At 59.8% G+C, this 230,686-nt stretch carries 208 protein-coding genes, 8 tRNA genes, 3 pseudogenes and 1 riboswitch (1 of these 220 cut by a window edge); of the genes and pseudogenes, 70 read left to right on the forward strand and 149 right to left on the reverse strand.

Translation table 11 applies throughout. The annotated features are described in order from the left end of the window. The 10 genes from KGA83_RS17270 to KGA83_RS17315 all read right to left on the reverse strand — a co-directional run. A partial coding sequence (locus KGA83_RS17270) for an LTA synthase family protein (protein ID WP_411741911.1) occupies positions 1 to 997 on the reverse strand: 997 nt, incomplete at its 3' end. Positions 998 to 1,334: 337 nt separating this feature from the next. Next, on the reverse strand, positions 1,335 to 1,940 hold the full coding sequence (locus KGA83_RS17275) for an START domain-containing protein (protein ID WP_108215387.1): 606 nt from the start codon (positions 1,938 to 1,940) through the stop codon (positions 1,335 to 1,337). 96 nt (positions 1,941 to 2,036) lie between these two features. Continuing rightward, a complete protein-coding gene (locus KGA83_RS17280; protein WP_108215386.1) occupies positions 2,037 to 2,291 on the reverse strand; it encodes a YkgJ family cysteine cluster protein in 255 nt (84 codons plus the stop codon). Positions 2,292 to 2,457: 166 nt separating this feature from the next. Then, on the reverse strand, positions 2,458 to 2,940 hold the full coding sequence (locus KGA83_RS17285) for a translation initiation factor 2 (protein WP_223530308.1): 483 nt from the start codon (positions 2,938 to 2,940) through the stop codon (positions 2,458 to 2,460). A gap of 80 nt (positions 2,941 to 3,020) precedes the next feature. Beyond that, complete coding sequence (locus KGA83_RS17290) at positions 3,021 to 4,460, reverse strand: PLP-dependent aminotransferase family protein (protein ID WP_008050371.1); 1,440 nt, start codon at positions 4,458 to 4,460, stop codon at positions 3,021 to 3,023. A gap of 328 nt (positions 4,461 to 4,788) precedes the next feature. Further along, positions 4,789 to 5,601 (reverse strand): OmpA family protein, encoded by an 813-nt coding sequence (locus KGA83_RS17295; protein WP_108215384.1) that lies wholly within the window; start codon positions 5,599 to 5,601, stop codon positions 4,789 to 4,791. After that, entirely contained in the window at positions 5,598 to 5,954 is a 357-nt protein-coding gene (locus tag KGA83_RS17300; protein ID WP_223530310.1) for a DUF4398 domain-containing protein, read from the reverse strand. The genes KGA83_RS17295 and KGA83_RS17300 overlap by 4 nt, the downstream gene beginning before the upstream one ends. 9 nt (positions 5,955 to 5,963) lie before the next feature. Next, the gene (locus tag KGA83_RS17305; RefSeq protein WP_223530312.1) at positions 5,964 to 6,800 is read right to left on the reverse strand and encodes a substrate-binding periplasmic protein; all 837 of its coding nucleotides are present in this window, start codon (positions 6,798 to 6,800) and stop codon (positions 5,964 to 5,966) included. A 201-nt stretch (positions 6,801 to 7,001) separates the two neighbouring features. Next, on the reverse strand, positions 7,002 to 7,931 hold the full coding sequence (locus KGA83_RS17310) for an electron transfer flavoprotein subunit alpha/FixB family protein (protein ID WP_108215381.1): 930 nt from the start codon (positions 7,929 to 7,931) through the stop codon (positions 7,002 to 7,004). Positions 7,932 to 7,933: 2 nt separating this feature from the next. Next, positions 7,934 to 8,683: an electron transfer flavoprotein subunit beta/FixA family protein gene (locus KGA83_RS17315; RefSeq protein WP_108215380.1), complete on the reverse strand. Its 750-nt coding sequence runs from the start codon at positions 8,681 to 8,683 to the stop codon at positions 7,934 to 7,936. A gap of 548 nt (positions 8,684 to 9,231) precedes the next feature. Here KGA83_RS17315 and KGA83_RS17320 point away from each other — a divergent pair. Beyond that, the gene (locus tag KGA83_RS17320) at positions 9,232 to 10,896 is read left to right on the forward strand and encodes an electron transfer flavoprotein-ubiquinone oxidoreductase (protein WP_223530314.1); all 1,665 of its coding nucleotides are present in this window, start codon (positions 9,232 to 9,234) and stop codon (positions 10,894 to 10,896) included. 183 nt (positions 10,897 to 11,079) lie between these two features. Here the strand turns inward: KGA83_RS17320 and KGA83_RS17325 are convergent, their stop codons facing one another. Then, positions 11,080 to 11,970 carry an AraC family transcriptional regulator gene (locus tag KGA83_RS17325; protein WP_108215480.1) on the reverse strand — a complete coding sequence of 297 codons (891 nt, stop codon included), beginning with the start codon at positions 11,968 to 11,970 and terminating at the stop codon, positions 11,080 to 11,082. A gap of 179 nt (positions 11,971 to 12,149) precedes the next feature. Between KGA83_RS17325 and KGA83_RS17330 the strand changes: the two genes are divergently transcribed. Further along, entirely contained in the window at positions 12,150 to 13,202 is a 1,053-nt protein-coding gene (locus tag KGA83_RS17330) for an NAD(P)-dependent alcohol dehydrogenase (RefSeq protein WP_108215377.1), read from the forward strand. Here KGA83_RS17330 and KGA83_RS17335 read toward each other — a convergent pair. The 6 genes from KGA83_RS17335 to KGA83_RS17360 form a co-directional block, all read right to left on the reverse strand. Next, a complete protein-coding gene (locus KGA83_RS17335) occupies positions 13,199 to 14,002 on the reverse strand; it encodes an IclR family transcriptional regulator (protein WP_108215376.1) in 804 nt (267 codons plus the stop codon). The genes KGA83_RS17330 and KGA83_RS17335 overlap by 4 nt on opposite strands. A gap of 60 nt (positions 14,003 to 14,062) precedes the next feature. After that, positions 14,063 to 15,373, reverse strand: a complete 1,311-nt coding sequence (locus KGA83_RS17340; protein ID WP_095943996.1) for an MFS transporter — start codon at positions 15,371 to 15,373, stop codon at positions 14,063 to 14,065. Between the two features lie 171 nt (positions 15,374 to 15,544). Beyond that, positions 15,545 to 16,693: a galactonate dehydratase gene (gene dgoD, locus KGA83_RS17345; protein ID WP_007977010.1), complete on the reverse strand. Its 1,149-nt coding sequence runs from the start codon at positions 16,691 to 16,693 to the stop codon at positions 15,545 to 15,547. 48 nt (positions 16,694 to 16,741) lie between these two features. Continuing rightward, on the reverse strand, positions 16,742 to 17,362 hold the full coding sequence (locus KGA83_RS17350) for a 2-dehydro-3-deoxy-6-phosphogalactonate aldolase (RefSeq protein ID WP_108215375.1): 621 nt from the start codon (positions 17,360 to 17,362) through the stop codon (positions 16,742 to 16,744). A gap of 19 nt (positions 17,363 to 17,381) precedes the next feature. Beyond that, positions 17,382 to 18,374 carry a 2-dehydro-3-deoxygalactonokinase gene (locus KGA83_RS17355; protein WP_108215374.1) on the reverse strand — a complete coding sequence of 331 codons (993 nt, stop codon included), beginning with the start codon at positions 18,372 to 18,374 and terminating at the stop codon, positions 17,382 to 17,384. 214 nt (positions 18,375 to 18,588) lie between these two features. Continuing rightward, positions 18,589 to 19,071 carry a GNAT family N-acetyltransferase gene (locus KGA83_RS17360; protein WP_223530316.1) on the reverse strand — a complete coding sequence of 161 codons (483 nt, stop codon included), beginning with the start codon at positions 19,069 to 19,071 and terminating at the stop codon, positions 18,589 to 18,591. A 344-nt stretch (positions 19,072 to 19,415) separates the two neighbouring features. On the opposite strand from KGA83_RS17360, the gene KGA83_RS17365 reads away from it, so the two are divergent. From KGA83_RS17365 to KGA83_RS17375, 3 genes are all read left to right on the forward strand, one after another. Continuing rightward, the gene (locus KGA83_RS17365) at positions 19,416 to 20,621 is read left to right on the forward strand and encodes an MFS transporter (RefSeq protein ID WP_223530318.1); all 1,206 of its coding nucleotides are present in this window, start codon (positions 19,416 to 19,418) and stop codon (positions 20,619 to 20,621) included. Positions 20,622 to 20,702: 81 nt separating this feature from the next. Continuing rightward, positions 20,703 to 21,026: a hypothetical protein gene (locus KGA83_RS17370; protein ID WP_223530319.1), complete on the forward strand. Its 324-nt coding sequence runs from the start codon at positions 20,703 to 20,705 to the stop codon at positions 21,024 to 21,026. Between the two features lie 19 nt (positions 21,027 to 21,045). Continuing rightward, the gene (locus tag KGA83_RS17375) at positions 21,046 to 21,426 is read left to right on the forward strand and encodes a Rho termination factor N-terminal domain-containing protein (protein WP_108215370.1); all 381 of its coding nucleotides are present in this window, start codon (positions 21,046 to 21,048) and stop codon (positions 21,424 to 21,426) included. Positions 21,427 to 21,551: 125 nt separating this feature from the next. Here KGA83_RS17375 and araH read toward each other — a convergent pair whose 3' ends face one another. From araH to KGA83_RS17485, 22 genes are all read right to left on the reverse strand, one after another. Then, positions 21,552 to 22,520 (reverse strand): L-arabinose ABC transporter permease AraH, encoded by a 969-nt coding sequence (gene araH / locus KGA83_RS17380; RefSeq protein ID WP_223530320.1) that lies wholly within the window; start codon positions 22,518 to 22,520, stop codon positions 21,552 to 21,554. Between the two features lie 12 nt (positions 22,521 to 22,532). Continuing rightward, complete coding sequence (gene araG, locus KGA83_RS17385; RefSeq protein ID WP_223530321.1) at positions 22,533 to 24,071, reverse strand: L-arabinose ABC transporter ATP-binding protein AraG; 1,539 nt, start codon at positions 24,069 to 24,071, stop codon at positions 22,533 to 22,535. A gap of 65 nt (positions 24,072 to 24,136) precedes the next feature. Then, on the reverse strand, positions 24,137 to 25,141 hold the full coding sequence (locus KGA83_RS17390; protein ID WP_223530322.1) for a substrate-binding domain-containing protein: 1,005 nt from the start codon (positions 25,139 to 25,141) through the stop codon (positions 24,137 to 24,139). Between the two features lie 140 nt (positions 25,142 to 25,281). Continuing rightward, positions 25,282 to 26,100, reverse strand: a complete 819-nt coding sequence (locus KGA83_RS17395) for an SDR family oxidoreductase (RefSeq protein ID WP_218427505.1) — start codon at positions 26,098 to 26,100, stop codon at positions 25,282 to 25,284. Positions 26,101 to 26,373: 273 nt separating this feature from the next. Then, entirely contained in the window at positions 26,374 to 27,249 is an 876-nt protein-coding gene (locus KGA83_RS17400; protein WP_108215366.1) for an SMP-30/gluconolactonase/LRE family protein, read from the reverse strand. 128 nt (positions 27,250 to 27,377) lie between these two features. Continuing rightward, positions 27,378 to 28,094: a FadR/GntR family transcriptional regulator gene (locus KGA83_RS17405; protein ID WP_108215365.1), complete on the reverse strand. Its 717-nt coding sequence runs from the start codon at positions 28,092 to 28,094 to the stop codon at positions 27,378 to 27,380. A gap of 140 nt (positions 28,095 to 28,234) precedes the next feature. After that, a complete protein-coding gene (locus KGA83_RS17410) occupies positions 28,235 to 28,795 on the reverse strand; it encodes a DUF1285 domain-containing protein (protein ID WP_223530323.1) in 561 nt (186 codons plus the stop codon). A 16-nt stretch (positions 28,796 to 28,811) separates the two neighbouring features. Further along, positions 28,812 to 29,420, reverse strand: coding sequence for a DUF4823 domain-containing protein (locus KGA83_RS17415; protein WP_223530324.1), 609 nt, complete (start codon positions 29,418 to 29,420; stop codon positions 28,812 to 28,814). A 170-nt stretch (positions 29,421 to 29,590) separates the two neighbouring features. Beyond that, positions 29,591 to 30,559 (reverse strand): GTP 3',8-cyclase MoaA, encoded by a 969-nt coding sequence (locus KGA83_RS17420; RefSeq protein ID WP_108215362.1) that lies wholly within the window; start codon positions 30,557 to 30,559, stop codon positions 29,591 to 29,593. 137 nt (positions 30,560 to 30,696) lie between these two features. After that, positions 30,697 to 31,335, reverse strand: coding sequence for a TetR/AcrR family transcriptional regulator (locus KGA83_RS17425; RefSeq protein WP_108215361.1), 639 nt, complete (start codon positions 31,333 to 31,335; stop codon positions 30,697 to 30,699). A 387-nt stretch (positions 31,336 to 31,722) separates the two neighbouring features. Further along, on the reverse strand, positions 31,723 to 32,511 hold the full coding sequence (locus tag KGA83_RS17430) for a TatD family hydrolase (protein WP_108215360.1): 789 nt from the start codon (positions 32,509 to 32,511) through the stop codon (positions 31,723 to 31,725). 73 nt (positions 32,512 to 32,584) lie between these two features. Then, entirely contained in the window at positions 32,585 to 33,571 is a 987-nt protein-coding gene (locus KGA83_RS17435; RefSeq protein ID WP_108215359.1) for a DNA polymerase III subunit delta', read from the reverse strand. After that, positions 33,564 to 34,196 carry a dTMP kinase gene (tmk, locus tag KGA83_RS17440; RefSeq protein WP_108215358.1) on the reverse strand — a complete coding sequence of 211 codons (633 nt, stop codon included), beginning with the start codon at positions 34,194 to 34,196 and terminating at the stop codon, positions 33,564 to 33,566. The genes KGA83_RS17435 and tmk overlap by 8 nt, the downstream gene beginning before the upstream one ends. A 19-nt stretch (positions 34,197 to 34,215) precedes the next feature. After that, positions 34,216 to 35,448, reverse strand: coding sequence for an endolytic transglycosylase MltG (gene mltG, locus KGA83_RS17445; protein WP_108215357.1), 1,233 nt, complete (start codon positions 35,446 to 35,448; stop codon positions 34,216 to 34,218). A 3-nt stretch (positions 35,449 to 35,451) separates the two neighbouring features. Further along, on the reverse strand, positions 35,452 to 36,267 hold the full coding sequence (gene pabC / locus KGA83_RS17450; protein WP_108215356.1) for an aminodeoxychorismate lyase: 816 nt from the start codon (positions 36,265 to 36,267) through the stop codon (positions 35,452 to 35,454). After that, positions 36,267 to 37,511: a beta-ketoacyl-ACP synthase II gene (gene fabF, locus KGA83_RS17455; RefSeq protein WP_108215355.1), complete on the reverse strand. Its 1,245-nt coding sequence runs from the start codon at positions 37,509 to 37,511 to the stop codon at positions 36,267 to 36,269. Before fabF ends, pabC begins: the two co-directional genes overlap by 1 nt. A gap of 108 nt (positions 37,512 to 37,619) precedes the next feature. Then, positions 37,620 to 37,856 carry an acyl carrier protein gene (gene acpP / locus KGA83_RS17460; protein WP_003175607.1) on the reverse strand — a complete coding sequence of 79 codons (237 nt, stop codon included), beginning with the start codon at positions 37,854 to 37,856 and terminating at the stop codon, positions 37,620 to 37,622. Positions 37,857 to 38,053: 197 nt separating this feature from the next. After that, positions 38,054 to 38,794, reverse strand: coding sequence for a 3-oxoacyl-ACP reductase FabG (gene fabG / locus KGA83_RS17465; protein ID WP_007997043.1), 741 nt, complete (start codon positions 38,792 to 38,794; stop codon positions 38,054 to 38,056). A 16-nt stretch (positions 38,795 to 38,810) separates the two neighbouring features. After that, on the reverse strand, positions 38,811 to 39,749 hold the full coding sequence (gene fabD / locus KGA83_RS17470; protein WP_008050436.1) for an ACP S-malonyltransferase: 939 nt from the start codon (positions 39,747 to 39,749) through the stop codon (positions 38,811 to 38,813). A gap of 124 nt (positions 39,750 to 39,873) precedes the next feature. Continuing rightward, on the reverse strand, positions 39,874 to 40,884 hold the full coding sequence (gene plsX / locus KGA83_RS17475; protein ID WP_108215354.1) for a phosphate acyltransferase PlsX: 1,011 nt from the start codon (positions 40,882 to 40,884) through the stop codon (positions 39,874 to 39,876). Positions 40,885 to 40,888: 4 nt separating this feature from the next. Further along, the gene (gene rpmF, locus KGA83_RS17480; protein ID WP_003179396.1) at positions 40,889 to 41,071 is read right to left on the reverse strand and encodes a 50S ribosomal protein L32; all 183 of its coding nucleotides are present in this window, start codon (positions 41,069 to 41,071) and stop codon (positions 40,889 to 40,891) included. A 13-nt stretch (positions 41,072 to 41,084) separates the two neighbouring features. Beyond that, complete coding sequence (locus KGA83_RS17485; protein ID WP_008050439.1) at positions 41,085 to 41,612, reverse strand: YceD family protein; 528 nt, start codon at positions 41,610 to 41,612, stop codon at positions 41,085 to 41,087. 105 nt (positions 41,613 to 41,717) lie between these two features. Here KGA83_RS17485 and KGA83_RS17490 point away from each other — a divergent pair, with 105 nt between their 5' ends. Further along, a complete protein-coding gene (locus KGA83_RS17490) occupies positions 41,718 to 42,296 on the forward strand; it encodes a Maf family protein (protein WP_223530325.1) in 579 nt (192 codons plus the stop codon). Positions 42,297 to 42,360: 64 nt separating this feature from the next. On the opposite strand, the gene KGA83_RS17495 is transcribed toward KGA83_RS17490, so the two are convergent. The 3 genes from KGA83_RS17495 to rluC are packed head-to-tail and all read right to left on the reverse strand — an operon-like array spanning position 42,361 to position 44,986. After that, positions 42,361 to 43,350 (reverse strand): S49 family peptidase, encoded by a 990-nt coding sequence (locus KGA83_RS17495; RefSeq protein WP_223530327.1) that lies wholly within the window; start codon positions 43,348 to 43,350, stop codon positions 42,361 to 42,363. A gap of 24 nt (positions 43,351 to 43,374) precedes the next feature. Beyond that, entirely contained in the window at positions 43,375 to 44,037 is a 663-nt protein-coding gene (locus tag KGA83_RS17500) for an HAD-IA family hydrolase (protein ID WP_223530329.1), read from the reverse strand. Beyond that, on the reverse strand, positions 44,024 to 44,986 hold the full coding sequence (gene rluC / locus KGA83_RS17505) for a 23S rRNA pseudouridine(955/2504/2580) synthase RluC (protein WP_108215350.1): 963 nt from the start codon (positions 44,984 to 44,986) through the stop codon (positions 44,024 to 44,026). The genes KGA83_RS17500 and rluC overlap by 14 nt, the downstream gene beginning before the upstream one ends. A gap of 702 nt (positions 44,987 to 45,688) precedes the next feature. Between rluC and rne the strand changes: the two genes are divergently transcribed. Together rne and KGA83_RS17515 are read left to right on the forward strand one after the other, a co-directional pair. Further along, positions 45,689 to 48,901, forward strand: a complete 3,213-nt coding sequence (rne, locus tag KGA83_RS17510) for a ribonuclease E (RefSeq protein WP_223530331.1) — start codon at positions 45,689 to 45,691, stop codon at positions 48,899 to 48,901. A 307-nt stretch (positions 48,902 to 49,208) separates the two neighbouring features. Next, on the forward strand, positions 49,209 to 50,096 hold the full coding sequence (locus tag KGA83_RS17515) for a LysR family transcriptional regulator (RefSeq protein WP_108215348.1): 888 nt from the start codon (positions 49,209 to 49,211) through the stop codon (positions 50,094 to 50,096). 15 nt (positions 50,097 to 50,111) lie between these two features. Here the strand turns inward: KGA83_RS17515 and KGA83_RS17520 are convergent, their stop codons facing one another. From KGA83_RS17520 to KGA83_RS17590, 15 genes are all read right to left on the reverse strand, one after another. Beyond that, positions 50,112 to 51,008 (reverse strand): hypothetical protein, encoded by an 897-nt coding sequence (locus KGA83_RS17520; protein ID WP_108215347.1) that lies wholly within the window; start codon positions 51,006 to 51,008, stop codon positions 50,112 to 50,114. After that, positions 51,008 to 51,925, reverse strand: coding sequence for a DMT family transporter (locus KGA83_RS17525; protein ID WP_108215346.1), 918 nt, complete (start codon positions 51,923 to 51,925; stop codon positions 51,008 to 51,010). Before KGA83_RS17525 ends, KGA83_RS17520 begins: the two co-directional genes overlap by 1 nt. An 11-nt stretch (positions 51,926 to 51,936) precedes the next feature. Next, on the reverse strand, positions 51,937 to 53,079 hold the full coding sequence (locus tag KGA83_RS17530) for an acyltransferase (RefSeq protein ID WP_223530333.1): 1,143 nt from the start codon (positions 53,077 to 53,079) through the stop codon (positions 51,937 to 51,939). A gap of 416 nt (positions 53,080 to 53,495) precedes the next feature. Next, a complete protein-coding gene (locus KGA83_RS17535; RefSeq protein WP_108215344.1) occupies positions 53,496 to 54,089 on the reverse strand; it encodes an NTP transferase domain-containing protein in 594 nt (197 codons plus the stop codon). Then, positions 54,086 to 55,069 carry an XdhC family protein gene (locus KGA83_RS17540; RefSeq protein WP_223530334.1) on the reverse strand — a complete coding sequence of 328 codons (984 nt, stop codon included), beginning with the start codon at positions 55,067 to 55,069 and terminating at the stop codon, positions 54,086 to 54,088. Before KGA83_RS17540 ends, KGA83_RS17535 begins: the two co-directional genes overlap by 4 nt. Then, positions 55,069 to 57,390: a xanthine dehydrogenase family protein molybdopterin-binding subunit gene (locus tag KGA83_RS17545; RefSeq protein ID WP_223530336.1), complete on the reverse strand. Its 2,322-nt coding sequence runs from the start codon at positions 57,388 to 57,390 to the stop codon at positions 55,069 to 55,071. Before KGA83_RS17545 ends, KGA83_RS17540 begins: the two co-directional genes overlap by 1 nt. Further along, complete coding sequence (locus KGA83_RS17550) at positions 57,387 to 57,857, reverse strand: (2Fe-2S)-binding protein (protein WP_223530338.1); 471 nt, start codon at positions 57,855 to 57,857, stop codon at positions 57,387 to 57,389. The genes KGA83_RS17545 and KGA83_RS17550 overlap by 4 nt, the downstream gene beginning before the upstream one ends. A 408-nt stretch (positions 57,858 to 58,265) precedes the next feature. Further along, the gene (gene murB, locus KGA83_RS17555) at positions 58,266 to 59,285 is read right to left on the reverse strand and encodes a UDP-N-acetylmuramate dehydrogenase (protein ID WP_223530340.1); all 1,020 of its coding nucleotides are present in this window, start codon (positions 59,283 to 59,285) and stop codon (positions 58,266 to 58,268) included. Beyond that, the gene (locus tag KGA83_RS17560; protein ID WP_223530342.1) at positions 59,282 to 59,746 is read right to left on the reverse strand and encodes a low molecular weight protein-tyrosine-phosphatase; all 465 of its coding nucleotides are present in this window, start codon (positions 59,744 to 59,746) and stop codon (positions 59,282 to 59,284) included. The genes murB and KGA83_RS17560 overlap by 4 nt, the downstream gene beginning before the upstream one ends. Next, the gene (gene kdsB / locus KGA83_RS17565) at positions 59,746 to 60,510 is read right to left on the reverse strand and encodes a 3-deoxy-manno-octulosonate cytidylyltransferase (RefSeq protein WP_115947251.1); all 765 of its coding nucleotides are present in this window, start codon (positions 60,508 to 60,510) and stop codon (positions 59,746 to 59,748) included. Before kdsB ends, KGA83_RS17560 begins: the two co-directional genes overlap by 1 nt. Further along, positions 60,507 to 60,692, reverse strand: coding sequence for a Trm112 family protein (locus KGA83_RS17570; RefSeq protein ID WP_003179363.1), 186 nt, complete (start codon positions 60,690 to 60,692; stop codon positions 60,507 to 60,509). Before KGA83_RS17570 ends, kdsB begins: the two co-directional genes overlap by 4 nt. A gap of 24 nt (positions 60,693 to 60,716) precedes the next feature. Next, positions 60,717 to 61,727, reverse strand: a complete 1,011-nt coding sequence (gene lpxK / locus KGA83_RS17575) for a tetraacyldisaccharide 4'-kinase (protein WP_115947252.1) — start codon at positions 61,725 to 61,727, stop codon at positions 60,717 to 60,719. After that, entirely contained in the window at positions 61,727 to 62,155 is a 429-nt protein-coding gene (locus KGA83_RS17580) for an ExbD/TolR family protein (protein WP_115947253.1), read from the reverse strand. The genes lpxK and KGA83_RS17580 overlap by 1 nt, the downstream gene beginning before the upstream one ends. Next, entirely contained in the window at positions 62,152 to 62,787 is a 636-nt protein-coding gene (locus KGA83_RS17585; protein WP_108215335.1) for a MotA/TolQ/ExbB proton channel family protein, read from the reverse strand. Before KGA83_RS17585 ends, KGA83_RS17580 begins: the two co-directional genes overlap by 4 nt. 98 nt (positions 62,788 to 62,885) lie before the next feature. Then, a complete protein-coding gene (locus KGA83_RS17590) occupies positions 62,886 to 65,120 on the reverse strand; it encodes a DNA internalization-related competence protein ComEC/Rec2 (RefSeq protein WP_223530344.1) in 2,235 nt (744 codons plus the stop codon). A 135-nt stretch (positions 65,121 to 65,255) separates the two neighbouring features. Here KGA83_RS17590 and KGA83_RS17595 point away from each other — a divergent pair, with 135 nt between their 5' ends. Further along, on the forward strand, positions 65,256 to 65,771 hold the full coding sequence (locus tag KGA83_RS17595) for a DUF2062 domain-containing protein (RefSeq protein ID WP_223530346.1): 516 nt from the start codon (positions 65,256 to 65,258) through the stop codon (positions 65,769 to 65,771). Between the two features lie 160 nt (positions 65,772 to 65,931). Here the strand turns inward: KGA83_RS17595 and KGA83_RS17600 are convergent, their stop codons facing one another. From KGA83_RS17600 to KGA83_RS17615, 4 genes are all read right to left on the reverse strand, one after another. Further along, positions 65,932 to 66,711 (reverse strand): ABC transporter permease, encoded by a 780-nt coding sequence (locus KGA83_RS17600; protein ID WP_008054107.1) that lies wholly within the window; start codon positions 66,709 to 66,711, stop codon positions 65,932 to 65,934. Next, positions 66,708 to 67,640 carry an ABC transporter ATP-binding protein gene (locus KGA83_RS17605; RefSeq protein ID WP_108215331.1) on the reverse strand — a complete coding sequence of 311 codons (933 nt, stop codon included), beginning with the start codon at positions 67,638 to 67,640 and terminating at the stop codon, positions 66,708 to 66,710. Before KGA83_RS17605 ends, KGA83_RS17600 begins: the two co-directional genes overlap by 4 nt. 133 nt (positions 67,641 to 67,773) lie before the next feature. Continuing rightward, positions 67,774 to 68,397 (reverse strand): glutathione S-transferase family protein, encoded by a 624-nt coding sequence (locus tag KGA83_RS17610; RefSeq protein WP_223530347.1) that lies wholly within the window; start codon positions 68,395 to 68,397, stop codon positions 67,774 to 67,776. A gap of 43 nt (positions 68,398 to 68,440) precedes the next feature. After that, positions 68,441 to 69,100 carry a transglutaminase-like domain-containing protein gene (locus tag KGA83_RS17615; RefSeq protein ID WP_218427442.1) on the reverse strand — a complete coding sequence of 220 codons (660 nt, stop codon included), beginning with the start codon at positions 69,098 to 69,100 and terminating at the stop codon, positions 68,441 to 68,443. A gap of 204 nt (positions 69,101 to 69,304) precedes the next feature. On the opposite strand from KGA83_RS17615, the gene KGA83_RS17620 reads away from it, so the two are divergent. The 5 genes from KGA83_RS17620 (at position 69,305) to KGA83_RS17640 (ending at position 75,110) form a co-directional block, all read left to right on the forward strand. Then, positions 69,305 to 71,752, forward strand: a complete 2,448-nt coding sequence (locus KGA83_RS17620; RefSeq protein ID WP_223530349.1) for an acyl-CoA dehydrogenase — start codon at positions 69,305 to 69,307, stop codon at positions 71,750 to 71,752. Positions 71,753 to 71,826: 74 nt separating this feature from the next. Further along, on the forward strand, positions 71,827 to 72,234 hold the full coding sequence (locus tag KGA83_RS17625; RefSeq protein ID WP_007991629.1) for a PA2817 family protein: 408 nt from the start codon (positions 71,827 to 71,829) through the stop codon (positions 72,232 to 72,234). Positions 72,235 to 72,765: 531 nt separating this feature from the next. After that, entirely contained in the window at positions 72,766 to 73,989 is a 1,224-nt protein-coding gene (locus tag KGA83_RS17630) for a type II and III secretion system protein family protein (protein WP_223530351.1), read from the forward strand. A 119-nt stretch (positions 73,990 to 74,108) separates the two neighbouring features. Further along, positions 74,109 to 74,822, forward strand: coding sequence for a tetratricopeptide repeat protein (locus KGA83_RS17635; protein ID WP_223530353.1), 714 nt, complete (start codon positions 74,109 to 74,111; stop codon positions 74,820 to 74,822). Between the two features lie 18 nt (positions 74,823 to 74,840). After that, on the forward strand, positions 74,841 to 75,110 hold the full coding sequence (locus tag KGA83_RS17640) for a DUF3613 domain-containing protein (RefSeq protein ID WP_223530355.1): 270 nt from the start codon (positions 74,841 to 74,843) through the stop codon (positions 75,108 to 75,110). Positions 75,111 to 75,309: 199 nt separating this feature from the next. On the opposite strand, the gene KGA83_RS17645 is transcribed toward KGA83_RS17640, so the two are convergent. The 9 genes and pseudogenes from KGA83_RS17645 to KGA83_RS17685 all read right to left on the reverse strand — a co-directional run bounded on the left by KGA83_RS17645 (position 75,310) and on the right by KGA83_RS17685 (position 83,572). Continuing rightward, entirely contained in the window at positions 75,310 to 76,275 is a 966-nt protein-coding gene (locus KGA83_RS17645) for a type II secretion system F family protein (RefSeq protein ID WP_223530357.1), read from the reverse strand. A gap of 29 nt (positions 76,276 to 76,304) precedes the next feature. Beyond that, the gene (locus KGA83_RS17650) at positions 76,305 to 77,291 is read right to left on the reverse strand and encodes a type II secretion system F family protein (protein WP_223530359.1); all 987 of its coding nucleotides are present in this window, start codon (positions 77,289 to 77,291) and stop codon (positions 76,305 to 76,307) included. Then, entirely contained in the window at positions 77,288 to 78,730 is a 1,443-nt protein-coding gene (locus KGA83_RS17655) for a CpaF family protein (RefSeq protein ID WP_223530360.1), read from the reverse strand. The genes KGA83_RS17650 and KGA83_RS17655 overlap by 4 nt, the downstream gene beginning before the upstream one ends. A gap of 3 nt (positions 78,731 to 78,733) precedes the next feature. Beyond that, a complete protein-coding gene (locus KGA83_RS17660) occupies positions 78,734 to 79,954 on the reverse strand; it encodes an AAA family ATPase (protein ID WP_223530361.1) in 1,221 nt (406 codons plus the stop codon). Further along, positions 79,948 to 80,361: pseudogene (locus KGA83_RS29940) on the reverse strand (Tad domain-containing protein); the annotation flags it as partial. The pseudogene KGA83_RS29940 and the gene KGA83_RS17660, both read right to left, overlap by 7 nt. Before the next feature lie 141 nt (positions 80,362 to 80,502). Beyond that, positions 80,503 to 81,312, reverse strand: coding sequence for a Flp pilus assembly protein CpaB (cpaB, locus tag KGA83_RS17670; protein ID WP_223530363.1), 810 nt, complete (start codon positions 81,310 to 81,312; stop codon positions 80,503 to 80,505). 15 nt (positions 81,313 to 81,327) lie between these two features. Continuing rightward, positions 81,328 to 82,656, reverse strand: a complete 1,329-nt coding sequence (locus tag KGA83_RS17675; protein WP_223530364.1) for an ATP-binding protein — start codon at positions 82,654 to 82,656, stop codon at positions 81,328 to 81,330. A gap of 2 nt (positions 82,657 to 82,658) precedes the next feature. Next, positions 82,659 to 83,183: a prepilin peptidase gene (locus KGA83_RS17680; protein WP_223530365.1), complete on the reverse strand. Its 525-nt coding sequence runs from the start codon at positions 83,181 to 83,183 to the stop codon at positions 82,659 to 82,661. Positions 83,184 to 83,380: 197 nt separating this feature from the next. Further along, positions 83,381 to 83,572 carry a Flp family type IVb pilin gene (locus KGA83_RS17685; protein WP_223530366.1) on the reverse strand — a complete coding sequence of 64 codons (192 nt, stop codon included), beginning with the start codon at positions 83,570 to 83,572 and terminating at the stop codon, positions 83,381 to 83,383. A 409-nt stretch (positions 83,573 to 83,981) separates the two neighbouring features. Between KGA83_RS17685 and KGA83_RS17690 the strand changes: the two genes are divergently transcribed. Next, positions 83,982 to 84,851 (forward strand): AraC family transcriptional regulator, encoded by an 870-nt coding sequence (locus tag KGA83_RS17690; protein WP_223530367.1) that lies wholly within the window; start codon positions 83,982 to 83,984, stop codon positions 84,849 to 84,851. A 57-nt stretch (positions 84,852 to 84,908) separates the two neighbouring features. Here the strand turns inward: KGA83_RS17690 and KGA83_RS17695 are convergent. From KGA83_RS17695 to KGA83_RS17710, 4 genes are all read right to left on the reverse strand, one after another. Further along, positions 84,909 to 84,984 (reverse strand) — tRNA-Gly (locus KGA83_RS17695). Positions 84,985 to 84,987: 3 nt separating this feature from the next. Continuing rightward, positions 84,988 to 85,063: transfer RNA gene (locus KGA83_RS17700), tRNA-Glu, on the reverse strand. A gap of 104 nt (positions 85,064 to 85,167) precedes the next feature. Then, positions 85,168 to 85,243: transfer RNA gene (locus tag KGA83_RS17705), tRNA-Gly, on the reverse strand. A gap of 2 nt (positions 85,244 to 85,245) precedes the next feature. Beyond that, positions 85,246 to 85,321 (reverse strand) — tRNA-Glu (locus KGA83_RS17710). Between the two features lie 384 nt (positions 85,322 to 85,705). Between KGA83_RS17710 and KGA83_RS17715 the strand changes: the two genes are divergently transcribed. Next, entirely contained in the window at positions 85,706 to 86,464 is a 759-nt protein-coding gene (locus KGA83_RS17715) for a hypothetical protein (protein WP_177413209.1), read from the forward strand. 178 nt (positions 86,465 to 86,642) lie between these two features. Here KGA83_RS17715 and KGA83_RS30095 read toward each other — a convergent pair whose 3' ends face one another. The 4 genes and pseudogenes from KGA83_RS30095 to KGA83_RS17730 form a co-directional block, all read right to left on the reverse strand. Further along, complete coding sequence (locus tag KGA83_RS30095) at positions 86,643 to 87,524, reverse strand: methyl-accepting chemotaxis protein (RefSeq protein WP_411741914.1); 882 nt, start codon at positions 87,522 to 87,524, stop codon at positions 86,643 to 86,645. Between the two features lie 27 nt (positions 87,525 to 87,551). Then, positions 87,552 to 88,607, reverse strand: a pseudogene (locus KGA83_RS30100) (HAMP domain-containing protein); the annotation flags it as partial. A gap of 108 nt (positions 88,608 to 88,715) precedes the next feature. Then, complete coding sequence (locus tag KGA83_RS17725; protein ID WP_223530370.1) at positions 88,716 to 90,101, reverse strand: PLP-dependent aminotransferase family protein; 1,386 nt, start codon at positions 90,099 to 90,101, stop codon at positions 88,716 to 88,718. Positions 90,102 to 90,365: 264 nt separating this feature from the next. Further along, on the reverse strand, positions 90,366 to 91,127 hold the full coding sequence (locus tag KGA83_RS17730; RefSeq protein WP_223530371.1) for an SDR family oxidoreductase: 762 nt from the start codon (positions 91,125 to 91,127) through the stop codon (positions 90,366 to 90,368). A 236-nt stretch (positions 91,128 to 91,363) separates the two neighbouring features. Here KGA83_RS17730 and KGA83_RS17735 point away from each other — a divergent pair, with 236 nt between their 5' ends. After that, entirely contained in the window at positions 91,364 to 92,368 is a 1,005-nt protein-coding gene (locus KGA83_RS17735; protein ID WP_108215308.1) for an NADP-dependent oxidoreductase, read from the forward strand. A 114-nt stretch (positions 92,369 to 92,482) separates the two neighbouring features. Here the strand turns inward: KGA83_RS17735 and pyrF are convergent, their stop codons facing one another. From pyrF to KGA83_RS17765, 6 genes are all read right to left on the reverse strand, one after another. Next, entirely contained in the window at positions 92,483 to 93,181 is a 699-nt protein-coding gene (gene pyrF / locus KGA83_RS17740; protein WP_178086777.1) for an orotidine-5'-phosphate decarboxylase, read from the reverse strand. A 275-nt stretch (positions 93,182 to 93,456) separates the two neighbouring features. After that, a complete protein-coding gene (locus tag KGA83_RS17745) occupies positions 93,457 to 94,512 on the reverse strand; it encodes an AI-2E family transporter (RefSeq protein ID WP_223530373.1) in 1,056 nt (351 codons plus the stop codon). 69 nt (positions 94,513 to 94,581) lie between these two features. After that, complete coding sequence (locus KGA83_RS17750; protein ID WP_223530374.1) at positions 94,582 to 95,388, reverse strand: DUF4892 domain-containing protein; 807 nt, start codon at positions 95,386 to 95,388, stop codon at positions 94,582 to 94,584. 8 nt (positions 95,389 to 95,396) lie between these two features. After that, positions 95,397 to 96,056: a glutathione S-transferase family protein gene (locus KGA83_RS17755; RefSeq protein ID WP_108215304.1), complete on the reverse strand. Its 660-nt coding sequence runs from the start codon at positions 96,054 to 96,056 to the stop codon at positions 95,397 to 95,399. 50 nt (positions 96,057 to 96,106) lie between these two features. Then, the gene (locus KGA83_RS17760; protein ID WP_223530375.1) at positions 96,107 to 96,961 is read right to left on the reverse strand and encodes an alpha/beta hydrolase; all 855 of its coding nucleotides are present in this window, start codon (positions 96,959 to 96,961) and stop codon (positions 96,107 to 96,109) included. Next, a complete protein-coding gene (locus KGA83_RS17765) occupies positions 96,958 to 97,764 on the reverse strand; it encodes an alpha/beta fold hydrolase (RefSeq protein ID WP_223530376.1) in 807 nt (268 codons plus the stop codon). The genes KGA83_RS17760 and KGA83_RS17765 overlap by 4 nt, the downstream gene beginning before the upstream one ends. Positions 97,765 to 97,969: 205 nt before the next feature. Here KGA83_RS17765 and KGA83_RS17770 point away from each other — a divergent pair, with 205 nt between their 5' ends. Then, on the forward strand, positions 97,970 to 100,960 hold the full coding sequence (locus KGA83_RS17770) for an RHS repeat-associated core domain-containing protein (protein ID WP_223530473.1): 2,991 nt from the start codon (positions 97,970 to 97,972) through the stop codon (positions 100,958 to 100,960). A 56-nt stretch (positions 100,961 to 101,016) separates the two neighbouring features. On the opposite strand, the pseudogene KGA83_RS17775 reads toward KGA83_RS17770, so the two are convergent. After that, positions 101,017 to 101,229: pseudogene (locus KGA83_RS17775) on the reverse strand (hotdog fold thioesterase); the annotation flags it as partial. Positions 101,230 to 102,333: 1,104 nt separating this feature from the next. On the opposite strand from KGA83_RS17775, the gene KGA83_RS17780 reads away from it, so the two are divergent. From KGA83_RS17780 to KGA83_RS17795, 4 genes are all read left to right on the forward strand, one after another. Further along, positions 102,334 to 102,744: a TadE/TadG family type IV pilus assembly protein gene (locus KGA83_RS17780; RefSeq protein WP_223530377.1), complete on the forward strand. Its 411-nt coding sequence runs from the start codon at positions 102,334 to 102,336 to the stop codon at positions 102,742 to 102,744. Between the two features lie 21 nt (positions 102,745 to 102,765). Next, positions 102,766 to 103,875: a TadE/TadG family type IV pilus assembly protein gene (locus KGA83_RS17785; protein WP_223530378.1), complete on the forward strand. Its 1,110-nt coding sequence runs from the start codon at positions 102,766 to 102,768 to the stop codon at positions 103,873 to 103,875. Between the two features lie 427 nt (positions 103,876 to 104,302). Next, complete coding sequence (locus tag KGA83_RS17790) at positions 104,303 to 104,506, forward strand: hypothetical protein (RefSeq protein ID WP_223530379.1); 204 nt, start codon at positions 104,303 to 104,305, stop codon at positions 104,504 to 104,506. Between the two features lie 395 nt (positions 104,507 to 104,901). Further along, positions 104,902 to 105,186, forward strand: coding sequence for a hypothetical protein (locus tag KGA83_RS17795; RefSeq protein ID WP_223530381.1), 285 nt, complete (start codon positions 104,902 to 104,904; stop codon positions 105,184 to 105,186). A gap of 27 nt (positions 105,187 to 105,213) precedes the next feature. Here the strand turns inward: KGA83_RS17795 and KGA83_RS17800 are convergent, their stop codons facing one another. The 5 genes from KGA83_RS17800 to KGA83_RS17820 all read right to left on the reverse strand — a co-directional run bounded on the left by KGA83_RS17800 (position 105,214) and on the right by KGA83_RS17820 (position 109,383). After that, positions 105,214 to 105,660, reverse strand: coding sequence for a hotdog fold thioesterase (locus tag KGA83_RS17800; RefSeq protein ID WP_223530382.1), 447 nt, complete (start codon positions 105,658 to 105,660; stop codon positions 105,214 to 105,216). 32 nt (positions 105,661 to 105,692) lie between these two features. Further along, the gene (locus KGA83_RS17805; protein ID WP_223530383.1) at positions 105,693 to 107,360 is read right to left on the reverse strand and encodes an AMP-binding protein; all 1,668 of its coding nucleotides are present in this window, start codon (positions 107,358 to 107,360) and stop codon (positions 105,693 to 105,695) included. 166 nt (positions 107,361 to 107,526) lie between these two features. Then, the gene (gene sixA / locus KGA83_RS17810; protein WP_108215299.1) at positions 107,527 to 107,982 is read right to left on the reverse strand and encodes a phosphohistidine phosphatase SixA; all 456 of its coding nucleotides are present in this window, start codon (positions 107,980 to 107,982) and stop codon (positions 107,527 to 107,529) included. Continuing rightward, positions 107,979 to 108,326, reverse strand: coding sequence for a DUF4389 domain-containing protein (locus KGA83_RS17815; protein ID WP_108215298.1), 348 nt, complete (start codon positions 108,324 to 108,326; stop codon positions 107,979 to 107,981). The genes sixA and KGA83_RS17815 overlap by 4 nt, the downstream gene beginning before the upstream one ends. A gap of 31 nt (positions 108,327 to 108,357) precedes the next feature. Then, positions 108,358 to 109,383: an NAD(P)H-dependent glycerol-3-phosphate dehydrogenase gene (locus KGA83_RS17820; protein ID WP_108215297.1), complete on the reverse strand. Its 1,026-nt coding sequence runs from the start codon at positions 109,381 to 109,383 to the stop codon at positions 108,358 to 108,360. A 274-nt stretch (positions 109,384 to 109,657) separates the two neighbouring features. Here KGA83_RS17820 and KGA83_RS17825 point away from each other — a divergent pair, with 274 nt between their 5' ends. From KGA83_RS17825 to KGA83_RS17845, 5 genes are all read left to right on the forward strand, one after another. After that, entirely contained in the window at positions 109,658 to 110,590 is a 933-nt protein-coding gene (locus tag KGA83_RS17825) for an ABC transporter substrate-binding protein (RefSeq protein ID WP_223530384.1), read from the forward strand. Further along, positions 110,587 to 112,488: an ATP-binding protein gene (locus KGA83_RS17830; RefSeq protein ID WP_108215295.1), complete on the forward strand. Its 1,902-nt coding sequence runs from the start codon at positions 110,587 to 110,589 to the stop codon at positions 112,486 to 112,488. Before KGA83_RS17825 ends, KGA83_RS17830 begins: the two co-directional genes overlap by 4 nt. 247 nt (positions 112,489 to 112,735) lie before the next feature. Continuing rightward, complete coding sequence (gene fabA / locus KGA83_RS17835) at positions 112,736 to 113,251, forward strand: 3-hydroxyacyl-[acyl-carrier-protein] dehydratase FabA (RefSeq protein ID WP_003227150.1); 516 nt, start codon at positions 112,736 to 112,738, stop codon at positions 113,249 to 113,251. A gap of 11 nt (positions 113,252 to 113,262) precedes the next feature. Beyond that, positions 113,263 to 114,483, forward strand: coding sequence for a beta-ketoacyl-ACP synthase I (gene fabB / locus KGA83_RS17840; protein WP_108215294.1), 1,221 nt, complete (start codon positions 113,263 to 113,265; stop codon positions 114,481 to 114,483). Between the two features lie 393 nt (positions 114,484 to 114,876). Beyond that, positions 114,877 to 115,065, forward strand: a complete 189-nt coding sequence (locus KGA83_RS17845) for a hypothetical protein (RefSeq protein ID WP_223530386.1) — start codon at positions 114,877 to 114,879, stop codon at positions 115,063 to 115,065. A gap of 107 nt (positions 115,066 to 115,172) precedes the next feature. Here the strand turns inward: KGA83_RS17845 and KGA83_RS17850 are convergent, their stop codons facing one another. The 7 genes from KGA83_RS17850 to KGA83_RS17880 all read right to left on the reverse strand — a co-directional run bounded on the left by KGA83_RS17850 (position 115,173) and on the right by KGA83_RS17880 (position 123,644). Next, on the reverse strand, positions 115,173 to 115,715 hold the full coding sequence (locus tag KGA83_RS17850) for a DUF2058 domain-containing protein (protein WP_108215292.1): 543 nt from the start codon (positions 115,713 to 115,715) through the stop codon (positions 115,173 to 115,175). Between the two features lie 28 nt (positions 115,716 to 115,743). Next, positions 115,744 to 116,577: a nucleoside triphosphate pyrophosphohydrolase gene (gene mazG / locus KGA83_RS17855; RefSeq protein WP_108215291.1), complete on the reverse strand. Its 834-nt coding sequence runs from the start codon at positions 116,575 to 116,577 to the stop codon at positions 115,744 to 115,746. A gap of 138 nt (positions 116,578 to 116,715) precedes the next feature. Then, positions 116,716 to 118,959, reverse strand: coding sequence for a GTP diphosphokinase (relA, locus tag KGA83_RS17860; RefSeq protein ID WP_108215290.1), 2,244 nt, complete (start codon positions 118,957 to 118,959; stop codon positions 116,716 to 116,718). A gap of 121 nt (positions 118,960 to 119,080) precedes the next feature. Further along, positions 119,081 to 120,433, reverse strand: coding sequence for a 23S rRNA (uracil(1939)-C(5))-methyltransferase RlmD (rlmD, locus tag KGA83_RS17865; protein ID WP_223530388.1), 1,353 nt, complete (start codon positions 120,431 to 120,433; stop codon positions 119,081 to 119,083). Continuing rightward, positions 120,433 to 121,335 carry a cysteine synthase CysM gene (gene cysM / locus KGA83_RS17870; protein WP_108215288.1) on the reverse strand — a complete coding sequence of 301 codons (903 nt, stop codon included), beginning with the start codon at positions 121,333 to 121,335 and terminating at the stop codon, positions 120,433 to 120,435. Before cysM ends, rlmD begins: the two co-directional genes overlap by 1 nt. A gap of 244 nt (positions 121,336 to 121,579) precedes the next feature. Further along, the gene (locus tag KGA83_RS17875) at positions 121,580 to 122,935 is read right to left on the reverse strand and encodes a histidine kinase sensor domain-containing protein (RefSeq protein ID WP_411741912.1); all 1,356 of its coding nucleotides are present in this window, start codon (positions 122,933 to 122,935) and stop codon (positions 121,580 to 121,582) included. Continuing rightward, positions 122,925 to 123,644, reverse strand: coding sequence for a response regulator transcription factor (locus KGA83_RS17880; RefSeq protein WP_108215286.1), 720 nt, complete (start codon positions 123,642 to 123,644; stop codon positions 122,925 to 122,927). Before KGA83_RS17880 ends, KGA83_RS17875 begins: the two co-directional genes overlap by 11 nt. A 215-nt stretch (positions 123,645 to 123,859) precedes the next feature. On the opposite strand from KGA83_RS17880, the gene KGA83_RS17885 reads away from it, so the two are divergent. The 4 genes from KGA83_RS17885 to KGA83_RS17900 all read left to right on the forward strand — a co-directional run bounded on the left by KGA83_RS17885 (position 123,860) and on the right by KGA83_RS17900 (position 128,691). Next, positions 123,860 to 126,613, forward strand: coding sequence for a response regulator (locus KGA83_RS17885; RefSeq protein ID WP_108215285.1), 2,754 nt, complete (start codon positions 123,860 to 123,862; stop codon positions 126,611 to 126,613). Positions 126,614 to 126,782: 169 nt separating this feature from the next. Continuing rightward, positions 126,783 to 127,775: a 2-hydroxyacid dehydrogenase gene (locus KGA83_RS17890; RefSeq protein ID WP_108215284.1), complete on the forward strand. Its 993-nt coding sequence runs from the start codon at positions 126,783 to 126,785 to the stop codon at positions 127,773 to 127,775. Positions 127,776 to 127,852: 77 nt separating this feature from the next. Then, positions 127,853 to 128,287 (forward strand): hypothetical protein, encoded by a 435-nt coding sequence (locus KGA83_RS17895; RefSeq protein WP_008051485.1) that lies wholly within the window; start codon positions 127,853 to 127,855, stop codon positions 128,285 to 128,287. Further along, on the forward strand, positions 128,287 to 128,691 hold the full coding sequence (locus KGA83_RS17900; protein ID WP_108215283.1) for an META domain-containing protein: 405 nt from the start codon (positions 128,287 to 128,289) through the stop codon (positions 128,689 to 128,691). Before KGA83_RS17895 ends, KGA83_RS17900 begins: the two co-directional genes overlap by 1 nt. Before the next feature lie 87 nt (positions 128,692 to 128,778). Here the strand turns inward: KGA83_RS17900 and KGA83_RS17905 are convergent, their stop codons facing one another. After that, positions 128,779 to 129,246, reverse strand: coding sequence for a TlpA disulfide reductase family protein (locus KGA83_RS17905; protein ID WP_108215282.1), 468 nt, complete (start codon positions 129,244 to 129,246; stop codon positions 128,779 to 128,781). Between the two features lie 114 nt (positions 129,247 to 129,360). On the opposite strand from KGA83_RS17905, the gene arsC reads away from it, so the two are divergent. From arsC to KGA83_RS17920, 3 genes are read left to right on the forward strand one after another with little or no spacing between them, the layout of a single operon-like run. Further along, positions 129,361 to 129,714 carry an arsenate reductase (glutaredoxin) gene (arsC, locus tag KGA83_RS17910; RefSeq protein ID WP_223530391.1) on the forward strand — a complete coding sequence of 118 codons (354 nt, stop codon included), beginning with the start codon at positions 129,361 to 129,363 and terminating at the stop codon, positions 129,712 to 129,714. Next, positions 129,711 to 130,307, forward strand: a complete 597-nt coding sequence (gene wrbA / locus KGA83_RS17915) for an NAD(P)H:quinone oxidoreductase (protein WP_218427344.1) — start codon at positions 129,711 to 129,713, stop codon at positions 130,305 to 130,307. Before arsC ends, wrbA begins: the two co-directional genes overlap by 4 nt. A gap of 1 nt (position 130,308) precedes the next feature. Further along, the gene (locus tag KGA83_RS17920) at positions 130,309 to 130,734 is read left to right on the forward strand and encodes a DUF2069 domain-containing protein (RefSeq protein WP_115947293.1); all 426 of its coding nucleotides are present in this window, start codon (positions 130,309 to 130,311) and stop codon (positions 130,732 to 130,734) included. 99 nt (positions 130,735 to 130,833) lie between these two features. Here the strand turns inward: KGA83_RS17920 and KGA83_RS17925 are convergent, their stop codons facing one another. Further along, positions 130,834 to 131,508 (reverse strand): DNA-3-methyladenine glycosylase I, encoded by a 675-nt coding sequence (locus tag KGA83_RS17925; protein WP_223530392.1) that lies wholly within the window; start codon positions 131,506 to 131,508, stop codon positions 130,834 to 130,836. A 40-nt stretch (positions 131,509 to 131,548) separates the two neighbouring features. Beyond that, complete coding sequence (gene ttcA, locus KGA83_RS17930) at positions 131,549 to 132,373, reverse strand: tRNA 2-thiocytidine(32) synthetase TtcA (RefSeq protein WP_115947295.1); 825 nt, start codon at positions 132,371 to 132,373, stop codon at positions 131,549 to 131,551. Positions 132,374 to 132,731: 358 nt separating this feature from the next. On the opposite strand from ttcA, the gene KGA83_RS17935 reads away from it, so the two are divergent. Both KGA83_RS17935 and KGA83_RS17940 read left to right on the forward strand, forming a co-directional pair. Beyond that, positions 132,732 to 133,334 carry a Yip1 family protein gene (locus tag KGA83_RS17935; protein ID WP_108215276.1) on the forward strand — a complete coding sequence of 201 codons (603 nt, stop codon included), beginning with the start codon at positions 132,732 to 132,734 and terminating at the stop codon, positions 133,332 to 133,334. Between the two features lie 157 nt (positions 133,335 to 133,491). After that, positions 133,492 to 133,986 carry a SprT family zinc-dependent metalloprotease gene (locus tag KGA83_RS17940; RefSeq protein ID WP_108215275.1) on the forward strand — a complete coding sequence of 165 codons (495 nt, stop codon included), beginning with the start codon at positions 133,492 to 133,494 and terminating at the stop codon, positions 133,984 to 133,986. Positions 133,987 to 134,120: 134 nt separating this feature from the next. Here KGA83_RS17940 and KGA83_RS17945 read toward each other — a convergent pair whose 3' ends face one another. Together KGA83_RS17945 and KGA83_RS17950 are read right to left on the reverse strand one after the other, a co-directional pair. Next, complete coding sequence (locus tag KGA83_RS17945) at positions 134,121 to 135,296, reverse strand: CaiB/BaiF CoA transferase family protein (RefSeq protein WP_223530393.1); 1,176 nt, start codon at positions 135,294 to 135,296, stop codon at positions 134,121 to 134,123. A 145-nt stretch (positions 135,297 to 135,441) separates the two neighbouring features. Continuing rightward, positions 135,442 to 136,776, reverse strand: a complete 1,335-nt coding sequence (locus KGA83_RS17950; protein WP_115947297.1) for a dicarboxylate/amino acid:cation symporter — start codon at positions 136,774 to 136,776, stop codon at positions 135,442 to 135,444. Positions 136,777 to 137,114: 338 nt separating this feature from the next. Here KGA83_RS17950 and KGA83_RS17955 point away from each other — a divergent pair, with 338 nt between their 5' ends. After that, complete coding sequence (locus tag KGA83_RS17955) at positions 137,115 to 138,113, forward strand: AraC family transcriptional regulator (RefSeq protein WP_223530394.1); 999 nt, start codon at positions 137,115 to 137,117, stop codon at positions 138,111 to 138,113. A gap of 138 nt (positions 138,114 to 138,251) precedes the next feature. Here the strand turns inward: KGA83_RS17955 and KGA83_RS17960 are convergent, their stop codons facing one another. From KGA83_RS17960 to KGA83_RS17970, 3 genes are all read right to left on the reverse strand, one after another. After that, the gene (locus KGA83_RS17960; RefSeq protein WP_223530395.1) at positions 138,252 to 139,598 is read right to left on the reverse strand and encodes an ATP-binding protein; all 1,347 of its coding nucleotides are present in this window, start codon (positions 139,596 to 139,598) and stop codon (positions 138,252 to 138,254) included. Next, on the reverse strand, positions 139,595 to 140,272 hold the full coding sequence (locus KGA83_RS17965; protein WP_102669958.1) for a response regulator transcription factor: 678 nt from the start codon (positions 140,270 to 140,272) through the stop codon (positions 139,595 to 139,597). Before KGA83_RS17965 ends, KGA83_RS17960 begins: the two co-directional genes overlap by 4 nt. A gap of 120 nt (positions 140,273 to 140,392) precedes the next feature. Then, the gene (locus KGA83_RS17970; RefSeq protein WP_108215269.1) at positions 140,393 to 140,995 is read right to left on the reverse strand and encodes a hypothetical protein; all 603 of its coding nucleotides are present in this window, start codon (positions 140,993 to 140,995) and stop codon (positions 140,393 to 140,395) included. 145 nt (positions 140,996 to 141,140) lie between these two features. Between KGA83_RS17970 and KGA83_RS17975 the strand changes: the two genes are divergently transcribed. Next, positions 141,141 to 141,932, forward strand: coding sequence for a dienelactone hydrolase family protein (locus KGA83_RS17975; protein ID WP_223530396.1), 792 nt, complete (start codon positions 141,141 to 141,143; stop codon positions 141,930 to 141,932). A 162-nt stretch (positions 141,933 to 142,094) separates the two neighbouring features. Next, on the forward strand, positions 142,095 to 142,820 hold the full coding sequence (locus KGA83_RS17980; protein WP_218279785.1) for a 4'-phosphopantetheinyl transferase: 726 nt from the start codon (positions 142,095 to 142,097) through the stop codon (positions 142,818 to 142,820). Positions 142,821 to 142,946: 126 nt separating this feature from the next. On the opposite strand, the gene KGA83_RS17985 is transcribed toward KGA83_RS17980, so the two are convergent. After that, complete coding sequence (locus tag KGA83_RS17985; RefSeq protein ID WP_108215266.1) at positions 142,947 to 144,557, reverse strand: ATP-binding protein; 1,611 nt, start codon at positions 144,555 to 144,557, stop codon at positions 142,947 to 142,949. After that, entirely contained in the window at positions 144,554 to 145,276 is a 723-nt protein-coding gene (locus tag KGA83_RS17990; RefSeq protein WP_223530397.1) for a winged helix-turn-helix domain-containing protein, read from the reverse strand. Before KGA83_RS17990 ends, KGA83_RS17985 begins: the two co-directional genes overlap by 4 nt. Positions 145,277 to 146,017: 741 nt before the next feature. On the opposite strand from KGA83_RS17990, the gene KGA83_RS17995 reads away from it, so the two are divergent. Next, a complete protein-coding gene (locus tag KGA83_RS17995; protein WP_108215264.1) occupies positions 146,018 to 148,912 on the forward strand; it encodes a ribonucleoside-diphosphate reductase subunit alpha in 2,895 nt (964 codons plus the stop codon). Positions 148,913 to 149,172: 260 nt separating this feature from the next. On the opposite strand, the gene flgE is transcribed toward KGA83_RS17995, so the two are convergent. The 6 genes from flgE to KGA83_RS18025 all read right to left on the reverse strand — a co-directional run bounded on the left by flgE (position 149,173) and on the right by KGA83_RS18025 (position 154,274). Further along, positions 149,173 to 150,504: a flagellar hook protein FlgE gene (gene flgE, locus KGA83_RS18000; RefSeq protein ID WP_317850593.1), complete on the reverse strand. Its 1,332-nt coding sequence runs from the start codon at positions 150,502 to 150,504 to the stop codon at positions 149,173 to 149,175. A gap of 31 nt (positions 150,505 to 150,535) precedes the next feature. Next, on the reverse strand, positions 150,536 to 151,258 hold the full coding sequence (gene flgD / locus KGA83_RS18005) for a flagellar hook assembly protein FlgD (RefSeq protein ID WP_108215262.1): 723 nt from the start codon (positions 151,256 to 151,258) through the stop codon (positions 150,536 to 150,538). Between the two features lie 15 nt (positions 151,259 to 151,273). Further along, the gene (flgC, locus tag KGA83_RS18010) at positions 151,274 to 151,717 is read right to left on the reverse strand and encodes a flagellar basal body rod protein FlgC (protein WP_007980123.1); all 444 of its coding nucleotides are present in this window, start codon (positions 151,715 to 151,717) and stop codon (positions 151,274 to 151,276) included. Positions 151,718 to 151,720: 3 nt separating this feature from the next. Further along, positions 151,721 to 152,128, reverse strand: coding sequence for a flagellar basal body rod protein FlgB (flgB, locus tag KGA83_RS18015; RefSeq protein WP_108215261.1), 408 nt, complete (start codon positions 152,126 to 152,128; stop codon positions 151,721 to 151,723). 340 nt (positions 152,129 to 152,468) lie between these two features. Beyond that, positions 152,469 to 153,296: a protein-glutamate O-methyltransferase CheR gene (gene cheR, locus KGA83_RS18020; protein ID WP_108215260.1), complete on the reverse strand. Its 828-nt coding sequence runs from the start codon at positions 153,294 to 153,296 to the stop codon at positions 152,469 to 152,471. A 12-nt stretch (positions 153,297 to 153,308) separates the two neighbouring features. After that, on the reverse strand, positions 153,309 to 154,274 hold the full coding sequence (locus KGA83_RS18025) for a chemotaxis protein CheV (RefSeq protein ID WP_115947304.1): 966 nt from the start codon (positions 154,272 to 154,274) through the stop codon (positions 153,309 to 153,311). Positions 154,275 to 154,357: 83 nt separating this feature from the next. Between KGA83_RS18025 and flgA the strand changes: the two genes are divergently transcribed. The 4 genes from flgA to KGA83_RS18045 all read left to right on the forward strand — a co-directional run bounded on the left by flgA (position 154,358) and on the right by KGA83_RS18045 (position 156,965). Continuing rightward, positions 154,358 to 155,116: a flagellar basal body P-ring formation chaperone FlgA gene (flgA, locus tag KGA83_RS18030; RefSeq protein ID WP_108215258.1), complete on the forward strand. Its 759-nt coding sequence runs from the start codon at positions 154,358 to 154,360 to the stop codon at positions 155,114 to 155,116. A gap of 167 nt (positions 155,117 to 155,283) precedes the next feature. Next, complete coding sequence (gene flgM, locus KGA83_RS18035; RefSeq protein WP_115947305.1) at positions 155,284 to 155,610, forward strand: flagellar biosynthesis anti-sigma factor FlgM; 327 nt, start codon at positions 155,284 to 155,286, stop codon at positions 155,608 to 155,610. 48 nt (positions 155,611 to 155,658) lie between these two features. Then, positions 155,659 to 156,126, forward strand: coding sequence for a flagella synthesis protein FlgN (locus KGA83_RS18040; protein WP_108215256.1), 468 nt, complete (start codon positions 155,659 to 155,661; stop codon positions 156,124 to 156,126). Positions 156,127 to 156,218: 92 nt separating this feature from the next. Next, the gene (locus tag KGA83_RS18045; protein WP_115947306.1) at positions 156,219 to 156,965 is read left to right on the forward strand and encodes a flagellar brake protein; all 747 of its coding nucleotides are present in this window, start codon (positions 156,219 to 156,221) and stop codon (positions 156,963 to 156,965) included. A 147-nt stretch (positions 156,966 to 157,112) separates the two neighbouring features. Here the strand turns inward: KGA83_RS18045 and KGA83_RS18050 are convergent, their stop codons facing one another. The 4 genes from KGA83_RS18050 to KGA83_RS18065 form a co-directional block, all read right to left on the reverse strand. Beyond that, entirely contained in the window at positions 157,113 to 158,471 is a 1,359-nt protein-coding gene (locus tag KGA83_RS18050) for an MFS transporter (protein ID WP_223530400.1), read from the reverse strand. 70 nt (positions 158,472 to 158,541) lie between these two features. After that, a complete protein-coding gene (locus KGA83_RS18055; RefSeq protein WP_178086778.1) occupies positions 158,542 to 159,786 on the reverse strand; it encodes a glutamine synthetase family protein in 1,245 nt (414 codons plus the stop codon). Between the two features lie 220 nt (positions 159,787 to 160,006). Further along, positions 160,007 to 160,699: a sensor histidine kinase gene (locus tag KGA83_RS18060; protein WP_108215252.1), complete on the reverse strand. Its 693-nt coding sequence runs from the start codon at positions 160,697 to 160,699 to the stop codon at positions 160,007 to 160,009. Continuing rightward, on the reverse strand, positions 160,696 to 162,300 hold the full coding sequence (locus KGA83_RS18065) for a tetratricopeptide repeat-containing response regulator (RefSeq protein ID WP_108215251.1): 1,605 nt from the start codon (positions 162,298 to 162,300) through the stop codon (positions 160,696 to 160,698). The genes KGA83_RS18060 and KGA83_RS18065 overlap by 4 nt, the downstream gene beginning before the upstream one ends. 341 nt (positions 162,301 to 162,641) lie before the next feature. Here KGA83_RS18065 and KGA83_RS18070 point away from each other — a divergent pair, with 341 nt between their 5' ends. Continuing rightward, positions 162,642 to 166,775 carry a CheR family methyltransferase gene (locus tag KGA83_RS18070; protein ID WP_223530402.1) on the forward strand — a complete coding sequence of 1,378 codons (4,134 nt, stop codon included), beginning with the start codon at positions 162,642 to 162,644 and terminating at the stop codon, positions 166,773 to 166,775. On the opposite strand, the gene KGA83_RS18075 is transcribed toward KGA83_RS18070, so the two are convergent. Then, positions 166,744 to 167,316: a hypothetical protein gene (locus KGA83_RS18075; RefSeq protein ID WP_108215249.1), complete on the reverse strand. Its 573-nt coding sequence runs from the start codon at positions 167,314 to 167,316 to the stop codon at positions 166,744 to 166,746. The genes KGA83_RS18070 and KGA83_RS18075 overlap by 32 nt on opposite strands. Before the next feature lie 642 nt (positions 167,317 to 167,958). Between KGA83_RS18075 and KGA83_RS18080 the strand changes: the two genes are divergently transcribed. After that, positions 167,959 to 168,675 carry a response regulator transcription factor gene (locus tag KGA83_RS18080; RefSeq protein WP_108215247.1) on the forward strand — a complete coding sequence of 239 codons (717 nt, stop codon included), beginning with the start codon at positions 167,959 to 167,961 and terminating at the stop codon, positions 168,673 to 168,675. 276 nt (positions 168,676 to 168,951) lie between these two features. Here KGA83_RS18080 and KGA83_RS18085 read toward each other — a convergent pair whose 3' ends face one another. Continuing rightward, positions 168,952 to 175,392 (reverse strand): DUF5801 repeats-in-toxin domain-containing protein, encoded by a 6,441-nt coding sequence (locus KGA83_RS18085; protein WP_223530404.1) that lies wholly within the window; start codon positions 175,390 to 175,392, stop codon positions 168,952 to 168,954. Between the two features lie 267 nt (positions 175,393 to 175,659). After that, a tRNA-Arg gene (locus KGA83_RS18090) sits at positions 175,660 to 175,736 on the reverse strand. A gap of 289 nt (positions 175,737 to 176,025) precedes the next feature. Here KGA83_RS18090 and KGA83_RS18095 point away from each other — a divergent pair. The 3 genes from KGA83_RS18095 to KGA83_RS18105 all read left to right on the forward strand — a co-directional run bounded on the left by KGA83_RS18095 (position 176,026) and on the right by KGA83_RS18105 (position 177,200). Continuing rightward, complete coding sequence (locus tag KGA83_RS18095; protein ID WP_223530405.1) at positions 176,026 to 176,259, forward strand: hypothetical protein; 234 nt, start codon at positions 176,026 to 176,028, stop codon at positions 176,257 to 176,259. 24 nt (positions 176,260 to 176,283) lie between these two features. After that, entirely contained in the window at positions 176,284 to 176,463 is a 180-nt protein-coding gene (locus tag KGA83_RS18100) for a PA3371 family protein (protein WP_115947395.1), read from the forward strand. Between the two features lie 410 nt (positions 176,464 to 176,873). Then, positions 176,874 to 177,200, forward strand: coding sequence for an Arc family DNA-binding protein (locus tag KGA83_RS18105; RefSeq protein ID WP_003178899.1), 327 nt, complete (start codon positions 176,874 to 176,876; stop codon positions 177,198 to 177,200). A gap of 236 nt (positions 177,201 to 177,436) precedes the next feature. Here the strand turns inward: KGA83_RS18105 and mgtE are convergent, their stop codons facing one another. After that, positions 177,437 to 178,879 (reverse strand): magnesium transporter, encoded by a 1,443-nt coding sequence (gene mgtE / locus KGA83_RS18110; RefSeq protein WP_108215218.1) that lies wholly within the window; start codon positions 178,877 to 178,879, stop codon positions 177,437 to 177,439. A 319-nt stretch (positions 178,880 to 179,198) separates the two neighbouring features. Here mgtE and KGA83_RS18115 point away from each other — a divergent pair, with 319 nt between their 5' ends. Beyond that, positions 179,199 to 179,717 (forward strand): cell envelope protein SmpA, encoded by a 519-nt coding sequence (locus KGA83_RS18115; protein ID WP_223530407.1) that lies wholly within the window; start codon positions 179,199 to 179,201, stop codon positions 179,715 to 179,717. Between the two features lie 19 nt (positions 179,718 to 179,736). Here KGA83_RS18115 and KGA83_RS18120 read toward each other — a convergent pair. The 7 genes from KGA83_RS18120 to ltaE all read right to left on the reverse strand — a co-directional run bounded on the left by KGA83_RS18120 (position 179,737) and on the right by ltaE (position 185,705). Next, positions 179,737 to 179,813, reverse strand: a tRNA-Arg gene (locus KGA83_RS18120). A 72-nt stretch (positions 179,814 to 179,885) separates the two neighbouring features. Beyond that, positions 179,886 to 179,962: transfer RNA gene (locus KGA83_RS18125), tRNA-Arg, on the reverse strand. Between the two features lie 107 nt (positions 179,963 to 180,069). After that, positions 180,070 to 180,160 (reverse strand) — tRNA-Ser (locus KGA83_RS18130). A gap of 62 nt (positions 180,161 to 180,222) precedes the next feature. Next, positions 180,223 to 180,411, reverse strand: coding sequence for a carbon storage regulator CsrA (gene csrA / locus KGA83_RS18135; protein ID WP_002554426.1), 189 nt, complete (start codon positions 180,409 to 180,411; stop codon positions 180,223 to 180,225). Positions 180,412 to 180,599: 188 nt separating this feature from the next. Further along, positions 180,600 to 181,841: an aspartate kinase gene (locus KGA83_RS18140; RefSeq protein WP_007971040.1), complete on the reverse strand. Its 1,242-nt coding sequence runs from the start codon at positions 181,839 to 181,841 to the stop codon at positions 180,600 to 180,602. A gap of 91 nt (positions 181,842 to 181,932) precedes the next feature. Next, the gene (alaS, locus tag KGA83_RS18145; protein WP_108215216.1) at positions 181,933 to 184,554 is read right to left on the reverse strand and encodes an alanine--tRNA ligase; all 2,622 of its coding nucleotides are present in this window, start codon (positions 184,552 to 184,554) and stop codon (positions 181,933 to 181,935) included. A 146-nt stretch (positions 184,555 to 184,700) separates the two neighbouring features. Beyond that, positions 184,701 to 185,705, reverse strand: coding sequence for a low-specificity L-threonine aldolase (gene ltaE / locus KGA83_RS18150; protein ID WP_223530409.1), 1,005 nt, complete (start codon positions 185,703 to 185,705; stop codon positions 184,701 to 184,703). A 291-nt stretch (positions 185,706 to 185,996) separates the two neighbouring features. Then, a riboswitch (FMN riboswitch) is annotated at positions 185,997 to 186,167 on the forward strand. A gap of 103 nt (positions 186,168 to 186,270) precedes the next feature. Here ltaE and KGA83_RS18155 point away from each other — a divergent pair. Beyond that, positions 186,271 to 186,780 carry a 6,7-dimethyl-8-ribityllumazine synthase gene (locus tag KGA83_RS18155; protein ID WP_218427274.1) on the forward strand — a complete coding sequence of 170 codons (510 nt, stop codon included), beginning with the start codon at positions 186,271 to 186,273 and terminating at the stop codon, positions 186,778 to 186,780. A gap of 126 nt (positions 186,781 to 186,906) precedes the next feature. Here the strand turns inward: KGA83_RS18155 and astE are convergent, their stop codons facing one another. The 13 genes from astE to acs all read right to left on the reverse strand — a co-directional run bounded on the left by astE (position 186,907) and on the right by acs (position 202,140). Next, complete coding sequence (gene astE / locus KGA83_RS18160) at positions 186,907 to 187,917, reverse strand: succinylglutamate desuccinylase (RefSeq protein WP_108215214.1); 1,011 nt, start codon at positions 187,915 to 187,917, stop codon at positions 186,907 to 186,909. A gap of 12 nt (positions 187,918 to 187,929) precedes the next feature. After that, a complete protein-coding gene (locus tag KGA83_RS18165; RefSeq protein ID WP_108215213.1) occupies positions 187,930 to 188,217 on the reverse strand; it encodes a topoisomerase II in 288 nt (95 codons plus the stop codon). Positions 188,218 to 188,278: 61 nt separating this feature from the next. Next, the gene (astB, locus tag KGA83_RS18170) at positions 188,279 to 189,625 is read right to left on the reverse strand and encodes an N-succinylarginine dihydrolase (protein ID WP_115947314.1); all 1,347 of its coding nucleotides are present in this window, start codon (positions 189,623 to 189,625) and stop codon (positions 188,279 to 188,281) included. Between the two features lie 161 nt (positions 189,626 to 189,786). Further along, positions 189,787 to 191,256, reverse strand: coding sequence for a succinylglutamate-semialdehyde dehydrogenase (gene astD / locus KGA83_RS18175; protein WP_177413215.1), 1,470 nt, complete (start codon positions 191,254 to 191,256; stop codon positions 189,787 to 189,789). Continuing rightward, positions 191,253 to 192,278 carry an arginine N-succinyltransferase gene (gene astA, locus KGA83_RS18180; protein ID WP_223530411.1) on the reverse strand — a complete coding sequence of 342 codons (1,026 nt, stop codon included), beginning with the start codon at positions 192,276 to 192,278 and terminating at the stop codon, positions 191,253 to 191,255. The genes astD and astA overlap by 4 nt, the downstream gene beginning before the upstream one ends. Before the next feature lie 70 nt (positions 192,279 to 192,348). After that, the gene (gene aruF / locus KGA83_RS18185) at positions 192,349 to 193,368 is read right to left on the reverse strand and encodes an arginine/ornithine succinyltransferase subunit alpha (protein ID WP_102669988.1); all 1,020 of its coding nucleotides are present in this window, start codon (positions 193,366 to 193,368) and stop codon (positions 192,349 to 192,351) included. A 196-nt stretch (positions 193,369 to 193,564) separates the two neighbouring features. Beyond that, positions 193,565 to 194,785 carry an aspartate aminotransferase family protein gene (locus KGA83_RS18190; RefSeq protein WP_115947316.1) on the reverse strand — a complete coding sequence of 407 codons (1,221 nt, stop codon included), beginning with the start codon at positions 194,783 to 194,785 and terminating at the stop codon, positions 193,565 to 193,567. A gap of 355 nt (positions 194,786 to 195,140) precedes the next feature. Further along, positions 195,141 to 196,121: a transcriptional regulator ArgR gene (argR, locus tag KGA83_RS18195; protein WP_223530413.1), complete on the reverse strand. Its 981-nt coding sequence runs from the start codon at positions 196,119 to 196,121 to the stop codon at positions 195,141 to 195,143. Positions 196,122 to 196,437: 316 nt separating this feature from the next. Next, entirely contained in the window at positions 196,438 to 197,202 is a 765-nt protein-coding gene (locus KGA83_RS18200) for an ABC transporter ATP-binding protein (protein WP_108215206.1), read from the reverse strand. Positions 197,203 to 197,239: 37 nt separating this feature from the next. Further along, positions 197,240 to 197,938: an ABC transporter permease gene (locus tag KGA83_RS18205; protein WP_108215205.1), complete on the reverse strand. Its 699-nt coding sequence runs from the start codon at positions 197,936 to 197,938 to the stop codon at positions 197,240 to 197,242. Continuing rightward, positions 197,935 to 198,624, reverse strand: a complete 690-nt coding sequence (locus KGA83_RS18210) for an ABC transporter permease (RefSeq protein ID WP_015096506.1) — start codon at positions 198,622 to 198,624, stop codon at positions 197,935 to 197,937. The genes KGA83_RS18205 and KGA83_RS18210 overlap by 4 nt, the downstream gene beginning before the upstream one ends. Before the next feature lie 91 nt (positions 198,625 to 198,715). After that, positions 198,716 to 199,495 carry an ABC transporter substrate-binding protein gene (locus KGA83_RS18215; protein WP_108215204.1) on the reverse strand — a complete coding sequence of 260 codons (780 nt, stop codon included), beginning with the start codon at positions 199,493 to 199,495 and terminating at the stop codon, positions 198,716 to 198,718. 689 nt (positions 199,496 to 200,184) lie between these two features. Next, complete coding sequence (gene acs, locus KGA83_RS18220) at positions 200,185 to 202,140, reverse strand: acetate--CoA ligase (RefSeq protein WP_223530415.1); 1,956 nt, start codon at positions 202,138 to 202,140, stop codon at positions 200,185 to 200,187. Between the two features lie 163 nt (positions 202,141 to 202,303). Between acs and KGA83_RS30105 the strand changes: the two genes are divergently transcribed. From KGA83_RS30105 to KGA83_RS18250, 6 genes are all read left to right on the forward strand, one after another. Then, a complete protein-coding gene (locus KGA83_RS30105) occupies positions 202,304 to 202,801 on the forward strand; it encodes a hypothetical protein (protein WP_411741913.1) in 498 nt (165 codons plus the stop codon). Positions 202,802 to 202,914: 113 nt separating this feature from the next. Further along, positions 202,915 to 203,178, forward strand: coding sequence for a DUF2790 domain-containing protein (locus tag KGA83_RS18230; RefSeq protein WP_108215201.1), 264 nt, complete (start codon positions 202,915 to 202,917; stop codon positions 203,176 to 203,178). A 190-nt stretch (positions 203,179 to 203,368) separates the two neighbouring features. Continuing rightward, positions 203,369 to 203,644, forward strand: a complete 276-nt coding sequence (locus KGA83_RS18235) for a hypothetical protein (protein ID WP_108215200.1) — start codon at positions 203,369 to 203,371, stop codon at positions 203,642 to 203,644. 526 nt (positions 203,645 to 204,170) lie between these two features. Then, the gene (locus KGA83_RS18240) at positions 204,171 to 205,418 is read left to right on the forward strand and encodes a ribonucleotide-diphosphate reductase subunit beta (RefSeq protein ID WP_108215199.1); all 1,248 of its coding nucleotides are present in this window, start codon (positions 204,171 to 204,173) and stop codon (positions 205,416 to 205,418) included. Between the two features lie 1,087 nt (positions 205,419 to 206,505). Further along, positions 206,506 to 207,039: a Bro-N domain-containing protein gene (locus KGA83_RS18245; RefSeq protein ID WP_223530417.1), complete on the forward strand. Its 534-nt coding sequence runs from the start codon at positions 206,506 to 206,508 to the stop codon at positions 207,037 to 207,039. 116 nt (positions 207,040 to 207,155) lie between these two features. Beyond that, positions 207,156 to 207,869 (forward strand): HNH endonuclease, encoded by a 714-nt coding sequence (locus KGA83_RS18250; RefSeq protein ID WP_223530419.1) that lies wholly within the window; start codon positions 207,156 to 207,158, stop codon positions 207,867 to 207,869. 258 nt (positions 207,870 to 208,127) lie between these two features. On the opposite strand, the gene KGA83_RS18255 is transcribed toward KGA83_RS18250, so the two are convergent. The 3 genes from KGA83_RS18255 to KGA83_RS18265 all read right to left on the reverse strand — a co-directional run bounded on the left by KGA83_RS18255 (position 208,128) and on the right by KGA83_RS18265 (position 213,880). Continuing rightward, on the reverse strand, positions 208,128 to 208,373 hold the full coding sequence (locus tag KGA83_RS18255; protein WP_223530421.1) for a type II toxin-antitoxin system Phd/YefM family antitoxin: 246 nt from the start codon (positions 208,371 to 208,373) through the stop codon (positions 208,128 to 208,130). A 63-nt stretch (positions 208,374 to 208,436) separates the two neighbouring features. Continuing rightward, entirely contained in the window at positions 208,437 to 211,940 is a 3,504-nt protein-coding gene (locus tag KGA83_RS18260; protein ID WP_223530423.1) for an alkaline phosphatase family protein, read from the reverse strand. Between the two features lie 173 nt (positions 211,941 to 212,113). Then, positions 212,114 to 213,880, reverse strand: coding sequence for a SulP family inorganic anion transporter (locus tag KGA83_RS18265; protein WP_223530425.1), 1,767 nt, complete (start codon positions 213,878 to 213,880; stop codon positions 212,114 to 212,116). A gap of 288 nt (positions 213,881 to 214,168) precedes the next feature. On the opposite strand from KGA83_RS18265, the gene KGA83_RS18270 reads away from it, so the two are divergent. Both KGA83_RS18270 and KGA83_RS18275 read left to right on the forward strand, forming a co-directional pair. Beyond that, positions 214,169 to 215,134 (forward strand): hypothetical protein, encoded by a 966-nt coding sequence (locus tag KGA83_RS18270; RefSeq protein ID WP_223530427.1) that lies wholly within the window; start codon positions 214,169 to 214,171, stop codon positions 215,132 to 215,134. Between the two features lie 119 nt (positions 215,135 to 215,253). Beyond that, positions 215,254 to 215,571, forward strand: coding sequence for an XRE family transcriptional regulator (locus tag KGA83_RS18275; protein WP_223530429.1), 318 nt, complete (start codon positions 215,254 to 215,256; stop codon positions 215,569 to 215,571). Between the two features lie 144 nt (positions 215,572 to 215,715). On the opposite strand, the gene KGA83_RS18280 is transcribed toward KGA83_RS18275, so the two are convergent. Beyond that, positions 215,716 to 216,774, reverse strand: coding sequence for an MBL fold metallo-hydrolase (locus tag KGA83_RS18280; RefSeq protein WP_223530430.1), 1,059 nt, complete (start codon positions 216,772 to 216,774; stop codon positions 215,716 to 215,718). 215 nt (positions 216,775 to 216,989) lie between these two features. Between KGA83_RS18280 and KGA83_RS18285 the strand changes: the two genes are divergently transcribed. Both KGA83_RS18285 and KGA83_RS18290 read left to right on the forward strand, forming a co-directional pair. Next, positions 216,990 to 217,601 carry a TetR/AcrR family transcriptional regulator gene (locus KGA83_RS18285; RefSeq protein ID WP_108215179.1) on the forward strand — a complete coding sequence of 204 codons (612 nt, stop codon included), beginning with the start codon at positions 216,990 to 216,992 and terminating at the stop codon, positions 217,599 to 217,601. Positions 217,602 to 217,725: 124 nt separating this feature from the next. Further along, positions 217,726 to 218,256, forward strand: a complete 531-nt coding sequence (locus tag KGA83_RS18290) for a DUF1003 domain-containing protein (RefSeq protein ID WP_218427221.1) — start codon at positions 217,726 to 217,728, stop codon at positions 218,254 to 218,256. Between the two features lie 6 nt (positions 218,257 to 218,262). Here KGA83_RS18290 and KGA83_RS18295 read toward each other — a convergent pair whose 3' ends face one another. Next, the gene (locus tag KGA83_RS18295) at positions 218,263 to 219,204 is read right to left on the reverse strand and encodes a LysR family transcriptional regulator (RefSeq protein WP_223530431.1); all 942 of its coding nucleotides are present in this window, start codon (positions 219,202 to 219,204) and stop codon (positions 218,263 to 218,265) included. 15 nt (positions 219,205 to 219,219) lie between these two features. On the opposite strand from KGA83_RS18295, the gene KGA83_RS18300 reads away from it, so the two are divergent. Together KGA83_RS18300 and KGA83_RS18305 are read left to right on the forward strand one after the other, a co-directional pair. Continuing rightward, on the forward strand, positions 219,220 to 219,927 hold the full coding sequence (locus KGA83_RS18300; RefSeq protein ID WP_223530432.1) for a CTP synthase: 708 nt from the start codon (positions 219,220 to 219,222) through the stop codon (positions 219,925 to 219,927). Next, on the forward strand, positions 219,924 to 220,247 hold the full coding sequence (locus KGA83_RS18305) for an antibiotic biosynthesis monooxygenase family protein (protein WP_223530434.1): 324 nt from the start codon (positions 219,924 to 219,926) through the stop codon (positions 220,245 to 220,247). The genes KGA83_RS18300 and KGA83_RS18305 overlap by 4 nt, the downstream gene beginning before the upstream one ends. A gap of 145 nt (positions 220,248 to 220,392) precedes the next feature. Here KGA83_RS18305 and KGA83_RS18310 read toward each other — a convergent pair whose 3' ends face one another. Then, positions 220,393 to 220,719: a DUF2025 family protein gene (locus tag KGA83_RS18310; protein ID WP_223530436.1), complete on the reverse strand. Its 327-nt coding sequence runs from the start codon at positions 220,717 to 220,719 to the stop codon at positions 220,393 to 220,395. Between the two features lie 210 nt (positions 220,720 to 220,929). Between KGA83_RS18310 and KGA83_RS18315 the strand changes: the two genes are divergently transcribed. Together KGA83_RS18315 and KGA83_RS18320 are read left to right on the forward strand one after the other, a co-directional pair. Continuing rightward, on the forward strand, positions 220,930 to 222,060 hold the full coding sequence (locus tag KGA83_RS18315) for a glycerophosphodiester phosphodiesterase (RefSeq protein WP_223530438.1): 1,131 nt from the start codon (positions 220,930 to 220,932) through the stop codon (positions 222,058 to 222,060). A gap of 207 nt (positions 222,061 to 222,267) precedes the next feature. Continuing rightward, on the forward strand, positions 222,268 to 222,573 hold the full coding sequence (locus KGA83_RS18320; protein ID WP_223530440.1) for a PepSY domain-containing protein: 306 nt from the start codon (positions 222,268 to 222,270) through the stop codon (positions 222,571 to 222,573). A 60-nt stretch (positions 222,574 to 222,633) separates the two neighbouring features. Here KGA83_RS18320 and KGA83_RS18325 read toward each other — a convergent pair whose 3' ends face one another. Further along, positions 222,634 to 224,259: a methyl-accepting chemotaxis protein gene (locus KGA83_RS18325; protein ID WP_108215172.1), complete on the reverse strand. Its 1,626-nt coding sequence runs from the start codon at positions 224,257 to 224,259 to the stop codon at positions 222,634 to 222,636. Positions 224,260 to 224,531: 272 nt separating this feature from the next. Here KGA83_RS18325 and KGA83_RS18330 point away from each other — a divergent pair, with 272 nt between their 5' ends. From KGA83_RS18330 to KGA83_RS18345, 4 genes are all read left to right on the forward strand, one after another. Further along, complete coding sequence (locus tag KGA83_RS18330) at positions 224,532 to 225,554, forward strand: transporter (RefSeq protein ID WP_108215171.1); 1,023 nt, start codon at positions 224,532 to 224,534, stop codon at positions 225,552 to 225,554. Between the two features lie 232 nt (positions 225,555 to 225,786). Further along, positions 225,787 to 227,400 carry an inorganic phosphate transporter gene (locus KGA83_RS18335; protein ID WP_108215169.1) on the forward strand — a complete coding sequence of 538 codons (1,614 nt, stop codon included), beginning with the start codon at positions 225,787 to 225,789 and terminating at the stop codon, positions 227,398 to 227,400. 186 nt (positions 227,401 to 227,586) lie between these two features. Next, positions 227,587 to 228,453 (forward strand): hypothetical protein, encoded by an 867-nt coding sequence (locus tag KGA83_RS18340; RefSeq protein WP_115947339.1) that lies wholly within the window; start codon positions 227,587 to 227,589, stop codon positions 228,451 to 228,453. Beyond that, positions 228,450 to 229,172, forward strand: a complete 723-nt coding sequence (locus tag KGA83_RS18345; protein WP_108215167.1) for a TylF/MycF/NovP-related O-methyltransferase — start codon at positions 228,450 to 228,452, stop codon at positions 229,170 to 229,172. The genes KGA83_RS18340 and KGA83_RS18345 overlap by 4 nt, the downstream gene beginning before the upstream one ends. A gap of 143 nt (positions 229,173 to 229,315) precedes the next feature. On the opposite strand, the gene KGA83_RS18350 is transcribed toward KGA83_RS18345, so the two are convergent. Continuing rightward, positions 229,316 to 230,212, reverse strand: a complete 897-nt coding sequence (locus KGA83_RS18350) for a LysR family transcriptional regulator (protein ID WP_115947340.1) — start codon at positions 230,210 to 230,212, stop codon at positions 229,316 to 229,318. A 122-nt stretch (positions 230,213 to 230,334) separates the two neighbouring features. On the opposite strand from KGA83_RS18350, the gene KGA83_RS18355 reads away from it, so the two are divergent. Continuing rightward, positions 230,335 to 230,686, forward strand: the beginning of a protein-coding gene (locus KGA83_RS18355) for an SDR family NAD(P)-dependent oxidoreductase (protein WP_108215165.1). 407 nt of this gene lie beyond the right edge of the window; 352 of the gene's 759 nt are visible here — the first part of the coding sequence; the start codon lies at positions 230,335 to 230,337; its stop codon lies beyond the right edge, outside the window.

Genomic DNA, 230,686 nt, shown 5'->3' on the forward strand with positions numbered 1-230,686 from the left:
CGCCCAGAGCCCCCACCGAGTGACCGGCCATGCTTTCCATCAGGATCACGACGACGTTCTTGATCGGCAGGGTCTTGTCGGTCGGCGGCGTGTAGTCACGACGTACGGCGGCCATGTCGGCGTCCACCAGTTTCTCGTCGGGCAGCACCAGCATGTCACGTACGACTTGCCGGGCTTGCTCTTGAGGCAGGGTGGCCTTCCAGATGTTGTCGCGATCTTCGGACATCCGGCTCTTCGCTGCGGCAACCAACTGCAGGGTGCCGTTGAGGCCCAACTGGTTGGCGAAGTTCGAATTGGTGGTGTAGACGTCACCCCAACGCAGCGGCGGGCCCTGACGCAGGGTGCCACGGGCGGCGACCACGCAAACCAGCAGGCACACCACGAATACCGCGATACGTGCGTACCACGGCGCAACCTGGCGCGTGCCGATACTGCCGCCACTGAACGGGCCACGAGGGCGGGTTGCACGATCGGCGCCCATGAATGCCAGGCTCAGGATCCAGGTGCCCACGGCCCATGCCAACAGGTAACGGACCACCGGAAAACCGTACCAGAGCATGCTCATCACGGTTTTCGGATCCTCCTTGACGTACTGGAAGACCAGGCCGTTGAGGCGCTGGTGGAACTCACGATAGAAGTCCATCTCCATCAGGCCCAGGAACAACGCAATGCTGGAGACAATCGTCAGCCAGAAACGGAACAGCCCACGCGCCGCCATGGCCCGGACGCTGAACATTGCCAGCAGCAACGGAATGCTGAGATAGACCACCAGACGCAGGTCGAAACGCAGACCGTTGGCGAATGCCTCGAGGAAGGTCGAGGCCGGTGTGTCGAGGATCATCGAGCGGTTGTAAACCAGCAGCGCGACGCGCAGCAGGCTGAACATGACCATCATGACCAGGGCACACAACAGCGTGTAGGCCAGATGCGATTTGACGGTCGGTTGCAGCAGGCGACTAGAAGCTCGCTGCTGATTCAGGGCGTCCGGGATTGCCATGTCGTTTTAGGACCCATTGGAAGTTGAAGTTTCAAAAATACAGCTGCGCCTTGCCCTCTTTTCGGCCCGTACCAGGCCCGGGGGTTTGCGCGGTGCGCAAATGTTGCACGATCAACGGCAGCATTGCCATTGATAACTACCCTCATTCCGACTGTTTCATCCTGCATTCAGGAATACGCAGCGTGCTGTGCAAGAACCGGCGAATTGTCTTGGAGACTGGGTGAAAATTTCGTGCAACGCATATTCGGAAACAAATTAAAGCACCCGCCCCCGTCAAAAACGCAAACGCCCCGAACCGGTCGGGGCGCTACGAAGTCACCTTGAAAGAACGACAGCGTTACTTCTCGGCGCGTTCCTTGAGGGCTTTCAAGGTATTGAACGGGGCATCCACCACAAACTTGTTGGCCACCATCGACGGCACGCTGCCGCCCGGCTCGGTGTGCACCTGATAGGTCACTTCGACCTGGTCGCCCTTGGGCACGAACTTCCAGAAACCGTCGACCTTGGCGACCCGGACGAAGCCTTTTTCTTCAGGAATGTATTTTGGTACGCCTTCGAGCTTGCGGGTCAGGCTGCCATCAGCGCCTTCGATGGTGGTGACGTGCAGCACCGAATCACGCGCAGTAACCGGCCACGGGGTGTTGAACTGAGTGTAGGTCCAGCTCTGGTCACCTTCGTGCTTGAGCAGCTTCTGGGTTTTGCATTCGTGAATCCAGGCGCAGGCTCCGGACACGTCTTCCTGCAACGCGCGCAGCTTGGCTATGGTGGTTTTCATCAGCGTGACGCCCTGGTAGGCCTTGTAGTCGGAGCCGGCCACTTCACTCAGGGAGATCTTGATGCCGTCTTCGTCTTTTTTGACTTTCCAGTCTTCGGCCTGGGCCGTCGAAGTAGCCAGCACAACCGTCAATCCACACAGCACAGCCATACGATGCAGCGAACCCATAGTCTTATTCCTTATTGTTGAAGTTCCGTTCGTTGGGCTTGCACCTCCGCTCACCTTCAGGTTTTTCGGAGGTGATCGCAGGTGCAAGCCCACACATCATGCCGCCGTCATTTGCTCCCACCAGCCAATCAACCGGATCGCTTCTTCGCTGCTGCTTCCGCACACCTCAGGGTCGGCCTCGAAGGCAGAACACACCGCCGGCCGTTCCGGCTGGCCGAAAATATTGCACAGGTTATCGGAGGAAAGTTGCAGGCAACGCTCCCCTGCGGCTTTGCCGTTGGGCATACCGGGAATCGGTGAACTGATGGAAGGGGCAATGCAACAAGCGCCACAGCCCTCACGGCATTTCATGACGACAAGCTCCTCGCGACGAGCAATGTATAAAAGGACGGGGCACAGAGTACTCGCTTAAACAGTTGTTTTAAATTACCTGCCAGCGGGTTTTTCCATGTAAACGAGCATGACCGACCAGTCGCCGACAAAGCGTCTGGTCTGCGGTTCGCGGATCCTGGTGAGGTTACTGCTTGAACTCGAAGTCCAGTGCCGCGCCTTCGACATCGCGGCGCTCTTCCTTTCGCAGTTGCAGCTGCATTTCATTGCTGAGCAGGCGCCCGTTGAGCTGGAACGGGCTGCTGTCGCTTTTGTCACCGAACATCTGGGGCAACAATGGTTCGCGCCTGGACAACGGCACCGTTCCGACCGGCTTCAACTCCTGAACCATATCCTTGGGCAGGCTCAGGTCCAAATTGGCGGATGGAAGCTCGGTCTTGACCACTTCGCTGGCCGGTTTCGATTTGGAGGCAATGGGCGGGCGCTTTTTCACGGGCGTCGCCGGTTTCTCGGCCGGCGAGGCTTTTTTCACAGGTTCGGGTTTTATCGGTGCGACGTGGAAACTGCCGGTGGCCTCCTGATCCTGCTCGGTTGCTGCTACGACGAATGCCGGCTGAACACTCGCAAACAGGCAGAGCAAAAGCCAGGCGGCAGGAAAGGTCGGTTTCATGTATCCCACGGTGGGTGCAAACGGCAGAGGTGCATATGCTCGCCTGTTGCAGCCCACAAGACAAGCACCGTAGCAGCCTGTTACAAACCGCCCGCCATCTCCTGGCAGAGCTGGGTGGCCAGCATGCCCAAGGTCATCAACGCGCGCTCGGCTTCACGATTCCACGGGATGCCGCAATTGAGGCGAATGCAGTGATTGAACTGCTCGGTATTACTGAAGATCAGTCCCGGCGCAATACTGATGCCCTGCTGCAATGCCCGCACGTGCAACTCCTGGGTGTTGACCCGTCCCGGCAGACTGACCCACAGAATGAAGCCGCCGGTAGGCCGGGTCATCTGCGTGCCTTCCGGGAAATACTGCTGCACCGCCAGCTGGAAGGCACTGAGGTTCTTGCGGTATTCCTGACGGATGAAGCGCAAATGCCGGTCGTACCCACCATTTTCCAGGTACGCGGCAATGCCCATCTGGGTCACGCTGCACGCAGAATGCGTGCTGAAGGTCTGCAAGCGCTGGATTTCCTGCTGATACTTGCCGGCAATCATCCAGCCGATCCGCACGCCAGGCGACAGGGTTTTAGAGAAGCTCGAGCAATAGATCACTCGATCCAGCCGATCATAGGCCTTGAGGGACTTGGTACGCCCTTGCTCGAACATCAGCTCGCCGTAGATATCGTCTTCGACAATCTGGATATCGAAGTCCGACGCCAGGCGCAGCAATTGTTTCTGCCGCTCCTCCGGCATGGTGCCGCCCAATGGATTGCTTAGTCGCGTGGTCAGCACCAACGCCTTGATCGACCATTGGTTGGCCGCCAGTTGCAAGGCTTCCAGGCTCATGCCCGTGGCCGGATCGCTGGGGATTTCGATGACCTTGAGGCCCAACAGATCGGCCAGTTGCAGCAACCCGTAATAGGTCGGCGACTCAGCCGCAATCAGATCGCCCGGACGGGTCAGCACGCGCAAGGACATCTGCAGGGCATCGACGCAGCCGTGAGTAATCACCACTTCCGACGGATCGACCACCACACCGGCATCGCGCATGCGGATCGCCACCTGTCGGCGCAACGGCTCGAAACCGGGGCTGAACATGTAGCTGAAGGCCCGCGGGCTATGGAAACGGGTGACTTTGGCCAATTGCTGATGCAGTGCCCGCACCGGCAAATAATCGACACTCGGCACTGCAGCGCCCAGCGGGAAGACCCCTTCACGACGGGATTCGACCAGGACTTGTTGAATGATGCTACTGCGGGTGACCAGGCCGGGGCGCTCGACCCGGGCGATGTCCGGCGTCGGTGCGGTGAGTGCCGGCGTCTGGTGCACGTAGTACCCCGACTGCGGCCGGGCGCGGATCAACCCCTGATCCTCGAGATTGGCATACGCCTGCAACACCGTCGCATGGCTGACATTGAGCTGCGAGCTCATCTTGCGCACAGAAGGCACGCGCTCCCCCGGCTGATAGACCCCACGGCGGATGTCTTCGGCCAGTTGTTGAGCAATACGTTGATAGAGCAAAAGATTGGTCATGACGCAGCACTCGATTTCACGGGCATTTTATTCTTGTGTGAAACAATACCGGAACAGTTTAAAAGTGTACGGGGACAGTTGCCACAATAGTCGACCGTACAGTGCAGTGTCAGCAAAATCTGTACTGTTTTATGCGTTAATCGGCGCACCATAAAAAAACCCGACGCTGCATGGCAGGCCGGGTTGTAGGAGCTGTAGGAGCTGTCGAGTGAAACGAGGCTGCGATCTGTTGATCTTGCTCTTGATACTCAAGTGAACTCGAAAAGATCGCAGCCTCGTTTCACTCCGCAGCTCCTACAGGGTGCATAGCGTCACCCTGGAGCAGCTCCTACCGGGCAGCGCCGAGCTGGCCCTTTTCGTCGGAAAACACAATTTCCACCCGACGGTTCTGCGCTCGACCCCGTTCCGACGCATTCGCGTCCACGGGATACTCGTCACCATAACCCTCGACCTGAATACGCTTGTCGTCGATGCCCAGGTCCATCAACACGTCAGCCACCGATTGTGCGCGGTCGCGGGACAGCTTGAGGTTTTCCTGCTTGCCCCCGGTACTGTCCGTATAACCTTCGATCCGTACCACACGCTTGGGGTTGAGTTGCAGGAACTGCACGATCTTCAGCACCACACGGTTGGCCGAAGGTTTCAATTCCGCTTCGCCGGTGTCGAACAGCATGTCGCCCAATGTCATCACCAGGCCACGGTCGGTCTGGGTGGTCGTCAATGCCAGGATCTGCTCTTCGAGCCATTTGCCTTGCTGCTGCACGCTGAACAGTTTGGATTCACGCAGTGCCAGTTGCAGGCGCTGCCGCTCCAGTTCGAGTTTCGCCGCTTGCTCTTCGTTGAGCGCCTGATCGGTGTGTTCCCGGGCAATGGCACTATAGCGCTGGCTCAGATAGGCGTAATGCACCACGTCCGAACCGCTACCCCAATAGCTGGACAGGCGATCGGCACGGGCCAGGGACTCCCCCGCGCGAATCACGTCCTTGGGGGCGATTCGCAGCACATTGGAGTCTTCCTTGACCTTCTGAAAATCGGTTCCAGCCTGTTGCAATGCGGTCTCGCTGTGCTGGCTGGCGCAACCAGACAGGCTCGCGCAGCCTGCCAGGATCAAACCGCCGAGGGCTTTGCTCTTGAGGCTCATTCGGCATCTCCCAGTTGCTTTTGCAGGCGGGCGATGCGGGTGTTCAGCACGTTCAACTGCTCCTCGCTCTTGGCCTTCAACACCTTGGCTTCAGCCAGGCGCGCATCGAGTTCGGCCTGTTCGGCCCGCATCCGCGCATTCTTGAAGGATTGATCGGTCATGTTGCCCTTGGCGCGGTTGTACTTGTCTTCGGCCAGTTTCATTTCCGGCACATCGTCGGCGGTGGCGCCCACGGCCTCGGCCTGTTCGAGAGCCTGTTCGGTCAGGCGCATCTGTTCATTCGGCGCAGGATCGGTTGCACAACCCGCCAGGACCACAAAGGCCACGGCAGCGAAAAGAGGTCGAATACTCACTAAATATCCCTACTGTTTTGGGGCACTGACGGGTTGTTGCGAGGGTTGCTGCGGTTGTGAGCGTTGTGCCTTCCAACGCTCGATATTGCGCATCAGCACGGCTTCCGTCAGTCCGGACGCGGGCAATTCTGTCATCTTTTTGGCCAACTGTCCGCGCAACCACGGATCGTTGCAGGCCGAGTCATGGGAAATCGCCAGGTACAGGCCAGGCTTGTCGACCGGTTGCGAGCGAGTGACCAAATCACTGGCCATGCCCAGTGTCTGCGCGGTCGCCATGCCCGAGTAACGTCCTGCCAGCACAAACTCGACCTCGCCCAACAGCAATTTCTGAAAGGCCTGGGTCAGGTTGGACGTGTGCGTGAGGGTTAACTGCTGTCCGGCAAAAGTGCTGAATTGCGGAGTCAATCGAGCCTTTTCCGACACGGCACCGCTATGGCCGTGCAGATCTTGTGCTTCGTTATAGATCAGCGTCGAGTCCTTGCGCGTCCAGACCAGATAGTCGTTTTCCAACAAAGGTGGATGGATGTAATCCAGGGTTTCCAGCTCGCTGAGCGTCAACGTCGCGTCCGCCAGCATGTCCATGCGCCCGCTGCGCACTTCGTCCAGGGCCTGGGCGCGTTTGCCGGCATACAGCAGCTCGACCTTGAGCCCCAACTCCCCCGCCACTTGCTGCAGCAAATCGGCACTGGCACCGATCAGGCGTTCGGGATTCTGCGGGTCTTGCCACAGATACGGTGGCGCGTCCGGGCTGCCGGTCACCACCAGGCGCTCGCATTTGCCTGCGGCGAAAGACAGCGCCGGCAATAACGCCAATCCCAGTAAGCTCCACACAAGTCGCAGATCCATGGCAATTCACTCCACTCAAACCCGGTTATGCCCCCCTGTAGGAGCGAGCTTGCTCGCGATGGTTTCAAATGCACCGCTTGTATCCAGGATCCCCGCGTCATCGTTGACGTCCATCGCGAGCAGGCTCGCTCCTACAGGGGACAAAGCCCAAAAAAAAAGCCCGACCAAAAGGCCGGGCTCTTTATAAGTGAAGCAGCCGGATTAGACCAGCTTCTCGAACTCAGGGATGGCTTCGAACAAGTCCGCCACCAGGCCGTAATCGGCCACCTGGAAGATCGGCGCTTCTTCGTCCTTGTTGATCGCAACGATCACTTTGGAGTCTTTCATGCCGGCCAGGTGCTGGATCGCGCCGGAGATACCGACGGCGATGTACAGCTGTGGCGCAACGATCTTGCCGGTCTGACCGACCTGCATGTCGTTGGGAACAAAACCTGCGTCGACCGCGGCGCGCGAAGCACCAACGGCAGCGCCCAGCTTGTCGGCCAGGGCGTACAGGTGTTTGAAGTTGTCACCGTTCTGCATGCCGCGCCCGCCCGAAACGACGATCTTGGCAGCGGTCAGTTCCGGACGATCGGACTTGGCCAGCTCTTCGCCAACGAAGCTGGAGATGCCAGCGTCATGAGCAGCAGCAACGGCTTCAACAGCAGCAGAACCGCCTTCAGCGGCAACCGGGTCGAAACCGGTGGCACGCACGGTGATCACTTTCACTGCAGCGTTCGACTGAACGGTAGCGATGGCGTTACCAGCGTAGATCGGACGCTTGAAGGTGTCGGCGCTTTCTACCGAGATGATCTCGGAGATCTGGTCAACGTCCAGGGCAGCGGCAACGCGCGGCAGGATGTTTTTACCGTTGGAAGTAGCGGCAGCCAGGATATGGCTGTAGCCCTTGCCCAACTCGGCTACCAGCGGAGCAACGTTTTCCGGCAGCTGGTGCGCGTAGGCAGCGTTATCGGCTACCAGCACTTTGCTCACACCAGCGATTTTCGCAGCGGCTTCAGCCACGGCGCCAACGCCCTGACCTGCAACCAGCACGTGGATGTCGCCACCGATTTTGGCGGCAGCAGCCACGGTGTTCAGCGTGGCCGGGGCCACTGCTTTGCCGTCGTGTTCAGCGATTACCAAGATAGTCATGATTAGATTACCTTCGCTTCGTTTTTCAGTTTCTCGACCAGTTCAGCCACCGACTTGACCTTGATACCCGCGCTGCGTGCAGCTGGCGCTTCGACTTTCAAGGTTGTGTTGGTGGAGGCGGTGGAAACGCCCAAAGCGTCCGGAGTCAGCACTTCGAGAGGCTTCTTCTTGGCTTTCATGATGTTTGGCAGAGACGCGTAGCGCGGCTCGTTCAAACGCAGGTCGGTGGTGACGATGGCCGGCAGTTTCAGGGAAACTGTCTGCGCGCCGCCGTCGACTTCGCGAGTCACGGCAACGCTGTCGCCGCTGATTTCGACTTTCGAAGCGAACGTGCCCTGACCGTAGCCGCTCAATGCAGCAAGCATCTGGCCAGTCTGGTTGTTGTCGCTGTCGATGGCTTGTTTACCAAGGATCACCAGCTGAGGCTGTTCCTTGTCGACAACGGCCTTCAGCAGCTTGGCAACGGCCAGGGAAGTCAGGTCTTCGGCGGACTCGACGAGGATGGCGCGGTCGGCACCCAGAGCCAGCGCGGTGCGCAGTTGCTCTTGAGCGGTGGACGGGCCGACGGAGACGACGACGATTTCAGTCGCAACACCTTTCTCTTTCAGGCGTACGGCTTCTTCCACGGCGATCTCGCAGAACGGGTTCATCGACATCTTGACGTTGGCAAGATCGACGCCGGAATTGTCCGCCTTGACGCGGACCTTGACGTTGTAATCCACAACGCGTTTGACAGCTACAAGAACCTTCATGGATTCCTCGTTACTCTCCGGTGAAAAGAAAGTCGCCTAGGCGAACCTGGCGGTTGATGCTCATCGGGCGCAAGGGCACCTCCAAAAACGCCGGCAAAGCTGTCAAGTGACCATCGCTCATGATCTGGATGACCGTCCGTCAGTGGTGACTGACGAGTCATTCAACATCGCGGCGTGTAAACTGCGCATCAGCCCCGCGCAGCGCATCACTCTCTACTGCCATCGCCCTGTCTTTAGAGGTGCTCTTGAAACCAACAGTCAGCCTACGGCGATCGCAAAACCGCCCGTATATTGACCGGAACGCCTATTCCGGTCAATACGCCAAAATGGCCGTTCATAAGGCGCGTGACTTTGATTTCTCTGGCTTTGAGCCAATTCAAACAAACGTTTGTATTGGACGCTGAGAGTGGTGTAGATATAATGCGCCACCCAAAGAGAAAGGTGGTCAATCGATTGTCCGCTCTCGGCGTTGCGCCGGGATTCATGGATGCGACACTGAACCTCCAAATTAGAAAAAAAACTGTTGAGCCTTGAGTAGGAGATAACCTGTGGAACGCGAATACATGGAATTCGACGTTGTCATCGTCGGTGCCGGCCCCGCGGGTCTTTCCGCCGCCTGCCGCTTGAAGCAGAAGGCCGCCGAAGCCGGTAAGGAAATCAGCGTCTGCGTGGTCGAAAAAGGCTCCGAAGTCGGTGCTCACATTCTGTCCGGTGCCGTGTTCGAACCACGGGCCCTGAACGAACTGTTCCCGGACTGGAAAGCACTCGGCGCGCCGCTGAACACCCCCGTCACCCGCGACGACATCTTCGTTCTGAAGAGCGCTGAGAGCGCGCAAAAAATTCCAGACTTCTTTGTGCCCAAGACCATGCACAACGAAGGCAACTACATCATCTCCCTGGGCAACCTGTGCCGCTGGCTGGCCCAGCAGGCCGAGAACCTGGGCGTGGAAATCTACCCGGGCTTCGCTGCTCAGGAAGCGCTGATCGACGAGAACGGCGTGGTGCGCGGGATCATCACCGGCGACCTGGGCGTCGACCGCGAAGGTAACCCGAAGGAAGGCCTGTACACCCCGGGCATGGAACTGCGCGGCAAGTACACGCTGTTCGCCGAAGGTTGCCGTGGCCACATCGGCAAGCAGCTGATCAAGCGTTTCAACCTGGACACTGACGCTGATGCCCAGCACTACGGCATCGGCCTGAAAGAAATCTGGGAAGTCGACCCGGCCAAACACCAGCCTGGCCTGGTGGTGCACACTGCCGGTTGGCCGATGGACATCATGGGCACCGAGAACACCGGTGGCTCATTCCTCTATCACCTGGAAAACAACCAGGTGGTCGTCGGTCTGATCGTCGACCTGTCCTACAGCAACACCTACCTGTCGCCGTTCGACGAGTTCCAGCGCCTCAAGCATCACCCGGTGCTCAAGCAGTACCTGGAAGGCGGCAAGCGCATCAGCTACGGCGCCCGCGCGATCAGCAAGGGCGGCCTGAACTCGCTGCCGAAAATGGTGTTCAAGGGCGGCGCGCTGATCGGTTGCGACCTCGGCACCCTGAACTTCGCCAAGATCAAAGGCAGCCACACCGCGATGAAATCCGGCATGCTCGCCGCTGAATCGGTGGCTGACGCGCTGTTCGCCGAGAAGGACGGCAGCGAAGAACTGACCACCTACGTCGACGCCTTCAAGAAGAGCTGGCTCTACGAAGAACTGTTCGCCAGTCGCAACTTCGGCCCGGCGATCCACAAGTTCGGCGCCATCGTCGGCGGTGGTTTCAACTGGCTCGACCAGAACATCTTCGGCGGCAAACTGCCGTTCACCCTGCACGACACCAAGCCGGATTACGCTTGCCTGAAGCTCGCGGCCGACTGCAAGAAGATCGACTACCCGAAACCCGACGGCAAAATCAGCTTCGACAAACTCAGCTCGGTGTTCATCTCCGGTACCAACCATGAAGAAGAGCAGCCGTGCCATCTCAAGCTCGCCGATCCGAGCATCCCGATCAGCAAGAACCTGCCGCTGTACGATGAGCCTGCCCAGCGTTACTGCCCGGCTGGCGTGTACGAAGTGATCACCAAGGAAGACGGCGAGAAGCGCTTCCAGATCAACGCCCAGAACTGCGTTCACTGCAAGACCTGTGACATCAAGGATCCTGCACAGAACATCACCTGGGTGACACCTGAAGGCGCCGGCGGCCCGACTTACCCGAACATGTAAGCCGAACCACGAACATCAAGGCTCCCGAAACGGGGGCCTTTTTGTTGCCTGCAGTTCAAGCCACACCACAAAACAAATGTGGGAGCGAGCCTGCTCGCGAAGGCGGCCTGACATCCAACATCTATGTTGACTGACACACCGCATTCGCGAGCAGGCTCGCTCCCACAGAGGATTGGCGGTGACTCAAGCGGCGCGTTCATCCCCAGGGCTACGCTCAAAGTAGCGCTTGTACTCGCGACTGAACTGCGACGTGCTCTGATACCCCACCCGATGCGCCACCTGCGCCACACCTAGCCCCTCGCCCAGCAACAACTGCTGCGCCCTGAGCAAACGCAATCGCTTCAGATACTGCACCGGCGACAACAAGGTGCTGCGCTTGAAATGCTCGTGAAAGGTCGACGCACTCATGTTCGCGCAACTGGCCAGGGTCTCGACGTTCAGCGGTTCGGCGAAATGCGCATGCAGATGACTGAGGGATGCCGCGATCCGGGCGAACTGCCCCTGCTGTTCAACCAGCGCCCGCAACACATCGGCTTGCGGACCGCGCAATGCGACGAACAGCAACTCGCGCAAGCGCGCTTGCCCCATGATCTGGCACTCCAGCGGATCGTGCAGGCAACGCAACAGTCGCTCGACACAACCACGCATCGCATCATCGAGCACTGCCGAGGTCATGGACTCAGGTGTTTGCGCCGGAATATGCCGCCCCGGCGCCAAGCCCATTGCCAATACCAGCTCACCCAGCATCACCCGGTCGATCGCGACAGACACGCCCAGCATTGGCCCGCTCGGCGCGGCAAAGGTTTCACACTCGAACGGCACCGGCAGCGCCTGAATCAGGTAGTGCCCTGCGCCATATTCCAGAGTGCGCGGTCCCAGGTACGCCAGTTTGCTGCCCTGGGCGATGATCACCAGGCTCGGCTCATAGATCTGCGGCCCACGGGCCACGTCGCAACTGGCCCGCAGGACCTGCACGCCCGGTAACGCAGTCGGGACGAAACCGTTGCGAGTGGACAGCGGCTCGATCAGCGAAACCAGGGTGGCGTTGGCATCAAGATGACGGGTCAACTGCATGAAAAAAACTTCGAAAAAAAGGGATGAAAGCATCATCGCAGGTCTGATCGCCAATGGAATCGCTCAAGGAGCGATGCCGGAGGAATAGGCATGACACCCGGAGGAATCGCCATGGCTGCTACCGGGTTCGGCGCCCAGAATGCGCCACCTCACCCGTCAGCGCTTTTGCGAGGTTCACCATGTACACCGCCATCGGATACGCCGCCCAGTCGGCCACCACTCCCCTCGCCCCTGTGAAATTCGAACGCCGCAGCCCACGGGCCGACGACATTGCCATCGAGATTCTCTACTGCGGCGTCTGCCATTCAGACATCCATCAGGCCCGCAACGAGTGGGGCATTGCCGTTTACCCGCTGATGCCTGGTCACGAAATCGTAGGCAAGGTGACCGCCGTCGGTGCGAATGTCACCCAACACAAAGTCGGCGATCTGGTCGGTGTCGGCTGCATGGTCGATTCATGCCGCCATTGCGAAGCTTGCCAGGCCAACCTGGAGCAATATTGCCTCGAAGGCCCGACCATGACCTACGCCACCCCGGACCGCGTGGATGGCAGCAACACCATGGGCGGCTACTCCGACAGCATCGTGGTCAGCGAGCACTTTGTGGTACGCATCCCCGAGAAACTGAACCTGGCCAGTGCCGCACCGATTCTGTGCGCCGGTATCACCACTTATTCGCCACTCAAGCACTACGGCGTGAAAGCCGGAGACAAGGTCGGGATTCTGGGCATGGGCGGCCTCGGCCACATGGGCATCAAGTTCGCCAAGGCGATGGGCGCCGAAGTGACGCTGTTCACCCGTTCGGCAAGCAAGGCCGAAGAGGCTCGCCGCCAGGGCGCGGACCATGTGATCGTGTCCACCGATGACGCGCAGATGCAGGCCGCCGCCGGTCACTTCGACTTCCTGCTCGACACCATTCCGGTGCAGCACGACCTCAACCCCTACCTCGACACCCTGCGTTTCGACGGCGTGCATATTCTGGTGGGGTTGATCGAACCCGTAGAGCCGCCAGTGCATGCGGCCAAACTGGTCCTGGGCCGCCGGGTATTGGCCGGCTCGCTGATCGGCGGCATCGCCGAAACCCAGGAAGTGCTGGATTTCTGCGCCGAGCACAACATCACCTGCGACATCGAAATGCTCGACATCCGCCAGATCAACGAGGCTTACGCCCGCATGATCGCCGGTGACGTGAAGTACCGCTTCGTCATCGACATGGCGACCCTCAAGGTTTAAACCTTAAGACCCAGCTCCGCCGACAGCCGGGCCGTGACCCCTTTGATCAGGGGAATCAGCTCGGCCATTTTTTCCAGCGGCATGTATGGCACGGTGCTGGCGATGCTGATGCCGGCGACGATACGCTTGCTGGCATCGCGAATCGGCGCCGCCACGCAGCGGATCGACGGTTCGTTGTCTTCCAGATCGAAGGCGTAACCGCCGGCCACGTACTCGACCATGCGCTGCTCGAACTGCTCCCAGGACTGCTCCGGGTGCTGTGGCCAGAATTGATTTTTCCCACCCACCGGCAAACTGACCTCGTACAGGCGCTGCCACTCTTGCGGTGAATCATCGAGCATCAGTGCCTTGCCGATCCCGGTGCGCGCCAACGGCATGCGATGGCCGACCCGCGAGCGCATTTCCGGGCCATTGCGCCCCGGATTCTTGTGCAGGTACAGCACTTCGTCGCCTTCGCGGATCGCCAGGTGAATGGTGTCGCCGGTCAACGCCGACAACTCGTCCAGATACGGCCCGGCCAGGGTCACCAGCGGCAACTCTTCACGGGCCTGGAACCCCAGTTCGATCAGTTTCGGCCCCAGCAGATAACCGACTTGCGGCACCACCCGCAGATAACGCTCGTCCACCAGGCAACTGGCCAGGCGATGGGTGGTGCTGCGCGTGGTGCCGATCAGCCGGGCGATTTCCTTGAGATCGCGGGCGCCACTGGCCACGGCCTGGACCACACCCAGACCGCGAAGCAGGGTCTGGGTGCCGGTCGGCGCGGCGTCCTTGGCGATTTTTGGGGCGTCTTCCTGCATATCCAGCCTTTACCGTTGAGCGAGTGAACGGGCGGCATTATGGTCGCCCGCGCGCCACGACTACAACTTGATACGCTCGACCTTGCCCACCAGCAGGATGTAGGACAGTGCGCCAATCAATGCCAGCACCGAGATGTAGGTGATCGCCGGGGCAAAAGAATCTCCCGTCGCGAGGAAACCGATCACGATAGGCGTGGCGATCGCCGACAGGTTACCGATGAAGTTGAACACCCCGCCGGTCAGCCCGAGCAGGCGCGCCGGGGCGAGCGTCGATACCAGCGACCAGGTGATCGAAGCCAGGCCATTGCCGAAGAATGCCAGCGCGAGGAAGGCAATCACCAACGGCGTCGACTCGACAAAGTTGGCGCCGATGATCGAGGTGGAAATCAGCAAACCGCTGATGATCGGCAACTTGCGGGCGAAACCCACCGTGCAGCCGCGACGGATCAAAAAGTCCGAGAAGAAACCGGAACACAGCACACCGATGAACGCGGCGAGAAACGGCAGCGACGCCAACAGGCCGGACTTGATGAAGTCCATGCCGCGGTATTTCACCAGGTAGGTCGGGAACCAGGTCAGGAAAAACCACAGCGTTGAGTTGAGGCAGAACTGGCCGAGGTAGATGCCCCAGAGTTTGCGCTTGGTCAGGACAATGCCCAGGTCAGTCCAGCTGAATTTGGCTTTGACTTTGGCCTGTTCGGCCTGGATATCCACCAACCCGCCGCCCTCGCGGATCAAATCGATTTCCGCGTCATTGGCGCCTTTGAAATCCCGCGGCTCGCGATACACCGCGTACCAGATCACCGCCCACACAATGCCCACCGCGCCGGTGGCGACGAACACCATGTGCCAGCCGAATTCGTGCTGAAGCCACGCCAGTACCGGTGTCAGGAAGGCCAGGCCGACGAACTGCCCGGAGGTGTAAAAACCAATCGCCGTAGCGCGCTCGCGCTCTGGAAACCAGGTGGTGACCACGCGGCTGTTGATCGGATACGCCGGCGCTTCCAGCGCACCGACAGCCATACGCAACACGAACAGCGCGATGAAGCTGGCGGCGAAGCCGAGCATCACCGTGGCCACCGACCACAGCAGCAAGGCAACGCTGTACAGAATCCGTGGCGGCACACGATCCACCAGCCAGCCGCCAGGGATTTGCATGGCAGCGTAGGTCCAGCCGAACGCGGAGAAGATCAGGCCGACGTGGATCGGGTCGATGCCCAGGTCACTGGTCAATGCCGGGGCGGCAATCGACAGGTTGCTGCGGTCCAGGTAGTTGATCACCACGGTGATGAACAACAGCACCATGATGAAAAAACGCTTGCGGCTGGGCGTCACCAACGACGCCTGCCCGGTGAGGGTTTGCGGTTGCATGAGGGGTGCCTCTTCTTATGGTTATTGAGGTCGTTCTAAAGGCTGACGCAGACCCCTTGTAGGAGTGAGCCTGCTCGCGATAGCGGTGTGTCATTCACCATTGATGGCGACAGACACACCATCGCGAGCAGGCTCGCTCCTACAAGGGATTTGTGGTGGGTCAGGGATCACTCACCACTCGGCAAAGCTGCCATCGGCATGGCGCCAGATCGGGTTGCGCCAGCGGTGGCCGATGGCCGCGCGTTCGATCACGTATTCCTCGTTGATCTCGATGCCCAGGCCCGGGCCGTTCGGGATCTTCACGAAGCCTTGGTCGTAGTCGAACACCCGTGGGTCCTTGACGTAGTCGAGCAGGTCGTTGCTCTCGTTGTAATGGATGCCCAGGCTCTGCTCCTGAATGAATGCGTTGTAGCAAGCGGCGTCCAGTTGCAGGCAGGCCGCCAAGGCAATCGGGCCCAGTGGGCAATGCAGCGCCAGCGCGACGTCATAGGCTTCGGCCATGTTGGCGATCTTGCGAGTCTCGGTGATACCGCCGGCGTGAGAGGCATCTGGCTGGATAATGTCGACGTAGCCTTCGCTGAGCACGCGCTTGAAGTCCCAGCGCGAGAACAGCCGCTCACCCAGGGCGATCGGCGTGCTGGTCAGCGGCGCGAGCTCTTTGAGCGCCTCGTAGTTTTCGCTGAGCACCGGTTCTTCGATGAACATCAGCTTGTACGGATCGAGTTCCTTCATCAGCACCTTGGCCATGGGCTTGTGCACCCGGCCATGGAAGTCCACGCCGATGCCGACGTTCGGGCCGACGGCATCGCGCACGGCAGCGACATTGGCCAGGGCCTGGTCGACCTTGTCGAAGGTGTCGAGGAATTGCAGTTCTTCGGTACCGTTCATTTTCACCGCAGTGAAACCACGCTCGACCGCTTCTTTCGCCGCCCGTGCGGTATCTGCCGGACGGTCGCCGCCGATCCACGAATACACACGAATCTTGTCCCGCACCTGACCGCCCAACAGGTCGCTGACCGACACGCCCAGCGCCTTGCCTTTGATGTCCCACAAAGCCTGGTCGATACCGGCCAGGGCGCTCATGTGGATCGCGCCGCCACGGTAGAAGCCGCCGCGATAGAGCACGGTCCAGATGTCTTCGATGTTGCGCGGGTCTTTGCCGATCAGGTAGTCGGACAATTCTTCAACGGCAGCGGCAACGGTGTGGGCGCGGCCTTCGACCACGGGCTCACCCCAACCGGTGACGCCCTCGTCGGTTTCGACCTTGAGGAAGCACCAGCGCGGCGGAACGATGAAGGTGGTCAGTTTGGTGATTTTCATCTGTTTGTCTCTCTTGTTAGATGCAGCGCTCGCAGCGCCCAAAAAGTCTTATCGAAGGGCCTTCCACGCAGCGACATAGGCCTTGGCATTGGCCGCCACTTGTTCCGCCGTCATGCCCGGTTTGAACAGCCCCGAGCCGAGGCCGAAGCCTTTGACGCCAGCGTCGATAAACACCTGCATGTTGTCCGGCGTGATGCCGCCGACCGGCGCCAGAATCGTTCCCGCCGGCAGCACGGCCAGCCAGGCTTTGACGACCGCCGGCCCCATCTGCTCGGCCGGGAACATCTTCAGCACATCCGCGCCTTCAGCCAGTGCCGCGAAGGCTTCGGTCGGCGTAGCGACACCCGGCGACAGGTAAAGTCCCGCCGCTTTCGCCGCGCGCAAGACCTTCGGATCGCTATGGGGCATGACGATCACCTGGCCGCCCGCGGCCTTCACTTGCTCGACCTGCTCCGGCGTCAACACCGTGCCGGCACCGATCAGGCAATCGGCGGGCAAGATGCTGCGCAGGATGCGGATACTTTCGTACGGCTCAGGGGAATTGAGCGGCACTTCGATGACGCGAAATCCGGCGGCGTACAGGACTTCGCCGATGGCGACCGCTTCCTGCGGGCGCAGGCCGCGCAGGATCGCGATCAGTCCGTTTTGCGCCAAGGCTTGTTTGAGCATGTCAGGTCTCCAGTCAGGTTTAACGGGATGCGGTGCGCGTGACCAAGCCGGCAGCCAGCGCCAGTTGCCACAATCCGCGTTCGGTGGCCTGTTCGGCCAGGGTCACCCGGGCAAAACCGCAGGCGTCGAGCGCACGGCTGTAGCGGGCACAGAGTTGGGTGTTGCCGATGAGGATGATCGAAGGCAGGTGCACGCTGTTGCGCCGGCGCCGCTGGACGCTGGCCAGGGCCGCCAACTCATGGCCGATCAGCAGGCCGGACAGGTAGTCCGCCTGGGCGGTGGCGCTCAATTCGCCGGTCAGCCCGAGACTGCGGGCGCTGAACATGGTCGACAGCGGACCGGTTTCACCGTCCGCCGACAACGCGACCTGCACGCCACGATCAAACGCATCGCCATCGAAGGATCCGCCACGCTGATGGGTGCGTCCGAGAATGCTGTGCTCGCTGAGCACGGCGAACACTTCGCCGGTCATGAACGTATCGAAATGCACGATGCAGCCGTCGGCCACTTCCACCCATTTCGAATGGCTGCCCGGCAGGCCGATCAGCAGATCAGCGCCCGCCTCGCTCGTCAGGTTTTGCAGCACACCGAGCACCTGGGTTTCTTCGCCGCGCATCACGTTCGGCAAAGGCGAACGCTCGATGACGCCGGGCACGATGTGCACATCGATGCCGCGCAGGCTGCGCACAGTTTGCAAGGAAGTACCGAGAGTGGCGACGTTTGCCGGCGTGTCGCGGTAGGCCGCTTCGCGCCAGCCCTGGGCGCTGCCGACCATGCCGCAGGCAATCACCGGCAAATCCGGCTGGGCATCGAGCCAGTCACCGCAAGCCTCGTCGAATGCCAGTTCAAAACCGTCGGCGCATTCCCGGCCGTCAATGATTCGCGGCGCTTTCGGTAGCTGCATGATCCCCGACGACAGCGAACGCTGTTCGAGGACCAAGCCACCTTCAGCCAGTTTGTAAGCACGTAATGAGGTTGTCCCCCAGTCGAGCGCGATCAATTGCGCCTGCATCGCTTCACCTGTTTTGGTTTTTGGCAGTGAGTGAGCGGGACTATAAACCTGCGCCGGGATAAATCTCAATATATAAATATCAATCCCACATTATGAGATCAGACAAAAAAAAGATCGCAGCCTTCGGCAACTCCTACACGGGATCGTCCGCCGCGGTTTGGCGGTGTACATCGATCCGTAGGAGCTGCCGAAGGCTGCGATCTTTTAAGAAGTTTCAGTTACTCGCTGCGAAATCCCGCAGCACCGCTCCATCCATCCGATAGCGAACCCACTCCTCCTGCGGCTGCGCCCCCAGGGACTTGTAGAATTCGATGGCCGGGGTATTCCACTCCAGCACGCTCCACTCGAAACGGCCGCAGTCGTTGGCGCAGGCGATTTTCGCCAGATGCCGCAGCAGGGTCTTGCCCGCGCCTCCGCCGCGCTGTTGCGGGGTGATGTAGAGGTCTTCGAGGTACAGGCAATTGCTGCCAAGCCAGGTGGAATAGCTGAAGAAGAACACCGCGAAACCGATGGGTGCACCGTCGCGCAGGCAGATCAGGCCATGGGCGGTGGCACCTTCGCTGAACAGGCTGCGCTCGATGTCGGCAACACTGGCGATGACTTCATGGCGGGCACGTTCGTAGTCGGCCAGTTCAGTGATGAACGCGAGGATTTGCGGTGCGTCACTGGGGGTCGCCGGGCGGATTTCGATCGTCATGGACGTGCCTTGTCAAAAGTGGAAAACGCCATACTAAGTCGGCGCGGTACTTGTGGCGAGGGGACTTGCCTGTGGCGAGGGAGCTTGCTCCCGCCGGGTTGCGCAGCAGCCCCAAAAGAAGGCAATGCGATCTTTCTGGAAAAACAGAGCCGGTCGCGACAGGGCCTGCTTCGCAGGCCAGCGAGAGCAAGCTCCCTCGCCACAAAAGCTGATCCGCCACAAAGTGTCTGGAGGCTTTACTCCGGCCAACACTAACCCTGGAATCGATAACCTCGGACCTAACATTCGGGCACTGCGTGATTAGATAGCCGCGCAGCTCATTTATCCGGCCAAGGAACCACGTCATGCCTACCGCAACACCTCCTGTCTCAAGCAAGTTGTTCGGCCTGTTTTGCCTCGCCAGTTACCTGTTGTCGCTGTCCTACGGTTCGACGTTTTTGCTGTCATTGTTGATTGGTTCTCGCGGTGGCAACGAACACGACGCCGGCAGTGTGATTTCGGCGGCGATGCTCAGCACCTTTGCGGCGGTGATTGTTTCCGGCCATTTGTCCGATTTGCTCGGTGCCGCCCGATCGGTGGCGCTGTTCGGTGTTTTGCTGGTAGCGGCCAGCCTGGGCTTCGCCCTGACCCCGGGCTTCGGTCACCTGCTGTTGTTTTTCGGGCTGTTGCTGGGCCTGGGCTGGGGCGTGTTCTACACCCTGGGGCCGATCATCGTCGCAAGCCTGGTGACACCCGCACAGCGTGCGAAATACTTCGCCCTGCTGTCGGGCAGCATGATGACCGGGATTGGCAGCGGCCCGTTGCTCGGCCGCGCGGCGAGCGCCCTCGGTTATCCGGTGACAGCCGCGTTTTACCTGGCGGCGCTGGCCAGCCTGATCGGCGTATTGCTGTTCTGGCGTCTGGATCGGCAGTTGAAACAGGCGCCCGCGCAATCTGGCAGCGTGTCGCGGATTTCCTGGCGTGCAGCGGCTCAGGTGCTGTCGTCCAGGGCCGTTTTCCCGGTCATCATGGTCGGTCTCGGCGGCTGCGTTTTCGGTGGTCTGTCGAGCTTTCAAACCAGTTATGCGGCGGCGAACTCGCTCGACTACTCGTTGTTCTTCCTCGGTTTCATGAGCGCGGCGATCAGCGGCCGCATGCTGGTTGCCGGCTTCGTGGTCAAGCGCGATCCATTGCGTGCATCGTGCCTGCTTTCGGGGTTGATGCTGACGTCGATCGTGATGTTCGGTTTTGTCGTCGACAGCAGCTTCAGCTACCTGCTCGCGGCGGTGATGCTCGGGATCGGTTACGGCCTGACCTACTCGGTGATCAATGGCCTGGCCGCCAATGAAGCGCCGAACGGCACCACCGCGCAATCCTTGTTGTTGTTCAGCCTGTCGTACTTCATCGGCGTATTCGGCTTTCCTTTGCTGGCCGGGAAAATCATCGTCGAACAAGGCATGCCCACGCTGTTGCTCACGGTGCTGGCGGTGGCTGCGCTCAACTGGATGATCACCGTGGGCCGTTTGATCTGGCGTAGAGCCACAGCGGTCAGGACATTGGAACAGGCCTGAGCCGTTCGTCGCTGACAATGCACCCACCCGGATCGAGGGCGGACTAATCAGGTAAGGACTCTACCCGTTGGAGACAACACCATGATCCTGTCCAGGTTGACCGCCCTCGCCCTCGCCGCCCTGCTGTCTTCTGCCGCGTTCGCCGGGACCATCGGCTCGAGCACCGGCCCGACCAACCCGGTGGAAAAGCCCAGGGCACCGGCGATCCAGAGTGCTCCAGGCATGAACACCGATGGCACGACGATCGACCACAACCTCCCGCCTGCCACCGGCACCGACCCGCGAACCCAGGGCAATGACATGGGGCGTCAGGGCGGGAAGAACCTGCCGGACAAAAAAACACCCGGCAGTGGCGGCCTCGGTTCAAGCACCACCGAGGACGAGGAAAGCAATATGAGCCAGTAATGAAGCCAGGAGAAATCCCATGCCTCGTGGAAGCAAAACCAAATACACCGCCGAGCAAAAGCGCAAGGCGCAACACATCGAAGACAGTTACGAAAGCAAAGGCCTTTCAAAGGACGAAGCCGAAGCCCGTGCCTGGGCGACAGTGAACAAACAGTCCGGCGGCGGCGAACGGGCCGGTGGGTCGGGGCGCAAGAAACCGGCCAGTGCAAAGTCGGCAGATCGCAAGGAGTCGGCGCGTCGAGCGGTGGCCACTCGTAAGGGGCACTCACGCGATAGCGCTGCATCCAGAGAGGCCCAGACGGTCGATAGCTTGAGAAAGGAAGCCCGGGCCAAGGGTATTCCCGGGCGGTCCTCGATGCGCAAAAAAGAGCTGATCGAGGCGTTGCGCAAGGCGGGTTAAGGCCAACTGTTTTGTGTTGAAGCTGATGGCCTCATCGCGGGCAAGCCCGCTCCCACAGGGGACCGCGTTCGTCTGAACAATCCGGTCAACTGTGGGAGATCATCTGTACCTTAATACTTCGGTGGTCAGCGTTGTTTGAGGCGGTCGATCACGACGGCCAGAAGCAGAATCGAACCCCGAATCACATACTGATAAAACGTATCAATGTTCTTCAGGTTCATCGCATTCTCGATGATCGCCAGAATCAGTACCCCGGCAATCACGTGCCGGATCATGCCGATCCCGCCACTCAACGAAACCCCGCCCAGCACACAGGCCGAGATCACCGTCAGCTCGAAACCCTGGCCGATCATCGGTTGGCCGGAGGTCATGCGCGAGGCCAGGATTACCCCGGCCAACGCACCGATCACGCCATGCACGGCGAAGATGATGATCTTGGTCCGGTCGACATTCACACCGGCCAGCAACGCCGCTTCCTGATTGCCGCCGATGGCCATGGTGTTGCGCCCGTAGGTGGTGTAGTTCAGCAGCCAGCCGAAGAACAGGAAACAGACGATGGTGATCAGGATCGGTACCGGCACGCCGAACAACTGGCCGTTACCGAAGACGAAGAACGATTCCTGGGACACCCCCACCGCTTTGCCGTTGGCGAAGATGTAGGCCAGGCCACGCACGATCTGCATGGTCGCCAGCGTGGTGATCAGCGCGTTGACTCGCAGCTTGGCAATCACGATGCCGTTGATCAGCCCGACGATCAGCCCCATCACCAGCGCCGCACCGACACCGAGAAATACGCTGTCGGTGTCGCGCATCACAACCGCCGCGACTACTCCAGCGCAGGCAATCACCGAGCCCACCGACAAGTCGAAATGCCCGGACGCCAGGCAATACAACATGGTGCACGCCGCGATCCCGGTGGTGGAAATCGCCAGGCCCAGGCCACGCATGTTCAGCGGTGACAGGAAGTTGTCGATCAGCAAGGTGCAGGCGACAAAGATGCCGACCGCCGCCAGCAGCATCACCCAGTCATCGAGGAAGCACCGCAGGTCCAGCGGTTTGCGCGTGGTTGGCAGGGTGTTGTTTTGGGTTGTCATCATAGTCACCTCTCAGTTCGCCACGCCGTCGGCGCGTTGGCGCGGCAAAGCCAGTTGCAGCAGGTTGGATTCGTTGGCCTGTTCGCGGCTCAGCTCGCCACACAGGGCGCCTTCGCACAGCACCAGGATGCGGTCGGAAATGCCCATGACTTCCATCAAGTCGCTGGACACCACAATCACCGCGATCCCCTCGGCCGCCAGGTTATGGATGATCTGGTAGATCTCGGCCTTGGCACCGATGTCGATGCCGCGGGTGGGCTCGTCAAGCAGCAGCACTTTCATCGGCATCGACAGCCAGCGGCCGAGAATGGCCTTCTGCTGATTACCGCCGGAAAGAAACTTGATCTGCTGCCCGGCGTGGGGCGTTTTCACCTTGAGCGCCTTGATCTGCTGGTCGGCGTTGTCCTTCTCCCACAGGCCACGCAACAGGCAGCCGAAGGTGGCATGGGCGCCGCGTGCGCTGATATTGATGTTCTCGGCGACGCTGGCCAGCGGCAGGATGCCTTCCTTCTTGCGGTCCTCGGGGCACAACAGGATCCCGGCGGCAATCGCGTCCCGGGGTGAACGCAGCTTCAGTTCATGGCCACGAAGTTTCAGCTGTCCGGCGCTGTGGCGCGCCAGGCCGCTGAGCAGGCGCAACAGCTCGGTGCGACCGGCACCGACCAGCCCGAACAGCCCGAGGATTTCGCCTTTGTGCACCTCGAAACTCACCGGCTCACGCAACCCCGGCCCAAGCAAACCGTCGACCTTGAGCGCCACGGCGCCGCGCTGACGGGGGCGGTAATCGTAGATGTCCTGAATGTCACGACCGACCATGCAGGTGACCAGTTGATCGTGGGTCAGCTGCCCCATGTCCTCGAACGTACGCACGTACCGCCCGTCCTTGAACACCGTCACCGCGTTGCAGATGCGGAACACTTCTTCCATGCGGTGGGAGACATAGAGCACCACTTTGCCCTCGTCCCGCAGCCGGCCGATGATCGCCATCAAGCGCTCGATCTCCCGCGCCGAAAGGCTGCTGGTGGGCTCGTCGAAGGCAATCACATGGGCGCCACGGGACAACGCCTTGGCGATCTCCACCAGTTGCCGCTGGCCGAGGGACAGGCGTCCGACTTTCTCTTGCGGGTCGATTTCATCGGCCAGGCCTTTGAGACAGGCCAGTGCCTGCTGGCGCAGGGCACCGCGGTTGATCAGGCCGAAACTGGCCGGCAGATGCCCGAGAAACAGGTTCTCCGCCACGGTCATTTCCGGCACCAGATGCAGCTCCTGGTGGATCACGGCGACGCCACTGCCGATGCTGTCGGCGGTGGACTTGAAGTCCATCGCCCGCTCGCCGATCTGCAAGGCACCGCTGCTGGGCGTATAGGCCCCACCGAGGATTTTCAGCAGCGTCGACTTGCCGGCACCGTTCTCGCCCATCAAGGCATGAACCTGCCCCGGATGGGCGACGAAGCTGATGTTGTCCAGCGCCTTCACCCCGGGAAAGGTCTTGCCGATCCCGTTGAAGCGCAAGCTGCCGCTGTGTTGTTGTGTATTTGTTTGCGTGTGCATAACCCACCTCTTCAAACCGGTCAGGCAGCCCCGTCGCCGAGGCCGCCGCTGAAATCAAACGGCTGTCAGTTCCACAGGCCGATCTTTTCCAGTTCCTGCTTGAAGTTGTCGCGGGTGATCAGCGTCACGTCGTCCATGGCGGTGAATTTCGCCGGTTCAGTGCCGGTGGTGACCCACTCGTACATCATGCTCGCGGTGTTGTAGCCCTCGATGTGCGGGCTTGGCAGCATCGAGCCGTAGAAGCCGCTGTCGGGTTTCTTCAGCTCGCCGATGGCGTCGGTACCGTTGATGCCGATGCCGATCACGTTGGCCGCAGCGAAACCCGCACTCTCGGTGGCGCGCACACCGCCCAGGACGGTGTTGTCGTTCATGCCACCAATGATCAGGTTCTTCGCCGCACCCGGCAGTTTCACCAGGGCGGAGTTGGTGGCGTCCATGCTGCCTGGTACGTCGAGGGTCTTGAGGGCCGCGAACAGGATGTGGTCTTTCGGCATGCCGGCGTCTTCGAGTGCCTTGACCGAGCCGTCGGTGCGCTTCTTGCCGGTGTCGAGTTCGTTGTAGGTGTTGATCACCGCATAGGTGTCTTTCCACTCCCAGCCGCGCTTCTTCGCCTCGGTGGCCATGGCGTTGCCCTGCTTCTGGCCGACTTCGAACGCGGCCATGCCGAGGTACGGCACATCCTCCATGAACTTGCCGCTGGCATCGACGAAACGGTCATCGACGGCAATCACCTTCAGCCCGTTGAGTTTGGCCTTGGCCATGATCGCAGGTCCCAGGGACACGTCAGGCGGGCAGATCACGAAGCCTTTGGCACCGTTGGCCGCGAGGCTGTCGATGGCAGAAAGGGTTTTCTCACCGTCCGGCACGGCGATCTTGATCAGGGTGAAGCCCTTCTCTTTCCCGGCTTTTTCGGCAAAGGCCCATTCGGTCTGGAACCAAGGCTCCTCCGCTTGCTTGACCAGGAAGCCGATTTTCACTTGCTCAGCCGCCAGCAGCGTGCTGCTCAGGCTGAACGCCGAGACCGCCAGCGCGGCACAGCACAGGGAACGGATAGCATGACGACGATTCATAAGCTGACTCCTTGTTATTGTTCTTGAGCGTTCTTTGAAAGCGTTCTTTGTAAACAAAGGACGGTAAACCGTACTGCCAATAGTCATATCGTATGATCATTGGATTTCAGACGTAGTAATGCGCCTGAAAGCCCGATGACTCAGTCGTGGTACATCACCGAGCGCCCGCCATCGATAGTGATGCACGAGGCATTGATGAACGGCGCTTCATCGCTGGCCAGGAACACGGCGGTCATTGCCACTTCGATCGGCTGACCGATGCGACGCGGCGGGTGCAGGTCAAACGCGCGCTGGCGTTCGGCGTGGGGGTCGGCGAAACCGTTCCAGTAATCGATGTTGATCTGGGTTTCGATATAGCCCGGCGCAATGGCATTGACGCGGATGCCCTTGGCCGCATATTCGATGCCCAGCGCGCGGGTCAGGCCGAGCAGGCCATGCTTGGCCACCGGGTACGGGAAGCAGCCCGGAATGATGTGGGAGGAATGGGTGGAGGCAATGTTGATGATGCTGCCGATGCCCTGCTCGATCATCTGCGGCAGCACCGCCTTGCAACCGTACCAGGCACCATCGAGGTCGATGGCAAAGCAGCGATGCCAGTCTTCCTCGGTCATTTCCAGCGGGTCACGGAACACGTTGACCCCGGCGCAGTTGACCAGCACGTCGATCCGGCCATGCAGGTCGATCGCCAGCCGGGCCATGGCGTGTAAATCCTGTTGACGCGACACGTCGGCCTTGATCGCCACCACATCGGCGCCCTGGTCCCGCCAGTGCGCCGCGACCTTCTCGACTTTCTCGGCCTGAACGTCACTGATGATCAGCCTGGCCTGCTGGGACGCGAAGGTCGCCACAATCGCTTCGCCAATGCCCTGGGCGGCACCGGTCAGTAACACGACCTTGTTTTTCAAGCGTTCGCCCTTGGGCGGTTCGGGCACCGGGGGCAATGACAATGGTTCAGCCATGGATCAAGACTCCTGTTCGAAAACACGACGAAAACCGGGCATCTGTCGATGTCCGGTCAAAAGGCATTGAGGAAGAAACAGGTGAGTGCGAAAACGTTTCAGCCTGGAAACGGTTTGAGGCACTGTCTGCGCAAGGGAGCACGGGGAAACTTCGCTGCATCACTTCACCTGTTTTGTTTTTTTAAGTGTGAGTGCATGTAACTGGTGAGGCCGACTATAAACCCGGCCCGCGTAAAATCTCAATATATATATTAACATCCCATATTTTGGGATTTATCCAGCAAACCGTGTGCAATGCTTTCCAGGCACATCCACTGGAATCGACAACACGGCCCCATCCAACGGATGGCCCAGCGGACTTGCCGCACTGGTGATGTACAGGGTTGTCAGGTCTGCACCGCCGAACACACAGCTGGTGGGACGACTGACCGGCAGCTCGATGATCCGATCGACGTTGCCGTCCGGGCTCAACCTGAGCAGGCAACTGCCGTCCCAACGGGCATTCCAGATAAAACCTTCGGCATCCATCGCCGAACCGTCCGGGCCGCCTCGTCCGTGCGGACCAAACCAGAGCTGCGGCGTATCGAGGGCACCGTCGGTACAGATGAAATGTCGATACAAGGTGCCGTCGAGGCTGTCGCCGAAATACACGCTGGTGGCGTCATCGCTCCACAGCAGCGTGTTGGGAATGCCCAGATTGCGCAGCAATGGCGCAACCCGCCCGGCACGATCGATGCGGAACAGTCCACCGGAACGACGGACGATGGGCAGGTCTTCGCCGTGTTCTCCGATATTGTTTTGCATGGTGCCGAGCCAGAGCCGGCCCTGGGCGTCGCAGCGGGCTTCGTTGGGGCGGTTGCCTGGTTGCGGATCAGCAACGCAGAGCAACGTCAGGCGCGGTTCCAGGCCGGGTGAATCAAGATCGAGCCGATAAACCCCGCTGCTCAATGTCACCAGCGCATCACCGCTTTCACAGGGGATGAAGGCCGACACATGTTCCGGCATCTGCCAGATCTGCACGTTGGCGCCGATCAACCGCAGTGCCTGTTTGCCCGCGATATCCACCCAATACAGCGCCTGGGTCGGCGCATCCCAGAACGGGCCTTCGCCCAGTTTCGCCCGATGTTCGGTCACCGCCGTCAACGTCATGAAACCTCCTGCTTTGTTCTTGTTTCGGGGGTGTAGGAGCTAGCTTGCTCACGAAGGTGTGCCAGTCGACCTCGTGGTAGCTGATACACCTTCGCGAGCAAGCTCGCTCCTACAGTAGCCCTTCGTTTTCAGCCGGCTTTTTTATCGGCCATGACTTGCGGGTAGTAACGCTTGATCGCCAGGTCGGCGTTATCGATCAGGGTCATGCAGGCCCAGACACCCCGGGCGGTATCACGGGCCGCGATAGCCTCGGCCAGGTCCCGGTGAATCGGCAAGGTGCGACGCAGTTCATCCGGGTCGGCGGCGGACACTTCAAAAGCCACCGCCAGCAACGCGCCGAGGGCGGGAACCATTTGTTCGATGAATTGATTGTGGCTGGCAGCGAGGATGCACTCGTGGAAGAACTGATCGGCACGGTTGTAATCGATGCCGCTGTCCACCGCCCGTTCCAGCGCGTTGCAGGCCAGCAGGATCGCGTTCACCTGTTCGCCGGTTGCGCGCTCGCAGGCCCAGCGCACGGCCATCGGTTCGATGGTGCGGCGCAGGTCGAGCAGATCGTCGACGAAGTTTTCCGGCAAGCCGCTGCGCGACAACCAGCCGACGACTTGTGGATCGAAGAGGTTCCAGCGCCGCACAGGCAACACCCGCGTGCCAACCTTAGGGCCGACTTCGAGCATGCCTTTGGCAACCAGGGTTTTGATCGCTTCGCGGATGACCGTGCGGCTCACGCCGAGTTGTTCGCCGAGGTCGGCTTCGACCTTGAGTGACTCACCGGGCTTGACCTGTCCCGTGGCGAGCCAGCATCCCAGCCAATCAACGGTCGAAGCATGAAAGCTGCTGGACATGGACACCTCAAAGCCGTACGTGATGGAAGCCCACGCTAATCATCATACGATTGGATGTCAAATAAAAAAGATCGCAGCCTGCGGCAGCTCCTACAGGGGAATGTGGACTCCTGTAGGAGCTGCCGCAGGCTGCGATCTTTTCAGGGCTCGAGGCCGATGGGGAAGAACTCGCCGCCACTCCATACACCGAGCCAGCGCTGGCCGTCGATCTCACGGCTCACTGCCAGCTCTACCAATTGATAGAACACGTTGCGATGGATCAAGGCTTCAAGATTGCTGCGCACATGCACATAAGGGGCCGGTTCCTGCGTTACCGGGTCGATGACCACGCGCATCGGGTGCTCGGCACCGGCCTCGGTGGTTTCATCGACGTTGGTGGTAAAGCGCAACAGCTGCGCCTCGCCCTCGCCTTCCACGTCCACCGCAATCGCCACGAACGGCGCATCGTCGACCTTGATGCCGACCTTTTCGACCGGCGTGATCAGGAAATAATCATCGCCGTCGCGGCGAATGATGGTGGAGAACAGCTTGACCATCGGCTTGCGCCCGATCGGCGTGCCCAGGTAATACCAGGTGCCGTCGCGGGCGATGCGCATGTCGATGTCGCCGCAGAAATCGGGATTCCACAGGTGCACCGGCGGCAAGCCTTTGGTCTTGGGGATTTGCCCCAGCAGGTCGTTGGCTTTTTGCGGGCCACTCATGGTGTTCTCCTTGGCATTACTGGTCGCTGAGCCCCAGCAGGCTGCGCGCGTATTGTTCCAGCGGCGGGCCCATCAGGTCTTCGGGTTTTTTATCGTGGAACGTCAGTAAACCGCCACGACTCTTGATGGTCGCAGTATCAATCAAATACTGGGTGCTGGTCTCGATCAACATGATCTGAATCATACCGCTATCGATGCCGAGACGATCCAGGGCTTCCTGGTCCAGCCACTCGTCCGAGTTGCCGATACGGTCGTCAGACTTGGCAAATCGGGTGTAGAGCAGATAGTGCGCACCGGCGGCACGGGCTTCGCCCATGGCCTGGTCGAGGCCTTCCGGCGTACGGGCACGGCGGACCATCGGGAAGTATTCGACGAAGCCATCGAACGCGACTTCGGCAATCACGTTGGGCCGTGGGTAAACGGAGCTGCCCGCTGGCATGAAAGCACCTTGGGCGATGTAGACGAACGAGTCCGGTTGAATGCGCAGATTGTTTACGCGACGGCTGTCACTGTGATCGAGTAACCCCGCATCGCTCATATGGTAACGAGTCCCTTTGGCCATATCGCTGACGTTCATGCAGCCACCAAGTGCCAAAACGGCCAGCAGCAAAACCAGGCTACGCATCCTATCCTCCAGAGGCCGGTGTCGGAAAACCGGCGAATGGCCGTAGGATGCAGCTTTTGCGCCAGCTCATGAGCCTTGTTGACTGATCTATAGCCATCGCGAGCAAGCTCGCTCCTACAAGGATTTACGCAAACCTTGTGGGAGCGTGGCTTGCCCGCGATGAGGCCGGTCTAGCCGCCAATAATCTTCATGACAGTCGCACCACCAGAGAACGCCACTTCCTGCTTGTCGCCCAGGGCTTTCACCAGAAGGCGTTGCAAGGCCGGCAGTGCTTGATGGCGCGGCTTGTCCAGCAGGTCGCCGATGTAATGGCGATTGCTCGACGACAGGCAGCCATGCAGCCACCCGGTGGAAGATAAACGCAAGCGTGAACAGGTCCGACAGAAAGGCACGCTCTCGTTGGCGATCACGCCGAAATAACCCTGGCCGGGGATTTCATAGCGCACCGCTGTCGCATCGACCGGCGCGTCGGCCTGCCGGTATTCGTAGCGCTCACCGATCAGGCTCAACAGTTGCTGGAGGCTGACGAACTGCTGCAGAAAGGCATTGGAATCGCTGGCCAGATGGCCCATGCGCATCAGCTCGATGAAGCGCAGTTCATAACCACGCTCCAGACAGTAGTCGAGCAGCGGCATCACTTGATCAAGGTTCTGCCCGCGCAGCGGCACCATGTTGACCTTGATCTTCATCCCGGCCGCACTGGCCTCGCTCATGCCGTTGAGCACGGTGGCCAGGTCGCCGCCCCGGGCAATGGCACGGAATGCACTGGCGTCGAGGGTATCGAGGGAAACGTTGAGGCGCCGAATGCCGGCGTTCACCAGTAGTGGCAGTTTCTTCGCCAGCAACTGGCCATTGGTGGTCAGGCTGATGTCTTCCAGGCCCATCTGCCCGACCGCCGTCATGAACGCTTCGAGTTTCGGGCTGACCAGCGGCTCGCCACCGGTAATGCGCAGACGCTCGATCCCCGCCGCTTCAATCAGATAAGCCACACCGCGTGCCATGGCTTCGGCCGACAACTCATCCTGCGCAGCCACCAGCCGCTTGCCATTGGGCACACAGTAGGTACAGGCGTAATTGCAGGCTGAAGTCAGACTGATTCGCAAGTTGCGAAAACGCCTGCCTTGACGGTCAACGATCATGGTCACTCCGGCGGAAGAATATCGGGCCGCTAAAACTTGACCCAGAAATCAAGTTTTAGCAAGTCCTCTACCTGAGTATATTCCTGCGGCACTGCGCCAAGTAGCGAAATCATGGCGCAATAAGGCAACTGAATGGCTCAGCTGCCGGGAGTGTCGGTGTCGCGCTTGCGCTTGTTACCCATGCGCACGCCGATGTCCATCAGGAACTGGAAGAAACCTTCCTGATCTTCCAGCACATTGCTCCAGAACGGCGAGTGATACAGCGCGACAGCACCGTGCACCAACGCCCAGGCCGCGCAGTAATGGAAGTAAGGCGGTACATCTTCCAGCTTGCCTTCACTGATCCGGCCTTTGATCAGCAGGGTCAGGCGTTCGAAGTTCGAGGCACGGATCTTGTGCAGTTCCTCGATCATCTCCGGCACCTGGTTGCCCTTGACCACTTTCTCTTCGAGACGGTCGAACAGGCGATAGCGTTGTGGATCGCGCATGCGGAATTCGAAGTACGCCCGGGACAGGGCTTCCTTGTCCTTGTCGACATCGGCCGAATGCAGCAGTGTGTTCAAATCGCGCTCGTAGTCGAGCATCAGGCGCAGATAGATTTCCGCCTTGGACTTGAAGTGCTTGTAGATCGTGCCTTTGCCGATACCGACGGCATCAGCGATCATCTCGACGGTGACACTGTCTTCACCTTGTTCGAGGAACAGCTTGAGCGCGGTATCGAGAATTTCCTGCTCGCGGCGACGAAATTCACGGACCTTACGAGGTTCTTTATGCATAAGAAAAGGTCTGTCGGGGTCAAAATTCGAAGCCGCGTATTATGCCTAACTTGCGCCAAAATGCACGGATCATCCGACCATATCTGCGCTTTCTGGTCATTCTGCGCACGTTTACAGGGTGATGAGAACTCTTCCGAAGCGCACGTATTCCAAATTTGTTTAAAAACCCGGGCCGCCAAACTGGACGAGGCGCGATCCTGATCAATACTTGAACTGTCGGCGGGGCATCTCCCCCAAGTGTCACGCCGATATTGGTACCAAAGGACCGCGTGCCATTGTTTTACTCCTAATGGTCTTAACCCGGATTCACCCCCCAGAACCCGGGTTTTTTTTGCCTGCGATTCAACCTTGTGGGAGCGAGCCTGCTCGCGAAAGCGGCTTCGAACCCTAAACCGATTTCACATGCGCCAACGGAAACAACCGCTTGAAGTTCTCAGTGGTCTGCTCGGCAAAACGCTCGTAGGGCTCACCACGCAACATTGCCAGAAATTCCGCAACTTCACGCACGTACTGCGGCAGGTTTGGCTTGCCGCGATAGGGTATCGGCGCCAGGTACGGCGAGTCGGTTTCCACCAGCAATCGGTCGGCCGGCACCTTGCTGGCCACATCGCGCAACGCGTCGGCATTGCGGAATGTGACAATCCCGGACAGGGAAATGTAATAGCCCATGTCCAGTGCAGCCTTCGCCATTTCCCAGTCTTCGGTAAAGCAATGCAATACACCTGCCTGGGGCAACGCCGCTTCACGCAACAAGTCCAGGGTATCGGCGCGGGCGCCGCGGGTGTGGATGATCACCGGTTTGCCGGTCTGCTGCGCCGCTTGCAGGTGCAGGCGAAAGGATTCCTGCTGCAACTGCGCCGCTTCCGGCTCGTAGTGATAATCGAGGCCGGTTTCACCGATGGCGACCACCCGCGGGTGATTGAGCTCCTGCAACAGCCAGTCCAGCGCCGGCGCGGCACCCGGCTGCACATCCAGAGGGTGCACACCCACCGAGCAGTCGACGTCGTCATAACGTTCGGCCAGGGCTTTGACGTCGGCCGCGTTGTCCGCGCTGACACCGATACACAGAAAGTGCCCTACCCCGCGCTGTCGGGCCGCATCAAGAGCAGCATCCAGGGAACCGTCGTGGGCGGCCAGGTCGAGGCGATCGAGGTGACAATGGGAATCTACGAGCATAAAAGGGCTGCAACTTACATCGAATGAGTGGGACGGTCGGATGTTCTGATACTCGGAGTCTAGGCGCGGACAGTCATCTTTGGCCAGGCAACGACGCCCATTGCACCAGCAATGCCTCCAGCAGCAAGGCCGGATTGAGGTTGGCCTTGCTCAGGACTTTCTGCCTTTGGGCGAGGATCCAGTCCTGAATATCGAGGACTTTGCCCTGGGCGCTTTTCTGCGCCAGGTATTGCACGACCTTGCGCATGTCGGCAAGGCCCAGGCCAGCTTCGTCCTGGGTCAACTGATAGCGCAGGATCAGGCTCGACCAATCGCAGAACCAATCGAACAGGCGCAACATCGGAATGTTTTTCCACTCTTCGGCCAGTTGCGTCGGCGACTGCTGTTGCTTGAGGAGTTTTTTCACCCCTTCCACCACTTGCATACGTTGCTCACGCACGCCCTGGGCCTGAAGATTGACCGCCGCCAGTGGCGAACCGGCGGCCAGTGTCAGCAGTTCGATGCGCTCTTCTTCGGAACACTCCGGCAACGCCTGAGCCAGCCACTTCAAGCTCATGGCCTCGCCCGGCAGCGGACAGGCCTGCTGCACGCAGCGACTCTTGATGGTTGGCAACAATCGGCTGGGCTGATGGCTGACCAGCAACAAAACCGTATCGCCGGACGGTTCTTCAAGGCTTTTGAGCAAGGCGTTGGCAGCATTGATGTTCATCGACTCGGCCGGCTCGATCAACACCACCTTGCGCCCGCCCAACTGTGCAGTCTGCACCACGAAACCGACCAGATCGCGAACCTGATCGACCTTGATCGCCTTGTCGGCTTCTTCCGGTTCCAGGATGTAGTTATCCGGGTGGCTGCCAGCCTTGAGCAGCAAACAGGATTTGCATTCACCACAGGCTTGCAGCGCATTCGGGCGCTGGCACAGCAAGCTGGCCATCAGGCGCTCGGCCAGTGCCCGCTTGCCGATCCCGGCCGGGCCATGCAGCAGGTAGGCATGCGCATGCTGGGCGCGACCAGCCAGGTGCTGCCAGAGGGTTTCCTGCCACGGATAGGCCTCAGCCACGGCTCAACTCCAGCAGGCGCGGCAGCAAGGCATCCAGCGATTGCTGAACCTGTGCCAACGGCTGGGCAGCATCGACCAGCACATAACGCGCCGGATCCGCCTCGGCCCGTTTGAGGAAGGCTTTGCGTACGGCATCGAAAAAGGTCCGGCCTTCGCGTTCGAAGCGATCCAGACGACCGCGAGCACTGGCGCGGGCCAGACCCACCTCGACAGGCAGATCGAAAATCAGCGTCAGGTGCGGGCGCAGATCGCCCTGGACGAAGGCTTCCAGGGCCGCGATGCGCTCCAGCGACAAGCCACGGCCGCCGCCCTGGTAGGCGTATGTCGAATCGGTAAAACGATCACACAAGACCACGGCACCGCGAGCCAGCGCCGGGCGAATCACCTCGGCCAGGTGCTGGGCACGCGCCGCGAACACCAGCAGCAACTCGGTATCCGGGTTCATGACTTCGTCGACCGGGGCCAGCAGCACTTCACGGATGCGCTCGGCCAGCGGCGTGCCACCCGGCTCGCGGGTCAGCACCACCTCGATGCCGGCGGCGCGCAGGCGCTCGGCCAGGTATTCGCGGTTGGTGCTCTTGCCGGCGCCTTCCGGGCCTTCCAGAGTAATAAACAAGCCAGTCACAGGCAGTCCTTAGTCAGAGTCATTGCGGGCTTTTCGGTGCGTTGGCATCGAGTTCCGGCATTTCAGGGGCTGGTGCAGGATCTTGCGCCGGCACTTGCGGCAGCGCCTCGGGAGCCGTGTTCGGTGAAGCGGCCGGGATCGGAGCCAACTCTTGCGAAGACTTGGCCTCCTGCGTACCGGTTTGCTCAGCCTCTGTTGGCGGCGTCTCGGCCGTGGAGGCAGGCGCCGGGCTGGAGCGGTAATCGGCGCGACGCTTGAGCTGGAACTCCTTCACAGCATTGTTGTGAGCGTCCAGGTCGTCGGAGAACACGTGAGTGCCATCACCACGCGCTACGAAGTATAGGCTGTTGCCCTCCACCGGATTGAGTGCCGCATGGATGGCTTCGCGACCGACCATGGAAATCGGCGTCGGCGGCAGGCCCGCATTCATGTAAGTGTTATAGGGCGTCGACTCCTTGAGGTGAGCCCGGGTCAGCTTGCCGTTGTAGCGGTCGCCAAGGCCGTAGATCACCGTCGGATCGGTCTGCAGCAGCATGCCCATCGCCATGCGTCGTACGAATACGCCGGCAATTTGCCCGCGCTCCTGCGGTACGCCGGTTTCCTTCTCCACCAGCGAGGCCATGATCAGCGCCTGGTAGGGTTCGGTGTACGGCACATCGGAAGAACGCTGTTCCCACTCCTTGGCGAGCACTTCGTCGAGGCGCTCGTAAGCGGTTTTCAGCAGTTCGATATCGGTCATGCCGCGCACGTAGCGATAAGTGTCAGGGAAGAAGCGCCCTTCCGGGAAAATCCCGCTGTGGCCGAGCTTGTCCATGACCTGACTGTCGCTCAAACCGTCGAGGCTATGGTCGAGCTTCTCTTCTTTGGCCAGCGCTGCGCGGACCTGACGGAAATTCCAGCCTTCGACCAGGGTCAGGCTGTACTGAACCATTTCCCCGCGTTTCCACAGGTCGATCAGGCCTTCGACGGTCATGCCCGGCTTCATGCGGTATTCACCGCTGTGCAGGGGTTGCCTGGCGAGGTTGAAGCGCCAATATACCCGCAGCCAGAATGCGTCCTTGATGACGCCATTGGCTTCGAGTCGGTAGAGGGTGCGGGTCGGCGTGGTGCCCTTGGGCACATCCAGCAATTGCTCCTGGGCAATGTTCAGCGGCTGTACCAGCGCCGAATGAATTTTCCAGGCTGAAGCACCCAACAGCAGCCCCGCCAGAACCAGTCCGGTTTCCAGCAGCAGCAAGAATTTACGTCTCACGTATCAAGCATCCAGTAGCGCACGGGCAATGGTTTGGAGTTTACGGGTGAGCGGCCCAACCGGCCAGTGAAGAGCAGCACAGGCGCGCACCGGCCAAACGCCATACACGCTGTTGCAGACAAAGACTTCGTCAGCCCATTGCAGTTGTTCGAGGGGAATGTCAGTGATTTGCGTGGGGATTCCCAGCGACCTGGCCTGAAACAATATTTCGCCACGCATCACGCCGGCCACGCCGCAGCGCTTGAGGTCGGCGGTGACGAGTACACCATCACGCACCAGGAACAAATTGCTGAACACGCCTTCAATCACGCGCCCGGCCTGATCGAGCATCAAGCCTTCGGCATGCTCGGTGTCCTGCCATTCGGCACGGGCGAGGACTTGCTCAAGACGGTTCAGGTGCTTGAGGCCGGCCAGTAATGGCTGTCTGGACAATCGCGTGGTGCAAGGAAACAGACGAACACCCTGCTCGCCATGCACGGCAGGGTAAGCCGCGGGTGGATTGCCTTGCAGAATGCGTCGGGCCTGAGCCGAAGGATCCGGGGCGTAACCGCGCAGACCATCGCCACGAGTGAGGATGAGCTTGAGCACCCCGTCACCCAGTGCCGCGGCGTAGGCCAGCAGTTCGCTGCGGATCAACGCCTGATCGGCGGCAAGCGCCAGACGCGAACAGCCGTCCGCCAGACGCGACAGATGCCGTTCCAGCAATACGGGCTGCCCGTTGCGCACGGCGATCGTCTCGAACAGACCATCGCCATAAGCCAGGCCGCGATCCTTCAGCGACAAAGCGTCAGCCGGCTGACCGTCGACCCAGCTGTCCATCAGCCTGCGAACCGGCGGAACACCAGCGAGCCGTTGGTGCCGCCAAAACCGAAGGAGTTGGAAACGACCACATCGATATCCATATTGCGCGCCGTGTGCGGCACGAAATCGAGGTCGCAGCCTTCGTCCGGCTCATCGAGGTTGATGGTCGGCGGCGCTACCTGGCCGTTGATCGCCAGCACGCTGAAGATCGCCTCGACCGCGCCCGCCGCACCCAACAGGTGACCGGTCATGGACTTGGTGGAACTGACGGCCAGCTTGTAGGCGTGATCGCCGAACACCGACTTGATCGCATTGACTTCGGCCAGGTCGCCTGCGGGAGTCGAAGTGCCGTGGGCGTTGATGTACTGCACTTGATCGCCATTTATTTTGGCATCGCGCAGCGCATTGGTGACGCAACGAGCAGCACCGGCGCCATCGGCTGGCGGCGAGGTCATGTGGTAGGCATCGCCACTGGTGCCGAAACCGATCAGCTCGGCGTAGATGGTCGCACCACGGGCCTTGGCGTGTTCCAGCTCTTCCAGAACCAGCGCACCGGCACCGTTGGACAGCACGAAGCCATCACGGCCCTTGTCCCAAGGACGGCTGGCGCGGGTCGGCTCGTCGTTGCGGGTCGACAGCGCGCGGGAGGCACCGAAGCCGCCCATGCCCAGACCGCAGGCTGCCATCTCGGCGCCACCGGCAATCATCACGTCGGCTTCGTCGTACATGATGTTGCGGGCTGCCATGCCAATGCAGTGGGTACCGGTGGTACAGGCCGTGGCGATGGCGTAGTTGGGTCCCTGTGCCCCCAGATGGATCGACAGGAAACCGGAAATCATATTGATGATCGAGCCTGGCACGAAGAACGGAGAGATCCGTCGTGGGCCGGTCTCGTGCAGGGTGCGGGCGGTTTCTTCGATATTGGTCAGACCACCAATACCCGAGCCCATGGCCACACCGATGCGCTCACGGTTGGCGTCGGTGACTTCCAGGCCGGCGTTGCGTACCGCCTGAAAACCTGCGGCCAGACCGTATTGAATGAACAGGTCGAGCTTGCGGGCTTCCTTGACCGACAGGTATTCCTCGACATTGAAGCCCTTTACCGAGCCGCCAAAACGAGTGGAATAGGCAGAAAGGTCGGCGTGTTCGATCAGACCAATGCCACTGCGGCCAGCCAGAATGCCCTGCCAGCTGCTTGGCACATCCGTGCCCAGTGGCGACAACATACCCATACCGGTGACTACGACGCGTCTACGCGACACAGCACTCTCCTTTTTCAAATGACGACTTTGCATCATGCCTAAAGAAAAAACCGCACGCCGTGATGGCAGTGCGGTTTTTCCACGACAGCGAGCAACGATTACGAACTATTACGCCTGGTGGCTAGTAACGTAGTCGATTGCAGCTTGTACGGTAGTGATCTTCTCGGCTTCTTCGTCAGGGATTTCGGTCTCGAATTCCTCTTCCAGAGCCATCACCAGCTCAACGGTGTCAAGGGAGTCGGCACCCAGGTCTTCTACGAAGGAAGCAGTGTTGACCACTTCTTCTTCTTTAACGCCCAGTTGCTCAGCAACGATTTTCTTGACGCGCTCTTCGATGGTGCTCATACCTTGTTTTCACTCCTAATGGACAAATTCAGGCAGCTGGCCAGTGGGTAAGTGTATAGAAAGACTTTTCAGCTTTTCAACTGAAAGCTTCACTCCTCAAACCCGGTGACCCTATGCCGATAAAATAGATTGCAGCTTTATAACGGATTTTAGACAGCTCGTATGACATTTTTTTGAAGCAATCCGTCACATTTGAATTACATGTACATCCCGCCGTTCACCGGGATTGTAGCTCCGGTAACGTAAGCCGCACCGTCCGACGCAAGAAAAGCGACCACGGACGCGATCTCTTGAGCCTGCCCCAGACGACCCAACGGAATCTGCGTCTGCAAGGCTTCACGCTGCGCTTCGGGCAGTTCACGGGTCATATCGGTATCGATGAACCCTGGGGCCACCGAGTTTACCGTAATCGAACGCGAACCGACTTCACGTGCCAGAGCACGGCTGAAACCTTCCAGGCCGGCCTTGGCGGCAGCGTAGTTTACTTGGCCTGCGTTGCCCATGGCACCCACAACCGAACCAATACTGATAATTCGGCCCCAACGGGCTTTGGTCATGCCGCGCAAAACGCCCTTGGACAGGCGGAACAGACTGTTCAGGTTGGTATCGACAACGTCATGCCACTCGTCGTCTTTCATGCGCATCATCAGGTTATCGCGGGTGATGCCAGCATTGTTGACCAGGATCGCCGGCGCACCGAACTGCTCCTGAATGCTCGCCAGAACAGCCGCCACGGACTCGTCGCTGGTGACATTGAGTTCCAAGCCAGTACCTTGAATACCGTTTTCCTTCAGGGTCGCGGCAATGCGCTCGGCACCCGACGCGGAGGTCGCGGTACCCACAACGATGGCGCCCTGACGACCCAGTTCCAGGGCGATGGCCTGGCCGATGCCACGGCTCGCACCGGTGACCAGTGCAACTTTACCTTGCAGACTCATGCAAGCTTCTCCTGATTCAGGCCAGCGCTGCACGGGCGGCAGCGAAAGCGTCTGGGGTATTGAGGTTGGATGTCGACACGCCTTCGGCGCAGCGTTTGTTCAGACCGGCCAGTACTTTGCCCGGGCCGCACTCGACCAGATTGGTCGCGCCCTTGGCTGCCAGCGCCTGTACGGATTCGACCCAGCGTACTGGCTTGTACAGCTGTTCGAGCAGATCACGCTTGAGGGTTTCCAGATCGGCCGGCACCTGGGCACTGACGTTCTGTACCACAGGAATCTGCGGTGCCTGCCAGTCGATAGCGGCGATCGATTCGGCGAAACGCTCGGCAGCCGGGCGCATCAGCTCGCAATGGGACGGCACGCTGACCGGCAACGGCATGGCGCGCTTGGCGCCACGTGCCTTGCAGCCTTCGATGGCGCGCTCGACGGCAGCCTTGGCACCGGCGATGACCACCTGGCCCGGCGAGTTGAAATTCACCGCGCTGACCACTTCGCCTTGCGCCGCTTCGGCACAGGCCGCCAGTACGTCGGCATCGTCCAGGCCCAGGATGGCAGCCATACCGCCTTGTCCGGCCGGCACGGCTTCCTGCATCAGCTGGCCACGACGTTCGACGAGCTTCACTGCATCGCCCAGGCTCAGACTGCCTGCCGCGACCAGCGCGCTGTATTCACCCAGGCTGTGCCCGGCAACGTATGCCGGGCGCGCGCCACCTTCCGCCAGCCACAGACGCCACAGGGCGATCGAGGCAGTCAGAATGGCCGGCTGGGTTTTATCGGTTTGATTGAGTTGCTCTTCCGGCCCTTGCTGGGTCAGTGCCCACAGGTCGTAACCCAGTGCATCGGAAGCTTCTTTGAATGTTTCGAGAACAACCGGATGTTGCGCGCCCAGCTCGGCCAGCATGCCGAGGGACTGCGAACCCTGTCCCGGAAAGACGAATGCGAGGGAAGCAGACATGTAACAAGCCCCTAATGATCTTGTCGTCGGAAATTGGCGTCCCGCTTTGGGGGCGCAAGAAACTGACAGTTGGATGGCCCATCGAACCAACCGGTCACATTTAAGCATTGTCCGACGAAAACGCCTAAAGCAATAAATCCTCCAGACGACCGTGAATGCGCTCGGGCAGGTTTTCCTGAATCTCGATCAGTGCGCGCTCAATGGCGCTTTGAAAACCCTGCACTCCGGCAGAACCGTGGCTCTTCACCACGATCCCCTGCAATCCGAGAAAGCTCGCGCCGTTATGCCGGGCAGGTGCCAGATCGGCCTGCAGACGTTTCATCAAGGGCAGCGCCAGCGCGCCGACCATGCGAGAGGCTACGTTCTTCCTGAACAACGCCTCGATGCGCCCGGCAATCATGGTCGCCAGGCCTTCGCTGGATTTGAGCAGGATGTTGCCGACAAAACCGTCACACACCACCACATCCGCTTCGCCGCGGTACAAACCATCACCTTCGACGAAACCAATGTAATTGATGCCGCGAGCGGCCTGTAACAAAGTGGCGGCCAGCTTGACCTGCTGGTTGCCCTTGATGTCTTCGGTGCCGATATTCAGCAACGCCACCCGTGGACGCGCTATGCCCAGAGTTTGCGCTGCAACCGAGCCCATGACCGCAAACTGCAGCAGATGCTCGGCACTGCAATCGACGTTGGCCCCCAGGTCGAGCAATTGGCAGTAACCCTTCTGTGTCGGAATCGCCGCCACCATGGCCGGACGATCAATACCCGGCAAGGTCTTGAGCACGAACCGCGACAACGCCATCAACGCCCCGGTATTACCGGCACTGACACAGGCCTGGACTTTGCCGTCGCGCAACAATTCCAGGGCGACACGCATCGACGAGTCAGGCTTGCCACGCAAGGCCTGGGTGGGTTTTTCGTCCATGGTAATGACTTCGCTCGCCGGGGCAATCGACAGGCGCGCGCGATCCACAGCCGAATGGCCAGCGATCAATTCTTCAAGCAGGGAGGGTTGACCGACGAGGGTCAGGTGCAGCGAGGGTGTAGCAGACAGGCAAGCAAGGCTGGCCTGAACAATGCTGCGGGGACCGAAGTCCCCGCCCATTGCGTCAATCGCGATGACTTGAGCGGACAAGTGATTACTCGTCAGCGCCCTTGTCGATCACTTTACGGCCACGGTATACGCCTTCTGGCGATACGTGGTGACGCAGGTGAACTTCACCGGTGGTTTTTTCTACAGACAGGGTGCTAGCCTCGAGAGCGTCGTGCGAACGGCGCATGTCACGGGCAGAGCGGGATTTTTTGTTCTGCTGAACAGCCATAATTGATTAACTCCTAAACGTTTGGGTCACGCTTTAACTGCGCCAATACACTGAACGGGTTGGACCGCGTTACCTCGTCCTCGCTCGGTTCGGGCTCATCGAGACCCGCCGGCTGCTGGCATTCTTCCGGATGATGAGCAGGCACAATGGGCAAGGCGAGCAGAAGCTCCTCCTCGATCAGTGACTGCAGATCCAAAGGATCTTCGCCCAGTTCCAGCACGTCATAACCTTTCGGCAACGACTGGGTATTCGCACCCTCCTTCACCACGGCGTAACTGCATTCGCTGTGGATCGGCAGGGTGACCAGCTCAAGACAACGCTGGCAAACCATTTTGACTTCAGTGTCGATAAAGCTGTGGATGACCACAGATTTACGTTCATCTCGTTCAAAAACGAATTTAGCCTGCACCGTACCGACATTGTCGGAAAGCGGGTCGCAGAGTCTCTCCAAATCGGCCAGCAGCATTTCACCTTGAAGGGTGGTGCCACGATCAGCCAATTTGCGCGGGTCAACGTGAGGTGGAATCGGGTCATTCAACATAGGCGCAGCATTATAGGGATGCACCCGCCCATGTCAAAGGAAATTCAGCCCTGTCCGTCACTTGCAAGCCTCGCTAGAATTCGCACCTGCCTTCTGGAGATGCGCATGCTGCCTTTATTACTCGCTTCTGGCTCGGTCTATCGCCGGGAATTGCTGGCCCGCTTGCAGTTGCCTTTCACGTGCAGCTCGCCGGATATCGACGAAAGCCATCGCCTTGGCGAATCCGCCATCGAGCTGGTCAAGCGCCTCGCCGAAGAGAAAGCACGAGCCCTGGCCGACAGCCATACCGCTCATCTGATAATCGGCTCCGATCAGGTCGCCGTACTGGGAGAACGGATTATCGGAAAGCCCCACAGCTTCGAAAAGGCCCGTGAACAACTGCTGGCCGCCAGCGGTGCCCGCGTGACATTCCTGACCGGCCTGGCCCTGCTCAACAGCCAGACCGGACACTGCCAGGTCGATTGCGTGCCGTTCACCGTACACATGCGCACACTCGACGCGACCCGCATCGAACGCTACCTGCACGCCGAGCAACCCTACGACTGCGCAGGCAGCTTCAAGGCCGAAGGGTTGGGGGTGAGCCTGTTTCAAAGCACGGAAGGCCCTGACGCCACCAGCCTCGTCGGCCTGCCACTGATTCGCTTGACCGACATGCTCCTGACCGAAGGCGTGCAAATCCCCTGAAGATCAAAAGATCTTTTGATTCTAAAAAAAACCGGCTGAAGCCGGTTTTTTTATCACAAGAGATTCAGCGCAGCGACGGACCGTTAAACCCCATCCACATCGCCAAATGCTCAGCCACGCTGGCACCGAGCTTTTTCGAGAAGCGATCGAACGGCGACTCCTGAACAGTGAAGTCCACCAGCTCTTTCTCGCCGATCACATCCCGCGCAACCGAACTGGCATTACCCAGCCCATCGATCAACCCCAGCGGCAGCGCCTGCTCGCCGGACCAGACCAGGCCGGAGAACAGCTCCGGATGCTCCTTGTCCTTCAGGCGATCGCCGCGCCCCTGCTTGACGCTGCCGATGAACTGCTTGTGGGTCGTATCGAGCACGCCCTGCCAAAAAACAGTTTCTTCCGGCTTTTGCGGCAGGAACGGATCGAGGAACGACTTGTGTTCGCCAGCGGTGTAAGTGCGCCGCTCGACGCCCAGCTTCTCCATGGTGCCAACAAAGCCATAACCGGCAGCCGTTACTCCGATGGAGCCGACCAGGCTGGCCTTGTCGGCGTAGATCTGATCTGCCGCGCTGGCGATGTAGTAAGCGCCGGAAGCCCCCAGGTCGGAAATGACCGCATACAGCTTGATGTCCGGGTGCAGGCCGCGCAGACGGCGGATCTCGTCATAGACATAACCCGACTGCACCGGACTGCCGCCCGGGCTATTGATGCGCAGGATGACGCCCTTGACCTTCTTGTCCTCGAAAGCCGCGCGCAGACTGCCAACGATATTGTCTGCGCTGGCGGGCTCCTTGTCGGCAATCATGCCTGCCACATCGATCAACGCCGTGTAATTGGCACTGAGGGTAGCTGCCTTCTCCATATCCATCAGCGGCGAAAACAGGGCAATGGCACCGAACAGATACACAAAAGTCAGTGATTTGAAGAATATCCCCCAGCGACGGGATCGGCGCTGTTCCTGTATGCCGGCCAGCAGCGTCTTTTCCAGCAGCTTCCAGCTCTTGTCGTCACCGCTCTCTGCGCTCGCCTTGGCGGGCGCCTTCCATTCGTCGGTCATGCCATCCACCCCAAAAACAACCGGTTAAGCCCGCTGACTCAGCCAGGCATGCAATTCTGAAAAACGGTCAATGGCCAGCCGCGGCTCATACAACTTCAACGCATCGATCGATTGAGCGCCATAGCTGACAGCCACCGACCCCATGCCGGCGTTGCGCGCCATCTGCAAATCAAAGGACGAATCACCAACCATCAATGCTTGTTCCGGGCGGACCTCGCAATGCGCGAGAATCTGCTCGAGCATCAGTGGATGGGGCTTGCTGGCGGTCTCGTCGGCCGCGCGGGTGATATCGAAGTAGTTCTCCCAGCCATGGGACTTCAACACCCGGTCCAGCCCGCGACGGGCCTTGCCGGTCGCCACGGCCAGATGATAACCCTCGGCACGAAATGCCTCGAGCGACTCGACCACACCCTCGAACATCGGCGAAGGCACGGCTTCCGACGCAATGTAATGTTCGGCATAGTGCTCGCGGAACGCGATCAGTTCGCCATCATCAATCTCGGGGTACAGGGTGCGGATCGCTTCCGGCAAGCCCAGGCCGATGATGCCTTTGACGGCAAAATCATCGCGCAGCTCAAATCCGGAGCGCTGCGAGGCAACGTGCATGGCCTCGACAATCCGGCCAATGGAATCGGCCAGCGTGCCGTCCCAATCGAAGATCAGCAGCTTGTAATCAGATGGGCGCACTCAATCGCTCCACGGTTTTGGCCCACATCTCGTCGACCGGCGCTTGCAGCTTCAGCTCACCGCCATCGGGAAGTGGCACGGTCAGCATGTAGGCGTGCAGGAACAGACGCTTGCCGCCCAGATCGCGGATTTCCTTGCTGAAACCTTCGTCGCCATACTTGGTGTCGCCAGCGATGCAATGCCCGGCGTGCAGGGTGTGGACACGGATCTGGTGAGTCCGGCCGGTAATCGGTTTGGCCTCGATCATGGTGGCAAAGTCGCCGAAGCGGCGCAGGACCTTGAACACGGTCACGGACTCCTTCCCCTCCTCCTCGTCGACCTCAACCATGCGCTCGCCGGAGCGCAGATTGCTCTTGCCCAGCGACGCACGGACTTGCTTGATCGAGCTCGCCCAGTTACCGCGGACCAGCGCCATGTAGCGCTTGTCGACGCCATCACCGCGCAACGCAGTGTGCAAGTGGCGCAACATGCTGCGCTTCTTGGCGATCATCAACAGGCCGGAGGTATCACGGTCGAGACGGTGAACCAGCTCGAGCTCCTTGCAATCGGGGCGCAACTGACGAAAGGCTTCGATCACCCCGAAAGTCAGACCGCTACCGCCGTGCACAGCAATGCCCGCAGGCTTGTTGATCACGATCAGGGCCTTGTCTTCGAAGACAATCGAGGCTTCGAGTCGCTGCAACAACCCCTGCGCCAGTGGCACCGGCTCGTCGCGCTCGGGCACTCGAACCGGCGGCACGCGCACGATGTCGCCCGCCTGCAGCTTGTACTCGGGCTTGATCCGACCTTTGTTCACCCGCACTTCGCCTTTGCGCAAAATGCGGTAAATCAAGGTCTTGGGCACGCCTTTGAGTCGGGCGAGAAGGAAATTATCAATACGTTGGCCGGCATATTCCGGCGAGACCTCAAGCAGTTGTACGCTTGGAGTCGGGAGGGTAGTCGTCGTCATGCCGCGGATGATAACAATTTTTTATGGAATTGAAGCACTTAATCATTGCTGCTATAGTCGCGAACGTCGCCAAAAGCGGCCTGGACAGCGGACCAACGGTCAAAAACCGGCCCTGACCAACGCAATTCACCAGGATGCGAGGCCGTCCTACGGGGCTTTCGCTACGTAACGGTGGAGTTTGCAGGTGTAACGAGCGCAGGTGACATGAGGCCTGAATCACGCCACAAAGCAGAGTTCTCACTCGTTTTGCGAGCCATATTCACGGCCAGTTCACAAAGTGCAGTCAGCTGCGAATGACCCCCGAGCGAAGGCATCGGAAACAACGCCTAAATTAGCCATGATGCGTGACCTCCCCTTTCGGAGCTCACGGTAAATGCCAACCCGCTGCGGATTCTGCGCGCGGCAGCACCCGAATTATCAGGGATACGTGTAGGGTGGAGATGCACAACCGCCGGACTGTGTAGCAACAGGCTTTCTCAAGACGCTTCATCTCGTCCACAGCCGCTGGTTGATTCCTCCTCCTGACTGAGTGCTTAAGTAGCCACAGCAAGCAGGACGCGTACGTCGCGATGAAGGCCCACATTGGCCGGACTTCGCTGGACACGGGAAATGGCCAACCACTCCCGACGCACCTGACACCGACCGTGAGAAGTCGTGTGTGCCGAACGCCGTTTCCGGCAGCCCGGAAACCGACGGTACTACATGAAAAGAATGCTGATTAACGCAACTCAACCCGAAGAGTTGCGTGTTGCACTGGTAGATGGCCAGCGCCTCTACGACCTGGACATCGAATCCGGTGCACGCGAGCAGAAGAAGGCCAACATCTATAAAGGCCGGATTACTCGCATCGAACCAAGCCTCGAGGCTGCCTTTGTCGATTTCGGCTCTGAGCGCCACGGCTTCCTGCCCCTCAAAGAAATCTCCCGCGAATACTTCAAGAAAGCCCCGGAAGGTCGCGTCAACATCAAGGACGTCCTGAGCGAAGGCCAGGAAGTCATCGTTCAGGTCGAAAAAGAAGAGCGTGGCAACAAGGGCGCCGCCCTGACCACCTTCATCAGCCTGGCCGGTCGCTACCTGGTGCTGATGCCGAACAACCCGCGTGCCGGCGGTATTTCCCGTCGCATCGAAGGCGAAGAGCGCAATGAACTGCGTGAAGCGCTGAACGGTCTGGTTGCCCCGGCCGACATGGGTTTGATCGTGCGCACTGCCGGCCTGGGCCGCAGCAGCGAAGAAATGCAGTGGGACCTCGACTACCTGCTGCAACTCTGGACCGCCATCAAGGAAGCTTCGCTGGACCGCGCCGCGCCGTTCCTGATCTACCAGGAAAGCAACGTGATCATCCGCGCGATCCGCGACTACCTGCGCCAGGACATCGGCGAAGTGCTGATCGACAGCGTTGAAGCCCAGGACGAAGCCCTGACCTTCATCCGCCAGGTGATGCCGCAGTACGCCAGCAAGATCAAGCTGTACGAAGACAGCGTTCCGCTGTTCAACCGCTTCCAGATCGAAAGCCAGATCGAAACCGCTTTCCAGCGCGTCGTCGAACTGCCTTCCGGCGGTTCCATCGTCATCGACCCGACCGAAGCCCTGGTGTCCATCGACATCAACTCGGCGCGCGCCACCAAAGGCAGCGACATCGAAGAAACCGCCCTGCAAACCAACCTTGAAGCGGCCGAAGAAATCGCCCGTCAGTTGCGCCTGCGCGACATCGGCGGCCTGATCGTCATCGACTTCATCGACATGACCCCTGCCAAGAACCAGCGCGCCGTGGAAGAGAAAGTCCGCGAATGCCTGGAAGCCGACCGCGCTCGCGTGCAAGTCGGTCGCATCTCGCGCTTCGGCCTGCTGGAAATGTCCCGTCAACGCCTGCGTCCATCCCTGGGCGAAAGCAGCGGCATCGTCTGCCCGCGTTGCAACGGCACCGGCATCATCCGTGACGTTGAATCGCTGTCCCTGGCGATTCTGCGCCTGATCGAAGAAGAAGCCCTGAAAGACCGTACCGCCGAAGTTCGTGCACAAGTGCCGATCCCGGTGGCTGCGTTCCTGCTCAACGAAAAACGCAACTCGATCACCAAGATCGAACTGCGTACCCGCGCCCGCATCGTCATCCTGCCGAACGATCACCTCGAGACGCCGCACTTCGAAGTGCAGCGCCTGCGTGATGACAGCCCGGAAGCGGCCACCAACCAGTCCAGCTACGAAATCGCCGCTGCCGCTGCCGAAGTGGAAGAAGTCCAGCCAGCCGCTGCGACCCGCACCCTGGTTCGCCAGGAAGCAGCGGTCAAGACGGCGCCGGCCCGCGCCAACGCTCCGGTTCCGACCGAAGTTGCCGCACCGGCCCCTGCGCCGGTCGCCGTGCCAGAGCCAAGCCTGTTCAAAGGCCTGGTGAAGTCGCTGGTCAGCCTGTTCGCCACCAAGGAAGAGCCTGTCGCGCCGATTGTGGTTGAAAAGCCTGCCGCCGAGCGTCCGGCCCGCAACGAAGAGCGTCGCAACGGTCGCCAGCAAAGCCGCAACCGCAACGTTCGCCGCGATGAAGATCGCAAGCCCCGCGAAGAACGTGCACCACGTGAAGAACGTGCACCGCGTGAAGAACGCGCACCGCGTGAAGAGCGCCAGCCACGCGAAGTTCGCGAGCCCCGTGAAGAAACTCCGGCAGTAGCCCGCGAAGAACGCGCACCACGCGCTCCTCGTGAAGAACGTGCACCGCGCGCTCCGCGCGAAGAGCGCAAGCCACGTGGCGAGCGCGAAGAACGCGTTCGTGAACTGCGCGAGCCTCTGGATGCTGCTCCGGCTGCTCCGGCTGCTCCAGCTGCCGCTGCCGCTGTTACCGCTGAAGAGCGTCCGGCTCGCCAGCCACGTGAAGAACGCGCGCCACGCCCTCCGCGTGAAGAGCGTCAGCCGCGTGCCGAACAAGCTGCCGCAGCTGAAGCCGAAGAAGAACTGACCACCAACGAAGAGCAACTGCAGGAAGACGGTCTGGAAAGCGCCGAGGGCGATCGTCCACGTCGCCGTTCCCGTGGCCAGCGTCGTCGCAGCAACCGTCGCGAGCGTCAGCGTGACGCCAACGGCAACGTGATCGAAGGTTCGGAAGAGTCCGAGTCCGGCGAAAACGCCGAAGCACCAAGCGTTGCCGATCTGGCCGCCGGCCTGGCTGTTACCGCAGCCGTCGCCAGCAGCGTGATCAGCGCTCCAGCCGAAGCTGAAGCCAATGTGCAAGCTGAACGCGCCACTGCCTCGACCCTGGAAGCTCCGGTTGAAGCACCAGTCGTTGAAGCGACCACCCCGGTCGAATTCACTGCGTCACCGGAAATCGAAGTGGCACCAGCGCCTGAGGCACAGCCTGCCGTTGAAGCGGCTGCCGAGCCAGCGCCAGTGGTAGAAGCACCTGCCGTGGCTGCAGAAGCGGTTGTTGAGACTGTGACTGAAACCGTTCGCGAAGTGCGTGAAGAGCAAACGGCGTTCAACTGGGTGGCCGAGCCAGCCGTCGCTGAAACACCAGCGCCCGCTGCCGAGACCCAAGTGCCTGAAGCCATGGTTTCCGAGCCGGTGGTTGCCGCTGCAGAACCGGCTCCAGCGCCAGTCGTTGAAGCGCCAGTCGTTGCCGAAGCACCAGCTCCGGTAGTCGAAGCTGCTCCTGCCAGCGCCCTGACGCCAAGTGGCCGTGCTCCTAACGACCCGCGTGAAGTGCGTCGTCGCAAGCGTGAAGCCGAGCGTCTGCAGAAGGAAGCTGAACTGGCTGCCGCTGCGGCTCCGGTTGCAGCTGAAGTGGTTGAGGCAGCGCCTGCCCCGGCCCCTGAAGTGGCTGCCGAGCCGGTTGAGTCGGTGATCCACGAAGCGCCGCGCTCCGTTCAGGAAGCGGTAGAGCAACACGAGCAAGCCGAGGAAAAAGAACACGAGCCTAAACCTCTCGTCTGATTCCATCGGCCACTGAAAAGCCCCGCCTGGTGATCCCAGGCGGGGCTTTTTTTGCTTATATGTCCCGTCCTGAATAAGGTTTACACCTGCTTCAGGACTTGACAATAGAAACTGAAGCCTGTCGCTACTTGGCAACGGTTTATTGCCGAGGCGATTGCGTTCCTCGCTAAACACCCGCTTAAATATTTGTAAGCAAGTATTACGAAAGAGCTGTGCAACGTGCAGAATAGAGCGGTGCAGGGCTCGAAGTAGGTCCTGCCACGGCCTGAAAGCCTTCGGCCCGTTATGGAGCAAAGAGTGCGTGACTATGGAAATTGCTGAACTGGACGCTTTCAAAGCGATTGTTGACTACGGCAGCGTCACACAAGCAGCGATCAGGTTAAACCGCGCTCAATCCAGTATTTCCTTCCGCATCAAGACACTCGAATCACGGCTCGATACCAAGCTGTTCGAACGCTCCGGTCGCGGTATCACGATGACGGCGCCAGGCAAGGAGCTCTATGCCTACGCCTCACAAATCCTCGAACTGGTTGCTCGCGCTCAAGCCAGCCTGAGCCAGACAAAAACCGAATCACGGGTGCGTTTGGGTGTCATCGAAAACCTCACTATTACTCGCCAGAACCTGTTGCAAAGCATCGTTGCCAATCCCGACGGGCTGGCAGTGGATGTCAGCATTGGTAATACACAGTCGCTGCTCAAGGATCTTGAGGCCGGCAAGCTCGACGCAGTGATTGTCGGCGCAGGCTTTGCACCTTCGCACTATCGCCGGGTAACGCTGTTCAACGATCCACTGGCCTTGATCTACAGCGCAGCACACCCCGCCATCCAGGACCTGAAAGCGTTCAGTGGCCAAGTGTTCCTGGTCAACAGCCGGCGCAGCGCTTCGCAACGCAATCTCGACGAACTATTCATGATGGGCAATATCACCCCGGAAAAAATCATCGAGTGTGGCTCTTATCCGCTGTTGTTTTCTAATGTGATCAACGGCGTGGGTGTTGCCCTGGTGCCGTTGTCACTAGTCGATTCGTGCTGCCGCAGTGAACAGGTGCAAACGTATTTCCTGAGTGGTTCATATGCCTCACTGACCACCGAATTCGTGTTTTTCGATCACCCTGGCAAACCAGCCCCCAGAGCGCTGGCGCAATGGGTGCTGGACTTCGAAAAACCGGCCTGCTTACCGCTGACGGAAGGGTAACGGGCCGGGTCCCCGTCAGCAGTTACACGATTGCCGCACCACCTCGTCCTCGAAGAGGTTGGACAGTTGCAGTCCATCCTCCTGGCTGCTCGCCCGAATGACATCATCGTGCTGCAACTCGAAGGCATCCTTGTCGGTGCTTAATGAGGCACCGAGCAAAACATAGTGAACCGTACCGGGCTCGCAAAGCTCTTCATGCTGGAACAACAGGGCTTCGAGTTCACGTTTGGCAAACATCAACTGATCCAGCCCCAATAGCGACTGTTTGTCCCACACGGTTTCACCACGCCGAACAATCGAACTCCTCACCACTGAGTAGCGCGGTGGTTCTGCGATCACCAGCTCGTGGCACAACGCGGTATTGCGCAACTTGGAGAGACCGGCCAGCCCGGGTTGAGTGTGACGCAGCACCGGGTCAGAAAAATCCACTGCCAAGGTGTAACCGATATAGCGGGGGGTTCGGCAGTCGTCGATGAGGTACACACAGGCGTACTCGATCTCGATTCCCGAGCCACTGGCATGACACGGTGATTTGATCGCCCGGGAAGCGGCCACCAACCCTTTGCCATTGCCTTTGTAGTACCAGTCCGGCGAGGACCGCTGAGGCATGGGCAGACCATTGACCGAGCGATGCGTGTAACCAAAACCGCTCACCATGCACCCGGCATCCCGTACGGGCCGCAGCGGCACCTTAAAGGTCATCAATGAAAGCGCTTCAAGCGGCACCGCTACCAAGGCCAAATTGCTTTTGAAGTGCTCCCAGGATTGCTTGCTACGCACGTATCGCACAGCCAACGCCTGAGAACTTTCGGCATCTTCGACATGCCAGACCAAAGCTGTTGCCCCCTTGCCCTGCACAATCCCCACCCACCGCACACCGTGTCGGTCGACCGAATCGATGATTCTGTCCATCAAGCCGCCTCCGTGCGCAGTACCACCGGTGCCCGCCTTTTAATGGAACAGAGGATCACCCCAAATACGATCAGCACCAGACTGACCAGGTGATAGGCGTGCAGTTGCACGTCGAGGAACATAATACTGAATAGCCCACCGGACAGTGGCACCAAGTGAGTGAAGATTTCACCGCGGGTGGCACCGATTTCACCGATCCCTTTGCTCCAGAACAAGTACGACAGCCAGGACGGGAAGATCACCAGATACGCCAGGCCCAGCCACGGTGCAGCGCCCTGCCCCAGGTTGAACGTCAGATCAGGGTGCAACGCCCAAATACCCAGGCTGAACGGAATCAGACACAGCGCCCCCACCACCGCGCAATACGTCACGAACGCATTGCCGGCGATGGTTTTTGGCTTTGTTCGCAAAAAGGAGCAATAGACAGCCCAACTGGCAGCCGAGGCCATGGTCCAGAAATCGCCTTTGTTGAAGCCTTCCAGGAAGCTCAAATCGGACAGATGCCCCATCGTCACCAGCCAGAACACACCCACCGTACTGATGACCACCCCAAGCATGTTCGACCTGGAGATGAAATCACCGAAAACAAAACGGTTGAGGGCCAGTACCAGACACGGCGTGGCCGACAGGTAAATCGCCGCATTCAACGAACTGGTGTATTGCAAACCGATATATAAGGTCAGCGGAAATATAACTTGGCCACAGACCGCCAGCATAACCAGGGTCAACCATGACTTACGCGCGGCCGGCAAACTGGCGATGACGGCTTTATAGTTAATCAGCAGTAATAAAGCGCTGGTAATCAGCCATCGAAGTTGCGACAGCATCACCGGATCAACATCCACCACCATCAATTTTCCGACGACATAGTTACCGCCCCAGAACACGGCAGCGAGTGACAGTAATAAGTACGGCATTGACGCCTCCGTTAGATCTTCTTCATTAACATGAAAGAGGTACCGTCGAACTCGACTTCCCCTTGCAGATGAAACAAGTCTTGATACACAGACAGTTGCGCCTGCAACACATCAGTGATGGGCACCAACAACAGTGCCTGCGTCGCCAGCACCCGGGCCAGTTCATTGACATAGACTCGGCAAGGCTCGGCCTCGACAGGCGAACTGTTGGCGACTATCAGTGAGTAACCCAATCGACGGCGATAGTGAAAGTCGCCGGCCGAGGTGAATGGCAACCTCGAAAAATCCAGATCGGCGCGCAACCTGAGCTGCTTATGGCCGTAGTCCTGAGCCCACTGCAAGTGATGGGCAAACGGCTGCCGGGAACTGGAAATGACATCCAGGCTGTGCTGGCCGAACGCTTGAAGCTGAACGTTATCGGATGGGGCAATCAGCAATACGGACTTTTTGCCCGGCGTGTCGAGATACTTCGCCAGTGGCGCCGGCAATGTCGGCGTCTCGCGCTTCGGGCTGTCACGGTAGATCATCAACCAGTCCGAATTGATCGCGGCCCAATCGCTGACTTGCAGCGTCTGCTCGATCGACGGCTGGTAGGTTTCCATGAGGTGAGCCTTGAACGGCAGGTATTGCAGGACCTTTCCCTGATCGCCAACGATGGAATAGTCGCCGACCCAAGTATTGAGGAAGGAACGGATTCCGACAATGCTCGCCTTGCCCAGGTAATCGGCGTTCCAGCCCACAATCGCTTCACGCCCGACCCACGCGTAATCGCACAGTCGCACCGGTGGCAGGCGCGTCATCGCGACAGTCCGCGAGCCGATGGAGAGCCGGCCATACGGGTCATGGTCCTGACGCAGTAACTGGCTTCCCGGCGATAGCCAGACACCATCGCCTATATCGACATCGCCGCCGGCATTGACCGCAGCGTTACGACCAAAACGCACATACTGTCCAATCTTGATCGAAGGCAGCTCCTGCGCCGAGTGATCGAGTTGATGATCGGCATGGGGGTGGCTGAAATACGCACCGTTTTCAAAATGAGTGGGCGAAATCAGGTGTTCTCCGACCTGCTCCTTGACAATCAGCGGTGAGCCACTGGTATTGACCGAAAAGTGCTCCGGGGATAAACCGAAGTCGTCACCCAGTTCTTTCAAACGTTCTCCAAAAGTGACCCCGAACTTGATTTCGTCGCGATGACAACTAATTGCTTGCGACGCTTTTCTAAGTTGTCGAAGTGTTTTGACATAACGCGGAACAGGTTGAAAAACATCTGCAGAACTTAATGCCCGCTCCAAGGCTCCCAACTCCCGAATATCACTGTCCAGCTCCAAAGGACTGACACTGACCGACGCATCCATATAGTGCTTCATCATGTAGGCTCTTTTTTCTAATGAGTACTGACCGGATGTTCGCCCCCAACGGTGAACACCACACGCCACATGATCGTATGTCGGATAGAACCCGCTGAATAACGAGTTTTATATCTGGCACCCATCGATAAATACGAATGGGCGAAAGGAAGAGCCGATTATTCCGAGGAAAGTGCGGAATGCAATTCCGCTGACAACCGTTATTGAAAAACCAGCGCCTCAGGCACATCCACATCCCACAACACCCCGGGATCCTCCACCGCCACCTCGACCACCCTCGCCTGGGCGAACAGCGACTTGGCGCCTTGATCACCGGTCAACGCCATCAATCCCGGACCGAAGCTTCGCCCGAACCCCACCGGATGCCCATATTGCCCCTCATGCACCGGCACGCTGATCGCAACCTCCGCAATGGCTGCGACGACCTGTTCAACGCTGGATGGCAGGATAAACGGCATATCCCCCAACATAATCAGCCAGCCACCAAGTTGCGAGCACGCCGCCACACCCGCCGCAATGCTGTCGCCCAGACCGGTCGACTCGATCCGCACAATCTCGCACCCATAGGCTTGAGCCATGCGCATCACTTGCGGGCGATCCGCCGTGGTCACCAGCACGCGCTTCTCAAGCGTGGCCGGCAGATTCACCAGCACCTGTTCGATCACCGAATGCACGGTGACGCCGTCACGACCGGTGCAGTCCACCAGCAGCTTGTCCTTATCGTCACCCGCCACCTGACGAAACCGGCTGCCCTGCCCCGCCGCCAGCACGATGACGCCAATGGACTCGCTCATACCCTCTCCTGCAAGACTTTCTTCTGCTTCAGTTCGACGCCGTTTTTGACCGCCACGATTTCCGCCATGAGCGACAAGGCAATTTCCGCTGGGTTATGACTGCCAATGTGCAAACCGATCGGACCATGCAAGCGGTCAATCGCCGTTTGCGACAAGCCCAGTTGAGCCAGGTTTTCCCGGCGCTTCTGGCTGTTGACCCGCGACCCCAGCGCCCCGACGTAAAAAGCCCTGGAATCCAGGGCCGTGAGCAGCGCCATGTCGTCCAGGCGCGGATCATGGGTCAAGGCCACGATGGCTGTGCGCTCATCGGTCTGGATATTCAACACCGCCTCATCCGGCATGCCCGAAACGAATCGTCCGTGCTGCTCCTCCCAACCATAGACGAACTCGCTACGCGGATCGCAAATCAACACCTCGAAATCCAGCAGGCGGGCCATTTCAGCGACATAACGCGACAGCTGCCCCGCGCCGATCAGCAGCAAGCGCCAGCGCGGGCCATAGATCGCCCGCAAGGTCTGTCCGTCGAACGTCAACACGTCAGCTTTACTGGCCGGCTGCAAAAGCACTTCGCCGGTGGCCAGGTTCAGTTCACGGGCAACGATTTCATGGGCCTCGCAACGGGCGAGCAATTGCTCGACCCAAGCCCCACCGTCGATACGCTCCTCGGTCAAGCGCAAGGTGCCACCGCAGGGCAAGCCGAAACGTGCGGCTTCCTCGCGGGTCACGCCGTAGGTGATCAACTGCACCGGCGGCCCGTCAAGCGCAAGGCGTCCGTCATGCAGCCGGGCGATCAAGTCATCTTCGACACACCCGCCCGAGACCGAACCGATCACCACGCCGTCTTCACGCAAGGCCAGCATGGCGCCAGGTGCCCGGGGCGCGGTGCCCCAGGTTTCGACCACGCTGTACAACACCACCCGCTGACCGGCACGATGCCATTGCAACACGCTGCGCAGGACGTTCAGATCGGCGCTGTCCATCAGGCTTCGGCCTTCTGCCAGCCCGACAGCTGATAACGAACCGGCAGGTTACGGATGCGTTTGCCAGTGGCCGCAAAGATCGCATTGCACAGCGCGGGCGCAATCGGTGGTACGCCCGGCTCACCGACACCGCCCAATGGCACGTCGCCCGGCGGCGTCACCAGATGCACAGCCACCTCTTTTGGCGCCAGGGACATGCGTGCCACTTCGTACATGTGGAAGTTATCCTGCTGGACCTTGCCGCCCTTGAAGCTGATTTCCCCCAGCACTGCATTACCCAGGCCCATGACGCAGGCGCCTTCGAACTGCGCGCGAATGCGCTCGGGGTTGATCTGCGGTCCGCAATCGACGGCGATGTCGGCCTTGTGCACCACCAGCGTGCCGTCGTCTTTGACCTCCACTTCGATCACCGCCGCCACATACGTCACGAAGCTGTAATGCACCGCCAGTCCCAGACCGCGGCCCTTGGGCAACTCGCGCCCCCAACCGGCAGCCTTGGCGGCGGTCTCCAGTACCGTGCGCAGGCGCGCGGTGTCGATCGGATAACGCTCAGGGGATTCGCCGTAGTTCCACTCTTCACTCAAGGTGCGCGGATCGATCTGACGGTCCGGACCGAGCAGTCTGATCTGGTACTTCAGCGGATCCTCCCCGGCCTTGTGCGCCAGCTCATCGACAAAACTCTGGATCGCGAAACCATGGGGAATGTTCGACACCGAGCGATACCAGCCGACGCGGGTGTGCACCGTTGCCTCGGGGTTCTCCAGGCGAATGTTGGGGATCGCATACGCCATGTTGGTGAATCCCATGCCCAGTTCGAACGCCGCCTCATGGTTCATGCCCGGCGCAAACAACGCGGTGATGCTCGGGGCCACCGTGCGGTGCAACCAGCCGGATGGCAGGCCATCCTTGTTCAGGCTCGCCTTGAGGTATTCGGCCGATACGGTGTGGAAGTAGGAACAATGGATGTCGTCTTCGCGGGTCCATTGCACCCGCACCGCTTTACCGGGGAATTCCTTGGCGAGGATGGCGGCTTCGATGATGAAGTCAGGCTTGGACTTGCGCCCGAACCCGCCCCCGAGCAAGGTCACGTTGAACGTGACCTTGTCGAACGGCAGGCCCAGGCGTTCACCGATCCGTTCCCGGGTGACCTGCGGCGCCTGGCTTGGCCCCCAGGCTTCGCAGGCACCGTCCGTGAACCGCGCAATGGCGACCATCGGTTCCATCGGCGACTGTGACAAATGCGGCAAGTAGTAGGAAGCTTCCAGGGTGCTGCCGACGCTGGCCATGGCCTTGTCGATGTTGCCGGTATTGCGCACCACCTTGCCGGGCTTGAGCGAGGCGGCTTCAAGCTCCTTGCGATAGGCGATCGAGTCGTAGCTGGCATTGGGGCCGTCGTCCCACTCGATTATCAGCGCCTCGCGGCCCTTGATCGCCGCCCAGGTATTGCTCGCCACCACGGCGATCCCGCCGAGTGGTTGAAATTCCGAAGGCAACGGACGGCTTTCGATCTGCACCACCTTGACCACACCGGGGACTTTCATCGCCGCGCTGCCATCGAAGCTTTTGACTTTGCCGCCATACACCGCAGGCCGTGCAATGGTCGCATACAGCATGCCGTCGAAATGCACGTCGGCGCCGTACACCGCCCGGCCGTTGACGATGTCCTCCCCATCGATGGCCTTGGTGCCTTCCTTGCCGATGTAACGGAACTGCGCGGGTTGCTTGAGTTTCAGGCTGTCGCGGGCCGGAACCGGCAAGGCGCCTGCGGCGGAGGCCAGGGCGCCATATCCGAGCTCGCGGCCGGACGGCTCATGGACGACCTTGTGCAGTTGCGCATGGCATTCACCGACCGGCACTTTCCATTGCGCGGCGGCGGCCTGTTCGAGCATGGTCCGCGCGGCGGCACCGCAGCGTCGCATCGGCTCGTACCAGTGACGCATGCTGCGCGAGCCGTCGGTGTCCTGGTTGCCGAAGCGCACTTCATCGCCGGGGGCCTGCTGCACCTTGACCATCGCCCAGTCGGCTTCCAGTTCATCGGCCACCACCATGGTCAAGCTGGTGCGCACGCCCTGCCCCATCTCCGAGCGGTTGCAGATCACAGTCACCGTGCCATCGGCGGCGATGCTGACATACACCTTAGGGTCATCTACCCAGCCATGGGGCATGCCGTCGGCGCCGAATTTTTTTTCTTTCTCTTTGGCAAACGCATCCTGCAAGCCCCAGCTCGCGGCGACGACCAATACACCGGCAGCGCTGACGCCTTTGATAAAACCACGCCGACTGAGGTTGCTCAGGGCGAAATCATTCGGTAACCGGCTCATGCCTTGGCCTCCTTCAGGTGAGTGGAGGCCTGGCGGATCGCGGTCTTGATCCTGTTGTAGGTGCCGCAGCGGCAGATGTTGCCGACCATGGCTTCTTCGATCTGCTCGTCGCTCGGGTTCGGATTGGTCTTGAGCAACGCCGTCGCCGACATGATTTGCCCGCCCTGGCAGAAGCCGCATTGGACGACTGCCGTGTCGAGCCAGGCTTGCTGCACGACTTTGCCGATCGGGTCGGCGTGCAGGTTGTCGATGGTGCTGACATTCTGTCCGACCACTGAACCGATGGGCGTGATGCAGCTGCGGGCCGGAGCCCCTTCGATATGAATGGTGCAGGCCCCGCACAGGCCCATGCCGCAGCCGAACTTGGTGCCGTTGTAACCGGCCACGTCGCGGATCGCCCAGAGCAGCGGCATGTCCTCGGTGACGTCGAGTTGATGGTCTTGACCATTGAGCTTCAGGGTAATCATGGGCACGCCCGCATGGATCTTGAGTTATGGGGTCGAGCAATCTGCCGCTGGATTTCGGTGGGGCGCACGCAGATCGACTCAGGCTAATGGGCTCTCTTGTGCAGACGCAGACGTCTGCTCCGTAATGCTGTTCACTTAAGCGAATGTGATCCTCTGTAGGAGCGAGCTTGCTCGCGATGGTCGCAAGTACGACGCGTTAAATCAGAAAGCACGCATCATCGTTCACGACCATCGCGAGCAAGCTCGCTCCTACAGTTTCCTTAACTGAACAGCATTAGGCGTCTGCACCGGGCCTTTGGTGGAGCAAGAGTGTGCATCGTTAGCTGACTAAGTTAACCGAGCATTAACAAAAAAGCCCTGCACAATAAACATTGTGCAGGGCTTTTTGATCCGTCCTGGAAGCTTAGCTCAATAGCGGTTCGGCTCCATTTCCAGATCGACATGGAAACGCTCGAAAATGTCTTTCTGGATGCGCTGCGCCAGATGGAGCAATTGCATGCCGCTCGCGCTCCCGTAATTGACCAGCACCAGCGCCTGCAATTTATGCACGCCAGCATCAGCCTCACGGAAACCCTTCCACCCCGCCCGTTCGATCAACCAGCCAGCGGCCAGTTTCATTCGACCGTCGGGTTGCGCATAGGCCACCAGGTCCGGGTACTCCCCCTTGAGCCGCGCAGCCAGCGCCGCCGACACCAAAGGGTTCTTGAAGAAGCTGCCGGCATTGCCGAGTACGGCCGGGTCCGGGAGCTTTTCGTTGCGGATGCTGCAAATGGCCTGGCTGACATCGCTGGCGGTCGGATGCTCGATGCCTTGTTCGGTCAGGCGCTGACGCACCGGGCCGTACTCCAGATGCAGATGCGCAGCGCGGTCGAGGGCGAAACGCACACGCAGGATCAACCAACGCCCCGGTTCCTGTTTGAACAGGCTGTCGCGGTAAGCGAAGTTGCACTCTTGCAATGTGAAGTCACGCAGTTCGCCACTCTGGCGATCGAGGGCGGTCAAGCCGGCGAACACGTCCTTGATCTCGACCCCGTAAGCGCCAATGTTCTGCATCGGTGCCGCACCGACAGTACCGGGAATCAGGCTGAGGTTTTCCAGACCGGACAACCCCAGCGCCAGCGTGTGCTGCACAAAGGGATGCCAGGGCTCGCCCGCCTCGGCTTCGATCACCACTTTGCTGCCATCATCGCTGATCACGCGAATCCCGCACGTGGCCATGCGCAGCACCAGTGAGTCGATATCCGCCGTCAGCAGCAGATTGCTGCCACCGCCGATCACCAGCACCGGAACCTCGTGTTCCAGCCCATAGGCCAGGGCTTCACGCACATCGGCGTCGCTATGGGCCTCAGCGAACAGCAAAGCCTCAACGTCCACGCCAAAGCTGTTGAACGGCTTGAGCGAAACCTGCGATTGAACCTGCAAACTCATAACCGTCCCTTTAATTCGATCACCAGTAAATCACTGGCGTGCTCGATCAGGTCCAGCACCTGCTCGAAGCCTTGCTCGCCGTCGTAGTACGGGTCCGGCACTTCATCGACTGGCGACTGGTAACGGCGCAGGAAAAGGTCCAGCTCGGCCTTGCCCATGGCCGGTTGCAAGGCCTCGAGGTTGCGCAGGTTGCTGTTGTCCATCGCCAGGATCAGGTCGTAGGTGGCGAAATCGGCGCGGCTGACTTGCCGGGCGCGCTGGGTGGACAAGTCATAACCACGCAGCTGCGCCGCGGCCTGACTGCGCTGGTCCGGCGCTTTGCCGACATGCCAGTCACCGGTGCCGGCGGAAGCGACTTCGACCCGATCAGCCAGACCTGCTTCACGCAATTTGTGCCGCAGCACGCCTTCGGCCGTGGGAGAGCGGCAGATGTTGCCCAGGCAGACAAACAGAACCCGCATCACGCCTCCAGCAGGCGACGAACGCGCTCGAGGTCTTCAACGGTATCGACACCGGCTGGCGGTGCGATCAGTGCATCGGCCACGTGGATCCGCACGCCGTGCCACAGGGCACGCAGCTGTTCCAGGCACTCGGTGTTTTCCAGCCAGCATGGACCCCAGCTGACGAAATCCTGCAGGAAACCGGCGCGGTAGGCATAGATGCCGATGTGGCGGCGGTAAGGCACACCTTCGGGCAACTGCTCACGGTTCACGGCGAACGCATCCCGCGCCCAGGGCAAGGTGGAGCGACTGAACGTCAGCGCCAGGCCATTGAGGTCGCTGACGACCTTGACCACGTTGGGATTGAACAGGGTGTCCACGTCTTCGATCGGCTCGGCCAGGGTGGCCATGCGCGCTTCGGTGTGGGCAGCCAGGTTGGCGGCAACCTGATCGATCACGCTCGGCGGGATCAGCGGTTCGTCGCCCTGGACGTTGACCACGATGGCGTCGGGCGCCAGGCCCAGCTTCGTCGCCACTTCGGCCAGGCGATCGGTACCGGAATTGTGATCTTCACGGGTCATCACCACTTCGGCACCGAAGCCTTTGCAGGCCTCGACGATACGCGCGTCGTCGGTGGCCACCACCACTCGCTCGGCGCTGCTTTTGCTCGCCTGTTCCCAGACGTGCTGGATCATCGGCTTGCCGGCGATCAGCAGAAGCGGCTTGCCCGGCAGGCGGGTGGAGGCGAAACGCGACGGAATGACGACGGTAAAGGCTGTGGTCATTTGTCCAGGCGCTCGTCGGTGGTCAGGGTACGCGCTTCGGATTCGAGCATCACCGGGATGCCGTCGCGAATCGGGTAGGCCAGACCTGCGCCCTTGCTGATCAGCTCGGTCTTGTCGGCGCTGAGCTTGAGCGGGCCTTTGCAGACCGGGCAAGCGAGGATATCGAGCAATTTGGTGTCCATGAGCATTCCCTTGAAAAAACGGAGTTAAGGCAACAAACGAGCCGGCAGCAGGCGCATCAGCTGCGTGTCGAACCAGGCCACGAAGGCCGGCGACGGCACGGCATCGACCGCCAGGTACCACCAGTCCGCGGCGGCAAAGGCACGGCATTTCACCGCGTCTTTTTCCGTCATCACCAACGGCAATGACGGCGTGAAATTCAACGCCTGCACGCTATATTCGGCGTGGTCGGCAAACGCATGTGGAACCGGCTTCCAGTGTAGCGTTTCGAGGGTCTTGAAGAAACGTTGCGGATTGCCGATGCCGGCCACCGCGTGCAGGGCCTGGCCGCTGGGGAAATGGTCGAGGGGACGCCGTTCGCCGCTGCGCAGATTGACCAGCGCGGTGGATTGCAATTGAAAGGCAAATCCATCATCGCGGTCAGTCGCGGCACCGTTGTAGAGGACCGCGTCGACGCTTTGCAGGCGCTCGACCGGCTCACGCAATGGCCCGGCAGGCAGGCAACGGCGGTTGCCCAGGCCGCGAGCGGCGTCGATCAACACCAGTTCCAGGTCGCGGGCCATGCGGTAGTGCTGCATGCCGTCGTCAGACAGGATCAGGTCCAGTGGCTCACTGGCCAGCAACGCTTTGACAGCGTTGCTGCGATTGGGGTCGATCATCAGCGGCACACCCGTGCGCTGGACGATCAACAACGGCTCGTCACCCGCGATGTCGGCGCTTTGTTCGGCTTCAACTCGCCATGGCAATTGCGGCGGTTTGGCGCCGTAGCCGCGGCTGACCACGCCGACCCGCAGGCCGCTGCGCCGGCAGTGCTCGATCATCCATAGAATCAGCGGCGTCTTGCCGGTGCCACCCACGGTGATGTTGCCCACCACAATCAGCGGCACGGGTGGCAGATAGATCTGGCCCTCACCCGCCAAAAAGCGCTTGCGCTTGTTCATGACCACGCGCCGGTACAGCCACTCCAGTGGCTGCAACAGCTTCAGGGCCGGATGACCTGCGTACCACGCGGCCAGCAATCGATCGGACATGGCCATCAGGACGCGGGGGGCGCCGCTTCGATGGTGGTCATGCGCAAATGGCTGAATCCGAGTTTGCCGGCGGCGTCCATCGCAGTGATGACCGACTGATGCCGGGATTTGCCATCGGCGCTGATGGATAATGGCAGGTTGGTATCACCCTTGGATTCTTTCTCCAGCGCTTCCATCAACGTGGCGAGGTCGCTTTTTGGCAATATATGGTTATTCACAGAGAACACACCGTCGGCACTGATGGCGATATCGAGCTGCCGGGTCTGGTCGTCGGCAGATGCACCAGTGACCGCTTCCGGCAGCTCAACGCGCAGCTGGGTCTCACGGGTAAAGGTGGTGGTCACGACGAAAAACAGCAGCAGGATGAACACCACGTCGATCAGCGACGCGAGGTTGATGTCCACCGTTTCCCGTTGTTTGCGGCGGAATTTCACGCTTTGCTCCCGGACAGGTCCACGTCACGGTCGCCCTGCACCACCTCGACCAGTTTGATCGCTTCCTGCTCCATCCCTACCACCAGTTCATCGATCCGGCGTTGCAGGAATCGATGGAAGAATACCGCCGGGATACCGACCATCAAACCGGCAGCCGTGGTGATCAGGGCCTTGGAAATACCACCGGCCAGCACCGAAGCGTTGGTGGTCATGCCATTTCCGGTAAACGCGCTGAAAATATCGATCATGCCCAGCACGGTGCCGAGCAAGCCCAGCAACGGGGCCATGGCAGCAATGGTGCCCAGAGCGTTGATGTAACGTTCCAGATCGTGGATGACCCGCGCAGCAGCCTCTTCGATGCACTCCTTCATGATCTCGCGACCATGCTTGGAGTTGGCCAGGCCGGCCGCCAGGATCTCTCCCAAAGGCGAATTGGCGCGCAGTTCCTTGAGTTTTTCCTTATTGAGCTGTTTGTCCTTGATCCAGACCCAGACCTGCCCGAGCAAATGCTCCGGGGTCACGCGGCTGGCACGCAGCGTCCAGAGACGCTCGGCGACGATGGCCATGGCCGCGATGGAACTCAGAATGATCGGCAGCATCATCCAGCCGCCGGATTTGACCAATTCCCACACAGTGACAGTCCCCTCGAAAAAGTGCGCCACTCTAACATAGGGGGTGCAAGCACCGAAGACCGTGATGTCGCATCCGGTCGGGCTTCGATAATGCCCGGTCATGGGTCCGAGGGCGGCGGATCGCGCCAGAAACGCCGTTCCTGGCGCATTGACCACGGCAGCTCGAAGCGCCCCAGTTGCAGACGAATGGCACCCTGTTCGACGCTGTCGTAGATCGCCATTCCACGTTTTTGATAACGCGCGATGACCGTGGGATGCGGATGGCCAAACGAATTGCCCTGCCCGCGAGAGATCAGTGCAGCTTTTGGTTGCAGGACATCCAGCAGGGCCCCGGACGACGAACTGCGACTGCCGTGGTGTGGCGCCTGCAACCAATCGGTGGGCAGGGCCAACGGACTGTCCAGCAGGGCTCTCTCGGCGGCGGCATCTATGTCGCCACTCAACAGCAACCGTTCGCCATTGGCCTCGATCAGCAAGACACAGGAGTTCTGGTTACTGTCGCCGGCCAATGGCCAATGCCAAAGCTGGAAATCGACTTGATCCCAGGTCCATTGCCGACCGCTCTCACAGCTCTCGGCCTGCAACTCCACAGGCAAGTCTGACGGCTCACCACTGACCACCTGTTTCACCGGCAAGCCCTTGGCAACTGCCCGGGCACCGCCGGCATGATCGGCATGGGCGTGGCTGATCAGCATCAGGTCGAGGCCTTTCACCCCCAGTTTGCGCAACGCCGGCAGCACCATCCGCTCCCCCTGGTCGAGTTCACCGAAACGCGGTCCGGCGTCATACAGCATCGTGTGATGCCGAGTGCGCACCAGGATCGCCAGCCCCTGGCCGACATCCAGTTGCCAGACTTCGGCCATGCCTTCCGGCAACATCGGCCTGGGCGAAAAAACCAGCATCAACAGCATGGGCCAGCCTAACGGGCGCATCGGTACGCCTCGCGGCAGCAATAGCAAGAAGGCGCCAATGGCACCGATTACCCAGGCCCATAGCGGGACGGCCGCGGGTACCCACGCGGGAACCTGACCGGAGACGAGCCCCAATCCCCTGAACCACCCATCGATCAGGCCGCCCGCCAGCCACAGCAATTTTTCACCCACGTAAGGCACCGCCAGCAACAGCGTCCCGAGCAACGCCGGTGGCAGTACCACCAGGCTGATCCAGGGCACCGCGAACAAATTGGCCAGCGGCCCGCTGAGACTGATGGGCAACCCCAGTGCCAGTAACAACGGGCACAGCCCGATTGCAATCAGCCACTGGGCGCGGGTCCAGGTTTGCCACCAACGCCATGGCCCCAACCGACCGCCGAAGATCAATATCAAGACCGCCACGGCCGCGAAGGACAGCCAGAATCCAGGCTGAAGACTCGCCAGCGGCTCCAGCAGCAAAATGCCGTTGAGGGCCAGCAACAGCGGCCACCATGCACCGAGATGACGGAACCGTAGACGCCACAACAACACCAGACCGATCATCACGCAGGCCCGTCGCACCGGCACCCCGAAACCGGCCAGCATCCCGTAACCGAGCGCAGCGGCGAATGCCAGGCCACACGCCCAGGGCAACCATGGCAGACGGTTCGGCCATAACCCAAAGCGGGCCAGGCCGGCGATCAGCAGATACACAACGCCCGCCAGCATTCCGATGTGCTGCCCGGAAATCACCAACAGATGCACCGTGCCGGTGTCCTGCAATACCTGCCAGTCTTCGCGACTCAGCCCCGCACCGTCGCCGAGCACCAACGCCGTCAACGCGCCGCTTCGCCCTTGGGCATCCACCGCCAGCAAACGCTGACGGATTGCATCGCGCCAGGCCCATTGGGCTGGTGCAAGGCGTTCGCCCTCCTTGACCGTGCCGGTCGCCCCGATGCGTTGTGCCAGCAACCACGCCTGGTAGTCGAAGGCCTGCGGATTGAGGAGCCCGACCGGACGCTTCAATTTGACTGCCAGGCGCCAGCGTTCGCCACTGTTCACCGGCGGCCCGCCATACCAGGCCAGGCGCATTTGCTGCGGCAGCCGGGTACGTCGGGACTGGATGTCGGTCAATTCGAAACGCACGACACCGTCATCATGCCGGGGCAAGCCTGTGATCCGACCTTCGACCCAGCGGGTTTCTCCGTCCAGGGCCGGCGGCAACCGGTCATCCAGCGCCCACTGCGCATTCGCGCAGGCCCAACTCAAACCGAACAGGTAAAACGCCACCGGATACGTCCTGAACGGCAGCAACATCAAACCCGCTACCGGCATCGCCAGCCACAACCAGACCGGCGGCAATGCCGGTAAAAAACGCAAGGTCAGCAGACCCAACGCCAGCGCCATCATCCCTGTGCGCATAAGCCCGTCCTTGAGAGTACCCTCCAAGGCTTAGCCCGCCCATCGGATGGGCGTCGTCAATAATTGTCACAAAGTCTGAATGGGCAGCTCGTAGAATCCAGACATACTTGCCGCCCTGACCGACCGAGAAGCCTTATGCCCCGGCGCTTATTCAAACGTTACATGCCAGACCCGATGAGCATCAGGGAACACAAGTCCTTACGCTTTCTCGGCACGCTGTTGCATGACCCGAACCTGTGGCACCTCAATCGCCACTCCGTTGCCCGCGCCATGGCCGTGGGCCTGTTCGCCGCGTTCCTGCCGATTCCGCTGCAGATGCTGCTGGCGGCCATCCTCGCCATCATCGTGCGCGGCAACATGCCGATCGCCGTGAGCCTGGTCTGGCTGACCAACCCGATCACCATGCCCGCTGTGTTCTTTTGCACCTACCAGACCGGCGCCTGGCTGATGGACGTCCCCGCCCGGCAGTTGCCGGACTCGCTGAGCTGGGAGTGGATCAGCGGCGAAATCTCGACCTTGTGGCAACCGTTTCTGCTGGGTTCGGTGGTAACCGGGCTGGTACTCGGTGCGCTGGCCTACTTCCTGGTAATGATGTATTGGCGCTGGTGGGTGGCCAGGCAATGGAAGCGGCGCAAGAAGAGCCGGATGTGAGAATGCAAAACGGCGCCCCAGGGCGCCGTTTTTCATATCTGCCATACACCCCCTGTAGGAGCTGGCGAAGCCTGCGATCTTTTCGCTTTTAACGGGTTTCTGACCAGTACCCAAATCAAGATCAAAAGATCGCAGCCTGCGGCAGCTCCTACAGGGAAGGTCAGGTACGCATCCCGCGTCCACTCACCAGCAACCGTGCACTACCGAGATACAACACCACGGTCGCCACCAGCATGAAGGCGATCGCCACGCTGATGCGGATATCCGATACGCCGAGGATGCCGTAACGGAACGCGTTGACCATGTGCAACACCGGGTTGGCCAGGGACACGGTCTGCCAGAACGGCGGCAGCAAGGTAATCGAGTAGAAGACCCCGCCCAGGTAGGTCAGTGGCGTCAGCACGAAAGTCGGGATGATCGAAATGTCATCGAAGTTGCGCGCAAACACGGCGTTGATGAAGCCCAGCAGCGAGAAAATCGTCGCGGTCAGCACCACCACCAGAATGGTCACGCCCAGGTGATGCACCTGCAAATGGGTGAAGAACAGCGACAGCAAGGTCACGATGATCCCCACCATCAAGCCACGCAGCACGCCGCCCAGGGTGTAGCCGATCAGAATGGTGTGCGGCGACAGCGGCGAGACCATCAGTTCTTCGATGGAACGCTGGAACTTGCTGCCGAAGAAACTCGACACCACGTTGCCGTAGGAGTTGGTGATCACCGACATCATGATCAGCCCCGGCACGATGTACTCCATGTAAGTGAAGCCACCCATGTCGCCGATTTGCCGACCGATCAGATTACCGAAGATCACGAAGTACAGGACCATGGTGATGGCCGGCGGCAGCAAGGTCTGCGGCCAGATCCGGGTGAAACGCCGGACTTCACGGTAAACAATGGTGTTGAGGGCAACGAGGTTGGGGCGCAGCTCGGAACTCATACCGCCACCTTCGACAGATTTTTCTCCACCAGGGACACGAACAACTCCTCGAGGCGATTGGTTTTGTTGCGCAGGCTCAGCACTTCGATGTTCTGCTGCGCCAACTGGGTGAACAGCGCGGTGATGCCCATGGACTTGTCCACCTGGACTTCCAGGGTATGGCTGTCGATCAGCCGGGACGGGTAGCCGAGCAACTGAGGGGCTACTTGCAAGGTGTTTTTCATATCCAGCAGGAAGGTTTCGACATGCAGTTGGCTGAGCAACTGCTTCATGCTGGTGTTCTCGACGATGGTGCCGTGGTCGATGATGCCGATGTTGCGGCACAACTGCTCAGCCTCTTCCAGGTAGTGGGTGGTGAGGATGATGGTGATGCCTTTCTGGTTCAGCTCGGTGAGGAAGCTCCACATCGAGCGACGCAGTTCGATGTCCACCCCGGCAGTCGGTTCGTCGAGGATCAGCAGGCGCGGTTCATGAACCAGCGCGCGGGCGATCATCAGGCGCCGCTTCATGCCGCCGGACAGCGAACGCGACGGTACGTCCTTCTTGTCCCACAGGCCGAGCTGGGTCAGGTACTGTTCGGCGCGTTCCTTGGCGATTTTCGCCGGGATGCCGTAGTAGCCGGCCTGCGTCACGACGATGTCGAAGGTCTTTTCGAACTGGTTGAAGTTGAATTCCTGGGGCACCACGCCGATGCAGCGTTTGAGCTGCGCAGGATTTTTGTCCAGGTCGTGACCGAAGATATTCACCGTGCCGCTGGTCTTGTTCACCAGGGTCGAGAGAATCCCGATGGTCGTGGATTTGCCGGCGCCGTTCGGGCCGAGCAAGGCGAAGAAGTCACCTTCGGCGACATCCAGATCGATACCACTCAGGGCCTGGAAACCGTTGCCGTAGGTTTTGGTTAGCTGCCGGATGGACAGAGCGGAACTCATATCTGATTTACGCACCAAGAAGGGGAAAAAGGGTCAGGTCAGGGCGGGCGGCGCGCATTGCAACCACGTCGCATCAGCGCAATGGTGCTTGTCGCCGCCACACAAGTACAGTCAAGCGTGTCGATAGTGAGTATTAAGTCAACGTGGTCATGACTGCCTTTTGATACGCCGGACGCTGCTTCAACCGCGCGTACCAGGCCTGCAGATGCGGCTGTGGCGCACGCTCGATCGGCATCTCGAACCAGGCATAAATGAAACTGCCCAGGGGAATATCGCCCATGCCGATTTCGTCTCCGGACAGGTAGGGCTTGTTCGCCAACGCCTGATCGGCCATCGCCAGCAGCGTATCGCATTCCTTGATCGCCGCCTTGATGGCGAGCCAGTCCTGCTGGTCTGCCGGGGTACGCAGCACACCCCAGAACACGGTACGGAACGGGCCGGCAAAGCTTGAGGTGGTCCAGTCCATCCACTTCTCGGCGCTGGCACGGGCTTGCAGATCCGCCGGATACCAGGCCGTGCCGTCGGCGTGACGGGCCATTAGATAACGCACGATGGCGTTGGATTCCCACAGCACGAAGCCATCGTCCTCGATCACCGGAACCCGACCGTTGGGGTTCATCGCGCGGTACTCGGGCGTATCGACGACACCAAAGGCGCCACCGGCATCGATAGCCTCGTAGGCAAGCCCAAGTTCTTCGGCGGCCCACAATGGCTTTCTGACATTCGATGAGTTTTTCCGACCCCAGATCTTCAGCATGAGCGCCTCTTTTTCGGTAAGTGGGCAGGCAGCATACGCCGGATCAGGCGCGACTCAAATCGCTCTGCATATCACCCAACAGCGGTTGCTGTTGCTCACCGAACAGGTGCGGATAGCATTTTTCCAGGTGTTCGAAAAAGAACGCTTCAGGTACGTCGGCGAACTGGCCGTGATCGACCAGGTACTCCATCAGCTTCGCGCCATCGCGGTTGAAGGGATGAAAAACGCTGTCGTTGATCCCGTCGAATTCCAGCGGCGCCACATTGAACAGGTCGCAGAGTTTGCGGTTGAACGCAGGTGTCGCCTTGACCCAGCGACCCTGCAAATAAAACTCGGTGTAGCCGTGCATGGCGAACATGTCGCTCTTGAGCAACTCAAGCAGCCGTGGCGTCGACAAATGATTGCGCACATCCGCCAGGCCGATCCGCGCGGGAATTGCGCAATGCCGCGCCGCACCTGCCAGCAACGTGGCTTTGGGCACGCAGTAACTCTCCCCGGCCGCCAACGCATAACTGCCGCAGAGGGTCTGCGGATCGCGGCTGAATGTGTACGGGTTGTAGCGCACCGCTTCGCGCACGGCGTAATAGAGACTGATCGCCTGCGCAAGCGGATCGCGACTGGCGCCACGGTGTTTTTCGGCGAACTCCACCACGGACGGGTGGTCACTATCGATGAAGCGGCCGGGACTCAGATACTCGTGCATGAGAACAATCTCCTGGGGAAGTCCCGAGTCTAGCGAGCGCTTGAGCACAGAGATAACGACGTTTCGGCCAAACATGGGCGCTTTGTCGCTCGCTCGATCAACGCTTTTCCCACGGTTCCAATCACATCGCTGTGACCTGCCTGTTTTACGGATGCCGTCTAAGCTCTGTGGGCTGGTTCGCCATGGTTTCACGGAGGAATGAATATGCTGCTGTTGTGGATACTGGTTCTGCTGGTCGGGATTGCTTATTTGGCCCACCGCCGCATCGCCCCGCTGCCCGCCCTGGTCATCGTGGCCGTCTATGCCGTGGCAATGGGTGCGTTCAGCCGCGCGCCGGGCTGGTTGCTGCTGGTTATCTGGGTGTTGATCGCCGCTGTCGCCGCGCCCTTGCTGCTGCCCGACCTGCGCCGCAAATTGTTCAGCGCACCGATGTTCAACTGGTTCCGGAAAACCCTGCCACCCATGTCGCAAACCGAGCGCGACGCCATCGACGCCGGCACGGTCTGGTGGGATGGCGAACTGTTCAGTGGCCGTCCGGACTGGAGCAAACTGCTGTCCTATCCCAAAGCGCAATTGAACGAAGAGGAACAGGCTTTCATCGACGGGCCGACCGAAACACTCTGCACCATGGTCAATGAATGGCAGCTCAGTCAAACCATGGACCTGCCGCCCGAAGTCTGGAGCTTCATCAAGGACAACGGCTTTTTCGCCCTGATCATCCCCAAGGAGTTTGGCGGCAAGGGCTTCTCCGCTTATGCCCACTCGCAAGTGGCGATGAAACTGGCGAGCCACAGTGGCGACCTCGTCACCACCGTGATGGTCCCCAACTCCCTCGGCCCGGCCGAACTGTTGCTGCATTACGGTACCGACGAACAACGCAACCATTACCTGCCACGCCTGGCACGCGGCGACGATATCCCGTGCTTTGCCCTTACCGGCCCGCTGGCCGGCTCCGATGCCGGCGGCATGCCGGACTCGGGAGTGATCTGCAAAGGTGAATGGCAGGGTCAGGAAGTCCTCGGCCTGCGCCTGAACTGGGAAAAGCGTTACATCACCCTCGGCCCGGTGGCCACCCTCCTCGGCCTGGCCTTCAAGGCCTATGACCCGGATCACCTGCTAGGTGATCAGGAGGACTTGGGCATCAGCCTCGCACTGATTCCAACCGACCTGCCCGGTGTCGAGATCGGCCGCCGGCATCTGCCGTTGGGCGCCGCGTTCATGAATGGCCCGAATTCAGGCAAGGACGTGTTCATCCCGCTGGAGTTCCTCATCGGCGGCCAGGAGATGCTCGGCAAAGGCTGGATGATGCTGATGAATTGCCTGTCGGTCGGGCGTTCGATTTCCCTGCCGGCGGTGGGCACCGGCATGGCCAAGTTCACCAGCCTGGTGACGGGCCAATACGCTCAGGTTCGCGAGCAGTTCAACGTGCCGATTGGCGCTTTCGAAGGCATTCAGGAAGCCATGGCGCGTATTGGCGGCAACACCTGGATGATGGACGCCGCCCGCATGCTGACCGCCAATGCGGTCGACCTGGGCGAGAAACCGTCAGTGCTGTCGGCGATTCTCAAGTACCACCTGACCGAGCGCGGCCGCGACTGCCTCAGCGATGCCATGGACGTGCACGGCGGCAAGGCAATCATCATGGGGCCGAACAACTACCTTGGTCGCAAATGGAACTGCGCGCCGATTTTCATCACCGTCGAAGGCGCGAACATTCTCTCGCGCAACCTGATCATCTTCGGCCAGGGTGCAATTCGCTGCCACCCCTTCGTCCTCAAGGAAATGGCCCTTGCCGACCGTGAAGACAAGGATCAGGCGCTCACAGAATTCGATGGCCTGCTGCTCAAGCACATCGGTTTTGCCGTAAGCAACGCCGCCAGCACACTGGTGCTCAATCTCGGTTTCGGACACTTCGAACACACCCCGGGCGACAAGCTCAGCCAGGGTTATTTCCGTGCCCTCAATCGTCAGGCCGCTGCTTTCGCCCTGCTCGCCGACCTCAGCATGATGCTGCTGGGGGGAGAGTTGAAACGCCGGGAACGTCTGTCCGCACGGCTGGGTGACGTGCTGAGCAACCTTTACCTGGCCTCTGCCGCGCTCAAGCGCTACCACGATCTCGACTCACCACAGTACATGGCGCCGCTGCTGGCCTGGGCCATGGAAGAAAGCCTGAGCCAGGCCGAACGCGCCATGGATGAGTTGCTGAATAACTTCCCGAACAAAATCGTCGGCTGCCTGTTGCGGGTGATCGTGTTCCCGTTCGGTCGCCGGCACAAAGGGCCATCGGACAAACTCGGTGCCGAAGTCGCTGGGTTGATTGGCCGCGCCAAGGGCGACCCTGCCCTGGAGGAATTGCTCCTGGGTTGCTATCGCCCACAAGCGAGCGACGATCCGGTCGGGGCATTGCAACACGCCTGCAATCTGTTGAGCGCCGCACAGCCATTGCAGAAAAAGCTGCATGTGGCACTCAAGAGTGGTCAGGTCAAACCGCTGGCCGGCGAGTCGGCGATCGATGCCGCCCTCGAAGCTGGCGTGTTGCAGCCGGTGGAAGCCCAAACCCTGCGTGAAGCCGAAGCGGCCCGACGCAAGGTGATCGATGTCGATGACTTTGACCAAAAGGCTCTGGCGCTGGCCAAGGGAAAAGTCCGCTGATCCCTTCAAGCATGTAAAAACGGGCGCTGGCGCTTTATACTCCCGCGCCCGTTTTGCTCTTGAGGACTTATCTCGTGTCCAACATCGTTGCCGATCATCTCGTTTTACTCGACCACCTGCGCAGCATCCTGGTCGCCGTAGGTGAGGCCGAGCAGGTTCCCGAAGAAAGCCATGCCTTGTTCCTTGAGCGCTTCGACGAACTGCTTGCATCGCTGCCGATCGACCCGATCGAAAGCCAGTACCTGGGCCAGGACATCCTGACTCAAGTCATTTCCCGTTATCCGCAAATCGCTCACCTGATTCCACGGGATCTGCTGTGGTATTTCGCCGGTGACTGCCTGCACTACTTGTCCGATGAAGAAATCGACCTGTATCAGGCATTGGAAGAACGCCGCTTCGAAGCCGAACAGAACGACGAACCTTTCGACTGGAACCAGGAAAAACAGCTGCTGGCGCTGTCGAACCAGGACAGCAAGCACTGATCTTCTATCAGTGAAGCCAAAGGCCCGCATGCTTGCATGCGGGCCTTTTTTTTATTGCCTTCAGAGCACCCCGTCAATATCAGGCAACCGCACTGCGCTGCGACCTTGCCCGAATCGCTCGCCCGCCCGCCTAAACCCAGCCTTTGCACCAATGGTTTTGTTTAAATTCATGGCACTTTGGACTGATTGAACTACCTTCAAACAATAAGAAGTCATCACGGCTGGATTTTCCACGTTAGCTTCAGTGATCAGACAACAAATTGGCAAAAGGAGTTACCTCACCATGATCCTGGCAGGCGTTTTCCGGCTCTGTACCTTCATTACCGATTACTTGCCGAGGGAACCAGGTCGCTCGCTGTCCCGCCAGATCAGCGAAGTGGACCCGCTCGTGTGTAATGCAAGGAATAACGCCAAGGCCATGGATAGCGGGTCTGGCGCATTGGGAGGGGGATAGCCCGATCCCCGTGAAGTGAAGTGATCCGAGACAACTCAGTCCGCCTAAAGACGGCCCATCCAGTGAGGATGTACTTAATGAGCTTTCGTACCGAGCCCGCTTTCAAGCGAATTATCCATGGCCTGTTCTGGATGGGCCTCAGCGTGGAGGCGGCTCAGGCCGCGCCGGCCAATTGCCCGCAACTGGACAATTGGCCGACAACCTACGAGGTCGGTCAGGGGCTGCAGAGTGAACTGCGCAGCCCCGTTGCGGTAACGCAACTGGCGGTGGGTGACCCGAAAATTGCCGACGTGCAACCCAGCGGCAGCAATGCGTTCATACTCACGGGCCTTGCGCCCGGGACCACCAGCCTGATGGTCTGGACCGCCTGTTCGAAAACGCCGCGCCAAAGCATGGTGTTCGTCAAGGGTAAAGCCACAGCGGCGCTGACCAGCGCGCCGTCGGTGCCCTCCGACGACCTGCTGCTGCCGAGCCAGGTGCAGACCGATATCCGCTTCGTTGAAGTCAGCCGGACCAAGCTCAAGGAAGCCTCCGCCTCGATTTTCGGCATCCGCGGCAACTTCCTGTTCGGTTCGCCGAGAACCTTGCCCACCATCGGCGGCATTGTCACGCCGTCGATACCGGTGAGAAACGACAACTTCAACCTCACGTTTGCTACCGGTAATACCCTGGTGGCGCTCAACGCGCTGGAAGGCAGCGGTTTCGCCTACACCCTGGCGCGGCCAAGTCTGGTCGCGCTCAGCGGGCAGAGTGCGAGCTTCCTGGCCGGTGGTGAAATACCGATTCCGGTGCCCAGTTCAGGCAGTGATAGCGTGTCCATCGAGTACAAGGAGTTCGGTATCCGCCTGACCCTGACGCCGACCATCATTGGTAAAAACCGTATCGCGTTGAAGGTGGCACCGGAAGTCAGTGAACTGGACTTCACCAACGCCGTGAGCATCGCCGGCACGGTCGTCCCGGCCCTGACCGTGCGCCGTACCGATACCAGCATCTCCCTGGCCGACGGCGAAAGCTTCGTCATCAGCGGCCTGATCAGCTCCCGCAACACTTCCCAGGTGAACAAGTTTCCGGGGCTGGGCGATATCCCGGTTCTGGGCGCGTTTTTCCGCGACAACACCATCAACCGCGAAGAGCGTGAACTGCTGATGATCGTCACCCCGCATCTGGTCCAGCCACTGGCGGCCAATGCACAACTGCCGTCATTGCCTGGCGAGCAGCTGCGCAATTACGACCCGAACTTCTACCGCATGTTTTTCCTGGAAAATGGCGACTTCGACAGTCGCATGGGGCTCTCGCAATGAGCCGGAGCCTGAACCAGACGGGCCTCGCCCTCACGCCTGACGGTGACTTTGCACGCTTGCCGGGCCAGCCTTATTGCCATTGGCCAGGCGTTCAAGCTGTTCTAGCCAGGGGACCTTCGATGAAAGCAGTCATTGCAATAGCGGCGACATTGATGCTCGCCGGTTGTGCCAGCAATGGTCTGTCTTCGCGACCGGCCAGCTGTGCCAAGCCCGATTCGGAGCAAGAACTGGCCCTGAACCTGGCCGACAGCATGGCCGACGAAGGCCGTTTGTATGCCAGCCTGGCGAATCTGGAAGGAATGCCCGATAGCCTGGTTCAGGTCCGCCTGCGCAAGGCTCGGGTGCTGCGCTTGATGGGGCGTAGCGGCGACGCGCAGCCCTTGTACGAAAGCTTGCTCGGCACCTGTCTGGCAGCTGAAGGGGAACTTGGCCTGGGCCAACTGGCCGCCGCCAAAAATGATAACGCCAGCGCTGCCACTCACCTTGAGCGTGCGGTGCAGATGGCCCCCACCGACGACAGGATGCGCAATGACCTGGGGGTCGTCTACCTCAATCAGCACCGGATCCCTGAAGCACGCTTCGAGTTCATGACCGCCATGGAGCTCAAGCAGGCAAACACACTGGCGGCACTCAATATGGTGACGTTGCTGATCTACCAGGATAACTGGAAATCGGCCGCCGAACTCGTGACCCGCGCCGACTTGAGCCCCAGGCAAGTCGTAGAAGCTCAAAACCGCGCGGAAAAACTCAAGGCCTCCGCCAATAAAGTGGTGGCTACCGATGGCAATCGCAAAACTGAGGTAGCCGATGCCTCTTCCAGTGCGAACAAGTAGAACGTACGAGGAGTCGAGATGAATACCAAACGGCTGTTGATCCTGTGCACGGCTTGCCTGTCCACCACTGCCTGGGCCATTGAGCCGGGCCCCTCTTCGCCGTATCAACAAGGCACCGAACAGTGGTTGCAGCTGCAGATTCGCGGTGTGGTTGCCTCCCCTCACCTGCAAACCGCTTCGGCCACCGAACGTGACCTGGCCATGCAGCGCTGGCTGAATAGCTTCAACTTTCCGATTCCGGAATTTTATGACCAGGATTCAGCGGGACAAATGACCATCGGCAACTGAGGCCTATCGATGAGTGATCTGCCTCTGGTGTAGTCCAGAGTGGCCTGGCTGCAAAGCCGGGCTCAATCACGAGTGCAGGAAAATACAGTCCAGATACTACGAGGTGGAGCAAGCGATTGGAGTGAATGCACTCCGTTCGCCTGCTCCACCCCGTTCTTATGCAGTACAGCCATCCTGTTCGACAGCAAGCCACTCCTGTTCACTTACCGAATACTCTGAGTACCCCGATCAGAGCCGGGCCGATAGCGACCAGAAAAAAGCTCGGCCATAGACAGAGAATCAGCGGGAATATCAGCTTGGTACCGACTTTCGCCCCCATCTCTTCGGCGGCCTGCGTACGCCGGTCACGGAACTCATCGGCATAGATGCGCAAGGTGTCGGCCACGCTGGTACCAAAACGGATACTCTGCGCCAACAGGCTGACCAGACCTTGTACATCATCCAGGCCAGTGCGTACGGCCAGTTGCTTGAGCGCCTCGGTACTGGATATGCCCGCGCGGATTTGCGCATTGACCAGCGCCAGTTCTTCAGCCAGTTCGACCTGACTGACCGACATCTCCTCAGCCACTCGTTCGATGGTCGTGGGCAAGGCCAGGCCCGACTCCACGCACACCACCATCATATCCAGCGCATCCGGAAACGCCGCACGCAGCCGACCTTGTCGCATCTGCTTACGCTTGGCGACATACATTGCCGGCACCAACCATCCGATACCGGCCACCATGACCACCAACAGCAGCCCCATGCTCAGGGAAACCTTGGGAATCATCGGCAACAGCAGCAACGCAATACCGATCAATAACAGCGGCAACATCAAGCGCACTGCCCAGTACATCTGCACCGCCGACGAGGAGCGGTATCCCGCATGCATCAACAGGGTCTGGGTGACGGACGTTTGAGCTGACCCGGCCGAGGCAAAGCGCTGGCCGACCCGCTCCAGCAACAGTTGCAGGTTACCCGGAGCCTCCTGCCCGGTCGTGTTGCCTAAATGACCACGCTTGATCAGCGCCAAGCGACGCTGCACCGGGTCCTGAAGCCCCTGTATCAGCAAGATCACGGTGCCGACCGCAAGCACCGTACTCAAACCGATCGCGCCAAGGAACAACAGGCGCGCCATCTCCTCGTTCCCCGTGACCCGACTGAACAACCCGAGCAAAAAATCCATGACCTGTACCTCTCGGTAGCGAATACCGCTCAAACCTGAATCCGGATGATTTTGCGTATCCAGAAAATACCGATCAACATGGCGCAGAACGCCCCGATGATCAGCTTGTGACCGAAGGAATCATTGATCAGCACAGGCATGTAACTGGGGGTGGTGAGTATGATCGCGATCGCGAGCACGAAGGGAATAGCCACCAGCACCCAGGCCGACATGCGCCCTTCAGCCGACAGGGTTTTGACTTTGCGCTGAAAGCGGAAGCGCCCGCGAATCAGCCGACTCAGACGCTCCAGCACTTCGGTCAGATTGCCGCCGGTCTCGCGATGGATCAGGATCGAGGTCACCAGCATCATCACTGTCATGCTCGGCATGCGTTCCAGCAGGCCGAGCATGGCCCGGCGTACATCGTTGCCATAGTTGATATCGGAGAAGGTCAGGCCAAACTCATGAGCCACCGGCCCCTTGTGCTCCTCGGCCACCAAACGCAGGGTTTCGTTGAATGGGTGCCCGGCGCGCAGAGCGCGGCACATGGCATCCAGCGCATCCGGCAGGCCTTCCTCGAACTCAGCGAAACGCTTGCCACGGTCGCGAGAGATTTTCAGTATGGGTAACCAGAAGACCGCGAAACCCGCCACCAGCGCCATCCACCAGACTGGCGAAACCATCCAGATCAGGATACCCACCCAGACACCCAGCACCAGCCCGAGCAGTAATACCCGATAGGCCCGGTATTCGTGCCCGGACTGCTCAATCATTTGCGTCAATGCCTCCATAAAGGGCAGCTGCTCAAGCCTGGCCTCCAGGGGCGACAAGCGCGTCAGGTACTTCTGCCTCAATACCGTTTGCATGTTGGGCAAATTATTGGCTTTCTCCATTACGTGCAGGCGGCCGCGGATGCGCTTGCGCATCTTGCCGGCCTCGCCAAACACCGGCACTGCCACACTCTGGGACAGGAGGAAGACGGCAATAAACACCATGCCAAGGAACATCAGAATGAATTCACCAGGAACCTGGTTCATGATTGCCGTGCCTCCATCCACTCAGGCCTGAACATCGCAAGCGGCAACTCGATGCCGCGCTTGGCCAGCACATCACGGAAGGCGGGGATCATGCCGCTGGGCCGAAAATCACCGAGTACTTCGCCGTTTTCGCCCACGCCGTGGCGCACGAAGGAGAAGATTTCGGTCATGGTGATGATCTCGCCCTCCATGCCGTTGATCTCCTGCACGCTGACCAGGCGGCGCTTGCCATCCTCCTGGCGTTCCAGCTGGATCACCACTCCGATGGCCGAAGCGATCTGTTGGCGCATGGCCTTGATCGGAAAGGTCGCCCCGGTCATCGACACCATGTTCTCGATTCGCCCCAATGCATCGCGTGCGGTGTTGGCGTGGATCGTGGTCAGCGAGCCGTCGTGGCCGGTGTTCATCGCAGTCAGCATGTCCAGTGCCTCGGCGCCGCGCACTTCGCCGATCACAATGCGGTCCGGACGCATCCGCAAGCTGTTGCGCACCAACTCCCGCTGGTTCACCTCGCCACGCCCCTCGATATTCGAAGGCCGGGTTTCCAGGCGTACCACGTGGGGCTGTTGCAACTGCAGTTCGGCTGAGTCTTCGATGGTAACGATCCGCTCGTTGTGCGGGATGAAACTGGACAGCACATTGAGCATGGTGGTCTTGCCGCTACCGGTACCGCCGGAAATCAGCACATTCAAGCGCCCACGGACAATCGCCTTGAGCAGCAGGGCAATGGCCGGGGTCAACGCCCCCACCTGGATCAGGCTGTCGGTATTGAGTAGGTCCACCGCAAAGCGCCGGATCGACATGCTCGGGCCGTCGATGGCCAGCGGCGGAATAATCGCGTTGACCCGCGAACCATCCTTGAGCCGGGCATCCACCAAGGGCGAGGACTCGTCAATACGCCGCCCCAGGCTGGAAACGATGCGGTCAATGATGTTCAGCAAATGCCGATCATCGCGAAAACGCACGTCGGTGCGTTGCAGCTTGCCGAAGCGCTCGACATACACTGAGTCATGCCGGTTGACCAAAATGTCGGACACACTGTGATCGGCCAGCAGCGGTTCCAGAGGCCCCAGACCGAGCACCTCGTCGGTGATCTGCTTGATGATCAACTGGCGGCTGGACGTACTCACCGGTGCCGAGTGCTCATCGAGCAGGCGCTGGCAAATATCGCGAATCTGTCGCGTGGCCTCAGCCTGTTCAAGGGAGTCCAGCAAGGACAGGTCCATGACCTTGAGCAACTGTTGGTAAATCTTTTCTCGCCACTCGGCTTCCACCGGGGTGACCTGACTTTTGGTTTCGTAAAGAACGTCCGGCGTTGCACGCTCCCACGCCATCACTTCCTCTGCCGGATCCAGTTGGTCGTCACCTGGCTGGTTAGCCTGCGACGGGGCGGATTTACCGGCCTGTTTGCGCAAGCGGTTACGAAAGTCACTGATCATGGGTCACCCCCCGAAAAAACGGTTGAAGGCGCGTTTGAGTGCGCCTTTGTTTCCAGCCACCTGCTTGCCGACCAGTTCCTCGGCCACGTTGCGCAGGGCAGCGGTGATCGCCGCCTTCGGCGCATGCAGCTCCAACGGCACGCCAGTGTTCTGACTCTGGCTGACCAGGTTGAAGTCGTTGGGTAACTTCGCCAGGTTCGTGCAGCGCAGCGCCTCGCTGATATCCTTGAGGCTGACCGCTGCCGACTTGTCATAGCGATTGACCACTATCTGCAATTGATCCCCACGCACGCCCAGGTCTTCGCGAAGAATCCGCACCAGGGAACTGGCATCGCGCAGATGGCTAACGCTCTGCTGCACCACCACGTACACCCGATCCACCTGTTCCAGCACAGAGCCGGTGAGGTGATCGATTTGCCGTGGCAGATCGATCACCACCCAGTCATAGCTGGCGCGGGCCAACTGCATCAGGGTGTCAAGTTGCTCGGGTTGAGCATCCTGCGGCAGGCACAGCTCACCGGCCCGGCCACCCAGCACATGCAAGGTCGGACTGAAGTGGCTGCAAAAACCCCGTAGCGCAACGCTGTCCATGCCGTCGATCTGATGCAACACCTCCAGATGGCTGTGCGTCTGCGCCACATCCAGGTAATGCGTCACGCTGCCAAATTGCAGGTCCATGTCCAGCAACAGGGTACTGCCAGCCTTCATGCTGAGCTGCTGAGCCAGGTTGCAGGCCAGCATGGTGCCGCCGGATCCGCCCTTGGCGCTGATCACGGCGAGCAATTTCCCTTCTGTCCCACTGCCGGTCCGAACCTCCATGACCAGCCGATTCAAGGCAGCAACCAGTTCTGTCTCGGCGACGGGCTCCGGCAGCACGTCACGGGCGCCGGCCTGCATCGCCAGGCGCATGCCTTCCTGTTCGCTCAGCAGTCCGCACACCAACATCGGCGGACGTTCATGGGCCGGGCGCTGCAACAGGGCCGCCAGCTCTTCGCGCCACAGGTGGCTGACGCGCAACAGCAACAGATCGGGCATCCGGTCCAAGCCGTAGAGCGGGTCGACATGCCCATTGCTCACTAGCCGAGTACTCACCTCCAGGCTGGGCATGCGTTGGCAGACGCTCTGCAAGTCGCGCAACGACGTGGCATCACGGCTGCTGATCAGCAACCTGAGCCCGGCTTTGCCGGTCGAACTGGAGAGTGGAGTGTCCTTGGTATTCAGCATGGCGTAATCTCCCCGGAATCGGAATGACGCCCGAGGCTTTCACGTAGCAACGTTGCCCTGAATGCAGGCAAGGTAATGGACACGTCGAACCCGGGAATGAACAGATTGAAAACGAAGTTTTGCAGACTCAACTGGACATCGCGGCTGGCCTGCAGCAGCACGTTGTACTGATAGAGCATGCGGCCGAACTCACCAAAGGTCAGCGTATTGAGCGCGGCAGCGCGTGTCGCGTTGGCAATGGCGGGAGTGTCGACACCGCCTTCCATCTGCCGAAGGGTTTTAGCGCCACTCAGGGCGGCGGCGTCCACCGCATTCTGCAGGCGCGTTTTGTTCAGCATCATATGCCCGCCATCCAACGCCAACGCCGCCATCATGGCCATCGCCGCCAACGAGATCACCATCAATACACTCACCGATCCTTCCTGGCGCCTTGGCGTCGAAGTGAACGGCCGCTGAATACGAAGATTCATCATCAAGGCCTCGATTGCCGATACCGCTCCGGATCGACTCCGCCAATACCGCGGCGCCTTGGCACCTGTTGCGCCCGGTCAGTGAATTTTGACTACATTGGCCTCGACCCCACGGATAATGGTGACGGCTCTGCCACCCTCTCCGTTACCACGTGGCACTACGCGATTTGGCTCTGTGGCGGTAGCCACTGCCATGACCGGTGGGGCAGGCGCAACGGCTGCAGTTTTCTTCTCAAGGTTCAGTGGGTTACGCAGCGCCAGTTGCAACTTGCCTTCCGTCTGCGCCGTGACCAGGGTTTCCGCTTCAGCGGCCGACATCTCCAGCGTCACTGCGCGCACCACCACCGGTTGGGTCTTGTCGGTACCCGCGGTCTGATCCACCGCCAACACCCGCAAGTTCTCGAGGATGGTCCTGGAGGAGGCGCTGTTACTGCCGGCATTGGTGGTTTTGGTCGCCAGTACATCGACCCGGTTACCCGGCAACAGGAATCCGCCGACGCCGACCACATCGTCCACCCGAACCGAAATGGCGCGTTTGTCAGGCGCAATCAAAGAGGCCAGGGTGCTGCCCCCCAGGTGCTCGCTCAGACGCGCACCGCGCACGATGTCGCCCCGCAGAATGTCGAACGTTGCGATCTTGCCCACGGCTTTTTCGCTGGCATCGAAGGCATCGTCCGGGATCGTATCCATGGGCATGCGTACGGTCGTGAGCTGCTGGGCCTCGACCAACTGCCCGAATGGAATCTCTACCGTGGCGACCACCACGCTTCGCAGGTGGTCATCCGGGCTGGCATTGAGCCGCGCGCTCAGCCAGGAGTCGGCCATCCATGCAGCCCCAAGGCCCATGGCCAGAGAAACACCTATCAGGGTCAGCGTACGAGAGCTCATGTCAGTATCTCCGTATCAAAGAAAGTCGAGCTGGACGAAGTAGTTGCGCCAGGCCCATTCCAACTCTTTCGGTGACAGTGGTCCGGAACCGCCCATATAACGCTGGCGATCGAGTGCCATGTTCAGGAGATCGCGGGGATGGCAGGGCACCAGGGGCATGCCTTCACTTGCATACAGCCTTTGCAGCGCATAACGCACCAGCAGCGGGTCATAGGAAATGCCCAGGCGCTCGCTTTCCATGCGCCAGATCTTTTCGTACTGCTCGGGCTTCAGGTAACCGAACTGCAGCTTGTAGCCAATCCGGCGCAGGAAGGCCTCATCGGCCAGTTCCAGGGGATTGAGGTTGGTGGAAAACACCAGAATCAGATCGAACGGCAATTCGCAATGCCGACCGCCGCCCAGGTTGAGGAAATCGCGTTTCTCTTCCATCGGGACGATCCAGCGATTGAACAGCTCGGCGGGCGCCATGCGCTGGCGCCCCATGTCGTCGATGATGAACAGGCCATTGCTGGCCTTGAGCTGCAAGGCGGCCTGGTATTGACGGGTGAAGGGGTCATAACGAACGTCCAGTTGCTCCATGCTCAACTCACCGCCCGTGATGACGATCGGGCGTTTGCAGCGCAGCAGTCGACGGTCGATCCCTTCGTTGAGCATCAGGTTGTTCTGTTGAGCGTTTTCATCGAGCTGCTGATGCACCTGCGGGTCATAGATCTCGATCACCGACTCATTGATGACGATGGCATGAGGCACCCAGATGGCCTCGGCGAACAGACGGATCAGCCGACTGCTGACATAAGTCTTGCCGGTACCCGCGGGGCCATAAATCATGATCGCGCGCCCGGAGTTCATCGCCACACCCAATTGATCGAGCATCTCCTCCGTGAGCACTACGCCAGCCAGGGCATTGCGCATATCGTTGGCATTGATGCGACCATGGTGAATGGTCTGCAACTTGATCAGGGAGCGATAGGTACTCACCGGGAAGGGTGCCGCACCGATATAGCCACTGCGCGAAAGGGCATCGCGGGCGGCACTGCGTCCGCGTTCGGTCAGGCCATAACGCAGCATCTGCCCGCCCGTTTGACTCACCTGGCCAAGCACTTCGACACGGCCATCCTTGCGCAGAAACGCCAGGACCTCTTCAAGTACCGCACCGGTCAGCGCCAGGCGCTCCACCAGCCGCGACATGTCCAGAACACCGGCATCAAACAAATGCTTGCACACCAACTCGCCGAGAAAACTGTCGGTCAGGCCGGTTTCGCGGATAGTGCAGGGCTGAGGCGCCAGCCGTTGCACCGCGTTCCGATCGCTGGGGTAGGCATCACTATCGACGATGACGTGCATGTCTAACCTCCAAATCCACCGGCAACTTGCCAGTAGACGCTGTTCAAAGTGCCGATCAATATTGCAATCGAATATGGGAAAGGCTTGCCGGCTACTTCATCTGAAGTTGGCGCCAGATAAGCCTGCGCCCGTAGAATCAGCCAATAACGCCCCAGGGTCTGACGCAATTGACCGCGAACCAGCACGATCAATAAACCGCATACGCTACCGGCAATCAGGCTGAACATTGCAGCCCACAATGCGTATTGGAACGGTAGAAAACTGCCGACCATGGCCATTAACTTGACATCACCAGCTGCCATGCCACCGGAGGCGTACATCGGCAGAAACAGCGCAAAACAGATCAGGATGCCCAGCAGGCTGTCACCCAATCCGCTGACACCACCTGAATACATTTGACCGATCAATCCCAAGACTAGGCCCAACAGGACGAGCATGTTCGGAATACGATGGCGAAGCAGATCGCTCAACACCGCCACGCCCAAAAGTCCCATCAGTAAAACCATCGATACCAGTTCCGTGGACATGGCATGTCTCCCTGCAGGTATTAATCGTTAGCGTGCAGCGTTGCTATTGGCGGCCTTGAACAGCGCAGTGATTTGCGCTCTCTACACAAATTGACAGGGACAACGCGAAGTCCATAAAGAAAGTTGCCGGCGCCCTATCAGAAATAGCGGCAACCGGCTGTCCCATGGACATCGACGTGTCCCCCAAGAGGGAACTATCAGCAGGCGCCACCATTGATCGCGGTGCACAGTGCCTGCATTTTGGTCTGAACTGCTGTTCCAAGGGTCGAGAAAATTCCGACGACAAGCGCCGTAACCAACCCGCCGGCTACCGCGTATTCCACAACGGTCAGGCCATCTTCATCGTTGATGAACTTCACAACCGAAGCCTTGATTGTTTGCATAATCATTTTGCCCACCTCACTCGAATGTTGTTTTTTCTGAGGCAGTACTTTCTGTGCTGCCTGATGCAACCCTAGTCAGTGGCAAGGCATGGGCGTTAGGAAGATTTTGCACATCGTTAGGACTTTTTTGCGGGGCAGCCAAATACGCAGCATTGGCTTTTGCAGAAGTAACAGGTGGGGGTGAACAAGGCGCTGAAACGCAAAGACAATTGCCATTGATTCACAAGCGACAAGCGGTTAAACCCGGTTTGTCGAAAACACCCCAACAAACGCTCGCCCGGGCTGCCTTCCAGGCAACCCATAGAGCGAATAGAACTAAAAACCATCTTCCCTATCAGGATTAAATCTGCAAAGTGATGGCACCTTGGCAATACTCCTTAACAAAGTGAGTCACCCAGAACCCCAGAGTAGAGACATGACGTCCAATTTGACCAAAAGGCCATCGCTCCTGTGGTTCGATCTGACTCATGATCGGTCCACGAAAGAACTCGCCGCGCAGTTCGAGGACTCCTGCGACTGCAAACTGGCGAAAAATTCCGTGCTGCCCATCGGGGAACACGCAGACATGATCTGCGTCCATTTTGATCGCCCCGACACGCCAGGCTTGCGGCTGTTGCTGGAAATCAAACGCACCACCCCCACCATCCCGATCACCATGTTCACCGTGCAGCACTCGGAGGAGCTGGCTGTATGGGCCATGCGCTCCAGCGTCTGGGAATACATGGTGCTCCCGCTCTCGACCACCGAGAGGAATCGTTACCTGACGGCGGTGGTGCAACTCTGCGAGCTGCGTCGAAATACCAACGGCCGGGGCAAGTCTTCGCAGATCGACCACTCCCCGACCCTGCCGGAAAGTATCCGGTTGACCTCAGGACACCAAAAACACCAGGCGCTGAGCAATGTCATGCTGTACATCGAACAGCACTTTCGAGACAACATCGATCAGAGGGACCTGGCGCAGCGCTGCGGCATGACGACATTTCGCTTCAGCCGCCTGTTCAAGGAAGCCAATGGGCTTGGCTTCACGGATTACATCCTGGACAAGCGCATGAACTTCGCCAAAGATCTGCTCGACAACAGCCAGATGCCGATTACCAGCATCGGCTATGAGGCCGGCTTCAAGGATCCTTCCTACTTCGCTCGTGCCTTCAAGCAGTTCGCCAACTGCACACCCAGCGAATACCGCGTGGCACGCCAAATCAAAGCGGCTGCCGCCGCACAACCGGTGCAGGATGACAAAACCATTGAAGCGCTTGAAAGCCTGGTACAGAGCCTCAGCGGTTGATTTAGTTTTTACGCACACACAAAAACGCCGCTCAATGAGCGGCGTTTTCGTTAAATATGGAGCGGGAAACGAGACTCGAACTCGCGACCCCGACCTTGGCAAGGTCGTGCTCTACCAACTGAGCTATTCCCGCAAATGGCGTCCCCTAGGGGACTCGAACCCCTGTTACCGCCGTGAAAGGGCGGTGTCCTAGGCCACTAGACGAAGGGGACACGCTACCCGGAACACATGGTGTGTGTTTCGGTGTCCAGAGCCGCATCCGAAGACTTGGTTCTGGTTTCACTCAGCCCTGCCCGAAAGCAACGCTGTTTAAAATTGGAGCGGGAAACGAGACTCGAACTCGCGACCCCGACCTTGGCAAGGTCGTGCTCTACCAACTGAGCTATTCCCGCATTGGCGTCCCCTAGGGGACTCGAACCCCTGTTACCGCCGTGAAAGGGCGGTGTCCTAGGCCACTAGACGAAGGGGACACACGTACAACATTCACTCCCTGCTTCGTTTCGCTGTGTGCTTTACGCTGCAAGTGGCGCGCATTCTATGGATGGATTGAGATGTCGTCAACCCCCTGATATAAATTTATTTAAATCAATGACTTCACCCTGCTTTTGGGAGCCGTTGCGGTTTTCCGCTGCCCGGCGTTTGACGCCTATATTCCGGCACCCGGCAAGACGTTATAGTCCACCCAATGATGGCACTTTGTATATCTGGTGCCATCATTTATAGAAACGGGGCTGCGGCCGATATAAGCACAAGCATGTCCGATCCAACCCGTCGTGCGGGCCAGGGCGCTCAAATGCCAAGCCACCCGACTCGCATGCACAACCTATAAAGAGGTCTTACCGGTGACGCCACTCATGATCACCCTGCTCGTCGTAGCCGGGATCGCCCTGTTGATCGCCATTGGTTTCATGAACCATGTGCTGGAAAACAACAAGCTGGAAAAGACCCGTACCAAGATCGAGCTCAATGATCGTCTGCGTCGCTGCGGCGAAATCACCGAGACGTTCCCCGGCCAGCTGATGACCCCGGCACTCAAACTGCTGCTCGCCCGCCTGGAACTGAACGTCTGCCAGCGCTTGCTCAACCTGGAGAAATCCAGCGCCAACCTCAAGGCACGGATCGTCGAGCTGGAAGCCCTTGTCGGCCAGGGTGAATCCATCCCGGTCAACAATCCGCCAGCACCGATCCAGACCGAAGCCAAGGCCAAGGATGTACGCTTCCTGCTCGAAGCCCTGCACGGCCAGATCACCCGCGCGGCACAGGACGGCTTCCTGGCCCCCAACGAGGCCAAGCGCTGGATTCGTGAAGTGCGCCACATCCTGGTGCTGCTGCACATCGAGTTCTTCAACAACCTCGGCCAGCATTCCCTGCAACAGAACCAGCCCGGACAGGCTCGCCTGGCATTCGAACGCGGCGTGCAGTACCTACGCAAACAACAGGAACCACAGGTCTACGCCGAGCAACTGGAATATCTGGAAAAACTCCTGGCCCGTGCCAATGACCAGGTCATGGATCGCATTGCGCCGGTCGAAGGCGAAGTCAACCAGTTGACCGAAGGCTTAAAAGACGTCGAGGCCGACGCGGACTGGAAAAAGAAAGCGATCTACGACTGATCAGCGAAAGCCACTGTAGGAGCGAGCCTGCTCGCGATGGACTCCAGATCGCCGCGTTCAACCAGTAAACGCGCGTTATCTTTAACGACCATCGTCGGAACGCCGCCCGGAGCCGGCTCGCTCCTACAGGAAGCATTAATCGAAAAGTTGCCTTTTTTGGGCCCGGCCGATGATCATTTCAAAGCCTGAAATGCCCCACCATCCCCTTCAGCTCAACCCCCAGTTGCGCCAACTCAATACTGGACGCTGCATTGCCCTGCATGGCCAGCGAAGACTGGTCGGCACTGGCGCGAATACTGGTGACACTGCGGTTGATCTCTTCGGCCACCGAGCTCTGTTCCTCGGCTGCCGCGGCGATCTGCTGGTTCATCTGCTGGATCAAGGATACCGCCGCGGCAATACTGCCCAGCGCACTCTCGGTCTGCAATGCGTCGCTGACCGCCAGCTTCACCAACTCGCCACTGCTCTGGATCTGCTGCACCGAGGACTGCGCCGCCGAACGCAAAGCGCTGACCAGGCGTTCGATTTCCTCGGTCGACTGCTGGGTTCGCTTGGCCAACGCGCGCACTTCGTCGGCCACCACCGCAAAGCCCCTGCCCTGCTCGCCGGCCCGCGCGGCCTCGATCGCCGCGTTCAATGCCAGCAGATTGGTCTGCTCTGCCACGCTTTTGATCACACTCAACACTGTGCCGATATTGTGGATTTCCGCACTCAGGCTTTCGATGCTCGAACTGGCCGAGGTGGCTGAATCCGCCAACTGCTCGATCCGTGCCATGCTCTGGCGCACCACCTGCTGACCGCTTTCAACCTTGCCGTCCGCTGTTTGCGCGGCCAACGCGGCTTCTTCCGCATTGCGCGCAACATCGTGCACCGTGGCCGTCATCTGATTCATCGCGGTGGCGACCTGTTCGGTTTCCTCCTTCTGCGAACTGACCTCAAGATTGGTCTGTTCCGTCACCGCCGACAGTGACTGGGCGGAAGTCGCCAACTGTTCGATACCCGACTGCAAGCCGCTGACAATATGGCTGAGCCCCGCGCCCATTTGCTGCATTGCCTGCATCAACTGACCGATTTCGTCACGACGGGTCACGTCGATGGTCGCGCTCAAATCCCCCGAGGCGATCTGCTGCGCCACATGAATCACACTGCGCAGCGGTGCCACGATCAAGCGGGTGATGATCCACGCGGCAACCAGCCCAACCAGCAAGGCCAGGGCGGAAGAGCCAATGATCAGCAGCGAGTTCTTTTTCAGTTCAGCCTGCATCGCCTGGTCTTGCGCGACATAAGCCTGATCCACTCGCTCGACCACTTGGGCTGCGCGTTGGTGCAATTGCTGATAAACGGTTTTTTCCTGTTCCAGCAGGTCGGTGTACTCGGCGAGCTTGTCACTGAAACTGGCGATATGACCCATCACCTCATTGAGGACGGTCTGGTAACCCTCATCCTTGACCGTGGTCTTGAGCTGCTCGGCCTGGGTCAGTGCCTGGCTGGCCTGTTCGATCTTGCCCTGCCCGGCGCTGTCGTCGCCTTTGCGGCTTTGATCCAGACGCACGCGCGCTTCATTCATGGCTTGCAGCATCAAGCGTGAAACCTGGCTGACCTGGCTGGCCTGCTCGAGAAATTGCGCACCGTCCTTGCCTTCGGAATCCTTCAGGGTATAGGCGCCGTCATCAGCGAGCCCGGACTGCAATACATCAAGATTATTGGCCACGCTGGACACCGACCAACTGGCCATTTCCAGCGCCAGGTCCTTGGTCTGGGTGAGCGAGACAAACTCGTCGAAGACCTTGCGATAGGCACCCAAAGACTGTTCGACATCGTTCATCACCGGCACGTTGGCCGCAGACGCGGCCTTGAGTTGGCCGGCCAGGGCGATCAGGCCATCGACGCCCTCGTGCAGGGCGTCGACGGTTTTCGGATTGCCGTGCAAGGCGTATTCCTGCTCCAGCAGCCGCACCTTGAGCAAACCGCTGTTGAGCGATGACATTTGCTTGAGCCCGTCGAAGCGCTGACTGATGGTTTGCAGGGACCACACGCCAATGCCCGCCACCAGCGCAGTCAACAACAGCACCAGGACAACCCCGATACCCAGTTTTTTCGCCATACCGAGGTTGGCAAAACGTCCTTGCACGGCCGAATTCATTGCACTTAGTCCCCTGCCATAGTCTGTAGACGCAGATTCGCAACGGGCCAGTAGCAACACAAGGCTCTGGTGCCTGAATAATGGCAAAAAGCTACATCAACGTCGTTTTCAGAACGCTGGAGGTCGATCCCCGGCAGTGGCCTGAAAGAGCGCACGGGCACGTGGATCGCAGGCATAGGCCACGTTGATACGCTGCCAGTCACTGGCCTCACCCAAGGGGGTGAAGGCGGTCTTCGATGACAGCAGTACACCCAGGCGCCGTGCCTGGGTCCGCACCTGATCGTCGTCGGACATCCGTGATCGTGCCCAGATGAACAGGCCTCCCGCCGGTTTGCCGAAAACCTCCCATTCGGCATCTTCGAGCAGTTGCAACACCGACAGCCGGTCGCTGTTCAAGCGTTGGCGCTGACGCTGCACCAGTTTGCCGTAGGCACCGTTAGCCAACAGGCACGCCAGCACCGACTCGCAAAATCGTGAGGCGCCCATGCCAGAGATCATCTTGACCTCGGCCAGACGCGTAATGACTTCGGAACCGGCCACCACGAAACCGACCCGCAACGAGCTGCTGAGTGTCTTGGAATAGCTGCCCACGTAAATCACGTTGTCGTCCAGCGCAGCCAGTCGCGTACCGGAACCACTGTGCAAATCCGCATAGACGTCGTCTTCGATCACCCGCACACCAAAAGTCCTGGCCAGCTGCAGCACGTGGCGCGCCACCGTCGGTGCAAGGCTGCTGCCGGTCGGGTTGTGGTAGAAGCTATTGATGACCAGCCCTTGAGGCCGGTGTTTGACCAGCAGCGATTCGAGCACGTCCACGTCCGGCCCGCGCGGTGTTCGCGGCACCCCGACCACGTGGATGCCGTGCAGCCTGAGCAGATCGAACAGCACCGGATAACCCGGACTTTCCACGACCACACAGTCACCGACCTTGAACAATGTCCGCACAATCAGGTCGAGCCCCTGACTGGCACCCGTCGTGGTCATGATCCGGTTGTCCTGCCCCCGGATGCCCAGCTGCCTGAGGCGCCTGAGTATCTGTTGCCGCAAGGCAGGCAACCCCAGCGGCGTGCTGTAGTTGAACAGGCTGGCCGTATCGGTACGACTGACTTGCCGAATCGCGTAACTCAGATCGTCGGTCTCGCGCCAGCTTTCAGGCAGCCCGCCACACCCCAGCCTCAACTCACTCGACCAGGCCCCGTATTCGGGCTCCGCCCCGTCGAACCACGCAGGCTCGTGCCTGGCAACCGTAGCCAATGCCGGGTCGGCCACCCTATAGCCGGCCCCATGACCGGACACCAGCATTCCCTGCGTCACCAGGCGTTCGCAGGCCTGCGTGACGCTTACCTGACTGAGCAAGTTGATCCGCGCAATCTGTCGCACCGAAGGCAGGCGCGTACCGGGTGACACCCTGCTGGAACGAAGCCAGCAGGTCAGCGCGTCAACAATTTGCTGTACGACGGGCACCAGCGCCTGTCGGTCGATTCTCAATTCCATGAGCAAGCAAACTCCTGTTGATTTTGCGAGCAGCAGTTAATCACAGGAGTGTTCGAATACATGTGCGACAACGCCGCCAAAACCCATTGCTCTAATCATTTGAAACACATTGCCCGGCCCTTTAGCGGAACCAAAAAACTGTGGGAGCGAGCCTGCTCGCGAAAGCGGTGTGTCAGCCAATATTAATGTCGACTGATACGCCCTCATCGCGAGCAGGCTCGCTCCCACAGGTTGCAACTATTCCTTCAATAGCGATGCATTGCTTCAGAACGCTGTTACACCACCGTCAACGGCCAATGAGTGACCCGTAGTGAACGCCGCGCCATCGCTGCACAGGTACAACACCGCGCTGGCGATCTCTTCGACTTTGCCGATGCGACCGACCGGATGCATGGCGTTGGCGAACTCGCCTTTTTTCGGGTCGGTTTCATAAGCGCGACGGAACATATCCGTGTCGATCACCGCCGGGCATACCGCATTGACCCGGATCTTTTTCTTGGCGTACTCGATGGCCGCCGACTTGGTCAGGCCGATCACCGCATGCTTGGAGGCGGCGTAGATGCTCATTTTCGGCGCGGCCCCAAGGCCAGCCACCGATGCCGTATTGACGATCGCGCCGCCCCCTTGCGCCAGCAGCAGCGGCAATTGGTATTTCATGCACAACCAGACGCCTTTGACGTTGACGCCCATGATCGCGTCGAACTCGTCGAGCGTACCTTCGGCCAGCTTGCCTTTCTCGATTTCGATGCCGGCATTGTTGAAGGCATAGTCGAGGCGACCATAAGTATTGATCACCTCATCCATCAAATTTTTTACATCGTTTTCCAGGGTAACGTTGCAGCGTACGAAGGTCGCTTCGCCACCGGCTGTACGAATCAGCGCCACCGTGCCCTCACCGCCCGCCGTATCCATATCGGCCACCACTACCTTCAGGCCCTCGGCGGCAAATGCCTGGGCGGTCGCACGGCCGATACCGGCCGCCCCGCCTGTCACCACAACCACCTGGCCGGAAAACGTCATGCTCATTGTTATGTCCTCGAAGAGAAGAAAGCGGGGAATCGCGCACGACCAGTCTAGCCATGGAGGTCTTGAACACGGCAGCACTATCAAGGCTCCGGTTGGGCGCCCATGAGTTGCAGTGATGGAACTGCCGTACCAACTATCACTGCACTGGATCAACCTGCATTCGCCGCATCAGCCGAACTTGCGGCATCGTCGCTGACCGGCTATCAACAAAGCTTCATTCATCTTGAGCGCCTGCCATGACCTCCCAGACCAATCGCCAATTCCTGCTCGCCAAACGTCCGGTCGGCGCGGCGACCCGCGAGACATTTACCTACCAGGAAATACCGGTCGGCGAACCGGCGGCGGGTCAGATCCTGGTTCAAAACCAATACCTGTCCCTGGACCCGGCCATGCGTGGCTGGATGAATGAGGGCAAGTCCTACATCCCGCCGGTCGGACTCGGCGAAGTCATGCGCGCCTTGGGTGTAGGCAAAGTCATTGCCTCGAACAACCCGGGGTTCGCGGTCGGGGATTACGTCAATGGCGCCCTGGGTGTGCAGGATTTCTTCCTCGGCGAGCCGCGAGGCTTCTACAAGGTCGATCCGAAACTGGCACCTCTGCCACGTTACTTGTCGGCACTGGGCATGACCGGGATGACGGCGTACTTCGCCCTGCTCGACGTCGGTGCTCCGAAGGCCGGTGACACCGTGGTGCTATCGGGTGCGGCCGGCGCGGTCGGCAGCATCGCCGGGCAGATCGCCAAGATCAAAGGCTGCCGTGTGGTGGGCATCGCCGGCGGCGCGGACAAGTGCAAGTTCCTGATCGATGAACTGGGTTTCGACGGTGCTATCGACTACAAGAGCGAAGACGTCCTCGCCGGTCTCAAGCGCGAGTGCCCAAAAGGTGTCGACGTGTATTTCGATAACGTCGGTGGCGACATTCTCGACGCGGTGTTGAGCCGTCTGAATATGAAGGCGCGGGTGGTGATTTGCGGTGCCATCAGCCAGTACAACAACAAGGAGGCGGTCAAGGGCCCGGCTAATTACCTGTCGCTGCTGGTCAACCGCGCGCGCATGGAAGGTTTCGTAGTGATGGACTACGCCGCCCAATACGCCAGCGCTGCACAGGAAATGGCCGGCTGGATGGCCAAGGGGCAGCTCAAGAGCAAGGAAGACATCATCGAAGGACTGGAGACCTTCCCGGAGACGCTGATGAAATTGTTCAACGGCGAGAATTTCGGGAAGTTGGTGCTGAAGGTTTAACACCAAACCAATGTAGGAGCGAGCCTGCTCGCGATGGCGGTGTATCAGCCAGCATAAAGGTCGACTGATACGCCCTCATCGCGAGCAGGCTCGCTCCTACAGGTTTAGCAGTGTTTAAGCGATTTCGGCCACAACCGAAGCCAACGCCTTGGCCGGATCCGCCGCCTGGCTGATCGGACGACCGATCACCAGATAGTCGGAACCGGCATCCAGCGCCTGGCGTGGCGTCAGAATACGGCGCTGATCGTCCTGGGCGCTGCCCGCCGGGCGAATCCCCGGGGTCACCAGTTGCAGCGACGGATGCGCCGTTTTCAGCGCGTGGGCTTCCAGGGCCGAGCACACCAGGCCGTCCATCCCGGCTTTTTCCGCCAGGGCGGCCAGGCGCAGAACCTGCTCTTGCGGCTCGATGTCCAGACCGATACCCGCCAGATCTTCACGCTCCATACTGGTCAACACGGTCACGCCGATCAGCAGCGGTTTCGGACCGCTGCGCTGATCCAGCACTTCACGGCACGCAGCCATCATGCGTAGACCGCCAGAGCAATGCACGTTGACCATCCACACGCCCATTTCCGCAGCCGCCTTGACGGCCATCGCGGTGGTGTTCGGGATGTCGTGGAACTTGAGGTCCAGGAACACTTCGAAACCCTTGTCGCGCAGAGTGCCGACGATTTCCGAAGCGCAACTGGTGAACAGTTCCTTGCCGACTTTGACCCGGCACAGCTTCGGGTCCAACTGATCGGCCAGCTTCAGTGCGGCGTCACGGGTAGGGAAATCCAGGGCGACGATGATAGGAGTCTGGCAGGCGGACATGAGTGGGCTCTCAGGCAAGTCGAAATCGGCGCGCATTGTAGCGGAACCAGCGCCGCTGCGGGACCCGATGATCGGTAAATCGTCGCGACGGCTCCGGCAAGACTAGCCCTCGAGGCGAATGTGTCGAGCTCGCTACATACACGACACGCCCGCAACACCCGGGCCCGCTACCCTCGGCAACCGCAACATGCACCTGATACCTCAACAGAACCTGTGAGGAGCGGGCTTGCTCCGGGCGGCGTTCCGACCAAGAGGTCCTAGGCAGAATACAAATTTCAGGGCCGGCGATCTTCAGCCCGTGCCTGGGTCTTGCTCCAGTCGATCAACAGACTGTAGGCCACGGCCAGCAACGTCGGGCCAATGAACAGGCCGATGAAGCCAAAGGCAATCAACCCGCCAAACACCCCAAGCAGCACAATGACCAGCGGCAGGTTACCGCCACGGCTGATCAGGTACGGCTTGAGCACGTTGTCGACACCGCTGATGACGAATGTGCCCCAGATGCCGAGGAATATGGCCAGCCCGTACTCGCCTTTCCAGGCCAGCCACGCGGTTGCCGGAATCCATACCAGCGGCGGGCCCATCGGGATCAGGCTAAGCATGAACGTCACGATACCGAGCACCAACGCACCCGGTACGCCGGCAATCAGGAACCCGATCAGCGCCAGGATCGCCTGGGCCGCCGCGGTGCCGATCACACCGTTCACCACCCGCTGTACCGTGCCCGCCACCAGGTCAATGTAGTAGCCGGCCCGTTGACCGATCAGCCGCTCCAGCAACGTGAGGACAAACGCCGCCAGGCGCGGCCCGTCACGATAGAAAAAGAATACGAAGACGATGCTCAGGGTCAGTTCGAGAATACCGCCGCCGATCTGCGCGCTGCGCGCCAGCAACCAGTTACCCACCTGCCCCAGATATGGCTTGAGCGACACCATCATCGCCGCGCCCTGCTCATCGATGCTGTTCCAGATCCCGACCAGCCGCTCGCCCACCAGGGGAATCGAACCCAGCCACACCGGTGCTTCGGGTAGCCCCTCGACCTGCGCATCCTTGATGAATGCCGTGGCATCTCGCACATGATCGGCAAGATTGAAACCCAGCCACACCAGCGGTGCCGCTACCAGCACCATCCACCCCAGCGTCAACAAGGCCGCCGCCAGAGACTCGCGGCCATTGAGCCAACGGGTCAACAAGCGCATCAGCGGCCAGCTGGCAAATGCCAGGACCGCGCCCCAGAACATCGCCGACCAGAACGGCGCCATCACCCAGAAACTCGCGCCGAACAACGCCACGAGCAGGATCTGCACCAACAGGCGATCGTTATTGATCATCAAAAATCTCGAAAAAGTCAGTCAGCAAAAGAGTAGGCGAACGCAGCGTGCACGCTCGCCCGGTACAGCCTAGCGCAATAGCTCGATGTGCAGGCCAGAGCCTTCGGCACTGCCGGTTTCCATCCGCGCGGCACGCACGCCCTGGCCAATCAGGGCCTGACGCCAGGCTTCGGCGTTCGCTCCGGAAATACTGACCCGCAAAGTGGTGTCCAGATTCAGTCCGCGAGAAATCAGGCGTAGCCAGGTCTCGTCAGGTGCGCTATTCAACGTGGCAAAATCGAGCTCACCGGTGCTCTTGAGTTCACGCAGCAAGGTCGCGGAGGTCGGCAATAACTCGCCCAGCGGTGCCGAAGCTTCGAACTGTTCGACATGCAGGTAGGCTTTGCGATTACCGCGAGTGATGCTGTACAGCGCGACGAGCGTGTTGTCCCGCGGAGCGGCCAGTCGCAGCAGTAGATAGGCTTGTTGATCGTCGGCGCCGTACAGCTTGGCGTTGCCGAAGACTTGATTGGCCCAGAGGCTGCTTTCGCCGCAATCGCGCGCCTGGCACCAAAAGAGCAACCCGGCGCCCTGCTGTTGCAAAGCCTCGCGGGCAGCGGTGAACGCCTCGATGGATGAATGCTCCGATGGCAACTCGTAGGTCACCGAAGTGACGTTGCCGCGGGCACTGACCTGACCGTCGAAACGTAACTGGCCACTGATTTTACGAATCGAACCCAACGGGTAGATCCGCTCCAGTTCGGCGGCGGGGCGATAATCGACGATCCGGGCGTCGGCCATGCGCGGCACTATCGGCAGGTCCTGACTGCCCGGAACATCGGCGGCGAACAACAAGGGACTGAAACTGCACAGCACCAGCAAACTGAATGAACGCATGGATAGACTCATCGGATCAGCATGGCCTGGGCGCCCTTGATGACACTGGCTTCATCGGCGCGTTGCGGTACCTGCAGACCACGCTGCACCGCCGGCCGGGCCTCCAGGGTCGCCATCCAGCGCTGCAACGCCGTCAAGCCCTCCACCGAGACGCCCGACCACTCGTAGCCGCGCACCCAGGGAAAGGTGGCGATGTCGGCAATGCTGTACTGATCGGCGAGGAACTCCACGCTTTGCAACCGCGTGTCGAGCACTTCGTAGAGGCGGCGGGTTTCATGTTGATAGCGGTCGATGGCGCCCTGGAGTTTCTCCGGAAAGTAGCGGAAGAACACATTGGCCTGACCCTGCATCGGGCCGATGCCCCCCATCTGGAACATCAGCCACTGCAATACCAGCGAACGTCCCTTCGGGTCGCTCGGCATCAGTTTGCCGGTCTGTTCAGCGAGGTAAATCAGGATGGCGCCGGATTCGAACACGGCGAAATCGCCGTTGGCGCGATCGACAATCGCCGGAATCCGGCCATTGGGGTTGATCTTGAGGAAGTCCGCGGACTTCTGTTCCTTCTTGTCGAAACTCAGGGCATGCACCGTGTAGGGCAGGCCGAGTTCTTCGAGCACGATAGAAACCTTGTGGCCATTCGGGGTCGCAGCGGTGTAGAGATCTATCATGGTTGTCTCCCATTTCAACCCGCCAAGCCTCGACAGTTGCCCGGCGCAAGTCAAGGAATGGCGAAGAACCGATTGAAACAGTCTGCGACAAGCTCGGCACCGGACTCGTCATTCAGGTGCAAATGGTGGCCGCCTGGCAGCTGTTCCCGGCTAAAGGGTAGACGCTCCAGCAGTTCCGGGTGTTTGGCGAGCATGCCGTCAGCAGCGACCACCAGTGTTGCAGGACATTTGATCCGCTGGACGAAGGCCATTGCCTGTTCGGTGGTCAGACGCAGTGGCGATGGCAGTGTGAGGCGATTGTCGGTGCGCCAGGTGTAACCGCCCGGCACCGGCATCAGACCACGCTGAGCCAGCAGTTCAGCAGCCTCGCGGCTGACCGCCACCAGGCCCTTCATGCGCGCTTCGATGGCTCGGTCGAGGGTGTCGTAGACCGGTTTGCGCTTTTCCCGCAGATCCAGTTGCGCTTGCAGGGCCATGCCCATTCGCTCGGCAGCGTTTTCACCTTTGTCTGTAGGAGGAATGATGCCGTCGATCAACGCCAGATGGGTGACCCGCTCGGGCATCGACCCGGCGATGATCAGCGAAGCAATGGCGCCCATCGAATGCCCCATCAGCGCAAATTTGCGCAGTCCAAGCTGTTCGGCGACCTGCAGCACATCGTGGGCGTAGTCCCACATGGCGTAACCGGCTCCCGGCGGCCGATGCCCGGAATGACCGTGACCGGCCATGTCCAGGGCGATGATGCGCAGGCCTTTGAGTTTGGGCGCCAGACGGGCAAAGCTGTTGGCGTTGTCCAGCCAGCCATGCAAGGCAATGACCGGCAAACCATCTTCAGGACCAAACAGGTGCGCCGCCAGTTCGATGTGCGGCAGGCTCAGGCGGACCTCTTCGACGATGTGGTTCATGCGCAATCCTGTTGTCGACGGCCGTCCCAGCGGTAGAACAGGCCTTTGAGCATTTCAGCGGTATCAAGGGGACGTTCGAGCGGAAACATGTGGCCGCCGGGCATGGTCAACGATTCGCCCAGCGGCAGGCGGTCGACTTTACTTGCGTGATGGCGCATCACCACGCGGCTGTTGTGCCCGCGAACCACCGCCAGCGGCACTTGCAACTGCCGGGTGCTGCCCGGGCTGGTGTGCGGCACGCCGCGATAGATGCTGATTTCCGTGGCCGGATCGAACCGCAGGCGCAGCTTGTCATCGACCTGGTGCAAGCCATGCTGCAGGTAGGCATCGAAGCATTCCGGGTCGAAGCTGCGAAACAGGGTTTTACCGGCGAAGTACTTGCGCGCGCTTTCGAGGTCGGCGAATTCCTCACGACGACCAAGAGTCCGCCCGGCCGGCGTCAAGCGGTCGATGAAACCGAAACGTTTGGCCGCCCGGATGACCCATCGATCGGTTCGGGTCAGCACCGGCGAGTCGAGCATCACCACCCCGCGATACAACTCAGGGCAGCGCAAGGCCGCATGCAGGTGCAACACGCCACCGAAGGAGTGGCCGACGCCCCACACGGGCTCGGCCTGTTGTTGCAGGTGATGGATCAGCTCATCCACCAGGTTGTACCAGTTGTCGTCCGCCGGGAAACGCGGGTCGTGGGCGTGCTGCTCCAGATGCGTCACCTGAAACTCGGGTGCCAGCGCCGCAAACAACTTGCCGTAGGTCCCCGAAGGAAAACCATTGGCGTGGGCGAAAAAGATCTGTTGCGACATACCTGCAAATCCATGAGCGAGAACAGGCATTGATTGTCCGCAAGACCGCGTCCGGCAGCAATGACCGTAACTGCCAGGAATGATGACAGACCTGCCGTGGCTATGACGCCACTGCGGGCGGCACCTGTTATTTCTGACAGTTGACTGCCACCCGGCATCCAGCGGATAAGAAGGGCTGTCCCGCCAAATCATGGGCAAACTCACGATGACCCATGCCAATACTCCGGCCATCCAGGTATTTGACCCGCGCGGGTTGAGCGTGCGCGGTGTGACGTATCACCGGCGCGAGCGCGCGTCGGTACCGGAGCCTTGCATCACCCGACAGGAATATGACAGCGCCGGTCGCGCTGTGCTGATTCGTGATCCACGCCTGTTCCGTTTGCATCAAGACGGTCAGACGGCAGCCAATCAGCAAAACGTCTTCAGTTTGTCGGGCGCTGTCGTGCTTTCGCTGAACAGCGACGCCGGCTGGCGCCTGGGGTTGCTCGGCGCGCACGGGCAAAGTGTTGAGGGCTGGGATCAGAAGCTAAGCCAGGGCCGCGTGGACTATGACCGTCAGTGCCGTCCGATCGCTACGTTCGAGCGCGCATGGCAAGGATCGGAACGCTGTATCGCACGATTCACCTATGCCGATACCGACGCCGATGCCGGCCGAAACCTGCGCGGCCGGTTGACTCGGCACGACGACACCGCCGGCACCCTGCGCTTCACCGAGTTCAGCCTGAACGCTACGCCGCTGCAGCATGGCCGCACCTTCATCGCCGATCCGCAATGGCTGGTGGACTGGCCCGAGTCGGAGCCTGAGCGCGACGCCTTGCTGGAGAACGGACCAGCCATCACTCGCCTTCACTGCAATGCCGCCAGTGAGACCATCAGCCAGACCGATGCATTGGGCAACCGGCAGACCTTCATTCATACCTGCGCAGGCGAACTGCGCGAAACTCGCTTGAACCTTGCCGGACAGGCCGATGTAACGGCGCTGGTCCGGGACATCCAGTACAACGCCTTCGGCCAGATCGAACAACAACGCGCGGGAAACGGCGTTGTTTCATGTGCGACTTATCGGCCCGACGACGGTCGACTGGAACACCTGAAAGCCTATGTCCCAGGGCAGCCGGCGTTGCAAGACCTCACCTACGAATACGACGCTGTGGGCAATGTCACCTGCATCACCGACGCCTCTGAAGCGACTCACTTCCACCGCAACCAGCGCATCGAGCCAGTCAGTCGCTACCGCTACGACAGCCTCTACCGCCTGATCGAGGCCAGTGGCCGGCAATGGCGCAACGCGCCGGGCGGACCACAGCTACCGGAGTTCCAGTCCACCGCCGACCCCGGACAACTGGAAAACTACACGCGTTTCTACACCTACGATGAAGCCGGCAACCTGACGGTCATGCAGCATCAGGCCGACAGCGCCAGCCGTACCGAACGCACAGCTGTCGCCCGGTTCAGTAATCGCAGCCTCCCCGAGAAGCCCGATGGCGAGCTGCCCGACGAACAGGAAATTACCGTCGGTCATGACCTCAACGGCAACCGTATCGGGCTTCAACCGGGGCAAACCCTGCAATGGGATCTGCGCAACCAACTGCGGCAGGTCGACCAGGTAGTGCGTGAAGATGAACCGGACGATTGCGAGTTTTATGTGTACGACGGCAGTGGCCTGCGTCAGCGAAAAATCCGTCAGGCCTACACCGGCACATTGATCCGTACCCACGAAACCCGATATTTGCCAGGTGTGGAAGTCCGCACTACTGCCGAAGAGACCTTGCATGTCGTGACGATCAAGGCCGGACGCAGCACGGTGCAAATCCTGCACTGGCAGACTGAACCGCCAGCCGGCATTCCCCAGAACCAGCATCGCTACAGTTTTACCGATCATTTGGGTTCCAGCGCCCTCGAGCTGGACGAAGCGGCCTTGCTCATCTCCCGGGAAAGTTACTACCCCTACGGCGGAACCTGCTGGTGGGCCGGTCGCAACAAACTCGAAGCCGGCTACAAGACGCTGCGTTATTGCGGTCAGGAACGGGATGCCACCGGGTTGTATTACTATGGGTTGCGCTACTACGTACCCTGGTGCCAACGCTGGCTCAACGCAGACCCGGCGGGAGTTGCTGATGGGTTGAATCTGTATGCGATGGTGCATGGCAATCCGGTTGGCCACGTGGATTTCCAGGGGCTGATCACCCTGGGAGAAGTGTTCAGCGCAGCCGCCGCGACGGTTGGCCGTGACGGTGTGAGTGCCCTGGCTGGTGGCGCTCTGCGGTACTTTGCGGGACAAGGACTGACACAATGGGCAAGCACACCCACGGATGATCCGGACATCCAGATGATTGACCCCGGCGTCAATCTGGCGCTGAGCGTAACAGGTGCTGCGGTCGGGGCATTGGCGGGCGGATCCATGGGGATGGGCGCGGGAAGCAATATCGTTTCCCGATACAGCGAAAACCGCGCGGCGCAGTGGATCGGCGCGGCCATGGGTGGACTGGTGGGCGCGGCAGCAGGTGCCGCTGCCCCGCTCTATGCCTATCTGAGCAATCCTGAAGGGTTAAATGAAGTGGCCATCAGCCTCATCAGCAGCGTGGCCGGCAATCTGACAAGGGAAACAGGGCAACGCATCAGCTCAGAACTGGGCCCCAGGCTTACGCTCGCGCCCTCAGGTGTCGCGACGGCCATGCGCACAGGCGTCTATGGAGGATTGCTGTTCGCCGGCGGCGTGATTCGCGAAGAGCTTCCACCCCTGGCAGATGTCGCCATCTATGCTGCCGTCGAAGGTCTGGATGGCGCATCCATTGTCATGATCAATGCCTGGCGCGGAGGCACCTTCACCCGGGGCACGAATGCATTAAGCAGACCGAATGCCATGGAAGTGCTGTATGGCTGGGCTACGCGCACGGCCGGGTCAGGCTTGACCGCCTCGCTGACACTCCTGTCCACCCCGCTGACCAATGCCATTGCAAACCCCAATCTGCGGACGGGGGTCATTGGTGCAATGGCTACTCCCACCGAAGCCCGAACCTATTTGGGGCAACATGTGCAGCGCGGCACCGCCGAGTTGTTCAAATATGACGATGCGGACTTCACCCTGGACCACTTCACCCAAGCAAACAGGGAGTGGACGGGGCACCCGGACATGCCCGTTGGCAACAGCATTGAAATGACAACGTTCCGTCGCCATGCATCGAGTACCCCTTAACGCGCCGGCGGATTCTCACCCAACGGCACCACCGCCATGGTCAGCCGCGACACACAACTGGCCATGGAGCCGACCGACTCGGCCAACACCACCGAGGCACCGCCGTGCAGCAAGCCGTAAGGCTGGCGAGTGCGATGGTCAATGACCATGCTGGCCGTCAGGGACTCATCGTCAAAGGCCTCGAAACGGATGTCCAGCACTTCACCGATGGTGTTTTTCTGGAGAGCGTTCAACTGTTCGATGTCGGGAGTGGTGCGCCACAGGCTCATCGCAGGGTGTCCTTGTTGGTTTCGTTCGTGGATCAATCCTGCCACAGCACCGCTTCGCTGCGCTCGCTCCATTCTTCAAAGCGCTCACCGTAAGCCGCTTCGATCACATTGCGCTTGATCTTCAGGGTGGGCTGGCTGCCAGAATTCATCCTGGCGCGGTGGAGCTCGGCGCGGCTCTAGGGCTCCTTGTTGGAATTCAGCCGGCTATCTGGAGTGCCAACGACGAAGTAGCCGATACTAAAGAGATCGAGCTCAACCAAGTCGCTATCAATCGAATCGGTATGGCGGCTGGGTCAGTTGCCCGGGAACTCTCGCAACAAATACTCAGAGGGCATGGATCAAACTTCCCTTGGGGCAGCGTCAATGTACCGCAACGGATGCCGACCATCGGTAGGACAGCTCTTGCCTATTCCGCACTGACCGGACTCAACGGTGCGCTCAGTCAATTCGTGCCGGAATCCATGCGTAGCTGGATCAGTCCGATGATGGATTGGAATAACTATCCATAAAACCCTTTAAGACAAAGGGTTATAGCAGCATTCTGTTCCGTTCGTACCAGCTCTGTACCACCAAGCTCTCTCAATCCACCTTTTCGCTATGGCTAACTGCGTCTGCATCAGGCAGATAACGGCCATTAGCGACAACCACTACACACAAGCGACAACTCTGACTCGATCAATTGACGCAATTCGACTGACAACCCTCAGCCCTATAGAGTACGGCTATATCGAAACAAGCAAACCACTTCAATTCGCGTTTAATATTGCAAAAAATTGGATAGTTTCAGCCACATGGAGCGATTTGAAATAAACCCTCGATTAATGGGTGAGCATCGCACACTTACTTATATTATTGATTTCTATCGATAATACATCAGATCGAGTGAGGGCTGGCCTCTGCGGCAGTTTCCTCAGCAGCCAACCACACAACCCAAAAACCCCACAAATTAACGCTAGACGGCTTTACTTTTGGCCAAATGAATCTATGGTAAATACGTAAATGGCTGATTGTTTACGAAGCAACGAAGTCACCAGTTAAGTGGCGCATGAAAGTATAGAGCATGCATTGTCGTACAAGAAGGCTCAGGTAGCAAAGGTGGGCAGCATGAAAAAAAAACAACAAGGACTTGCCGCTATCGAACTCTCGCTCGTGCTGCCAGTTCTTCTTCTAATCATATTTGTAATTACAGAACTTAGTATTGCCCTCTATAACAAAGCCATAATAACAAATGCCAGCCGAGAAGCAGCAAGAGCTGGCATAGTATTAAAATCGCCAAAACTCACCACCGCTCAAATTCAGAGTGTTGCCAATAATTATCTAGGTTCTCACTTGATAACATTTGGTTCTTCCGTCACCCCGGTGGTAAGTGTTCCACAAGGGGCTGGAGGACTTTTTGGAACACCACTCACTGTCCAGGTTTCATACCAATACTCCACTATGATTCTTGGCGGCATCCTCCACGTAGTCAATAACCCCATGAACTTGTCGGCGACAACAGTGATGCTAAATGAGTGACTTCAATTTAGGATGCTCACCATGTGCACAGCGATTGAAACTAAAAGCATTACCACACGCCAATATAGCCAAAGAAAAATAGCAGGCCATATTGAGATTAAGAGAAACCAGCAAGGCGCAGTGTTGATTTTGTTTGTCCTTGCACTGCCCATACTATTGGGTTTTTCAGCATTGGCTGTAGATTATGCTTATGCTTACGTCGTGCGTAACGAACTTCAAAACGCCGCTGACGCCACGGCACTTGCAGGTACGGGGTGTCTATACCCACGCATTGAATGTGGAAACTCAACTAGCAGCGCACCAGATTTCGCCACAGCATCTAGTCGCGCAAATACGGCGCTTGCACTAAATAAAACCGAAAACGCCACGATAACCAACGGTAGTATCGTAACCGGTTACTGGAATGTTACAAACCCTTCAAGTGGCATGCAAGCCTTACCGGCTGCATCACATTTTCCAGCTGTGCAAGTGACTATCAAAAAAGATACAGGCCTAAACGGTGGACCTGTAAATACTTTTTTTGCCCGCATTTTTGGTATTGACACCGTACCTATTACCTCCACTGCTACTGCGATAATATCAAGCCCCGGAACCGTTGCGCAGGGGCTTCTCCCCATCGCAGTGACTAAATGTATGTACGATAATTTTTGGAGTTCAAGCTCAAATCAACCGAAAAATGACCCTGCCACGGGAAAGCCCTATGTATTTAAAATTGGATCAGCCTATCATTACGGACCATGCGGATCTGGACAGTGGACATCATTTGCTCAAGACACTAATAACGTTCCAACAATAAGAGATCTTATTACTCAAGGAAACCCAATACCACTCAGTATCGGGACTAATACCTGGATTCAGCCGGGCACTCAAAATACAGTTTTCAGCACGGTAAATGACTGCAGTGCGGCAGGGAACAAAAGTTGCGAGTATGTTACGATTCCGATCGTTGTAGATGCATCCAGTCATTCGTCTGTTCCCATTGTGGCTTTTGCTTGTCTCCACGTTGACTTAGCGGTTGGAGGATCGGAAAAATACATTCAAGTTGAAATGAGTACAAAGTGCCCTCCTCTTAACTCAAGTGGCATTGGCCCGGTGTATGGCGCCATTACACCACCACGACTTGTTCAGTAATGCAAAAACGATAGCCATCATTGGTACCGCCTATGGCGGTATTGTTGTACTGCTGTTCAAGCTTTCTATTTTTCGAACATCTGAATGGTTAGACTTACCGGGTTTCTATCTTTACCGAAAAAGGATCGCTCATGAGTACCGTGACGCTTCCGGGAGTCGACTGAATCGCCCACATTTCTGTAGAAACCTTGAGCGGCCGCTTTTGGTCGAGGCTGTGTAAAAACGATTTGGATTGACGCTTTGCCTGAGATCACGCGGAAAATCGCACTTCTGGGTAAAATTCAGGTTTGCTGAGTTGCGGGGCTTCGCCTGATTCCACGTAGGAACGCAGACTTCGAAACCACGAGCCCGTTTTACACACTCTGGGTCGAAAACGGTCTATCGAGAAGCTTCATATTGGCAATCGTCAGGCTTGCTGGAGCCCAGTTTGAGTTCACACTTCATCCTCCGACGAAGAACTCTGCTTCCGCCATATGCTAAGGAATTCGGCCGTAGCCTTTCTGGCTTTTTTGGCTTGATTTGGGTAGCGGCCCGTCAAAAGTCGGCAGGCCAAAGCAAAAAGCATTCCAACAATCCAAAAGAACAACCCGATACCGACAATCCACCAGGCAAAGATGGCATTCGTCAGTGACTCAGTAATCGGGAACCAGACTACTCCAAGGAATGTACCTATTTGAAGCAATGATCCAAGCCAGTCCCAAGCAGTCCTTACCAACCCACAGAGGTCAGACAGCCGATTGCTCAAGCGATCGTTACTAAAGCGCTCGGATGAGAACTCTATTACCCGAGAAGTGAGCTTTTCATCGGTTAGGTCCTCTACAGCCACACCTGGTTTTATTGCGAGATCCTCCAACTCGGCTTTGTCGCTCTTATCTATCTCCCATGGTGGAGGGGATAGATAGATTCATCGGCACATGGCTACGAGGCCTTCATCCGGGAGCCAGGCACAGTGCAGGCTCCCTCTCGCTACAGACACCGCCGCCGCTCGATACCCTATATTGGTCGGCCGGCAGGGTGACCGGGTCTGTGTACAGCTACGGTGCGGCGAGGGCCGTTGAAGCCATCACCCAACTGGCAACCGCACTACCCAACTCCGAGCGAGGGGCGCTGGCAATCATCCTGAGCGGTGGCGCAAGCGGCATTCTTACTGCGGCTACCGAATATCGAGGCGCGATCATGCAGGCCGCTCGGGATGGGTATCGTCAACTTAACCCACAAGTTGCGAACAGCATGAGTGCAGATGTTCAGACGACAGAAGCCATATTTCCCGACAGAACTATCACCCGGCGCCACAGCGTCCACGACATTTGAATCTGCCAGCAGGGAGAGTCGTCAACGTTATGAACTGCTCGGCAGTGTTTCCCCCAACGGCACCACCGCCATGGTCAGCCGCGACACGCAACTGGCCTTGCCCTCATCGCTGGTCAGCCGAATGTCCCAGACATGCGTCGTGCGGCCGATGTGGATCGGCTTGGCCACCGCCGTCACCCGCCCGCTGCGCAGGCCGCGCAAATGGTTGGCGTTGATTTCCAGGCCCACGCAATAGAACTTGCTGGTATCGATGCACAGGTAACTGGCCATGGAGCCGACCGACTCGGCCAACACCACCGAGGCACCGCCGTGCAGCAAGCCGTAAGGCTGGTGAGTGCGATGGTCAATGACCATGCTGGCCGTCAGGGACTCATCGTCAAAGGCCTCGAAACGGATGTCCAGCACTTCACCGATGGTGTTTTTCTGGAGAGCGTTCAACTGCTCGATGTCGGGAGTGGTGCGCCACAGGCTCATCGCAGGGTTTCCTTGTTGGTTCTGTTCGTGGATCAATCCTGCCACAGCACCGCTTCGCTGCGCTCGCTCCATTCTTCAAAGCGCTCACCGTAAGCCGCTTCGATCACATTGCGCTTGATCTTCAGGGTCGGGGTGAGAAAACCGTTTTCCACGGCCCAACTGTCCTTGACCACCACCAGGCGCCGCAGCCGTTCATGTTTGTCGAGGGCCGCATTGACCTCTTCCAGCAGTTTTTCCAGGCTGGAATGCAAGCCGGCGCGCGCGGCCCCGCCGGCATCCTGCCGGCCGACCGCCGACAATACGCACAAGCCCAACGGCGCACCCAAGCCATCGCCCACCACGCAGACCTGTTCGATACGCGAGTGCACGGCCAGACGATTTTCAATCGGCGCCGGGGCCACGTATTTGCCTTTGCTGGTCTTGAAGATTTCCTTCAGGCGCCCGGTCAGGCGCAGATTGCCTTCGGCGTCCTCCTCGCCCTTGTCGCCGGTGCGCAGGAAGCCGTCCCCGGTAATGGTATCGGCGGTTTTTTCCGGTTCCTTGTAATAGCCGAGCATGGTCGCGCCACTGCGCACCATGACCTCCCCTGTCTCGGCGATCCGCACTTGGACTTCCGGGCACGGCTTGCCGATCCAGCCCGGTTTGTTCTGGCCCGGCATGCCGATGTGCGAATAGCCGCAGCTTTCAGTCATGCCGTAGACCTCCAGCACATCCAGTCCCAGTTTGCGATACCACTGCAACAAGGTCTGCGGCACCGGTGCAGCACCGGACAGCGCAATGCGCAACGCATCCAGTCCCAACCCGGCGAGAACTTTATGCCCGACCCGCTTGCCGATGATCGGCAGGCCGAGCAAGAAATCGAGACGTTTGGCCGGGATCTTGCTGTACACGCCCATCTGGAATTTGGTCCAGATGCGCGGCACGCCAAACAGTGCGGTCGGGCGCGCACGTTGCAGGTCGGTGAGAAAGGTGTCCAGGCTCTCGGCGAAAAATACCGTTTGGCCGGTGTAGATCGATGCCAGTTCGACGAACATCCGTTCGGCAACGTGGCACAGCGGCAAATAGGACAGCAGTCGGTCCGACTCGTTGAGGCCGAACAACGCAGTGCCACGAGTGGTGGCGAACCCCAGGGTGCCAAAACTGTGCATCACGCCTTTGGGCATGCCAGTGGTGCCGGAGGTGTAAATGATGGTCGCCAGTTGATCGGCGGCAGGTTTGGGATCGTCCTGGATCGGCGAGCTGCGTTGCAGGTCGGCCCAACTGAAATCGAACGTACCAGGTGGATGTAGCGGCAGACTGATGGTCGGCAGATCGGGGCTGACGCCACGGGACATGCCTGGCCAGTCGTCGAGCTTGCCGATGAACGCCAGCAGCGCTTGCGAGTGTTCGAGCACTTGGGCAACGGTCTCGGCGGTGAGGTTGGGGTACAACGGCACCGACACATGCCCGGCCATCCAGATCGCCAGGTCGGCAATGATCCAGTGCGCACAGTTTTTCGAGATCAGGGCGATATGGCTGCCCTGCGGCAGGTCCCGCGCGCGCAACCAATGGGCCGCGCAACGGGCCTGATGAGCGACGTCCGCCCAGGTCAATGTTTCGACCTGTCCACCTGCGACAGGCTGGACCAGAAAGCGCTGGCGGGGATGACGGGCCTCACGCTCGTAGAAAACGTCCAGCGGCAAACGAAAAGCAGCAGACATGACTCGCTCCTGTTTTTTTTGGTCTGGAGCAAGCGTAGTCAACCAAGCAAGTGCTTGGTTGATTATTTAACAGAAAAACAAAATCAAAAGATCGCAGCCTGCGGCAGCTCCTACATGGAAATGGCGTGCATCTTGTAGGAGCTGCCGCAGGCTGCGATCTTTGCTTTTATGGGTGCTTGATGCTGTCGAGCTTCATCGACCCGATCAGCAACTCGTCGCCATTGAGTTCGGCCAATCCGGCGGTGCTGACTTTTTCCGGCGGATACCCGGCGCCATGTTGCAGGTAACTCAATAAATGTCCCACCAGCGGGTTGTGGCTGACCAAAAGGACGTTGCTCACCGACACCAGTTGCTCGGCCACCTTGTCCGGCTCCGTGTCCGGTGTCAGCCACTCGACGGTGCGGATTTCCGGCTCGAATCCCAGTGTTTCGCGCACCAGTTGCGCTGTTTGCTGCGCTCGCAGGTACGGACTGGCGTAGATCGCCGTCAGCGGCTGCCCCATCAGCTCTGCGGTGATTTTCAATACTTCCTTACGACCGTTATCCGTCAGTTCCCGCTCCGAATCGTGGAGTCGGGCACCGTGCGGCACGGCTTCACCATGACGCATTACCCAGAGTTTCATAGCTTGGGTTCCTCATCTCGAGCCGAATGCGGTGCCGGTGCCACGACATGCGGCGCTTCACCTTCCGGCGTACGCGGCGTCGGCCAATCGGCGAACGGCCAAGGCTTCTGGTCGCTGTGAAAGCTGCCGAAACGACCGATCTGCGCCAGAAACTGGCTCAGGCTGTCGCCGAAATTCATCAGACTGGCGTTCGGGGCGCCATAGATCAAACGATAGATCAACTGCACCAGCACGACGGCACCGAGGATGAACTGCGCCACTTGCCACACCAGCACGAAGACCACCATCCACAACACACGCAGCAGGATGGACTCGTATTTGGCTTCTACTTTTGGATCGTTCATGCGCAACTCCCTGCTTTTCTGGCAAGCGTGATTATTTGAAATCACTGGTGGAAATAAAATCGACGTCGGTTTTCGGCTCTCCACGCATCAGCAGACCGATGACCTGCTCCAGCGTGCGCCCCTCGAACAGGATCGCGTGCAGCCCGGCGACCAGCGGCATGTACACGCCAACCTCCTGGGCCTTGGCCTTGAGCACTTTAAGGGTGTTGACCCCTTCGGCGACTTCGCCCAGGCGCGTTACAGCCTCGTCCAGGCTCAGGCCCTGGCCGAGGGCGAAGCCGACCTGATAGTTGCGGCTCTTGGGCGATGAACAGGTCACGATCAGATCGCCTACGCCCGCAAGCCCCAGGAAGGTCATCGGGTTGGCGCCCTGATTCACCGCAAAGCGGGTCATTTCCGCCAATGCCCGGGTGATCAGCATGCTCTTGGTATTTTCCCCCATGCCCAGTGCCACCGCCATGCCGGCTATGATCGCGTAAACGTTTTTCAACGCCCCGCCCAGCTCCACACCGAAACGGTCGGCGCTGGCGTAAACACGAAAGGTGCGGCCGTGCAGCGCGGCCTGAACCTGCTGGCAGAGTTCTTCGTCTTCACTGGCGACCACCGTGGCGGTCAGTGCATGTTCGGCGATTTCACGGGCCAGGTTGGGTCCGGACAGGACGCCGATGCGTGCCTGCGGGGCGATCTCTTCGAGGATCTCGCTCATCAGTTTGAATGTATGGGCTTCGATACCTTTGGTCAGGCTCACCAGTAATTTACCGGTCAACCGTTCGGCGTGCGGCACCAGCACCGAGCGCAGCGCGCTGGAGGGCAATGCGACAAAACACAGGTCACAGGCGTCCAGGGTGGCTTGCAGGTCGGTGACCGGCGTGACGCTGGGCAGAATCTTGATGCCTTTGAGGTAACGCGGGTTTTCGCGATTGACCCGCATGGCCTCGGCCTGTTCGGGGTCACGCATCCACTGAAGGACCTGAAGCCCATTTTCGGCCAGCAGATTAGCCACGGCGGTTCCAAAACTTCCGCCTCCCAGGACCGCAATCGGGCGCTGTTCAGTCATATGCAATCCGTTAATCCATACCAGTGGCGATGTCGGCATTATACGGGGCAGCCCATCGGCGGCCAGCCCCGACATCAAATACCGGCAGCGGTGGGAAGAAGACCAATAAAACCGAGGAAAATGCGGGCATCGTGAATGGAAAAGTCATCCAGCTCGGTTAACATGCGCGCGATCAATCACTGACTGGGATGTGTTGTGTCTCCGGGTGCTCCTTCTCCGCGTTCGCCCCTGGTACTGGCGCTGATTTTCAGCTCGCCGGAGCTGGAGCTTTAATATGTCGTATTGCCCAGCCTGGAAAACGCCGTCCCTGCGCCGGCTGCTGGCCGTGCTTTGTCTATTGTTCGGCAGCTTGTTGGGTAGCCTGCCGGGTAACGCGGCCGACATTTTGCTCACGGGTGCCGAAGACAGCCCCGATGTGCGGACGTTTACCCAGGCCCTGAGCGAGTTGCGACCGAACGATAACGTACGCTTCCAGACACTGGCGAGTTTGCCGACTCCTGACAAGCTGCCGGAAAACATCCGCTTGATACTGCTCGACCTGCCCAGCCTCGACTGGCGCCTGCAGGACACCCGGGGCCCGGCGACACTGGTGTTGCGCATCAGCCGCCTGCAAGCCCGACGACGCTTGAACAACACGCTGCCTGCACACCTTTCCCTGCTATGGAGCGATCCACCACTGGACCGCCAGTTGCGCTTGACCCGCACCCTGTTGCCCGAAGCCAAACGCATCGGCGTGCTCTACGACAACCACAGTGAATTTCTGTTGAATGAGCTACGTAATGCCGCCCTCCCCTTGGGTCTGGAGGTGGTCACCCAGCGCTGGGACAACATTCACGACAGTCGTCCGTTACAGGCCCTGCTGAATAATAGCGACGTGTTGCTGGGCCTGGACGATGCCGACCTGTACAACCCGCAAACCGCAAAGAACCTGCTGTTGAGCAGCTACTCACGGCAAATGGCGCTGATCGGACCCAACGCAGGTTTCGTCAAGGCCGCAAGCCTGGCCAGCACCTACAGCGATCAGAGCGACTGGCTGGCGGCCCTCGACGAATTGCTCGACCGGCCACCGGCCACCTGGCCGCGCACGCACTATCCCCATCGATTCAAGGTCGCGAGCAATCCGCAGGTGGCGCGTTCATTGGGTATCGAACAGATAAACGACGCGTCGGTCGCCACGTTGCTGGCTGAAGGAGAACGCCGCCCATGAACTTGCGCCGTCGCTGGGACATCAGCACCCGCACCCAACTCATCAGCCTCGGCCCAGCACTGCTGCTGACCTTGCTGCTGATCAGCTTCTTCACGTTCGTGCGTATCCAGGACCTGCGTCAGGAAATCACCCACACCGGCCAGTTGATCGCCAATCAACTGGCCCCGGCCACCGAATACGGGGTGATCTCGGGCAACATCGAAGTGCTCGAGACCTTGCTCAAGGCGACGCTGGCCACGCCCAACGTGAGCTTTCTGGAAATCCAGGACAGCGCCAACCGGGTTCTGGTGTACGTCGAACAACCGAGCGAACACTACAATCGCGCGCAACAGCTCGAAGTGTTCCAGGCACCGATACGGCTCCAGCGAATCGCGTTGCACAATGATTTTTTCCAGAGCAGCAAATCCGCCAGCGCGGCCCCCTCCGAAGACTATCTCGGCCGGGTGATCGTCGGACTGTCCAACGATGCCTTCAGCCAACGCCAGCAGGAAATCGTGCTCAAGGCCGCCATTCTGGCGCTGTTTGCCCTGCTATTTACCTTCTTCGTGGCCCGGCGTCTGGCGGGCAGCCTGTCGCAACCAATCCGTGATATCGGCAATGCGGTCAAGGCGATCCAGGACGGCGACTACAAAACACCGCTGCCCATTGTCGACGACACCGAGCTGGGGGCGCTGTCGCAACACATCAACAACCTCGCCAGCGGTCTCGAGCAGGCCAGCCGCGAACAGCATCAGGCCATGGCGCAGTTGATCCAGACCCGCGAAGAAGCGGAAAAGGCCAACAACGCCAAATCCGACTTCCTCGCCATGATGAGCCATGAACTGCGCACACCGATGAATGGCGTACTGGGCATGCTGCAGTTGCTGGAAACCACCGACATGACCGAGGAGCAGGTGGAATACGCGGCGCTGGCTTCGGAGTCTACCGAGCACTTGCTCAAGGTCATCAACGACATTCTGGATTTCTCGCGGATCGAACGTTCAGAGCTGGAACTGGAGCACATTGCGTTCAATCTCGTCGAACTGATCGGCAGTTGCGCCCAGTCGTTCCAGCACAGCGCCGCGCAACGCGGCCTCGACCTGCAACTGATGATCCCCGATGACATGCATGGCTTGCAGGTCAAGGGCGACCCGACGCGTATCCGGCAGATACTGGTCAACCTGATCGGCAATGCGCTGAAGTTCACCGAGCAGGGCCGCATCACCATCGAGGCGCAGTGGCAGTCGCTGGACCACGAGTTGCTGTGGTTCACCTGCACCGTGCGCGACAGCGGCATCGGCATCCCGACGCAAAGCCTGGAATTGATGTTCAACGCTTTCCAGCAGGCCGACAGCACCATTTCAAGACGCTACGGCGGCACCGGGCTGGGCCTGCCGATTGCCCGTACGCTCGCCGAACGCATGGGCGGCACCTTGCGCGCGCAGAGTGAGGAAGGCCGCGGTTCGGTGTTCACCCTGGAAATTCCCCTGGCACTGCACCAGCAGACGCAGACGCTGTTGCCCCCCCGCGCGCAAAACGGCGACAGCGGCGGCGAAGGACGCAATGTGCTGTTGGTCGAAGACAACCCGGTCAACCAGACGGTCATCGAAGCCATGTTGCGCAGCCTGGGCTTCAAGGTCAGTCTCGCGGTCGACGGCGCGCAGGCGGTTCGCAGCGCCGAGAGCCTGATTTTCGAAGCGATCCTGATGGATTGCCGCTTGCCGGTCATCGATGGCTATGAAGCCACCCGACAGATCCGCCAATTACCCGGTTGCACCGACCTGCCGATCATCGCGCTGACTGCCAACGCCCTGCAGGGTGACCGCGAAGCCTGTTTGTCGGCGGGGATGAACGATTACCTGGCCAAGCCGTTCAAACGCACTGATCTGCAGCAAATTCTGCAGCGATGGGTGCAGTAGTACAGGCCTTTCGAGCATCTGCGACTGGCGTGAAAGGCGAAAGTGCGGCAGTCTTAAGCCCCCGAACAGGCCCGAAAAGGGGCTTGAATAATAATTTCAGTGCACAAGTGTACTTTCATGTCCTTGGTGCTGTGACTTTCACCACAACGCAATAGTCTATGAGTAGGCTGCCGGTTCGAGGCATGAACGCTTCGATCGGCCGGGAAGATTTGCCCCACCTGCCGCATGGGACTATTGAGGAGCTCGCATGACCAAACAAAACGCCTTTACCCGGGAAGACCTGCTGCGCTGCAGTCGCGGTGAGCTGTTCGGCCCAGGTAACGCGCAACTGCCCGCCCCGAACATGCTGATGGTTGATCGCATCACCCTGATCAGCGAAGAAGGTGGCAAGTACGGCAAAGGTGAATTGGTCGCCGAGCTGGATATCAATCCGGACCTGTGGTTCTTCGCCTGTCACTTCGAAGGCGATCCGGTGATGCCGGGCTGCCTGGGCCTCGACGCCATGTGGCAACTGGTCGGTTTCTTCCTGGGCTGGCAAGGCTTGCCGGGCCGTGGCCGTGCGCTGGGTTCGGGCGAAGTGAAATTCTTCGGCCAGGTTCTGCCGACCGCCAAAAAAGTCACCTATAACATTCATATCAAGCGCGTCCTCAAGGGTAAACTGAACCTGGCCATTGCCGACGGTTCGGTCACTGTCGACGGTCGCGAAATCTACACCGCCGAAGGCCTCCGGGTCGGCGTGTTCACCTCCACTGACAACTTCTAAGGGTTATTCGCATGCGCCGCGTCGTTATCACTGGTCTGGGCATCGTTTCTTGCCTGGGCAATGACAAAGAGACCGTCTCCGCTAACCTGCGTGCAAGCCGCCCTGGCATCCGGTTCAACCCGGAATATGCCGAAATGGGTCTGCGTAGCCAGGTTTCCGGCTCCATTGACCTCAACCTTGAAGAACTGATCGATCGCAAGATCTATCGCTTCGTCGGCCACGCGGCAGGTTATGCCTACCTGGCCATGAAAGACGCCATCACCGACTCCGGCCTGACCGAAGAGCAGGTTTCCAACGTGCGTACCGGCCTGATCGCCGGCTCCGGTGGCGCGTCGACCCTGAACCAGATGGAAGCCCTGGACATCCTGCGCGAGAAAGGCGTCAAGCGCGTCGGCCCGTACCGCGTCACGCGGACCATGGGCAGCACCGTTTCCGCCTGCCTGGCCACGCCGTTCAAGATCAAGGGTGTGAACTACTCGATCTCCTCCGCTTGCGCCACCAGTGCTCACTGCATCGGTAACGCCATGGAACAGATCCAGCTGGGCAAGCAGGACATCGTTTTCGCCGGCGGCGGTGAAGAAGAACACTGGAGCCAATCGTTCCTGTTCGACGCCATGGGCGCCCTGTCCACCCAGTACAACGAAACCCCGGAAAAAGCTTCCCGTGCCTACGACGCCAAGCGTGACGGTTTCGTCATTGCCGGCGGTGGCGGCATGGTCGTGGTTGAAGAGCTGGAACACGCTCTGGCCCGCGGCGCGAAGATCTACGCGGAAATCGTCGGCTACGGCGCGACCTCCGACGGCTACGACATGGTTGCCCCGAGCGGCGAAGGCGCGATCCGCTGCATGCAGCAGGCGCTGTCCACCGTCGATACCCCGATCGACTACCTGAACACCCACGGCACCTCGACCCCGGTCGGCGACGTCGCGGAAATGAAAGGCGTGCGTGAAGTGTTCGGCGACAAGGCTCCGGCCATCAGCTCCACCAAGAGCCTGTCGGGTCACTCCCTGGGCGCCGCCGGTGTTCACGAAGCGATCTACTGCCTGCTGATGATGGAAGGCAACTTCATTGCCGGCTCCGCCAACATCGACGAGCTGGACCCTGAAGTGGCCGACCTGCCGGTGCTGACCAAGACCCGCGAAAACGCCACCATCAACACCGTGATGAGCAACAGCTTCGGTTTCGGTGGCACCAACGCCACCCTGGTACTGAAGCGCTGGGCAGGCAAGTAACTCCCCCGCTGCCAAGCCGCACATGAAAACGCCCCGACTGGTTCGGGGCGTTTTTTTTGCCTTGAGAAAAACCTCAAGACATACACAAATCCACTGTAGGAGTGAGCCTGCTCGCGATAGAGGTATTCCAGTCGACATCACTGGTAACTGACCCACCGCTATCGCGAGCAGGCTCACTCCTACAAGGGTCTGCGGTACGTTCTGGAGATGAAGCTTTTGTCATGAAACCAACCACCCTGCGACCGAATGTCGCGTGTTTGGCGGGCTGCAGGACTGTTTCCGTTTTTGCAAAAAACCCTTACCAAACTCAGTCGTTTACTTAGCAAGCTACCAAACTCTATAACAAAGGCCTGCACATGCCTTGCTGCAGATAACAGAGATTGGAGCTAGCAGATGACTGTAAAAGTAACTGAACGCGACGATTCACATAAATCCCACGAGGGGGTAGCCGCCGGTATCCGGATCTGGGACGTGCATCAACAAGACCTGCTGGTCGGGATGTTCCACTGCGAAACCGATGCGCAAAACTACAAGGCCGAACTGGAAACCCTGGAGCAGCAACGCGAGTTACATTCCGCCTGAGAAAACTTGCAGGAGCGAGCTTGCTCGCGAAGAACCTGAGGGCGGCGCTGGTTTCAGACAGCGTGCGACATTCACGTTTTTCGCGAGCAAGCTCGCTCCTGCAAGTGTTACCACATCAGGTCATCAGGGATCTTATAGGCGGCGTACGGATCGTCCTCGGCAGCGACCTCTTCGGTCTGCACATTCAATTGCACGATGCGCTGTGGGTCGCGTTCCTGAATCTTCAGTGCCGCCTCGCGCGGAATCACTTCGTAGCCGCCAGCGTGATGCACGATGGCCAGCGAACCGCTGCTGAGCTTGTTACGCATCAGGGTGTTGACGCAGATGCGCTTGACCTTCTTGTCGTCGACGAAGTTGTAGTAGTCCTCGGTCGTCAATTTCGGCAGGCGCGAGACTTCGATCAATTGCTTGACCTGCGCGGCACGGGCCTTGGCCTCGGCCTTCTCCTGCTGCTGGCGGTTGAGTTCCTGGTCGCGCTTGACCTTCTCGGCCATGGCTTCCTGCGCCGCGCGCTGCTGGGAGTCATCCAGCTCGATCTGGCCTTTGTGGGCCAGGCGTTGTTGTTTCTGCTTGTCTTTGCTGACCTGCTTGGCCTGCTTCTGGTTGACCAGCCCTGCTTTGAGCAACTGGTCGCGAAGGGAAATGCTCATGGTGCTTATTACTCACTTAGGCCACTGCTCAACCGCAGCTGGGCAAATTCTTTTCCTGACGTTTGGCTTCGCCCCACAAGGCGTCCAACTCTTCGAGGGTGCAATCTTCCATGGGACGGCGGGTGTCGCGCAATGCCTGTTCGATAAAACGAAAGCGTCGTTCAAACTTGCCATTGGCGCCACGCAGTGCGGTTTCCGGATCGACCTTGAGATGCCGCGCCAGATTGACCACGGAAAACAGCAGATCGCCGATCTCGTCGGCCACGGCTTCGGGATCGTTTTCCGACATCGCTTCGAGGACTTCATCAAGCTCTTCACGCACTTTATCGAGCACCGGCAAGGCGTCTGGCCAGTCGAACCCGACCTGCCCCGCGCGCTTCTGCAGCTTTGCCGAACGGGACAATGCTGGCAGTGCGGCGGGAACATCATCGAGCAACGACAGCTGTTCGGGCGCTGAAGATTTCTCCGCGCGCTCCTCGGCCTTGATCTCTTCCCAACGCCGCTTGACCTGCTCTTCACTCAAGCGCGGAACATCCAGTGGCGCATACAGGTCACCCGTGGGGAACACGTGGGGATGACGGCGGATCAGCTTGCGGGTGATGCCGTCGACCACGCCGGCGAACTCGAAGCGCCCCTCTTCCCGAGCCAACTGGCTGTAATAAACCACCTGGAACAACAGATCGCCCAGCTCACCCTGCAAGTGATCGAGGTCGCCGCGCTCGATGGCGTCGGCGACTTCGTAGGCTTCTTCGAGGGTGTGCGGGACGATGGTGGCCCAGGTTTGCTTGAGATCCCACGGGCAACCGTACTGCGGGTCGCGCAGGCGGTTCATCAGGTGCAGTAAATCTTCAAGTGAATACATCAATCTGTCTCTGCCTGCTCTCTGTAGGAGCGAGCTTGCTCGCGATGGACGTTAACGATGACGCGTGCAATCTGGATCAACGCGCCGTCCTCTGGTTCATCGCGAGCAAGCTCGCTCCTACAGTAAAGCCCTCTCGCCTCATGGCGTACGGTTACGCCGGGTTTCGATGATGTTCGGCAACTGGGAAATCCGCCCCAGCAACCGCCCCAATGCGTCCAGTCCCGGAATCTCGATGGTCAGGGACATCAGCGCGGTGTTGTCCTCCTTGTTCGAGCGGGTGTTGACCGCCAGCACGTTGATCCGCTCATTGAGCAGCACCTGCGAGACGTCACGCAGCAGACCGGAACGGTCGTAGGCGCGGATGACGATGTCCACCGGATAGGTGAGCACCGGCACCGGCCCCCAGCTGACCTGGATGATTCGCTCGGGCTCGCGCCCGGCCAGCTGCAGCACCGAGGCGCAGTCCTGGCGGTGAATGCTCACTCCGCGACCTACAGTGATGTAACCGACGATTGCATCGCCCGGCAACGGCTGGCAGCAGCCGGCCATCTGGGTCATCAGGTTGCCGACACCCTGTATCTGGATATCGCCGCGCTTGCCCGGCTTGTAGCCGGTGGCCTTGCGTGGAATCAGCTCCAGCTGCTCGTTGCCACGCTCCGGCTCGACCAGTTGCTGCGCCAGGTTGACCAGTTGCGCCAGGCGCAGATCCCCGGCACCGAGGGCGGCGAACAGGTCTTCGGCGGTTTTCATGTTGGCCTTGTCGGCCAGCTTGTCGAAATCCACCGCGGGCAGGCCGAGGCGATTGAGCTCGCGCTCCAGCAGCGTTTTACCGGCCGCGACGTTCTGGTCACGGGCCTGCAACTTGAACCAGTGAACGATCTTCGCCCGCGCCCGGGATGTGGTGACGTAACCCAGGTTCGGGTTCAGCCAGTCGCGGCTCGGGGTGCCGTGCTTGCTGGTGATGATCTCGACCTGTTCACCGGTTTGCAGGCTGTAATTGAGCGGCACGATGCGCCCGTTGATCTTGGCGCCGCGGCAGTTGTGACCGATTTCGGTGTGTACGCGGTAGGCGAAGTCCAGCGGCGTCGCCCCCTTGGGCAAGTCGATGGCGTGACCGTCCGGGGTAAAGATGTAGACCCGGTCGGGCTCGATATCGACCCGCAGCTGTTCCGCCAGGCCACCGATGTCACCCAGCTCTTCGTGCCATTCGAGTACCTGGCGCAGCCAGGAGATTTTCTCTTCGTAGTGATTGGAGCCGGACTTGACGTCGGTGCCCTTGTAGCGCCAGTGCGCGCACACACCGAGTTCGGCTTCTTCGTGCATCGCATGGGTGCGGATCTGCACTTCCAGCACCTTGCCCTCGGGCCCGATCACCGCCGTGTGCAGCGAGCGATAGCCGTTTTCCTTGGGGTTGGCGATGTAGTCGTCGAACTCTTTCGGAATGTGCCGCCACAGGGTATGGACGATGCCGAGCGCGGTGTAGCAATCGCGCATTTCCGGCACCAGCACGCGAACGGCTCGAACGTCGTAGATCTGGCTGAACTCCAGACCCTTGCGCTGCATTTTGCGCCAGATCGAATAGATGTGTTTGGCCCGGCCGCTGATGTCGGCATCGACGCCGGTGGCCTGCAATTCGTTTTTCAGCTGGCTCATCACGTCGCTGATGAAGCGCTCGCGATCCAGGCGCCGCTCGTGGAGCAACTTGGCGATCTGCTTGTACTGGTCCGGCTCCAGGTAACGGAAGGACAAGTCCTCCAGCTCCCACTTGATGTGACCGATACCCAGGCGATGGGCCAGTGGCGCGTAGATGTCGAAGACTTCACGGGCGACGCGGTTGCGTTTTTCGTCGTCGGCGGTCTTCACCGCACGGATGGCGCAAGTACGCTCGGCCAGTTTGATCAGGGCGACGCGAACGTCGTCGACCATGGCCACCAGCATCTTGCGCAGGTTTTCCACCTGGCCCTGGGTGCCCATCACCAAGGATTTGCGCGGACTCAGGCTGTCGCTGATCGCCGCCATGCGTTGCACGCCGTCGATGAGTTTGGCCACCACCGGGCCGAAACGCTGGCTGACCGCCGGCAACGGGATCTGGCCTTCGCGCACGCCCCGGTACAGGACCGCGGCGACCAGTGAGTCCTGATCGAGTTTGAGATCGGCGAGAATCTCGGCGATCTCAAGGCCGGTACGGAACGTGGAGTTCCCTTCCGACCAGAGATTCTGTGCCGCATTGGCTTGTTGTTCGGCCTCGCGAGCGTACTCGCAGGCCTCTTTCAAGGCTTCGCGATCCAGTGCCAGATCGACACTCACCGCGTGATCGAGCCAAGCCTCGAGATTGATACTGCCGTCGGTGTTGATCGGCTGGTGTGCTCTCACCTGTACCATCTTGCTTACCTTCCCTACGACGCAGATTCAATGCGTCAATTCGCTGACCTTCGTTACCCATGCGCCCACGTCGGGCTGGTGCGCGGCTGCACGGGCGGGCCAGTCGGACCAGACGAGCATCCTAGCTCGCTTCAAATAACGCCATGGCCTCGACATGTGCCGTTTGAGGAAACATATCGAGAATCCCGGCACGTTTTAACCGGTAGCCCTGCTTGATCAATTCGACCGTGTCACGCGCCAGAGTGGCCGGGTTGCACGACACGTACACCAACCGTTCGGCGCCCAGGGTCTTGAGCTTGTGAACAACCTCGAAAGCACCGTCACGCGGTGGGTCCAAGAGTACCGCACAAAAGCCTTCGGCGGCCCATTCGGCGTCCGTCAAAGGCTGGGATAAATCGGCGTGAAAAAACTTCGCGTTATGCAGATTATTGCTAGCTGCATTCGCCGCTGCCCGATCGACCATCACCCGCACACCTTCGACCGCTACCACTTCGCGAGCGGCCTTGGCCAGTGGCAAGGCAAAGTTGCCCAGGCCACAGAACAGATCGAGTACGCGCTCATCTGCTGTCGGCTTCAACCAGTCCAGCGCCTGGGCGACCATCGCTTCATTGACTGCGGCGTTGACCTGGATGAAATCCCCTGGACGGTATGCCAGCTCCAGACCCCACTGTTCAAGACGATAGCCCAACGACCGATCGGCCTCGACCGGCTGCGGTTCACCGTCGCCATGCAGCCACAACTGGGCTTCGTGGAACGCGCAGAAATCCTTGAGGATCGTCAGGTCGGCGTCGGACAACGGCGCCATGTGCCGCAACAAAACCGCCAACGTCGAGCCGCTGAACAACTCCACATGCCCGAGTGCCTGAGGTTTGCTCAAGCGCCGCAGCATCTCCGGCAGGCGGGCCATGATGGGTTGCAAGGGCTGTACCAGCACCGGGCAATCATCGATGCCAACGATGTCCTGGCTGCCGGCGGCGCGGAACCCGACTTCGAGTTTCTTCGCCTTCATGTCCCAGCGCACCGCCACACGGGCGCGACGACGGTAGCCGAATTCCGGACCGGTCAATGGTTCGGCCCACTCCTCGGGCGCGACACCGGCGATCTTGGACAATTGCTCGGCGAGCATGCGCTGTTTCAGGGCGAGTTGTTCGTTATGGGGCAAATGCTGCACGCTGCAGCCGCCGCAACGGCCGGCATGGGCGCACGGCGCCGGGCGGCGCAATTCGCTGGCTTTGAACACCCGCTCGGTCCGCGCCTCGACCACTTTGCCGTGGGCACCGAGTACGCGAGCCTCGATTTCTTCGCCGGCCAACGCACCGATGACGAACCAGGTACGACCTTCGAAAAACGCGATGCCGCGACCGTCATTGGCCAGGCGCTCGATGGTCAGGCGCTGTTTTTTGCCGGTCGGGATTTGCGGGGCCTTGCTGCCGCCGGTGGGCTGGAAGCGCAGGCCTCTTTCATGTTTGGCCATCAGTTGGGCGCGTCGAAAATGCCGGTCGACAAGTAACGGTCGCCGCGGTCGCAGATGATCGCGACGATCACCGCGTTTTCAACTTCTCTGGACAGGCGCAGCATTGCCGCCACGGCGCCGCCCGAGGACACGCCACAGAAAATGCCTTCTTCGCGGGCCAGACGACGGGTCACGTCTTCGGCTTCGCTTTGGGCCATGTCGACGATCCGGTCCACGCGGTCAGCCTGGTAGATCTTCGGCAGGTATTCCTGAGGCCAGCGGCGGATACCCGGGATCGCCGAACCTTCCATCGGTTGCAGGCCGATGATCTGCACGTTGTCGTTCTGCTCTTTCAAGTAGCGCGACACGCCCATGATGGTCCCGGTAGTGCCCATGGAACTGACGAAATGGGTAATGGTGCCCTGGGTCTGGCGCCAGATTTCCGGGCCAGTGGTGGTGTAGTGCGCCTCGGGATTGTCACCGTTGGCGAACTGATCCAGCACTTTGCCGCGACCCTCGGCTTCCATCTTCTGCGCGAGGTCACGGGCGCCTTCCATGCCCTGTTCCTGGCTGACCAGAATCAGCTCGGCGCCATAGGCCGTCATGGCCGCCTTGCGCTCGGCGCTGGAGTTGTCCGGCATGATCAGGATCATCCTGTAACCCTTGATCGCGGCGGCCATGGCCAAGGCGATTCCGGTGTTGCCCGACGTCGCTTCGATCAGCGTATCGCCAGGATGGATCTGCCCGCGCAGTTCGGCGCGAGTGATCATCGACAGCGCCGGACGGTCCTTGACCGAACCCGCCGGGTTGTTCCCTTCGAGCTTGAGCAAAAGGGTATTGCTGGTGGCGCCGGGCAGGCGCTGCAAACGAACCAGCGGAGTGTTGCCGACGCAATCGGCGATGGTTGGGTACTGCAAGGTCATGGCGTATTCGCAATCCAGACTGCGGGGGCGTCTATCATACCGGCAAACGTTCGCAGGCCATATCACGCAAAGTATGGTGCTTATGGCTTATGGGAATAAGCCCGGGTTTATTGGTGTGTGGAAGGGCCTCATCGCGAGCAGGCTCGCTCCTACAGGGGGTTGAGGTGATCACACATTTTTCGGTTGAAACACGGTCAATGTAGGAGCGAGCCTGCTCGCGATGACGTTGTCACTGGCACCGCCATCATCCGCCATCATCCGCCAACAAGCGCATATTCAAGCGCAACCCGGTCCCGGTGTTCTGCGCCCAAAGCTGTCCACCCTGACGCTGCACCGCGTTCCGGGCAATGCTCAAGCCCAGTCCGAATCCACCGTCCCCCGGCCGCGAACCGTCGAGTCGGGTGAACGGCAGGAAGATCCGTTCCAGATCCGCTTGCGCCACACCATCGCCCTGATCCTCCAGCCACAGGTGCCAGAAATCGCCATCACGCTGGCCACCCAGCTGGACAATGCCGCCCGCCGGCGAATGACGAATGGCATTGCGCAGAATGTTTTCCAACGCCTGGGCCAGGGTGTTGAGATGACCGCGAACCCAACAGGATGAATCCACCGCGCATTGCAACTGCGAATTGGGCCAGCCACTTTCATAGCAGGCATTCTCCGTGAGCATTTCCCACAGGGCCTGGATCTGGATCGCTTCGTCGGGCAACCGGGTGCGCTCGGTATCGAGCCAGGCCAGCTGCAACGTGTCTTCCACCAGGCGCTGCATGCCATCGACCTCACGGCCGATGCGTTCGCGCAATGGCTCCAGCCCCTGCTCGCTTTCACTGGCCACCCGCAAGCGGCTCAAAGGCGTACGCAATTCGTGGGACAAGTCGCGCAGCAGTTGCTGCTGCAAGGCCACGGTGCTTTGCAGGCGTTCGGACATATGGTCGAACGCCCGCCCCAGCTCACCCAATTCATCGCAACGATTGGTGGTGCGGCTCGACAGGCGCACATTCAGTTGGTCGGCACGCCAGGCGTTGGCCTGCTCACGTAAGTGATTGAGTGGCACCACCAGCAATCGGTAGAGTCCGACGCACAGCAGCAAAGTGAACAACCCCGGAATCACGCCGTTGGTGATCACCCGCCAGAACACCCGGTATTGCCCAGGCAGAAAGCGTTCGGGCAGTTCGATCACCAGGCTGCCGGCGGACGGGTCGCCGGGAAACGGCACGCGCATCCAGGGCCGGCCTTTCTTGTGGATGGGCCAATCGAGGCCGCGCAAAAAAGTCAGGCGTTCGACTTCCTTGTCCGTCAGCGATTGGTTGCTCAAGGACTGCAAATCACCGCCGATGACACCGACCCAGCCGTATTCCCGCTGTCGCATGCCTTGCAGCCAGTGATCGACACCGGCGCTCTGGTGCTGCCGCCAAGCCTGCTCGGCTTCGGCGGCGTAGCGCGTCAGGGTGCCGCGGGCCTCATCGGAGAGGAACTGGTTGCGCTGCTCCATGTAACGCCCCCAGGACCAACTCAACCAGATCATCAGCAGACAGAAAGCGACCAATAGACAAGCCAGTTTCCAGAACAGCGAATGCCTGCCCGGCAAGTTACATTTCATCGACGGCGCTCAGGATGTAACCCTTGCCCCATACCGTACGCACTTCACGCTCGGTGTAGCCAATGGCCTTGAGCTTGCGGCGGATCTGGCTGATGTGCATGTCCAGGCTGCGGTCATGGGCCGCATAACCGCGTTGCAGCACCTGTTGATAGAGGAAGGCTTTGCTCAGGACTTCGTCGGCGCTGCGGTGCAGCGTCTCCAGCAGCCGATACTCGCTGCGGGTCAGGCCGCCAGCCTGTTCGCCATAAAACACCTCGAAGCTTTCATCGTCGAAACGCAGGCTGTCCATCGAAGGGGCCGGCACGGCGGGCGCAGGCCGGCGGTCGAATGCCACCCGCCGCAGAATGGCTTCGATGCGCACCCGCAACTCCACCATGCTGAAGGGCTTTGGCAGGTAATCATCGGCCCCCAGGCGAAAGCCGCTGATGCGATCGGCCTCGGCACCGAGGGCCGACATCAGCAACACCGGGGTGGAATGGCTCTGGCGCAATTGAGTCAATACCGCCAGGCCGTCCATGCCTGGCAGCAGGATATCCATCAACACCACGTCGAAAGGCTGCCGGCGGGCAATGTCCAGGCCTTCCTGGCCGTTCTGGCACCAGGTCACCTGGAAGCCGCTGCGGTCCAGGTGCTCGTGAACGTAGGCGCCGAGCACAAGGTCGTCTTCGATGGACAGGATTCGAGGGAGGCCAGCTGTGATGGGAGTCATGACTATCTGCAAATAATTCTCAGTTGAGCGATTATTCAAGATTGCCTCGCCAGGGGCAACCCACGGTTTGTCCGTATCGCCAAAGAGTCGTCCGGGCCGACGAATGACTGCACCATTTTTACGAAGATTGCCCGCGAGCAAATCGCTACACTGCGCAAGTGGTGCATGGCGGATGCATGTACGGGCCTATGAATAGCGGGATGCAGGAGAGTTGCGTGCTCAAGAAACTGGGAATCAAAGGCCGCGTGCTGTTGCTGACCCTGTTGCCCACCAGCCTGATGGCGTTGGTGCTGGGGGGTTATTTTACCTGGATGCAACAGGCTGACCTGCAAACCCAGCTTATGCAGCGTGGCGAAATGATCGCCGAGCAGTTGGCTCCATTGACGGCGCCAGCCATGGGCCACCAGGACAACGAACTGCTCGAACGCATCGCCACCCAGGCCCTTGAACAAACCGACGTACGGGCCGTGACCTTCCTGGCTCCCGACCGCACCTTGCTGGCCCACGCCGGCCCGACCATGCTCAATCAGACGCCCTCTGGCAGTGGCACGCAGATGCTGCGCAGCAGCGGCAGCGATGCGACCCGCTATCTGCTGCCGGTGTTCGGTAAACACCGCAACCTGGCCGGAGACGTGATTCCCGAAGAAGCAGACCGCCTGCTCGGCTGGGTCGAGCTCGAACTGTCCCATAACGGCATGCTGTTGCGCGGTTACCGCAGCCTGTTCGCCAGCCTGATGTTGATCGCTACGGGACTGATCGGTGCGGCACTGCTGGCCCTGCGCATGGGGCGCACGATCAATCGGCCGTTGAGCCAGATCAAGCAGGCCGTGGCCCAACTCAAGGACGGCCACCTGGAGACCCGCTTGCCGCCCCTCGGCAGCCAGGAACTGGATGAGCTGGCTTCCGGCATCAACCGCATGGCCGGCACCCTGCAAAATGCCCAGGAAGAATTGCAGCACAGCATCGACCAGGCCACCGAAGACGTGCGCCAGAATCTGGAAACCATCGAGATCCAGAACATCGAGCTGGATCTGGCGCGCAAGGAGGCCCTGGAAGCGAGCCGGATCAAGTCCGAATTCCTGGCCAACATGAGCCATGAAATCCGCACGCCGCTCAATGGCATTCTCGGCTTCACCCACCTGTTGCAAAAAAGCGAGCTCACCCCACGCCAGCTCGACTACCTGGGCACCATCGAAAAATCCGCCGACAGCCTGCTGGGCATCATCAACGAGATTCTCGACTTCTCGAAAATCGAAGCTGGCAAGCTGGTGCTCGACCATATTCCGTTCAACCTGCGCGACCTGCTCCAGGACACCTTGACCATCCTCGCCCCGGCCGCCCACGCCAAGCAGCTGGAACTGGTGAGCCTGGTGTATCGGGACACGCCGCTGTCACTGGTGGGCGACCCGCTGCGGCTCAAGCAGATCCTGACGAACCTGGTGAGCAATGCGATCAAGTTCACCCGCGAAGGCACCGTCGTCGCCCGCGCCATGCTCGAAGAAGAACACGAAGACACCGTGCAGCTGCGCATCAGCATTCAGGACACCGGCATCGGCCTGTCGAACCAGGACGTACGCGCCCTGTTCCAGGCCTTCAGTCAGGCCGACAACTCGCTGTCGCGGCAACCGGGCGGCACTGGCCTGGGTCTGGTGATTTCCAAACGCCTGATCGAACAGATGGGCGGCGAGATCGGCGTCGACAGCACGCCGGGGGAAGGGTCGGAGTTCTGGATCAGCCTGAGCCTGCCCAAAGCCCGCGACGATGCCGAAGACCTGCCCGCCGCGCCGCTGCTCGGGCGCCGGGTGGCGGTGCTGGAAAACCACGAACTGGCCCGGCAGGCGTTGCAGCATCAACTGGAAGACTGTGGCCTCGACACCACACCGTTCAACACCCTGGAAAGCCTGACCAATGGTGTCACCGCCGCCCACCAGACCGATCAGGCGATCGAACTTGCAGTGCTCGGCATCACCAGCAACGACATGCCGCCGGAACGCCTCAACCAGCACATCTGGGACCTCGAGCATCTTGGCTGCAAAGTGCTGGTGCTGTGCCCGACCACGGAACAGACGCTGTTCCATCTTTCCGTGCCCAACCCCCACAGCCAGCTCCAGGCGAAACCGGCCTGTACCCGCAAGTTGCGACGCGCCCTGTCTGATCTGGTCAACCCGCGCCCGATGCGCAGCGAGCCGGGCGAGCCGTTGTCCAGCCGTGCACCGAAGGTGCTTTGCGTCGACGACAATCCGGCCAACCTGATGCTGGTGCAGACCCTGCTCGAAGACATGGGCGCCAATGTGCTCGCCGTGGAAAGCGGTTTTGCCGCCATCAAGGCGGTGCAGAAAGAGTCATTCGATCTGGTGTTGATGGACGTGCAGATGCCCGGCATGGACGGCCGCCAGAGTACCGAGGCGATCCGCCAATGGGAAAGCGAACGCCATTGCACGCCGCTGCCGATCGTGGCCCTCACCGCCCACGCCATGGCCAACGAAAAACGCGCGATGCTGCAAAGCGGCATGGACGACTACCTGACCAAACCGATCAGCGAACGGCAATTGGCGCAGGTGGTGCTGAAATGGAGCGGCCTGGCGCTGCGCAATCACCGCCCGGAGCGCTCCGGCGATGGGCATGCTGGCGCCCATGACCTGTTGGTCCTCGACCACGACGAAGGATTGCGCCTGGCCGCCGGCAAGGCTGATCTGGCGGCGGACATGCTGGCGATGCTGCTGGCGTCCCTGGAGGCTGACCGCGAAGCCATCCGCCTCGCTCGGCAAAGCAACGACCACAACGCCCTGATCGAACGGGTCCATCGCCTGCATGGCGCGACGCGTTACTGCGGCGTACCGCAATTGCGTGCGGCCTGCCAACGCAGCGAAACCCTGCTCAAGCAACGGGACCCGAATGCCAGCGTGGCACTGGAGGAGCTCGACCGGGCGATCAATCGCCTGGCGGCCCAGGCGCGCATGAATGCTTGATGCAGCGCAACTGCGTCAATCAGACATCAGCGTAAGCTCAGCGCAAACCCTGTAGGAGCTGGCTTGCCAGCGAAGAGGATCTTAAACCCTGTGCTGTCTTTGAGGCCGCCTTCGCTGGCAAGTCGGATCGCCGCACCGCAACTCCTACAGAAACGGGAGAGAGGACATCATGCGTACGATTTTTTTCAGCAGCCAAAACTACGACCGCGACAGTTTTCTCGCGGCCGGGCAACCGGCGGGCATCGAGCTGCACTTTCAGCCTGCGCGCCTGAGCCTGGACACGGTGGCGCTCGCCCATGGGTATGAAGCGGTCTGTGCGTTCATCAATGATGACCTCGGCGCGGCGGTGCTCGAGCGCCTTGCCGCCGCAGGCACACGCCTGATCGCACTGCGCTCGGCCGGTTACAACCACGTCGACTTGCCGACGGCAAAGCGCCTGGGACTGGCCATCGTGCGCGTCCCGGCCTATTCGCCCCACGCCGTGGCCGAACACGCGGTGGCGCTGATCCTCGCGCTCAACCGCCGCTTGCCCCGCGCCTACAACCGCACTCGCGAAGGGGATTTCAGATTGCAGGGGCTGACCGGTTTCGATCTGGCGGGCAAGACCGTCGGCGTGGTCGGCACCGGTCAGATCGGTGCCACCTTCGCCAAAATCATGAGCGGATTTGGCTGCCAGTTACTGGCCTATGACCCCTACCCCAACCCGCAGGTCGAAGCCCTCGGCGCCCGCTACCTGAGCCTGCCACAGCTGCTGGCCGAATCGCAGATCATCAGCCTGCACTGCCCGCTCAACGAACAGAGCAAGCACTTGATCAACCGCGAATCGCTGGCGCACATGCAACCGGGTGCAATGCTGATCAATACCGGGCGTGGCGGCCTGGTGGACACCCCGGCGCTGATCGATGCCCTGAAAGACGGTCGCCTGGGTTACCTGGGCCTGGATGTGTATGAAGAAGAGGCGCAGTTGTTCTTCGAGGACCGCTCGGACCTGCCGTTGCAAGACGATGTACTGGCCCGGTTGCTGACCTTCCCTAACGTGATCGTCACCGCGCACCAGGCCTTTCTGACCCGCGAAGCCCTGGACGCGATTGCCGCCACCACGTTGCACAACATCGCCGCCTGGGCGGCGGGCACACCGCAGAATCAGGTGACGGGAGACTGAAACGGATCGAAGGTCATCTGCCTGCGCGATGCCGCGTGCAAGCCCGTGCTAGCATATCGCGCATATTTGGAGGACCCATGGTCGAACACGATTTCCGCTACAGCCTGATGAACCCGCAACACACCCTCACCGAATGCCGCGCCCTGGTGCCGGGGCGTTATCAGGTCACCGGCAACGGTGGCTCGATTCGCAACAACGACGTGCTGGTCGTGACCCTCAAGGGTGCCAAGGACTTGTCCATGCGCCTGACCGTCGAAACGGTTCGCCACCTGATCAACCCGCCCGGTCAATGGGTCGCGGTGGCCAGTGGCCCGGTATTCGGCGAACTGGCTATTCATACCTGGCAGGTGAACTGTGACAGCTGCGCCAAAGAGCTGAGCTTCGAGTTCGCCGTCGATGCCAAGCTGGGCAACAAGGCCGAAAAGCCTGCCGCCACTGCGCGGATTGCCGAGCTGGGCTGGACCGCCGTTGGCGAGAAACACCTGTGCCCGAAATGCCAGGAGCCTGCTTGATGAAACGCCTCGCTCTGAGCGCGATGGCCGGTGCCAGCCTGCTGGGCTGCGCCGCCGAGCCGGTGCAGTTGCAACAAAACCGCAGCTACATTCTGGAATGGATCGGCGAGCGGCCGTTGATGGACTACAGCCACCTGACCATCACCTTCGCTGAAGACGGCAGGGCCTATGGCAATGGTGGCTGTAACCACTGGTTCGCACCGTACACCCTCGATGGCGACAAACTGACTTTCGGCAAAGTCGGCAGCACCCGCAAACTGTGTGCACCGGCGCTGATGGAACAGGAAAAACGCTTCCTTCAGGCCCTGGAAAACGTCCAGCGCTGGGACGTCTCCCCGATCGAGCAGATTCGCTTCTGGCCAGCCGAAGGCAAGCCGCTGCGTTGGTGGCTTGAGGAGGGTTGATCCCCTGAAAGATCGCAGCCTGCGGCAGCTCCTACCAGGTGTACGACAATCCATGTAGGAGCTGCCGCAGGCTGCGATCTTTTTGCTTTAATTTTTAGCCTGCAACGCCTCAAGCTTCGCCATCACCCCCGCCGCCGTCTGCTCCCCCATCAACTGCTCACGCACCTTGCCCTTGTTATCGATGATGTACGTCACCGGCAACGCCTCGCTGCGCGGCAGCTCGAACAGTTCGGTAGGGTCCTGCGCCAGCACGGTGAACCTGATTCCCAGCTTCTCGCTCGCGCCCTTCAGCTCTTGCCCCTGGACGTTGTCGAAGTTGACCCCGAACACGCCGATTTTCTTGTCCTTGAGCTGCTCGGCCAAGGCATTCAACTCCGGGATCTCGGTACGGCAAGGCCCGCACCATTCTGCCCAGTAGTTGAGTACCAGCCATTTGCCGTCCAGTCGGTCGGCGGCGATCTTGTGGCCGTCCTGGTCGATGCCATAGTCATTCCCGCAGCCCCCCAGCATCAACGCACCGATGATCGCCAATGCCGCTGCCAGTCGCCTTGTCATGTCGTGTTCCTTGTCAAAAATTGAATGCGCCTGCGACCCATCGCCTCTCACGGTTCTGGATTGCGCGCTGCACAGTTAGAATAGCCGCCACCTTACGCAAGATGCGACCCGCTCATGACCGATCTGACGCTTTATCACAACCCGCGCTGCTCGAAATCCCGCGGTGCGCTCGAACTGCTTGAAGCCCGTGGCCTGACGCCTACCGTGGTCCGTTACCTGGACACTCCGCTGGACGCCGCGCAAATCCAGAGCCTGCTGGGCAAACTCGGGATCAGCGCCCGGCAATTGCTACGCACCGGCGAGGACGAGTACAAAACCCTCGGCCTGGCCGACAACAGCCTGAGCGAAGCGCAATTGATCGCCGCTATCGCCGCCCACCCGAAACTGATGGAGCGACCGATTCTCGAAGTCGGTGACAAAGCCATCATCGGCCGCCCACCGGAGCAGATCCTGGAACTGTTGCCATGAGTGCACCGTACATTCTGGTTCTGTACTACAGCCGCAGCGGTTCGACCAACGAAATGGCCCGGCAGATTGCCCGCGGTGTCGAACAGGCCGGACTTGAAGCGCGCCTGCGCACGGTGCCGGCGATCTCGACCGAATGCGAAGCCGTGTCTGCGCAGATTCCCGACGAAGGCGCGCTGTACGCCAGCCTCGACGACCTGAAGAACTGCGCAGGCCTGGCACTCGGCAGCCCGACCCGCTTCGGTAACATGGCCGCACCGCTCAAGTACTTCCTCGACGGCACCAGCAACCTGTGGCTGACCGGCGCCCTTGTGGGTAAACCGGCGGGGGTATTCACCTCCACCGCGAGCCTGCACGGCGGCCAGGAAACCACGCTGCTGTCGATGATGCTGCCGTTGCTGCACCACGGCATGCTGATCACCGGCCTGCCATACAGTGAAGCGGCACTGCTGGAAACCCAGGGCGGCGGCACGCCATACGGCGCCAGCCACCATGCCGGTGCCGACGGCAAAAGCGGTCTGGATGCCCATGAAGTGGCGCTGTGCCGCGCGCTGGGTATGCGCCTGGCGAAGACTGCACAGAAACTGGAGAGCTGAGGTGGCAAAAAAGCCAAAGATTCTGCCTGCCCTCGAATGGCTCGAGCCACGCGTCAAGGCGATGCGTATCATCAGTCTGCTGTGCTTTTTCGGCCTGGTGGGATTGCTGTGCATCTATTACCTGTTGGTCGCCGACCTGCACGGCGCCCGGCCATGGGTGATTCTGTTGATCGAGCTGGTGCCGTTGCTGATACTGGCACCGGGGATGATCGTCGGCAGCCCACGCGGGCATTCGTGGATGTGCTTTGTGGTGAACCTGTATTTCATCAAGGGCGCATTGGCCGCGTATGACCCGAACCGGCAGATGTTCGGTTTGCTGGAGATGGGCGCAAGCCTGGCGGTGTTTTGCTCGGCGCTGTTGTATGTGCGGTGGCGGTATCAGTTGAACCGCAAGCTGGCTGGCGAGGGCGAAGTCAGCGTCGCCTGATAATCCGCCATCGCGAGCAGGCTCGCTCCCACACTGGATCTGTGTCATTCACAAATCCCTTGTGGGAGCGAGCCTGCTCGCGAAGGGGGCGACTCGGTCTCAATGATTGACTGTATAAGCCAGCATCATCGAAATCTGGCTCATCGGCCGCCCGCCACTTTCTTCATGCCACTGGTTGAACACGTCCTGCACCAACGCCAGGTCACGCAGGCTGCTCGGCACCTTGTCGATGATGTCCTGCGCATTCAGCGCCGCCACCACGTCATAGCTCGGTACAAAGGTGTCCTTGCCGATCATCCGCAAGAAGCGCGGGGCAGACAGACCCCCCAACTGATGTCCGCGTTTTTTCAGAAAGGTCCAGAGCCCGACGATATCGGTCACCGGCCAATCGGCGATCAGCGCGCCGAAGCTGCCCTTTTCATGGGCCACGTCCAGTATGAACTGCGCATTGCGCGGCACACTCTTGAGCTTGCCCAGGTGACGGATGATCCGCGTGTCCTGCATCAGCCGTTCCAGATGCTCGGCGCTCATCAGCACGACTTTTTCCGGGTCGAACTTGAAGAACACTTCTTCGAAGGCTGGCCACTTGGCATCCACCAGGCTGTGCTTGAGCCCGGCGCGGAATACCCGTAGTGCCATCGTCGAGAGGTAGCGATCGTCGCTGAGCTTGCGCAATTGTTCCGGGGTTTTGGGAACGGGCAGATGGGCTTCCAGTTCAGCCGCCGAACCGAAGCGGTTCAAACAGTACTCGTTCAGCCACTTGTAGTCGCGCATGCCCTCTCCTGAGGATTGAAACGAAGAACCCACATTTTGATCAGAGGTTGACCACGTTGACGAATCGCGAAGCCGCGCTTTCGTCGATCTTGAGGCTGGTGAAGTCGAACAGGTTGCGGTCCGCCAGTTGCGACGGGATCACGTTCTGCAGGCTGCGGAAAATGCTCTCGGTACGGCCCGGGGTCTTGCGCTCCCAGTCCAGCAGCATTTCCTTGACCACCTGACGCTGCAGGTTTTCCTGGGAGCCACAGAGATTGCACGGGATGATCGGGAATTGCTTGAAGTCCGAGTAGGCCTGGATGTCTTTTTCGTTGCAGTAGGCCAGCGGGCGGATCACCACGTTACGTCCATCGTCGGCGCGCAGCTTCGGTGGCATGGCCTTGAGCGACCCGTTGAAGAACATGTTCAGGAAGAACGTTTCGACAATGTCGTCACGGTGATGACCGAGGGCCATCTTGGTCGCGCCGATTTCATCGGCAAAGGTGTAGAGCGTTCCGCGACGCAGACGCGAGCACAGCGAGCAGGTGGTCTTGCCTTCCGGGATCAGCTCCTTGACCACCGAGTAAGTGTCTTTCTCGACGATGTGGTACTCGACACCCAGTTCCTTGAGGTAGGCCGGCAGCACGTGCTCCGGGAAGCCCGGCTGCTTCTGGTCCATGTTCACGGCCACGATCTCGAACTTGATCGGCGCGACCTTCTGCAAGTGCATCAGCACGTCGAGCATGGTGTAGCTGTCCTTGCCACCGGACAGGCAGACCATGACCTTGTCGCCGTCTTCAATCATGTTGAAATCGGCAACCGCCTCACCGGCCAGTCGGCGAAGGCGCTTTTGCAGTTTGTTCTGGTTGACCGTGAGAGTGCCCATGACGCGAAATCCGTGAGGTGTGACGAAAGGCGGGCATTTTACGCAAAAAATCGACCTGTAGGAGCTGCCGAAGGCTGCGATCTTTTGATTTTAATCTTCGGTGGCGCTGAAATTGCCAAAGATCAAAAGATCGCCCTAGCGCGGACCGAGCCTTCGGCAGCTCCTACAGACGCAACCGCGATTAGGCCTGGGGTTTACAGCGCGATTTGCTCTAAAGCCCCTACTCCCTCTGGGGAAACTCCTCCCTATACTGCGACATAAGGTCGTATACAAATTTCAGACCTGTGACTTGCTTGGCCGCATTGGCCTGTAGGCGCTCCACTGGGGGGCGACGGTAAAGACAAGAGGAGTGACTGGCATGATCCATCACGTAGTGGGGCTCTTCACCCACCCTGACCAAGAATGGAAAGAAATCCGTGGCGACCAGGAGGAAAGCATCGGCCACATGTACCTGACCCATACGCTGATCCTGGCGGCGATCCCCGCCGTGTCTGCCTTTATTGGCACCACACAGGTCGGCTGGGTCATCGGCAATCGGCCTCCCGTAATGCTGACCGTAGAAAGCGCGATATGGATGACCATCATGTCGTACCTGGCGATGCTCGGCGGTGTCGCGGTAATGGGCGCATTCATCCACTGGATGGCCCGCACCTATGACGCCAACCCAAGCCTGGCCCGCTGCATTGCGTTTGCCACCTACACCGCCACACCGCTGTTCATCGGTGGCCTCGCCGCCTTGTACCCGCACTTGTGGCTGGGAATGATCGTCGGCACCGCCGCCATCTGCTACACGGTGTACTTGCTGTACGTGGGCTTGCCGACATTCATGAACATTCCATCTGACGAAGGTTTCCTGTTTTCAAGTTCGGTGCTAGCCGTAGGCCTGGTGGTGCTGGTCGCCATCATGGCGTTCACCGTGATTGTCTGGGGACTCGGCGTGGGTCCGGTCTACACCAGTTAGCCGCTCATCACTGAAAATGAGAACTGCCGACAAAGGCCGCCGCAAGGCGGCCTTTTCATTCTTCAGCAACGAGAACGCACACGACCATTCGGCAACTTGGCGATTCGCAAGGCCCGAGGGTTGCGGCATACTCGACTGCTCTGGAGATCCATCAAGCATGCCCGAGCAACTCAATACCCGCGTCGAAGACTGTTTCCAACAAGCCGAATCCTTTTTCAAACGACCTTTCAAACGCCCCGTGGTGAGCCTCAAGCTGCGCGGGCAAAAAGCCGGTGTCGCGCATCTGCACGAGAACCTGCTGCGCTTCAATCCGCAGTTGTACCGGGAAAACACCGAAGACTTCCTCAAGCAGACCGTGGCCCATGAGGTCGCGCACCTGATCGCCCATCAGTTGTTCGGCGACCGCATTCAGCCCCATGGCGAAGAGTGGCAATTGATCATGCGCGGCGTGTACGAACTGCCGCCCAACCGCTGCCACACCTATGACGTCAAACGCCGCCGCGTGACCCGCTACATCTACAAATGCCCGTGCGCCGACAGCGACTTCCCGTTTTCCGCCCAGCGCCACAGCCTGGTTCGGCAAGGTCGGCGGTATTTGTGCCGGCGGTGTCGCCATACCTTGGTGTTCAGTGGGGAGATGCGGGTCGAGTAGTTGGATTTCCGGTGTTTGTGCTACCGCCATCGCGAGCAGGCTCGCTCCCACAGGGGATCTTTGGCGTGCCACAAACCCAATGTGGGAGCGAGCCTGCTCCGGGCGGCGCTCCGACGATGGCGGCCTGACAAGCACTAGAGAATCACCTTGGCACGCCGCAACTGTTCGATCTGCTCAATGCTAAACCCCAACTCCCCCAATACCTGATCGGTATGCTGCCCCAACGCCGCACCGATATGCTTCGGCTCTGGCAAACCATCGGAAAACTTCAACGGACACGCCATCTGCTCCTGGGTCGAGCCATCGCCACGGGGCACGTCGGTCACCAACTCCCGCGCCTGCAGCTGCGGATGACGTAGCGCTTCTCCCAGGCTCAACACTGGCTCGACACAAGCATCCAGCTCCGCGAAAAGCGTGCACAACTCGGCAAAGTCATACTTTTCGAATTCGGCCTTCAGCGTGGCTTTAAGCTGTTGCTGATGCGCCGCAGACAGGCCGAGGCCGGCCAGTTCCTCAAGCCCCAACGCCGTGCACAACTGTTTCATGAATGCCGGTTCCAGGCTGCCCACCGACAGCCAGCGCCCATCCCGGGATCGGTAGTAATCGTAGAAGCTGCCGCCATTGAGCACCTGGTCTTCCGGCCCTGGCTCCACGCCACAGGCCAGGTACCCGGCACCTGCCAGCGCATTCAGGCTGAACGAGCAGTCGGTCATGCTGACATCCAGGTGCTGGCCCTGACCGGTTTGCTGCCGGGCAACGACCGCCGCCAGCAAGCCGATCACCCCGTGCAGCGAACCACCGGCGACATCCGCCACCTGCATGCCCAACGGCAGCGGCCCACTGTCGGCACGACCTGTGTAACTCGCCACCCCGGACAGGGCCAGGTAGTTGATGTCATGGCCCGCGCGGTCCTTGTAGGGGCCGGTCTGGCCGTAGCCGGTGATCGACACATATATCAATTTGGGATTGATCGCCTTCAGGGCTTCGTAGCCCAGGCCCAGACGTTCCATGACACCCGGGCGAAACTGCTCGAGCACGATGTCGTAGTCCTGTAGCAACGACCTGATCACCTCAAGGGCCTCAGGCTGTTTGAGGTCCAGGGCGAGGCTGCGTTTGTTGCGGTTGAGGTAGGCATGACTGGCTGACACCCCTTGATCATGGGGTGGCAACACCCGCAGCAGATCCATGCGCGTCGGTGATTCGATGCGCAGCACCTCGGCGCCCATGTCCGCCAGCAGCAACGAGGCGAATGGCCCCGGCAGCAGTGTCGAGAAATCCAGAACCTTGAGTGATGCCAGTGGACCGAGCATGGGCGTTCTCCCTATACGATGCCCCCCAGACTAGGCAGCCGAACGCATTGCAGCAATCACCTTATGCGCCACGCGCAGTGACCGTTGCGCTCAATCGCCGAACATGAAAAAACCCGCCGAAGCGGGTTTTTCATTACAACAAGGCTTACTTGGCGTTAGCCGGGGCTACCTCTTCGACGTGGCCCAGAACATCGTCTTTAGGCTCGTCGGCGATGCCGCGTCCGCCAGAAGCCAGCTCGGCGTGAAGCACGTCGGTGTCCAGTTCCTTGACCCACTTGGCCACAACGACAGTGGCAACGGCGTTGCCGATCAGGTTGGTCAGGGCGCGTGCTTCGGACATGAAGCGGTCGATGCCGAGAATCAGCGCCAGGCCGGCAACCGGCAGGTGGCCCACGGCGGACAGGGTCGCAGCCAGTACGATGAAACCGCTACCGGTCACACCCGCAGCGCCTTTGGAGGACAGCAGCAACACCACCAGCAGGGTGATCTGGTGCGTGATGTCCATGTGGGTGTCGGTTGCCTGGGCAATGAACACCGCGGCCATGGTCAGGTAGATGGCGGTACCGTCGAGGTTGAACGAGTAGCCGGTCGGGATCACCAGGCCTACCACGGATTTCTTCGCGCCCAGACGCTCCATCTTGATCAGCATGCGTGGCAGCACCGATTCTGAAGAAGAAGTACCGAGCACGATCAGCAGTTCTTCACGGATGTAGCGGATCATCTTCAGCACGCTGAAGCCATGCACGCGAGCGATGGAGCCCAGCACGACCAGGATGAACAGCAGGCAAGTGATGTAGAAGCAGGCCATCAGTTGACCCAGTTGCACCAGCGAACCGACACCGTAGGCACCGATGGTGAAGGACATGGCACCGAAAGCACCGAGCGGCGCGAGCTTCATGATCATATTGATGATGTTGAACATCACATGGGCGAAGCGATCGATGAAGTCCAGCAGCGGCTTGCCGTAGGCACCCAGGCGATGCAGGGCGAAACCGAAGATCACCGAGAACATCAGCACTTGCAGGATATCGCCCGTGGCGAATGCGCCAACGATGGTGGCCGGGATCACGTTGAGGAGGAAGCCGACGACACTTTGATCAGCGCCAGCCGCTACGTAGGTAGCGACTTTGGAGGCATCCAGGGTGCTTACGTCGATGTGCATGCCAGCACCTGGCTGCACGACGTTGACCACGACCAGCCCCACCAGCAAAGCGATGGTCGAAACGATTTCAAAGTAAAGGAGTGCGTAACCGCCAGTCTTGCCGACCGCTTTCATGTCCTGCATGCCGGCGATTCCGCTGACGACGGTGCAGAAGATGATAGGGGCGATGATCATTTTGATCAGCTTGATGAACCCGTCACCCAGCGGTTTTACCGCCACACCGAGCTGCGGATAGAAGTGACCGAGCAAAATACCGATGACAATTGCAACGATCACCTGGAAATACAGGGATTTGTACAGTGGCTGACGAGTCGTCATTGCAAAGTTCCTCAAGGGTGCCCGGTGACAACATCCATCTGTTGCCCGCAACACCGCAATTGCGAACCCTCCTGCACTGGAGGGATTTGTTTTTTCGAGCTGCGCAACGGCAGGCATCTGCACGTTGTATCGCAAGGCCCGTGCCACCTTCCGTAAAATCCCTGCAAGCCTGTTGATATCCGGGGTTGCAGCGATTCCCCTGACACCGAACGGTTACAAGCATGTGGCGGATTTCCGCCCTTCCATTAAAAGTCGTCCTGCCATTTGGCGGATATCCGCCCTGTTCATGCCCACGGTGCGCAGCTAACATCCGTCGATCAACGGTCAGACCTGCTGCCATGCGCGAACGCACCATCGCCAGTCATTTCGCCCGCGCCGCCCTTGGTGGTGCGCGTCGGCACGGCTACGACTATTGCGCCGTGCTACAACAACTGGGGATCAGCCCCGAGTTGCTGGACGAGCCCCGGGCACGCATCGCGCCTGAGCAATTCACCCAACTGATCCAGGCGTTATGGCTGGCGCTGGACGACGAGTACCTGGGGTTCGGGCAAGCCCCAAGCAGGCCGGGCAGCTTCGCGATGATGTGCCATGCCGTGATTCACTGTCGCAACCTGGATAAGGCACTCCATCGCGGCTTATTGTTTTATAGCCTATTCCCCGGGGCTCCGCGCTTGACGCTCAGCCGAGAAGATGAATGGGTGCGCCTGAGCCTGGACGATTCGCAACTCTGGGACCCGGACCATTTCCTCAGCGAAAGCCTGCTGGTGATCTGGCACCGTTTCGGCAGCTGGCTGATCGGCCAGCGCATTCGCCTGGAACAGGCCTCGTTCAGCTACCCCCGGCCCGAACACGGCGCCGAGTACGACCTGTTGTTTTCCTGTCCGCTTGAGTTTTCCAGGCCCCAGAGCAGCCTGTTGTTTCACAGCCGCTACCTGGCCATGCCGCTGTTGCAGGACGAACGCACCCTCAAGCATTTCCTCGAGCGCTCCCCCGCCGACCTGCTCTCGCGCCCGGATGACGGCGACAGTTTGAGCAGCCGCCTGCGGCGCTTGCTCAGTCGCGACAGTTCACGCTGGCCCGACCTGGAAGCCGTGGCCGCCCACCTGCACATCAGCCCGCAGACCTTGCGCCGACATCTGCGGGAAGAGGGTTCGAGCTTTCAGGAGTTGAAGGACCAGTTGCGCCGCGACATCGCGATTTATCACCTGAGCCGCGCTGACCTGTCGTTGCAACAGATCGCCGAGCAGCTGGGGTTTTCCGAACCGTCGGCATTTCACCGGGCGTTCAAGAAGTGGACGGGGCTGACACCGGGGGCTTATCGGGCGCAGGAACACTGAGGTTCAAGGTTCAGCTACCGGGTGAACGCACTGGCCCCATCGCGAGCAGGCTCGCTTCTACAGGGGACCACATTTTCCTTGGGCACATGATCAACTGTGGGAGCGAGCTTGCTCGCGATGGCGTCCGATAAAACACCACTAAACCACCGGAAAAAGAATCCGGAACGCCGCACCGCCCATCGGTGAATCGCCCAAGGTCAGCTTGGCGCTGTAGCTCTCGATGATGTCCTTGACCACCGCCAGTCCGATGCCCTGCCCCGGGTGCTGGCGATCCAGGCGCTCTCCGCGCTCGAGAATCCGTGCGCGCTGATTTTGTGGTACGCCGGGGCCGTCGTCCTCGACACACAACTCGGTGCCGCTGAGAGTTCCACGCACACTGATGCGTATTTCGCCCAGGCACAGGCGATAGGCATTTTCCAGCAAATTGCCCATCATCTCCAATAGAGCGCCTTGTTCGATCGGTACGTAACACGGGTCGGGCAAATCGAACGCGACGTGCACGCCCTTGTCGCGATAGACCTTGTCCAGTGTGTCGCACAGGCTTTTCAGTACCGGGTGCAAGCGCACCTGATGACGTACCAGACCGCTTTTGCGCAGGCTGGCGCGCTGCAATTGGTAGCTGATCTGCTGGCTCATGCGTTCAATCTGGGTTTGCAGCACCCAGGCCTGATCGCGATCCTCAGGACGCTGGGCCAGGTCTTCACTGACGCCTTGCAACACCGCCAACGGCGTTTTCAGGCTATGGGCCAGGTCATCGAGGGAATCACGGTAGCGACTGCGCTGCTCACGCTCACTGTGCAGCAAACGGTTGAGAGAACCGGTCAGGCGCAGCAATTCCCGGGGATGTTCCTCACTGAGGCTTTCGCGGGTGCCACCTTCAATCTGGTCCAGTTCCTGGCTCAAGCGCCGCAATGCCTGCAAGCCCCAGGTCAGACCGATCCACAGCAACGCCAGTAGCACCAGCAGTGCCGCGCCAAAACCCAGATACAGATTTTCCCGCAGGCCTTCGAGGGTCAGTTCGTATTCGCGAACCGGCTGCAGCGCCACGATGCTGAAGGCCGCACTTTTGCCGCCGAGCAACTTGACCTCGACGTCGTAGACAAAGAACTCCTGGCCATTGGCTTCGCGAATCCGCGCAAACTCGTTGCCACGCCCGTCGTAGCGCGGCTTGTAATTGATCCGTTCTTCCTGGGTCGCCTTCGAGCGCCAGACCAGACGCCCTTCCCGGTTATAGATATAGCCGAGCAATCGGCTATCGGCGAGGTTGAAGCGTTCGTCAGGCAATTGCGCCGGCATCTGCAAGCTGTTGTTCTCCACCCGGGCGGCGGAGATCAACGTGGTCACGTCCGATGCCAGACGCTGCTCGATGGAGTCCTGCAACGCCAGGCTGAAGGCCCCCTGCATCGCCGGCAGCAGCGCCAGCATGAACAAAACCGCCAACAGCGTGGCGGCGAGCATCAAGCGAATGCGCAGCGAGCGGATCAAGTGCAACGCTCATTGAACAGGTAGCCCAGGCCGCGCACGGTGTCGATCGGCTTGAACCCGCCCGGCCCCTCCAGTTTGCGGCGCAGACGGCCGACCAGCACCTCGATCACATTCGGATCGCGCTCGTCGTCATCCGGGTAGAGCTGTTCCATCAAGCGATCCTTGGGCACCACTTGCTGGTGATGGCGCATCAGGTATTCGAGGATGCGGTACTCGTACGCGGTCAGTGCCAGCGGCTGTTCATCGAGGGACGCCTGCTTGCGGTTCAGATCCAGCAGCAACGGACCAGCGACGATGGTCGACTGGGTGAAACCGCTGGAGCGGCGCAGCAAGGCATTCAGGCGGGCCTCCAGTTCTTCGAACTGAAACGGCTTGACCACGTAATCGTCGGCGCCGGCGGCCAGGCCTTCGACCTTGTCCTGCCAGTTGCCGCGCGCGGTGAGGATCAGGATCGGGAAGGTCTTGCCACTTGAGCGCAACTGGCGGATCAGGTCGAGGCCACTCATGCCCGGCAGTCCGAGGTCGATCACCGCCAGGTCAAAGTTGAACTGCGCGGTCTGGTACAGCGCCTCCTCGGCGTTGGCCACGGACTCGACCACGTGGCCACTCTCCGTCAGGCGGGTTTGCAGGTGATGACGCAGCAGCGCTTCATCTTCGACGACCAGCAGTTTCATAACGCTCTCCCGGGCAAATCAACATCTCCAGAGGCGCAACGTCGCACCTCAATAGCTAACATGGCAACGCCGGATCAACCATTACGGTTGATCCGGCGCAGGCTGCTCACGAAACGCTTGTCAAAAAGCGTAGTTGGCGGACAGGTAAGTCTGGGCGCTGCTGGTCAGGTCCAGCGAACCCTGCTTGCTGCCACCGCGCTCACTCATCTCGGTGCTGGCGTTAGTGCGCAGGTAACGGTAACCCAGTTCCACCGAGGTTTTCTGCGTAACCTGTTGCAGCACACCCACCTGCCCACCGATGGCATAGCCGACATTGCTGTCGCGGCTGAAGCCTGGCGACTCCTGAGTCATTTTGGTCAGGCCGGCCGTGGCGCCACCGAACAATTTGGTGCTGCCGCCCACCGGGTAGAACAGATCGTAGCTGCCCAGGAGGTTTTCCTGACGCAGTTTAATGCCATTGTGCGAGCCCGACACGTTGTCGTAGGTGGCGTAGTACCGGCCCTTGGTGTTTTGCTGGCCCAGACGAACACCCCAGGTAGTGTCCTTGCCGATCACGCCATCGGCGTTGGGGTGATTAAGGTTGTCGTTCAGGGCGTGGGACTTTTTGACCTTGTCGCTGGTCTGTCCAAGAGTAAGGCTGGCGAAGTTGTCGTCGGACGCGAAGGCTGCAGTGCTTGCGCCCAGAACCGTGATTGCCAGAAGCAGTTTTTTGAATCCAGTCATTGGGGAGTTTCCTCATGTGCCGTTTGTTTTTTGGGTACGGGGCAAGGTTACGCACCGCGCCCTGAACTCCCCCTGAACGCACTCTGAACCTGGGCTGAACCGTCCCTTCCCGATGTTTCGACAGTTTTCAACAGGAGATCCGACCATGCGCATGTTCTTCGCCGTCCTCCTACTGGCCTTGAGCGGGCTCAGCCAGGCCGCCATCCAGACCCGGGAAATCCCCTACCAAAGTGCCGATGGCACGAAAATGATCGGCTACTACGCTTATGACGATGCCATCAAGGGCCCGCGCCCCGGGGTCGTGGTGGTGCATGAGTTCTGGGGCCTGAACGACTACGCCAAGCGTCGCGCCCGGGATCTCGCCGGTCTGGGCTACAGCGCCTTGGCCATTGACATGTACGGCGACGGCAAAAATACCGAGCACCCCAAAGACGCCATGGCGTTCATGCAAGCCGTGACAAAAGACAGTGCCGTGTCGAGCGCGAGGTTTCAGGCCGGGCTCGACCTGCTGAAAAAACAACCGCAAACCGATCCGCATAACATCGCCGCCATCGGCTACTGCTTCGGTGGTGGCGTGGTGCTCAATGCCGCAAGACAGGGCGTGCCATTGGCAGGCGTGGTGAGTTTCCATGGCGCGCTGGCGACCAATACGCCGGCAACGCGAGGCAGCGTCAAGGCGAAGATCCTTGTGGAACACGGAGCGCTGGACAGCATCGTCACCCCGGAAAACATCACGGCTTTCAAGAGCGAGATGGACAAGGCCGGCGCCGACTACCAATTCGTCAGCCTCGACGGCGCCAGGCACGGCTTCACCAACCCGGATGCCGACCGGTTAAGCCATGGCGATCATGGCGGGCCGGACATCGGCTACAACAAGGCCGCGGATGAAAAATCGTGGGCGGACATGCAGGCGTTTTTCAAGAAAATCTTTGGTTGAACCGGTAGACCGCGTCGCGGCTATCGCGAGCAGGCTCGCTCCCACAGTGGATTTATGTCGCTTGCACACTTGCTGTGGGAGCGAGCCTGCTCGCGAAGGCAGCAACACCGATCTGAAGCTTTGCACTACCCAGCCCCAAGGCAACCCGGCAAAATGCCCGACATGAATTCAGCCCCCGCCCTGCCCGTCTGCTGCACGCCCCTCGATGACCATTGGCCGCTGCCGTTTGTGCTGCCCGATACGGTCCTGTTGAGTACTCACTTCGATAGCGCCCAACTGACCAGCGATGATTTTCAGCGAAGCGCCGTCGAAGCGCCGGCGAGCATCCAGCGCTCGGTCGCCAAACGGCAGGCGGAGTTTCTTGCCGGACGGGTGTGTGCCCGGGCCGCGTTACAGCGGCTCGAAGGTTTGAGCTTCATTCCGGCCATCGGTGAAGACCGGGCACCGGTCTGGCCTGCTCATATCACTGGCTCGATCACCCACAGCACTGGCCGGGCCTCGGCGATCGTGGCGAACAAAAGCCATTGGCGCGGCCTGGGCATGGATCTGGAAAACCTGCTCAATGCTGAACGGGCCGAACGCCTGGCCGGGGAAATCCTCAATCCGCCGGAGCTACAACGCATGGCGGCAGGTGGTCACGATCAACGGGCATTGCTGGTCACTCTGACCTTCTCGGTCAAGGAAAGCCTGTTCAAGGCCCTCTATCCGATCGTTCAGCAACGCTTTTATTTCGAACACGCCGAAGTGCTGGAGTGGCGTGAGTCGGGTGAGGTGCGGTTGCGACTGCTCACTGACTTGTCCAGCGAATGGCGCAACGGCACCGAGCTGGATGCGCAGTTCGGGGTCAAGGATGGGCAGTTGTTGAGTCTGGTCAGCATCAAGGCCTGAGGTTTATTGGCGCCTGTCAGGCCGCCATCGCGAGCAGGCTCGCTCCTACAGGGATTTGTGGCGTGACATAGATCCAGTGTGGGAGCGAGCCTGCTCGCGATGGGGCCGCAACAGACAACACAAGGCTCAACGCTTCTCCTGATTTCTCGGCCAGCTCAAGCTAAAACAAGCCCCGCCAAGGCTCTTGCTCTTGCCGATCAACGCCCGCCCGCCATGCCAATGGATGATTCGCCGCACGATCGACAACCCCAATCCATGCCCGCCTGACGCCCGGGTGCGGCTGTCGTCGAGTCGCAGGAACGGCGTGAAGATTTTCTCCCACGCCGACTCCGGCACACCTGGCCCGTCATCCTCGATATCCACCCGGCATCGCTGCTGCCCCACCTGATAACTGATAGTCACCCGTGATTGCGCATGGCGCATGGCGTTGCTCACCAGGTTCTGGATCGCCCGGTGCAGATATCGCGGTTCGGCTTCGACCCAGGCATCGTCGTTATCGGCGGCCGACAGGCACAAACCTCGCAGTACCGTGACGTCGGCGCGCAACGGCGCCAGTTCTTCGATCACCTGATTGACCAAGGCATCCAGATCGATCCGCTGAAAGTTCAGCGCCGGCGACCCCTGTTCGAGCCGCGCATAGGTCAGCATCTCGTCCACCAGCCGGTCGAGGTCCTCGATGTCGTGGTCCATGCCCTGGCAGTATTTTTCCAGGGCTTGCGGCGTGGTGGCCGAACCGACCATCTCCAGGCCAAAGCGCAGGCGGGCCACCGGCGTGCGCAATTCGTGGGACACCGCGCGCACCAGTTCGCGCTGGATCGCCAGCAACTGCTGCAGGTGCTCGGCCATACCGTTGAACGCCGAGGCCAGCCGCCCCACAGAGTCCGCGCCGCGCGCCGGCACGCGGGTTTCCAGGCTGCCCTTGGCAATGCGCGTGGCGGCAGCTTCGAGGCCACGCAAGCGTCGCTCCAGCTGACGCACCAGCAGATAGACGATCAAACCGATCAGCGTCAGGCCCAGCGCAGCAATCAGCACCAGCCATTCCGGCGGATAAGGATTCATCTGATACAACGGACCGATTTCCAGGACCCACGGCGTGCCGACCATGCCGGCGAACACCCGGATCGAATCGCCGCCCTTGCCCAGCGCCATCACAGTGTCGCCCTCGGACACCCGGCGACGCTGGTCTTCGTCCATGTCCGCCTCGTCAACCGTGACCAGACGCAGGTCGAAACCGAAGCCCTTGTCTTGCTTCAATTGCGCCAGGCGCATGGGCTGGTCGGCGACCGGGGTGCGCACCAGTTCATCGGTCAACAGGTAGATGGTCGCCCGGGCCAGTTGCTCGCTGATCTGCTGCACTTCCCCGGTGAGCATCAATTGTTCCTTGTCGCTGACCAGCTTGTACACCTTCGCCGCATGCGGGCCGGTCTGTTCCACCAATGCCTGGCCGCGCAACACACGGGTGCGCTGGGTCAGGTCGAGGTCGGTCTCGGCAAAGCTTTTCAGCGCCAGCGGAATGCCCAGCAGCCGCTCCCACACCAGCAAGGCCCGGTGGCGCTCGGTCTGGTTCATCGGTTGCAGGTTGTCGGCCATCAGCGAAAACGTGCCGTGGGCCAGGCGCTCGCGGTATTGCTCGCTGCGCACCTGATTGAGCAGGTGCAACGCCAGCACACCGAGCACCGCCACCAGAATCAGCGCAGCACACATGCCGCCATAAATACGCAGGAAGATCGAGTTCACAGGGTCTGGTCTACGCAAGCCTCGGGGACGAACAGATAGCCTTTGCTGCGCACGGTCTTGATCAGCCGTGGATGCTCCGGGTCATCGCCGATCTTCGGGCGGATACGCGAGATGCGCACATCGATGGAGCGGTCCTGACCGTCATAGCCGATGCCCCGCAGTGCGGTGAAGATCTCTTCCCGGGACAGAATGCGCCCGGCATTGGCCACCAACAGCCAGAGCAAGTCGAATTCGGCGCTCGTCAGCTCGATGCCGTTGCCCTGCAACCAGGCTTCGCGCAAGGCGTTGTCGACGATCAGCGGACCGAACTGTAGACGCCGCTGTTTTTCCGGGGCGACTTCGGGTGCTTCACTGCGACGCAGCAGGGCCTGGATGCGCGCCAGCAACAGACGCGGGCGTACCGGCTTGCAGACGTAGTCGTCAGCGCCGAGGTCCAGGCCGAGAATCTGGTCAGTGTCATCGGTGCGGGCGGTGAGCATCAGGATCGGGCCGTCATAGCGGGCGCGGACCTTGCGGCAAATGCTCAGGCCATCTTCACCGGGGAGCATCAGGTCGAGGATCACCAGGTCCGGTTGTTCCTTGATGATGCGGTTCGCAGCGAGCCCACCATCGCCTTCGATCGAAACACGCAGGCCATTGGCTTCCAGGTAATCGCGGGTCAGTTCAGCCAGTCGCTGGTCGTCTTCCACAATCAATACCTGCCAGGCTTCTTGCTCCACGGGTGACCTCTACTTGCCAGAAACACTTATAAGGAAGGATCCGCCCGTCTTTTTGTAATGATTCGGGGGGACAAATATGTATACACGCTGGGCCGATTGTATAAACGCCGCCCGTCGAGAACACAAGCGGGTAAATGCGTTCGGAGGACGCGGTTTTTTGTGATAGGGTTCGCGCCCTTAAAAATCCGCCGAAGCATTTTCGATCATTGAAAAATGCTGAAAAAAGGTCCGGTCCAGCAAGGTCGCGGCCTACACGCCGGTTCCCTCTTTCACACACAATTTACGCACAGGTTTATCCACAGGCAGTACGTTGCAATCGCCCCCCAAAACGCATTATCTTGTAGCCCGGCGCTAAAAAAACCCTAGATGTAGGGTTTTTCGCTAAAAAACCAAACACAAACCAGACACCAATTTCAAGCGCTTTTATTGCCTCTGTCCGGTTGAACCATACGTATTTTCGAAAGACCAAACCGCGCATGCGGATGGCTACTGTATTTCGGCCCCGAGTGGTGAAAACGGTACGGGTGTTGCAGTTCCAACTGTCACCTGCAATGGACCAAGGTTTCAGGCCCAAGGCGTGAGACCAAAGACTTCGGCATGGAAGCGGCGCCCGATAAAGCCCCCTTCCTACTGTCCCGAAGTCGTTATGCCCGGCACTCGCCGGTTGTAGTGCTTCAGGACGGAACGGTGGGCACCGTGATGGTGCCCAAACAAACATAGAGAATGTGGAGACACTCCCCCATGCAAACCGACACAACTCGCGAGAACCCGCAGGGCACCTTGCCGCAGGCCGCTGATTCGAATTCGGATCTGTCCGCCACCGCGCCTGGCCAACTGCGCGTGATCAAGCGTAACGGCACTGTCGTTCCCTACACCGATGACAAAATCACCGTCGCCATCACCAAAGCGTTCCTCGCAGTTGAAGGCGGCACCGCTGCTGCCTCGTCGCGAATCCACGACACCGTTGCCCGCCTGACCGAACAGGTCACCGCGACCTTCAAGCGTCGCATGCCTTCGGGCGGCACCATCCACATCGAAGAAATCCAGGACCAGGTCGAACTGGCCCTGATGCGTGCCGGCGAGCAGAAAGTGGCCCGCGACTACGTGATCTACCGTGACGGTCGTTCGAAAGAACGCGCTGCCCACGCACCGGCCGAAGAAGCGGTCAACGCTCACCCGTCGATCCGCATCACCCGTGCCGACGGCAGCCTGGCGCCGCTGGACATGGGCCGCCTGAACACCATCGTCACCGAAGCGTGCGAAGGCCTGGAAGAAGTCGACGGCGACCTGATCCAGCGCGAAACCCTGAAGAACCTGTACGACGGCGTAGCCCTGAACGACGTCAACACCGCCCTGGTGATGACTGCCCGTACCCTGGTTGAACGCGAGCCGAACTACTCGTTCGTGACCGCGCGCCTGCTGATGGACACCTTGCGCGGCGAAGGCCTGGGCTTCCTCGGCGTCGCCGAAAGCGCCACCCACCACGAAATGGTCGACCTGTACGCCAAGGCGCTGCCGGCCTACATCGCCAAAGGTATCGAGTTCGAACTGCTGAACCCTGTGCTGGCCACCTTCGACCTGGAAAAACTGGGCAAGGCGATCAACCACGAGCGCGACCAGCAATTCACCTACCTGGGCCTGCAGACCCTGTACGACCGTTACTTCATCCACAAGGATGGCGTGCGTTTCGAACTGCCGCAGATCTTCTTCATGCGCGTGGCCATGGGCCTGGCAATCGAAGAGAAGCACAAAGAAGACCGCGCGATCGAGTTCTACAACCTGCTGTCGTCCTTCGACTACATGGCTTCGACCCCGACCCTGTTCAACGCCGGCACCCTGCGTCCGCAGCTGTCGAGCTGCTACCTGACCACCGTTCCGGATGACCTGTCGGGCATCTACGGCGCCATCCACGACAACGCCATGCTGTCGAAATTCGCTGGCGGCCTGGGCAACGACTGGACGCCGGTGCGTGCGCTGGGTTCGTACATCAAGGGCACCAACGGCAAATCCCAGGGCGTCGTGCCGTTCCTGAAAGTAGTGAACGACACCGCCGTAGCGGTTAACCAGGGCGGCAAGCGCAAAGGCGCAGTCTGTGCCTACCTGGAAACCTGGCACATGGACATCGAAGAGTTCATCGAGCTGCGCAAGAACACCGGTGATGACCGTCGTCGTACCCACGACATGAACACCGCCAACTGGATCCCGGACCTGTTCATGAAGCGCGTCTTCGATGACGGCAAGTGGACCCTGTTCTCGCCGTCCGAAGTACCGGACCTGCACGACCTGACCGGCAAGGCCTTCGAAGAGCGCTACGAGTACTACGAAGCCCTGACCGAGTACCCGGGCAAGGTCAAGCTGTTCAAGACCATCCAGGCCAAAGACCTGTGGCGCAAGATGCTGTCCATGCTGTTCGAAACCGGCCACCCATGGCTGACCTTCAAGGACCCGTGCAACCTGCGCAGCCCGCAGCAGCACGTCGGCGTGGTCCACAGCTCGAACCTGTGCACCGAGATCACCTTGAACACCAACAAGGACGAGATCGCCGTTTGCAACCTGGGCTCGATCAACCTGCCGAACCACATCGTCGACGGCAAGCTGGACACCACCAAGCTGCAACGCACCGTGAACACCGCCGTGCGCATGCTCGATAACGTGATCGACATCAACTACTACTCGGTGCCGCAAGCGAAGAACTCCAACTTCAAGCACCGTCCGGTCGGTTTGGGCATCATGGGCTTCCAGGACGCTTTGTACCTGCAGCACATCCCTTACGGTTCCGACGCTGCCGTCGAGTTCGCCGACAAGTCGATGGAAGCGGTCAGCTACTACGCGATCCAGGCGTCCTGCGACCTGGCCGACGAGCGCGGTTCGTACGAGACGTTCCAGGGTTCGCTGTGGTCCAAAGGCATCCTGCCGCTGGATTCGCAACAGATCCTGATCGAGGCCCGTGGCCAGAAGTACATCGATGTCGACCTGAACGAATCCCTGGACTGGGCACCGGTTCGCGCCCGTGTACAGAAAGGCATTCGTAACTCGAACATCATGGCCATCGCACCGACCGCGACCATTGCCAACATCACTGGCGTTTCGCAGTCGATCGAACCGACCTACCAGAACCTCTATGTGAAATCGAACCTGTCGGGCGAATTCACCGTGATCAACCCGTACCTGGTTCGCGACCTGAAGGCTCGCGGTCTGTGGGATTCGGTCATGATCAACGACCTGAAGTACTACGACGGTTCGGTGCAGCAGATCGAGCGCATCCCGCAAGAACTCAAAGAGCTCTACGCGACCGCGTTCGAAGTGGACACCAAGTGGATCGTCGACGCGGCCAGCCGTCGTCAGAAGTGGATCGACCAGGCTCAGTCGCTGAACCTGTACATCGCTGGCGCTTCGGGCAAGAAGCTTGACGTGACCTACCGCATGGCCTGGTACCGTGGCCTGAAAACCACTTACTACCTCCGTGCCCTGGCCGCGACCAGCACCGAGAAGTCGACCATCAACACCGGCAAGCTGAACGCTGTTTCCAGCGGCGGCAACCACGGTGACGACTCGGTCCTGGCAGCGCCTGCCGGTCCTGCTCCAGTGCCAAAGGCTTGCGCCATCGACGAGCCGGATTGCGAAGCTTGCCAATAAGCTGAGCCCGTAAGCACCGAAAGGCGCTTACCCGAAACCCCCGATCAGCCTCTGGCGGGTCGGGGGTTTTCTTTTGCCTGTCTGTAGGAGCGAGCTTGCTCCGGGCGGCGATCCGACGATGGTCTTGAGGGCGCCGCGTGTATCCAGACAACGCGCGTTATCGTTGACGACCATCGCGAGCAAGCTCGCTCCTACAGGTTTTCGCCACCCACAAAAAAAGCCCCTCTGATGAGGGGCTCCTTGCACAACACAATCGAGCATCAAGCCATCTGAATGATGGTCTGCATGATGGTGCTCTGGGTGGAGATGGTCTTGGCGTTCGCCTGGTAGTTGCTCTGCGCCTTGATCAGGTCGACCAGCTCGTTGGTCAGGTTGACGTTGGACTCCTCCAGGGAGTTGGAAACGACTGAACCCAGGGTGCCGGTCTCCGGCGCATCGTAGCCCGGGATGCCCGACGCGTAGGTTTCTTTCCAGCTGGTGCCGCCTACCGGCTGCAGGCCTTGTTCGTTGGTGAAGCTGGCCAGGGAGATCTGGCCGATCGGCTTGGTCTGGTTGTTGCTGAAGTTGGCCAGCAACACACCGCTGCCGTCGATGGTCAGGTTGGTGATCTGGCCAGTGGCGTAACCGTTCTGTGCCGGAATCGAACGCGCGGTGTCGGCGTTGAACTGGGTGGTGCTGGCCATGGCGATGGTCAATCCGGCCGGATCGGCTGCGGCGCCGTTGGCTGTCCAGACGCCATTGGTGACACTGCCCGGGGTCCAATTGGTGATTTTCAGGTCACTGCTGATCACCGAAGTCGGTGGCGTGGTTGGCGGCGTTACCGGCGTGCTGACCGAAGTCAGTTTGCCGGTGGAATCGAACGACATGGTCGAAGCAACCGGAGCGGTAACGGTAGGATCACTGCCATCCGGGTTGCGGCCATCGATCAGCGTGTAGGTGTCCCACGTGTTCGCTCCAGTCTTGACCATGTATTGATCCATGGTGTGCTGGTTACCCTGGGTATCGAAGATCGGGGTGCTGAACGATTTGGTAAAGGTCTCGGTCTTGGACGGGTCGAACTTGTTCGCCGCAACCGCCTGGTCGATCACCGCCGAGGTGGAGTTCAGGTTGATCGTCGACGACACGGTGCTGGTGGATTTCGGTGCCAGGTTGGAGGTGTCGATCCGCAGGTCGGTCAGCACGCCATTGACGATCTTGCCGTTGGAGTCCACACCGTAACCTTGCAGGCGGGCCGTACCGTCGCTGTTGGTGACGTAGCCTTCCTTGTCGGTCTTGAATGTACCGGCACGGCTGTAGGTCAGCGAACCGTTGTTGCTCAGGACGAAGAAACCATTGCCCTGGATACCCATGTCGAGCACGTTACCGGTGTTGCTTATGTCACCCTGGCCGAACTGCTGGGAAACGTTGGACAAGCGCACGCCATTGCCGACGGTCTTGCTGCCGGTGCCCAGGCGGGTCGCCGAGTACACGTCTTCGAACTCTGCACGTGACGATTTGAAACCGGTGGTCGCGACGTTGGCGATGTTGTTGCCGGTCACGTCCAGTTGTTTATTGGCTGCATAGAGACCGCTAAGGCCGATATTGAAAGACATCATCCACTCCTTTGTGCCGTGTTAGTCGGCTCTACATACCAATGGTTTGAACTTTGGACAGGGCAACGCTGCCCAGCCCGGCCAGGTTGAGCATCAACTCACCGCCGGTCTGGCTGATGGTCACGCTGTTGACGGTCGCGGGCAGGTTGGTGATCAACGCGACGGACTGGCCATCGATCGTGCTCGTGGCACCGAAGGTATAGGTGCCCGCGGGTACCGTCTCACCCGCATCGTTCTTGCCATCCCAGATGAAGCTGGCATTGCCGGCCTTCTGCGAACCGAGGTCGATGGTGCGCACGGTCTTGCCGGCTGCGTCGGTGATCTTCAGGGTGGCGGACGCCACCGAAGACGGCACGACCACCGTGCCACTGAGGCTCTTGGTGGTGTCGACCACCGCCTTGTCGCCCGGCGCGATGACCGAACGGCCCACCAGCGACGATGCCTGCAAGGCCTGGGACGAGTTGTAGTTGCTGGCCAGGCCGCTCACGGTGTTGTTGAGCGTGGTGATGCCTTCCAGGCTGCTGAACTGCGCCAGCTGGGCCACGAACGCGCCGTTGTCCTGGGGCTCCAGCGGGTTCTGGTTTTTCAGCTGGGTCACCAGCAACTGCAGGAACGCATCCTTGCCCAGGGCCTGGTTGCCCGTGGCGCTGCCGGTTGCCGACGCGAGGCCGTCAGTCGTGGTGTTGGTCTTGATCGAGGAATTGGCCAGGATGTCGTTGAGGCTCAAACCGCTGGTGGAATCGGTAACACTCATCTGAGTCGTCCCTTATCACTGACCGAGGGTCAGGACCTTCTGCATCATGGTTTTGGCGGTGTTCATCATTTCGGCGTTGGTCTGGAACGAACGGCTCGCGGAAATCATGTCGGCCATTTCTTCCACCACGTTGACGTTCGGGTAGTAGACGTAGCCCTTGGCATCGGCCGCCGGATGGTTCGGCTCATAGCGCGCCTCGAGGTTGCTCTGGTCTTCGACCACACCCAGCACCTGCACGCCTTGACCGGCGGCATCCTGGCTCTGGAACAGCGAGTCGCTGCCGCCGCTCTGGCCGCCCTGGAACATGGTGGCAAATACCGGGTGACGCGCGCGGTAGGTCTGGTCGATGCTCGACGAAACCGTCTCGGCGTTGGCGATGTTCGAAGCGACGGTGTTCAAACGTGTGGTCTGGGCACTCATGCCGCTACCGGCAATGTTGAAAACACTGGATAGAGACATGGCTTACTCTCCGCGCAGGGCTGACACCAGCCCTTTGAATTTGCTGTTGATCAGGGTGAAGCTGGCCTGGAAGCCGATCGCGTTTTGCGCGTAGTTCGACTGTTCCAGTTGGGCGTCCACGGTGTTCTGGTCGATCGACGGTTGCATCGGCGTGCGATACAGCAACGACTCGTCGCCATTGCCCAGGCCTTCAGCTTCGATGTGACGGCTGTTGGTCATGTTCAAGGCGAAGGTGCCGTTCCTGGTTTTCTCGTTCTGCTCAGCGAGCACTTTCGAGAAGTCCAGGTCCCGAGCCTTGTAGTTCGGGGTATCGGCGTTGGCGATGTTGTTGGCCAGGACTTCGGCACGCTGGGCGCGGAAGCCCAGGGCCTGTTCGTGGATACCGAGCGCTTTATCGAAGCTGATGCTCATGTCGGGAAACCTTCGGGTGACCTGATTTTTCGTAGGATCAACTTAGCAAGCCCCATGCCAATTCAAAAAAGCCCGGAAACCGGGGCTTTGCCGGCCATGGCAACGCGGCAATGCCAGAAAAGCGGCAACGGTTTTCCGCCGCATGCCGCTTTTCTGCCGCTTGTCCTATGCAACACGCCCCCCCCTGTAGGAGCTGCCGAAGGCTGCGATCTTTTGATCTTGATCTTCAAAAGCAAAGTCAAAAGATCGCAGCCTTCGGCAGCTCCTACTTGATGCAAAAGCGCCCGGCATAAAAAAGGAGCCCCGAAGGGCTCCCGTTTTTATGCCGGGCGCTTTTGCATCACTTCGCCTGGTAAATGATCCCCGGACTGCACTGGACCATCTGGTAATGATCCGGCAACCCGTTCAGCGCTTCGGAAGCACCGAGGAACAGGTAACCGCCCCGCTTCAACGTGCTGTGGATGCGCAACAGGATGTCCTTCTTCACCTCGGCGGAGAAGTAGATCAACACGTTGCGGCAGAACACGATGTCGAACTTGCCCAGGCTCGCGTAGCTGTCCAGCAGGTTGAAGGAGCGGAATTCCACGCGGCTCTTGATCGGCGCCTTGATCGCCCAGCGTCCCGGCCCTTTCGGGTCGAAATAACGCTGCAGACGCTCGGGCGACAGACCGCGGCCGATGGCCAGGCTGTCGTACTCGCCGGTCTTGCAGTTGTTCAGCATGGTGCCGGACAGGTCGGTGGCAACGATCTGCACGCCCATGCGCAACTGGCCCATGTTGACCCGCTCGAACTCGTCGATGGACATCGACAGCGAATAGGGTTCCTGGCCCGACGAGCACGCCGCCGACCAGATGCGCAGACGCTGGCCGGGACTGGCCTTGATCGCTTCGGGCAGCACCTTGTTCTTCAGGACTTCAAACGGGTAGGTGTCACGAAACCATAGGGTTTCGTTGGTGGTCATGGCATCCACCACCTGCTCGCGCAAACCGCTGCGCGGCTGGGTCTGCATGCGCTGAACCAACTCACCCAAAGACTTGATGCCTTGCTGTTCCATCAGTTTGTTGAGACGGCTGGAGACCAGGTACTGCTTGTTTTCACCGAGCAAAATGCCACAGGCTTTTTCCAGGAATACCCGGAACTGTTCGAAATCCAAATTACCCGTAGACAATGATGCCGCCTCTTAAATCGTGTTGACTGCCAGGGGCGCGGGCCCCTGGCTGATATCTGCTGCCTTGATCCGGTCGACTACCCGGGATGCCAGGTCATCGGGACGGAATTTGGCCAGGAAGTCATCAGCACCGACCTTCTTGACCATCGCCTGATTGAATACCCCCGACAACGAAGTATGCAGGATGATATGAAGCTTTTGCATGCGCGGGTCGTTGCGGATTTCCGCCGTCAGGGTGTACCCGTCCATCTCCGGCATCTCGATGTCGGAGATCATCATCAGGAACTCTTCTTCCGGCTTCTTGCCCTCGTCGACCAGTTTGCGCAGGTAGTCCAGCGCTTGCCGACCGTCGTTCAACGCCACCACTTCGACGCCGACCGTTTGCAGGCAACGCGTGACCTGCTTGCGCGCCACCGACGAGTCATCGACCGTCAGCACACGCAACGAAAGCGCCTTGTGCTGGGTTTCGACATCCACCACGCCGACGGAAATCGCTTCCGGCGTCGGTGCCACTTCCGCCAGCACTTTCTCGACGTCGATGATTTCGACCAACTGATTGTCGACCCGCGTCACCGCCGTCAGATAGTGATCGCGCCCGGTGCCCTTGGGCGGCGGATGGATCTCCTCCCAGTTCATGTTGACGATGCGTTCCACCGAGCGGACCAGGAAACCCTGGGTCTTGGTGTTGTACTCCGTGATGATCACGAAGGGATTGTGCTTGTCCTTCAACGCACCGGAGCCAGTCGCCATCGCCAGATCAAGGATCGGAATGGTCGCCCCCCGGATGTTCGCCACACCGCACACGACAGGACTGGACTTGGGCATCAGCGTCAGTTTGGGGCATTGCAGCACCTCCCGAACCTTGAACACGTTGATCCCGTACAGCTGCTGGCCGTCGAGACGGAACAACAACAGCTCAAGGCGATTCTGCCCCACCAGTTGCGTGCGCTGGTTCACCGAATCCATTACACCAGCCATGCCCAGACTCCTACACCAACGCCAAGTGTTGTTGCGACGTGCCGTCATCACTAAACGGCACGGCGCTTGCTTTTTTAATCGTTATGAACACAGAACCGACATTTTTCCGACGCCTGACCGCACTCTGCCGCAAATTGCCTGGCGTGCTGGCGGCCGTTTGCCTGTTCAACGCTGGCAGCCCTGCCCTTGCTGACGCGCTTACCTTGCCTGACATGCTTATCGGCGTCACCCAGGGCTTTCTTGAATTCACCGTAGAAGACTATCTGGCTACCAGCCAAACGGAAGGTCGCTACGAGATCCAGGTCAACCCGCTCGATCCGCGCATGCACATGCCCATGTGCGACAAGGAATTGACAGCAACTCTTGAGAGTCCAAAGCCGCTGGGACGGGTCACAGTCAAGGTCCGCTGCGAGGGCGCCTCCCCCTGGACCGTGTTCGTACCTGCTCAAGTCCGCCTGTTTCGCGATGTCGTGACCAGCGCCCGACCACTGCGCCGCGCCAACATTGTCGAGCCTTTGGATGTGGTGCTGCGCGAACGCGATATCAGCCTCATCAGCCAGGGCTACCTGACCTCCCCAGACCAGGCGATCGGGCAGCGACTGACCCGACCAATGGTCGCCGACCAGGTGATGACCCTGGTGCATATCGAACAGGCCGAGGTCATCCGCAAGGGTGATCAGGTGGTGATTACCGCCCGCAGCGGTACGCTCAGCGTGCGCATGCCGGGCGAAGCGCTGTCAAATGGCAGCCTGAGCGAACAGATCCGGGTGAAAAACCTCAATTCCCAGCGAGTCATCAAGGCGCAGGTCATGGCGCCGGGGCAGGTGGAAGTGTCCATGTAAGACTCCCTGCTCATCGGAATGTGGCGCTTGCCCCGGCTGTTCCCTAGACTGTGCTCCATGCAGGGCAAGCGCTGGCGCGCGCGAGGTTCATTGATAAATGGGCCTAAAGTTTTCCAGGGAATGGCCGAAAACATGGCAAGCGTCCAAATTCCCAGAGGTTTTTTATCATGGTCATCGATTTCAGCCGTTTGAACAGCTCCTCGTCCCTTACGGGCAGTACACGTACCAGCGCCAGCAAGGAAAACGCCGAAACCGGCAAATCCGCGCCGCTGGAGTCCGCGGCCGAACAGGCCGGTACCGTCAAAAGCGGGGAATCGGTACATCTCAGCGATGAGGCTCAACAGTTGCAGAAGGTCACTGACAAGCTGCGCGATCAACCCGCCGTCGACAACGCCCGCGTGGCCGAGTTGAAAGCAGCGATTGCCGATGGCAGCTATAAAGTCGACAGCAGCCGTGTAGCCAGCAAACTGCTCAACTTCGAAGCCCAGCGCTAGGCCAACGCCAGCGCCAGGCTTTTGGACGCTTAAAACCCAAGGCCAGCCATGCACGACACTCATTTACTGCAACTGATCACCGACGACTTTGCTCCAGCGCAACACCTGCTGGAATTACTGCAGACCGAATCCCTCGCATTGCATGGCCGCGACATGCCATTGCTCGAGAACATCCTGGCGCAGAAACAGGCATTGATCGTCTTGCTCGAACAGCATGGCCGCAAGCGCAGTGAAATTCTCGCCAGCCTCAACCTGCCGACCAACCGTGGAGGTCTTGAGCAACTGGCCAGCCAGTCGAGCATTGGCGAGCAGTTGCTGGCGCAAAGTGACGTGCTGACCGATCTCCTGGCCCAATGCCAGGCCATCAACACCAACAACGGCCAGTCGATCCTCACCCAGCAGGCCGCTACAGCCACCCAGCTGAAAATCCTCAACGGCGGTGAAACCCCGGCGCTTTACGATGCCAGCGGAACATTCTCCAAGCTTGCCAAGCCGCGCCCGCTCAGTCAGGCATGAGCCGGTCAATGCCCCCGCTCTATCAAGACGCGCAACATACTGGCAAACTGCTATCCTGCCGTAGTCAAATTTTGTCTGGAGATTGATTAACCGTGTCCAATGCCTTATCCGTGGATGATGCTCCGCAGCCACCCAAGGTGCTCTCCACGCCCTTGGAAATCTCCAGCAACCTGCGCCAGCTGCTCGAAAGCCATGACCCGCTGATCATCACGTTCCACGAGCGCAGCCAGCGCTTCCAGAGCTACCTGGTGGACCTGGACCGTGACAGCAATATGATTGCCCTGGACGAAATGATTCCCCGTGATGGCGAGCGCTACCTGCTGGCGGGCGAGCCGTTCAGGGTCGAAGGCTTCCACGAAGGCGTACGCATTGCCTGGGAAAGCAACGGCCGATTGAACATCGACGAATCCGCTGGCAGCCGCTGCTATCGCGGCGCCCTGCCCGATGAAGTGGTGTACCACCAGCGCCGTAATGCGTTCCGTGCGGCACTGAAGCTGGCACAACTGGTCAACGTCAACCTCGACGGCGAAAAAATCAAGGCCTCCATCAGCGGCAAACTGCTGGATATTTCCGCTACCGGCTGCAAACTGCGTTTCGACGGTGACATCACCGGCAGCCTGCAACTGGGTCAGGTCTACGACCGCTTCAGCGCCGACCTGCCATTCGGCAAGATGACCGCACCGGTCGAGTTGCGTTATCTGCACTTCGAAGAAAAGATCTCCACCACCTTCGCCGGCGTTCGCTTCCATAACATGAGCGGGCTGGTGCAGCGTCAGGTCGAACGCTTCGTCTACCAGTTGCAACGCGAAGCGCGTCGCTTCGACAAAGACGATCTCTGATGTAGCACGGTCCCTGTAGGAGCCGGCTTGCCGGCGAAGGCGTCCTTTAACCTTGCATCGATACAACGGACGTCTTCGCTGGCAAGCCAGTTCCTGCAAAAACGGGCAGCCCCTTGCGGTGACTGCCCGTTTTTTTGTGCCCTGGATTTAAGGCCTGACCTCGGTAAAGCTTTGCTCGCGCCCCGAGTCAGAGTCTTGCGGCGGTTGATCGGCTTCAGGTTCGGCAGGCGACTCCGGATTCACCGGGTTGCACATCTGCTCCTGCACCATCTGCTCATCGACCCGCGGGTCGAGGCAGGCCACCAGTGGCGAACTCGTCATATTGTCCGGCATGGCCACGTGATGCAGCGGTGCGTCGTCGACCTGATGCAGGTTGGTCACTGCTTTCGGGCGAATCCGCCATACCAGCACCAACGCAAAGAAACTGAAGAAGGCATAGAGCATCTGGCTGCCGAACAGCTTCATCAGCACGCCTGCCACCAGCGGCCCGATACTCGCGCCAACGCCGTAGGTCACCAGCAACATTGCCGTCAGGGACACCCGGCGATCGCCTTCGACATGGTCATTGGAAAACGCCACCGCCAACGGATACAGGCAGAACTGCACCAGCGAACAAACAAAACCGGCGATAAACAGAACCTCCAACGGCACCTGCGGCATGATCGCCAGCGGCAGTGCAGCCAGGGCCAGGCTGAAGGCGAAACTGCGGATCAACACGGCCCGATCATAGCGGTCGGACAACCAGCCCAACGGCCACTGCACCAGCAGCCCGGCAAAAATACAGCTACCCATGAACAGCCCGACCAGCTCCGTGGACAAACCTTGCTGCGAGGCATACAGCGGCGCCAGACCGTAGAACGAACCGACGATCAGCCCTGCCCCCAGCACCGTACTCAATGACTGCGGCACACGCTTGATAAAGAACCGTGGTTCCATCGGTGCCGGGTGCAGCGGTGCCGGGTGGATCCGCCGGGTCAGGGCCACGGGCACCAGGCACAGGGCGAAACACAGGGCGACCAGCATCAGCAGCTCCAGCCCCAGCGCCGGGTGCATGACCAGAATCAGTTGCCCCATCACCAGCCCCAGGTACGAGGCGATCATGTAACCGCTGAACACCAACCCGCGTTGTTTGGCTTCGGCCTGCTCGTTCAGCCAGCTCTCGATCACCATGTACTGGCACATCATGCCGAGGCCGACGATCACCCGCAGGAACAGCCAGGCCGGCAGCCAGTCGATCAGGCCATGGCCCAACACCGCCGCGCCGACGATTCCGGCACAGGCCGAGTAGGCCCGGATATGCCCGACCCGGGCAATCAACCGGTGACCGATCTTGCCCCCCAGCACCAGGCCGAAGTAGTTGGCGGCCATCAACGCACCGACCCACAGGCTGTCGACATGGTCGGCCGCCAGGCGCAGGCCCAGGTAAGTACTCAACAGGCCCGAGCCGATCAACATCATCAGCGAGGCGAAATACAGTGCTCGAAAGGATTTCCAGATTTGGCGCATCGGCGTTCCGAGCGGCTCCTTGCAGTGAGAATCGGCTGTCGCTAAACGATAGCCGGATGTCGACGGATCGTCAGGCCTGGGCTGCTAAAACACGCCGTTCCCAGGGAGTAATTTCATTATGGAAACTGCTCAGCTCCAGAGTCTTCGAAGCGATGTAGCCTTCGATGAATTCCACGCCGAACAGTTCCTTGGCCAACTGGCTACGTTTCAGACGCTCCAGTGCCGCATGCAAGGTACAGGGCAACGAAAGATTGTCCGGCACTTCGAACTCCCCCTGGATCGGCGTGCTCGGCTCTAACGCGTTCTCGATGCCATGCAACCCCGCCGCCAGGCTTGCGGCAATCGCCAGATACGGATTGGCATCAGCGCCCGGCAAGCGGTTCTCGACCCGACGGGCCACCGGCAAACTGGCCGGTATGCGCAAGCCGGCGGCCCGGTTGTCATAGGACCAGCAGGCATTATTCGGTGAGGCGTAAGGATGGCACAAGCGCTGATAGGAGTTCACGTTCGGCGCAAACAACGCAGTGAAGTCGGCCATGCACACTTGCTGTCCGGCAATGAAGTGACGGAAGGTTGCCGTCTCCTGCCCCGCCTTGTCACTGAACACGTTTTTCCCCGAATCGATCTCGACGACACTCTGGTGAATATGCATCGAACTGCCCGGCGTATGCGCCAGCGGCTTGGCCATGCACACCACGCTCAGGCCATGCTTGAGGGCAACCTCCTTGAGCAAGTGCTTGAACAGCAACGTCTGGTCGGCCAGCAGCAATGGATCGCCATGCAGCAGATTGATCTCGAACTGGCTGACACCCATTTCGTGCATGAACGTATCGCGGGGCAGCCCCAACGCCGCCATGCATTCGTAGACTTCATTGAAGAAGGGTCGCAGCCCATTGTTGGAGCTGACGCTGAACGCCGACTGACCATCCTCGCGACGACCATCCAGCCCCAGCGGTGGCTGGAACGACTGAGTCGGGTCGGTGTTGGGCGCAAAAACGAAGAACTCAAGCTCGGTCGCCACCACAGGCGCCAGGCCGCGGGCCGCATAACGGGCAATCACGGCCTTGAGCTGACCACGGGTCGACAGGCTGGAGCTGGTGGTGGTGCCCAGTTCATTCGCGTCGCAAATAGCGAAGCCCCGCGGTGGGTGGCTCCAGGGCAAGCGGTGGATTTGTGCCGGGTCCGGGATCAGCGCCAGGTCGCCATCATCGCTGCCGTAAAAACGCGCCGGCGGGTATCCGCCCATGATGCATTGCAACAGCACGCCCCGCGCCATCTGCAAACGTCGACCGTCGAGAAACCCCTCGCAGGTCATCACTTTGCCCCGTGGAACGCCATTCAAATCCGGCGTGACACACTCAACTTCATCGATGCCCGTCAATCGCTGCGCGAGTGAGCTCAGGCCAACGGTGGTCATGACGCAATCCTTGTTATTGTACGGGCCGCGAACGGCGATCGTACAAAATAGGCTCCGCGTGTTCGGAATTTCAAGCAGCCCTCATCAATAAAGACGCAAAATCTCCTACGACAAACAGTCAGGGCAGGTAAAGACGGAACACCCCACCGCCCAACGGACCACCATTGCCGATTTCGGTGCGTCCGCCGACGCCATTGCGCTGATGCAACGCGGCAATTCGTCCGGCGAAGTACAGGCCCAGCCCGGTGCTGCCGGTACTTTGATTGATGCCCTGCACGTAATCGGCCTGGTGCTCGATCATCTGCGCCGGATACCCCTGGCCATCGTCATTGATGGTCAACACCAGTTGCCCGGCTTCGTCGCTGACGCTGATCAAAACGGCATGCCGTGCAAAGCGGATGGCATTGTTGATGCAGTTGGCCAATACCGACGCGATCAACTCACGATCGAAGAAACCCAGCGGGCTCAGCGGGTCCACTTCATAGGTGGCCATGATGCCGCGGCTGGCGAACACTTCCTGATGGCAAGCCAGTTGCGCTTCGATGAAGTCGTCCAGTTCATGGTAAGCCGGCTGCAACGGCATCTGGTTGACGCCCAGCTTGTACAGCCCCAACAACTGCACCAGCATGCCGTTGAGGTGGGCAAACTCGAAGTCGATCACGCCCTGCTCCGGCGTCTGTTGCGCCGCCTGCGGCAATCGCGCCAGCCACTGGCTGTGGGCCTGCATCAGCATGGCCAGCGAGTTCTTCATATCGTGCACGGTAGAGGCGATCACCGTGGAGAAATCCAGTGCCTGCTCATTGTCGTTCATTGGCCAAACGCCTTGCTTTTCAGCTTCTGGTAACGCGGATAGCGCGCGTCGGAGTCGGGCATCAGGCCGACCATTTTCAGGCAGGTCCGACATTCTTCCAGCTCCGCTGAAGGAACGCCGGTATCGGTGCCGTGCAACAACGACTGCGCCAGGTTCAGGGCGATACTGATGTTCTTCGGCTGCATCGCCAGGGCTTTGCGGAACACCGCTCGCGCCTCCACCAGATTGCCGGTCTTGTACACGCGCACGCCCTGACGGTTGAGTTCAGCGGCGGCGGTGCCGGAGTTGAGGATGCTCGGGTCGTCGGTCTGCTTGGCGATGTCCTTCATGACCACAGGATCGTCGCCGTAGATTTCCACGCAGTTTTTCAGCATCGCGGTACCGGCCTCGGTCTGCCCGAGCATTTTCAGCTGTTTGGCCACCAGCAACGCCGCTTCGGCGCTCATGAATTGCTCCATGCCATCCAGACGCAACAAGGCTTGCTCGGTGAGCTTGTCAGCCGTCTCGGCATCGTTGAGCAACAGACTGGTGGCCTTCATCAGGCGTGCGCGGATTTGCAGGCCCGGATCGGAAGGGTTTTCCTTGGCCACGGCGCTCAATGTGGTATTGATTTCCAGGCGGGTCCGCGTGTCCAGGCCTCTTTCACTTCCTTTGCTGATCAAGGCGTGGGCCAGGCCGAGGTTGCTCTCGGCATCCTTGAACCGCGACTGCGCACCCTGGCTCACAGCCTGGCGATAGGCCTTGGCCGCCGTGTCGAAATCCTCGTTGGTCATCGCCAGCTTGCCCAGCAACGCCTGGCGGCGAACCGCCAGTGGCGACAGGCGAATCGCTTCCTCCAGAACACGCTGTGCACCCTTGGTATCGCCTTCCGCGATCAGCACGTCCGCCATGCCGTCATACAGCGACGGCATCATCGGGAAGACTTTCAGGGCTTTTTCGTAAATGCCTTTGGCCTGCGCGACCTGACCGCGCTTGAACAGCAACTTGCCCAACCCGGCAAACGCCCATGGCAATGGGCGGTCGGCGATGATGCCGTCGTACAGGCGCTCCAGCGCTTCGTTCTGATTGAGGTCGCGCAGGGCATCGGCGCGATAGCGCAGGCACAGTGGCGAATAGCGGATGTCTTGCTTGCACAGGGCGATGCAGGCGTTGAGCACCTCCATTGGCTTGCCCCGGTCGAGGGCCTGCAGGATCGGTTTGAGCAGGGTCTTGCGCTGCTCCAGGCGCTCCAGGCGCTGGGCCAGGCTGGAACGGTTGAACGGCTTGGTCAGGTAGGCATCGGGTTCGTGCTCCAGAGCACTGAGCACCATGGCCTGGCTGGTTTCGGCGGTGACCATGACGAACACCGCTTCATGGCTGATCAGCTTTTCTTCCATCAGGTCTTCGAGCACCTGCTGGCCGTTCTTCTTGCCGTCGCCCAGATGAAAGTCTTGCAGGATGAAGTCGTATTGCTTCTGCGAGCACATTTTCAGCGCCTGCTCGCCGGTATCGGCAGTATCCACTTCCTTGACGCCCAGTTCGCGCAGCATCGACCTGACCGAACTGCGGAAGTCCGAGAAATCATCGACGATCAGAAAACGCTTTTGGTGATACGACAGCATCGAAGATTTCCAGGCAATTTAAGAAGAAGAACCCAAAGGCAAATACACGGACGGACTCAACTTCGCAGCCCTTGTTTTGGCGCGCAGATGATAACGGGTGGCACTAGGCTATCAACCACCTTCTCATAGCAATGAGCCCCCCGAACCAACCGCAAAGGCAAAATGGCCCCTGACTGTCCGGGTTATCGGCCAGCAGTGGCGTTCCCTTGAGAATCTTCCCCTGCCGCAGACTCTAAATATTTGAAGGCTCTAGCGAAAAACAGGATTATTCTGGTTTATCGATTTGCACTTTTCTCCTTCAGGACTCAAGCGCAAGACCCCCAGCGCCAAAGGACGACCCCATGAGCACACCCTCCAATACCGTTCCAGAGCGAAAGGCCCTGAGCCCAAGCACGCTGGACTTTCCGGTGGTGGGGATCGGCGCGTCGGCGGGTGGGCTGCAAGCGATCAAGCGGTTCTTCGAAAACATGCCGCAGGACAACGGCATGGCCTTCGTGATCATTCTTCATCTGTCTCCCGACCACCAAAGCTTCGCCGACAAGATCATCCAGGAATCGACCAAGATGCCGGTCCTGCAGGTCGGCAGCACGGTGCCTATCGAAAAGAACCGGGTCTACGTCATTTCGCCGGCGCAACAGCTGAACATGGATGACGGCCTGCTTGAGGTCAGCCCTGTCGATCCGCGTCTGGGACGTCACTCGTCGATCGATCTGTTTTTCCGCGACCTGGCCGATGTACACCGTGAGCGCGCGTTCTGCCTGGTGCTGTCGGGCACAGGCTCAGATGGCGCGGTCGGCCTGTCCCGCATCAAGGAACAGGGTGGCATTACCATGGCCCAGGTGCCGGAAGACGCCGAGTTCGACGGCATGCCGCAAGCTGCCATCGATACGCACATGGTCGACTTCGTGTTACCGGTCGTTGAAATGCCGCAAAAGCTGCTGGAGTTGTGGAGCAACGCCCGGGAAATCAAACTGCCCACGGTCAGTGATCAGGGGATGCAGAGCATCGCCCCGGCGGCCGAGCGCGATACCGCGGCAGCCGAGCAAGTGCTGCACGACATTCTGATCCAGCTGCGCACCGGCACCGGCCATGACTTCAAACACTACAAGCGCGCCACCGTGCTGCGGCGTATCGAACGCCGGATGCAAGTCACGGCGCAACCGGACCTCGTCTCCTATTACAAATTCCTGCAAAACAATCCCGAGGAAATCAAGGCACTGCTGGGCGACATGCTGATCGGTGTGACCAACTTCTTCCGAGACCGCGAAGCCTTCGAAGCTCTGGAACGGGATGTGGTGCCGCAATTGGTCAGCGCCGCCACGGCATCGGCGCAATCGGAGAAAAAAGAAGAAATACGCGTCTGGTCCGCTGGCAGTTCCACCGGCGAAGAAGCCTACAGCCTGGCGATGCTGCTGCACGATCAGATGCAACTGGACGCCAGCAAAGCCACGTTGCAGGTGTTTGCCACCGACATCGACGAACGCGCGATCAGCTACGGGCGCAGCGGTCTGTATCCGCAAGCGATCGTCACCGACGTGCCGCCGTCACGGTTGCGCCACTATTTCATCAAGGAAAACGACCATTACCGAGTGCGCAAGGAGCTGCGCGAAAAGGTCTTGTTCGCCAAGCACAGCCTGTTGTCCGATCCGCCGTTTTCGCAGATCGACCTGATCGTTTGCCGCAATCTGCTGATCTACCTGGATCGCGAAGTGCAGCGTGAAATCCTCCAGATGTTCCACTTCGCCCTGCGCCCCGGCGGCTTCCTGTTCCTCGGCACGTCCGAAAGCGCCGATGCCTGCCACGAGCTGTTTGCCCCTGTCGACAAACGCAACCGGATCTTCCGTGCCAAAACCGGCACGGCCTCCAGCCGGCGCACGCCCACCATGCCCCGTGGCGGCTACGTACGTACCAATTTGCCCCGGCAAACCCCGGAAACCGGCGAGCAACGCAAACTGTCGGTGGCCGACCTGCACCACCGCGCCCTCGAACAGTCGGCGCCACCGAGCGTGCTCGTCGACACCAACGCCGACATCCTGCACATGAGCGAAAGCGCCGGGCGTTTCCTGCGGCATGTGGGTGGCGAACTGTCGCGCAACCTGCTGAACCTGATTCTTCCGGAGTTGCGCCTGGAAATCCGCACCACCCTGTTCCAGGTCCAGCAGAGCGGTACTTCGGTCAAGTCCCGCGAGGTGCCGATCAAACGCGATGAACGACGCTACCTGATCGATCTGGTCGCCCACCCCTACAAGGATGAAGCCTCGGAGGGCGAGTACATTCTGGTGATTTTCGAGGAGGTCGAGATCGACCCCGCGCAAGCGTCCTTGAGCACCCAACTGCAAACCGAAAGCCAGGTACTGTCCAACCTCGAGCGCGAGTTGCAACGGACCAAGCTGCACCTGCAAGACACCATCGAACAATCGGAAATCTCCAGCGAAGAGCTGAAGGCCTCCAATGAAGAAATGCAGGCGATCAACGAAGAGCTGCGCTCGGCCACCGAAGAGCTCGAGACCAGCAAGGAAGAACTGCAGTCGATCAACGAAGAGCTGCTGACGGTCAACTTCGAACTGAAAACCAAAGTCGAAGAGACCGACAAGATCAACGACTACCTGAGCAACCTGATCGCCTCGACCGACATCGCCACGGTATTCGTCGACCGCAGCATGCGCATCAAGTGGTTCACCCCCCGCGCCACCGACATCTTCAGCATGCTGCCGGTCGATACCGGACGCTCGCTGCTCGACATCACCCATCGCCTGCACTACGAAGACCTGGCGGCCGATGCGGCCCAGGTCTTCGAATCGCTGAACATGATCGAGCGCGAAGTCAGCAGCACCGACAACCGCTGGTACATTGCCCGCCTGCTGCCCTATCGCTCCAGCGAAGACCACATCGACGGTACAGTGCTGACCTTCATCGACATCACCAAGCGTCGCGCGGCCGAGGAAGAATTACGCCTGGGCGAAGAACGCATGCGCCTGGTCGCCGAAAGCACCCGCGACTACGCCATCATCACCCTCGATGAGCACGGCGTGATCACCAGCTGGAACAAGGGTGCCGAATTGATCTTTGGCTACAGCAAGTACGAGGCCGAAGGGACTCGCTACGATTTCATCTTCTCCGCCGAAGACCGTGCCAGCGGCATTCCGGAAAATGAACTGCAAACGGCCCGCAACCATGGCCGCTTCGAAGATGAACGCTGGCACCTGCGCAAGGACGGCAGCCGATTCTTTTGCAGCGGCGAAGTCACCCTGCTCAACGGTGACAAACTTCAGGGCTACGTGAAAATCGCCCGGGACCTGACCGGCCACAAGCGCCAGCATGAAGAGCAGAGCCAGCAACTGGCCGAGACGCGCAACACCAGCTACCTCAAGGACGAGTTCTTTGCGGTCATGTCCCACGAACTCAAGCACCCGCTGAACCTGATCCAGCTCAACGCCGAACTGTTGCGTCGCTTGCCGGTGACGAAAAACCTGTCTCCAGCCGCCAAAGCCGTCAATACCATCTGCGAAGCCGTCACCAGCCAGGCGCGGATCATCGATGACCTGCTGGATGTCGCCCGGGTCCGCACCGGCAAACTCAAGCTGCAATCGGTTGCTGTGGACCTGAACAACGTCCTGCGCGACATCTACACCGTGGTCCTCAATGACGGGCACGACATCACGGTCGAACTGCAAGTACCCGCCGAGGCACTGATGATCCAGGCCGACCCGACGCGTCTGGAACAAATCATCTGGAACCTGGTGAACAACGCACTGAAATTCACCCCGGCCAAGGGCCGCGTGCAACTGATCGCGAGTCAGGCGGGCAACATGGCCAGGCTGGATGTCAAAGACAACGGCATCGGTATCGCGACAGAGCACCTCGAACATGTATTCGACCTGTTCGGCCAGGCGGAAAAACAGCACACCTCGCACCAGCGCGAGGGGCTGGGGATCGGCCTGTCGCTGGTCCGCCAATTGACCGAGGCACAACGAGGCACTGTGCAAGTGAGTTCCGGCGGCGTCGGTGCCGGTTGCACGTTTACCGTCTACTTGCCATTGGCCGAGACCAACGGCCAAGCCCTTCCCGCCGCGCCGATCGAAGACGCTTGCGGCAGACTCAGCGGCTTGACCATCCTGCTGGTCGATGACTCCGCCGAGGTGCTGGAAACCTTGAAGATGCTGCTGGAGATGGAGGACGCCCAGGTGATCGCCTTCGACCGTCCGGCGGCGGCGCTGGACGCGGCAAAAAATACCCGGTTCGACCTGATCATTTCAGACCTGGGCATGCCGGTCATGAACGGCCATGAGCTGATCAGCGCCCTGCGCCAATTGCCGCAAGCCAGGAATGTGCCCGCCATTGCGCTGACCGGCTACGGTGCGCAAAGCGATATTCAGAAATCACGGCAATCGGGGTTCAACCAGCAAGTTGGCAAACCGGTGTCCTACGATGACCTGATCGACACTATTGAGGCTCTGCGGCACTCATCGACCTGAGGCAACTCAAGTAAGCGCGCTGTACGCAGGCCCGTCGATCGATGGCCTGCAGCAGCCGCTCCTTTTGCTCGGCCCACACCCCCGGATCGACCTTGGTCGAGCGCATCAGTGTCAGTACGGAGGCTTTCGCAGCCTGATACTCGATCCAGGCATCGTCGGACTTGAGCTTCAAACGCTCACGCTCGGTCATTTCCATGCAACGCAGTGCCAGTACCGACTCGTCGGTGATCACCGGCCCCAGGGCCAATTGCACCCGGTGCGGCGCGACGAAGGCCTGGGTCTCGAGCACAATCTCCCTTGCCCGCGCCACGCCCCATCTCAACGCCTGTGCGCGAGGCTCACCGCTGTGCCGGTCATGGGACTCTTCGCTGATCGCCCAGCCATTGCGGCCATAAACCCCGATAAACACCTGAGCAAACCCCAGCAGGCTGATGCGCGCCCGCACCTCGACCTGCACGCCGTCGCCGAGCACTTCTTCATAGGTCTGAAAGGGTAAGCGGGTATTGGTCCAGAGCCAATATCCGGTGCCTCTGTGTCGCATCGATTGCTCTCCACAGATGGAATTAGAAGTAAGGCACAGCCGTCATCGGGTTTCCACGCAAGTCGTCGGCTGATTTCACCAAGCTCTGATTTGCAGCCGGCTCGATCAGGCATGTTTCGCCAGTAAATTGACCAACTCAATATTAGCGCTCCTAACTGCACGCCACTCGTCGATTAATTGACGATTCTGATCAGGATCAGACTTTGGTCGCTGGCCACCTTTGGCGAGCCTAATGCCTTGATTTTCGAGGGTTACCCCCTCCTTGAGAACATCGCTCAGGCCTGCCCGTACCGGGCTTGCATCGAGGCCTGACGGACGGGCAGGCTGGCAGCGCTCCGGGCTGACCTAGACTCCGTTGAGAGGCGCGCGGGAGTCCATCATCATGTGCAATCCACTGATAATTTTTCTTATTGATTTTCTCTCTCGGGCTTTGCCTGCCGTTTGGAAACGCTCACCCCGCCTGCCGATGCTGTTGGTGGATATGCCCCTATGGCCCGTGGTCGCCAATGCCTGGACAAGCACCATCACCGCCTCCGTGTGTTCAAATCTGTCCTTCAATCGCGGCGCCCCAGCGAGCAAGTTGCTGACCCGGGAAGGCCAGCGGGTGGAGGCCAACGTTGGTTTTTCAAGGGGGTCAGGAAGATGAACACTGACCAGGAAAAGCCAATCGGCGTGATGTTGATCGATTGTCGCCCCCTCGTACTCAAGGGCCTTCACGACTTGATTGATGCCAGAAAACCCCGGATGGAAGTGACAGCCCAGGCCACCACTTATACCCATGCGCTGAATCTTGCCGATCAACTGCGGCCCAATGTCATTTTTTTCAGTTTCTTTCCGGATGCGCTGAATCCACTGGATGTCGTCGCGGGACTCACCCGTAACGCCGACATGAAAGTGCTGCTGCTCAAGGGTCTGTACGAAGCCGTCCCCGCCGCCCAGGCGATAGAGGCTGGCGCTCGCGGCATCGTGCTGGCGGAAGACCCGACAGAATCGATTATCCAGGCCATCCTCAAGGTCCACCACAGCGACATCGCAATGGATAGAGCCTGGGCTGGCGGCCTTTGCGGCTATTCCGCGACCGGGCATATACCCTTGAAATGCAATCGAGAGCAGGCGAAACAGGCGCGGTTGACCCTGCGCGAGAGAGAACTGATTCGCGCCATCGTCGGCGAACCGTCCGCCAAATATGTGAGCATCGCCGGGCGCCTGGGGATCAGTGAGCACACCGTGCACAACCACCTCAGCAACATCTATCAAAAGCTTGATCTCATCAACCGCATCGACTTGCTGATGTATGCGCTCAAACACGGGCTCACCAACAACGAAGCACCGCCCTCCACCTGGGTGGAACTGGAATGAAATTCAAGTCAATACAAGACGGTCTGCCCCTCACTTTCAGGGGGTAGGCCGTCACCCTGTCGCCATCCTTGTCGACGGCCCGGAACAGGGTGCCCCCCCGCAATGCCGATGTCGTTCTCGATACATCCTGCCGCGTTAACCTGTATCTCCCCCGCCGCGCTCCTCAAGCCCTGTGCTGCTCAATAGTTCACCGTGGATGCGCTCTATTGGAACTGCAGAAAAAATGCGAGGGTGGTTTCCTGGGCCACCCTCGCATCCTTTCACACGCGCAATACCTCAAGCGCTGCCAAAAAAGATGTCGGTATTCTGAACATCGACCCCGACCAGGGTGATGGTCGTTGTTTGTCCACCCGTCTCGGCAACCGTGACGACGCTGTCCGCGCCGGTGTTATTGATCGATTGGACAACAGCGTTAGGGTCGCCGTTGAGTACCAGCTTGTCTTGCACGCCTGCGCCCACATCGAAGCCGGAGACCTGGTAGCGGTTCTGATTGACTGACAAATCGATGTTGAAGGCATCTCGCTCACCGCCAGTGCCAACCAGCGTGAAGTCAAAGAGTGCGTTGCCCGGATCGTTGGCGATCAGGTTGGCGTCAAACGTACTCGTCGCCGAGTCCCCATCCTTGTCCGTCAGCGTCGCGCTGAACGCCAACTGGACATCGCTGGCCAGGCTCTCGCTCTGCTGCATGAACTGGATCACCGGGATCTTGATCTCGCCTCGGCCCATCGTCAGCTGAACAGCGTCGATCAGCAGCGCACCCTCCTTCTCAATGAGGAAGGACACCTGTCCGCCGGCCTCCGGAGTCAGGGTGTTCACCTCGGTGCGATCCGAAAACGTGCCGTCCTCGTAGAAGATCCTGTAGTACAGATCCTCGGTCGCCGTGTTGTATCCCGCCACGGAGTTGTCGATAAAGACCTTCATGCCCGTCAGCAGGCTCTCCGGATTGATGACGAAACTTTCATCGGCGGCGCTGATTGCCGCCAGGTTATCTCCCTGGAAAAGGTTATTGGCGACGCCAATGCCGGACGTGCTGACGTTCATGGCCGCCGGGTCTATATACGACGGCAGGGGGTTGGTCTGCAGCGTAGCTTCGGTGGGGTCGGGTGCTCCGAGCCCGATGCCGGTCAGGATGTCCGCAGTCGACGCCAGCGCCTTCGCGGAAAAGAACACGATCTCCTCGGATGCCGAAGGAATAGCCGGGTTACTCGTCTGCGGAATCAACAATGTGCGCACCGAGTCCGGGCCGCCGGCATCAAGCGAGCCGTCGGCACTGCTGAGCACGATCGTCGAACTGAAGCCTTGCACCAGATCCAGGGCATAGTGGCCATCGGAATAGGCGGTCAGCGTGTAGTCGACAGTGGTATTGGCCGTTGTAGCGTTGTTGTCGAAATCACCGGTCAAGGTTCCTGCGAATTGGTACGCGCCATTGACATCCGGTGATGGCGACAGCTCGTGGAGCGTGCCGGTCCCGGTCGTGGTCGTGTTGTCTGGCCTGACGAGGGTGAACTGGTTATTGACCAACGAGATATCCAGGCCGGCCGCACCCAGCCCGTCGGCTCCCGTCGCCATATTCCAGAACCCGGATTGCGCAAGGACGCTACCGGTCCCGATCAGGTTGCCGAAACTGAGTGCCGGCCCGTCGTCCTTGAACACCAGGTTCTGCCCGATGTTCAGCGTCGCCTGGGCACTGTCGCCGTCCCCGTCGGTCTGGATCGCCGTCAGCGTCACCAGGTTGTCCGAGGCCAGGCTTGTCGAGTCATCCGGATTGGTGGTGTTGGCATGCACCACGGCCCGGAGTTGGTCGAGCGTGACGCTGCCATTGGCGGCTACACTGACGGTGAACACCAGCAGATTGCCCGTGGCCGTGTGGCCTTCGACCACGCTTCCATTGAGCGACAGGTTCACCGCCTCGCCCGAGGCCGTGTCGGTCAGCCCGGAGGCTCCGGCCACCACGCCCAGCGCATAGGTCAGCGTGCCCGCCCCATCGGCGCCAAACACCGAATTGAAGTTGGCGGCAAAGCTCTGGGTCGCGTTGGTCGCCAGTACCGTCTCGTCCACGGTCAGCGTCGGTTCCGTGCCGGTGGTGGTGATGCTCGGCCCATCGTCCTTGAACACCAGGTTCTGCCCGATGTTCAGCGTCGCCTGGGCGCTGTCGCCGTCCTTGTCGGTAATGGTCGCGGTCAGCGTCACCAGGTTGTCCGAGGCCAGGCTTGTCGAGTCATCCGGATTGGTGGTGTTGGCATGCACCACAGCCCGGCTCTGGTCCAGCGTGACGCTGCCATTGGCGGCGACGCTGACCGTGAACACCAACAGGTTACTGAGGGCCGTACGGCCTTCGACCACGGCACCGTTGAGCGACAAGTTCACCGCCTGGCCCGAGGCCGTGTCGGTCAGCCCGGAGGCCCCCGTCACCACGTTCAGCGCATAGGTCAGCGTGCCCGCACCATCGGCGCCAAACGCCGAGTTGAAGTTGGCGGCAAAGCTCTGGGTCGCGTTGGTCGCCAGTACCGTCTCATCCACCGTCAGCGTCGGTTCCACCCCGGTGGTGGTGATGCTCGGCCCGTCGTCCTTGAACACCAGGTTCTGCCCGATGTTCAGGGTCGCCTGGGCGCTGTCGCCGTCCTTGTCGGTAACGGTCGCGGTCAGGGTCACCAGGTTGTCCGAGGTCAGGCTCGTCGAATCATCCGGATTGGTGGCGTTGGCATGCACCACGGCTCGGCTCTGGTCGAGCGTGACGCTGCCATTGGCGGCCACGCTGACCGTGAACACCAGCAGGTTGTCCGTGGCCGTGCGCCCTTCCACCACGGTGCCGTTGAGCGACAGGTTCACCGCCTGGCCAGTCTCCGTGTCCGTCAGCCCGGAGGCTCCGGCCACCACGTTCAGCGCATAGGTCAGCGTGCCCGCACCATCGGCGCCAAACTCTGAATTGAAATTGGCGGCGAAGCTCTGGGTATCGTTGGTCGCCAGTGCCGTTTCGTCCACCGTCAGCGTCGGTTCCGTGCCGGTGGTGGTGATGCTCGGCCCGTCGTCCTTGAACACCAGGTTCTGCGCGATGTTCAGCGTCGCCTGGGCGCTGTCGCCGTCCTTGTCGGTAACGGTCGCGGTCAGGGTCACCAGGTTGTCCGAGGTCAAACTCGTCGAATCATCCGGATTGGTGGCGTCGGGATGCACCACGGCGCGGCTCTGGTCGAGCGTGACGCCGCCATTGGCCGCCACACTGACCGTGAACACCAGCAGGTTGCCCGTGGCCGTGCGGCCTTCCACCACAGTGCCGTTGAGCGACAGGTTCACCGCGTCGCCCGTGGCCGTGTCGATCAGCCCGGAGGCTCCGGCCACCACGCCCAGCGCATAGGTCAGCGTACCGGCCCCATCGGCGCCAAACGCCGAGTTGAAGTTGGCGGTAAAGCTCTGGGTATCGTTGGTCGCCAGTACCGTCTCGTCCACGGTCAGTGTCGGTTCCACGCCGGTGGCGGTGATGCTCGGCCCATCGTCCTTGAACACCATGTTCTGCCCGATGTTCAGGGTCGCGTGGGCGCTGTCGCCGTCCTTGTCGGTAACGGTCGCGGTCAGCGTCACCAGGTTGTCCGAGGTCAAACTCGTCGAATCATCGGGATTGTTTGCGTCGGCATGCACCACGGCCCGGCTCTGGTCCAGCGTGACGCTGCCATTGGCGGCCACGCTGACCGTGAACACCAGCAGGTTGGTCAGGGCCGTGCGGCCTTCCACCACGGCACCATTGAGCGACAGGTTCACCGCCTGGCCCGTCTCCGTGTCGGTCAGCCCGCAAGCTCCGGCCACCACACCCAGCGCATAGCTCAGGGTACCGGCCCCATCGGCGCCAAACGCCGAGTTGAAGTTGGCGGCAAAACTCTGGGTATCGTTGTTTGCCAGCAGCGTTTCGTCCACCGTCAGCGTCGGTTCCGTGCCGGTGGTACTGATGCTCGGCCCGTCGTCCTTGAACACCAGGTTCTGCCCGATGTTCAGGGTCGCTTGGGCGCTGTCGCCGTCCTTGTCGGTAATGGTCGCGGTCAGGGTCACCAGGCTGTCCGAAGTCAAACTCGTCGAGTCATCCGGATTGCTGGCGTTGGCATGCACCACGGCCCGGCTCTGGTCCAGCGTGACGCTGCCATTGGCGGCCACGCTGACCGTGAACACCAGCTGGTTGGTGAGGGCCGTACGCCCTTCCACCACCGCGCCATTGAGCGACAGGTTCACCGCCTCGCCCGTCTCCGTGTCCGTCAACCCGGAGGCTCCGGCCACCACGCCCAGCGCATAGGTCAGCGTACCGGCTCCGTCGGCGCCAAACGCCGAGTTGAAGTTGGCGGCAAAGCTCTGGCTGGCGTTGGTCGCCAGTACCGTCTCGTCCACCGTCAGTGTCGGCTCCACGCCGGTGGTGGTGATGCTTGGCCCATCGTCCTTGAACACCAGGTTCTGCCCGATGTTCAGCGTCGCCAAGGCACTGTCGCCGTCCCTGTCGGTCTTGGTTGCCGTCAGTGTCACCAGGTTGTCCGAGGTCAAGCTCGTCGAATCATCCGGATTGCTGGCGTTGGCATGCACCACCGCCCGGCTCTGGTCGAGCGTGACGCTGCCATTGGCCGCCACGCTGACCGTGAACACCAGCTGGCTGGTGAGGGCCGTACGCCCTTCCACCACCGCGCCATTGAGCGACAGGTTTACCGCCTGGCCAGTCTCCGTGTCCGTCAGCCCGGAGGCTCCGGCTACCACGTTCAGCGCATAGGTCAGCGTGCCCGCACCATCGGCGCCAAACGCCGAGTTGAAGTTGGCGGCAAAGCTCTGGGTCGCGTTGGTCGCCAGTACCGTTTCGTCCACGGTCAGCGTCGGCTCCACGCCGGTGCTGCTGATGTTCGGCCCGTCATCGTCGAAGATGATCTTGGAGCCGATTTCGGTTTTTGTAATAGAGGCCTGGACCAACTTGAAGCCACCGATATCGAAATCGGCGTGGTTATTGCCCTTGGCGTCAACGGCCGCTCCGTTCTCGACGAGTACGCGGTTGTGATCCGACGTTGTGGTGTACTGAATCTGGTAGCCGGCCAAAACGCCGGTGATGGTTGCAACCCCGCCAACAGTACTGATGACAATGCTCGGACTATTCACCGATCCGTCTGAGTTCTCGACCACCTGCCCGGTGCTTTTATTGATGACGCGAATATTGGTGATTGCAACCGACGTATCACCGGCATATCCGTTGATGAAATTCACGCCAGGTTCAGACGCGGTGCTGAATGCGCTGATTTTTACCACAGCACTCTTGCCGCTTTGCAACTGCACGACGTCGAAACTGGCCGATTTCGCATTGAAGACGCTGGTAAAGTCGATGTTGGATTCAACATCGGCTTCGTTCTGATCCAGGTTGGGAATCGTCACATTCTGCCTGGCACCTGTGACGAACGAAAAGCGGATGCCCTCTTGCTCCACAATCATCTGATTGTTGGTGCCGAAGGTGGTCGGGCCACCCGCCTGGCTGGTATTGATCGTGTCGCCAGTCGTGATATTGGCGCCGCTTGACTGGTCTGCAGGGTCCTTACCGGTGGCAATGATGGTGGGGTCCGTGATCCGCAAGACACCACCGTCGTTGACAACTGTCGGGGTCGCCGTCGTAAACATCAGGAAGAGGTTCTGACCGGAGGGCGCATTGGCCAGACTGAACTCCAGGTCCTGGCTGGCGCCGATGAAAACCTTATTCAGCAGATTGAGCGAATCATCGGCGTTCGTAGCATCTGTATGCCGCAGCGGTTGGTACTCCACGGTCCAGATCTTGCCGCCCGTGACCGGCGAACCGGTTTCTTCTATAAAGGCTGCGAACACGATCGCGCCGCTTGCGCTCCCGGCCCGGCCCAGAACGATGTTGTTGTTCGTATCCGTATAGAGAAGGATGCTGATGCCGTCGAGGGTAAACAGCCCGCTGACCACACCACTGAGCGGTGCGCCATTGCTGTCGACGAAGCTGACATCGGTAATGCTGGCTCCGGGTGCAGAGGTGATGGTGAACGCATTGCTGCCTGTATTGCCCACGGCACCAGTAAAGCCGCTCAAGGCCGCCCCCGTTGCGGTGCCTGCCCCAAGTCCGGTCAAACGGCTAGCGAAGGTCGTGGGCAGGGACGTCACCAGAATGTCGTTGTCGTCAGCGTCTCCCGCAGGGCCTGGAGTGGCCGTGCCGTTCTGCAACCCGGCCGTTTCATCCAGGGTCACGTCCTCGCCGGTCGCCACGACGCTCAAAACACTGTCCGTAAAGGACGCTGTCGCCACGGCGTCGTCACCGGTGCCGAGCACACCGTCGGCGCCCGCAGAGGTCGCGGTGAGCAGAAACGTCGCGCCTGCCGAGTCGTCTGGATTCACGTACCACGAGGTGGTGACGCTGCCGTTGACCTGGCCGTCGAGATCGCCGGCACCGCCGTCGGTCACGGACCAGGGCTCGTGCCCCGCGCCCATATTGGTATTGAGCACATCGTCGGATGTACCCCACACACCATCCGCGCCGGCACCGACGGCGTGGTCCACTTCGAGCGTCACGGTGCTGCCGGCGGCGAAACCGCTGGCCGTGATGATGGCGGTACTGCCGGGTGCGTAGTCTTCAAGGTTGGTGGTGACGGTCGGAATGTAGGTAAAAGTCCAGTCGTGGCTGACCGGTGAAGGATGGTCACCGGCGTTATTGGCCAGGTCATTCGTTGGCGATGAAGTTTTCTTGCGCATAGTCATGACTTTCTCCTGAGCGGGTCCAGTCATCGGGGGTCGACCTTGGACCATATTCTGATCTATTGGTCACAACTATGAACAAGCACCGCAGGATGCACATCGGCCGATACTCCCAGGCGGGATGGGAGTTTCAGACTACTTGGGAGAGGAGGAGGAGGTTGCGAAGGTAGAGTTGATGGCTTCGATAAATCCCGGGTACCAGGATTTGTCGAACTTTATCTACAGGTCATGAAAATGAAGTGTTGAAACAGGCGGGGGAGCTGCGAAATATGGTGTCCCAGGGCAGGTTCGAACTGCCAGCCTTCCCCTTAGGAGGGGGATGCTCTATCCAATTGAGCTACTGGGACACAAGTCGGCCGCGAAGATACGCGGCGCGATGGACGGCGTGCATGTTAACGGCCGGGCCGGCTTTTGTCATGTCGTCCGTTGGGCTTTTTAAGTGTAGGCAGACGCCTCGGCAAGGCGCGGACTTGTTTACCGTGCAAATTGCATTACTGCAAAAAGCCATCATTGCAAAATGCAAGATCCGACTTTCGCGAAAATATCCTAATTCATTGTTTTTAAAGAATTTAATTGTCGATAGACTCTGGCATGCGAGCTGCTTCAGCTGTTCTCACAGAACTACGGAGGCCGCTCATGAACAGCGCCCTTTTACTCTCGAGTGCAATCGCTCTGACGGTTTTGCCGGGTTTTCATTTTACCCACGAGAGCGGTGCTACGAAGGTTGCCCAGCGAATGCCACATTACCTTCAACTGCAGAAAGCGCCGCAGTTGGCCGTGATGAGCAGCCAGCACGGCTTTGTCAGTCAGGAGGTCAGCCAGGAAACCATCCTGGTGCCAGCTCCGTCTGCGGAGCGCCTGGTATTTTGAATGACCCTCACCAAGGAGCACAGCATGTCCAAACCAGCCGCGAGTTTCTTCATCCTCGCCTTGTTGAGCGGCATTTTTCATCTGTCATTGACCCAGGACATGGTCGTTACCCTTCCCCTGATTGCCTGTGGTGTATTCAGCGCTCTGTTCGTGCTCGCACTGATTGCCGGACGCAGGATCAAGTTTGATCCGGTCCTGCGTTAATCCAGGTATGGCAGATCCGGCGCAAAGGCCTGCCATCCATCCTGAACTCCCCCCTCCAGACGACGCTCCCTAGTAAATCGGCCATTTGCCACTATCCTGTAAAGGCAAGGAGCAGTGATCGAGTCCGCTTTTGCGGCCCGTCAGAAATCTTTCGTCGGGTGCAGACGCGCTAGACGATACGGCCCGGTCGAACTTTTCAAACTAATTCGCATTTCTGATAATTGGTGCTGGCAGAACGCCTTTATACAGTTCAATATTTGTCACAGAATTGACGCCAAGGATCTGGCTTGCTTGGGGCATGATGCGCACCTCTATCAATTCAGGTTGAACATTTGGTCAGAGCGCTTGTCCTACCAGACATCCTGCGGCCAATCCCGAAAACCGCTCCCCTGAACTAACCGGTTAAATATATGCGCCCATTGAAACAGGCAATTTATTCCAGCCGTACGGCTGACAAGTTCGTCGTACGTCTGCCAGACGGAATGCGTGAACGCATTGCCGAGGTGGCTCGCAATCATCATCGCAGCATGAACTCCGAAATCATCGCGCGCCTTGAGCAAAGTCTTATTCAGGAAGGTGCACTGGGAGAAGAGCTGAGCATGCGCTTGGACAGCCCGGAGCTTTCCTTGCACGAACGCGAGCTGCTACAGCGCTTCCGCCAACTCTCCCACAGACAGCAGAACGCCCTGGTTTCGCTGATCGCCCATGACGCTGAAATGGCCGCCGACGCGTCCTGATTCAGCCAGAAAGCGCAAGCCAGCCTGATCGCTGGCTTTTTTTTGCCTGAAATCCGGGCACAAAAAACCCGCCTGACGGCGTAATGCTGTGGTCCCTGTAGGAGCGAGCTTGCTCGCGATGGACTCAAGAGCGCCGCGTTTAGCCAGTAAATACGCGTTATCGTTGACGACCATCGCGAGCAAGCTCGCTCCTACAAAAGCATTACGCCTGACGGCGGGTTTCAGTGAAACGGACTTTAGAGCAGGAAGATTGTCGCAAGCCCCAGGAAGATGAAAAAGCCTCCGCTGTCGGTCACGGCAGTAATCATCACACTGGCGCCCATCGCAGGATCACGCCCCATCTTCGCCAGGGTCATCGGAATCAAGACCCCCATCAATGCCGCCAGCAACAGGTTGAGCGTCATCGCGGCAGTCATCACCACGCCCAATGACCAACTGTGATAGAGCATGTAGGCAACCAGGCCAATCACCCCGCCCCAGATCACGCCGTTGATCAACGCGACGGCCAATTCCTTGCGCATCAGGCGCGAGGTATTGCCGGTGCTCACCTGGTCCAGCGCCATGGCCCGAACAATCATGGTGATGGTCTGGTTGCCCGAGTTACCACCGATCCCCGCCACGATCGGCATCAACGCCGCAAGCGCCACGAGCTTCTCGATCGAACCTTCAAACAAACCGATGACCCGAGAAGCCACGAATGCGGTAATCAGGTTGATCGCCAGCCAGGCCCAACGGTTACGCAGGGATTTCCAGACCGACGCAAAAATGTCTTCTTCTTCACGCAGACCCGCCATGTTGAGAACTTCGCTTTCGCTCTCTTCACGGATCAGGTCGACCATTTCATCGATGGTCAGACGGCCGATCAGCTTGCCGTTCTTGTCGACCACAGGCGCGGAGATCAAGTCGTAACGCTCGAAGGCCTGGGCCGCATCGTAGGCGTCTTCGTCCGGGTGGAAACTCACCGGATCGCTGGCCATCACCTCGGAAACCTGTTTGTCCGGATCGTTGACCAGCAAACGCTTGATCGGCAACACGCCCTTGAGGACACCGTCGTAATCGACCACGAACAGTTTGTCGGTATGGCCTGGCAACTCCTTGAGACGGCGCAGATAACGCAAGACCACTTCGAGGCTGACATCCTCGCGGATGGTCACCATCTCGAAGTCCATCAGCGCACCGACCTGCTCCTCGTCGTAGGACAGTGCCGAACGCACACGTTCGCGTTGTTGCTGGTCGAGGGTCTCCATGAGCTCATGGACGACGTCTCGCGGCAGCTCGGAGGCCAAGTCAGCGAGTTCGTCGGCATCCATGTCCTTGGCGGCTGCCAGGAGCTCGTGATCGTCCATGTCGGCGATCAGGGTTTCACGAACCGAATCGGATACTTCAAGAAGGATGTCGCCGTCGCGATCGGCCTTGACCAGTTGCCAGAGCGTCAGACGATCGTCCAGCGGCAAGGCTTCAAGGATGTAGGCGACGTCGGCGGAGTGCAGGTCATCGAGCTTGCGTTGCAACTCGACAAGGTTCTGCCGGTGGACCAGGTTCTCGACCCGGTCATGATGCGGGCCTTCCTGGCGGTGAGTCAGGTCTTCTATCACTCGCTGGCGCTGCAGCAACTCAACCACCTGAGCCAGGCGATCCTGCAAGCTTTCCTGCGTTTTCTTTACTTCAACTTCGGACATAGGCGAACTCCACTCCCAGCAGCGGGGCACGCCGGAAGGATCAATCAGTCAATTCATGATTGGTGAAACGGGGTACTGAGTAACTACTGGGTAAGTCCATGGAGGTATTCCACAAGCCCCGGCGGGGCTGACGGGCGCAATGATACACCGCCTGACGGTTTTAAACGTTAAAAAATCTCGGCTGAAACAAGCGCTTGCACAACAAACCTGAGCATCTCCTGATCCATGAAAATGCGACGACGTATTCTGAAAAGAAAACACACCCCCCTCGAAAATTGTAGCCGCTACCCTTGAAGAGGAACGTCATGGAGGACGCCTGATGCCATCAGCTGCACAATTCTTATTACTGCTCGGCCTGTTCAGCCCCCTGCCCCTGGCGCTCGCCACCACCGTTCAGCGCTGCGAGGCGGCCAATGGACGCATTACCTTCACCACACTGAGTTGTGCCACGGGAGAAAGCGTTTCACTTCAGGACGTCCGCGCCTTTACACCCGGCAGTGCGATGGCACTTATGCCGCCAGCCGAACCCCGTGAAACACCAGGAATGAAAATCCAGAGGAAAGAGCCGACCGTGGTCGGTCAGGCGCAGGACAAGTGTGGAAACCTGATCACTGCCAGGGAGCGCCGCGAAGCGATCATCAACCGGCGAGTGGTCGCCGGCATGAGCCAGCAAGACGTCGAAAGCGCCCTCGGTAAGCCGGACAAGATCAGTATTCGCAATTCAGCCACGAGTTACCGTTACGACACCCTGCGAGGTCGCAGTGCACAGGTGGAGTTCGACGAGAGGGGATGCACGAAAGGAAAAGCCAAATCCCGGACGGCAAAAAGCCCGCATTAAATGCGGGCTTTCTGTTGTATGGTGCACTCGACAGGATTCGAACCTGTGACCGCTCGGTTCGTAGCCGAGTACTCTATCCAGCTGAGCTACGAGTGCATTTTGTGTTTTTAGACCAGACCACAACTGGTTGAAACCAAGTTACTTGCATTACTGCAACTAACTCTTAAATGGTGCACTCGACAGGATTCGAACCTGTGACCGCTCGGTTCGTAGCCGAGTACTCTATCCAGCTGAGCTACGAGTGCATTTGTTGCCGCACATTATAGGCCGTCTAATCTCTATGTCAAGCACTTTTTCTAGTAATTTCAACAACTTACCGAAGAAGCCAGATTACAACGTACTACGCAAATAATGGCGGAGAACGGGGGATTCGAACCCCCGACACCCTTTTGAGGTGTACTCCCTTAGCAGGGGAGCGCCTTCGGCCACTCGGCCAGCTCTCCGCAACACGGGGCGTATATTAACCAGCTTCTTCCCCGTTTGCAAACATAAAAAACGATAAAAATTAATGGCTTGGTTCTTCGTCCTTCTCTTTCTTGATACGCAGGTAAATTTCCTCCCGGTGAACCGCCACCTCTTTGGGGGCATTAACACCGATGCGCACTTGATTTCCTTTGACGCCGAGCACGGTCACGGTGATTTCGCCATCACCGATAATCAGGCTTTCTGCGCACCGACGAGTCAGAATCAGCATACCTTTCTCCTCACGCATTACATTTCAGGGACAACAGTCTGCAAAAAAAAGGCACTCGACCCACAACCGGAGCGGTCGCAGCCCTACATGCCTGAGTATTGACTAGCGCGAGCAAAAGAACAGCCTCGGGGGCCACGCCATTCAAAAAAACAAAAGGCGCGGTCAAACCGCGCCTTTTGGCAAACGCATCACTCGCCCTGGCGGGCCGGTGCGTCCAGTTCGAAAGCCGTGTGCAGAGCGCGCACAGCCAGTTCCAGGTACTTCTCTTCGATCACTACCGAGACTTTGATTTCCGACGTCGAGATCATCTGGATGTTGATGCTTTCCTTGGCCAGGGATTCGAACATGCGGCTGGCCACGCCTGCGTGAGAACGCATGCCAACGCCGACGATCGACACCTTGGCGATCTTGGTGTCGCCCACGACTTCACGGGCACCCAGCTCGCCAGCGGTTTTTTCCAGCACGGCCTGCGCCGCCTGGTAGTCGTTGCGGTGCACGGTGAAGGTGAAGTCGGTGGTGTTATCGTGCGCGACGTTCTGCACGATCATGTCCACTTCGATGTTCGCGGCACTGATCGGGCCGAGAATCTTGAAGGCAACGCCCGGGATGTCTGGCACGCCACGGATGGTCAGCTTGGCTTCATCGCGGTTGAAAGCGATACCGGAAATGATCGGCTGTTCCATGGTTTCCTCTTCATCAATAGTAATGAGGGTGCCCGGACCCTCCTTGAAGCTGTGCAATACGCGCAGCGGAACGTTGTACTTGCCGGCGAACTCGACCGCGCGGATCTGCAACACCTTGGAACCGAGGCTGGCCATTTCCAGCATCTCTTCGAAGGTGATCTTGTCCAGGCGCTGAGCCACGGACACCACACGCGGGTCGGTGGTGTAGACGCCGTCGACGTCGGTGTAGATCTGGCATTCGTCAGCCTTCAGGGCTGCCGCCAGCGCCACGCCGGTGGTGTCGGAACCGCCACGACCGAGGGTGGTGATGTTGCCGTGCTCGTCGACGCCCTGGAAACCGGCGACCACCACCACACGACCTGCCTTCAGATCACCGCGAATCTTCTGGTCATCAATCTGCAGGATACGCGCTTTATTGTGTGCGCTATCCGTCAGGATCCGCACCTGGTTACCGGTGTAGGACACCGCCGGCACGCCACGCTTGATCAGCGCCATGGCCAACAGGGCAATCGTCACCTGCTCACCGGTGGAGACGATCACGTCCAGCTCGCGCGGAACCGGTTGGCCGTCGCCACTGATTTGCTTGGCCAGATCGATCAGACGGTTGGTTTCGCCGCTCATTGCAGACAGCACAACCACCAGGTCATCGCCGGCATCGCGGAATTTCTTAACCTTGTCGGCGACCTGCTCGATTCTCTCGACGGTGCCGACCGAGGTGCCTCCAAATTTCTGTACGATCAAAGCCATTTCAAAGCCGCCTCTGCCCATGAAGGGCGCCCAAATAATCACTCGAACAGTATGGCGGCCCACCACTAGACTGCGGGCCGCAAGCACTGCCTTATAGACCCTGCTCTACAAACGGAACGGTCAGGGCCAGTGCCGCATCCAGTGCGCCAGCGTCGGTACCGCCGCCTTGCGCCATGTCTGGACGACCACCACCCTTCCCGCCCACTGCCGCAGCGGCTTGCTTCATCAAATCACCGGCTTTGAGTTGGCCAGTCAGGTCTTTGGTTACGCCTGCAACCAGAACGACCTTTTCCTCATGGACACTGCCGAGCAGGATCACTGCGCGGCCGAGTTTGTTTTTCAGTTGATCGACCAGCGCCAGCAGCGCCTTGCCATCCTGACCGTCCAGACGCACGGCCAGCACTTTCACGTCCTTGACGTCCAGCGCCTGGGCCGACAGATCGTCGCCCGCGGCACTGGCAGCCTTGGCCTGCAACTGCTCGAGTTGCTTCTCCAGCAGACGGTTGCGCTCCAGCACAGCCGACAGCTTGTCGATCAGGTTGTCGCGGCTGCCCTTGACCAGGCTGGCCGCTTCCTTGAGTTGTTCTTCCGCCGCGTTCAAGTAGGCCAGCGCTTGCGCACCGGTAACGGCTTCAATACGACGCACACCCGATGCCACACCGCCTTCGCTGATGATTTTCAGCAGGCCGATGTCGCCGGTGCGGTTGGCGTGGATGCCGCCGCACAGCTCGACGGAGAAATCGCCCATGCTCAGCACGCGCACGCTGTCGCCGTACTTCTCGCCGAACAGCGCCATGGCGCCTTTTTGCTTGGCGGTTTCGATATCGGTTTCTTCGGTTTCAACTTCGGAGTTCTTGCGAATCTCGGCGTTGACGATGTCTTCCAGCGCTTTCAGCTGTTCAGGCTTGATGGCCTCGAAGTGACTGAAGTCAAAGCGCAGGCGCTGACTATCGACCAACGAGCCTTTCTGTTGAACGTGATCGCCCAGTACCTGGCGCAATGCAGCGTGCAGCAAGTGAGTCGCAGAGTGGTTCAACGACGTGGCGTGACGCACCTCGGCGTCAACGTGGGTCTCGACCGGCGCACCGACGATCAGGCTACCCGAATCCAGGATACCGTGGTGCAGGAATGCACCGCCGGTCTTGGTGGTGTCACGCACGTCGAAACGCGCGCTGCCCGCCTGCAGGTAACCGCAATCACCGACCTGGCCACCGGACTCGGCGTAGAACGGCGTCTTGTCGAGAACGATCACGCCCTCATCGCCTTCGCTCAATACGTCGACCGACTGGCCATCTTTATACAGCGCAACGATTTTGGCGGAACCGCTGTGAGCGATGTAACCGGTGAACTCGGTGGCCACGTCAACCTTGACCAGGCTGTTGTAGTCCATGCCGAAGGAACTGGCGGAACGGGCACGGACGCGCTGGGCCTCCATCTCACGCTCGAAACCTTCTTCGTCGATGGTCAGGCTGCGCTCGCGAGCGATGTCGCCGGTCAGGTCCATCGGGAAACCGTAGGTGTCATAGAGCTTGAACACTACGTCACCGGGCACCACGTCGCCTTTGAGTTCGGCCAGATCCTGCTCGAGGATCTTCAAGCCCTGCTCCAGGGTCTTGGCGAATTGCTCTTCTTCGGCCTTCAGCACGCGCTCGATGTGCGCCTGCTGGGATTTCAGTTCCGGGAAAGCTTCGCCCATCTCGGCGACCAGGGCCGCGACGATCTGGTAGAAGAAGCTGCCCTTGGCGCCCAGTTTGTTACCGTGACGGCAGGCGCGACGGATGATCCGGCGCAGCACGTAACCGCGGCCTTCGTTGGACGGCAGCACGCCGTCGGCGATCAGGAAACCGCAGGAACGGATGTGGTCAGCCACCACTTTCAGCGAAGCCTGGGCGTCGTTGGTGCAGCCGATGGCCTTGGCCGACGCGCTCAGCAGGCTCTGGAACAGGTCGATTTCATAGTTCGAGTGGACGTGCTGCAGCACGGCACTGATCCGCTCCAGGCCCATGCCGGTGTCGACCGACGGCGCTGGCAGCGGGTGCAACACGCCATCGGCGGTGCGGTTGAACTGCATGAACACGTTGTTCCAGATTTCGATGTAGCGGTCGCCGTCTTCTTCCGGCGAGCCCGGTGGGCCGCCCCAGATGTCGGCGCCGTGATCGTAGAAAATCTCGGTGCAAGGACCGCACGGGCCGGTATCGCCCATGGTCCAGAAGTTGTCGGAGGCGTACGGTGCGCCCTTGTTGTCGCCGATGCGCACCATGCGTTCGGCCGGAACCCCGATGTCCTTGGTCCAGATGTCGTACGCCTCGTCATCGCTGGCGTAGACGGTGACCCAGAGCTTTTCCTTCGGCAGGTTCAGCCACTTGTCGGACGTCAGGAAGTTCCAGGCGTAGGTGATGGCATCACGCTTGAAATAATCGCCGAAGCTGAAGTTACCCAGCATTTCGAAGAAGGTGTGGTGACGGGCGGTATAACCGACGTTTTCCAGGTCGTTGTGCTTGCCGCCGGCGCGCACGCATTTCTGGCTGCTGACCGCGCGGGTGTACGCGCGCTTTTCCTGGCCCAGGAAGCAGTCCTTGAACTGGTTCATCCCCGCGTTAGTGAACAGCAGGGTTGGGTCGTTGCCCGGAATCAAAGAGCTGGAGGCTACACGGGTGTGGCCTTGCTCTTCGAAGAAGCGAAGGAAGGCTTCACGGATTTCTGCGCTTTTCATTAGGTTCTTCCACGGAGGCTGCGGCCAAAGGCCTGTTCGAAACGTCAACAGACGAAGCGACGGCAAAGGGCCGCATTATATCGGCGTTAGTGACTAGGTACAGTGTGTTTGTACGTTGCAAACACTCATTTAGACGGTTAACGCCGTCACTTGCCAGAAAAGTCGACGAATGTCGCGACGACTTGCTCGATTTGCCCACGGCTGACGTCCATGTGCGTGACCAAGCGCAGACGGGCGGCGGCACTGAGCTTGATCCCGCGATCGGTGGCAAACACCTTGATCGCCTCGGCCTTGTCGCCCATCTGCACATAAACCATGTTGGTCTGCACCGGTTCGACTTCGAAACCCGCCGCCCGCAGGCCTTCGGCCAGGTATTGCGCGTTGGCGTGGTCATCGGCCAGGCGCTGAACGTTGTGATCCAGCGCGTACAGGCCTGCCGCCGCCAGAATCCCGGCCTGACGCATGCCGCCACCGACCATTTTGCGCAGGCGCCGCGCCTTGCCGATCAGCTCGGCCGAGCCGCACAGCACCGAACCCACCGGGGCGCCCAGCCCTTTGGACAGGCAGACCGAGACGGAATCGAAATATTGGGTGATTTCCCGGGCATCCACACCCAGCTTGACCGCAGCGTTGTACAGGCGAGCCCCATCCAGATGCAGCTGCAACCCGTGTTCGCGGGTAAAACTGCGCGCCCGCGCCAGGTATTCCAGCGGCAGGACTTTGCCCTGCATGGTGTTTTCCAGCGCCAGTAATCGAGTGCGGGCGAAGTGGAAGTCATCCGGTTTGATCGCTGCCGCGACCTGCGCCAGGTCCAGCGAACCATCGGCCTGCACTTCCAGCGGCTGCGGCTGGATCGAACCGAGCACCGCCGCACCACCACCCTCGTATTTATAAGTGTGGGCCTGCTGGCCGACGATGTACTCGTCACCGCGTTCGCAGTGGGCCATCAAACCCAGCAGATTGCTCATGGTCCCGGTGGGCACAAACAGCGCTGCGGCAAAACCCAGCCGTTTTGCCAATTCAGCTTCCAGACGATTGACCGTCGGATCTTCGCCATACACGTCATCGCCGGTGGCGGCTTTGGCCATCACGTCGAGCATGCCGGCGCAAGGTTGGGTGACGGTGTCGCTGCGAAGATCGATAACGCTCATGAATCCGGCCTCGGTAAGCAGGGGAAATCCCTTTCAGGAAAGAATTACTGCGGGCATGGTGCCGATTAATCAACCCTTGAACGAGGAAAAGACGTTTTACACCGTCGAGAAAACGCAATCCATGTGGGAGCGGGCCTGCTCGCGATAGCAGTGGATCAGCCAACATCGATGCTGAATGTACCGCCGTCATCGCGAGCAGGCTCGCTCCCACAGTTTCGTGACCTGCATTGGCCATGCATGGCTCACAAATATGTGATAAAAACGCTACGCCGCCAAACATTCCAGCGGCAAAAACGTTCTCAGGGCGGGGTGCAACTCCCCACCGGCGGTAATTGCGCGCAATGCGCATAGCCCGCGAGCGCTTGGTGACAGCACCGCTTCGGCGGTACCTGACAGCAAGGTCAGCAGACCCGGTGTGATCCCGGGGCCGACGGTCATAGTCCGGATGAAGAGAGAACGGGATTGACAGCAAAGGGCCGTCCGCCGACATTCGTGCGAGCGTGCGTACCCTCAGATCCCCTTCGATTCATAACGCCCTGTTTTTCACACAAACAGGAGTCAGAACATGCAACCCACCGCAATCGACAGCAAAAGCAAACACCATCACGGCGAGCGCGTTGCGTTCATCCAGGCCTGCTGGCACAAGGATATTGTCGACCAGAGCCGTAAAGGCTTCGTCGCCGAAATGATTGCCCAGGGTTATCAGGAATCCGACATCGATTTCTTCGAAGTCGGCGGCGCCTTTGAAATGCCCCTGCACGCCAAGCTGCTGGCCAAGACCGGTCGTTATGCCGGCATCGTCGCGGCAGCCCTGGTGGTGGACGGCGGGATCTACCGTCATGAGTTCGTCGCCCAGTCAGTGGTCAGCGGCCTGATGCAGGTTCAGCTGGAAACCGAAGTGCCGGTGTTCTCGGTGTCCTTGACCCCGCACCACTTCCATGCCGGCGAAGAGCACCAGAAGTTCTTCTTCGAGCATTTCGTGCATAAAGGCCAGGAAGCGGCGAAGACCTGTGCGGATACGTTGATGAAGATCCGTAGCCTGCGTCGCAGTGAGCCGCGTGCGGTAGCGGTCTAACACTGCAAAACCCTGTAGGAGCGAGCTTGCTCGCGATGGTCTTCAACGATAACGCGGGGTATCTGATACCCCGCGGCGTTCTCAAGTCCATCGCGAGCAAGCTCGCTCCTACAGGGGGCTGTTAGATCAGGCCAGGTTTTCGTCGGTGGTTGGCACGACCAGGATGCCGGCACGCAAACCGTTCTTCACCCTGGGGTTCGGGAAGATGATCCGGGCGCCCTCCTCCTCGATGATCCAGCGGGTGTTGGCGATGTCTTCCGCCAGCAGATAACCGACTTCCAGCTCCGAAAAGTTCTCGATGTCCGCCGGCAGGTTCAGGCGGAAGCTGTCGCTGTGCTTGATGATTTCCCGTGCCACGCTGTACAGCTGCAAACCGTCCAGTGCTTTGTCAGTCAATTCCGGCTCGGTACCTTCGATGATCTGCTTGAGACGCGCCTCCAGCAGCGAGACATTGACCCCGGCGTTCTGCCCGAATGGCCGCGCCTTGCCGAGCTCCAGGGTGAAAGCCTCGGCACCGAGCTTGTCGTAGGTGTAGGCGCTGAACACGATGGACGGCTTGTTCTGCAGCAACACCGCTTCCATGCCGGCGGCGCGCAGGCGCCCCAGTTCCTGGCGCGAATGCTGGCGGTCTTCTTTCCACGGGTACAAGGCGAACTGCTCGATTTTCGAGCCGCGAATGGCCGTGTGCAGGTCGTAATGCAGGCGCTGACGATCTGGCAGGCTGAAGAAACTCGCCGCCAACCGCTCCAGCTCACAAGCACGCAAGGCTTCGCAGCCACTGCTTTGTTCATGACGGCCATTGAACAGCCGATTGACGTCCTGCTCGACGAAACGCTCGCCCTTGCGAATCGCCTCGGGGTTGCCGAACAGGAACAGAATACGTGCGCGCGGCTTCAAGTCGCCGCGGGCAATGTCGTGCAACAGGCGATCGAGCAGTTCGATCGGCGCTGTTTCATTGCCGTGGATCCCCGCCGACAGCAGCAGGTCCAGGCCATTGTCACGCGCCTCAGGTGGCCGGACTTCCAGCGCACCTTCGCTCAACCAGCGCATGCGCACGCCTTCGACAGTCAGTTGAGTCTTCTCCGCCGGTTCGCGGCCGGCGAGGGTCAGTTCAAGCAGTTTGCCGAGGGCGAGCATAGAGCGGTTTCCTTAGTGATCGTGGTTGCAATCCGGGCCGTGAACATGCTCCTCGTCGGTGAGGTCGGCAGGTTCCATCTCCAGTTGCAGACTTACCAGATTAGTCGCCAACGGGCGCAGCAGCAGGTTGGCGTATTCGGCATCGCCTTCTTCGACGTCCACACCGATCAGCAACTGGCCGCGGCCGTCCTGCTGGATCCACAGCTCTTTGCCTTGCCACATGACCGCGACGCGGGTGCAGGAAGTCTCCAGTTGCGTGCCGTCGGTGTCTTCAAGGATCAGCTGCAGGGTATCGCTCATGTCTTTACGCTCTCGTTTGAGATGAAGCAGCGCGCTGCCGTAGAAGGCGGCGCGCCGTCGATCAATTGATCTGGAATGGATAAACCGCGCCCAGTTTAAGGATTTGCGTCAGTTCATCCAGTGCCGTCCGGCACTCAAGCAGCAATTGCGGGTCCGCCAGATCGTTTTCGGTCATGCGGTCGCGGTAGTGCTTCTCGACCCATTCGGTCAGTGTGCCGTACAACGGCGCCGTCATGATAACCCCTTGATTGACCGCCGCCAGCTCGGTTTCGTTGAGTGCCACGCGCAACCTCAGGCAAGCCGGGCCACCGCCGTTCTGCATGCTCTGCTTGAGATCGAAGACTTTCACTTCGCGGATCAGGCCGCCGGAGCTGGTCAAACCCTGCAAGTATTGCCAGACACGCTCGTTGCCACGGCATTCTTCCGGCACGATCAATAGCATGGAGCCGTCAGGACGCGACAGCAGTTGGCTATTGAACAGGTAGGAACGAACCGCGTCTTCCACGCTGACAGCGGAACGCGGAACACAGACAGACTGAAATTTCCCACCGACTTTGGCGAGTTTGCTCTGCAGCTCCGCAAGCATCTGCTCGGTCTCGAGGAACGCGTCTTCGTGATAGAACAGCACTTCGCCGTTACCGACTGCGATCACGTCGTTGTGGAACACACCCTGATCGATCACCGACGGGTTCTGCTGGGCATAGACCACGCCGTCATCGCTCAAGCCGTGCAAACGGGCAACGGCCTGGGATGCTTCGAGGGTCTGGCGCGCCGGGTACTTCTGCGGTGCCGGGTAGCGGGTGTCGAACGCGCTACGGCCAAACACGAAGAACTCGACACCGGCTTCGCCGTATTCACGGCAGAACCGTGTGTGGTTGGCCGCGCCTTCGTCACCGAATTGCGCCACGGCCGGCAAGGCGGCGTGGTGGGCGAAGTGTTTCTGGTCAGCGAACATCGCCCCCAGCACGCGGCTGGTGGTCGGGTGTTCGATGCTGCGGTGGTATTTGCAGTTGAGGTTGGCGGCGGTGAAATGCACGCGACCGTCAGCGGTGTCGGCGCTCGGGCTGACGGTGGCAGCGTTGGCCACCCACATGCTCGAGGCCGAGCAACTGGCCACCAGCAGGGGCATCGCGTCTTTGGCAGCGCGCTCGATCACTTGAGCGTCGGTGCCGCCAAAGCCCAGGCGACGCAGAGCGGCCACATCCGGGCGCTCTTGCGGTGCCAGTACGCCTTGCTGGAAACCCATTTCCATCAGCGCTTTCATTTTTGCCAGGCCTTGCAGCGCCGCTTCCTTGGGGTTGGAAGACTGCTGGCTGTTGCTCTGGGACGCGACGTTGCCGTAGGACAGGCCGCCGTAGTTATGGGTCGGCCCCACTAGACCGTCAAAATTGACTTCATAGGATTTCATCGGCGAGGCTCCACGAGAATCTGTTGTTATAGGCTTCAGTAACTAGATTTGAGACCGAGGCGCGGCCATCGCGAGCAGGCTCGCTCCTACAGGGTTTGTGTCGTACACCAAATGTGTATCCACCACCGAACCTGTGGGAGCCAGCCTGCTGGCGATGGGCATCACGCCATTTTCACGCCAGGCGTAAGGGCCGACGGCATCACCAGGCTCGGGGTTTCCAGCGAGGCCACCGGGTACGCGCAGTAATCCGCCGCGTAATAGGCACTGGCGCGATGGTTGCCCGAGGCGCCGACGCCGCCGAATGGCGCGCTGCTCGCGGCACCGGTCAGCTGCTTGTTCCAGTTGACGATTCCGGCACGGCTTTCCAGCCAGAATTGCTGATAACGCGCTTCGGAGTCCGACAACAGACCGGCGGCAAGACCGTAGGCGGTGTCGTTGGCTTCAGCGATCGCCGCTGCAAAATCAGCGTAGCGAATCACTTGCAGCAACGGGCCGAACAGCTCTTCGTCAGGACGATCGGCGACAGCGGTCACATCCAGAATGCCCGGGGTCAGCAAGGCTGATTGAGCCTGAGGCTGCGTCATTTCCAGCAGCGCCACGGCGCCGTTGGCCAGCAGATGCTCTTGCGCATCCATCAACGCTTTCGCAGCGCCAAGGGAAACCACCGAGCCCATGAACGGCGCCGGTTGCTGATCGAAGGCACCAACTTCAATAGTCGCGCTGACCGCCACCAGGCGCGCCAGCAGCGAGTCGCCCCAGGCACCTTGTGGCACCAGCAAGCGTCGGGCGCAAGTGCAGCGCTGGCCGGCGGAGATGAACGCCGACTGAATAATGGTGTACACCGCGGCATCGAGGTCCGCGACCTGATCGACCACCAGCGGGTTGTTACCGCCCATTTCCAGCGCCAGGATCTTGTCCGGACGACCGGCGAATTGCTGGTGCAGGTGATTGCCGGTGCGGCTGGAGCCGGTGAAGAACAGGCCGTCGATGCCCGGGTTCGCCGCCAGGGCGATGCCAGTTTCGCGAGCGCCTTGCAGCAAATTCAATACGCCGGCCGGCAGACCGGCCTCGATCCAGCACTTGACCGTCAACTCGGCGACTTTCGGTGTCAGCTCGCTAGGTTTGAACAGCACGCTGTTACCGGCCAGCAGTGCCGGCACGATATGGCCGTTCGGCAGGTGACCCGGGAAGTTGTAAGGACCGAACACTGCCACCACACCGTGGGGCTTGTGGCGCAATACAGCGGTGGCGTCGCCCAGCGGACCGCTCTTCTCGCCGGTACGTTCGCGGTAGCTTTGCACCGAGATGGCAATCTTGTTGACCATGCTGGTGACTTCAGTCGCCGCTTCCCACAGGGGTTTGCCGGTTTCTTCACCGATGGTATGAGCCAGTTCGTCCGCGTGAGTCTTCAGGGCAGCAGCAAAGGCTTCCAGCACCGAAATACGTTCTTCCAGGGTACGCCGCGCCCAGCTTGGGAACGCCTGACGCGCCGCTTGCACAGCCGACTCGACCTGAGCGGCGGTGGCACCGGTGCCGGACCACAGCACCTGCTGGGTCACCGGGTTCAGCGACTCGAAGGCTTCGCCCCCACCTGCCAGCCATTCACCTGCGATGTAAAGCGACTTCATTATTTCGACTCCCGAGCTGCGGACAACGCCACGGCGCGCACTTGATCGCCAGCGTTGAGTTGAAGACGTTTGGCGGTCTTCGAATCGACCACCAGGGTGCCGGCGGCCAGACGTGCCGGAGCGGCAGTGATACGGCAGTCTTCGCGCTTGCGGTTGTGAATGATGAATGGCGTGGCGTCATCGCCCGGCGTGCCAACGGCCAGCACCAGTGCCTGGCTGTCACGCACCGCGCGGATCTTGCCGGTTTCGCATTCGATGGCCGGGCCTGCGTCGAAAATGTCGACGTAGCCCTGGTAGCTGAAGCCTTCGCTCTTGAGCATGGCCAGCGCCGGCTCGGTGTCCGGGTGAACCTGACCGATCACGTTGCGCGCCTCCGGCGACAGGAAACAGGTGTACAGCGGGAATTTCGGCATCAGTTCGGCGATGAACGCCTTGTTGCCGACGCCGGTCAGGTAGTCGGCCTGGCTGAACTCCATCTTGAAGAAGTGCCGGCCCAGGCTTTCCCAGAACGGCGAACGCCCGGCTTCGTCGGAAACACCGCGCATTTCGGCGATGATCTTGTTGCCGAACAGCTGCGGGAACTCGGCGATGAACAGCATCCGCGCCTTGGACAGCATGCGACCGTTGAGGCCACTGCGGTAATCGGCGTGCAGGAACAGCGAGCACAGCTCGGAGTTGCCGGTCAGGTCGTTGGCCAGGAACAGCGTCGGGATTTCACGATAGATGTTCAGCTCTTGCGAAGCGCTGACCGTCAGACCGACCCGGAAGTTGTACCAGGGCTCACGCAGGCCGACGGCGCCGGCAATGGCGGAAATACCCACCACGCGACCGTCATCATCTTCGAGCACGAACAGATAGTCCGCATCGCCCCGCCCGGCTTCGCCGCGAAAGGTCTTCTCGGCCCAGCCGACCCGATGGGCCAGCCGCTCTTCGTTGGCCGGCAAGGTGGTCAGGCCGGTGCCGGTGCTGCGGGCCAGGTCGATCAGAGCGGGTAAATCGCTGCTGCGTACGGGACGAACGATCATGCTATCTCCTCAAACGGGCCGCTTGCGCCACCCGTGAAACTTCGCTGCTTTCTAGGCATCAATTGCGACGTTAAACCGCCACCAGGCGCACGCTGGCACCCTCGCCGACGCCCAGGGCTTCGGCTGCTTCCAGGTCCAGGGTCACCGGTTTACCCGGCGCGTAGTCAAGCTCGAGCATGACCGCGCGGTAGTCCTGCAACTGGGCATTGGCAACCAGATACTGGCGACCGACGCCTTTGACCGGCTCGCCGATCTTCACCGGCACCACACGGCTCTGGGCGATCGAACGGATCCCCGAGACACGGGCATGCAGCGTCGGGCCGCCGTCGAAGATATCGATGTAGTGATCGGTCTCGAAGCCTTCGCGCATCAGGATGTCGAAGGTGATCTGCGCCCGCGGATGCACCTGGCCCATGGCTTCTTGCGCGGAGTCCGGCAGCAGGGGCACGTAGATCGGGTAATGCGGCATCAGTTCGGCGAGGAACGTCCGGCTCTTCAGGCCGCACAGACGCTCGGCTTCAGCGTAGTTGAGGTCGAAAAAGTTGCGACCGATGGCGTCCCAGAATGGCGAGTCGCCATTTTCATCGCTGTAACCGACGATCTCGGTCACCACCGAATCGGCAAAACGCTCCGGGTGGCTGGCGACGAACAGCAGACGGCCACGGGAATTGAGCTCAGCCCAAGGCGAACCCACCAGCTCGCGCTGCACGTAGAAGCTGGTCAGCAAACTGTTGCCGGTCAGGTCGTGGCACTGCGAGAGCACGTGGATCTTGTTGTGAATCTTCAGCTCGCGGGAAGCGTGCACGAAGGTTTCGTTGCGGAAGCTGTAGAACGGCTCGGAGTAACCGGCCGACGCCACGATGGCCGAGCAACCGACCAGCTTGCCGGTAGTGGAGTCTTCGAGGACGAAGAAATAGCTTTCCTCACCGTTGAAGCTCACTTCAGCGGCGAACGAGGCTTCGCTTGCGGCGATCTTGTCGCTCAGGCGTTCAACGTCATCCGGCAAGGAAGTGACACCAATCGGGCTGTCCGCAGCCAGACGCTGTACCTCGCCCAGATCAGCCATTTGCGCGGGGCGCATCACCAGCATGGTGTCACTCCTTTTTCTAAAATTCTTTGAGGAAAATAGCCGGCCCCTTGTAGGAGCGAGCCTGCTCGCGATGGTGGATCAGCAACAATGATGTCGCCTGACACTCCATCGCGAGCAGGCTCGCTCCTACAGAAAAGCGGGGCCGGCATAAAAAATTGGGTTCGACGCTTGAAAAGGTCAGGCGTCGAAGGGTCTATCAGGCTTGCGTCAGTTTTGCTGCGGCACGCTCGAAGCGGTCCAGGCCGGCATCGATATCGGCGTCTTCCACCACCAGGCTTGGGGCGAAACGCACCACGTCCGGGCCGGCTTGCAGAACCATCAAGCCTTCTTGCTCAGCGGCGTTGAAGATGTCCTTGGCCTTGCCTTTCCAGGCATCGCTCAGCACACAGCCGATCAACAGGCCCATGCCGCGGACCTTGGTGAACAGCCCGTATTTCTCGCCGATCTGCTCGAGGCGCGCCTTGAACTTGTCGTGCTTGGCATTGACGCCGGCCAGCACTTCAGGGGTGTTGATCACATCGATCACGGCTTCCGCGACCGCGCACGCCAGCGGGTTGCCGCCGTAAGTGGTGCCGTGGGTGCCGACGACCAGGTGTTTGGCCAGGTCTTCGGTGGTCAGCATCGCCGCGATCGGGAAACCGCCGCCCAGGCTCTTGGCGCTGGTCAGGATGTCCGGGATCACGCCGTAATGCTGGTAGGCGAACAGATGGCCGGTACGGCCCATGCCGGTTTGCACTTCGTCGAAAATCAGCAGCGCGTTGTGCGCGGTGCAGAGCTCGCGGGCACCTTGCAGGTATTCCAGCTCAGCCGGGATCACACCGCTTTCACCCTGGATCGGCTCCAGCACCACGGCGCAAGTCTTGTCGGAAATGGCGGCTTTCAGCGCGGCCAGATCGTTGTACGGCACATGGGTGATGCCGGTGATTTTCGGACCGAAGCCATCGGAGTACTTCGACTGGCCACCGACGTTCACGGTGAACAGGGTACGGCCGTGGAAGCTGTTGAGCGCGGCGATGATTTCGTACTTCTCGCTGCCGAAACGGTCGAAACCGACACGACGGGCCAGCTTGAAAGCGGCCTCGTTGGCTTCGGCGCCGGAGTTGCAGAAGAAGGCACGGTCGGCAAACGTGGCGTCGACCAGCTTATGGGCCAGGCGCAAGGCCGGCTCATTGGTGAACACGTTGGACACGTGCCACAGCTTGTTCGCCTGCTCGGTCAAGGCACCGACCAGCGCCGGATGCGCGTGGCCCAATACGTTAACGGCGATCCCGCCGGCGAAGTCGATCAGCTCGCGACCGGACTGGTCCCAGACGCGGGAACCGGCGCCACGCACAGGAATGAATGCGGCAGGCGCATAGTTGGGAACCATTACCTGATCGAAATCGGCGCGTTTTACCGCAGCGTGCTCAACGGACATCGGAGTCTCCTGAAAAGGAACACTCGCCTGAAACTGGCGAGCGATGGGGGGATTGTAAGGACAGTTTTCAGCCCGGCCTTGCCGCCAAGCGACAACTTCTTATAGCGCCAACCCCGGATTTTCCCGGGTTTACGGCAATGCGACATATAGGGTCGCAAAGGCGCAGTTTAACTGGCGCGGCGGTTTATAGGCAGTTAGCCGGCGCTGATAAAAATCTACCGCTCGCCCACCTTCCCTGTAGGAGCGAGCTTGCTCGCGATGGTCGTTAACGATAACGCGTGTTTACTGGCTAAACGCGGCGCTCTTGAATCCATCGTCGGAACGCCGCCCGGAGCAAGCTCGCTCCTACAGGTGACTAGCCGCGCTCGGCCGGCACCGATGACAATTCGAACGGGCTACTGCTGCGCCGCTGGTTGCGATCTTCCCGCGGCGTGGCGCCGAAGAAATTGCGGTAGGCGCTGGAGAAATGCGGCCCCGAGGAGAAGCCACAGGACAGGCCGATCTGGATGATCGACTTGCTGGTTTGCATCAACATCTGCCGGGCCTTGTTCAGGCGCAGTTCCAGGTAGTACTGGCTCGGCACACGGTTGAGGTATTGCTTGAAGATACGCTCCAGCTGCCGACGGGACACGCACACGTGCTGGGCGATTTCGTCGGTGGTCAGCGGCTCTTCGATGTTGGCTTCCATGAGCAACACGGCTTGTGTGAGCTTCGGATGGCTGGAGCCCAGACGGTTCTGCAACGGAATGCGCTGGCGTTCGCCGCCCTCGCGAATGCGCTCGACCACCAGTTCTTCGGAGACCGCACCGGCCAGTTCCGCACCGTGGTCACGCGCCAGCACCGCCAGCAACAAGTCGAGCACCGACAGGCCGCCGCACGCGGTGAGGCGATCGCGATCCCAGTCGAACAGGTGACTGGTGGCGATGACTTTCGGGAAGCGCTCGGCAAAATCGTCCTGCCAGCGCCAATGCACGGCCGCGCGATAACCGTCGAGCAAGCCCGATTGCGCCAATGGATAAACACCGGCCGACAGACCGCCGATCACGCAGCCGGCACGCACCAGTTGTTTAAGCGCACTGCTGAGCGCCGGCGCCAGTGCGGTCGGCGGCTCGTCAGCGAGCAGGAACAGCTTCTGGAAATTTTCGAGCTTGCCGGTCCACGCTTCACCCGGCAACTGCCATTCGCCTTCGGTCGGCGGTTCGGCCTGCAGGAATGACAGTTCGTAGACCACGTCCGGATGCACACGCTGGGCAACACGCAAGGCCTCCTCAGCCAGCGTAAGCGTCAGTGCTTTAGTGCTGGGCCAAATCAGGAAACCAATTCGATGGGCAGTCATGGGCGAGCGATCCGAAGCGAAAAACAGTGATGAAGGCATGGGCCAATGCTAGCCCGTAAACGAACGCAAATCTCAGAACCGGCACAGATCAAATGTGGGAGCTGGCCTGTCGCTCCCCCCCTGTAGGAGCTGCCGAAGGCTGCGATCTTTTGATCTTGCTTTTAAAACCAAGATCAAAAGATCGCAGCCTCGTTTCACTCGACAGCTCCTACAGGGGTCCTACAGGGGGTGCGACAAGCCAGCACCCACGAGTTGACCGGGGCCAGCCTCCAAATTGCGAAGCATGCACTATCCCTGTGCACAACGGCAGTCCTGATTACTTCAAGCTGCCGGACAGGAATTGCTGCAGGCGTTCGGATTGCGGGTTCACCAGCACTTCGCGCGGGTTGCCGCTTTCTTCGACCACGCCTTTGTGCAGGAACACCAACTGGTTCGACACTTCACGGGCAAAGCCCATTTCGTGGGTCACCACGACCATGGTCCGGCCTTCCTGAGCCAGGGCCTGCATGACCTTCAACACGTCGCCAACCAACTCTGGGTCCAGAGCCGAGGTCGGTTCGTCGAACAGCATCACTTCCGGTTCCATCGCCAGTGCACGGGCAATCGCCACGCGCTGCTGCTCGCCACCGGACATGTGGCCTGGATACGCGTCTTTGCGATGGGCCACGCCTACCTTGTTCAGGTAGTGCTCGGCTTTGTCGCGAGCCTCGGCCTTGGACATGCCGAGCACATGAACCGGCGCTTCCATGATGTTTTCCAGCGCGGTCATGTGCGACCACAGGTTGAAATGCTGGAACACCATCGACAGGCGCGAACGCATGCGTTGCAACTGTTTCGGATCGGCCGCCTTCAGCGCGCCTTCCTTGTTCGCCACCAGCTTGAGCTCTTCGTTGTTGAGCAGGATCTTGCCCGCGTGCGGCTGCTCCAGCAGGTTGATGCAGCGCAGGAACGTACTTTTGCCGGAGCCACTGGAGCCGATGATGCTGATCACATCGCCGGCTGCCGCTTTCAGGGACACGCCCTTGAGCACTTCGTGACTGCCATAGCGTTTATGCAGGTCTTGGACTTCAAGTTTGTACATGCTGTCGGTTCTCACAAAAACAGTCAGTCAGTGGTATTCAGTGCTTGCGCGGAGCCAGGTAGCCCAGCCAGCGGCGCTCGGCCATCTTGAACAGCTTCACCAGGATAAAGGTCAGGCACAGGTAGAACACGCCGGCGGTGATATACGCCTCGAACGGCAGGTAGAACTGCGCGTTGACCGTGCGCGCGGCACCCGTGATGTCGATCAGGGTCACGATGGACGCCAGACTGGTGGTCTGCAGCATCATGATCACTTCGTTGCTGTACTGCGGCAGCGCCCGGCGCAGGGCCGACGGCAGCAAGATGCGCTTGTACATCTTGACCCGCGACATGCCCATGGCCTTGGCCGCTTCGATCTCACCGTTCGGCGTGGCGCGCAGGCTGCCGGCGATGATTTCGGCGGTGTAGGCGCTGGTGTTGATCGCGAACGCCAGGCACGCACAGAACGTTGCACTGGACAGCCACGGCCAGAGGAAGCTTTCACGCACCGCTTCGAACTGCGCCAGACCGTAGTAGATCAAAAACAGCTGCACCAGCATCGGCGTGCCGCGGATCACATAGGTGAAGAGCCAGGCCGACATGTTGACGGCCGCGTTTTTCGAGACGCGCATCAAGCCCAGCGGCAAGGCGCACAGCAGACCGAAGAACAGCGACAGCGCGAGCAGTTTGAGGGTGGTCACCAGGCCGCCAAAGTACAGCGGCAAGGCCTCCCAAATGACGTTGTAGTCGAAGATCATAGATCAGCCGCCCTTACGCCTACCGAGTAGCGCTTCTCAAGGTGACGCAATGCCAGCAACGACACACTGGTGATCACCAGGTACATCGCCGCCACTGCGAGGAAGAAGGTGAAAGGCTCGCGGGTGGCATCGGCCGCCTGCTTGGCCTTGAACATCATGTCTTGCAGCCCCACCACCGAAATCAGCGCGGTGGCCTTGGTCAATACCAGCCAGTTGTTGGTGAAGCCCGGAATCGCCAGGCGAATCATCTGCGGCACCAACACCCGGAAGAACACCTGGAAACTGCTCATGCCGTAGGCCATGCCGGCTTCGGCCTGCCCCTTGGGGATCGCCATGAAGGCGCCACGGAAGGTTTCCGACAGGTACGCACCGAAGATGAAGCCCAGGGTGCCGATACCGGCGGCCAACGGGTTCAGGTCGATGTACTCGTCAAAGCCGAGCAGCGGTGCGACGCGGTTGAGCAGGTCCTGGCCGCCGTAGAAAATCAGCAGGATCAGCACCAGGTCGGGAATACCACGGATCACCGTGGAATACAGGTCGCCCAGCCAGGCCAGCCAGCGCACCGGCGACAGGCGCAGTGCCACGCCGATCAGGCCCAGAACGATGGCCATGGCCATGGACGACAAGGCGAGCTGAAGCGTCAGCCAAGCGCCATCGAGGATGACAGCCCCGTAGCCTTTCAACATGATTCAGGTCCTCGAAAGTTGGGATGAAAAAATGGCGCAAACCTCAGAGATCCTGTTGCTTGCGCCATTTCGGACTTGTCGCTTGGACGTGTTACTTGCCGTAGATATCGAAGGCGAAGTACTTGTCCTGGATTTGCTTGTACTTGCCGTTCTCGCGAATGGCCACGATGGCTGCGTTGAGCTTGTCCAGCTCAGCCTTGTCGCCCTTGCGAACCGCAATGCCTACGCCGTCGCCGAAGTATTTGACGTCGGTGAACGCAGGGCCGACGAAGGCGAAACCTTTACCGGCGTCGGTTTTCAGGAAACCGTCATCCAGCAGCGTAGCGTCTGCCACGGTGCCGTCGAGGCGGCCGGCGGCCACGTCGAGGTAAATTTCGTTCTGCGAACCGTATGGCTTGATCTCGGCACCCAGCGGGGCCAGGACTTCGCGGGCGAAACGCTCGTGGATCGAACCACGCTGCACGCCGATGTTCTTGCCCTTGAGCTCGGTCAGGCCTTCGCTGACCTGAGTGCCAGCCTTCATGACCAGGCGAGCCGGGGTGTTGTAGTACTTGTTGGTGAAGTCCACGGACTTCTTGCGATCTTCAGTGATCGACATGGACGACAGGATCGCGTCGATCTTGCGCACTTTCAGTGCCGGGATCAGGCCGTCGAACTCTTGCTCGACCCACACGCACTTGGTCTTCATCTCTTCACACAGTGCATTGCCGATGTCGTAGTCGAAACCAACGATGCTGCCGTCCGGCGCTTTCGACGCGAACGGAGGGTAAGCCGCTTCGATACCGATTTTCAGAGGTTTTTCATCGGCGAAGGTTGGCAGGGACAGCACGGACGACAGTGCCAGGGCGCCAAGCAGCACGAGTTTCTTCATCTTGGGACTCCATCGGTAAAGGGCAAAAACGGCAGAGTGAGCAACAGCCCAATATGCGAATGAGTGGAACCAGAAAGCAGTGCTGCGTCCTGGGAAGCCGGTGTTTAAATTCAACACGAGCAACGACGAGCGAGTGATCGGCATTCTAACGACAGGCCCGAGGCCGATATTTCTTCAATGCGACAACTAATTACAGATGCACCGAGAAAGCCGTTTTAGCGCGTTGACAGCCCTGCAAAATCATGCGAGAGCAAAAGACATTGAACCGATCTCTGTTGCAAATTGCGGGCCTATTATTGGCAAACCCTTCTAATCCGGCAAGCGCAGCGTGGGGTCTTATTTTTCAGCGGTACTTTTTAAACCCTGATATGGGGTGTGGCGTTTCCCAATGCCCCGCATTGAAGCGATGCGGTTACACATTCAGTAACCTGAAAGATCGCGGGTAACAGTAGGAAGATGCCGACAGAGGAACCCGATAATTATTGGTAGATGTTGCTGTAGCGCCTGACAAACCGCTATCGCGAGCAGGCTCACTCCTACAGTCGATCGCGTTCGGGCGGACAACCCAGTCGAGTGTAGGAGCGAGCCTGCTCGCGATGAGGCCAGCCCAGCCAACACAAAAACCTCAGGCAAGAAAAAGCCCCGCCAGGCAAAACCAGGCAGGGCTTTTGATGACTCAGATCCGCCGCTTACGCGACATTCATGGTCTTGTGCGTATCAATCAAATGCTGCACCACACTCGGATCAGCCAAGGTCGAGATATCCCCCAACCCATCGTACTCAGCCGTGGCAATCTTGCGCAGAATCCGCCGCATGATCTTGCCCGAGCGAGTCTTCGGCAGCCCCGGCGCCCACTGGATCACATCCGGCGAAGCAATCGGGCCGATCTCCTTGCGCACCCAGTTTTTCAGTTCCAGGCGCAGTTGCTCATTCGGCTCTTCACCGTTTTTCAGGGTGACATACACATAAATGCCCTGCCCCTTGATGTCGTGCGGCACCCCGACCACCGCCGCTTCGGCGACTTTCGGGTGCGCGACCATCGCGCTTTCGATCTCGGCGGTGCCCATGCGGTGGCCGGACACGTTGAGCACGTCGTCCACGCGACCGGTGATCCAGTAGTAACCATCGGCATCGCGACGGGCGCCGTCACCGGTGAAGTACATGCCACGGAAGGTCTTGAAGTAAGTGTCGACGAAGCGGTCATGGTCGCCAAACAGCGTACGCGCCTGGCCTGGCCACGAATCGAGAATCACCAGGTTGCCCTCGGCCTCGCCTTCGATGATGTTGCCCAGGTTGTCCACCAGGGCCGGCACCACGCCGAAGAACGGACGCGCCGCCGAGCCTGGCTTGAGCGCGTGAGCACCCGGCAGCGGGCTCATCATGTTGCCGCCGGTTTCGGTCTGCCACCAGGTGTCGACGATCGGGCAACGGGACTTGCCGACATTCTTGTAGTACCAGTCCCAGGCTTCCGGGTTGATCGGCTCGCCCACCGAACCCAACAAGCGCAGGCTGCTGCCATCGGCGCCTTCAACGGCGGCGGTGCCCGAGGCCATCATGGCGCGGATCGCAGTCGGCGCGGTGTAGAGGATGTTGACCTTGTGCTTGTCGACGATCTTCGACACCCGGGTGATGTCCGGATAGTTCGGCACGCCTTCGAACAGCAGCGTGGTCGCGCCATTGGCCAGCGGGCCGTAGACGATATAACTGTGACCGGTGACCCAGCCGACGTCGGCGGTGCACCAGTAGACTTCACCCGGGCGGTAGTCGAACACGCGCTCGTGGGTCATGGCCGCGTACAACAGGTAACCGCCGGTGGTGTGCTGCACGCCCTTCGGCTTGCCGGTGGAGCCGGAGGTATAAAGGATGAACAGCGCTTCTTCGGCGCCCATCTCTTTCGGCGCACATACAGTGCCGGCCACTTTCATCAGGTCTTCGAACCAGATGTCGCGATGCTGGTTCCACTTGATGTCGCCACCGGTGCGCTGGCACACGATGACTTTCTGGATGCTGCTGGTTTCCGGATTGGTCAGCGCGTCATCGACGTTGGCCTTGAGCGGGATCTTCTTGCCGGCACGAATACCTTCGTCGGCGGTGATCACCACTTTGGATTTGCAGTCGATGATGCGACCGGCCAGGGCTTCCGGCGAGAAGCCGCCGAACACCACCGAGTGAATCGCGCCGATCCGGGTACAGGCCAACATGGCGACCACAGCTTCGGGGATCATCGGCATATAGATCGTCACCACGTCGCCGCGGTGCACGTCCTGACCACGCAGGGCGTTGGCGAACTTGCACACTTGCTCGTGCAGCTCGCGGTAAGTGATGTGGCGGCTTTCGGCTGGGTCATCGCCCTCCCAGATGATCGCGACCTGATCGCCGCGCTCGGCCAGATGCCGGTCCAGACAGTTGTAGGACACGTTCAGGGTGCCGTCGGCAAACCACTTGATGTCGACATGGTGATCGTCGAAGGAAGTCTGCTTCACCGTGGTGAAAGGCTTGATCCAGTCGAGGCGCTTGGCTTGCTCGCGCCAGAAGCCGTCCGGGTTGACGACCGACTGCTGGTACATGGCCTTGTAGGTCGCCTCGTCGGTCAGCGTGTTGGCCAGGACCTCGGGACGAACGGGATACAGGGAAGCCGCACTCATCTTTCTTACCTCGGTGGAATAGTTGTTTTTGTATGACCACGTTTTAGCCGGGCCGGGCCTATAGAACCATTCGACGATGGTAGTAACAAGCCCCTACAAAATGTCATGAAAAACCTTCAAGCCCACTACCGCCGCGGTACCTGTGGGAGCGAGCCTGCTCGCGATGGTCGTCAACGATAACGCGCCCAACCTGACACCCCGCGGCGCTCTCTGGCTCATCGCGAGCAAGCTCGCTCCTACTACCACCGCGGTACCTGTAGGAGCGAGCTCGCTCGCGATGGTCGTCAACGATAACGCGCCCAATCTGACACCCCGCGGCGCTCTCTGGCTCATCGCGAGCAAGCTCGCTCCCACTACCACCGCGGTACCTGTAGGAGCGAGCTCGCTCGCGATGGTCGTCAACGATAACGCGCCCAACCTGACACCCCGCGGCGCTCTCTGGCTCATCGCGAGCAAGCTCGCGATGGCCGTCAACGATAACGCGCCCAATCTGACACCCCGCGGCGCTCTCTGGCTCATCGCGAGCAAGCTCGCTCCTGCAAAAGAAGCGGCTATTCAGGGATTGTTACAGGATCTGTCAAAAGTGTTTATCAAATCCACGGCTATATGGACGAGGCGCGCCCACCTAAAATCAGCCACGCCAACAAGGCAACCTGATTAACCCAGTTGCAGCCCCCACGAAGGCAGTTAATCAAACACCCAGGTACTGAAGCTCCACACGCAATCCCAAAAGGATTGCGTGCCCCCTCTCGACCTTTAAAAGGTGAATATCAAATGAAAGCTTTATGGGTTCTGGCCCTCAGCAGCGTGTGCGTAACCGCCATGGCCGGCGAGGTCCCGGCTGATGTCGCCCAGCAACAACCGCCCATCGAGGAATACACTTACTCGATGAATCTGGACATCGCCAAAGTGATCTCCATGAGCGAAGCCCCGAATGTTTGTGAAGTTGTGCCGATGAAAATGGAATACGAAGACTCCCACGGTCAACGGCATATCCTGCGTTACAGCGCGATGGGCAACGGTTGCTCTAACGGCTGATCCCCCGCTTAACCCCTCCCCCAATAAGGTTCGACCCACCCGCCTCGATCAGGCAGATGAAGCGCCGAACCTTAATGATCGATTATATCGATTGCTTTAAGCATTTATTTGCGCTCTTTAATCGAAATAGCAGGCGTAGAATCAACTGCAACCCAAGACAAACAACGCCTGCGAAACTGGAGCAACGACCATGAAAACCCAACTGATCCTCGCCCTGACCCTCTCTGTACTGGCTGCCAACACCTTCGCCGCCGATGGTTACGACCGCACCGGCTCGGCCGCTTACACCACTGAAGCCGCTGTCGCTGCCGACGGTTACGACCACACCGGCTCCGCGTCCTTCGCCGCCGATGGCGCAGACCACATTGGCGCCGGCAAACTGGCTTCCGACGGCGCTGACCACACCGGTGCCGCCCGCCTCGCCGCCGATGGTGCCGACCACATCGGTGCCGCTCGCCTGAGCTGATCCGCCAGCGTGACTTCATAGCCCGACTTCGGTCGGGCTTAGTTGTGTCTGGAGCCTGAGAAAACCCCACCGAAACACAAGATGTAGTGAAAAATGCCTTTTTTGGTTATTTCTTGAGCAAAAATATTCCAGGGCAAAAAATCGGGAAAAAAAATCTTCCCCCGCCAACCTCGTTCAAAGCCCTGTAAACCCTCGCTCCGACCGAAATACGGCCCCCGTCGACCGATCCGCGAGGCATTTCGCCGCCCCACAGCACGCAAAACTTCCCTATAATGCGGCCTTAAACGGGACTGCAATATTCCCTTACAGGGACGAAAAGCCAGTCTGAAGCCCCGCACAGGCGATCAACGCTTGCTGCGCCCATCAGTGGCTCTCGGAACCCCGTACAAAATTCTGTTTGATGCCTGCGCATAGCTGCTGCAAAAAACGATTCCTTTAGATCCAACGCGGCCAGTAAGGCCGTGTGAAAAACCAACTATCCATTTTCACACGGGCACACTGGCCCTCACGCAGGAGACGACACGTCATGCTGAGCTGGGACGAATTCGACAAAGAAGACACGGAAGTAGCAGTCAAGAGCGCCAACGCTGGCCACGCCACCGAAGCCAACATGGACCGTCTCGACAGCGCCGGCGGTGCCGCCGCCCTGGAAGCCCGCGCCGTGACCGCTTCTGACTCCGCCGCCGTTGCCCGCGCCAAAGCTGCACTGGATTCCCTCGACGTCGCCGAAGGCCTCGCCGAACTCGAAGGCGCCTCCGCCCGTGTCGCCGTTGACGAAAAGCGCATGATCAACTGCCGCGCCGACCTCAACCAACTCGTACCTTTCAAGTACGACTGGGCCTGGCAGAAGTACCTGGACGGCTGCGCAAACCACTGGATGCCGCAAGAAGTCAACATGACCGCCGACATCGCCCTCTGGAAAGACCCGGAAGGCCTGACCGACGACGAGCGCCGCATCGTTATGCGCAACCTCGGCTTCTTCTCCACCGCCGACTCCCTGGTTGCCAACAACCTGGTCCTGGCCGTGTACCGCCTGATCACCAACCCGGAATGCCGCCAGTACATCCTGCGCCAGGCCTTCGAAGAGGCGATCCACACCCACGCCTACCAGTACTGCATCGAATCGCTGGCCATGGATGAAGGCGAAATCTTCAACATGTACCACGAGATCCCATCGGTCGCGAAAAAAGCCACCTGGGGCCTGAAATACACCCGTTCGATCTCCGATCCGAAGTTCGAAACCGGCACCGTCGAAACCGACAAAGAACTGCTGCGCAACCTGATCGCCTACTACTGCGTCCTGGAAGGCATCTTCTTCTACTGCGGCTTCACCCAGATCCTCTCCATGGGCCGCCGCAACAAAATGACCGGCGTCGCCGAGCAGTTCCAGTACATCCTGCGCGACGAATCCATGCACCTGAACTTCGGCATCGACGTGATCAACCAGATCAAAATCGAAAACCCGCATTTGTGGGATGCCGAGATGAAGGAAGAAGCTTCGCAGATGATTCTGCAGGGCACTCAGCTGGAGATCGAATACGCCCGTGACACCATGCCTCGTGGGGTGTTGGGCATGAACGCGGCGATGATGGAGGACTACCTGAAGTTCATCGCTAACCGTCGTTTGTCGCAGATTGGGTTGAAGGAAGAGTATCCAGGGACGACTAACCCGTTCCCTTGGATGAGCGAGATTATGGACTTGAAGAAAGAGAAGAATTTCTTTGAGACGCGGGTTATTGAGTATCAGACTGGTGGGGCTTTGAGCTGGGATTGATTACCACGTCACCTGCTGCTCCTTCAGAGCAGCAGGTCGAAAAATTTAGTAGTAACCAAAAACAAGAAACCCGCAGTAATCGCGCCAACGATTGCTGCGGGTCTTGACCGCACCATTGAACCGAAGCCCGAAGGTGCGGGCCGTGACTGAAAGATCTCAAATCACGATGCATTGGGAAAATGCGCGACGTGATTATAGACCCCTTTCGGACGGTTACAACGGCCTCGCGTCGGAGATTTCGTTTTATGAACGAAGGTCCAGTGGCGCCGCCAGGATACAGAGCCGTTTTCTGTATGAGCTTTAAGCACTGGCGTAGTGGTAAGGACGTTTTCCGTAAGGACGGCCGTCCATTCTGCTTTTTTGTCAAAGCGTAGGGGCGCGGGACAGGTGACTGTCCCGCTCTATAATCATGTTCAGAGTAACGACTTATGAATCAGCTCATTACTGATGCAATCAATACCCTTCAAGTGCTGAAGTTCACCTATAGCGGTATTGATCGTGTAGTTGAACCACATGCAATTGGTATTTCTCGCACTGGAAAAGTATTGCTACGGTGCTTTCAGACACTGGGAGTGTCATGTCACGCCAGGGCACGAATGGGATCTCTGTGAACTAAGTAAGATTTCCAACCTTAGAGTCTCCGGTGATAGCTTTCAGGGACCTCGGCCGGGATATCGAAAAGGAGATAGTCGTATGGTCAGCATTTTTGCTCAACTTTGACCTCAAGTAGGAATAGCCGCGGACTCCGCGGCTATTTTTTATGGGGTAGGAAAACTCTTACTCGCAATATCAGTAGTAGCTAAATCTCCTACATGTATTCCAGCACCTTCTGTATTGAGGGCCATTCCAAGCGGCCCTAAGCTTTACTGCAGGTGCCTAAGAAACGCCCAACGTAGAAAGCTAGCCAATTGCACAGACGAGCAGTCACCCTTGGTGATTTATCGTACGGCTGTGTGAGGCTTTTGCTCGTTGGAGCTTCTTATGTCCACTCAACGTTGGGGTCAGGCCCGTCAAAGTCCAAACGTAGAGGTAATGGATATGCCTGAACACAACCTTCTCGTCACTCTCCGAACCATGGAGATCGGTCATGTCTGATCTCTTTTCTGTAACAGTCTTCACGCGTCACAACCTCCCTCTCCACGCCCTCCTCCTAGAAAACCAACCATGGTTCTGCGCCCGTGATATCGGCCGTTTGATGGGTTTTCATTTAAGTGAACGCATGGTCAACAAGCTAGACAAAGACCAACACCGCACGCTGTGGATTGAGTATTACCTGCAACCGGAAAAGCAGTTGATGCTCAGTGAGTCCGGTGTTTATGCGCTTTTGGTGTATCACTACGCGCCAGGAAATCGGTTGCTGCGCGAGTGGATCACCCATCAAGTGGTGCCGGCCTTACGTGATGCGGAGCAATCGGGTAATTCGGTTCGGCCGACGTTGAGTTTGTTGGATTGGCCGGAAATGTCACTGAGCCTGCTACATTGGCAGGATGAAGGTTGGATTCGGCTGCGGGACATGCCTTATCTGTTGCTTGATCACACGCAAAAGCGGACGCCGGTGGTTAAGTCTTGGTGGCGGAAGGTGATGCAGGTGTTTCAGTTGTCGAAGCAATCGATGGGCTAGGTGGCGTATTTGTAGGATCTCTTGCGAGATTCGTCCCTGTTTTGTGTAGGAATTTTCCTAGACAGTCGTAGTGGCCACTCAGTATCGTCCGAGGGTTTTCAACCCTCGGCGGTTTTATGGATACGGAAAATGAAAATACCGGCTGGACTGATGACGAATTGGCAGCTTCGGTCGACGCGTATCTCGCAATTCAGGCGCGATACCCAAACGATGAAAAATTCAGTAAAGCTTCGGAATACAGGATTTTACAAGCCAGCGTGCTCCCAGGTCGCAACTACAACTCCATTGATTACCGCCTAAAGAATATTTCCGCTTTGTTCAACGAGCTTGGCTTGAAGACAATGTCCGCTTACAAGCCTAAGGAACATCTTGGCTCAGGAATAACCGCGCGCCTCAACAGGATTCTTCAATCCAAAGGGCTTTTGACGCTTAATGCCGATACGCCTATCGCTGATGATGAAACTCCAATTCGAGTAGTTAAGCGAGTTAAAAAACAGGACTTGGTGAGTGAACCGGAAGGCGTTTTGATCCCCCAACAAATGGTCAGCATCACCAAGTCTTTTGTTCGGACATCAAAAATCAAAAAGTGGATTTTAGCGAACGCAAAAGGTATCTGTGAGGGTTGTGGCCAACCTGCTCCGTTTGAAAAGGATGGGACACCTTATCTTGAGGTTCACCACGTTAAGCACTTGGTACAACAAGGCACAGATCGTCGGAGCAATACCGTAGCACTGTGTCCGAACTGCCATCGTCGTTGTCATCATTCGAGTGACCGAGAGGAGTTCACAGCTTCGCTTTATACAAAGGTGAAACGGTTAAAACCCGAATAGCCGAGCAGAACATTAACCTGTGGCGAGGGGGCTTGCCCCCGTTCGGCTGCGCAGCAGTCGTCAATCCGTACAATTCGGTTTGTCTGATACTCCGCGAGTTGCAGTATTTAGGGCCGCTTCGCGGCCCAACGGGGGCAAGCCCCCTCGCCACAAGGTTGGTGGCTGACTTGGTTGCTGCGTTGGTCTTGCGAATCGCGAGCAGGCTCGCTCCCACAGGGGATCTGCGTCGGTTTGGGAAACATCAATTCAGCAAGCACCTCATAGACGGTCCTCAAATCCATCGATTAGATCATCGAGAGTCTTATCGAAATCCGCAGACATCCGAATTTTCCCCTTCAACCGCCCAGGCGTTCGAGCCCGGGGTGTATCAACATGGGGCAGCAGAACCAGGTAAGGCTTACCGTTTTTGGTGATCACCACGTTGTCACCATTCCATGCACGCTCGGCAAGTTGGGAAAGCTGTGATTTGGCTTCGCGCATGTTTACTTTTACCCGCTCAGTCATTTGGCACCTCCATGGAGTTAGCCAAACTAGCCGAAGCCGTAGCTTTTCGATAGGCCAGCCCCCTCACCTCCCCAACCCACTAATCCGCCACGGACACACCGCCGCCCTAACCCCACTCGGCCCAACAATCTCCGGCGTCTGCCCCAACGACCTGGCGCTCAACACACTCCCCACCCGCTCAATCAACTGATCAAACCCCAACGTCGCATCCTCCTGGTGCAATTTGCGCAGTTGCTCAACCAGGGCGTAGGTGAAGGCGCCGTAGTGGTTGGAGCCCGCCACATATTCGCTGGCTTTTTCGTTTTCCCTAGCGGCATAGAGCATCAGGGGCATGTAGGGGCCGTGGTGGCCGTAGAGTTTGCCTTGGCGCAGCAGTTGGGCTTTTTTCTCGGGGCGCAGGCCAGTGGCGGCGCCTTGGGTGGTGCGGGTGCGGGTGAGGCCGCGGGTTGTGTGGTCTTGTTCGCTGAAGTCGCGGCGGTCGGTGTCGACGGCGTAGACGCGGCGGTCCCAGTCGCCGGCGTAGGGGTCCCAGCGCAGCATGCGGTGGCGGATGTCGCTGGGTGGGGTGATGCCGCGCACGCGGCCGTTGCCGCGGGTCATGCCGCCGGCGTAGCAGCAGTCGAACATGACGGTGAGTTTGGCGCCGTGGCCGTCCGGGTCGAAGGGCAGGTGGCTGTAGAACTGGCGGAACAGTTTGTCGGTGAAGTGGGTGCTGTCGTCGTCCCAGTCGAAGTCGTGGAGCACCAGGGTTTCGTCCATGCAATCGGCTTCGCCGCTGCTGCTGTAGACCGGCAGTTGAGTGCCGTGGCCGGAGTAGAACAGCACGCGCTCGTCGCCGGCGCGGGCGCCTTCCACCAGCCATTCGAGGCGTTCGACGAAGTTGGCCCGGGTCGCTCGGGCGTCGTGCAGCAATCGGATGTCGCCGGCGTCGTAGCCGCTTTCCTGGAGCATGCGGCTGATCAGGTAGGTGTCGTTGATGCAGCCGTCGAGGCGTGCGCTCGGGTCGGGGTAATCGTTGATGCCGACCACCAGGGCGCGGCGTTTGCGTTGGCCGCTGCGGGACAGGAACGCTGGTACCTCCAGCGCCCGCGCTGCCACCACGTCGCGGGCCAGTTGCGGCCACAGGCCGGTCTGACTGGTGGCTGACGACAGGTAGGCCTGGGCGGCGTGATTGAGGTCGAGCAGGTCATCGCGCAATGGCAGGCTGAACTCGGTTTGCAGGTCGACCCGCGCCGAATCCGGCGAGGTGATCGGCCGGGTCAGCAAGCCATCGTTGGGGTTGTGCAGGTGGAACCAGCGGCGGATGCCTCGGCCGTTTTCGCTCAGGCGCAGGACCCGCCCGCCCCACACTTCGCGCATCACCAGCGGCAGTGCGATCGGTGAGCCAAAGCTGACGAACACTCGGCCATCGATGCGCTTTAGTGCCGAACCTTTTTTCGCCACCGAACGGCGCAGGGCGTCGTAGCCGATCAGGCTGCCCAGGCCTTGGGCGAAGATGATCTGCGGATTGAATGCTTCGATCTTCGCCAGCAGATGTTGAGTCAACTCTGTGCGCAACTCGGCGTCTTCGATCCATTGCACGAGGGCGCCCACCGTGGTGCGCAACATCTGGTTGACCGGCAGGCCCCAACTGCCGAAATTCTCGTCGGCCTTGCCCCTGGCGTCGGCCCTCAGCATCGCCAGGCCTCGGGTGATCTGGGCGAAGTCCGGCCCCTCCTTGAGCTGGTCATCGAAAGTCAGAAAGTCGATGTCCTGATCATCGATGAGGCGACCGTTCTGTGCCAGTTGAGTACGGATCAAGGTGCGCCATTGTTCCTGCCAGTTCCCATCGACGCCGCCCTGCCCCTGGCTGGCCGGCGTAAACCCCACACCGGGCAGGCACAGCACGCGCAGCCGTGTTGGCGCGACTTCCGCTCCCGGCTCGACCAAGGCCTTGCTGGCCGGCGCCGCCACCGGAGGCACCGTTTGCCCTTGGGCGGTGACCATCAAGTCCTGCAGGCGCCGCAGTTTCGCCTCCAGACTGTCCGCACTGGGCGCGGCCGGCGTAAGCGCAGCCTGACCCGGATCAGCTAAGGCGCGGCTGCGGTTGCCGAGAAAACCGCTGACCCATTGGGCACTGCTCTTCCAGATCTGCTCTGGATCGAGGCCGTCGAGGTATCCGGTGGCGCTGTCCACCACCTGCCGACTCTGGGTCGCCAGTTCGGACTCGATCAACGGCAACCCGGCGCGACTTGGCACCACGGTGGTCGCCAACTTTGGCGCAGCCGTTACGCCCGGTGCAGTGCGCCAGATGGGCGCGTTGCCAAAGTGCTGCGCGGCGACCACCCGTGGGCCAAGGGCACTGCGCGGCAATTTGAAGTGATCGCAAAGAAACGCCAGCAGGCTGGTGTGATCGTAGTGCTGCGCCTGGACATCGCCCGTCCAGGGGATCAAGCCCGGCTTGAGCCACGGCGAAGCCAGGATCGCCGGAACACGCACACCGAGTCGGGTGAAGGGATTTTTCCAGGAAACATCGACCGTTGAACCGGTCGCCACGCAAGTCGGCGGCACCACGTGGTCATGGAAACCACCATGTTCGTCGTACAGCAGCACGAACAGGGTTTTGTTCCAGACAGCGGTGTTGGCCGACAAGGCATTGAACACCTCACCGACAAACCGATCGCCAAAGCGCAGGTCTTCAGGCGGATGATGCGACACGTTGGGCCCGAGTTTGCCGTTGAGCAGGCCATAGCTCGGCTCGATCCAGGACAGCTCAGGGAGCTTGTTACCGGCGACGTCTGATTTGAAATCGTCGATGCTCAGGTGCTGCAAACCACCCTTGACCAGCGCCGCCAGCGGAACGGCGCCGTCGGAATAAATGCGTGCGTCGTGGCCATTGTTGCGCAGCAGCGAAAAAATACTCTCGCCGCCAAACTGTGCGATCAGGCTTTTGATGCCGGCCAGCACCGTGCCGGTGGAGGGCATCAGCAGATGACCATTGCAACTGCCGAGCATGGCAAAAAAGCGGTTCGGCCAGGTCGGGCCTGGCACTGAGGAAAACCAGCGGTCGCACACAGTGAAATTGCGTGCCAGCCCGTGGATGGCCGGCAGCGTATCGTCGGCCGGCGTGGCGCCGAACGGGATGTAGTTCATCGCCCGTTGGGCCATGGATTGCGACCAGGTTTTGTAGACCTTCAGGTCGGTGCGGGCCTTGTCGTAGGCATCCTGGGCAAACCCCTTGAGCGTGGGGTTGGCCGGGCTGGTCTTGAAGGAGACGCCCAGTTGTTTCTCTACGTTGACGAACTCGTGGCCAAGGTCGAAACCCTCACTGTTGCTCGGCGGCAGCGCCGGAGGTAGAGGGGGCGGCGGCGCCCACAGGCTGTAGTTTTCCGGGAACTCCGATGCCTGGGTGATCACCGTCGATTTGCCATTGGCCAGCTTCAGCGGATTGGTGCTGGGTTTATTACGGTCGATACCGTCACACGCGGGGTTGATGCGGGTGTAATCCCCCAGCAGATGATCGAATGATCGATTTTCCATCATCAGCACGACAACGTGCTCAATCCCGGCGGGCCAGTTGTTCGGCATGGTTCGCTCCTTGCTGTGAAGTCTCGATTTCAACCTCTCGGGTTTCACGGCAATCAAGGCTTGGATGGCTGGAGAGTCCGTTTGGTCCGGCACTTGCCCATGAGGCATGCGGCGATTCGATCTGCCAGACAACGCTAGTCAGGCGATGGGGGCTTGTCCAATGACGGGAGCACCTATCCTTTCACCCAATCCACCGAATACATCGCAACATAGCTATCCACAGCCGCCCCGACCGTTGGAAAAAACGCCGTTTCACCCAAACGCGCAAACAACCCAAACCGCTTGAGTTTGTCCTTGACCGGGTCCTTCATCTCGGCAATGCATAACTCGATACCCGCCGCGTGCAGGGTGTCGTCCAGTTCGGCCAGCATGTCGGCGGAGGTCACGTCGACGCTGGTGACCGGTTCTGCGGCGACCACCAGCCAGCGCACGGGCGTGGGCGATGCCGCCACGGCGTCCAGCACTCGGTCGCTGAACAGTTCGGCGTTGGCGAAAAACAAGGGCGCATCCCAGCGAAACAGGACCAGGCCGGGGATCAGCCGCGCGTCGGGGTAGCGTTTGATGTCGTGGTAGCCCTTGACCCCATCGGCACGGCCCAATACCGCGGAGTATGGGCGCCAGCCATCCCAGAGGAATTCAATGACGGCAATCACGATGGCCAGGCCGATGCCCTCGATCGCGCCGAACACGGTCACGCCGACCGTACAGACAATCGATAGCCAGCATTCCCAGCGCTGGATGCGATAGATCCGGCGCAGGTCGGTGATCTCGATCAGGCCAATGGCCGAGGCGATCACCACCGCCGCCAGTGCGCTGGAAGGTAGATGTTGCAGCAGGTCCGGCGCCATCACCAGCAGCAAGGCAACCGTCAGTGCGCCGACGACGCCGGTCATCTGGGTTTTGGCACCGGCGGCTTCTGCCACGGGCGTACGCGACGAGCTGCTGCTGATCGGGAAACCCTGAAAAAATCCGGCCGCCAGGTTGGCGATGCCCAGGCCTACCATTTCCTGGTTCGGGTTGACGTAGGTGCGGGTCCGCGCCGCATAGACACGGGAGAGCACGCTGGTGTCGGCGAACGAGACGAGTGCTACGGCGCAACCGCCGATCAACACCGGGACCATATCGGCGGTGGTGATCCAGGGGATGGCGAACCCGGGCAAGCCTTGGGGGAGCGAACCGAGGACCGACACACCGGCGCGTGTCGCAAGGTCGAGTACACCCACGGCGACTGTCGCGCCTGCCACGGCGATCAGGATGCCCGGCAACCGCGGCCACCTTTTGAGCAGCAGGATCACCGCCAGGGTGAGTCCGCCCACCATGAAGGTGGTCCAGTTGACCTTACCCTCCAGCACCGCTGAGGCGATGGACCATAAGTCTCTCAATGGACCGTTGGACTCAATCGAAAAACCGAACAGCTTGGGCAACTGGCTGATCAATACGGTCAGTGCGATGCCGTTCATGTAGCCGTAGCGAATCGGTTTGGACAGCAGCTCGGTGATAAAACCCAGGCGCGCCATACCGGCCAGGATACACACCGCTCCCGAGACGATCGCCATCATTCCCGCCAGAGCGACGGCACGCTGCGGGTCGCCGCCGGAGAGTGGAAGGATGACGGCAAGGATGACGGTCACCAGGGAGGAATCCGGCCCCATCACCAGAATGCGGCTGGGGCCGAACAAGGCATAAAACAGCAGCGGAACGATGGTCGCGTAGAGGCCATAGATGCCGGGCACGCCCGAGGCCACCGCATAGGCGATACCGACGGGCACCAGCATCGTGGTCAGCACCAGACCGGCCACGATGTCGTAACGCAACCATGCCGGTTGGTATTCACGCAGCATGCCCAGCCCCGGTAGCCAGCGGCGCCAACCGCTCTGCTCATCCCGGCGGGCTATCCGGCCCGGCTCCGAAACGGGCGGCGAAGCATCTGAATGGCTCATTAACCGCCCTCGTTGATGTAACGCAGTTCATTTAAAAACTCTGTCTGTAGGAGCGAGCTTGCTCCGGGCGGCGTTCCGACGATGGACTCAAGAGCGCCGCGTTAAGTCAGTAAACACGCGATATCGTTAACGACCATCGCGAGCAAGCTCGCTCCTACAGTGATCAGTGATCAATTACCTCCTTGATGGACTGTGCAGGCTTGGCGATATCGAAGTGATCTGAGTGTAGCTATTGCTTCGAATGCGCCATCACTGGAAGCTGGTCACCTAAAGGACCTGGAAGCCGACATGAAATTCGACCTCGCCTACTGCCTCAGCCTCAACGACAAGTTGTCGATCTACGACGTTCGGGACCTGAATTTCGACGAGACGATGGATTTCGATTCCGCCAGGGAACACTTCCAGTGCCCCAACGATGCCTGTCGCCTTGCGTTCGATACGGCCAATGAGCTGGGCACGTTCAACGCGAAGAACGTGAATTACGTGCGCACGCCGCACTTCAAGAACTTGCCAAGTACGCGGCATGTCGAGGGTTGCCCTTATGTCAGCTTGAAGACGCCGGCGTCAGGTGCGGATGAGGCGGAAACGGATGACAGTCGCGAGGAACATTTCCCGTCGGAATTGTTACTGGCTCGGCGGGAGTATGTGCGTAAGTCGTCCATCCCGGTGGTGATTGCGGATGGGGCTCGGGATGAACCGATGGCACCCAAGGTGGCCAGCAACGTCGAGCAACCGGGCAGGGAGTCGGCCCCGGACAAGACCAGCGTCTTCGCCCATCCGGTGGAATGTTTCGTTTCAAACTTTGACGACAAGGATTTGCTCAAGCGCGTGCCGCTGAAGATTGGCGAGCACACCGCGCCTTACGCGTCGTTTTTCAAGAAGATCGAATACCTGCAGGACAACAAGGGGCTGATTTACTGGGGCAAGGTCAAGGAGATCAAGGACTACACCCAAAGCTTTCGCATCGACTTCGAGAAGAAGGTCTGGTTCGAGAAGAAGCCGTACTCGGTCAATGTCTACCTGAGCAAAAAGCTCATCGACAGCTACCGCAAGCGCAAGGCGTTCCTGGAAGAGATCAAGCACGCCATCGAGAGCGGGCAGGAGTTGTATTGCTTCTTTTATGGGGTGACGCCTGAGCTGAAGCAGGTGCCGAGCAAGAAAAACCCCGAGCAGTCGTTCGGAGTGTTCAGCGCCAATATTGAAAACCTGGATCACTTTATCGTGCGGGAAGCGCCGGGGTTGGCGGGCAAATAAGCACAGCGCCGTTCGTCTGCCTGAAAAGAAAAATCAAAAAATGCGTTTGATCCGGGCTCAAAACAACTGTACAAAAACACAGTATATTTTGACCAACACTCTCGAGCCCGGAGAACACCATGGCCTCTCAAGCGATGAAAATCACCCTGGAACGTATCGCCCTCTTCCAATTCACCCCGGCCCACTGCGCCCAGGCCCGAGCGATGCTGGGCTGGAGTGTGCAAGAGCTGTCGCGGGAGTCCAGCGTCTCGGTGGAGGCCATTCAACGCTTCGAGGCGCGACAGGAGGTGCGGGATGTCACGCGCCTGGCGTTGGCCTATCGGCTTGAAGCCGAAGGGTTGGTGTTCTTCCCGGGGTTTGCGCCGGGTCGGGGGATGAATGTGAGGGGGTCTACGCCGAATCCGGTTGGGCGGGCGGATTTTGCGATGGTGGAGTGAGCCAACTCACTGACTGACGATAAATGGCCCCCTGTAGGAGCGAGCTTGCTCGCGATGGACGTTAACGATAACGCGCGCTTCCTGGCTAAACATGGCGCCCTTTAGTCCATCGCGAGCAAGCTCGCTCCTACAGAGCCCATCACTCTACGCGTTCTGAACAACCCCCCGCTCACTCTCCCCTTCCACCGCCAGCCACCACGCACCACCACGCTGCGGATGCATCAGGTTGAACGCCTCGCCCATCTGCGGTGTGGTGATCGATACGTTGCGTTCCCAGGCCAGGGCCAGGATACGGTCGAAGGGTTCGTACCAGGCGTGCATCGACAGGTCGAAGGTGCCGTTGTGGATGGGCAGTAGCCAGCGGCCCTTGAGGTCGAGGTGGGCTTGCAGGGTTTGTTCGGGTTGCATGTGCACGTGCGGCCAGTCGACGTTGTAGGCACCGGTTTCCATCAGAGTCAGGTCGAATGGGCCGTACTGTTCGCCGATGCGTTTGAAGCCGTCGAAGTAGCCGCTGTCGCCGCTGAAGAAGATGCGTGAGTCGCCGTCGATCATCACCCACGAGGCCCAGAGGGTGCTGTTGCTGTCGAACAGGCCACGACCGGAAAAGTGCTGCGACGGGGTGGCGATGAACTGGATGCCATCGACTTCCGTGCCTTGCCACCAATCCAGCTGGCGGATTTTGCTGGCGTCGATGCCCCATTTGATCAGGGTGTCGCCTACGCCCAGCGGGGTAAGGAAATATTTGGTCTTGTTCGCGAGCTTGAGCACGGCCGCATGATCCAGGTGGTCATAGTGATCGTGGGACAGGATCACCGCTTCGATCGGTGGCAATTCTTCCAGGCTGATCGGTGGCTGGTGGAAACGCTTGGGGCCGGCCCACTGCACGGGCGAGGCGCGCTCGGCGAAGACCGGGTCGGTGATCCAGAACTTGTCGCGCAGCTTGAGCAACACCGTGGAGTGGCCCAGGCGATAGACGCTGTGGTTGGGCGCTGCGATCAACGCGGCTTGAGTCAGGGCTTGTACCGGGACGGGCGCGCTCGGGCGGGTGTTTTGCGGTTTGTGGAACAGCGCGTTCCACAGGATGCCCATGGTTTTGCCAAAGCTTAAACGTTGCACCGGCGTGAAGTTTTGATACTGCCCTTGAGCCTGTCGGGACGCTTCAGGTGTGGAGGCGTTGTCCGCCGGGGAGTTTGAATTGGCCATGACTGAATGACTCCAGAAAAACCGCGCATGACGCGATTTTCCGCTTTGGGACGATAAATGGCCAAGGCACGCACGCATCAGCCGGACTTTCTATTTTTGCTGGGCAGGGTTAACAAAACATTACACTGCACAGTGTAGTTTCTAGGTTGCATCAAAGTCGATGACAAGTAAACTGCTGAGTGTAATTCCCCCCTTCTTCCTGCCGAAGCGTATTTATGACAGCTCCACAGCGCCTCACCGACCGAAAACGCCAAGCGATCATTCAAGCTGCGATCAACGAATTCCGTGACAACGGTTTCGAGATCACCAGCATGGACAAGATTGCTGCTACTGCCGGTGTGTCGAAGCGCACGGTGTACAACCACTTTCCCAGCAAGGAAGAGTTGTTCGCCGAGATCCTCAATCAGTTATGGATCCGGGTGACGGCAGAACAGGAAACGGCCTACCGTTCCGATCTGCCGCTGCGCGATCAACTCCGCGTGTTGCTGATGGCCAAGCTGCAAATGTTGGGCGATGACAATTTTCTCGACCTGGCACGGGTGGCGATAGCGGCGACGATTCATTCCCCTGAGCGGGCGCAGGACATGGTGGCCCGAATGGGTGAACGCGAAGAGGGGCTGACGGTGTGGATTCGGGCCGCTCAAGCGGATGGCCGATTGAAGGTCGTGGCTCCCGAATTCGCCGCTCAACAGGTCCATGGCCTGCTCAAGTCCTTTGCATTCTGGCCACAGATTTCCATGGGGCAACCCGGCTTGTCAGCCGAAGAACAACACCGGGTGGCCGAGTCCGCGCTGGATATGTTTCTGGCCTGCTATCAGGTGCAATAAATGACAATGTCGACGGCGCCGTCGAACCTTTGATGGCTCTGAGTTGAACGGCGCATGTGTTTCAGAATGAAACCGGCGCTGAGGCTATAGTGAGCCTCAGTCCCAGCGCCATACAGAGAGCATCATGACCACCAACCACGAAACCGCCGCCCACGTCGATCATCTGCGTTTCCATCGTCCTCATGCCCACCTCGCGCCGACCTTTGGCAATGACAAGTTTGCCCTGCGCGCCGAAGCCTTTGCGCGGTTCTTCGGCACACCGACTTTTCTCGGCGCACAAACGCTGATCGTGGTGATCTGGGTGTGCCTTAACTTATCCGGGTTCACCCACTTCGATGCGTACCCGTTCATCCTGCTCAACCTGGCATTCAGCCTGCAATCGGCCTATGCCGCGCCATTGATTCTGTTGGCCCAGACGCGTCAGGCCGCGCGGGACAAAGCCAAATCCGATGCCGATGCGCAGCACCGCGAAGCACTGGCGACCGCCAACAGTGAGCGACAGGCAGAGGCCGCGAAAAACTCTGCACAACTGCTGGAGCTGCTTGAGCAGAACACTCGCCTCACGGAGATGACCAAGGCTCTCACCGAGCGCATCGATAGCCTGACCACGGAAATGCATCAGCACCTGGTGCGCAAGGATGAGCCAAGAACCTGAACGGTTTCACGGCAGTTTCAGCGCCCGCCCCAACTCATCGAACAAGGTGAGCACCGAGCGCAAGGCGCGGCAGTCGGGACGGGTCAGCAGCCACAGTGCGGTGTCGTATCCGTGCAACGGTTCGCTCAGCGGCTGTAATCCGTCGCCAATCAAAAAGTCCGGCAGTGCCGCTATACCCAGCCCCGCCCTGACCAGCTCGGTCACCGACAGCATGCTGTTGCAACGATAGCCCGGCGTTACGCCCGGCAAGGCCTGGCGACGCCAGGCAACGGTCGGGTGATCGGGCAGGAAGTCATCCGGAGCGATCCAGGTCAATGCGGCCAGGTCGGTGGTGTTGACCGATTGCAGATATCGCTCGCTGGCGCACACCCGGTAGGCAATATCCGCCAGCCGCCGTCCTACCAGATGCTCCGGAGGCGTGCGGGTCAGGCGCAGGGCGATATCGGCATCCCGACGGCTGAGGTTGGCAAAATCATTGGATGTGCTGAGTTCGAGGGTCAGCGCCGGATAGTTCGGCATGAACTGCGCCAGCGCCGGCAACAGCAAACCTTGCAGGACCGAATCGGTACAGGTCAGGCGCACGATGCCGCTGATCACTTCACCGCCCTGCTCCACACCGATGCGCGCCGCCTCCAGCGCCTGCTCGGCGCGCTCGGCCTGTTCAGCCAGCGACTGCGCCAGGGTGGTGGGCAGGTAACCGGCGCGGCTTTTTTCGAACAATTGCTGACCCAGTGCAGCCTCCAGCCGGCGCACCGCTCGAAACACCGTCGAGACATCCACCTTCAGCAATTGCGCAGCCCGAGCCAGAGAGCCGCCGCGTACCAGCGCGAGAATCAGGCTCAGGTCCGGGTAATCCAGTCGATAGTGCGTCGCTGCATTGATCACTTGGGAAAATGCCAATATTGAGTGCGTGAACGCCAATCTATAGTGGGCACCAGCAATCAACAAGTGCAGAGGCCCCGCATGGAAAACCGCCCGATTCGCATCGCCCTGATCGGCGACTACGACCCACACGTCACCGCCCACCAGGCCATTCCTGTGGCCCTCGAAATGACCGCCGAACACACGGGCCTGAACCTGCAATGGCACTGGCTCGCCACCGATGAAATCCACGCCGAGACACCACTGCACACATTCGACGGTTTCTGGTGTGTGCCGGCCAGCCCTTACCGCAGCACGGATGGCGCATTAACAGCGATCCGTTTTGCCCGCGAACAACGGCGACCTTTCCTCGGCACCTGCGGTGGTTTTCAACACGCGGTGCTGGAATATGCGCGCAACGTACTGGGCTGGTCGGATGCCGAACACGGCGAGACTTCACCCGATGCAATACGGGCGCTGCTGACACCGCTGTCGTGCGCGCTGGTGGAGGCCGTCGATACCATTCATTTACATGAAGGCTCGTTGATTGCCCAGGTGTACGAAAACGCCGAGATTCGTGAAGGCTATCGCTGTCGTTATGGTGTGAATCCGCTGTTCGAAGCGGAGCTGCTCAAGCGCGAACTTCACGCCGTCGGCCACGATTCGGAACACGGACTGCGGGCGGTCGAACTCAGCGGTCATCGGTTCTTTGTCGCGACCTTGTTCCAGCCCGAGCGGGCAGCGCTCAAGGGTGTCTTGCCGCCGTTGGTTGGCGCCTTTGTCGCAGCTTGTGCGGGGCGCTCGTCATGATCGCCGATACGCCAGCGTCGCCTTGTTACGCAGTGATCTTCACCTCGGTGCGCACCGAGGGTGACCAGGGTTACGCCGAAGCGGCCGCACGGATGCTGGAGCTGGTCCGTGAGCAACCGGGGTTTCTCGGCGTGGAGTCGGCCCGGGGCGAGGATGGGCTTGGGATTACGGTGTCGTACTGGGCCAGTGAAGCGGCGATTCTGGCGTGGAAGCATCACCCTGAGCACACGGCCATTCGCGAGCGTGGGCGCTCGACCTGGTATGCGCGGTGTCATACGCGGGTGTGCCGGGTTGAGCGGGCTTATGGGTTCAATCAGTAACTGATTCAGAGCTCTTCAGGCCGCCATCGCGAGCAAGCTCGCTCCCACATTTTGATCCCGGTCGGTCACAACATTTGTGCGCGACAAAGATCTACTGTGGGAGCGAGCCTGCTCGCGATGGGGCCAGCCAAATCACCGCAAAAACTCAGCCCTTGACCAGACTGCGAACCGCCGAAATCTCCGGCACGTCCCGCCGGTTCATGTACACCCGCAACGGCTCGGTGATGTTGATCCGGTCATCGATGTTCTGGTCCAGCAGCAACTGAATCAACTCACGCTTGAGCGTCATGGTTTGCCCGGGACCAGTGGCCCAGACAAATTCGCTGGTCGGGATAATGCCGTCGTCCGCCACGTCCATGCCGAACGAGTCTTCGCTGAAACGCACGATGTAGTGGCCGGTCTTGCGGTTGAGGCCGACGAAGCCTTTGAGTTGGTCGGCAGCCTGGCAGATGAGCTGGGAAGTGATGCGCATGGTAAACCCCGCAATAGTGATCGTTGGTTTGCACGCAGGGCCTGCGTTTCCCTCTGCCGGGGAAATTGCAGGGCCCCAGCGTACTGCAACCGGGCGCACAAAAGCGCTGACGAACATCAGCTTTGGGCAGGTTTGTGTCGGTCTTGCTATAGCGCCTGCAATGATCAGTTGTTAAAAGGGACGCACCCTCATTGCGAAAGGATCTCGACCATGCCCGCAACCTTTACTAGAAGCGCCCTGTTACTGAGCCTGCTGCTCGGCCTCGGCGTTGGCCACGCACAGGCCGCCAGCGAACCCGGTCCCAAGGCACTGGCGACCCGCTTGGGCATTCCGCATCCAGCGGTGATCGCCCACCGTGGCGCGTCGTTCGATGCGCCGGAATCCACCGCCGCCGCCTACAAGACGGCCCGCGACCTGGGCGCCGACTACCTGGAACTGGATCTGCAACGCAGCAAGGATGGCGTGCTGTTTGCCCTGCACGACAACAATCTGCAACGCACCACCGACGTTGCCAGCAAATTCCCCGAGCGCAAGGACAGCCCCGCCAATGCGTTCACCATGGCCGAGCTGAAAACCCTGGATGCGGGCAGTTGGTTCAATGCCGCGTACCCGGACCGCGCACGTCCCGCCTTCGCGGGCCTGAAGATTCTGACCCTCGATGAAATCATCGACATCGCCGAGGGCAACTCCCTGCACAAGCCCGGCCTGTACATCGAGACCAAGGAGCCCAAGCAGTTTCCCGGCATTGAACACGACCTCAAGGAAAAACTTCAGGACCGCGGCTGGCTGAGCCCGACCGGTTCGAAACTGGCGAAAAGCGAGCTGGCGGTCGGCCAGGGCAAAGGCAAGGTGGTCCTGCAGACCTTCGAGAAGAGCAGCCTCGAACTGCTGCAAAAGGAAATGCCGAAGGTGCCGAAGATCCTGCTGTTGTGGGTCGCTGAAGGCAGTATCGAGCCCAAGTCCAAGGTGACATTTGCCGAGTCCGGCGCCAGGGACAAGGCCGCGTACTACGCCGCACAGGAACCGAAGGACAAAGCCGAATTCCAGCGTTGGGTCGACTACGCCAAGGCCCAGGGCGCCATCGGCACCGGCCCGTCCGCCGCACTGACCCAGGGTGGCGACCAGAGTTATGCGGATCTGGTGCAACCGTGGATGAACCAGTACACCCACGATCAGGGCCTGCTGGTGCACGTGTACACCATCGACGAAGCGGTGGACTACCAGAAAGTCATGGACGCCGGTGTCGACGGCATCTTCACCAACCGCGCCAGCGAGTTGTTGAAGTTCTATAAACGCCCGGCTGCGAGTGTGGCGCAGGTGCTACAGAACAACGGGTATTAATGCGCTATTGCACAAAACCTGTGGGAGCGAGCTTGCTCGCGATAGGGCCATCAGCTTCAACATCAACGCTGACTGACCCTCCGCCTTCGCGGGCAAGCCACGCTCCCACAGGGATTGATGCAGGACATGCAGAGGGATTTAAGGGTGGATTAAGTTACACACACTAACCTGATCTCACTTGAACGGATCACCCAAGGAAAGAAGCCCATGAAGACCCTGACTGCCTTGTTTACCGCTGCAACCCTGACCTTTGCCGCAGGCCTGGCCCAGGCCGATGTACGGGTCGATGAGATCCCGCAACTGGTCAAGGACGGCAAGATCAAGTCGCTGGAAGATCTGAACAGGATCGCGCTGGATCTGCACCCGGGTGCAACGATCACCAAAACCGAACTGGACAACTACTTCAACGGTTACGAGTACGAAGTCGAACTGCGTGATGCCAAGAACGTCGAGTGGGATGTGGACATCGATGCCTCCAACGGCAAGGTCCTGAAGAACAAACAGGACACCTGATCCCGAAACGCACAAAAGCCGCACGATTGAGAAGTCGTGCGGCTTTTGTGCATCCTGGACTCAAGCGCTCAGGCGCGCCGTCACCTCGTTCAACTGCCCCGACAAACCGTGCAGGTTGTTGCTGGCCGCTTCAGTGCGCTGCACGTTGTCCAGGTTGGTGCTGGCGATGCTGGTGATTTCGGTGAGGTTGCGCGAGATGTCTTCGGCCACCGAGGTCTGCTCTTCGGCAGCGGTGGCGATCTGGCGGTTCATGTCGCGGATGGCTTCCACGGCCAGGGTGATGCGTTCGAGCATGGCGCCGGCCTCGGTCACTTGCTGCACGCTCTGCTCGCTGCGCGACTGACCGCTTTCAATCGCTTGGGCCGCTTCGATTGCACCGGTCTGCACGGTCTGGATGATCTGATTGATCTCGATGATCGACGCCGCCGTGCGCTGGGCCAGGCTGCGCACTTCATCGGCCACCACCGCGAATCCGCGTCCGGCCTCACCGGCGCGGGCCGCTTCGATGGCCGCGTTGAGCGCCAGCAGGTTGGTCTGTTCGGCGATGCCGCGGATCACTTCCAGAACCTTGCCGATGCGCCCGCTGTCGGTTTCCAGTTGGCGGATGACCGTGGCGGTGTTGGCGATTTCGCCGCGCATCTGGGTGATGGTATGGATGGTGCCCTGCATGACTTTTTCGCCCTGCTGGGCGGACTGGTCGGCATCGTCGGCGGCCCGCGCCGCTTCGGCGGCATGACGGGCCACTTCCTGTGCGGTGGCGGACATTTCATTCATCGCCGTGGCCACCTGATCGGTGCGATTGAACTGCTCGTTGGTACCGCCGGCCATCACGGTGGCGATCGAGTTCAACTCACCGCTGGCGCTATCCAGGTCCGACGCACTGCGCTGCAAACGGCTGAAGGTTTCGGCGAGGAAGTCGCGCAGGGTGTTGGCGGCCATCGCCAGTTTGCCCAACTCGTCCTGACGGTTGCTGGCCACGCGCTCGGCAATACGCCCCCGGCTGAGCTGCGCCACGTATTCGATCAGTTTGCGGATCGGCTCGACCAGATTGCGGTTGACCAGCCACAGGCTCAGCAGGCCGATCAGCAAACTCGAAACCAGCATTACCATGATCCCCAGCATCACCGTGCGATCGGCAGCGGCGCTGATCAGCGTCGATTGTTCGGCGCCCTGTTTGCGCAACTCGCTGACCAGTTCACTCATCTGATCGCTGGCCGCGCGGTCCACGCCCTTGACCGCCGCGTCGCCTGCCGTCGGGTCACCACCGGCGGCCACGAACGCGTCCCGGCCCTTCTGATAAGCCGCGCCCAACTGGCGATGCTCCTCACGCAAGCGCTCGATGCGGCTCTTGAGTGGCGGCTCGATGCCCTTCTGCCCGGCCAGCTCGCCGAGGATGTTTTGCACATCGCGCTGACGGTCTTCGAATTGCCCCCAGTACTTGCTCAGGTCCGCCGGTTGCTTGCCGCGCAACAGGACGTTTTTCCACTCCTGCACCTGCACCTTGAATTGCAGGTTGGCTTCATCGATCAATTGCGAGGTATGCAGCGGGCCCTCGATCAGATTGGCGTAGCTCTGCACACCGCTGGACAGCAAGTGAAAGCATGCCAGGGCGATCAACAGCATCGCCAGCAGGCTGCCGCTCAGTAGGGCGAGAATTTGTGCTCTCAGGGACTTTTGCAAAAGCATCGGATGGTACTCATGACTGGAATGAGGCACGCCCCGTTAAGGCGTGAAAGGTGTCCGGACTTCCCTGTCTGCGATCTCCGCCGAGGCCTGCGGCGCGCAACTCAACCCAAGCGTGATCGGCGAGCCAGAGCGGCTCTTGAGAGAATTCCGACCGCCGGTAGTGCAATCGTTTGCGTTATTTTCCTGTCACAAAAACGTCATCCCGGCTTGCGATGATGCCGCTCAAGTGAACCTGCGAAACCTGCGACAGGCGTCTCCCCTTGCGAGCCCTCATGAACCACAGCATCGATCAAAGCCATCGCGACACGGATCTGTTCGGCCTGCTCTACGGTTTCAGCTTTCGCCCCGGTGAGGCCGGCCGGGAAATCAATTCCGCCGAGGCCTTGCAGTACCTGCAACAACCGCAAAGCGACGAGCAATTTCTCTGGCTGCACCTGAACCTGGCCCACGCCGCGTGCGAACGCTGGATGAAAAGCCATCTGGAGTTGCCTGAGGAATTTTTCGAAGCGCTGCACGAAGGCTCGCGCTCGACGCGCATCGAACATGTCGATTCGGCGTTGCTGGCGGTGGTCAACGACGTGGTGTTCAACCTCAGCAACATGGTCTCGTCGGACGTCTCGACGCTGTGGGTGTGCGCCCGCAGTCGGCTGATCGTCAGCGCCCGCCTGCAACCGCTGCACTCGGTGGACAAACTGCGCTCGTCGGTGAAGGCCCGGGAATGCTTTCGCTCCCCGCTGGAGCTGCTGGTGCATTTGCTGCGCGACCAGGGTGAAGTGCTGACCCAGATCGTGCGCAAGACCAGCCAGAGCGTGGATCAGATCGAAGATGAGTTGCTCTCTTCGCGGCTGTCGACCAACCGCGCTGAACTGGGCGCCAATCGCCGGGTGCTGGTGCGTTTGCAACGGCTGCTGGCGCTGGAACCGGGCTCGTTACTGCGCCTGCTCAACCGGCCGCCGCAATGGCTGCAAAAGGAAGACGTGAAGGAGTTGCGCAAATCCACCGAGGAGTTTGCGCTGATCATCAACGACCTCACGGCGCTGGGTGAGCGGATCAAGCTGTTGCAGGAAGAGATCGCCGCCAACATCAACGAACAGACCAACCGCACGCTGTTCACCCTGACGGTGGTAACGGTGCTGGCGCTGCCGATCAACATCATCGCCGGCTTCTTCGGCATGAACGTCGGCGGCATTCCGCTGGCCGGTGATCCGCAGGGTTTCTGGATCCTGGTGGCGCTGGTCGCAAGCTTTACCGTGATCGCCGGGCGCTGGGCGTTTCGTAAGCAGCGGGATTATTGAGCATCCATGAAACCCTGTAGGAGCGAGCCTGCTCGCGAAGAGGGCGGAACATTCAATAGAGATGTTGAATGCCAGTCCGCATTCGCGAGCAGGCTCGCTCCTACATGGATTTCAGCGCTTGACTTCAGATCAGCGGCCCTGCAAAAAACCCAAACACTGACCCAGAACAGCCTCCCTGTAACAATTGGCAACGATTATCACTGGTACACCTCCCTCCTCAGGAATGTCCGTGATGGCTACGCCCTCCTTCACCGCCTCCCCCGCACCCGCCAGTAGCGCCATACCGCAATTCGACAAGAAACCTGGCCTGATCACCATCGTGGTGTTTTTTGCCGTGCTGGCCATCGGCTTGTTGTTTACCGCCTATAGCCTGATGCACGACATGAACGAACTCGGCACGGTGGTGACCACCTGGACACCGTTCCTGCTGCTCGGCGTGGCGTTGCTGATCGCCCTGGGCTTTGAGTTCGTCAATGGTTTCCATGACACCGCCAACGCGGTGGCCACGGTGATTTACACCCACTCGCTGCCGCCGAACGTGGCGGTGGTCTGGTCCGGATTTTTCAATTTCCTCGGGGTGCTGCTGTCCAGCGGCGCGGTGGCGTTCGGCATCATCGCCCTGCTGCCGGTCGAGCTGATCCTGCAAGTCGGCTCGTCTGCCGGTTTCGCGATGATCTTCGCCCTGTTGATCGCCGCCATCCTGTGGAACCTCGGCACCTGGTGGCTGGGCCTGCCGGCGTCGTCATCGCACACCCTGATCGGTTCGATCATCGGGGTCGGCGTGGCCAACGCCCTGATGCACGGCCGCGACGGCACCAGCGGCGTGGACTGGGCCCAGGCAATCAAAATCGGTTACGCGTTGCTGCTCTCGCCGCTGGTCGGCTTCGGCTGCGCCGCGCTGCTGTTGCTGGCGCTGCGCGCGTTCGTCAAGAATCGTGCGCTGTACAAGGAGCCAAAGGGCGAGACCCCGCCGCCATGGTGGATTCGCGGCCTGTTGATCCTGACCTGCACGGGTGTGTCGTTTGCCCACGGTTCCAACGATGGCCAGAAAGGCATGGGTCTGATCATGCTGATTCTGGTGGGCACGCTGCCAATGGCTTACGCACTGAACCGCACCATGCCGGCCGATCAGGCGCTGCAGTTCGCGGCGGTCGCCGAAGTCACCCAGCAAGCGTTGGTCAAAGCTGCTCCGCTGCCAGCGCCGGCCGACCCGCGCCCGGTGCTGTCCGAATATGTGCGCAGCAAGGTAGCGACCCCGCAACTGGTGCCGGCGCTGGCGGCGCTGACCGGCAGCATCGGCGTCCAGGTCAAGGGTTATGGCTCATTGTCGAAAGTCCCGGCCGAGGCCGTGGGCAACGTGCGTAACGACATGTATTTGAGCAGCGAAACCATTCGCCTGATGGACAAGAACAAGGTCGGCAATTTCGACGCCGACACCAGCGGCAAGTTGCAACTGTTCAAGCAACAGATCGACAACTCCACGCGCTTCATTCCGCTGTGGGTGAAAATCGCCGTGGCCATCGCCCTGGGCCTGGGCACCATGGTCGGCTGGAAGCGCATCGTGGTGACCGTCGGCCAGAAAATCGGCAAGACCCACCTGACCTACGCCCAGGGCGCCTCGGCAGAAACCGTGGCGATGCTGACCATCGGCGCCGCCGACATGTTCGGCGTGCCGGTGTCGACCACTCACGTGCTGTCATCGGGGGTGGCCGGGACCATGGTCGCCAACGGCGGCGGCTTGCAGATGAAGACCATCCGCAACCTGCTGATGGCCTGGGTGCTGACCTTGCCGGCGGCTATCCTGCTGTCGGGCAGTTTGTACTGGTTGTTCACCCAACTGTTCTGATCATTCCCGCCTCTACCCACATCCCGCCGCGAGCGATCGCTGCGGGATGTTTGCTTTCAGCCCGGCGAAAAGCCGCGCACTTCTTCGCCAAATCAAGGTATTGATCGTTTCGTTCGAGGATGGCGCTTCAGTTTGCCAATGTATTGCCGACTCTTATGAGAGCCAAAGTATTCCTGGGTGAGAACCGTGAACTTATTCATCAATCAGTTGCACAAGCACGCTGATTTCAGAAGTGCGATCTACGCTGGCGACATCTTCCTCAACACCGAACTGAAAGCGGCAAAGGAACTCTGTGCCTTTGCCCAGCAAAGCATCACGGCCGCCTTCGATGGCGAGACCAACCACCAGGCGCTGCACACGCTGATGCCGGTGGAAGAGTTCGTGGTGCTGGTGACTCGCCTCAAGGGTCAGTTCACCAACAGCCTGCGTGCCAAGGAGCTGATCCGCAGTTTCACCGACGAAATCGGTGCCGCTCCCGAAGAGTTCATTTTCGACGTACCGCGCATCCGTGTCGTGCCCAACTACGACTACCTGCACGCCGGCGTCAGCTACGCCTACAAGCCCCATCGCGATACCTGGTACGGCGGTGTCGACTGCCAGATCAATACCTGGATGCCGGTCTACACGATCCAGCCTGACCAGACCATGATGATCAACCCGGCCTACTTCGACGCCCCGGTGAAAAACACCTCGGCGCAGTGGAGCCTGTCCGACTGGATCGATGTGCAACGCCAGCGCGCCAAGGACAACGTCAAGGAAGAGGCGCGCCAACACCCGGTGCCCACCGAAGCGATCAACAGCGCCTCTGAACTGCGCATCGCCGGCAACACCGCCGAGATGCTGGTGTTCTCGGGTTCGCACTTGCACGGCACCGTGCCCAATTACACGCAACAAACCCGCTTCAGCGTGGACTTTCGCCTGATGCACCTCGACGACCTCAGGCAGCAGCGCGGCGCGATTAACGTCGACAGCGCCTGCCCGGATGTCGGCGCCGGTTTCAAAGACTACTTCCACGTCCACGACTTTTCGAATTTCCGAGGAATCCCGCAATGACCAAGCGTCGCATCACGCCCGCCGAGGCCCAGTACAACGAAACCCGTACCAATGTCCTGAAACGGGTCGATGCCGAATATGTGGCCGACGCGCCGTTCGTCTTCGCCAACCGTATCGGCGTGACGGCTGCATTGTCGCGTATGGAGCTGTTCAAGAAGGTCGCCGAAGTACCGGGCGCGATCATTGAGTGCGGCGTGTACAAGGGCAACTCGCTGATGCTCTACATGCACTTGTCGATGATTCTCGAGCCGTACGCGATCAACCGCTCGATCGTGGGTTTCGACACCTTCGAAGGCTTCCAGAGCATCGACAAGAAAGAAGACCCGGCCGACGTCAACGAGACCATGTTCGCCGACACCGACCAATCGTTGATCCAGGACATGATCGACGCCAACGACCTGTTGCGCCCGGTCAACCGGATTCCGCGCTGCGAGCTGGTCAAGGGCGACATCGTCCAGACCGTGCCGGAGTGGGTCAAGACCCGCCCGGACCTGGTCGTGGCCATGCTGATCCTCGACACCGACCTGTACGAGTCGACCAAAGTCGCGCTGGAAACCTTCCTGCCGTACATGCCCAAAGGCGCGATCGTGGTGCTCGACGAAGTCGCCTACCGCAACTTCCCGGGCGAAACCAAGGCCCTGCGTGAAGTGCTCGACCTGAACAAGATCGAACTCAAGCGCCTGCCGTTCGATTCGTGCGTGGGTTACTTCCACGTCTGATCCGAAGACCTGGAAACTGGTGCAAAAACCTGTGGGAGCGAGCTCGCGATAGCGGTGGTTCAGTCAACAGTGATGTTGAATGTTATGGCCTCATCGCGAGCAAGCTCGCTCCCACAGGGGCCAGTCTCCTGTTGGGGCCGGTTTCAGACTTCTGAGCGGATCACCTCCCCCAACCAATCCATGAACGCCCTCACCCGCAACGGCAAATGCCGCTGCCGGGCATACAACAGCGACACCTCCATGGACGGCGCGCTGAGCTGCGGCAACACCTCGACCAACTCACCGCTTTGCAGGTATTGCTGCATGCCCATCCTCGGCGCCTGAATCAGGCCGAAACCACCCAGGCATGCTGCCTCGTAGGCATCGGTGCTGTTGACCGTGACACTGCCGGCCATCGGCAGTCGCTGCACCTGCCCCTTGTCGACGTACACGAACCCTTCCGAACGCCCACCCAGTACGCCGACGTAGTGCACCAGCCGATGCTGCGCCAGATCCGCCAGTCGCTCCGGCACGCCATAGCGCTGCAAATACGCAGGGCTGGCGCAGTTGACCATGGTGAAGTCACACAGGTGTCGCGCCACCACCGATTGATCCGGTTGGGCGCCGATGCGCAGCACGCAATCGAAGCCTTCGGCGAGCAGATCGACCCGGCGGTCGGTGCTGCTGATTTCCAGTTCAAGCAGCGGGTGCTGCGCCATGAACGCCGGCAGGCGCGGCATTACCACGCGGCGGGCGAGAATGTTCGGCAGATCGATGCGAATCCGCCCGACCAGCGACGCCTCGTCCTGGCGAAACAAACCCTCGATCTCGTCCATGTGCGACAGCAGGTCCTTGCTGCGCTCATACAACACCAGGCCATCCTGGGTCGCCTGAACCTTGCGCGTGGTGCGTTGCAACAGACGGGTGCCGAGCAATGCCTCCAGGGCCTGCACATGCTCGGACACCGTTGAGCGAGGCAGGCCCAGGCTTTCTCCGGCCAGGGTGAAACTCGACATCTCGCTGACTCGGACAAAGGTGCGCAACAGTTCCAGTTTGTTCATCGGCCTGCTCATTTATTGTTCGGATAATCCGACCAGTGATTCCGGTTTCACTCTGTTTATCACTCCTTTACGGATAAATAAACTTCCTCGCATCAACCGTCCACTGCACTTGAGGAAGTCCCATGAACCGTAAAATCGCACTGATCACCGGCGCCAGTCGCGGCCTCGGCAAAAACGCAGCCCTGCACCTGGTCGCCCAAGGCATCGACATCATCGGCACCTACAACAGCCGCGCCGATGAGGCGCAGGCCCTGGTGGCCGAGATTGAAAGCCGGGGCGGTCGCGCCGTGATGCTGCAATTGGACGTTGCCCGCAGCGAGCATTTCAGCGCCTTTGGCAGCGAAGTGGCGAAGGTCTTGCAGAGCCACTTCGGCCGCGAGCGCTTCGACTTTCTGGTGAACAACGCCGGGATCGGCCTGCACGCCAACTTCGTCGACACCACAGTCGAGCAGTTCGACCTACTGGTAAACATTC

The sequence above is a fragment of the Pseudomonas sp. GL-R-19 genome, assembly GCF_019956375.1.
In the GTDB taxonomy this organism is placed as follows: domain Bacteria; phylum Pseudomonadota; class Gammaproteobacteria; order Pseudomonadales; family Pseudomonadaceae; genus Aquipseudomonas.

Coding starts and splice junctions, on each gene's coding strand:
- alaS (WP_108215216.1), bottom strand. CDS start 184,554: ATGAAAAGCGCAGAAATCCGTGAAGCCTTCCTTCGCTTCTTCGAAGAG.
- KGA83_RS18040 (WP_108215256.1), top strand. CDS start 155,659: ATGCACGACACTCATTTACTGCAACTGATCACCGACGACTTTGCTCCA.
- acpP (WP_003175607.1), bottom strand. CDS start 37,856: ATGAGCACCATCGAAGAGCGCGTCAAGAAAATCGTTGCTGAGCAACTG.
- KGA83_RS17680 (WP_223530365.1), bottom strand. CDS start 83,183: ATGTCCACGGAACTGGTATCGATGGTTTTACTGATGGGACTTTTGGGC.
- KGA83_RS18310 (WP_223530436.1), bottom strand. CDS start 220,719: ATGCGCATCACTTCCCAGCTCATCTGCCAGGCTGCCGACCAACTCAAA.
- KGA83_RS17390 (WP_223530322.1), bottom strand. CDS start 25,141: ATGAATCGTCGTCATGCTATCCGTTCCCTGTGCTGTGCCGCGCTGGCG.
- KGA83_RS17350 (WP_108215375.1), bottom strand. CDS start 17,362: ATGCTCAAACAAGCCTTGGCGCAAAACGGACTGATCGCGATCCTGCGC.
- KGA83_RS17850 (WP_108215292.1), bottom strand. CDS start 115,715: ATGAGCATTTCCCTTCGCGACCAGTTGCTCAAAGCAGGGCTGGTCAAC.
- KGA83_RS18350 (WP_115947340.1), bottom strand. CDS start 230,212: ATGAACAAACTGGAACTGTTGCGCACCTTTGTCCGAGTCAGCGAGATG.
- KGA83_RS17400 (WP_108215366.1), bottom strand. CDS start 27,249: ATGACGTTGACGGCGGTGACCGAACATCGGGCGAAACTGGGCGAAGGC.
- acs (WP_223530415.1), bottom strand. CDS start 202,140: ATGAGTGCGGCTTCCCTGTATCCCGTTCGTCCCGAGGTCCTGGCCAAC.
- KGA83_RS18230 (WP_108215201.1), top strand. CDS start 202,915: ATGAAAGCTTTATGGGTTCTGGCCCTCAGCAGCGTGTGCGTAACCGCC.
- KGA83_RS18235 (WP_108215200.1), top strand. CDS start 203,369: ATGAAAACCCAACTGATCCTCGCCCTGACCCTCTCTGTACTGGCTGCC.
- KGA83_RS17535 (WP_108215344.1), bottom strand. CDS start 54,089: ATGAGCGAGTCCATTGGCGTCATCGTGCTGGCGGCGGGGCAGGGCAGC.
- KGA83_RS17995 (WP_108215264.1), top strand. CDS start 146,018: ATGCAAACCGACACAACTCGCGAGAACCCGCAGGGCACCTTGCCGCAG.
- KGA83_RS17340 (WP_095943996.1), bottom strand. CDS start 15,373: ATGCAACCGCAAACCCTCACCGGGCAGGCGTCGTTGGTGACGCCCAGC.
- KGA83_RS18320 (WP_223530440.1), top strand. CDS start 222,268: ATGAAGACCCTGACTGCCTTGTTTACCGCTGCAACCCTGACCTTTGCC.
- KGA83_RS17360 (WP_223530316.1), bottom strand. CDS start 19,071: ATGACGATCGAAATCCGCCCGGCGACCCCCAGTGACGCACCGCAAATC.
- KGA83_RS17735 (WP_108215308.1), top strand. CDS start 91,364: ATGACCTCCCAGACCAATCGCCAATTCCTGCTCGCCAAACGTCCGGTC.
- KGA83_RS17335 (WP_108215376.1), bottom strand. CDS start 14,002: ATGCAGGAAGACGCCCCAAAAATCGCCAAGGACGCCGCGCCGACCGGC.
- relA (WP_108215290.1), bottom strand. CDS start 118,959: ATGGTACAGGTGAGAGCACACCAGCCGATCAACACCGACGGCAGTATC.
- KGA83_RS17755 (WP_108215304.1), bottom strand. CDS start 96,056: ATGATAGATCTCTACACCGCTGCGACCCCGAATGGCCACAAGGTTTCT.
- dgoD (WP_007977010.1), bottom strand. CDS start 16,693: ATGAAAATCACCAAACTGACCACCTTCATCGTTCCGCCGCGCTGGTGC.
- KGA83_RS17620 (WP_223530349.1), top strand. CDS start 69,305: ATGCTGCTGTTGTGGATACTGGTTCTGCTGGTCGGGATTGCTTATTTG.
- KGA83_RS18140 (WP_007971040.1), bottom strand. CDS start 181,841: ATGGCTTTGATCGTACAGAAATTTGGAGGCACCTCGGTCGGCACCGTC.
- KGA83_RS18255 (WP_223530421.1), bottom strand. CDS start 208,373: ATGACTGAGCGGGTAAAAGTAAACATGCGCGAAGCCAAATCACAGCTT.
- KGA83_RS17515 (WP_108215348.1), top strand. CDS start 49,209: ATGGAAATTGCTGAACTGGACGCTTTCAAAGCGATTGTTGACTACGGC.
- wrbA (WP_218427344.1), top strand. CDS start 129,711: ATGAGTGCACCGTACATTCTGGTTCTGTACTACAGCCGCAGCGGTTCG.
- KGA83_RS18115 (WP_223530407.1), top strand. CDS start 179,199: ATGCCATCAGCTGCACAATTCTTATTACTGCTCGGCCTGTTCAGCCCC.
- KGA83_RS17825 (WP_223530384.1), top strand. CDS start 109,658: ATGTCGTATTGCCCAGCCTGGAAAACGCCGTCCCTGCGCCGGCTGCTG.
- KGA83_RS17730 (WP_223530371.1), bottom strand. CDS start 91,127: ATGAGCATGACGTTTTCCGGCCAGGTGGTTGTGGTGACAGGCGGGGCG.
- KGA83_RS18325 (WP_108215172.1), bottom strand. CDS start 224,259: ATGCTTTTGCAAAAGTCCCTGAGAGCACAAATTCTCGCCCTACTGAGC.
- KGA83_RS17685 (WP_223530366.1), bottom strand. CDS start 83,572: ATGATTATGCAAACAATCAAGGCTTCGGTTGTGAAGTTCATCAACGAT.
- mgtE (WP_108215218.1), bottom strand. CDS start 178,879: ATGTCCGAAGTTGAAGTAAAGAAAACGCAGGAAAGCTTGCAGGATCGC.
- KGA83_RS17975 (WP_223530396.1), top strand. CDS start 141,141: ATGCGCATGTTCTTCGCCGTCCTCCTACTGGCCTTGAGCGGGCTCAGC.
- rluC (WP_108215350.1), bottom strand. CDS start 44,986: ATGACGACGACTACCCTCCCGACTCCAAGCGTACAACTGCTTGAGGTC.
- KGA83_RS17845 (WP_223530386.1), top strand. CDS start 114,877: ATGACTGTAAAAGTAACTGAACGCGACGATTCACATAAATCCCACGAG.
- KGA83_RS18065 (WP_108215251.1), bottom strand. CDS start 162,300: ATGCTGTCGTATCACCAAAAGCGTTTTCTGATCGTCGATGATTTCTCG.
- KGA83_RS17370 (WP_223530319.1), top strand. CDS start 20,703: ATGATCCTGTCCAGGTTGACCGCCCTCGCCCTCGCCGCCCTGCTGTCT.
- KGA83_RS30105 (WP_411741913.1), top strand. CDS start 202,304: ATGGTCGTCAACGATAACGCGCCCAACCTGACACCCCGCGGCGCTCTC.
- KGA83_RS17780 (WP_223530377.1), top strand. CDS start 102,334: ATGAAAAAAAAACAACAAGGACTTGCCGCTATCGAACTCTCGCTCGTG.
- KGA83_RS18260 (WP_223530423.1), bottom strand. CDS start 211,940: ATGCCGAACAACTGGCCCGCCGGGATTGAGCACGTTGTCGTGCTGATG.
- KGA83_RS17590 (WP_223530344.1), bottom strand. CDS start 65,120: ATGCGCACAGGGATGATGGCGCTGGCGTTGGGTCTGCTGACCTTGCGT.
- KGA83_RS18165 (WP_108215213.1), bottom strand. CDS start 188,217: ATGAGCGATACCCTGCAGCTGATCCTTGAAGACACCGACGGCACGCAA.
- aruF (WP_102669988.1), bottom strand. CDS start 193,368: ATGCTGGTGATGCGCCCCGCGCAAATGGCTGATCTGGGCGAGGTACAG.
- rne (WP_223530331.1), top strand. CDS start 45,689: ATGAAAAGAATGCTGATTAACGCAACTCAACCCGAAGAGTTGCGTGTT.
- csrA (WP_002554426.1), bottom strand. CDS start 180,411: ATGCTGATTCTGACTCGTCGGTGCGCAGAAAGCCTGATTATCGGTGAT.
- KGA83_RS17420 (WP_108215362.1), bottom strand. CDS start 30,559: ATGATCGTTGACCGTCAAGGCAGGCGTTTTCGCAACTTGCGAATCAGT.
- KGA83_RS17305 (WP_223530312.1), bottom strand. CDS start 6,800: ATGGATCTGCGACTTGTGTGGAGCTTACTGGGATTGGCGTTATTGCCG.
- KGA83_RS17950 (WP_115947297.1), bottom strand. CDS start 136,776: ATGACGACTCGTCAGCCACTGTACAAATCCCTGTATTTCCAGGTGATC.
- KGA83_RS18190 (WP_115947316.1), bottom strand. CDS start 194,785: ATGTCCGTTGAGCACGCTGCGGTAAAACGCGCCGATTTCGATCAGGTA.
- KGA83_RS18060 (WP_108215252.1), bottom strand. CDS start 160,699: ATGAACGACAATGAGCAGGCACTGGATTTCTCCACGGTGATCGCCTCT.
- KGA83_RS17490 (WP_223530325.1), top strand. CDS start 41,718: ATGCTGCCTTTATTACTCGCTTCTGGCTCGGTCTATCGCCGGGAATTG.
- araH (WP_223530320.1), bottom strand. CDS start 22,520: ATGACAACCCAAAACAACACCCTGCCAACCACGCGCAAACCGCTGGAC.
- KGA83_RS17275 (WP_108215387.1), bottom strand. CDS start 1,940: ATGGGTTCGCTGCATCGTATGGCTGTGCTGTGTGGATTGACGGTTGTG.
- KGA83_RS30095 (WP_411741914.1), bottom strand. CDS start 87,524: ATGCAGGCAATGCAGCAAATGGGCGCGGGGCTCAGCCATATTGTCAGC.
- KGA83_RS17405 (WP_108215365.1), bottom strand. CDS start 28,094: ATGTCCAGCAGCTTTCATGCTTCGACCGTTGATTGGCTGGGATGCTGG.
- KGA83_RS17750 (WP_223530374.1), bottom strand. CDS start 95,388: ATGCGTTCATTCAGTTTGCTGGTGCTGTGCAGTTTCAGTCCCTTGTTG.
- KGA83_RS17660 (WP_223530361.1), bottom strand. CDS start 79,954: ATGCTGAATACCAAGGACACTCCACTCTCCAGTTCGACCGGCAAAGCC.
- ttcA (WP_115947295.1), bottom strand. CDS start 132,373: ATGGGCACTCTCACGGTCAACCAGAACAAACTGCAAAAGCGCCTTCGC.
- KGA83_RS18100 (WP_115947395.1), top strand. CDS start 176,284: ATGTCCAAACCAGCCGCGAGTTTCTTCATCCTCGCCTTGTTGAGCGGC.
- KGA83_RS17600 (WP_008054107.1), bottom strand. CDS start 66,711: ATGAGTTCCGAGCTGCGCCCCAACCTCGTTGCCCTCAACACCATTGTT.
- KGA83_RS18095 (WP_223530405.1), top strand. CDS start 176,026: ATGAACAGCGCCCTTTTACTCTCGAGTGCAATCGCTCTGACGGTTTTG.
- KGA83_RS17495 (WP_223530327.1), bottom strand. CDS start 43,350: ATGACCGACGAATGGAAGGCGCCCGCCAAGGCGAGCGCAGAGAGCGGT.
- KGA83_RS17520 (WP_108215347.1), bottom strand. CDS start 51,008: ATGGACAGAATCATCGATTCGGTCGACCGACACGGTGTGCGGTGGGTG.
- fabG (WP_007997043.1), bottom strand. CDS start 38,794: ATGAGTCTGCAAGGTAAAGTTGCACTGGTCACCGGTGCGAGCCGTGGC.
- KGA83_RS18025 (WP_115947304.1), bottom strand. CDS start 154,274: ATGGCTGGTGTAATGGATTCGGTGAACCAGCGCACGCAACTGGTGGGG.
- KGA83_RS18085 (WP_223530404.1), bottom strand. CDS start 175,392: ATGACTATGCGCAAGAAAACTTCATCGCCAACGAATGACCTGGCCAAT.
- arsC (WP_223530391.1), top strand. CDS start 129,361: ATGACCGATCTGACGCTTTATCACAACCCGCGCTGCTCGAAATCCCGC.
- KGA83_RS18285 (WP_108215179.1), top strand. CDS start 216,990: ATGACAGCTCCACAGCGCCTCACCGACCGAAAACGCCAAGCGATCATT.
- KGA83_RS17280 (WP_108215386.1), bottom strand. CDS start 2,291: ATGAAATGCCGTGAGGGCTGTGGCGCTTGTTGCATTGCCCCTTCCATC.
- KGA83_RS17895 (WP_008051485.1), top strand. CDS start 127,853: ATGGTCGAACACGATTTCCGCTACAGCCTGATGAACCCGCAACACACC.
- KGA83_RS18345 (WP_108215167.1), top strand. CDS start 228,450: ATGACCAAGCGTCGCATCACGCCCGCCGAGGCCCAGTACAACGAAACC.
- flgB (WP_108215261.1), bottom strand. CDS start 152,128: ATGAGCATCAGCTTCGATAAAGCGCTCGGTATCCACGAACAGGCCCTG.
- KGA83_RS17760 (WP_223530375.1), bottom strand. CDS start 96,961: ATGAACCACATCGTCGAAGAGGTCCGCCTGAGCCTGCCGCACATCGAA.
- KGA83_RS18050 (WP_223530400.1), bottom strand. CDS start 158,471: ATGCGCCAAATCTGGAAATCCTTTCGAGCACTGTATTTCGCCTCGCTG.
- KGA83_RS17820 (WP_108215297.1), bottom strand. CDS start 109,383: ATGACTGAACAGCGCCCGATTGCGGTCCTGGGAGGCGGAAGTTTTGGA.
- mazG (WP_108215291.1), bottom strand. CDS start 116,577: ATGTATTCACTTGAAGATTTACTGCACCTGATGAACCGCCTGCGCGAC.
- KGA83_RS17295 (WP_108215384.1), bottom strand. CDS start 5,601: ATGAGCCTCAAGAGCAAAGCCCTCGGCGGTTTGATCCTGGCAGGCTGC.
- KGA83_RS17900 (WP_108215283.1), top strand. CDS start 128,287: ATGAAACGCCTCGCTCTGAGCGCGATGGCCGGTGCCAGCCTGCTGGGC.
- KGA83_RS17645 (WP_223530357.1), bottom strand. CDS start 76,275: ATGGATTTTTTGCTCGGGTTGTTCAGTCGGGTCACGGGGAACGAGGAG.
- KGA83_RS17940 (WP_108215275.1), top strand. CDS start 133,492: ATGCCCGAGCAACTCAATACCCGCGTCGAAGACTGTTTCCAACAAGCC.
- KGA83_RS17290 (WP_008050371.1), bottom strand. CDS start 4,460: ATGACCAATCTTTTGCTCTATCAACGTATTGCTCAACAACTGGCCGAA.
- KGA83_RS17880 (WP_108215286.1), bottom strand. CDS start 123,644: ATGACTCCCATCACAGCTGGCCTCCCTCGAATCCTGTCCATCGAAGAC.
- KGA83_RS17935 (WP_108215276.1), top strand. CDS start 132,732: ATGATCCATCACGTAGTGGGGCTCTTCACCCACCCTGACCAAGAATGG.
- astA (WP_223530411.1), bottom strand. CDS start 192,278: ATGATCGTTCGTCCCGTACGCAGCAGCGATTTACCCGCTCTGATCGAC.
- KGA83_RS17945 (WP_223530393.1), bottom strand. CDS start 135,296: ATGCTCGGTCCACTGGCATCACTCAAGGTTCTGGATTTCTCGACACTG.
- KGA83_RS18075 (WP_108215249.1), bottom strand. CDS start 167,316: ATGCGACACAGAGGCACCGGATATTGGCTCTGGACCAATACCCGCTTA.
- KGA83_RS17630 (WP_223530351.1), top strand. CDS start 72,766: ATGAGCTTTCGTACCGAGCCCGCTTTCAAGCGAATTATCCATGGCCTG.
- KGA83_RS17815 (WP_108215298.1), bottom strand. CDS start 108,326: ATGAACGATCCAAAAGTAGAAGCCAAATACGAGTCCATCCTGCTGCGT.
- KGA83_RS18210 (WP_015096506.1), bottom strand. CDS start 198,624: ATGTTGAAAGGCTACGGGGCTGTCATCCTCGATGGCGCTTGGCTGACG.
- cysM (WP_108215288.1), bottom strand. CDS start 121,335: ATGACCTTGCAGTACCCAACCATCGCCGATTGCGTCGGCAACACTCCG.
- KGA83_RS17540 (WP_223530334.1), bottom strand. CDS start 55,069: ATGGACAGCGCCGATCTGAACGTCCTGCGCAGCGTGTTGCAATGGCAT.
- KGA83_RS17970 (WP_108215269.1), bottom strand. CDS start 140,995: ATGACTGGATTCAAAAAACTGCTTCTGGCAATCACGGTTCTGGGCGCA.
- KGA83_RS17690 (WP_223530367.1), top strand. CDS start 83,982: ATGACGTCCAATTTGACCAAAAGGCCATCGCTCCTGTGGTTCGATCTG.
- ltaE (WP_223530409.1), bottom strand. CDS start 185,705: ATGAGCGTTATCGATCTTCGCAGCGACACCGTCACCCAACCTTGCGCC.
- KGA83_RS17605 (WP_108215331.1), bottom strand. CDS start 67,640: ATGAGTTCCGCTCTGTCCATCCGGCAGCTAACCAAAACCTACGGCAAC.
- KGA83_RS18105 (WP_003178899.1), top strand. CDS start 176,874: ATGCGCCCATTGAAACAGGCAATTTATTCCAGCCGTACGGCTGACAAG.
- KGA83_RS17905 (WP_108215282.1), bottom strand. CDS start 129,246: ATGACAAGGCGACTGGCAGCGGCATTGGCGATCATCGGTGCGTTGATG.
- KGA83_RS17415 (WP_223530324.1), bottom strand. CDS start 29,420: ATGCGTAGCCTGGTTTTGCTGCTGGCCGTTTTGGCACTTGGTGGCTGC.
- rlmD (WP_223530388.1), bottom strand. CDS start 120,433: ATGGCCAAACATGAAAGAGGCCTGCGCTTCCAGCCCACCGGCGGCAGC.
- KGA83_RS18315 (WP_223530438.1), top strand. CDS start 220,930: ATGCCCGCAACCTTTACTAGAAGCGCCCTGTTACTGAGCCTGCTGCTC.
- flgA (WP_108215258.1), top strand. CDS start 154,358: ATGAACACAGAACCGACATTTTTCCGACGCCTGACCGCACTCTGCCGC.
- argR (WP_223530413.1), bottom strand. CDS start 196,121: ATGACTGCCCATCGAATTGGTTTCCTGATTTGGCCCAGCACTAAAGCA.
- KGA83_RS17550 (WP_223530338.1), bottom strand. CDS start 57,857: ATGATTACCCTGAAGCTCAATGGTCAAGACCATCAACTCGACGTCACC.
- araG (WP_223530321.1), bottom strand. CDS start 24,071: ATGCACACGCAAACAAATACACAACAACACAGCGGCAGCTTGCGCTTC.
- KGA83_RS17745 (WP_223530373.1), bottom strand. CDS start 94,512: ATGATCAATAACGATCGCCTGTTGGTGCAGATCCTGCTCGTGGCGTTG.
- KGA83_RS17425 (WP_108215361.1), bottom strand. CDS start 31,335: ATGCATAAAGAACCTCGTAAGGTCCGTGAATTTCGTCGCCGCGAGCAG.
- KGA83_RS17310 (WP_108215381.1), bottom strand. CDS start 7,931: ATGACTATCTTGGTAATCGCTGAACACGACGGCAAAGCAGTGGCCCCG.
- KGA83_RS18275 (WP_223530429.1), top strand. CDS start 215,254: ATGGCCTCTCAAGCGATGAAAATCACCCTGGAACGTATCGCCCTCTTC.
- KGA83_RS18305 (WP_223530434.1), top strand. CDS start 219,924: ATGATCGCCGATACGCCAGCGTCGCCTTGTTACGCAGTGATCTTCACC.
- KGA83_RS18280 (WP_223530430.1), bottom strand. CDS start 216,774: ATGGCCAATTCAAACTCCCCGGCGGACAACGCCTCCACACCTGAAGCG.
- KGA83_RS17570 (WP_003179363.1), bottom strand. CDS start 60,692: ATGGACACCAAATTGCTCGATATCCTCGCTTGCCCGGTCTGCAAAGGC.
- KGA83_RS17765 (WP_223530376.1), bottom strand. CDS start 97,764: ATGTCGCAACAGATCTTTTTCGCCCACGCCAATGGTTTTCCTTCGGGG.
- KGA83_RS18245 (WP_223530417.1), top strand. CDS start 206,506: ATGTCTGATCTCTTTTCTGTAACAGTCTTCACGCGTCACAACCTCCCT.
- KGA83_RS17395 (WP_218427505.1), bottom strand. CDS start 26,100: ATGGCTGAACCATTGTCATTGCCCCCGGTGCCCGAACCGCCCAAGGGC.
- KGA83_RS17655 (WP_223530360.1), bottom strand. CDS start 78,730: ATGATCAGTGACTTTCGTAACCGCTTGCGCAAACAGGCCGGTAAATCC.
- KGA83_RS17805 (WP_223530383.1), bottom strand. CDS start 107,360: ATGTCTGCTGCTTTTCGTTTGCCGCTGGACGTTTTCTACGAGCGTGAG.
- KGA83_RS18290 (WP_218427221.1), top strand. CDS start 217,726: ATGACCACCAACCACGAAACCGCCGCCCACGTCGATCATCTGCGTTTC.
- KGA83_RS17410 (WP_223530323.1), bottom strand. CDS start 28,795: ATGAGTGGCCCGCAAAAAGCCAACGACCTGCTGGGGCAAATCCCCAAG.
- KGA83_RS17830 (WP_108215295.1), top strand. CDS start 110,587: ATGAACTTGCGCCGTCGCTGGGACATCAGCACCCGCACCCAACTCATC.
- fabA (WP_003227150.1), top strand. CDS start 112,736: ATGACCAAACAAAACGCCTTTACCCGGGAAGACCTGCTGCGCTGCAGT.
- flgC (WP_007980123.1), bottom strand. CDS start 151,717: ATGTCTCTATCCAGTGTTTTCAACATTGCCGGTAGCGGCATGAGTGCC.
- KGA83_RS18205 (WP_108215205.1), bottom strand. CDS start 197,938: ATGATCTTCGACTACAACGTCATTTGGGAGGCCTTGCCGCTGTACTTT.
- KGA83_RS17610 (WP_223530347.1), bottom strand. CDS start 68,397: ATGCTGAAGATCTGGGGTCGGAAAAACTCATCGAATGTCAGAAAGCCA.
- KGA83_RS17365 (WP_223530318.1), top strand. CDS start 19,416: ATGCCTACCGCAACACCTCCTGTCTCAAGCAAGTTGTTCGGCCTGTTT.
- fabB (WP_108215294.1), top strand. CDS start 113,263: ATGCGCCGCGTCGTTATCACTGGTCTGGGCATCGTTTCTTGCCTGGGC.
- KGA83_RS18250 (WP_223530419.1), top strand. CDS start 207,156: ATGGATACGGAAAATGAAAATACCGGCTGGACTGATGACGAATTGGCA.
- KGA83_RS17650 (WP_223530359.1), bottom strand. CDS start 77,291: ATGAACCAGGTTCCTGGTGAATTCATTCTGATGTTCCTTGGCATGGTG.
- KGA83_RS18070 (WP_223530402.1), top strand. CDS start 162,642: ATGAGCACACCCTCCAATACCGTTCCAGAGCGAAAGGCCCTGAGCCCA.
- KGA83_RS18080 (WP_108215247.1), top strand. CDS start 167,959: ATGAACACTGACCAGGAAAAGCCAATCGGCGTGATGTTGATCGATTGT.
- astE (WP_108215214.1), bottom strand. CDS start 187,917: ATGCTCGCCCTCGGCAAACTGCTTGAACTGACCCTCGCCGGCCGCGAA.
- KGA83_RS17355 (WP_108215374.1), bottom strand. CDS start 18,374: ATGCAGGCGCAATTGATCGCGCTCGACTGGGGGACAACCTCATTACGT.
- pyrF (WP_178086777.1), bottom strand. CDS start 93,181: ATGTCCGCCTGCCAGACTCCTATCATCGTCGCCCTGGATTTCCCTACC.
- KGA83_RS17800 (WP_223530382.1), bottom strand. CDS start 105,660: ATGAGCCTGTGGCGCACCACTCCCGACATCGAGCAGTTGAACGCTCTC.
- KGA83_RS17560 (WP_223530342.1), bottom strand. CDS start 59,746: ATGCGGGTTCTGTTTGTCTGCCTGGGCAACATCTGCCGCTCTCCCACG.
- KGA83_RS18335 (WP_108215169.1), top strand. CDS start 225,787: ATGGCTACGCCCTCCTTCACCGCCTCCCCCGCACCCGCCAGTAGCGCC.
- KGA83_RS18300 (WP_223530432.1), top strand. CDS start 219,220: ATGGAAAACCGCCCGATTCGCATCGCCCTGATCGGCGACTACGACCCA.
- pabC (WP_108215356.1), bottom strand. CDS start 36,267: ATGGACAGCTGGGTCGACGGTCAGCCGGCTGACGCTTTGTCGCTGAAG.
- KGA83_RS17430 (WP_108215360.1), bottom strand. CDS start 32,511: ATGCTCGTAGATTCCCATTGTCACCTCGATCGCCTCGACCTGGCCGCC.
- rpmF (WP_003179396.1), bottom strand. CDS start 41,071: ATGGCTGTTCAGCAGAACAAAAAATCCCGCTCTGCCCGTGACATGCGC.
- murB (WP_223530340.1), bottom strand. CDS start 59,285: ATGAGTTTGCAGGTTCAATCGCAGGTTTCGCTCAAGCCGTTCAACAGC.
- KGA83_RS17965 (WP_102669958.1), bottom strand. CDS start 140,272: ATGAAACTGCTGGTCGTCGAAGATGAAGCGCTGCTGCGTCATCACCTG.
- KGA83_RS17725 (WP_223530370.1), bottom strand. CDS start 90,101: ATGGAATTGAGAATCGACCGACAGGCGCTGGTGCCCGTCGTACAGCAA.
- lpxK (WP_115947252.1), bottom strand. CDS start 61,727: ATGGCCATGTCCGATCGATTGCTGGCCGCGTGGTACGCAGGTCATCCG.
- KGA83_RS17485 (WP_008050439.1), bottom strand. CDS start 41,612: ATGTTGAATGACCCGATTCCACCTCACGTTGACCCGCGCAAATTGGCT.
- KGA83_RS17875 (WP_411741912.1), bottom strand. CDS start 122,935: ATGAAATGTAACTTGCCGGGCAGGCATTCGCTGTTCTGGAAACTGGCT.
- KGA83_RS17890 (WP_108215284.1), top strand. CDS start 126,783: ATGCGTACGATTTTTTTCAGCAGCCAAAACTACGACCGCGACAGTTTT.
- KGA83_RS17325 (WP_108215480.1), bottom strand. CDS start 11,970: ATGCAGTTGACCCGTCATCTTGATGCCAACGCCACCCTGGTTTCGCTG.
- KGA83_RS17640 (WP_223530355.1), top strand. CDS start 74,841: ATGAATACCAAACGGCTGTTGATCCTGTGCACGGCTTGCCTGTCCACC.
- KGA83_RS17595 (WP_223530346.1), top strand. CDS start 65,256: ATGCCCCGGCGCTTATTCAAACGTTACATGCCAGACCCGATGAGCATC.
- KGA83_RS17635 (WP_223530353.1), top strand. CDS start 74,109: ATGAAAGCAGTCATTGCAATAGCGGCGACATTGATGCTCGCCGGTTGT.
- KGA83_RS17545 (WP_223530336.1), bottom strand. CDS start 57,390: ATGAGCCGGTTACCGAATGATTTCGCCCTGAGCAACCTCAGTCGGCGT.
- KGA83_RS17525 (WP_108215346.1), bottom strand. CDS start 51,925: ATGCCGTACTTATTACTGTCACTCGCTGCCGTGTTCTGGGGCGGTAAC.
- KGA83_RS17925 (WP_223530392.1), bottom strand. CDS start 131,508: ATGCGCGACTACAAGTGGCTGAACGAGTACTGTTTGAACCGCTTCGGT.
- sixA (WP_108215299.1), bottom strand. CDS start 107,982: ATGAAACTCTGGGTAATGCGTCATGGTGAAGCCGTGCCGCACGGTGCC.
- KGA83_RS18155 (WP_218427274.1), top strand. CDS start 186,271: ATGCAACCCACCGCAATCGACAGCAAAAGCAAACACCATCACGGCGAG.
- KGA83_RS17770 (WP_223530473.1), top strand. CDS start 97,970: ATGACCCATGCCAATACTCCGGCCATCCAGGTATTTGACCCGCGCGGG.
- cpaB (WP_223530363.1), bottom strand. CDS start 81,312: ATGAGCTCTCGTACGCTGACCCTGATAGGTGTTTCTCTGGCCATGGGC.
- flgE (WP_317850593.1), bottom strand. CDS start 150,504: ATGTCTTTCAATATCGGCCTTAGCGGTCTCTATGCAGCCAATAAACAA.
- KGA83_RS17955 (WP_223530394.1), top strand. CDS start 137,115: ATGCGCGAACGCACCATCGCCAGTCATTTCGCCCGCGCCGCCCTTGGT.
- KGA83_RS17285 (WP_223530308.1), bottom strand. CDS start 2,940: ATGAAACCGACCTTTCCTGCCGCCTGGCTTTTGCTCTGCCTGTTTGCG.
- KGA83_RS17675 (WP_223530364.1), bottom strand. CDS start 82,656: ATGCACGTCATCGTCGATAGTGATGCCTACCCCAGCGATCGGAACGCG.
- KGA83_RS18240 (WP_108215199.1), top strand. CDS start 204,171: ATGCTGAGCTGGGACGAATTCGACAAAGAAGACACGGAAGTAGCAGTC.
- astB (WP_115947314.1), bottom strand. CDS start 189,625: ATGAAATCCTATGAAGTCAATTTTGACGGTCTAGTGGGGCCGACCCAT.
- KGA83_RS17330 (WP_108215377.1), top strand. CDS start 12,150: ATGTACACCGCCATCGGATACGCCGCCCAGTCGGCCACCACTCCCCTC.
- KGA83_RS18330 (WP_108215171.1), top strand. CDS start 224,532: ATGAACCACAGCATCGATCAAAGCCATCGCGACACGGATCTGTTCGGC.
- KGA83_RS17375 (WP_108215370.1), top strand. CDS start 21,046: ATGCCTCGTGGAAGCAAAACCAAATACACCGCCGAGCAAAAGCGCAAG.
- KGA83_RS18215 (WP_108215204.1), bottom strand. CDS start 199,495: ATGAAGAAACTCGTGCTGCTTGGCGCCCTGGCACTGTCGTCCGTGCTG.
- KGA83_RS17785 (WP_223530378.1), top strand. CDS start 102,766: ATGTGCACAGCGATTGAAACTAAAAGCATTACCACACGCCAATATAGC.
- KGA83_RS18265 (WP_223530425.1), bottom strand. CDS start 213,880: ATGAGCCATTCAGATGCTTCGCCGCCCGTTTCGGAGCCGGGCCGGATA.
- kdsB (WP_115947251.1), bottom strand. CDS start 60,510: ATGACCACAGCCTTTACCGTCGTCATTCCGTCGCGTTTCGCCTCCACC.
- flgM (WP_115947305.1), top strand. CDS start 155,284: ATGGTCATCGATTTCAGCCGTTTGAACAGCTCCTCGTCCCTTACGGGC.
- fabD (WP_008050436.1), bottom strand. CDS start 39,749: ATGTCTGCTTCCCTCGCATTCGTCTTTCCGGGACAGGGTTCGCAGTCC.
- KGA83_RS18055 (WP_178086778.1), bottom strand. CDS start 159,786: ATGACCTGCGAGGGGTTTCTCGACGGTCGACGTTTGCAGATGGCGCGG.
- KGA83_RS17615 (WP_218427442.1), bottom strand. CDS start 69,100: ATGCACGAGTATCTGAGTCCCGGCCGCTTCATCGATAGTGACCACCCG.
- KGA83_RS17980 (WP_218279785.1), top strand. CDS start 142,095: ATGAATTCAGCCCCCGCCCTGCCCGTCTGCTGCACGCCCCTCGATGAC.
- KGA83_RS18200 (WP_108215206.1), bottom strand. CDS start 197,202: ATGTACAAACTTGAAGTCCAAGACCTGCATAAACGCTATGGCAGTCAC.
- flgD (WP_108215262.1), bottom strand. CDS start 151,258: ATGAGTGTTACCGATTCCACCAGCGGTTTGAGCCTCAACGACATCCTG.
- KGA83_RS17715 (WP_177413209.1), top strand. CDS start 85,706: ATGATCACCCTGCTCGTCGTAGCCGGGATCGCCCTGTTGATCGCCATT.
- KGA83_RS18270 (WP_223530427.1), top strand. CDS start 214,169: ATGAAATTCGACCTCGCCTACTGCCTCAGCCTCAACGACAAGTTGTCG.
- KGA83_RS17315 (WP_108215380.1), bottom strand. CDS start 8,683: ATGAAGGTTCTTGTAGCTGTCAAACGCGTTGTGGATTACAACGTCAAG.